The sequence below is a fragment of the Streptomyces sp. NPDC111656 genome, from assembly GCF_055656965.1.
Genome location: NZ_JBVKCA010000001.1, coordinates 1 through 191,812, shown reverse-complemented (window position 1 = coordinate 191,812; position 191,812 = coordinate 1). Strand labels below are relative to the sequence as shown.

Genomic DNA, 191,812 nt, shown 5'->3' with positions numbered 1-191,812 from the left:
GTTGTGGGGGTGGGGTGGTGGTGTGGGTTTGTTTGGGGGGGGCGGGGGGTTTCCCTCCGCTTTGGTTGGGGGGGGCGGGGGGAACAAAACGCTCAGCCACGAACGGCCCGCAGCCGCCCGACAGAGCTCAGCGCCCCCAAGACGCCCGCGCGGCCTGCCTCATCACCCGGCGCCGGCGCCACCCACTCAACCGGTCCACGTACAGACCACCCTCAAGGTGGTCGTACTCGTGCTGGAGGCACCGGGCGAACCAACCGGTGCCATGCACCGACATCGGCTCCCCGTCCACGGTGAAACCCTCGACCACGGCGTGGTCGTACCGCTCCGTCCCCGCTTCCAGCCCGGGCAGGGAGAGACAGCCCTCCGGCCCGCGCAGGACCACTCCGTCCGCCTCGACGAGGCGGGGGTTCACCACGTGTCCCAGATGGCGGACGTCCTCGTCGTCCGGGCAGTCGTACACGAAGACCCGTGACGCGACGCCGACCTGGTTCGCGGCGAGGCCGACGCCCTGGGCGGCGTACATCGTCGCGAACATGTCCTCGACGAGTCGGGCGAGTTCGGGACCGAAGTCCGTGACGTCTTCACACGGTGTGTGCAGAACGGGGTCGCCGAGCAGAGTCACCGGCCGGACGCGCCCTCGGGTGCCGCGGATGGAGCCGTGTCGCATGGCGGCAAGGGTACGGTCCTCATGGGCGCGCGAATGTCGCGCGGGCACCGTGGAGGTGCCGCGATTCGGGCACGTGAGTGGATCTCGATAGGCTGAGGCCCACACGGTGCCGGGGGCAGAGGCGCGGCGCGTACGCAAGGAGGATCGAGAAACGATGTCAGGCAACTCGGACCCGCTGACGCCGCGGGCCAAGCTGGCCGTGACGGCGGGCAAGGCGGCGGCGGCCGTCTCGCGGGCCGCCGGACGCGGCAGCGGATCGGTGATCGGCGGCCGGGTGGCACTCAAGCTCGACCCCGATCTGCTGGCCAGGCTCGCCACCCACCTGGACGTGATCCTGGTGTCGGCGACCAACGGCAAGACCACGACCACCCGGCTGATCGCGGAGGCGCTGCGCGCCGCGGGCCCGGTCGTGTCCAACGCGCTGGGCGCCAACATGCCGGCCGGTATCACCTCGGCTCTCGCCGGGGGTTCGGACGCGAAGTTCGCGGTCATCGAGGTCGACGAGAAGTACCTCGCGGGTGTCGCCCGCGACACCGACCCGAAGTGCATCGCCCTGCTCAACCTCTCCCGCGACCAGCTCGACCGGGCCGCCGAGACGCGGATGATGGCCGAGCACTGGCGTGAGGGCCTGGCCGGTTCCAAGGCCGTCGTGGTCGCCAACGCCGACGACCCGCTCGTCGTGTGGGCCGCTTCCTCCTCGCCGAACGTCATGTGGGTGGCGGCCGGTCAGATGTGGAAGGACGACGCCTGGTCCTGCCCGTCCTGCGGCGGTGTGATGCAGCGCCCCGGCGACGACTGGTTCTGCGGCGACTGCGGCTTCCGCCGTCCGACGCCGACCTGGGCGCTGTCCGGGGACCACGTCCTCGACCCGCACGGCTCCGCGTGGCCGATCCACCTCCAGCTGCCCGGCCGGGCCAACAAGGCGAACGCCGCCTCGTCGGCCGCCGTCGCCGCGGTCTTCGGGGTGCCCCCGCAGGTCGCCCTGGAGCGCATGTACCAGGTGCAGGCGGTCGCCGGACGCTACGACGTGGTGCAGTTCATGCAGCGCGACCTGCGTCTGCTGCTCGCCAAGAACCCCGCGGGCTGGCTCGAGACGTTCTCCCTGATCGACCCTCCGCCGACCCCGGTCATCCTGTCCGTGAACGCGCGGGGCGCCGACGGTACCGACACCTCCTGGCTGTGGGACGTCGACTACACCCGTCTGACCGGGCACCCCATCTTCGTGCTCGGCGACCGCAAGCTCGACCTCGCCGTGCGTCTCGAGGTCGCCAACCAGTCCTTCCAGGTCTGCGAGAACCTCGACCAGGCGGTGCAGCTCGCCCCGCCCGGTCGCATCGAGGTCATCGCGAACTACACCGCATTCCAGGATTTGAGGCGTCGTGTCGGCAACTGAGCAGCCACGGAGGACCAAGAGAATGAGTGACAACAGCCTGCGCCTGGTGTGGATCTACCCGGACCTGCTGAGCACCTACGGCGACCAGGGCAACGCCCTCGTCGTGGAGCGCCGGGCCCGCCAGCGCGGTCTCGACGTCGCCCGTCTCGACGTACGCAGCGACCAGCCGATCCCGACCTCCGGCGACATCTATCTGATCGGCGGCGGCGAGGACCGGCCGCAGCGGCTCGCCGCGGAGCGTCTGCGCCGCGACGGCGGTCTGCACCGCGCGGTGGGCAACGGCGCGATCGTCTTCTCGGTCTGCGCCGGCTACCAGATCCTCGGCCACGAGTTCATCAACGACCTCGGGCAGCGCGAGCCCGGCCTCGGCCTGCTCGACGTGGTCTCGGTACGCGGCGAGGGCGAGCGGTGCGTCGGCGACGTACTCGGCGACATCGACCCGCGGCTGGGCCTGCCGCAGCTGACCGGCTTCGAGAACCACCAGGGCGTCACCCACCTCGGCCCCACCGCGCGTCCGTTCGCGCAGGTGCGGCTCGGCAAGGGCAACGGCACCGGCGACGGCACCGAGGGCGCGTACAACGACACGGTCTTCGGCACGTACATGCACGGGCCCGTGCTCGCCCGCAACCCGCAGATCGCGGACCTGCTGCTGAAGCTGGCGCTCGACGTGAACGCGCTGCCGCCGATCGACGACCGCTGGTACGAGGCGCTCCGGGGCGAGCGCATCTCCGCGGCGCAGCAGCCCGCCTGAACGGTCGGCCAACAACGGACAAACGGTACGGGATGTCCACAGGGCGCGCTCGAGGGATACCTCAAGCGCGCCCTAGGCGTATCCGGCACGGTGTACCCAGGTCGGGCCCGCCTGACCACGTGTCCGCTCACTTGTGCGGCCGCGTCCACCAGGCGGACGCCCGCTACGGCACCACCCCGTCCCGCCGGTAGGGTGACCGGGATTCCAGCCGGACAGCGTGGTCCGGTACCCGGCCCACGTTGAGAAGGTATTTCGGGCTATGCGCATTGGTGTCCTCACGTCCGGCGGCGACTGCCCCGGCCTGAACGCCGTCATCCGGTCCGTCGTGCACCGCGCCGTCGTCGACCACGGCGACGAGGTCATCGGCTTCCGGGACGGCTGGAAGGGGCTTTTGGAGTGCGACTACCTGAAGCTCGACCTCGACGCGGTGAGCGGCATCCTGGCTCGCGGCGGCACGATCCTCGGCTCCTCCCGGGTCCAGCCCGCGCAGCTGCGTGACGGCGTGGAGCGGGCCAAGGGCCATGTCGAGGAGCTCGGCCTCGACGCGATCATCCCGATCGGCGGCGAGGGCACGCTGAAGGCGGCCCGGCTGCTCTCGGACAACGGCCTGCCGATCGTCGGCGTGCCGAAGACCATCGACAACGACATCGCCGTCACGGACGTGACCTTCGGCTTCGACACGGCCGTCGGCGTCGCGACCGAGGCCCTGGACCGGCTGAAGACCACCGCCGAGTCCCACCAGCGGGTGCTGATCGTGGAGGTCATGGGCCGCCACACCGGCTGGATCGCCCTGCACTCCGGCATGGCGGCGGGCGCGCACGCCATCGTCGTCCCCGAACGCCCCTTCGACATCGAGGAGTTGGCCGCGCGGGTCGGCGAGCGCTTCGAGGCGGGCAAGCGGTTCGCGATCGTCGTCGCCGCGGAGGGGGCGAAGCCTCGCCCGGGCACCATGGAGTTCGACGAGGGCGGCAAGGACGTCTACGGGCACGAGCGCTTCGCCGGCATCGCCCGGCAGCTCTCCCTGGAGCTGGAGGAGCGCCTCGGCAAGGAGGCCCGGCCGGTGATCCTCGGGCACGTCCAGCGCGGTGGGACGCCGACGGCGTACGACCGCGTGCTCGCCACGCGGTTCGGCTGGCACGCGGTGGAGGCGGCGCATCGCGGCGACTTCGGGAAGATGACCGCGCTGCGGGGGACCGACATCGTCATGGTGTCGCTCGCGGAGGCGGTGGAGAGCCTGAAGACGGTTCCTGAGGAGCGGTACGCGGAAGCGGAGTGCGTGCTCTGAGGGTTCGTTCGCGCTGCACTGACCCCGGTCATAGTGGTGACCGGGGTCAGTTCTACTCTGGTTCGGACAGACAGCGCACAACGTACGAATCAGGAGCCGGCGGATGGATCACAGCGGGCACGGCATGACCATGGATCTGCCGCCGTTCACGCTGGGGCGGGGGCTCGAGTGGTCCGCGGACCCGTTCTTCCTCATCGCCTGTCTGACGGGACTCGGCCTGTACGGCTGGGGGGTCGTGCGGCTCGCACGGCGCGGTGACAAGTGGTCGGTCGGGCGGACCATCGCCTTCGTGCTCGGCGTGCTGACCGTGATGCTCGTGATGTGCACCAAGCTGAACGATTACGGCATGGTCATGTTCAGCGTGCACATGGTGCAGCACATGGTGATCAGCATGCTCTCGCCGATCCTGATCCTGCTCGGAGCGCCGATCACCCTGGCGCTGCGCGCACTGCCGGTGGCCGCCACGCGAGGCAACAAGGGTCCGCGTGAACTGCTGCTGATGTTCCTGCACAGCCGCTACATGCGGATCATCACGCATCCGGCGTTCACGATCCCGCTGTTCATCGCGAGCCTGTACGCGCTGTACTTCTCCCCCATCTTCGACTTCCTGATGGGCTCCAGGACCGGGCACATCGCGATGATGTGCCACTTCCTCGCCGTCGGCCTGGTCTTCTTCTGGCCGATCATGGGCGTCGACCCCGGACCGCACCGGCCGGGCTATCTGATGCGGATGCTGGAGCTGTTCGCGGGCATGCCGTTCCACGCGTTCTTCGGTATCGCGCTGATGATGGCGTCCGCGCCGATGGTGGAGACGTACAAGAACCCGCCCGCCTCGCTCGGCATCGACGCGCTCTCCGACCAGAGCGCCGCGGGCGGCATCGCCTGGGCGTTCAGCGAGATCCCCTCCGTCCTCGTGCTGATCGCGCTGCTCTTCCAGTGGTACGCCTCCGAGAAGCGGCAGGCCCGCCGCACCGACCGGGCCGCCGACCGCGACGGCGACAAGGAACTCGAGGCGTACAACGCCTATCTGGCCTCACTCAACGCACGCGGCCGCTGAATTAACTTTGCAATTCACCTTGCGTGAAGGGCTTTTCGGTTCAGTAGCATGGGGGGACAACGGGGGAAACCGCAGGGGGAGCGGTCATGTCAATTCGTGCGTCCATGCAAAGGGCGGGGATTTCCGCCGCCCGAAGGCTCGCTCTACTGCTGGTTTCGGTACTGATAGTCAGCGGGTGCAGCAAATCCGATCAGTTGTTCGTGGTGCGGGCCGTGGCGGCGGGGGTTTCCTCGGTCTCCCCCTTCTTCAAGGAGGACCGACAGCTCGGCACGGACATCCACGTGCCCGAGGCCAGGCCCAGCGGTGGTGTGCAGGCCAGTAACAGCCCCGGGCTGTACGGCGGGGCCCCTGACGGCAGGGGCGGAAGCGGCTCACCGGCACCGGCGCCCGACCCCAGTGCCGCACCCGGCACAGGCACCGGCGTGTGGGGCGGCACCACGCAACCCGGCACCTGCGCCGTCGCGAAGTTGAAGAAATTCCTCACCGACCCCAAGAACTCGACCAAGGCCCAGGAATGGGCGCGGGTCCTGCATATAAGCACCGATCAGATCCCGAGTTATATCGATCAACTCACACCCGTCGTACTGCGTCACGACACTCTCGTGACGAATCACGACTACAAGAACGGCAAGGCGGTTTCGTACGCCGCGCTGCTGCAGGCCGGAATCGCCATTCTGGTCGACCGACAGGGACTGCCCGCGGTGAAGTGCTCCTGCGGCAATCCGCTGCTCCCCTTCGAGGGAAAGGCCTCGAAGACCGACGTGCGGTTCAACCACGGCAACAAGAAGTGGGCCGACTACCGGCAGGACCGCGTCGTGGTGGTCCAGCCGCCGCCCGGGGCGCAGGAGATCCACAAGCTCCAGCTCGTCGACGTGCACCACCCCGACCGGGGGATCGCCCGCCCGGTGGGCAGCGACGGCAGCCAGGACAAGTCCTTCGACACCCAGGAGAAGCACGCCGTGCCACCGGTCACCGGCATGACCTTCGCGGAGGCGACCCGGCGGCTGACCGACGCGGGGCTGGGCATGTCGTACGCCGGTGACACCCTGCCGGCCGACGACGCCCAGGTGACGGCGTCCCGGCCGACCGAGGGCAGCCAGGTCGCCTGGGGCACGTCGGTCGTCCTGTCGGCGCGGTCCGACAGCCCGACCGAGAGCGGCGGTGGTCCGACCACGCCGTCGGATTCCGGCACGAGCACGGGCGGCGCGAGCGGAGCGGGCGGCACGAGCGGAGCGGGCTCGGATCCTGGGACGACCCCGCCGACCTCGTCCGGGGGATCGTCCGGCTCCTCGTCCGACCCCTCGTCCGGCCCCTCGTCCGGCGGCGCGTCGTCGGGCAGCGCCTCGCCGTCCGACAGCGGCACCGGGTCGGGTGTCCCTACGGACACGAGCGGCGGCACGGGCGGCGGAACGACGTCGGCCCCGCCGCACACCCCTCCTACCGGCTCACCCGCGAGCAGCGCCCCGAACACCCCCTCGGCCACTGCCCCGACCGTGCCGACGACCGAACCGACCTCGCACGAACCGACCTCGACCAGGCCCACCGTCAGCAGCGCGCCGCCGCCGAGTGAGCCCGTGTCGAGCACACCGCCCGCCCCGGTCGACCCGGGTACGAGCGACTCCGCGCCCGGTGGGCCCACCCAGAGCGCGGCCTGACCCGCGTACGACGACGCAGAACCCGGGGGCAACCGGATGACAGCAGGATCAGCGCAGTCGGGAGTGGGCCGGATCATCGACGGCCGGTATGTGCTTCTGAAGCAGGTCGGCTCCGGCGGGATGGGCCACGTCTGGCTCGCCCACGACCAGCGGCTCGACTGCGACGTGGCGCTCAAGGAGATCAGGTTCCGCGATGTCCGGGAAGGGAGTGAGGAGCACGAGTCACGGATCGCGCGCGCCCGCGCCGAGGCCCGGCACGCGGCGGTGCTGCGCGGCCACCCGCACGTGGTGACGGTCCACGACGTCCTGGAGCACGACGGCCTGCCATGGATCGTGATGGAGTACGTGGCGGACGCCGAGGATCTGCGGGCCTGGCTCGCCCGGCGCGGCCCGCTGGCCCCCGACGAGTGCGCCCGCGTCGGCCTCGCGGTGCTGGACGCGCTGACCGCCGGGCACGAGCGCGGCATCATGCACCGGGACGTCAAACCGGCCAACATCCTGCTCGCCCCGGACCGCGCGGGCACGCCCGGCGCGCGCATCCTCCTCACCGACTACGGCATCTCGGTCCAGCCGGACTCCCCCGAGACCCGCTGGACCCGTACCTCCGTCCTGGTCGGCACGGCCGGCTATCTGGCACCGGAGCGGGCGCAGGGCGGGCAGCCGACCGCGGCGTCCGACCTGTTCTCGCTGGGCTGCACCCTGTACTTCGGTGTGGAGGGCCACGGTCCCTTCGACCGCGACAGCCACCTCGGGGCGCTCGCCGCGGTGGTCTCGGAGGAGGCGCCGCCGTCCCGGCGGGCCGGTGCGCTGGGGCCGATCATCGACGCGCTGCTGGTCAAGGACCCCGGCCTGCGGATCTCCGCGGAACGGACGGCGGCGGCATTGGCCCGGATCATCCTGCCCGAGCCCCATCCGCCGACCCAGGTCGACGCCGGCTCGCAGCCCGCGTGGGCGGGGCTCGTCACCTCCGACGGGCCCGGTGGTCCGGCGCCACCGGGCCGGCCCCCGGGCGGTCCGTCCAGGGACCACGACTACGCGCCGCCCGCACACGACCAGAGCCCGTCCCCCGCCCGGGACCAGGGACCGGGCCGGAACCAGGGGCCGGCCCAGGACCAGGGTTTCGCGGCGCCGGGTTCGTACGTCCCCACGGCCCAGGCCTCCCCCGCGCCGGCGCACCACGCGGCGTACACACCCATGGCGCAGGCAGCCGGCACCCGTGCCGGTGCCCCGGCCGCGTACGCGCCTCGCCCGGGCCAGGGCTTCGGTCCGCCGACCCCGCACCCCCCGCAGCCCGGTGGCGGTTTCGGTCCGCCCAGTTACCTGGGCCCCGCCGCACCCGCCCCGGGTCCCGACGGGGGGCGCCGCAAGCGGACGCTGCTCCTGCAGGTGAGCGCGGCACTGCTCCTCGCGCTGTCGCTGACGGCGGGAGTGATCTGGGGTCTGGCCCGGTACGGCAGGACGCAGACGCCCGCAGCCCCGTACGGCGCGCAGGTCGGGCTCTCCGCACCGCTCAAGAAGGGCGACTGCGTACTGAGCGACCCGTCCCCCGCACCGTCCTCGGGTACCCCGCGTCTACAACTGGATCCGAGCTGCGGTGCGCTGCGCCCCGACGGGCAGGTGATGGAGCTGTACAAGGCCCGCTCCTTCGAGGAGGCCGGCAGCGTCGGACCGGACCAGTGCGCGGAGCGGACGAAGGCGATCGCCGACAAACTCGCCTGGCACGTCCAGAGCCTGGCCGTGGTGCCCACCCGCGAGGGCTTCGACACCACCGGCGGGAACGTCGCATGCCTGCTGGTCGGGAAGCACGGTCCGGTGTACGGCAGGCTCGGCGGCCTCCGCCCGTACGGGATGGTGTTCCAGGACGCGACCCAGATGCAGCAGGACGACTGCCTCGGCCATGCCCGCGGGGACGCGAGCGAATACACCCACTACGAGCTCGTGTCCTGCGACAAGGACCATGTGGGCAAGGTGTTCCGGATCACGCACCTCACCAGCCTCACGCCCGGCAAGAAGCCCGATGCCGAGGCTGACGCACAATGCGCGGCCGACGCCCCGCCGCAGCAACTCCACTATCCCGCCGACACCTATGTGAGTCATGGCCTGCGCAGCACAGGACTGTGGAGGAAGGGGTACTACCTGGTGGTCTGCACCATCGAGCGGCTGGACAAGGCCCTCATGCACGGAGGCGAGTAGCACACCCGGCCCTGGCGAACCGCGTCCCTTCGGGTGAAGATGGGCGCAGGCCACGGCCCGCGTCGCGGACCCCGCCGGGAGAAGGGTGACTGCGATGCCCGGTTCGACGAAGGCGATGGGGGTGCTCACCGTCGGCGGCCTCGTCATGGTGACGGCCTATACGGTGGCGCTCGGCAGCAACGGCTGGCTGTGGTTCGGTTGGGTGGTGCTCGGTCTGCTCACGATCGCCATGGTGGCCTCGCGCAACGCCTGACTGCGCGCGCGGGTCACTGTCACTCCCTGGGCAGCGGTCCCGCCGAGTGCACCCCCGGCTGGTACTTCGGCAGCCGGGCGGTGATCTTCATGCCCGCTCCCACCGCGGTCTCGATGACGAGGCCGTACCGGTCCCCGTACACCTGGCGGAGCCGGTCGTCGACGTTGGACAGTCCGATGCCGCCGGAGGGGCTCACCTCCCCGGCGAGGATGCGACGCAGCCGGTCGGGGTCCATTCCGGTGCCGTTGTCCTCGATCACGACCAGCGCCTCGGCGCCCGCGTCCTGGGCGGTGATGCTGATGTGGCTCTTGTTCAACTTGTCCGCCTTGCCCTCCAGTCCGTGTTTGACGGCGTTCTCCACGAGGGGCTGGAGGCAGAGGAAGGGCAGCGCGACCGGCAGCACCTCGGGGGCGATCTGCAGGGTGACCGAGAGGCGGTCGCCGAAGCGGGCTCTGACCAGCGCCAAGTAGTGGTCGATGGCGTGCAGTTCGTCGGCGAGGGTGGTGAAGTCGCCGTGCCTGCGGAACGAGTAGCGCGTGAAGTCGGCGAATTCCAGGAGCAGTTCGCGGGCGCGCTCGGGGTCGGTGCGGACGAACGAGGCGATCACCGCCAGCGAGTTGAAGATGAAGTGCGGGGAGATCTGGGCGCGCAGGGCCTTGATCTCGGCCTCGATCAGACGGGTCCGGGACTGGTCGAGGTCGGCGAGTTCCAGTTGCACGGAGACCCAGCGGGCGACCTCACCCGCGGCCCGGACGAGGACGGCGGACTCGCGGGGCGCGCAGGCGACGAGCGCTCCGTGGACGCGGTCGTCGACGGTGAGCGGTGCGACGACGGCCCAGCGCAGGGAGCAGTCGGGCTCGTCGCACTTCAGCCGGAAGGCTTCGCCGCGGCCGGTCTCCAGGGGGCTGCCGAGCCGTTCCATGATCTCGGTGCGGTGGTGCTCCCCCAGGCCGTCCCAGGCGAGGACGGTGTCCTGGTCGGTGAGGCACAGGGCGTCCGTGCCGAGCAGGGTGCGCAGTCGGCGGGCGGATTTGCGGGCGGTCTCCCCGGTGAGGCCCGCGCGCAGTGGGGGCGCGGCCAGCGAGGCGGTGTGCAGGGTCTCGAAGGTGGCGTGTTCGACGGGGGTGCCGAGGCCGCCGAGACTCTCGGGCCGCGCGGTACGCCTGCCTAGCCAGAACCCGGCGGCGAGCAGCGGGAGCACGGCGACGCAGAGGCCCGCCAGGAATCCGCTCATGCCGTCACCGCCCCGCTCGACGATCCGCTCACGTCTTGGCCTCCCCGCGTGCCTCGACGTCCGCGCGCCTGTCTCCTCCGGCCAGTTCTTCCGGCAGGTGGAACCGGGCCAGGATCGCCGCCGTCCCGGCCGGCACCCGTCCGGCCGTGGCCAGCGACACCAGGATCATGGTGAGGAATCCGAGCGGCACCGACCAGAGCGCGGGCCAGGCGAGCAGTGCGTGCAGCGCGCCCGAGCCCGGGTAGCCCGCCATGGTCGCGGCGACGGCCACGAAGGCCGCGCCGCCGCCGACGAGCATTCCGGCGGCCGCGCCCGGCGGGGTCAGCCGCCGCCACCAGATGCCGAGGACGAGCAGCGGGCAGAAGGAGGAGGCGGACACGGCGAAGGCGAGTCCGACGGCGTCGGCGACGGGCAGTCCGCCGACGATCACGCTCGCCGCGAGGGGTACCACCATGGCGAGTACGGTGCCCAGCCGGAAGTGGCGTACGCCGCGCGAGGGCAGCACGTCCTGGGTGAGCACCCCGGCCACCGCCATGGTCAGTCCGGACGCGGTCGACAGGAACGCCGCGAAGGCCCCGCCCGCCACCAGCGCGCCCAGCAGATCCGCGCCGAGCCCGCCGATCACGCGGTCGGGAAGCAGCAGGACGGCGGCGTCGGCGTTCCCGGTGAGGCTCAGTTCGGGGGCGTACAGGCGGCCGAGCGCCCCGTAGACGGGCGGCAGCAGGTAGAACGCGCCGATGAGGCCGAGGACGGCGACCGTGGTGCGGCGGGCCGCGACGCCGTGCGGGCTGGTGTAGAAGCGGACGACGACGTGCGGCAGGCCCATCGTGCCGAGGAAGGTCGCGAGGATCAGTCCGTACGTGGCGTACAGCGGGCGTTCCTCGCGGCTCGCCGCGAGCGAGGTCGACATGCCGCCGTTGGTGCCCCGGTCGGCGGCCGGGACGGGGTCGCCCTTGGCGAAGGTCAGCCGGGTGCCGCGCGCGATGTGGTGGACGCCCGCGGGGAGTCGCAGCCGCTCGCCGTCGTAGCGGTGGCCGTCGACCGTGCCGGTGGCCGTGACGCCCAGCGGGGCCGAGAGCCTCAGGTCGAGGCTGTCGTCGATGCGGACGACGCGCTGCGCGCGGAAGGTCGCGGGTTCGGCGAAGGCCTGACGCGGGGCGCCGTCGGCCTGCCACGCGAGGACCAGGAAGAGTGCGGGGACCAGCAGGGCGGTGAGCTTGAGCCAGTACTGGAAGGCCTGTACGAAGGTGATGCTGCGCATGCCTCCGGCGGCGACGGTGGCGACCACGACGACCGCGACGAGCACCCCGCCGAACCAGTCGGGCGCGTCGGTCAGGACGGCCAACGTCAGCCCGGCGCCCTGTAGTTGGGGCAGCAGATACAGCCAGCCGACGCCGACCACGAAGGCACCGGCGAGACGTCGCACGGCCGGTGAGCCGAGGCGTGCCTCCGCGAAGTCGGGCAGGGTGTACGCGCCGGAGCGGCGCAGCGGGGCCGCGACGAACAGGAGCAGCACGAGATAGCCGGCCGTGTAGCCGACGGGGTACCAGAGCATGTCGGGGCCCTGGACGAGGACGAGGCCCGCGATGCCGAGGAAGGAGGCGGCGGAGAGGTACTCGCCGCTGATCGCGGCCGCGTTGAGCCGGGGGCCCACGGTGCGTGAGGCGACGTAGAAGTCGGAGGTGGTCCGGGAGATGCGCAGGCCGAACGCGCCGACCAGGACGGTCGCCACGACGACGAGGGCGACGGCGGGGACGGCGTAGTTCTGGTTCACGGCTCAGCGGTCCTCGACCAGGCGCACGAAGTCCTTCTCGTTGCGCTCCGCGCGCCGCACGTACCAGCGGGCGAGCAGGACCAGGGGCGGGTAGACGCAGAAGCCGAGCACGGCCCACTCCAGACTCGCGCCGTCCGGCATCGCGGCGAAGACCAGGGGCAGCGGCCCGACCAGCAGGACCAGTACGGCCAACACCACCAGTGCGGCGCGAAGTTGACTGCGCATCAAGGAACGGACGTAGGTGTGGCCGAGCGTGGTCTGTTCGTCGATCTCGGTCCTGGGCCGGTAGTAGCCGGAGGTGCGGCGGGTGCGCCGGGGCACCCCCGTGACGACCACCCGGCGTTCGGTCGGGTCCTGCGGCACGCCGCTTCCCCCTCTCAGCTCGTGGTCCGGCGCATCAGCAGATCGCGCAGTTCGCGGGCGTGCCGGCGGCTGACCTGGAGTTCGACGGAGTCGACGAGGACGCTCACGGTGCCCGCGTCCAGGCGGAGTTCGCCGATGTGGCGCAGGGCGACGAGATGGCGCCGGTGGATGCGGACGAAGCCGCGTGAGCGCCAGCGTTCCTCCAGGGTGGAGAGCGGGATGCGGACGAGATGGCTGCCCTGGGCGGTGTGCAGACGTGCGTAGTCGCCGTGTGCTTCGACGTGGGTGATGTCCTCGACGGCCACGAAGCGGGTGACGCCGCCGAGTTCGACGGATATGTGGTCCGGGTCGGGCTCGTGGACGGGTATCCGCGGTGCGGTGTCCTGGAGTTGGGCGGCCCGGCGGACGGCTTCGGCCAGCCGCTCCCGCCGTACCGGCTTGAGGACGTAGTCGACGGCCTTGAGGTCGAAGGCCTGGACGGCGAAGCCCTCGTGGGCGGTGACGAACACGACGAGCGGCGGTGCGGCGAAGCCGGTGAGCAGCCGGGCGAGGTCCAGTCCGTCGAGTCCGGGCATGTGGATGTCGAGGAAGACGACGTCGATGGCTTCGGGCCCGCCGGGTCCGGATTCCAGGGCCCGGTTGATCCGGCGCAGCGCCTCGGTCGCGTCGCTCGCGCCCTCGGCGCTGGAGATCCGGGGATCGGCGTTCAGGAGGTAGAGGAGTTCCTCGAGGGACGGTTGTTCGTCGTCGACGGCGAGCGCGCGCAGCATGACAGTGGAGTGTAGGAGCGATCGGCATGCCTGGACATGTGCGGGACGTGGACGTCGTCGCCGGACATGCGGACGTTGTCGCTGGTTGCGTGGACGTTGTCGCTGGATACAGTGCCGCCATGAACAGCAAGCCCGCGATGTTCGACGAACTCGACCGCAAGATCATCACGGCCCTGATGGCCAACGCCCGGACGAGTTTCGCCGAGATCGGCACGGCGATCGGACTGTCGGCCACCGCGGTCAAGCGCCGTGTCGACCGGCTCCGCGAGACCGGTGTGATCACCGGGTTCACGGCCACGGTGAAGCCGACGGCGCTCGGCTGGCGCACGGAGGCGTACGTCGAGGTGTACTGCGAGGGCGCGGCGCCGCCCCGGCGGCTCGCGGAGGTGGTCCGCAACCATCCGGAGATCACCGCGGCCATGACGGTGACGGGCGGCGCGGACGCACTGCTCCATGTGCGGGCGACGGACGTGGACCACTTCGAGGAGGTGCTGGAGCGGATCCGCACCGAGCCGTTCATCCGGAAGACGATCAGCTACATGGTGCTGTCGCATCTGCTGCCGGAGGCCCCGGAGGCGGGCGCCACCCACGCGGCCCCACAGGATGCCCTGGACGCATCAAACCTGCGTTGACCTGAGTGATTGCGCAGCGATGCTGCGCACACACGCAGCTCTCGTCTCTTGTCGCCCGTATCCCCCGTTTCCTACCTTGGAGGCACCCCCGGTCGACACCGCAGGAAGCGGAGGTACCTCTCTGTGCCCGACAGCCGTGTGCCGCGCCCTCGGCGCTTTCTCGTCTGTGAACCCAGACATTTCGCCGTGCAGTACGCGATCAATCCCTGGATGCATCCCGACGTCCACGTGGACGTCGATCTGGCCCGTGACCAGTGGGCGGCGCTGATCGGCGCCTACCGGGCCCACGGACACACCGTGGACACCGTGGAGCCCGTGGCGGATCTCCCGGACATGGTGTTCGCGGCGAACTCCGCGCTCGTCCTGGCGGGCCGGGTCTTCGGCTCGTACTTCCACGCGCCCGAGCGCCGCCCCGAGTCCACCGCGTACGAGACCTGGTTCAAGGCGGCCGGTTTCGACGTCTACCGTCCCGAATCCGTCTGCGAGGGCGAGGGCGACCTCGTTCCGGTGGGCCGGTACGTGCTGGCCGGCACCGGATTCCGTACCACCCCCGAGGCGCATCGCGAGGTGCAGGAGTTCTTCGGCGTCCCGGTGGTCAGCCTCCAGCTGGTGGACCCGCGCTTCTACCATCTGGACACGGCACTCTTCGTCCTGGACGACGGGCCCGAGGCGAACATCGCGTACTACCCGGAGGCGTTCTCGCCCGGCAGCCGCGAGGTCCTGGCCCGGCTCTTCCCGGACGCGGTGCTCGCGACCCGTGAGGACGCGTTCACCTTCGGCCTGAACTCCGTCTCCGACGGCCGCCACGTGTTCATCGCGCCGCGCGCCGAGGCCCTCGCCGACCGGCTCGCCCGCCACGGCTACGTCCCCGTCCCCGTCGACCTCTCCGAGTTCCACAAGGCCGGCGGTGGCATCAAGTGCTGCACCCAGGAGATCCGCTCATGACCGCTCCCGCCCGTACGCTCGCGTCCTCCGCCACCGCCGGTCCGCGCTCCTCCGCCGACCTGATCCGCGCCGAGGAGCCCGTCCTCGCGCACAACTACCACCCGCTTCCCGTGGTCGTCGCCCACGCCGAGGGCACCTGGGTCGAGGACGTCGAGGGCCGCCGCTACCTCGACATGCTGGCGGGCTACTCGGCCCTCAACTTCGGCCACCGCAACCCGGTGCTGATCGACGCGGCCCACCGTCAGCTGGACCGGCTGACGCTCACCTCGCGCGCCTTCCACAACGACCGGCTGGCCCAGTTCGCCGAGTCGCTGGCCGAGTTGACCGGCCTGGACATGGTCCTGCCGATGAACACGGGCGCGGAGGCGGTGGAGAGCGCCATCAAGGTGGCCCGCAAGTGGGCGTACGAGGTGAAGGGTGTGGCACCGGACCGGGCGACGATCGTGGTGGCCGCGGACAACTTCCACGGCCGTACGACGACGATCGTGAGCTTCTCGACGGACGAGACGGCCCGCGCCGGCTTCGGCCCCTTCACCCCGGGCTTCCGCGTCGTCCCGTACAACGATCTCGCCGCACTGGAAGCCGCCGTCGACGAGACCACCGCGGCCGTGCTGATCGAGCCCATCCAGGGCGAGGCGGGCGTCGTCATCCCGGACGACGGCTACCTGACCGGTGTCCGGGAGCTGACCCGGCGCGCCGGGTGTCTGTTCATCGCGGACGAGATCCAGTCCGGCCTGGGCCGCACCGGCACCACGCTCGCCGTGGAACACGAGGAGGTCGTCCCCGACCTGCTCCTCCTGGGCAAGGCACTCGGCGGCGGCATCGTGCCGGTGTCGGCGGTGGTCGGCCGCCGGGACGTGCTCGGGGTGCTGCGGCCCGGTGAGCACGGCTCGACCTTCGGCGGCAATCCGCTGGCCGCGGCGGTCGGCTCCGCGGTCGTCGGGCTCCTGGAGACCGGTGAATACCAGAGCAGGGCGGCCGAGTTGGGCGTGGTCCTGCGCAGTGGCCTGACGGCGCTCGTGGGCCGGGGCGTGGAGGGCTTCCGCTCTCGCGGGCTGTGGGCGGGCGTCGACATCGACCCGGCCATCGGCACCGGGCGCGAGATCAGCGAGGGCCTGATGCGCGAGGGAGTTCTGGTCAAGGACACCCATGGATCCACGATCCGACTGGCCCCGCCGTTGACCATCACCGGTGAGGAACTCCATTCCGCCCTGGGCGCCTTGGAGAAGGTGCTGTCGCAGGGGGTCTGACACCGGCACCGGACGTCGACGGCGGCAGCCGACGCGGTGGGCACGCCGTGCCCCCGCCGAGCTGCCGCCTCGACGGGCGGAGCGGCCGTCCCTTGAGGAAACCCCTCACTCGGCGGTGAGCTCCGCGAGTTGCTCGGCCGCTGTCGTGTTGCCCTGGTCGGCGAGGCGTCGCAGCTCGTCCATGTTGTCCAGTTCGGTGGCGAGTTCGATCAGCTGGTCGGTGGCCGTGGCGTTGCCGCGGTCCGAAAGGCGGCGCAGTTCTTGGAGGTCGCCTTGCTCTGCGGCGAGTTGGATGAGCTCGTCGGTCGCGGTGGAACTGCCCGCGTCCGCGAGGCGGCGCAGTTCGTTCAGGTCGCCGAGTTCGGTGGCGAGTTCGATCAGCTCGTCGGTCGCGGAGGCGTCGCCGCGCTCGGCGCGTTCCCGCAAGGCAGACAGGTCGGGCTCGGTCATGACGGGCAACCTCTCCGTGGTTTCGTTCCGGGACCGGCCGGCCCTGGGCCTTGTGCGGCTATGCGCCGGGGCTGGGCAGCTTTCCCGAGGCGCGCAGCGTGTCGCGGTGTGCGTGCCACTCGTCCACCAGCTTGGGCAGGCGGTCGGCCAGGAACTCGGCCAGTGCGGCCATCTCTTCGAGTGGCGCACGCCGCTCCGGTGGAGCGCCGTCGAGCAGTGCCAGCCCCTCCCTGAACAGCGCCGCATGCTCCGTGTGGATGGCGGAGTCGAAGTTCTGCGGCTGCCGGCCGGCCGGATCCAGGCTCACCCGGTCCATGCGCTCGCCGGCGGCACGCGTGCGCCGCGCCGTCCCGTAGCTCTCGAGCAGCTTCACCGCACCGGTGACGGCACTCCGGCTCGCCAGCAGCGCCCGGCTCAGCTCGTCGATCGTCTGATGAGGCGGGTCACAGACGAGCAGGTACCCCAACAGGCGCCCGGCCATCGGCGGAAACCCGTACTGGCGGGCATAGAACCGCCCGACATGGTCGGCGAAGATCAGCTGGCTGTCACTCGGCACATCGCCAAACCTAGCACTCTTCACTGAGATGACACATATTTGTGTCATCTCAGTGCCGGGCGACGGCGCAGAGCGGATTCTCAGTCGATGATCGCGGTGGCTTCGATCTCCACCAGATGGTCGGGGACGTCCAGTGCCGCCACGCCGATCAGCGTGCCTGGCGCCATCGGGGTGATCCCCAGCTTCGCGGAGGCCCGCGCGACTCCCTCCAGGAACAGGGGCATCTTGTCGGGAGTCCAGTCGACGACGTAGACGGTCAGCTTCGCCACGTCGCCGAAGGAGGCGCCGACCTCGGCCAGTGCGGTGCCGACGTTGAGGTAGCTCCGCTCGACCTGAGCGGCGAGGTCGCCTTCGCCGACCGTGACCCCCTCGGCGTCCCAGGCGACCTGCCCGGCGATGAAGACCAGCTTCGACCCGGTCGCGATCGACACCTGCCGGTACACCGGGATCTTCGGCAATCCACTGGGGTTCACCAGGGTGATGGCCATGCTGCCTGCCTCCTTGTCATGAGCCCTTGGGCTCGCGTCCACCGAGCCCAAGAGGCCCGCTCTCTTGTGGTTACTCGGGAACTGTAGGAGAGTGGCCGCTGACCTGGAAGAACGCACTTTTCAGTGACTGGGGAACCTGATGGTGACCAAGCAGTTCAAGGGCTCGCCCGAGGATGCGGACCTGAGGCGCGCGGACTCTTTGGCGCGGGAGATCTTCTCCGACGTCGCCAACAAGTGGGCGTTCCTGATCATCGAGGCTCTCGGTGAACGCACCCTGCGCTTCACCGAGCTGCGGGGTGAGGTCGAGGGCATCAGCCACAAGATGCTCACCCAGAACCTGCGCATGCTGGAGCGCAACGGCCTGGTCGAGCGCCGCGTGCACCCCACCGTGCCGCCGCGGGTCGAATACACCCTCACCGAATCGGGCCAGGGCCTTCGCGCCACGGTCGATGCCATGTGCGGCTGGACCCACCAGTACCTCAGCCACATCGAGGCCGCCCGCCGCCGCTTCGACGCCTGACGGCTGGAGCACTCACCCGCGCGACCGTCGCGTCCGACGGACGCTCGCGTCCCCGCCAGGCGCCTTCTCGGTGCCCTCAAGGCGCCTGGTCGACCACCGGGTACGGGACGAACGTGCTGTCGTTCTCGTCGATTCTCAGTCGCCGGCCGAGCGGGGGTGCGGCACGCTGAGGACAGTCGGTGCGTTCGCAGCTGCGGCAGCCCATGCCGATGGGGGTGGCGGCGGCGGCATTGCCGAGGTCGAGTCCGTCGGCGTAGACGAGGCGTGCGGCGTGGCGGATCTCGCAGCCCAGGCCGATGGCGTAGGTCTTGCCGGGTTCGCCCCAGCCTCCGCGGTGGCGGGTCAGCGCACGTGCCGTCCACAAGTAGCGCTGACCGTCGGGCATTTCGGCGATCTGGACGTGGATGCGGCCGGGGGCCGCGAACGCCTCGTAGACGTTCCACAGGGGGCAGGTGCCACCGGTCCGGGAGAAGTGGAAGTCGGTCGCGGACTGCCGTTTGGACAGGTTGCCGGCCCGGTCGACCCGGACGAAGGAGAAGGGAACTCCGCGCAGCCGCGGGCGTTGGAGGGTGCTCAGACGGTGGCAGACGGTCTCGTAGCCGAGGCCGTACCGGTCGGTGAGGCGTTCGATGTCGTACCGCACCTCCTCCGCCGCCGCGTGGAAGGTGCGGTAGGGCAGGATCAGCGCGGCGGCGAAGTAGTTGGCGATGCCGATCCGGGCCAGCGCGTGCGACGGTGAACCGGCGGGAAAGTCGGCGGCGGCCTGACGGTCGAGTTCGTCGCCGTACTCGAGCAGAGCGAGCTGGGTCGCCAGACGGAACGCCCGCTGTCCGGGTCGCAGGCGGCCCGACAGATGGAGAGTGCGCGACGCCTCGTCGTAGTGATGGAGGCGATCGCCGGATTCGGCGGCCGACCGCACGCCGTGCCCGTCGGCGAGCCGCTCGGTGAGAGCCCGCACGACCTCGCCGGGCCGGATGCCGATGTCCTCCGCCAGTCGCTCGGCCGCGAGGTCGGTGTCGTGAAGGTAGTTCTGGCGACGGTAGAAGAAGTCCCGGATCTCCTCGTGGGGCGAGCGGGGCGCCTCCCGCGAACTGTCCCGGCCGTCCGCGGCTCCGGCGAGCCGCTCGGTGAGCGCCTGGTTGCGACGCCCCAGGTCGAGCAGGAACGTGGCGACAGCGGGCATGCGCGAGGCGAGGTCCGAGAGGTCGGACGCGGACACCCGCTCTTCGGTGATCTCTCCCGCCAGTGCCTCCCGCAGGTCCGCGACCAGCCGGGTCGTGTCGCGCTCCGAGAAGAAGCCGGGGTCGACGCCGAAGGCTTCGGTCAGCTTCAGCAGGACCGGCACGGTGAGCGGCCGGGAGTCGTGTTCCATCTGGTTCAGATAGCTGGGCGAGATGCCGAGGACCCGGGCCAGCTCGGCCTGGCTCATCCGGCGCTCCTCACGCAGCCGCCTCAGCCTCGCCCCCGCGTAGGTCTTGCCCACCGTGTTCCTCCGTTGCTCCGGACGGCCGTCAGCGTACGCGAAATCGGCTCATCGCACCCTTGGCAAACTTGGCAAAAGTGCGCTCGAAGATTCACAGAACTTGGCATACGTCCACGGTTGATGGCACTCAGTGCCAGTGCCAGAGTTCTAGTGCGGCCCGCTGGACCTTCGGTGGTCGGCACCCGGAACCGGGCACGATTCACGCCCTGACGTCGGAGATCCCGGCATCGGTACCCGTCCGCACGGCAGCATTGCTCGGCTCCGCTCAGCGACGGGCGGCGGGCCGCACCCATGAAGTAGACACGTAGTGCCACTCCCCCACTCAGTGAAGTCGGGGATTGGCAGACCGGACGATCGAGGGAGACGGTGAAGGCCATGACAGAGCCGAAGACGACTACGGCCGAGGAGCTCACACGGCGCTGGGCCACCGATTCCCGCTGGCAGGGCATCGCGCGCACCTACAGCGCGGAGGACGTCGTACGACTGTCCGGCAGCGTCCGTGAGGAGCACACTCTGGCCCGGCGCGGCGCGGAGCGTCTGTGGCGGCAGCTGCACGAGCGGGACTACGTCCACGCGCTCGGCGCCCTGACCGGCGGTCAGGCCGTGCAGCAGGTCAGGGCCGGGCTCCAGGCCATCTATCTGTCCGGCTGGCAGGTCGCCGCCGACGCCAACCAGGCCGGGCACACCTACCCCGACCAGAGTCTCTATCCCGTCAACTCCGTTCCGCAGGTCGTCCGGCGCATCAACAACGCACTGCTGCGCGCCGACCAGATCGCCACCGCCGAGGGCGGCGCGGACACCACCGACTGGCTGGCCCCGATCGTCGCCGACGCGGAGGCCGGATTCGGCGGCCCGCTCAACGCGTTCGAGCTGACCAAGGCGATGATCGCGGCCGGCGCCGCGGGCATCCACTACGAGGACCAACTGGCCTCGGAGAAGAAGTGCGGCCACCTCGGCGGCAAGGTCCTCGTGCCCACCTCCCAGCACATCCGCACCCTCAACGCGGCTCGGCTCGCGGCGGACATCGCCGACGTGCCGACGCTCGTCATCGCGCGTACCGACGCGCTGGCCGCCACGCTGCTCACGAGCGATGTGGATGAGCGCGACGCCGAGTTCGTCACCGGCGAGCGCACGGCGGAAGGCTTCTACCGCGTGCGGGGCGGGATGGCGCCGGTCATCGCCCGCGGTCTCGCCTACGCCCCGTACGCCGACCTGATCTGGGTCGAGACCGGCACCCCCGACCTGGCCCAGGCCCGCGAGTTCGCCGAGGCCGTCCACGCCCGGTATCCGGACCAGATGCTCGCCTACAACTGCTCGCCGTCCTTCAACTGGAAGGCCGCCCTGGACGACGACCGGATCGCCAAGTTCCAGCGGGAGTTGGGTGCGATGGGATACCGCTTCCAGTTCATCACGCTGGCCGGGTTCCACTCCCTCAACCACGGCATGTTCGACCTGGCCCGTGGCTACGCCGAGCACGGCATGACCGCCTATGTCGACCTCCAGGAGCGGGAGTTCGCCGCACAGAAGCACGGCTTCACCGCCGTCAGGCACCAACGCGAGGTCGGCACCGGCTACTTCGACCTGGTCTCCACGGCCGTCAACCCGGCCTCCTCCACGACCGCCCTGGCCGGCTCCACCGAGGAGGAGCAGTTCCACTAGGCCCTGTCGTCAAATTCCCGTCTGCCCCGCGACGCCATGCACGCGCCCCCAAGTTCTCGGCTTCGCTCGAACAGGGAGGGACCCCCTTCGCCGCACCGGGCACAGACCCAAGTACATCCAGTACGAGGGCCTGCGCCCGGCACGCCGAGAGCACGCACCTGACGCCGCAGGGCCCGCCCTCCGGGCGGACGACGGGAATGTGACGACAGGACCTAGACCCCGCAAGGTCGCCCGCGCGCGCCCTCCCCTGACCGGGCGGGAGCCGGGCGACCGTTCCGTCCGGCTCCCGCTCCGCTCTCCCTCCCCCCGATCAGGAGATCCTGATGTCCACCAGCGCACCGACCCGCCACGTCCGCGTCCTCGCGGCACCGGGCGACCGGCACGACGAAATCCTCACCCCCGCCGCCCTGGACTTCGTCGGCCGCCTCGCCGACGCCCTCGTCGGACGTCGCCAGGAACTCCTGAAGGAGCGCCGGCGGCAGGCCATACGGCTCGCGGCCGGAGCCCCGCTCGACTTCCCCCTCGCCACCGCCGCCGTCCGTGCCGACCTCTCCTGGCGGGTGGCTGCGCCGGCTCCCGGGCTGACCGACCGCCGTGTGGAGATCACCGGGCCGCCCGACCGCCGTATGACCGTCAACGCGCTCAACTCCGGTGCCCAGGTGTGGATGGCGGACTTCGAGGACGCCACCTCACCCACCTGGGACAACGTCATCGGCGGTCAGCTCAACCTGCTCGATGCCATCGAGCGCCGGATCGACTTCACCACCGAGGCGGGCAAGGAGTACCGGCTGGGCGAACGGGTCGCCACCATCATGGTGCGGCCGCGCGGCTGGCACCTGATCGAGGAGCACCTGGAGTTCGACGGCCGGCCCGTGCCCGCCTCCCTCGTCGACTTCGGCCTGTACTTCTTCCACTGCGCGCGGCGTCAGATCGACGCCGGGTACGGGCCGTACTTCTATCTGCCGAAGCTGGAGAACCGTTACGAGGCCCGGCTGTGGAACGACGTCTTCGTCCTCGCCCAGGAACTGCTGGGCATCCCCCGCGGCACCGTCCGCGCCACCGTCCTCATCGAGACGATCACCGCGGCCTTCGAGATGGAGGAGATCCTCTACGAGCTGCGCGAGCACAGCGCCGGCCTCAACGCGGGCCGGTGGGACTACCTGTTCAGCCTGATCAAGACCTTCGGCCACCGCACGGACTTCCTGCTGCCGGACCGGGCGAGGGTGACGATGACCGCGCCGTTCCTGCGCGCGTACACGGAACTGCTGGTGCGCACCTGCCACCGGCGCGGCGCCCACGCCATCGGCGGCATGGCCGCCCACGTGCCCGGCAGGGACCGGGCCGCCCACGAGGCGGCCCTGGCCAAGGTCCGGCTCGACAAGGAGCGCGAGGCGGAGGACGGCTTCGACGGCTCCTGGGTCGCCCACCCCGGGCTCGTGCCAGTGTGCCGCGAGGTCTTCGACGGCGTCCTCGGCGACCGGCCCCACCAGATCGAGCGCACCCGCGACGACGCCGAGGTGACCGCCGCGGACCTGCTGTCGGTGCGCCGCGTCAGCGGGCCGCCCACACCGGAGGGGCTGCGTACCAACATCGCGGTCGCGCTGCGCTACTTCGACGCCTGGCTGCGTGGGCAGGGGGCTGTGGCCCTGTACGGCCTGATGGAGGACGCGGCGACCGCCGAGATCGCCCGGGTGCAGATCTGGCAGTGGCTGCGGCACCGGGTCGTCGACCAGGAGACGGTACTGCGGCTGCTCGACGACGAACTCGCCGCGCTGGGTGCCGAGCACCCCTGGGCGGCCCTCGACGAGGTGCGAGCCCTCTTCGAACGAACCGCCCTGGCACCGGAGTTGCCACTGTTCTTCACCCCGGACGCCTACACCCGTCACCTCGTCCGGCACGCCGAGGCCGCGTCATGAGCCGGGACATCCGCCGGGTGGGCGTGGTCGGCGGCGGACAGATGGGCGCCGGGATCGCCGAAGTGTGCGCGCGGGCCGGACTGGACACCGTCGTGTGCGAGGTGGACGCGGTCGCCGCCCGCGCCGCACGCGACCGGGTGGCGGCCTCGTTGGACCGCGCGGTGGAGCGCGGCAAGCTGACGCGAGCCGCGGCACGGGACGCCCTCGACCGGACGGTCTTCTCCGGCAACCTCGAAGACCTGGCCGACCGGCAGCTCGTCGTCGAGGCCGTCGTGGAGAACGCCGACGCCAAGACGGAGATCTTCACCGCACTGGACAAGATCGTCGAGGCGCCGGACGCGGTCCTGGCGAGCAACACCTCCTCCCTGCCCGTCATGCGTCTGGGCAGGGCGACCCACCGCGCCGACCGCGTCCTCGGCCTGCACTTCTTCAACCCCGTGCCCGTGCTGCCGCTGGTGGAGGTCGTGACCTCCCTCCACACGGCCCCCGAAACGGTCGGCGCCGTCGAGGACTTCGTCACCCGGACCCTGGGCAAGACCGTCATCCGCTCCCAGGACCGCGCCGGCTTCGTCGTCAACGCCCTGCTCATCCCCTACCTGCTGTCGGCCGTCCGCATGACGGAGTCCGGCTTCGCCTCCGCCGCCGACGTCGACACGGGTATGGAACTGGGCTGCGCCCACCCCATGGGCCCGCTGAGACTGGCCGACCTGATCGGCCTCGACACCGTGGCCTCGATCGCGGAGTCCCTGTACGAGGAGTTCAAGGAACCCCTCTACGCGCCGCCCCCGCTGCTCCAGCGGATGGTGGAGGCAGGGCTGCTGGGCCGCAAGACCGGCCGCGGGTTCCACGTGTACGGCCAGGAGTGAGCATCCCGGCGCGAACGGCCCGAGGGGCTCGGACGGCGTGTCCCAGCTCACCGTCCGAATGTCGGACGTGGTCCGCCGCGCCGGGTGAGCGCCCCCTAGGCTGGCCGGTGCAACTGGTTCGCCCCGTCCGCCAGGCGGGATGCGTCGCAAGAGGGAACCCGGTGGGAATCCGGGACTGCCCCGCAGCGGTGAGTGGGAACGACCGCCGTCATACGCACTGGGTCCGGTGAACAGGACCTGGGAAGCGACGGCCACTAGGTGTCCTCCGTCCGGAGGACGTGCCCGCGAGTCCGAAGACCTGCCCGTTGCCCGCGCGCGACCCCTCGTGCGCGGACATCCCGGTGACCTCGTGGGCGGGTCGGCGTACATATCGGGCGGACGACCGCGCTGTGCTGCGCGGGGCTTGTTTCCGTCCGGTTCGTCAGCCCTTCGCGCCCTCGTCCCGTCCCGGGATCCCAGGGAGATATCTCGCGAAGGAGATTTCCGTGACAGCGAAGTCCGCAGCCGCGGCGGCACGGGCCACCGTGTACGGCTACCCCCGCCAGGGACAGAGCCGGGAGCTGAAGAAGGCGATCGAGGGCTACTGGAAGGGCCGCGTCGACGCCGACGCCCTCCGGGCCACCGCCACCGAACTGCGCGCCGCCAACTGGCGGCAGCTGGCCGAGGCCGGCATCCACGAGGTACCCACCGGGGACTTCTCGTACTACGACCACGTCCTGGACACCAGCGTCATGGTCGGCGCGATCCCCGAACGCCACCGCGCCGCCGTCGAGGCCGACGCGCTGGACGGCTACTTCGCGATGGCGCGCGGCACCCAGGACGCGGCGCCGCTGGAGATGACGAAGTGGTTCGACACCAACTACCACTACCTGGTGCCCGAGTTGGGCCCCGACACCGTCTTCACGGCCGACTCGACCAAGCAGGTCACCGAGCTCAAGGAGGCCCTCGCCCTCGGGCTGAGCGCCCGCCCGGTGCTGGTCGGACCGGTCACCTACCTGCTGCTCGCCAAGCCCGCGCCGGGCGTCGCCGCGGACTTCGACCCGCTGACGCTCCTCGACCGGCTGCTGCCCGTGTACGCCCAGGTCCTCGCCGACCTCCGCACGGCCGGCGCCGAGTGGGTGCAGCTCGACGAGCCGGCCCTGGTCCAGGACCGTACGCCCGCCGAGCTGAACGCCGCCGCGCGCGCCTACCGCGACCTGGGAGGGCTCACCGAGCGGCCGAAGCTGTTGGTCGCCTCGTACTTCGACCGGCTCGGTGACGCGCTGCCCGTGCTCGCCAAGGCTCCGGTGGAGGGCCTGGCGCTCGACTTCACCGAGGCTGCCGCCGCCAACCTGGACGCGCTCGCCGCCGTGGGCGGACTGCCCGGCAGGCGTCTGGTCGCCGGGGTCGTCAACGGGCGCAACATCTGGGTCAACGACCTGGAGAAGTCCCTCGCCACCCTCGGCACCTTGCTCGGACTGGCCGACCGGGTCGACGTGGCCGCCTCCTGCTCGCTGCTGCACGTCCCGCTCGACACCACCGCCGAACGCGACATCGAGCCGCAGATCCTGCGCTGGCTCGCCTTCGCCCGCCAGAAGACCGCCGAGATCGTCACCCTCGCCAAGGGCCTCGGGGGCGGCACCGACACCATCGCGGCCGAACTCGCCGCCAACCGGGCCGACCTGGCCTCCCGCGCCGGCTCGGCGCTCACCCACGACCCCGCGGTACGCGCCCGCACCGCCGCCGTCACGGCCACCGACGCCCGCCGCTCCCAGCCCTACCCCGAACGGGCCGCCGCCCAGCGCGCCCACCTGCGGCTGCCCCTGCTGCCGACCACCACCATCGGCTCCTTCCCGCAGACCACCGAACTGCGCACCGCGCGGGCGGACCTGCGCGCGGGACGGATCGACAGCGCCGGGTACGAGGAACGCATCAGGGCCGAGATCGGCGAGGTGATCTCCTTCCAGGAGAAGACCGGCCTCGACGTCCTCGTGCACGGCGAGGCCGAACGCAACGACATGGTCCAGTACTTCGCCGAACAGCTCACCGGCTACCTCGCCACACAGCACGGCTGGGTCCAGTCCTACGGCACCCGCTACGTACGCCCGCCGATCCTGGCCGGCGACATCTCCCGCCCGGAAGCGATGACGGTGCGCTGGACGACGTACGCCCAGTCCCTCACCACCAAGCCCGTCAAGGGCATGCTCACCGGCCCCGTCACCATGCTCGCCTGGTCCTTCGTCCGCGACGACCAGCCCCTCGCCGACACCGCCCGACAGGTCGCCCTCGCCCTGCGCGACGAGGTGAACGACCTCGAGACGGCCGGGACTTCGGTCATCCAGGTGGACGAACCCGCGCTGCGCGAGACCCTGCCGCTGCGCGCCTGCGACCATCCGGAGTATCTGGCGTGGGCCACCGAGGCGTTCCGCCTCACCACGGCGGGCGTACGCCCGGACACCCAGATCCACACCCACATGTGCTACGCCGAGTTCGGCGACATCGTCCAGGCCATCGACGACCTCGACGCCGACGTCATCAGCCTCGAGGCCGCCCGCTCCCACATGCAGGTCGCCCGCGAACTCGCCGGACACGGCTATCCGCGCGAGGCCGGACCCGGCGTGTACGACATCCACTCCCCACGCGTACCGAGCACCGAGGAGGCCGCCGAACTGCTCCGCACCGGCCTCAAGGCCATTCCCGCCGAGCGACTGTGGGTCAACCCCGACTGCGGCCTGAAGACCCGCGCCTGGCCCGAGACCCGCGCCTCGCTGGAGAACCTGGTCACCGCGGCGCGGACGGTCCGCACGGAGCTTTCCGCGTCCTGAGCCCGTTCGACGGGCCGGGAGAGCACGCCCACCGCTTTCCCGGCCCACCGGCGACCCACCACACCACAAGCCCCGCGACCCGATGGAGGCCGGTGGCTCACGGGCGCCAGTACAGCGCAGGGTCGGGGTGGTGGGTGAAGCCGAGTTCGCGGTACAGCGGTTCGCCCTCGGTGGAGGCGTACAGGTCCACTCGGGCGACCTCACGTTCCGCGAACCAGTCGAGCAGGCCCCGGATGATCGAGCGGCTGTGACCGCGGCGCCGGTACGACGGGTCGGTGACCACGCCGATCACGTGCCCGATCCGGCCGTTGCGCAGATGCGGGCCGGGCAATCGCTGCTCGATGGTGGCGATCCCACAGGCGGCCAGGCCACGGTCGCCGTCGCTGTCACTGTCGCCGTCGCCGTCGCCGTCGCCGTCCACCACGAGGATGCGCACGGCATCCGAGGTCAGCTGTTCCTTCAGCACCACGGCCAGGGCGTCCAGCCAGTCGTCGTCCGCCGACGCGGGGCTGAAGAAGTCACCGCCGAGGTCCTCGAACAGCAGGGCCCGCAGACGTACGAGCTCCACCAGGTCGTACTCCACCGCCTGCCGCACGGCCGGCCCGTTCCTTTGCGTTGTCCCATGCCGACCAGACTGATGTAATGGTCTTATGCACCTCAACCCTTACGGCGAGGATGCCGTGAACCTGGCCGCCGATCTGGCCAACCGGCGCCCGACCGGCGCCGAGGAGCTCGCGGAGCGCTGCCGCGCCGCCGGGCTGGTGCTGGAGACCCCGGCCACCCCTCAGGACCTCGACCGCACCCAGGACGCACTGGAGGCGTGGGAGGAGGTCGTCGATGCCACCGACGAACACGAACGCGCCGAGCTGCTCAACCGGATGCTGGCGGCGGCCGCCGCCCACCCGCGGATGACCAACCACGCCGGCAGCGGCTGGCACCTGCACTTCCGCGACGACCGGCAGACACTCGGCTCCGTACTGTTCTCACTCATCGCCGTGGGTACCGCACTGCACCTGACCGGACGGGGCATGCACCGCCTCAGACGCTGCGCCGTGAGCGAGTGCACCACGATCTTCGCCGACACCTCCCGCACCGGACGGCAGCGGTACTGCTCCCCACGCTGCGCCAACCGCGACGCGGTACGCCGCCACCGGGCACGCAGCGTTTGACGAGCGTCACGAGCTGCCCCTATCCCCCACGTGGCCAGTAGAGCATCCTCAGGGATGAAGTCCGGAAGAACGCGGCCCCAGAGCCGATTCGGTAGAGTTGGAGAGACACCGTGTTTTACTACGTGCTCAAATACGTGCTTCTGGGTCCACTGTTGAGGCTGGTGTTCCGGCCTCGGATCGAGGGCCTTGAGTACATACCGGCGTCGGGTCCCGCCATCGTGGCCGGCAATCATCTCTCGTTCTCGGACCACTTCCTGATGCCCGCGATCCTGAAGCGTCGCATCACCTTCCTGGCAAAGGCCGAGTACTTCACGGGGCCCGGTATCAAGGGACGGCTGACAGCCGCCTTCTTCCGCAGCGCCGGGCAGATCCCGGTGGACCGCTCCGGCAAGGACGCGGGCCAGGCCGCGATCCGCGAGGGACTGGGCGTGCTGCGCAAGGACGAACTGCTCGGCATCTACCCGGAGGGGACGCGTTCGCACGACGGGCGCCTCTACAAGGGCAAGGTCGGCGTCGCGGTCATGGCGCTGAAGGCCGGGGTTCCGGTCATCCCCTGCGCCATGATCGGCACCTTCGAGGCACAGCCGCCGGGTCAGAAGATCCCGAGCCTTCACCCCGTGGTGATCCGCTTCGGGAAGCCCCTCGACTTCTCCCGCTACGCCGGGATGGAGAACGAGAAGGCCATCCTGCGCGCCGTCACCGACGAGATCATGTACGCCATCCTCACCCTCTCCGAGCAGGAGTACGTCGACCGGTACGCGGCCGTCGTCAAGGCGGAGGAGGCGGCCGAGGTCGCGGCCCAGGCCCGCAAATTCCGGCGGATGCCGTTGAGTTGAGGGACGCACGGCAGGCAGAAGGGGCGGCCGGGGATCCGGCCACCCCTCTGTGCGTGGGGTGTTACACGGTCGGCGTGGCGTGCGGGGTGCACGTCACATCGGCCGCGTCCGTCTTGCCCGTGAGCAAGTAGGAGTCCACCCGGGTGTTGATGCACGGGTTGACCAGGCCGGTCACACCGTGCGAGCCCGCACCGTTCTCGGTGATCAGGCGGGAGCCCTTGAAGCGCTTGTGCAGTTCGACGGCGCCGGGGTACGGCGTGGCGGCGTCACGCGTGGACTGCACGATCAGGACGGCGGGCAGGCCCTTGCCGGTCTTGACGTTCACCGGGGTCTGCTGCTTGACCGGCCAGGTCGCGCAGGGCAGGTTCATCCACGCGTTGGCCCACGTCATGAACGGGTAGCTCTTGTGGAGCTTCGTGTTGTCCTTGTCCCACTTCGACCAGCTGGTGGGCCACTTGGCGTCCGCGCACTCGACGGCCGTGTAGACCGCGTTGCCGTTCTCCGAGGCGATGTTGCCCGCGGTGTCGGACAGGTCGGGGGCGGCGGCGTCGACGAGCGCCTGGGTGTCACCGGCGACGTACTTGCTGAACGCCGTCGCGACCGGCACCCACGACGAGTCGTAGTACGGGGCGCTCTGGAAGAAGGAGATCAGTTCGGCGGGGCCGACGACGCCACCGAGCGGGCTCTTCTTCGCGGTGGCCCGCAGCTTCAGCCACTGGTCCTGGACCTTGGCGCGGGTGTCGCCGAGGTGGAAGGCGGCGTCGTTCTTGGCGACCCAGTCCTCCCAGTCCTTCCAGCGGCCCTCGAAGGCGATGTCCTGCTCCAGGTTGGCCTGGTACCAGATGTTCTCCTTCGCCGGGTTGACGACACTGTCGACGACCATGCGGCGGACGTGGCCCGGGAACAGGGTGCCGTAGACGGCGCCGAGGTAGGTGCCGTAGGAGACGCCCAGGTAGTTGAGCTTCTTCTCACCGAGTCCGGCCCTGATGACATCCAGGTCGCGGGCGGTGTTGGGCGTGGTCATCTGCGCCAGCATCGCCTTGCCGCTGCGCTTGGCACAGCCGTCCGCGTACGCGGCGGCGAGCCCCCGCTGGGTGCGCTTGTCGGCCTCGGAGTCCGGGACCGGGTCGGCCTTGGGCGCCTTCACGAACTCCTGCGGGTCAATGCAGGAGATCGGGGCGGAGTGCCCGACACCGCGCGGGTCGAAGCCCACGAAGTCGTACGCCTTCGAGGTGTTGACCCACAGGGGGGCCTTGGTGGTGACGCGGCGCGGGAAGCGCATGCCCGAACCGCCGGGGCCACCCGGGTTGTAGACGAGCGCGCCCTGGCGCTCCGCCTTGGTCCCGGTGTTCCCGATACGGTCGACGGCGAGCTTGATCTGCTTGCCGTAGGGGTGGGCGTAGTCGAGCGGGACGGAGACCCAGCCGCACTGGATCGGCTTCTCGAAGCCCCAGTCCGCAGGGCAGTCCTGCCAGTTGATCCCGGCCTTCGCGGCTCGGGCTGCGGCGATCGCCGCACCGCGGGCCTCGCGGTCCTGACCGTGACGCGAGTCGGCGGTGGCCGACGGCGCCGCGACGGCTCCGGCTATCAGGGTCGCCGTGACGAGTGCTCCGGCCGAAGCGAACGCGGTCAGGCGTCTCGTCGGTCTCTTAGCCCTCAAGTGGGACCTCCCCGTACATCGTTGCGATTGGTACGGGGATCCTTTCTGCTGTGAGGTCTCTGAGAACAGGGGTGACCGGCCTTCTTTACCATTCCGATAACCGGAGTTCCAAGTCCCGTTGAGCGGAGAGTACTTGTCGACTTATCGGTCGAGTGTGCGCAAAGCCTCGTCCAGCACGCGCCGCAGTCGCAGCGCGTCCGGCGCCAGGGCGCTCACCAGGGCCGCGGGCCCGGCGAGCGGCATGAGGGCCGCGTACTCCCCGAGCAGCCGCGCCTGCGGCGGCTCACTCTCGAACTCCGGCCGTACGACGACGAGCTGACCCAGTGCCCGATGCCCCCCGAGCCCCGCGGGACCGTCCCAGCCGCCGGGTGCGCCGGGACCGCACGACAGCTCCTGGTCCAGCAGCGGCCGTCCGTCGAGCCGTACGGTAAGACGACTGGTGAGCCGTCCGGGTTGCTCGCCGACGCGCCCGAGCACCTGCTCCTCCCGGAAGACGAGCCGAGCGCCCGAGCGGAGCTCGACGTGCGAGGACACGTACAGGTCACTCCCCTGGGCGGAGATCAACTGCTCGGGCAGCCAGCGCAGTTCACCCCCGCCGGACACGTCGAGCCGCACGTCGTAGCGGGCCTCGCCCTTGGCCTGTCCCGGCAGGGCGATGGTCGCGGCGGCCGATCCGACGTGCAGCCGGGCCCCCTTCCCCACCTCCGCCTCCACGGCGAAGCGGTCACCGCCGAGCGGCCCGCTCATCGCCCCGACGAGCATGACGCGTGCCTCGTCCCCGCTCGCCCGGGTGCGCCGCAGGGCGAGCGGCCCCTCTCCCTCCAGTACGGGCAGCGCGGTACCGCCGCGCCCGTCGGCCCGTGCCCCGATCCGTGCGGTGGCCCGCACTCCCGCTGTGGTCATGCCGTCCACGCGGCCAGCCGTTCCCGCACCCACTCGGCGACGGCCGTCACCCCGGCCTCGGTCCGCAGCGACTGGAAGACGACGGGCAGCTCGGCCCGCTGTGCCTTGGCGTCGGCGGCCATCCGTCCCAGGTCGGACCCCACGTACGGCGCGAGGTCGGTCTTGTTGACGACGAGCAGGTCGGCGGTGGTGACACCGGGCCCGCCCTTGCGCGGAATGTCGTCCCCGCCCGCCACGTCGATGACGAAGACCTGCGCGTCCACCAGTCCCTTGGAGAACGTCGCGGTGAGGTTGTCACCCCCGGACTCGACGAGGATGAGGTGCAAGGGCCCCACCTCGTCCTCCAGGTCCTCCACCGCTTCGAGGTTCGCGGAGATGTCGTCCCGGATCGCGGTGTGCGGGCACGCCCCCGTCTCCACGGCGGTGATCCGCTCCGGCGGGAGCACGGCCTCCCGCAGCAGGAACTCGGCGTCCTCCCGCGTGTAGATGTCGTTCGTGACGACCGCGAGCGACAGCTCGTCCCGCAGCGCCCGGCAGAGCGCGGCGACGGTCGCCGTCTTCCCGGACCCGACGGGCCCACCGAGCCCGATGCGCAGAGCGCGCCGCGAGCCGTCGGGCCGCCGAGCGTCGGCACTGACGGCCAAGGCCCCGTCGTGGGAGTGATCGTGGTCGAGATGCATGAGGGCGACTCCAAACTATTCTTCGGCCCGGGCCGGCACCATCCAGCCCGTCCGGCGTTTGAGGACGAGGCCGTTCAGGCCGATACGGGGGTATGGGGGGCGGAGCCCCCAGGGGACGGGACGGGGCGATCCACCTACGACGCGAAGAGCCGTACAGCCCAAGCGGCATGCGCCTGCGCACTGATCTCCAGCAACGGCGCCGACGCCGACGGCAACGCGTCGACCCCACCGTCGACCACGTGCCGCGCCGCGTCGGCCGCCGCACGCGCCACGACGTCCAGCTCCGGCGCGAGCCGGGCCAGCACCCCCGTGGCGTCGAACGGATCGAGGCTCAGCAACCGCACGGTCGCGGTCGCCGGACCGCTGACGCTCTCGTACGCGCAGCAGTACGCGGCGTCCTCGGGCCCGAGCCCGGCGGCCCGCGCCGCCAGCCCCAGAACGACCGGCTGGTGCGCTCCCTTGGGAAAGGCCCGCGCCAGCGCGTCGAGTTCCGCGGACGGCCAGGTCGCCCGGGCCGCCCGCATCAGCTGCCGCCCGAGCCGCCGCGCGGTGACCCGCAGAGCCGGCGACGGCGTGCGGGCGTCCGCGGCCGAGTCCAGCAGCGCCGGATCGACCCCGAGCGCGGCCGCCGCGGCCAGGGCGGCGGACACCAGCCCCGCCGTGTTGAGGCGCCCCCGGCAGAAGTCCTCCAGGCTCGCCGCCCCGCTGATCCGCCCGGCCTTGACCGCCGCCTCGGCCCCGCCGGAGTGGGCGTGCCCTCCGGCGGGGAAGCGGCCGTCGGCCAGGACGAGTAGTGCCGCGCGGGACATCAGAAGAGGAAGTAACGCTGGGCCATGGGCAGTTCGGAGGCCGGGGTGGCCTCCACCAGCTCCCCGTCGATGTGCACGGCGAAGCTGTCGGGATCGACCCGTACCCGCGGCCGGGCGTCGTTCTCCCGCATGTCGGCCTTGGTCACCCCGCGCGTCGAATCGATCGCCACGAACCGCTTCCCCAGCGAGAGCCGCTCCGGCAGTCCGTCCTCGATGGCGAGCGGCGCCACGAAGTTGAACGAGTTCGAGGCGGGTGCCCGTCCGATCGCCCCGAACATGGGCCGGGGCAGGATCGGCTGCGGTGTCGGGATGGACGCGTTGGCGTCGCCCATCTGCGCGTACGCGATCTGCCCGCCCTTGATGACGAGTTGCGGCTTGACCCCGAAGAACGCGGGCTCCCACAGCACGAGGTCGGCCAGCTTGCCGGTCTCGACGGAGCCGATCTCGCGGGCCAGGCCCTGCGCGAGCGCCGGGTTGATCGTGTACTTGGCGACATAGCGACGTACGCGGTGGTTGTCCGCTCGCCCGTCACCGGGGAGGGCGCCGCGCCGCCGCTTCATCACGTGGGCCGTCTGCCAGGTCCGCATGATGACCTCGCCGACCCGGCCCATCGCCTGTGCGTCGGACGAGATGATCGAGATGGCGCCCAGGTCGTGCAGGATGTCCTCGGCCCCGATGGTGGAGGGCCGGATGCGGGACTCGGCGAAGGCCAGGTCCTCCGGGACGGCCGCGTTGAGGTGGTGGCAGACCATCAGCATGTCGAGGTGTTCCTCGGCGGTGTTGACGGTGTAGGGCCGGGTCGGGTTGGTGGAGCTGGGCAGTATGTGCGGCTCGGAGACCACGGTCATGATGTCCGGCGCGTGCCCGCCGCCCGCACCCTCGGTGTGGTAGGCGTGGATGCCGCGGCCGGCGATCGCGGCGAGCGTGTCGCCGACGAACCCGGCCTCGTTCAGGGTGTCCGTGTGGATGGCGACCTGGATGCCGGTGCGGTCGGCGACGGTCAGCGCGGCGTCGATGACGGCGGGCGTGGAGCCCCAGTCCTCGTGCAGCTTGAGACCGAGCGCCCCGCCCCGGATCTGCGACAGCATCGCGTCGCGCGAGACGGTGTTGCCCTTGCCGAGCAGACCGAAGTTGAGCGGGTACTGCTCCATCGCCTCCAGCATCCGGGCGAGGTGCCAGGGTCCGGGAGTGACCGTCGTCGCCTTCGAGCCCTCGGCGGGACCGGTGCCGCCGCCGACCAGCGTCGTGATGCCGGAGGCGAGCGCCTCGTCGGCGATCTGCGGACAGATCAGGTGGACGTGCGCGTCGATGGCACCCGCGGTGACGATCCGTCCGTTGCCCGCGATGATCTCGGTCTCGGGGCCGATGACGAGGTCGGGGTGGACCCCGTCCATGGTGTCCGGGTTGCCGGCCTTGCCGATGCCGGTGATCCGGCCGTCGCGGATGCCGACGTCGGCCTTGACGATCCCCCAGTGGTCGACGATCACGACACCCGTGATGACCGTGTCCGGAGTGCCTTCTGCACGCGTGGCGCGCGCTTGGCCCATGGATTCACGGATGACCTTGCCACCGCCGAAGACGGCCTCGTCACCGGCGAGCCCGGGGCCGCCGGAACGGTCCTCCTCGATCTCGATCAGCAGGTCGGTGTCGGCGAGCCGGATGCGGTCGCCGGTGGTGGGGCCGAACAGATCGGCGTATGCGGCGCGCGAGAGCTCAGGCATCGAGGGCACCTCCGGTCTCCCCGCGCAGGCCGGGCACGACACGGGCGCCGGTGAGCGGAACGAGTTCGACGTCGACGGGGATCCCGGGTTCGAAGCGCACGGCCGTGCCGGCGGCGACGTTGAGCCGTCTGCCGCGCGCGGCGGCGCGGTCGAAGTCCAGACCGGGGTTGGCCTCGGCGAAGTGATAGTGGGAGCCGACCTGGACGGGCCGGTCGGCGGCGTTGAGGACGGTCAGCCGGGTGACCTCGCGGCCCTCGTTGAAGGCGACGGGTCCGTCGGCGAACAGGATCTCTCCGGGAATCATGGCTCTCGCTCCCCCGTCAGACGATCGGGTCGTGGACGGTGACGAGCTTGGTGCCGTCCGGGAAGGTCGCCTCGACCTGGACGTCGTGGATCATCTCGGGGATGCCCTCCATGACGTCGTCCCGGGTGAGGATCTTGCGTCCGGAGGACATCAGCTCGGCGACCGTACGGCCGTCGCGCGCGCCTTCGAGGATGTGCGACGTGATGAGGGCGACCGCCTCGGGGTGGTTCAGTTTGAGCCCGCGGGCCCGTCGCTTCTCGGCCACGTCGGCGGCCACATGAATCAGCAGCCTCTCTTGCTCGTGCGGGGTCAGTTGCACGGCGTCCCACCTCACAGTCCTCGCTCCGGACCGTGCGGGGTCCGGTGGCCGCAGCCACCAAAACCCCTGGTGGCGTGGATGGGCACGCTAGTTGGCCGTCGTTTCGAGGACGTTAACCCGGCTGTGGTCCACGCATGACCGACGTGGACGCTCCCGGGCCGTCGTCGGGACCGCCGCCCGGGACGAGGCCATGGGTCGGACCGTATACGGCGCGATGGCCGCCCGCCTTCGACGCGGCCGTCACCCTCACCGTCACCACCCAAGGGACCTTATGAGGCGCCGTGACCCCGGTGCTCCGCCGCGATGCCGAAGCGCTGGCGCTCACGCGGGGCGGACGCGACCTCGCGGACGCTGGAGAGGGAGCTGACCACCTGTTCGTCGGCGGACTCCGGGAGTTCCTCGAGCCGCTCCAGGTCGGCGGCGGAGACCAGGGCGACGAGGGGCTTGCCGTGCCGTGTCACCACGACGCGCTCGCCCCCGTACACCACCCGGTTGATCAGATCGGCGAGCTCAGCCCTGGCTTGCGTCACCGGAATCTCGTAGGCCATGCCCACCAGCTTAGACCGGGCCCCCGGCACCCCCACAGAGCGGACGATCTCGTTCAGCTCCACCGAAAACGATCCATGCGCACGATCGGGCGACCCTCTTCACCGACGGCGCACGGGGATTTCGCTGTCAGCCGAGCACCCTTCCCCGCTCTGTACGTCCTGTACATTTTTTACAGAACCCTTCACAGGAGGCGCGTGCCATGAACGAACCGTCCGCCCGTCATGTCCTGCCCGAGTTCACCGAGCGGACGAGCATGGTGCACCGGACCCTGGATCCGTACTCGAAGCTGCTCGACGAGCGGATCGTGTTCCTCGGAACGCCGATCGACGACACCTCGGCGAACGACGTGATGGCGCAGTTCATGCACCTCGAATACCTGGCGCCCGACCAGGACATCGCGCTGTACATCAACTCCCCCGGCGGCTCGTTCAGCGCGATGACGGCGATCTACGACACGATGCAGTTCGTCAGTTGCGACGTGGAGACCACCTGCCTGGGGCAGGCCGCGTCGGCCGCCGCCGTACTGCTGGCCGGCGGCGCGCCGGGCAAGCGGTTCGCGCTGCCGGGGGCCCGGGTGCTGATCCACCAGCCGTCACTTCCCGAGCCGCTGCAGGGACAGGCGAGCGATCTGGCCCTCCAGGCAGAGGAGTTGATGCGCACTCGAAGGCTGCTGGAGGACATGCTCGTACGGCACACGGGGCAGAGTCCTGAACAGGTCGCCGCCGACATCGAGCGCGACAAGATCCTGGACGCTCAGGCCGCGTTGGCGTACGGACTGGTGGACGGGATCATCCCCAGCCGCAAGACCTCGCGCACCGCGCCCGGTGCGAGGAACGCCACACCCGACGCGAGGTGATCCGCCGATGGTGCCCGAACTGCCCCCGCTGCCCGCGCTGACACGAGCCGAGGCCGAGCTGATCGACCGTTACCTCGACGTGGTCGACCTGCTCGGCCGTATCAACCCGGCCCGGCCCGGAGACACCTACCGCGGGCTGCGTGCCGCCCAGGCGCTGGTCGCCAAGGCCACCGAGCTGCGGGACGCCCTCGCGCTGATGCACCAGCGCGGCGAGAGCGAGGTGCACGCGCCGACGCTGGCGCAGGCTCTGCGCGTCCTCGACGGTGAGCGGCGGGCGGCCCGCGTCACGCTGCCGCCCGACGCCGACAATTGACACGTCCGCACCCGGGTCGCCGTGCGCGCCGAGTCGGCGAGGCGTCCGGCCCGGGGTTCAAACGGACCAGATGGCGTACCCCCTGATGGAGTAATCACACACCCCTTCGGGGAACCGAAAAAGTTGCACAACGCGCGTAGCCCGGAGGCGGAATGAGATGCTCCGGTGCTGGTGGGCGCGTCGTCGGTGTCCCCAACATCGCCCGAACAGGGGGTCGTCCACCCGAACGGGTGAGTGGTGAGTAACCCCACAAATCGCCGGTTCCACTCGGATTTTGTGACTGCTATGCGTGAAGATCCCTTCCGACGACAAGCCCCCGCCACAGCGGCGGGGCGGTCCGGGCGGACGCCGAGTCCTGCCGCTGCCCGGATGACCGGTCGACAGAAGTGCATCGGCAGGAGTGGAGGACCCAGCAAGACGGGTCGCCGGAGAAATCCGGGCGGTCCTTGGGGTGAAGCCGCGCAAGCGGCCGGGCTACTTCGCCAGCCCGAATCCGACAGGTCATCCTTCACAGGCGGCTGACGAAGGGTTGCGCATGACTGCGCTCAATCGTGTCCCGTCGCTGTGGACCCGGGCCGGTACGGCCTCGGCGCTCACCATCGCCGCCGTGGGCGGCAGCCTCGTGGTTCCTGGCGTCGCATCCGACGCCGAAGCGGCCACGTTGGCGACGAAGGCACTTCAGGTCGCCGCTTCCAAGAAGGGCTCCCCGTACCAGTACGGTGCCGCCGGGCCACGCCGATTCGACTGCTCCGGGCTCACGCTCTACTCGTACAAGAAGGCGGGCAAGACGCTGCCTCGTACGGCCGCGGCGCAGTACAACAAGACGCACCACATCTCCGCGTCCCACCGCAAGGCCGGAGACCTGGTGTTCTTCCACTCGGGCCGGAACGTGTACCACGTCGGCATCTACGCCGGAAAGGGAAAGATCTGGCACTCCCCGAAGACAGGGGAGGTCGTGAAGCTGCAGAAGATCTGGACGAAGAGCGTCTGGTACGGCCGGGTCAGCTGACCTGCCCGAGGGGGTGCCGCCGGCCGGCACCCCCTCGGGGTTCCCTCCGGGCGTGAAATGCGGACGAACCGGTTACTCGTTCAGCATGGCTGAGCGACCTTCCCCCGAAGAACGGAACGAGACGCCCCTCGAGCGCGCCGATCGCAACTTCGGCGAACTGCTCCAGGAGCTGCGCGTCACGCAGACCGGTGTGCAGATCCTCTTCGCGTTCCTGCTGACGCTGGCGTTCACCCCGCGCTTCCCGTCCCTCGACACGGTGCAGCGCGCCACGTACGTCACCACCCTCCTGCTGGCCGTGGCCGCCGCCGCGCTCTTCACGGCGCCGGCCGCGCTGCACAGGTCGCTGTTCCGGCAGGGCGCGAAGCCGACCGTCGTGCGGGTCTCCTCCGTCCTGGCCACGGTCGGGATGGGCGTGCTCATGCTGGCGCTGACGGGATCGGTGCTGCTCGTCGTGGACGTCGCGCTGGGACGCGCCGCGGGGATCGCCTCGGGCGCGGGCACGCTGCTCGTCTGTGTGGCGCTGTGGGGCCTCCTGCCCGGCCTGGTGCACCGTGCCGTCGTCAGCGCAGCGACGGCTCCGAAAGAAGCACCCGACCGAGAACCGTGAGCGCGCTCATCGCCCGGCTGCCGCCGGCCGAACCGGCCGGACAGCGCGGTCGCACCGGAGAGATGGCCAGGACGGCTGCGGCTCCGGTGGGGCCGCGGTTGCGGGGACCGGGAGATCCGCACCGTACGATCTCCGTCGTCCACCGGACCGGGGACCGCTCGGCACCGGCGGCCGAGGCCTTCCGGGCCCCGCCGCGAGGCGCCTCGCAGCGCAGACACGACAACTGGGCCGCTCCTCAGGGCTCTTGTGGGCCGCCGGCCGTCACCGGCTGGGCCGGCACCGTCCAGGGCAGCTCGATGGCGACCGTCTTGCCGCCCTCACGGGTGGGCCGGACGACGAGTCTGCCGCCGCATTCGGCGGTCAGCCAGCGGATGATCACCATGCCGCGTCCATTGTCCTGCTGGACGGCGGCAGGCAGACGTTTGGGAAAGCGCGGATGGCTGTCGGTGACGCCGATCCTGAGGTGTTCGTCTCGGTCGAGCCGGACGTCCACCGTGAAGGTGGGCGACTGCCCGAAAGTATGTTGGACGGCGTTGGTGGCTAGTTCTGACACGATCAGGCGTACGGTGTCCGCGACTTCGGCGTCGCACGGCAGGCCCCATTCGGCCAGCACATCGGCGACGAAATTCCGGGCCGCGGAGACCGAGGCGGGATCGCTCGGCAGAGTGACGGATGCTTCCTGGTGATCTGCCATGGCGACGTCGTCCCTTTCCCACGGGACCGGAGTCCGACACGGAGCGGATGGTTCGAGTACGGTCCCGGACTGGTGCTTCGCGCCAGACTGCCATCACTGGGCCGGTCACGGGTGCGATCCACCGAGATATGCATATATCTGTCGCTCGATGCGGTGAACTCCACGACGACGGAGCGTATTTGGGCGGCTCGGAAGGAGTAAGGAGTACGGCCATGCAGCACGGTCCCGCGGTGCGCCGCCGCAAGCTCGGTGCCGAACTGCGCGCGCTGCGCGCCGTTGCGGGTCTCACCAGTGGTGAGGCGGCCCGTCTCGTCGGCTGGCACCAGTCGAAGGTGAGCCGGATCGAGACCGGTATCAGTGGGGTGAAACCGGCCGACGTGGAGCGCCTGTTGGACGCCTACGCCGTCACGGACCCCGAGTTACGGGAGCTCCTGGTCGGCCTCGCGGGCTCCGAGGGCAACGGTCGCCATCACTGGTGGCACGCCTACCGCGGGGTCCTGCCGCCCACGTACCGCGACTTCATCAGTCTGGAGTCCCAGGCCAGCGGCATGCGCACGCTGGAGACCACGGTGGTGCCCGGACTGCTCCAGACGCCCGAGTACGCGCGGGAGGTGACCCGGGTCGCCGTCGGCGGCCTGGAGGACGGCAAGCTCGACGCGCTCGTCGAGGTGCGCCTCGCCCGGCAGGACGTCCTGCGTTCGAATCCGCCGCTGGAACTGACCGCCGTCCTCGACGAGGCCGTGTTAAGACGTGAGGTCGGCGGACCGAAGGTGATGGCTCGGCAACTGGAGCGTCTGCGGGAGGCCGCCACCCTGCCTCAAGTGCGCCTTCAGGTCCTGCCGTTCGCCGCGGGAGCCCATATCGGCGTCACCGGGCCTTTCGTTATCTTCTCATTTCCGAACACAACTGATCTGGATGTGGTTGTTCTCGACCACTTGACGAGTAGCCTCTATCTCGAACGGAAAGAAGACCTTCAGGCCTACACCGAGGCCTTCAACGCCCTTCAGTTCCACGCCCTTTCGCCCGAGGACTCGTTGGACTACATCGCCGGGATAGGTGACGGCGCGTAAGGAGGCACCCCCATGACTGCACTGCCTCGGTACGTACGTTCAAGTACTTCACTCCGCGACGTGCCATGGCTGCGCAGCAGCCGCAGTACGGGAATGAACAACTGCGTCGAGACGGCCCGACCCGGCCCAGGACCCTGGGCCGGACTGGTCGCTGTGCGCGATTCCAAGAACAAGGCGGGCCCCGCCCTGCTCTTCACTCCCGCCAGTTGGGAGGGCTTTGTCGCCGGGCTGAACTGATCACGCCGACGGCGTGCTCGATCTGCGCGTCGGTGAGGTCCGCGCGGGCGGTCAGCCGCAGCCGTGAGATGCCGTCCGGCACGGACGGGGGGCGGAAGCAGCCGACGGCGAGTCCCGCTTCCCGGCAGTCGGCGGCCCACCGCACGGCCTGTTCGGGGGACGGCGCGCGCACGGAGACCACGGCGGCGTCCGGTCGTACGGCTTCCAGTCCCTCGGCGGTCAGCCGGGTGTGCAGCGCCGTCGCCACCTCACGGGCCCTGGCGGCGCGCTCCGGCTCACGGCGCAGCAGCCTGAGCGCCGCGAGGGCCGCGCCCGCCGCCGCGGGCGCGAGACCGGTGTCGAAGATGAAGGTGCGCGCCGCGTTGACCAGGTGGTCGATGACCGGGGCGGGGCCGAGGACGGCTCCGCCCTGGCTGCCGAACGACTTGGAGAGGGTGGCGGTCACGACCACGTCCGGGGCGCCCGCGAGCCCCGCGGCCTGCGGGGCGCCCCGACCACCGTCGCCCAGGACGCCCAGCCCGTGCGCGTCGTCGACGAGCAGCGCCGCGCCGTGCTCACGGCAGGCGGTGGCGAGTTCGGCCAGCGGGGCCGCGTCGCCGTCCACCGAGAAGACCGTGTCGGACACGGCGACGGCGGGACCCTCGTGCGTGCCCAGCGCCTTGCGCACGGCGTCGGGGTCGGCGTGCGCCACGACCTGGGTCGCGCCCCGGGCAAGCCGGCAGCCGTCGATGAGGGAGGCGTGGTTGCCCGCGTCCGAGACGACCAGCGAGCCGTGCGGCGCGAGCGTGGTCACGGCGGCGAGATTGGCCGCGTAGCCGGAGGAGAAGACGAGCGCGGACTCGAAGCCGCAGAAGTCCGCGAGCTCGCGTTCGAGTTCGCCATGAAGTTCGGTCGTGCCGGAGACGAGCCGCGAGCCGGTCGCACCGGCGCCCCAGCGGCGCGCGGCCTGGGCGGCGGCCGCCGTGATCTCGGGGTGGTGGGCCAGCCCGAGGTAGTCGTTGCTCGCCAGATCGAGAAGGGGTGAGTCGGCGGCGCGGGGGCGCAGGGTGCGGACGAGTCCGGCCTGTCGGCGCTGGTGCGCCTGCTCGTCGATCCACGCGAACGGCGATCCGGCCATGCTGGTGCCTCCGGGCCCTGGGAGTGGTCGTGAGGGGGGTTATGAAGGTGGTCGTTTTGTAGGCAGTGCACAGACCCTAGCGGGGCGGCGCGGCGCCCATGATGTGGCAATACCCACACGTCGAAGCGTCTCTGTTGTGCAAACTCTCCTTGGCCTCAGCGGCTCGCATACGTCAGGATCGGATCTCATGGACCTGCTGAACACGCTGGTGGACAAGGGGCTTCGGCGCGAGCTGCCGACCCGTGACGAGGCGCTGGCCGTGCTGGCCACGTCCGACGACGACGTGCTCGACGTGGTGGCCGCGGCCGGAAAAGTCCGCCGGCACTGGTTCGGCCGTCGAGTGAAACTCAACTATCTGGTCAATCTGAAGTCCGGTCTGTGCCCGGAGGACTGCTCGTACTGCTCGCAGCGCCTCGGCTCCAAGGCCGACATCCTCAAATACACCTGGCTCAAGCCGGACCAGGCCTCGCAGGCCGCGGCTGCCGGGCTCGCCGGGGGCGCCAAGCGGGTCTGCCTGGTGGCCAGCGGCCGCGGTCCGACGGACCGTGACGTGGACCGGGTCTCCGACACCATCAAGGCGATCAAGGACCGACACGAGAACGTCGAGGTGTGCGCCTGCCTGGGCCTGCTCTCCGACGGCCAGGCCGAGCGGTTGCGCGAGGCGGGAGCGGACGCCTACAACCACAACCTGAACACCTCCGAGGGGACGTACGGGGACATCACGACCACGCACACGTACGCCGACCGGGTGGACACGGTCCAGAAGGCGCACGCGGCCGGTCTGTCCGCCTGCTCGGGTCTGATCGCGGGCATGGGCGAGTCGGACGAGGACCTCGTCGACGTCGTCTACTCGCTGCGCGAGCTCGACCCGGACTCCGTTCCGGTGAACTTCCTGATCCCCTTCGAGGGCACCCCGCTCGCCAAGGAGTGGAACCTCACCCCGCAGCGGTGCCTGCGCATCCTGGCCATGGTCCGTTTCGTCTGCCCGGACGTGGAGGTCCGCATCGCGGGCGGCCGCGAGGTCCACCTCCGCAGCATGCAGCCGCTCGCCCTGAACCTGGCCAACTCGATCTTCCTCGGCGACTACCTCACCAGCGAGGGCCAGGCGGGCAAGGCCGACCTGGACATGATCGCGGACGCCGGGTTCGAGGTGGAGGGCGCGGGCGAGGTGACCCTGCCGGAGCACCGCGTGACGGCGGGCGCCGGCTGCGGTGCGCACGCCGAGGCCGGATGCGGCTCGCACGCGGACGCCGGGTGCGGCTCGCACGAAGGCGGCGGCGTCTGCGGTTCCGTGAAGGTGCAGGCCGAGCAGGAGCAGCCCGCCGAAGCGCGTACGGATCTCGTCGCCGTACGCCGCCGGGGTGCCGGAACGGACCTCGCCCCCAATGCCTGACCGGTCCGAGCCGTCCACGCTGCCCGTGCGGGAACTGCTGGAGTTGGACCGGCGGCACGTCTGGCACCCGTACGGCCCCATGCCCGGCCGCCAGGAACCGCTCGTCGTGGAATCGGCGAGCGGGGTACGCCTGCGGCTGGCGGACGGCTCGGGCGAGCTGGTCGACGGCATGTCGTCCTGGTGGTCGGCCATCCACGGCTACAACCACCCGGTCCTCAACGACGCGGCGCGCGACCAGCTGGAGCGCATGAGCCATGTCATGTTCGGCGGGCTCACGCACGAGCCCGCCGTACGGCTGGCGAAGCGACTTGTCGACATCACGCCCGAGGGCCTGGAACACGTCTTCCTCGCCGACTCCGGATCGGTGTCGGTCGAGGTCGCCGTCAAGATGTGCCTCCAGCACTGGCGCTCGCTCGGCCGCCCGGGCAAGCAGCGGCTGCTGACCTGGCGCGGCGGGTATCACGGGGACACCTGGCAGCCGATGTCGGTGTGCGACCCCGAGGGCGGGATGCACGAGCTGTGGCAGGGCGTGCTCCAGCGCCAGGTGTTCGCCGACGCCCCGCCGGTCGCGTACGAGGAGTCGTACGCCGAGCAGCTGCGGGAGCTGATCGGGCGGCACGCCGACGAGCTCGCCGCGGTGATCGTGGAACCGGTGGTACAGGGCGCGGGCGGGATGCGGTTCCACTCCCCCGCGTATCTGCGGGTGCTGCGGGAGGCGTGCGACGCGCACGACGTGCTTCTCGTCCTCGACGAGATCGCGACCGGCTTCGGTCGAACGGGCGCTCTGTTCGCGGCGGAGCACGCCGGTATCACACCGGACGTGATGTGCGTCGGCAAGGCGCTGACCGGCGGCTACATGACGATGGCGGCGACGCTCTGCACGGCACGGGTGGCCGAGGGCATCTCACGCGGTGAGGTCCCGGTGCTGGCTCACGGCCCGACCTTCATGGGCAATCCGCTGGCCGCCGCGGTGGCCTGCGCCTCGATCGACCTGCTGCTCGGACAGGACTGGCAGACCGAGGTCAAGCGGATCGAGGCGGGTCTGCGGGACGGCCTTGCGGAGGCGTCCTCGTTGCCGGGTGTCCGGGACGTACGGGTCCTGGGCGCGATCGGCGTCGTCCAGCTCGACCACGAGGTCGACATGAAGGCGGCTACGGCGGCGGCCGTGCGCGAGGGCGTGTGGCTGCGCCCGTTCCGCGACCTCGTCTACACGATGCCGCCGTACGTCACGGGTGACGCGGACGTGGCACGGATCGCGCGCGCGGTGTGCGCGGCGGCACGGGAGGGATGACATGGCGGTTCTGGTGATCACGGGGACGGGCACGGAGGTCGGCAAGACGGTCACGACGGCCGCCGTCGCCGCCACGGCCCTCGCGGCCGGACGCTCCGTGGCCGTACTCAAGCCGGCGCAGACGGGCGTACGCCCGGACGAGCGCGGGGACGCCGACGAGGTGGCCCGGCTCGCGGGCGCCGTGACCACGCTCGAACTCGCCCGCTATCCGGAGCCGTTGGCTCCCGCGACGGCCGCGCGGCGGGCCTCCCTGCCGCCGGTGCGCCCGGTCGCGGTGGCGAAGGCGGCGGCCGAACTGGCCACCGAGCACGACCTCGTGCTGGTCGAGGGAGCAGGCGGTCTCCTCGTCCGCTTCGACGACGAGGGCGGCACGCTGGCGGACGCGGCGAGCCTGCTGGACGCGCCGGTGCTGGTGGTGGCATCAGCGGGCCTCGGCACCCTGAACACCACCGAGCTGACGGCTCGTGAACTGCGGCGCCGTGGGCTGGACCTGGCGGGAGTCGTCATCGGCAGCTGGCCCGAATCCCCGGACCTGGCGTCGCGCTGCAACCTCGCGGATCTGCCGGTCGTGGCCGAGGCTCCGCTACTGGGAGCGGTGCCCGCGGGGGCGGGGGCTTACCCGGTCGCCGACTTCTGTGCGGAGGCGCCTGGGTGGCTGGCCTCTCGGCTGGGCGGCACCTGGGACGGAAACGCCTTCATTTCGGCGCAGGGGGTCTGAACGCCCCGTCAGGGGCGCGGGGAACCGCGCGCTCAACCCCCACCCGCCCGCAGCCGCAAGACAGCCCCCTCACCCCTCCCCCAACAACCGCACCAACTCGATCCGCGACCGAATCCCCAACCGCGCGAACACCCCCCGCAGATGATGATCAATGGTCCGCGGGCTGAGCAACAACCGCGACGCGATCTCCCGGTTGGTCGCCCCGTCGGCCGCCATGCGCGCGACCATCAACTGCTGCGCGGTGAGACGGGCGACGAGATCGTCGGCGCCCCGCACCGGGGAGACGGGCTCCCCCAGGACACGGAGTTCGGTCCGCGCTGCCGCCGCGCACTGCGGCGAACCGAAGTGCTCGAACGCCTCGAGGGCGCTGTGCAGTCGGTCACGGGCCTCCGTCCGGTGCCGCAGTCGCCGTAGCGCACCGCCGAACAGCAGCTCCGTACGGGCGCGTTCGAAGTCACGGGTGCCCGAGGCGTGCAGGTCGAGGGCGGTGCGGTAGTGCTCGACGGCCTCCGCGCCGGAGGCGAGCAGGGCCCGGCAGCGGGCGCTGAGCGCCAGGTCGTCGGGGCTGCGCACGGTACGCGCCCAGTGGTCGTAGTCGGCATGGGCGGCCCGGGCGACGCGTGTGTCGCCGGTGCGGACGGCGGCCTCGACGTAGTGCGGTGTGGCGATGTGACGGATGGCGCGATGCCCGTGCCCGGGGCCGAATCCGGCGAGGGCGCGCAGCCGGGCCGCCGAGGCGGCGAAGCGGCCGGTGCTCAGGTCGAGGAAGGCGAGCGCGAACAGGGCCAGCGCGGCGGGCAGGCCGAGCCCGCGGGCGAGGGCGTAGGCGCGGGCGGCCTCGGCGCGCTCCCGGCAGACGTCCTCGTCGCCGGTGACCGCGGCGAACATCGCGAGGGCCGCCTGCAGATGGCAGGCCCCGTTGTCCTGGCCGGTGGTGTACGCCTGGCGGAGGGCCTCCAGGGTGGCGGCCTCGGCGGCCCTTGGTCGACCGGTCCAGAAGTCGGCGTACGCCCGGAACTCCATGGCCTGGGGAACGGTGACCCCGTCTCCCCCGGCCCGGGCGGAGGCGGCGGCCCGGACGGTGGCGGTGGTGGCCGCGGTGTGGTCGCCGAGCAGGAGCGCGGCGATCCCGGAGTGGATCAGCAGGGTGGGATCGCCCCCGGGACCGCAGCGCCCGGCCGCCGCCTTCAGCAGGTCCCGCGCGTCGTCGTACCGGCCCTCGAACGCCGCGGCCAGCCCGCCCAGCGTGCCGGGCGGCACGATCCCGAGCCGGTCGGCGACGGCCGCCGCCTCCCGGCACCGGCGCAGGTCGCCGGTGTAGATCGCGGCTTCGGTGGCGCGGGCGAGGAGGTGGACGGCGGCGTGCTGGGGGTGGTCCGTGCGGGCCGGCCCCGGGCCATCCTGGGCGTAGCGCACCGCGGCCGTCAGCAGCGCGTCGAACGCGTCCGTCGCGTTGCCCGCGCGCAGCGCGAGCAGACCGCCCAGGGCGTCGTCGTCGGTGGCGGCGACGAGCCGGCGGGCACGGTCGGCGTCGCCGGACCGCCAGGCGTCGGCGGCGGCGCGGGCGATCAGCCAGGCCCGCTCGCTCGGCTCGGGGGACAGCGCGGCGGCGCGTTCGACGAGGGCGCAGGCCAGGGCGTGGTCGCCCGCGGTGCGCGCGGTGTGGGCCGCCGCCCGGAGTTCGGCGGCGAGGCGTCGGCTGGGACCGAGCGCGGCGGCGCCCCGGTGCCAGGACCGCCGGGGTGACTCGCCCTCGCCGCGCAGGACCCGGGCGAGCAGGAGGTGGACGGCGCGCCGGTCCGTCACGGAGGCGGTCTCGTAGGCGGCTATCCGGGTCCACGGGTCGCGGAAGACGATCCCGCCCGCCGTGGCGTGGGCGATTCCGGCCACCTCGGCGGTGACGAGGGGCCGGGTGTCGAGCCGGGCCGCGGTGACGGCCCGCAGGAAGGCGTGGGTGTCGACCGGGTACTGGTCGGCCGCCGCGAGGAGCAGGAGGCGCCGGGTGGTGTCGGGCAGGGCGCGGACCTCCTGACGGTACGCGCGCAGGAGTACGGGAGGCTGTGCCGGCAGCGGGTCGAGGCCGGTCAGTTGACGCTCGGTCAGTGCGGAGGCGAGTTCCGCGGCGGCGCGGCGGTCGCCGTGCGCGGTGCGCAGGATCCGTACCCGTACGCCTTCGGGAAGCGAGGGGCCGAGCTCGGGTTGTGCGGGGCCGCGTACGGGGTTCGCCGAAGTCACCACCCGAATGACGTTACTGGTGAGTTAACTGGCAAGTAAAGACCGGCGATTTCACCGATGCGGCGCGCGTAGACCCCGGCTGACACTCCAGGCACCCCACCCTTGTCTGGAGGCACCATGCAACGCCGCTCGCGTCGCATCGCCACGTTCTTCTCCGCCATGGTCGCGGCGCTCCTCGTGTCGCTCTCCCTGTCCGCCGTGCCCGCCCGGGCCGCGACCCACAACCCCGTCATCTTCGTGCACGGCCTCAGCAGTTCGGCGAGCAGTTGGGACGACTGGATCGCCGACTTCAAGGCCGACGGCTACAGCGGCTCCGAGCTGTTCGCGTGGTCGTACGACTGGGGCCAGTCGAACGTGACCACGGCCCAGCAGCTCTCCACCGAAGTCAAGAACGTCCTCGCGCAGACCGGCGCGTCGAAGGTGGACCTGGTCGTCCACTCCATGGGCGCGCTGAGTGCCCGCTACTACCTCAAGAACCTCGGCGGGACCTCGTACGTCGACGACTTCGTCTCCACCGCCGGGGTGAACCACGGAACCACGGTCGCGAGCTGGTGCACGTGGCTCTACACCTCGTGCACCGAGATGTACACCGGCAGTTCGTTCCTGACCTCGCTGAACTCCGGTGACGAGACGCCGGGCAGTGTCTCGTACGCCGGCTACTGGTCGAACTGCGACGAGCTGATCAACCCGGACACCAGCGCGATCCTGAGCGGCGCCACCAATGTGGAGGTCGGCTGCATCTCGCACACCGACATGAACAACGACTACGGCGTCTACAAGCAGGTGCGCGACTTCGTCGCCTGACACGTGGGCCGACCCGCGTATGACGTAGGCCGAGCGTCGTAGAGCGTGTGGTCGAGCGTCGTAGAGCGTGTGGCGGACGTCCTGGGGGGACAATCCCGGTAAGACCCCGTCCTCCCGGGAGGTCCGTCATGCCCTTCAGGTCAGCCGGCTCGGCCAAACTGTCGCACGACGCCGTGCACCATCCGCTGTTCGCCCGCTACTACGCCCGTATCAGCGTGGCGGCCGACACCAGGATGGGCATCGGCGCGGTACGCGACCGGCTGCTCACCGGTCTTTCGGGGCGGGTCATCGAGATCGGCGCGGGCAACGGGCTGAACTTCGCGCACTACCCGAGCGCCGTCTCCGAGGTGGTCGCGATCGAACCCGAGCGGCTGCTGCGGCAGTTGGCCGTGGAGGCCGCGCTGCGCTCCGAGGTGCCCGTGGACGTGGTGCCGGGCGCGGCGGAGGCCCTGCCGGTCAAGAGCGAGGCGTTCGACGGGGCGGTGCTCTCGCTGGTGCTGTGCAGCGTGCGCGATGTGCCGCGGGCCCTCGGTGAGGTGCGGCGCGTGCTGCGGCCCGGTGGCACGGTGTGGTTCTTCGAGCACGGCCAGGGCGGCGGACCTGTGATGACGTCCGTCCAGCGCGGACTGGACCGGACGGTGTGGCCGCGGCTGAACGGCGGTTGCCATCTGGCCCGCGACCCGATCGCCGCGCTGCGCGAGGCCGGGTTCGAACTGGGTCCCTACCGACGGCTGTTCATTCCCGAGAAGGGGCCGCGGCTGCCCACGTCGTACTGCGTGCTGGGCAGCGCGAGGCGCCCGCCGATCAGGGAGTAGTCACAGACTCCACTGCCGCAGCTCCTGTGCGATCTCGTGCACGGTCGCGTCGCCGCCCTTCACCAGGCGGGCCAGTTCGCGCACCTGCTCGGGCGAGGTGACGACCTTGAGGCCGCTGGCGACGAGATAGGCGTACGCGACGGCCGAGGCGAACATCGCGTTGGACCGTTCGAGCGCCGGGACGTGCAGCAGCAGCTGGAGCAGCGCGGCGGCGCGGGCGTGCGGGCTGTCGTAGACGGGAATGCCGAATATCTCCGCCTCGTGCCGGCTGACGGCGGCGACGAGGGCTCCCCAGTCGGTGACCTGGGGATCTCCGGGCGTCTTCTGTTCGGCGATCATGAGGAGCCAGGCGAGGTCGACTCTGAGACTGCTCAAGGGATCAACGACGACCTTCGCGTGAGCCGTCCCGGAACGTGTCCCGTGCGCCTTCCCGGTCCGCGCCGAACTCCTCGGCGAAGACGTTCGCGTACTGCTTCATGAAGTCGGAGGCCGCGTCGACGAAGGTGTGACCGACCTCCCCGGTGTCCTGTCTGACCAACTCTTCGATGTAGCGGTTCACGCTCATGCCGCGCTCCAGGGCCCGCTCCCGGGCCGCCCGGGCCGTGCCCTCGTCCACCCGCACGTTCAGCTGAGTCTTCGCCATAGCTCGAAGCTAGCGCCGAAGTGCTAGCACCCGCAAGGGGGCGACTCGCCGGAGCCGGTACCTCGGGGGGATACCGGCTGTGGGCGGGGTCACACTACGCTCGGCCGGGACCGGGAGTCAGGACGTCCATCACGGAGGAGGCGGCCTTGTCCACACCTGCTGCGGAGCACACCGTCGGACGACGGGACGCCGACGGGGTCGCCGCCCGCGCCCGCGGCCTGACGAAGGCGTACGGATCCGGCGAGACCACCGTCCTCGCCCTCGACTCGGTCGACGTGGACATCGCACGCGGCCGCTTCACCGCGGTCATGGGCCCCTCGGGTTCCGGGAAGTCGACGCTGATGCACTGCCTCGCGGGACTCGACACCGTCTCGGCCGGACAGGTGTGGCTCGGCGACACCGAGATCACGGGGCTCAAGGACCGTGAGCTGACCCGGCTGCGCCGGGACCGGATCGGGTTCATGTTCCAGTCCTTCAATCTGATCCCCACGCTGAACGCGGCCGAGAACATCACGCTGCCGATGGACATCGCGGGCCAGAAACCCGACCAGAAGTGGCTGGACCAGGTCATCGACACACTCGGGCTGCGGGACCGGCTGAAGCACCGGCCCGCACAGCTCTCCGGCGGACAGCAGCAGCGCGTCGCCTGTGCGCGGGCGCTCGCCTCCCGCCCCGAGCTGATCTTCGCGGACGAGCCGACCGGCAACCTCGACTCCCGAGCGGGGCTCGAGGTCCTCGGCTTCCTGCGCGAGGCGGTCGACGACCTGGGCCAGAGCGTCGTCATGGTCACGCACGATCCGGGCGCGGCGGCCCACTCCGATGTGGTGCTGTTCCTCGGGGACGGGCGGATCGTGGACGAGATGGAGCGGCCGACGGCGGAGGCGGTGCTGGAGCGCATGCGGCACTTCTCCGGAGGCCGCCCGGCCGCCGGGGGCGCCTCCGACGACGCGGCCGTGGACGTGGTCCTGGCCGCCGACTCGGACGACGTATCTCTCGACGCATCTCTAGACACTCTCGACACCTTCGACAAGGACTGAGGCGGCGGCCGTGCTCAAGGCGACTCTGCGAAGCTTCCTCGCCCACAAGGGACGACTGCTGCTCTCGGCGCTGGCCGTCGTGCTGTCCGTGGCCTTCGTGGCGGGCAGCCTGATCTTCTCGGACACGGTCACCCGTACGTTCGACCGGCTCTTCGCCTCCACCGCGGCCGATGTGACCGTGTCGCCGAAGAACGACCTCAAGTCGCGGGTGGCGACCGGCGCCACGCCGACGCTGCCCGCCTCGCTCGCGGACCGGCTCGCGAAGGTCGACGGCGTGGCGGCCACCCATGTGGACGTGAGCGTCGAGAACCTCACCATCGTCGACCGCGACAACAAGTCGATCGGACCCACCTCGGGCGCGCCGACCATCGCCACCAACTGGCAGGTCACCAAGCGCAGCCCGGTGAAGCTGACCTCCGGCCACGCCCCGCGCGGCGGCGACGAGGCACTGCTCGACGCGGACACCGCCCAGCGCAAGCACGTGGGGATCGGCGACACCCTGACGGTGCAGGCGGAGCGCACCTTCCCGGTGAGGATCGTCGGCATCGCCACGTTCACCACCACCAACCCCGGTGCCGCGCTGCTGTTCCTCGACACCCCCACCGCGCAGACGAACCTGCTCGGCAGCCCGGACGCCGCCACGAGCATCGCGGTGGACGCGGCGCCCGGGGTGGCCGACGCTCCGCTCAAGCAGCGGATCGCGGCGCAGGTGGGCACCGGGACCTACGAGGTGAAGACCGCCGACGAGCAGGCCAAGGACGCCGCCGCGCAGCTCGGCGGATTCCTGGACGTCATCAAGTACGTGATGCTCGGCTTCGCCGGCATCGCCGTACTGGTCGGCGTCTTCCTGATCGTCAACACCTTCTCGATGCTCATCGCCCAACGCACCCGTGAGCTGGGCCTGTTGCGCGCGCTCGGCGCGGACCGGCGGCAGGTGCGGCGGTCCGTGCTCACCGAGGCGCTGCTGCTCGGTCTGGTCGGCTCGACGCTCGGACTCGCCGCGGGGATCGGTCTCGCCCTCGGGCTGATCCGGCTCATGAGCGCGTTCGGGATGAACCTCAAGTCCACCGAGATGGTGATCGGTTGGCCGACCCCCGTCACGTCGTACGTCGTCGGGGTCGGCGTCACGTTCGTGGCGGCGTATCTCCCCGCCCGGCGCGCGGCCGGTGTCTCCCCGATGGCGGCCCTCTCGGACGCCGAGGTCGCCGGGGTGGGAAGGCCGCTGCGGACGCGCGCCCTGGTGGGCTCGGTCGTGGGCGTGGCCGGAGCCGCCGCGCTGGCCGGCTGCGCCACGGCGTCGAAGACCGCGACGTCCGCCTCCCTGCTGGGCCTCGGCGTCGTGCTCACCCTCATCGCGACGGTGATCGCGGGCCCGCTCCTTGTGCGGCCGGTGATCCGGGTCCTGGGCGGTGCCTTCCCCGCCCTGTTCGGCCCGGTCGGCCGGATGAGCCAGCGCAACGCGCTGCGCAATCCGCGGCGCACCGGCGCCACGGCGGCCGCGCTGATGGTGGGCCTCGCGCTGGTCGGCGGGATGTCCGTGGCGAGCGCGTCCATGAGCAAGTCCTTCGACCACCAGATCGACAAGACACTGGGCTCCGACTTCGTGATCCAGAACAGCAACTTCGTGCCGTTCACCAGGGAGATCACGGACAAGGTGCGCGCCACCCAGGGTGCCGGGCTCGTCGTCCGCCAGCGGTTCACGCCGGTCGCGGTGCGGCTGCCGGACGGCAAGCGGGTCGAGACGACCGCGGCGGGCTACGATCCGCGGCTCGACGACGTCGCCCACGTCACGTACACCCAGGGCGACACGGCGGCGGCGCTCGGTGCCGGGCACCTGTCGATGGACGCGAAGTTCGCGCGGGAGCACGACGTGCGCGTCGGCAGTGTGATCCCCGTCGAGTTCCCCGCCGAGCGGAAGACCGAGCTGACGGTGGGGGCGCTCACCGACCAGGAAGGCTCCGGGGGCTTCGGGATGCAGGGCGGGCTGGTCTTCGGCTTCGGCACGGTCGAGAAGTACGTGCCCGGCGGACAGGACTCGGCCCTGTACGTGAACGCGGCCCCCGGCACGAGCCCCGACCGGCTGCGCGCGCAACTGGAGCGGACGCTCAAGCCGTATCCACAGGTGCAGGTCCGTGACCAGGCCGACTACAAGAAACTCGTGCACGACCAGATCGCCGTGCTGCTCTACCTCGTGTACGCGCTGCTCGGACTGGCGATCGTGATCGCGGTGCTCGGTGTGGTCAATACCCTCGCCCTGTCGGTGGTCGAACGCACCCGTGAGATCGGGCTGCTGCGCGCGATCGGGCTCGCCCGGCGCCAACTGCGCCGGATGATCAGGCTGGAGTCGGTGGTGATCGCCGTGTTCGGCGCCGTCCTCGGCCTCGCGCTCGGGCTGGTCTGGGGCGTCTGTGTGCAGCGGGTCCTCGCGCTCCAGGGCATGAAGTCGCTCGCCGTCCCCTGGACCACCATCGTCGCCGTGGTCGTGGGTTCGGCGGTCGTGGGCATAGTGGCGGCGCTGCTGCCGGCGCTGCGTGCCTCGCGCATGAACGTCCTGGCGGCCATCGCGCACGAATGATGTACGCGTCCTGTTGATGTACGCGTCCTGTCCACCGATGTACTCGCGTCCGGCCCGCTCCGTTCGCCCCTTGCGCACAAGTGGCTTGTGAATGAGGAGAGTTCATGTCGCAGTCCTTGGGCTCCTCGCGCCCGTTCCGGTTCGGCGTCAATCTGCTCGCCCCCGCGCCCCTCGACGAGTGGCGCGCCAAGTGCCGACGCGCCGAGGAACTCGGTTACGACGTGATCCTGGTCCCCGACCACCTGGGCATGCCCGCACCCTTCCCCTCGCTGGTGGCCGCGGCGGAGGTCACCGAGCGACCCCGCCTCGGCACCTTCGTGCTCAACGCGGGCTTCTGGAATCCCACGCTGCTGGCCCGCGAGGTCGCCACCACGGACACGCTGACGGGCGGTCGTCTCGAACTCGGGCTCGGCACCGGCTACATCCGGGCGGAGCACGACACGGCGGGCCTCCCCTGGGGCTCGCCGCGCGAGCGGGTCGACCATCTCCAGCGCACCGTCGAGGAGTTGGAGCGCCTCCTCGGTTCGGACGAGCACCAGCCCGGAGCGGTGCAGCGACCCCGCGTGCCGCTGCTGATCGGCGCCAACGGCGACCGGATGCTGCGGCTCACCGCCGAGCACGCGGACATCGCGGCGTTCACCGGGGCACGCACCAGCCCGGGCGGCACGCTGGAGCCGATCACGGCGGCCGCAATGGACGAACGCGTCGCCCTGTACCGGGAGGCTGCGGAGGGGCGCAAGGAGCCCGCCGAGCTCAATCTGCTGATCCAGGTCCTCGCCGTCGCCGAGGACCGCGGCACCGCGATCCGGCCCTGGCTGCCCCGTATCCCGAGCCTGACCGAGGACGAGGTCCTGGAGCTGCCGATCGTGCTGGTGGGAACACTGGAGCAGATCGTGGCGCAGGTGCGGGCGCAGCGGGAGCGGTACGGGTTCTCGTATCTGACGGTCCTGGAGCCGAGCATGGAGGCGTTCGCCCCCGTCGTCGAGGCGCTGCGGGGCGAGTGACCGTCCGGATCGTGGAATTCGGTGCCGGCCCGCGGAACGCGTGATGGGATCGGCGCCATGACCGACTTGCGGATACGGGCCGCGACGCCCGAGGACCTCAACGCCGTGCTGGCCTTCTGGAAGGTGGCGGCCGAGGGCACGAGTATCACTGACGACCTGGACGGCGTGGAGCGACTGGTCGCCCACGATCCTGAGGCGCTGATCCTGGCCGAGGACGACGGCGAGCTGGTGGGCACGGTGATCGCGGGCTTCGACGGCTGGCGCTGCCATCTGTACCGGCTCGCGGTGCATCCCGGGCGGCGCCGCCGCGGGATCGGCTCCGCGCTGCTCGCCGCCGCCGAGGAGCGGTTCGTACGGCTCGGGGGGCGGCGCTCGGACGCGATGGTGCTGCGGCGGAACGAGACCGGGCAGCATGCGTGGCGGGCCGCCGGGTACGCGCTCCAGGAGCAGTGGCGCCGCTGGGCGAAGCCGCTCACCGACTAGCCTCCAGCACCCAAGAGGGTACTTTGCCGATCCTTTACCATGGGAGGATCACCCGGTCCTCCCAATGAAAGGTGTGAGCGTCCGCCGATGGGCGACCCTCCCCGTACCCGACATCGCGCGATCCCCCCGCCCCTGGCCGATCATGGGACGGAGGTGACCCGATGACCGAAGTGCTCCTCCTCCTGGTGGCGGTGCTGCTCTCGCTGGCCTGTGGCGCCTTCGTCGCGGCGGAGTTCTCACTGACCACGGTCGAGCGCAGCGAGCTGGAGCGGGCCGTCGAGCGCGGCGAGCGCGGCGCGTCGGGCGCCCTCAAGGCCGCACGGAATCTGACGTTCCAGCTGTCCGGCGCCCAGCTCGGCATCACCGTCACCAACCTGGTCGTCGGCATGCTCTCCGAGTCGTCGATCGCCAAGCTGATCGCGGGTCCGCTGGAGTCGCTCGGCGTCTCGTCCTCCGCGTCCCGTTCGGTGGCGCTGGTCATCGGTACGGCCCTGTCGACGGTCTTCCTGATGGTCGTCGGCGAGCTGGTCCCCAAGAACTGGGCGATCTCCTCGCCGCTCGCCGTGGCCAAGCGGGTGGCGACGCCGCAGCGCTGGTTCAGCGGCGCGTTCCGCCCGTTCATCACGCATCTCAACAACACGGCCAACCGTGTCGTACGGGTCTTCGGCCTCGAACCGGCCGAGGAGCTGGCCTCCGCGCGCGGCCCCCAGGAACTGGTCGCCCTGGCCCGGCACTCCGCCAAGCAGGGCGCTCTGGAGGCGGACACCGCCGAGCTGTTCGTGCGCACCCTGAACCTCGCCGACCTGACCGCGGAGAACGTGATGACCCCGCGCGTCCAGGTCATCGCGCTGGACGTCCAGGCGACCTGCGAGGACGTGGCGAACGCGACCCGGGCGACGGGTCTGTCCCGCTTCCCCGTCTACCACGGCAACCTCGACTCGGTCGTGGGCGTGGCACACATCAAGGACGTGGTGGCGATACCCGCCGAGTCGCGGCCCCGCACCCCCGTCTCCCAGATCATGCGCGAACCCCTGTTCGTACCGGAGTCACTCACCGTCGACCGGCTGCTCGACCGGCTGTCCGGCGGACGCACCATGGCCGCCGTCATCGACGAGTACGGCGGCACGGCGGGCGTCGCCACCCTGGAGGACATCGTCGAGGAGGTCGTCGGCGAGGTCCGCGACGAGCACGACCCGCACGAGACACCCGACCTGGCCCCGGCCGGCACGGACGAGGAGGGCCGAGCGCTGTACTCGGCCGACGGGTCCGCCCGCACCGACCAGCTGGCCCGCGTCGGGCTGCGGGTGCCCGAGGGGCCCTACGAGACCCTGGCCGGTTTCCTCGCGACCGGGCTCGGCCGCATCCCCGCCGTCGGAGACGCCGTCGAGGTCGCCGGGTGGCGGCTCGACGTGGTGGACGCCTCCGGGCGGCGGGCCGCGCGGGTGCTGCTGCACGCGCCGCGCGACGGGGAGCGGCACGACGACGAGGAGAGGGGGCCGCGATGACCGTCGTACAACTACTGATCGGGCTGGCGACGCTGGTCGTGAACGCCTTCTTCGTGGGCAGCGAGTTCGCGCTGATCTCGGTGCGCCGCAGCCAGATCGAGCCGCATGCCGAAGAGGGCGATCGGCGGGCACGCAGCGTTCTGTGGGGTCTGGAGCACGTGTCCGCGCTGCTGGCGGCCGCGCAGCTGGGCATCACCCTGTGCACGCTGGTCCTCGGCATCGTGGCCGAGCCCGCGATCGCGCACCTGCTGGAACCGGCGTTCCACGCGATGGGCGTCTCGCAGAGCGCGGGCCACGCGATCTCGTTCGTGATCGCGCTCGCCCTGGCGACCTATCTGCACATGCTGCTCGGCGAAATGGTGCCGAAGAACATCGCGCTCGCGGAACCGGTGCGCACCGCGCTGCTGCTCGGACCGCCGCTGGTGGCGCTCTCCCGGGCGCTGCGTCCGGTGATCTTCACGGTCAACGCCTTCGCGAACGGCCTGCTGAAGCTGTTGCGGGTCGAGACGAAGGACGAGGTCGTCGCCACCTTCTCCGACGACGAGCTGGCCAGGCTGGTCAAGGACTCCGGCGCGGCGGGGCTCATCGACGACCGCGCTCTGGAGCGGTTGCACGACGCGCTGGAGCTCGGCCGCCGGCCCGTACGGGACGTCGTGCTGCCACTGGAACGTGTCGTCTACGCGCGCGTGGGCGTCACCCCGGAGGAGCTGGAGCGGCTCTCCGCCGAGTCCGGCTTCTCGCGCTTCCCGGTCGTGGACGAGGGGCGCCGCATCGTGGGCTATCTGCACGTCAAGGACGCGCTGGACGCGATGCCGCGCGAGCTGCCGTTCCGGGTCGAGGACATGCGGCCCATCGCGCGGGTGCGGGAGAGCACCCCGCTGGACGACGTGCTCACGGCGATGCGCCGCAGTCGTACGCATCTCGCGGCCGTCATGGGCAGCGACGGACGGATGACGGGGCTGGTGACGATGGAGGACGTGCTGAGGGAGCTGTTCGGACAGACGGTGTGAGCGCGGCCGGTCCTGGCCCGGAGGAGGCCCGACCGACCGACGAGTATGCGCGCGGGTTAGCATCTTGTCCGCCATGCAGACGAATGCCACCTACACCAGTCTTGTCGCGGTCGGCGACTCCTTCACCGAGGGCATGTCGGACCGGCTGCCCGACGGCTCCTACCGCGGCTGGGCCGACCTCCTCGCCGGCCGGATGGCCACGCGGACGCCCGGCTTCCGGTACGCCAACCTCGCGGTGCGCGGCAAGCTGATCGGACAGATCGTCGAGGAACAGGTGGACGTGGCGGTCGCGATGCGGCCCGACGTGATCACCCTCGTCGGCGGACTCAACGACACCCTGCGCCCCAAGGTCGACATGGGACGCGTCCGCGCTCTCCTGGAGGAGGCCGTGGAGCGGCTCGCCCCCGCCTGCGAGCGGCTCGTCCTGATGCGCAGCCCGGGCCGCAACGGTCCGGTGCTCGAACGGTTCCGGCCGCGTATGGAGGAGCTCTTCTCCGTCGTCGACGAGCTCGCGGATCGACACGGCGCGCTGGTGGTCGATCTGTATGGGGCGCCCTCACTCGCCGACCCTCGGATGTGGGACGTGGACCGGCTGCATCTGACGGCCGAGGGGCACCGCCGGGTCGCGGAGGCCGTCTGGCAGACACTCGGGTACGAACCCGAGGACAAGGAGTGGCGTACGGCGATGCCGCCGACGGCGCCGCCCGGCTGGGTCGCCCGTCGCGCCGCCGACGCCAGCTTCGCCAGGCAGCACCTGCTGCCGTGGATAGGACGACGGCTGACGGGACGCTCATCGGGGGACGGCCGGGCAGGCGCCCACTTCAGCGCTGAGCTGGGCAAAGCCTTCTGGGTCACCCCTGCGGATCACGCGAACCCCGGCCCTGTGACGGACTGGGGACGGGTGGGTCCCTGACCCGGAGCGCCGCCCGCCTGCCATGCACCGAATAAACGCGGGGCGCCGCCTCCCTCCCCGCCATCACCCGCTGTTGTTGCGGGACCTTCGGCCTGCGGGGAGGGTCGGAACGGGTTTTGGCGGAGCTCGGTGATCTCGCTACCGGTTCAGTGACTCGGGCTGTTCGGGCTGTTCAGCGGCCCTACGTTCCGGCTCATGCCAGTTGATTTCCTGTCCGATGACCAGGCCGTTTCCCGTTACGGCCGGTTCGCCTCCGAGCCCAGTCCTGGCGAGCTGGAGCAGTTCTTCCGCCTCGACTCACGTGCTCGGGAGCCCGCGTCGGCCAAGCGCCGGGACGCGACGAGGTTGGGCTGAGCGGTGCAGTGGGGGACGGTGCGGATGCTCGGCACGTTCCTGCTGGACGACCCGGCCGCGGTGCCGGCGTCGGTGGTGGCGTTCGTCGCCGAGCAGCTCGGGGTCGCCCCGGAAGCGTTGGCGGAGGACCAGCTCGGCGCGCTCGGCCTGGCGCTGAACGCCGTAGTGCTGTGGAACGACCTCTACCTGGACCGCGCCGCCAAGCAGCTCGCGGCCGACGGCTTCCCCGTGACCGACGACCTGCTCGCACGCCTGAGGCCGCTCCGGTTCGACCACACCATCCTGGCCGCTACGCGTTCTTCCGCCCCCCGCGCAGGCGGGGTACCGCCCGCTGCGCGGGCCGTCGGCGGACGGGAAGGCGTAGCGCCCGCCCGCCGCACGCGCTCACGCCCTGCCATCGGCGCTCGGCGGCAGGGCTGCTCCATCCCAAGCTCAGGCCATCTGGCGCCCTCCCGCGCTCACGGGTATCCGAGCAAGCCCCTCGCACACCCGTCTGTGTGCGTTCCGCTGTCCGACGCCGTCAGGCCTGGAGGATTTCATCGCGGAAAAGGGCCCGCTTGAGCAAACCCTGCAGGGCGTCCTGCTCGTCCTGCGTCAGGCCGGCGAACAGGGGTTCCTCGGTCAGGACCTTCAGCAGCCGTTCCCGCAGCTCGGCGCCCTCCGGGGTCAGGACAAGCTGCTTGGCCCGGCGGTCGGTGGGGTGGGGACGGCGCTCTATCAGCCGCAGGGTCTCCAGCTTGTCGATCACAACGGTGGCATTGGACGGTTCGCAGCTCATCCGCCCGGCAAGCTCGCGCATGGTCATCGGACCGGTCATCTCGCGCAGGGCCGAGGCCTGCGCGACGGTCAGACCGAGCCCGGCCACCCATTCACGCATGCGCGCATTGCTCTGCATGTCCAGGTCGTGCACCAGCTTGCCCAGCTCCCACTGTGCTTCCGCCTGCTCCTCCGTCATCGCCATGGCTCCAGATTAGCAAACTCCTTCAAGCCATGATAGATATGACTTGAAGCATTAAAGTCATATGCATTGGAGGAGCCTCATGAACCTCAACCTCACGGGCAAGACCGCCGTCGTCACCGGCGCCAGCCGGGGCATCGGACTGGCCACCGTCCGGACCCTGATCGGCGAAGGTGTCCAGGTCGTGGGCGCCGCGCGCACCGTCACGCCCGAGCTGAAGGAAACCGGCGCGCACGCGGTCGCGGCGGACCTGAGTACCGCGGAAGGCGTCGCCGCCCTCATCGACGGCGCGCTGGCCGAGCTGAGCGGCATCGACCTGCTGGTGAACAACGTGGGCGGCGGGGACGAGGCTGCCCTCGGCTTCCTCGACGCCGACGACACCCAGTGGACCCGCATGTTCGACATCAACGTCCTGGCCACCGTCCGCGCCACGCGCGCGGCCCTGCCCAGCCTGATCGAGCGCCGCGGAGCGATTGTCAACATCTCCTCCACCGTCGCCCGGACACCTGCGGGTATCCCGGCCACCTACAGCTCGGCCAAGGCGGCGCTCACCACGCTCGGCAAGTCCCTGGCCGAGGAGTTCGGCCCCCGAGGCGTACGTGTGAACACCGTTTCTCCCGGCCTGGTCCGTACCAGCGTCTATGAGGACTCCGACGGCCCGATCGGCCAGATGGCGGCCGCAGCCGGCATCGGCCTTGCCGACTTCGTCGAGCAGATCGCGAAGGGCCAGAACATCACGACCGGCCGCATGAGCGAAGCCGAGGAGGTGGCGGCCCTGGTCGCGTTCCTGCTGTCGGATGTGGCCGCCAACATCACCGGCGCCGACTACGTCATCGACGGCGGCACCATCAAGACGGTCTGAACCAGCCATCAAGCCCGCCGCAGCGGCACGCAGCATCCAGCACTTCAACCCACAAACACGGAGGCCAGACCCATGGCTCACGTCGTCGTCGCGTCCGCCGAGCGCACCATTGACGCTCCCGCGAACGAGGTCTACCGGTACCTGGCAGACATGCAACTTCACTCTCGATTCCTGCCGCCCCCCTTCTACGACTTCCACGTCGAGGAGGGCGGCGTGGGCACGGGCAGCGTCGTCCAGTTCAAGATCGACTTTGCTGGGGGCGTCCGGGACCTCCGGATGCAGGTCACCGAGCCGGAGCCGGGCCGAACCCTGGTCCAGACCGACACCAACGGCTCCGGCCTCGTTACGACGTTCACCGTGACCCCGCAAGGCGAGCAGGCGCTGGTGAACATCACCTCCAGTTTTGATGGCGAGACCGGCGTCGCCGGCTTCGTCGAGCGGATCATCGCGCCGCGCAGGTTGCACCGCGTCTACGTCAAGGAACTCGCCCGCCTCGACGCCTATGCCCGCGAGCAGCGCGTCGGTGAGCAGCGGCACGTCGGCTGAAACGGGGCCCGCGGCGGCACGGCTTGCGGGACGGTCTGCACCAGTTCTCAGTTATCGAGGAACAGGAGTTCAACCATGAAAATGCTTACCTTCAAGGCCACGACCCACAAGGCGCAGCCTGCCCGTATCGGCGCGCCGATCAGCGCGGCGGCCATGGAGTCTGTGATCGACGAGCCAGGGCCGGTCGAGGTCAAGACGATCGACGCGGACTGGGAGGCCCCTATCACGGGACTGCTCAACATCAAGCACCCGAAGGCCGTTGCGGCGGGGATCACCGACCACAAGGAGCCCATCAAGATCTACGCCCACGTCGTGCGGCACCCCACGCAGGGTTTCTTCCTGGTGGACACGGGCGTTTCACGGCGGCTGGTGGAGGACCCCGTCGGCGTGGGGGTCGGAATGATGCTGAGAAAATACGGGGGCATCGAGAAGATGCACCCTCAGCAGAGCACCGCGGAGATCATCGAAACGGAGGGAGTTCCCCTGAACGGGGTCTTCATGACCCATCTCCACCTCGATCACGTCTCCGGACTCCCGGACGTTCCCAAGGACGTCCCCATCTACACGGGCGCCAATGAGGCGGAGGCGTCGCTCTTCCTGAACCTGTTCGCCCAGGGAACGAACAACCACCTCCTGGCCGGACGGCCGCCGCTGGAGGAACTCCAGTTCACCAAGGACCCGGCCGGAAGGCTCGAAGGTGTCAACGACGTGTTCGGCGACGGCTCGTTCTTCGCGATCCTCACCCCGGGGCACACCACCGGACACGTCTCCTACCTCGCCCGCACCGCGGCGGGTCCGGTGCTCATGACCGGAGACGTCAGCCACACGCGCTGGGGCTGGGACAACGGCGTCGAGCCCGGAACCTACATGCAGGAGCGCGAACCCAGCATCAAGAGCCTGCTCGCCCTGAAGGCGCTCAGCGAGCGCCACCCGAACATGATCGTGAGACTGGGTCATCAGGAGTAGGCAGCGCAGCCCAGGCGGCCGACAGCAGCCGAGGCCGAGCCCCCGATGAGCTGATCAGCAGGCCCGCCGCGGCGTCCCGGTCACCGATGTTCGCGGCGGTGACGCAGGCGACGAGGCGCAGACCGAGGATGTCGGTCACGATGTGCGATTGCGGCCCGGCACCTTGGCCAGGTTGTAGTCGTCGATCACCTGCGCGCTGGCCGGGATACCGGAGGACCTTCTACCAGACGACGACGCCCCGCTCCGCTCCGAAGCTCCTTGTCTTCGGAGGCTTCGGCTTGGTCGCGCTGCGGTCGGGGGACGGCCGGACAGGCGCCCAGTTCAGCGCTGAGCTGGGCAAAGCCTTCTGGGTCACCCCTGCGGATCACGCGAACCCCGGCCCTGTGACGGACTGGCGACGGGTGGGGTCCTGACCCGGAGCGCCGCCCGCCCTGCCATGCACCGATTGAAGGCGGGGCCTCACCCGCACGAGGGGTCCAGTACTCGTGAGGTCGCGTATTCAACTGTCGCCAATTCCTCGTAAGTCCAGCCTGCTGGTGACCGAGTGTGGTCGCTCGGCGGCGCGGGCCGCGGGTATGCCGCCAGGTGGTCTCGGCGGCCTGCAGCCAGGCGACCTCCCGGGCGGCGGCTCTCGCCGAGCGCAGGTGGGCGAGTGCGGCCGGGGCGATGCCGGCCGGCAGGCGCCAGGCGGTCGGGGTGGAGGCGACCGGGTCGAAGACCTCCGTCTGGTCCCGCAGGAGGGCCAGGTCCGCTATCGCCTCGCCGCCGTCGGCGAGCATCACTGCCAGATCGACCGCGATCCGGCCGGGATCGTGCCCGGTGCCACGCGGTCGCAGCCTGCGCAGCGCGTCCGTGAACGCGGTGGTCAGGGTGACATCGGCGAGATCGGCCAGCAGGCAGGATCCGGCGTGGCTGACGACCCCTTGGCCGTCGACGGAGACGACGCGCTTGGGACGCGACGGCTGCAGACCGAGCGACTGCGGTCGATTCAACAAGTCAGACACTCCCCATGCCGACGTAGACGACCTCGCCGAGGGTGCCGTCCTGTGCACCAGATCGAGGCGGTCACCGATCTCACCCTGGTTGAGGTGTCCATGCTGGCGCCTTTGGAGTCATCCAATTGACAAAAAAAATTTTCCATTGAAAGGATGGGGGACGTGACCATCACCTACGTCGACTCGCCGGACAGGGTGCGCGTCGCGCTGTCGCCGGTGCGCCGCGACCTGCTCAAGCGCCTGCGCACACCCAGCTCGGCCAGCCAGCTCGCCACCGAGCTGGAGGTGTCCAGACAGCGGCTGAACTACCACTTGAAGGCGTTGGAGAAGGCCGGGCTGGTCGAGCTGGTCGAGGAACGGCCGCGGCGCGGCTTCGTCGAGCGGATCCTGCGCACCCGGCCGGGCGCGCTCGTCGTGGACCCGACCGTGGTGACCGGGGAATTCACCAAGATCCACGATCAGTACGCGGCCGAGCACCTGGTCGGCGTGGCTGCCACCACCGTGCGGGACGTCGCGCGTATGCAGGCCGGGGCCGCGCGGGCGGACAAGCGCCTGCTCACCTTCACGCTGGAGACCGACGTGCGGTTCGCCCAACCAAGCGACGTGCACGCCTTCACCGATGAGCTGGCGGCCGCGGTGCGGCAGGTGGTCGAGCGCTACGACTGCGCCGACGGTCGCCCGTACCGGATGGTCGCCCTCGGACACCCCGCTCCCGCCGCGGCACAAGGAGAATCGGATGAGTGACGACACACGGCCGCGGATCGAGGTCACGATCGCGGCGCCCGTAGACGTGGTGTGGGACGCGTTGCGGGACAAGGACAAGATCCGCCACTGGCTCGGCTGGGACTACGACGGCCTGGACGGCGAGATCGACCTGATCTTCTTCACCGAGACCATGGAGGACGCCTCCACACGCACGTTGAGACTGCACGGCGGTGACGAATTCAGACTCGAACCGCACGGCGAGGGCACCCGGGTCACGCTCACCCGCGCCGCACGCGGTGACGACCCGGACTGGGACGCCTACTACGAGGACGTCACCGAAGGCTGGATCACCTTCATGCACCAGCTGCGATTTGCCGTCGAGCGCCAACCCGGCGCCGTCCGCCGCACACTCAGTTTCGTGGGCGGCAACGACAACGCGGTGCACCTCATCAACGCACTCGATCTCGCACACATCGCCGCGAGCACGCCGTTCCAGATGAATCTGCTCGGCGAGGACGTCAAAGGCGAGATGTGGTACCGCTCCGACCACCAACTCGGCATCACCGTCGACGCCTGGGGCAACGGTCTACTCATCGTGTCCAGCATGGACCCGACACCCAGCAAGCCGAAGAGCGCGGCCACGGCAATCCTGAGCACCTACCACCTCGACGACACCCACTTGGCCGACCTCGGCTCCCGCTGGCGGACCTGGTGGACTGAACGCTTCCCAGGTGGCGAATAACCCCCGTCAGCCCCGCACACACGAAGATCGACAGATCGACCGCTGCCACACCGGCGGCCCGCCGTGGCAGACCACACCGCTCGGCCAGCCGCATCACCGGGACCAGCCCGGCATGCGCGCGTCATCGAACGCAGCGGAGACCGCCGCTGACGTATGGGAGACTCGCATCTCGGAAGTGCCTTGCTGATGGTGCGTGCTGGAAGCCCGAAGAACTCCCGTCATCGCAGGCCACAAGGCACTTCTTCGTTTCCCCGAGCCTGGCCCACAAGGCACCAGTCGGTGGATCGAGGCTTGGTCGCGCTGCGGTCGGGTGACGGACTCCCGGCCAAGCGGCCGGAGCTGCTGCCCTACGAGGGGTCCGTGGGGTAGACACCGGTGGGTAGGCGGACGGCCGAAGGGAATCCCATGCCCACCACCGTGATCAACCTCAAGGGTCATATCCACGAGTTCGGCGCCCGGCTCGAACACGCTCCCGCGGACCTCGTGTACATCGGCCGCCGCTGGACCATGGGCCACTGGGACCTCCCGCAGCACCCGCTCTACAACCCCTTCGCCTACGACACCCCCACCAAGAAGCGCGACGGCACCCGCGCCGAGATCATGGAGAAGTACCGGGCGTATCTCCTCGAACGCCCCGACCTCCTCGATCAGGTGCCCGCCCTGCGTGGCAAGACGCTGGCCTGCTGGTGCGCACCCGAGCTGTGCCACGGCGACATCCTGGCGGAGCTGGCCGACGCCTCGTAGCGCGGCCGCCTCCCGCAACCGGCCTCCGGCTGAGCGGGGCGTCACCCCCACGGGTGTCCCCGGTGGCGTGGGCGCACCGGTGCCTGCTTGCTGGACCGAGAGGGGAACGGGGGCTTCGGGAAGAGAGCGAGCGCCGATGAAGCCGAGGGAACAACGGCTGCGGACGCCGCGCGCGGCCGGGCTGGCGGGGACGGTGTTCGCCCTCCTGATGGCGGCGGCGATCGTGCTGGTGCGGATCGCGATCCCGGCGGGGAACGCCGCCGACGCGACCGTTGCTCCGAACGAACGGTGGGCGGTGCGTACGGCTTTGGAGATCCTCCCGTTCGCGGGGATCTTCTTCCTGTGGTTCATGGGCGCGCTGCGCGCACGGGTCGGCGATGCCGAGGACAGATTCATCGCCACCGTCTTCATGGGCAGCGGACTGGTCTACGTGGCCACCATGTTCGCGGCCGGCGCCGCGGCGGGCAGTGTACTGAGCCAACCCTCCGGCTTCGGCCGCCACTTCTCCTACACGCTGATGACGACGTACGCGCTCCGCATGGCCGCCGTGTTCGTCTTCACGGCCTCGACCATCGGTCACCGTCTCGGCGTCCTCCCCCGTCCGCTCGCCGTCCTCGGCTATCTCGCGGGGCTTGTCCTGCTCGTCGCGGGATCCTCACTGCCCTGGTCGGAGCTGGTCTTCCCGGCCTGGGCACTGGCCGTCAGCCTGCACCTCCTCCGTACCGGCCTGCGCACCCCGGCAGGCGGCTGAGCACCCTCTCGCGCATGCTGTGGAGGAGGGGGACGAGAACGGGCCACGGAAAGGCTGATCCTCGGTGAGGCTTGTCGTCGATCTCAACCGCTGCCAGGGATACGCGCAGTGCGCGTTCCTGGCTCCCGATGTTTTCGCCATGCACGGGGACGAGTCCCTGCTCTACAACCCCGAGGTCGAGGAGGATCGGCGCGAGGACATGGCGCGAGCCGTGGCCGCGTGTCCCGTCCAGGCCATCGTGGTGGACGCGAACTCCCCCGGCGGGAACCCCGGAACCGACCGGGAGGCCGCCCGGTGAGCGCCGACGGATCGCTGGACCGGCTCAAGCGTGCGGGTCGCATCGTCGTCGTCGGCGCCTCGCTTGCGGGACTTCGGGCAGCGGAAACCTTGCGGGAGAAGGGGTTCGCCGGTTCTCTCACGATGATCGGGGACGAGCCCCACGAGCCGTACGACCGACCGCCGTTGTCCAAGCAGGTCCTGCTGGGCAGGGCGACGGCGGACCGCACCGGCCTCCCCCGGCACCGCGCCATCGACGCGCAGTGGCGCCTCGGGGTTCCGGCCACCGGCCTCGACATGGCGGCCCGGCGGGTACGGCTGGCCGACGGCGACGAGGTGGAGTACGACCGGCTGCTCATCGCCACCGGTGTCCGGGCCAGACCCTGGCCCCAGGAGGACGAGGCGGAGCTCGACGGGGTGTTCGTGCTGCGGACCCGCGACGACGCCGAAGCGCTGGAGCGCTCGCTCGCGCAGGGCCCCCGCCGTGTGCTCGTCATCGGCGCCGGGTTCACCGGCTCCGAGATCGCCTCCGCCTGCCGGGAACGCGGGATCGCGGTCACCGTGGCCGAGCGGGCAGGCGCGCCGCTGGTCGGAGCGCTCGGTGGAGTCGTCGGCCAGGTGGCCGCCGAGCTGCACCGCAAACACGGCGTCGACCTGCGCTGTGGCGTCATGGTGACCGGCCTGGAGGGCGACTCCGCGGGACACGTCCGCGCCGCGCATTTCTCCGACGGGAACACCGTCGAGGCCGACGTGGTGGTCGTCTCCCTCGGTGCCCAGCGCAACACCGAGTGGCTCGTCGGGTCCGGACTCGGCGCGGGTCCCCGCGGGATCGCCTGTGACGCCGGGTGCCGGGCCTTCGACATCCGAGGCATCGTCACCGACGACATCTACGTGGCCGGCGATGTCGCACGGTCCCCGCACCCGCTGTTCGGATACCAGTTCCTGTCTCTGGAGCACTGGGGCAACGCCGTCGCCCAGGCCGAGACCGCCGCGCACAACATGCTGAGCGACAGTGCGGACCGCCGCCCCCACATCTGGGTGCCCGCCTTCTGGTCCTCCCAGTTCGGCGTGAACATCAAGTCCGTCGGCGTGCCGTCGATGGGGACGGAGATCCTCATCGCCCACGGCTCCCGCAGCGAGCACCGGTTCACCGGCGTCTACGGGTACCAGGACCGCGTCATCGGCGCCGTCACCTTCGACCAGACGAAGTGGCTGCAGTTCTACCAGCAGCTCATCGAGACCACGGCGCCTTTCCCGCCGACCTCCCCCACCGTGGACCGCCGCCCCGAGGGGCAGCAGCCGATGCCCGCAGACTTCCCCGACCCGTCCGTGCCCACCCACGGCCCGACCGTCACCCTCAGCGGATACGCGCCGGACGACCGGCGGCTGACGTTCGCCCCCGCTCGGCACTGATCCGACGTTCCCTAGGACGCACTCATGACCGAAGCCATCCTGCGGCAGATCATCGACTACGCCCACCGTGCCAATCCGTATCCGCTGTACGAGGAGCTGCGCAAGACGCCGGTGTACCACGACGCGGACGGACCGTTCGTCCTCAGCAGGTACTACGACATCCAGAGCCTGCTCCACGATCCGCGCATCAGCTCCGACGCCCGCAACCTGAAGACGCCGGCGACCGCGAACCCGCTGGCCGCCGAAGCGGACGACGAGACGGCCCTTCCGCCGAGCTTCCTGCGGCTCGACCCGCCGGAGCACGACCGGCTGCGGCGCATGACGAACCGGCCGTTCGGGCCGCCGCACTCCCCGCGGCGTGTCCACGAGATGCACGGCGACCTGAAGGACATCGTCTCCGGGCTCATCGACGGCATCGACAACCCGGACCGGATCGATCTGGTCGACCAGTTCTCCTATCCCTTTCCCGTGACCGTGATCTGCCGGCTGCTGGGGGTGCCGCGCGAGGACGAGACGCGCTTCCACTCCTGGGCGGACACGATCGCCGCCAGCCTGGACCCCGTCCCGGGCGCCGACACGGACGAGCGCGCCAAGGTCTCCCACAACGCCCGCACCGAGCTGGGCATGTATCTGGCCGGTCTCATCGAGGAACGCCGCAAGAAGCCCGGTGACGACATGCTGTCCCAGCTGTCCACGGCGGGAGGGCCGGACGGTGTCATGACGACGATGGAGGTCCTGAGCACCGCGGCGCTCCTGCTGATCGCCGGCCACGAGACGACGGTCAACCTCATCACCAACGGCATGCTGACCCTGCTGCGCAACCCCGACGTGCTCGAGCGGCTGCGCAAGGACCCGAACCTGGCCGTCCCCGTCGTCGAGGAGCTGCTGCGGTTCGAGCCGCCGGTGCAGCTGCTGCCGCAGCGCACCACCCTCACCGACATCGAGGTCCGCGGGGTCACCATCCCCAAGGGCGCGTCGCTGTGGCTGGTGCTGGCGGCGGGGAACCGCGACCCCGACCGCTTCGAGGATCCGGACCGCTTCGACCCGGACCGCGGGGACATCCAGCACCTCGGCTTCGGCAGCGGCATCCACAGCTGCTTCGGCGCCCCGCTCGCCCGCATGGAGGCACAGCTCGCGCTGAGCGAGCTGGCCCGCAGACTGGAGAACCCCCGGCTGCTGGAGGACCCGCCGCCCTACCGGCAGAACGCGGTCCTGCGCGGCCCGCGCCATCTGCCGATCGCCTGCGACGGCATCCGCCCCTAGGCCCTGTCCCCGCCCGGGCAGGGCCACCGCCGCTGACCTGGGCTCCGGAGCGTGCGGACGTTCCGGAGCCCGTCCGGACGGCGGGTAAACTCCGTCCACGTGACTGCCGCGCCTGCAAAGCCCCGTATCCCCAACGTCCTCGCCGGACGCTACGCCTCCGCCGAGCTCGCCACGCTCTGGTCCCCCGAGCAGAAGGTGAAGTTGGAGCGTCAGCTCTGGCTCGCCGTGCTGCGGGCGCAGAAGGACCTTGGGATCACGGTCCCGGACGCCGCGATCACCGACTACGAGCGGGTCCTCGACCAGGTCGACCTGGCCTCCATCGCCGAGCGCGAGAAGGTCACGCGGCACGACGTGAAGGCGCGGATCGAGGAGTTCAACGACCTCGCCGGGCATGAGCACGTACACAAGGGCATGACGTCCCGGGACCTCACCGAGAACGTCGAGCAGTTGCAGATCCGGCTCTCGCTGGAGCTGATGCGCGACCGCACGGTGGCCGTCCTGGCGCGGCTCGGCAAGCTGGCGGGCGAGTACGCCGAACTGGTCATGGCCGGCCGCTCGCACAACGTGGCCGCCCAGGCCACCACCCTCGGCAAGCGCTTCGCGACCGCGGCCGACGAGCTGCTCGTCGCGTACGGCCGCGTCGAGGAGCTGCTCGGCCGCTACCCGCTGCGCGGCATCAAGGGCCCGGTCGGCACCGCGCAGGACATGCTCGACCTGCTGGGCGGGGACGCGGCGAAGCTCGCCGAGCTGGAGCAGCGGATCGCCGGGCACCTCGGCTTCTCGCAGGCCTTCACCTCCGTCGGCCAGGTCTACCCGCGCTCGCTGGACTACGAGGTCGTGACCGCGTTGGTGCAGCTGGCGGCCGCGCCGTCCTCGACGGCCAAGACGATCCGGCTGATGGCCGGGCACGAGCTGGTGACCGAGGGCTTCAAGCCGGGCCAGGTCGGCTCCTCGGCGATGCCGCACAAGATGAACACCCGCTCCTGCGAGCGTGTCAACGGCCTCATGGTCATCCTGCGCGGCTACGCCTCGATGACCGGCGAGCTGGCGGGCGACCAGTGGAACGAGGGCGACGTGTCCTGCTCGGTGGTCCGCCGGGTCGCGCTGCCCGACGCGTTCTTCGCGCTGGACGGTCTGCTGGAGACCTTCCTCACCGTCCTCGACGAGTTCGGCGCCTTCCCCGCCGTCGTCGCGCGCGAGCTGGACCGCTACCTGCCCTTCCTCGCGACGACCAAGGTCCTGATGGGCGCGGTGCGCGCGGGCGTCGGCCGTGAGGTCGCGCACGAGGCGATCAAGGAGAACGCCGTCGCCTCCGCGCTCGCCATGCGCGAACAGGGCGCCGAGCGCAACGAACTCCTCGACAAGCTCGCCGCCGACGAGCGCATTCCGCTGGACCGCGCGCAGCTGGACGAGCTGATGGCCGACAAGCTGTCGTTCACCGGTGCCGCTGCCGACCAGGTCGCCGCCGTCGTCGGCCGCATCGAGGAGATCGTGAAGCAGCACCCGGAGGCCGCGGGCTACACGCCGGGGGCGATCCTCTGACGCGGCTCACTCCCGCGGACCTCGAGGCCGCCCGCGACCGGCTGGTGCCGGATGTCGTCGGGGACGGCCTCAAGGTGCTTTTCTGCGGCATCAATCCGGGATTGACGACCGCCGCCACGGGCCACCACTTCGCCCGTCCCGGCAACCGCTTCTGGCCCGTGCTGCATCTGTCGGGGTTCACGCCCCGGCTGATGAAGCCGTCGGAGCAGGGCGAGTTGCCGTCGTACGGGCTCGGCATCACGAACGTGGTGGCGCGCGCGACCGCCCGGGCCGACGAGCTGTCCGCGCAGGAGTACCGCGAGGGCGGACGGCTGCTGAGCGCGAAGGTGGAGCGACTGCGGCCGGGGTGGCTGGCGGTGGTGGGGGTGACCGCCTACAGGGCGGCCTTCGAAGACCGGAAGGCCGTGATCGGCCCGCAGGAGCGGACGATCGGGGACACCCGGGTCTGGGTGCTGCCCAACCCGAGTGGGCTCAACGCGCACTGGACGGCGACGACGATGGCCGAGGAGTTCGGACGGCTGCGGGTGGCTGCCGCCGAGGGGTAGCGGATCAGATCACGGCGGGTCGATCTCGGTGACCAGGGCGAGCAGGCTGAACTCCTGGTCGACGCCCAGCCGGGAGATGCCGAGGGCGACCCAGCGGCCGTGACCGCGCGCCTGCCAGACGTACACGTTCCGCATGTGCGCACCGAGGGAGGCCCACGGCTCCGGTATGTGCTCGTCGCCCTGCTGAGCGCGCAGGAAGACACCGTCCAGGCTCATGTGCTCCTGTTCCCCCCACCGGTCGCCGAGCCGCTGCGCAAGGCCCTCCCGCCACGCCTCGATCTGCTCCTCCCGCTCCCCGTCGTCGCCCTCCCCGGAGCCGGCGCTCCGCTCTAACTCGACGAGGTGGAAACCGGGTCCCCCGGGAATGCCGAACAACCCGCCATGCTCCACGGGGAAGTCCTGGGAGCACAGCCGGTCGATCGTGGCCAGATGCCGTGCGATGGTCATGAGATCCAGTAAAGCCGCTGCCACTGACAATTGGCGTGCCGTCAGGCGTCCCTGCTCCGTACGCTCCACGCGCCCGCCGCAAGGGCCGCCGCCGTCCAGGCTGCGGTCACCATGAGCCCGGTCCAGGGGCCGAGGGCGCCGTCCCACGTCTCGTGCAGCACCACTTGGCCCGCCCGGTCGGGCAGGAAGTCGGCCACGCCGCCCGACACTCCGCCGATCACGAAGGAGACGATCAGGAGGAACGGCACCAGGATGCCCAACGTGGCGACCGCGCTGCGCAGTACGGCCGTGAGCCCGGCGGCGAACAGGGCCATCAGCGCCAGGTAGAGGCCGCAGCCCACGGCCCCGCGTACCCCTTCGCCCCACGTCAGGCCGCCGGCCCTGGATCCGAGGACCGCCTTGCCCACGAGCAGGCTCACGAGCCCTGTCACCAGGCCGACGGCCAGCGCGGGAACCCCGATCGCCACCGCTTTGGCCGCGAACCACCGTCCCCGCCGGGGCACCGCGGCCAGCGACACCCGCAGCGCGCCGCCCCGGAACTCGGCCGCGACGGCCTGCGCGCCGAACGTGATCGCCGCGATCTGCCCGAAGCTCACGCCGAAGAACACCGAGAACAGCGGGTCGAAGTCCTGGCCCCCGGAGTCGTCGAGACCGGCGAGCGCGGAGAACGCCGCCGTCGCCAGGAGCACCGCGAGCAGTCCCGCGACGAGGGACCGCAGCGTACGGATTTTGATCCACTCCGCGTGGAGTACGGGTGCGAAGGTCATGATCGGGCCTCCTGGGGCCGGGTGGGCGACTGTACGGCGGTGAACTCGGCCTCGGCGGCCGTCAGGTCGAGGTACGCCTGCTCCAACGTGCCCTCCTCCGCCGCGAGTTCGAGGACCGGCAGGCCCGCGCCGGAGGCGAGGAGCCCGATGTCCTCCACACGTGCGTGCGGGACGGTCCACCGTCCGTCGGCATCCTCGACGGCCTCGTGACCGTGGCGTGCGAGCAGCTCGCCGAGGGCGGCGCCGTCCGTGCTGCGCACCCGTACCCGGGGCCGCACGCGCGCGTGGATGAACTCCCGCAGGGATGTGTCGGCGAGGAGCCTGCCCCGGCCGAGGACGACGAGGTGGTCGGCGAAGGACGCGGTCTCGTTCATGAGATGGCTGGAGACGAGCACCGTGCGGCCTTCACGGGCCAGTCGGCGCAGCACCTCGCGGATCCAGATGATCCCTTCGGGGTCGAGCCCGTTCGACGGTTCGTCGAGCAGCACCACGGGCGGGTCACCGAGGAGCGCGGCCGCGATACCCAGGCGCTGTCGCATGCCCAGGGAGTACGTCTTCACCCTGCGTCGCGCCACGGACGCGAGCCCCGACTCCTCCAGCACGGCGTCCACCCGGCGTTCGGAGATGCGGTTGCTCGCGGCGAGCGCGCGCAGATGGTCGCGCGCGGTGCGCGAGCCGTGTGCGGCCCCTGCGTCGAGCAGTGCTCCGACCCGGCGCAGCGGCTCGTCGCACGAGGCGTAGGGCCGGCCGCCGACGGTGGCGGTGCCGCACGTGGGCCGGTCCAGGCCCAGGACGAGCCGCATGGTGGTGGACTTTCCGGCGCCGTTGGGTCCGAGGAAGCCGGTGACGCGGCCGGGAAGCACGCTGAAGGTGAGGTCGTCCACGGCGCGCCGACTGCCGTACTCCTTGGTCAGGTTCTGGACGTCGATGCTGGTCATGGCCCCAGCCTGGCGGCCTTTGTACGGTCGGTACTCCCCCGCCGGTGGAGATCGTCTCCCCCGCTCGGGGGAAGCCGGCCCCCGGGGCCGGCTGGGACGATGGCGCGATGGCCCGCTTTCTGCGCCCGCTGTTCCTGGGGACCACCTACACGCGCCTGCTGCATCTGTGGGTGCCGACGCTGTTCGTCAGCGTGTGGCTGTTCATCGACATGTCGAGACCCTGGGTCCCCGCGGTGCTGTTGATCCCGCTGGGGCTGGTCCCGGCCGTGCGGCGGGGCGAAGGCGTGCAGGCGCGGTACATGCTGGCGCCGGACGAGCCGCGGGAGGGCGACCGGGACGCGGCGATCTCGGTCGCGCCGTCGGCGACCTGGCGGGACCGGCTGCGGACCGTGCTGTGGCTCGAAGTACGGATGGGCCTCGGGGCGGTGACGACGGTGGTCACCGTCTGGATGCCGGTGACCGCCGTCGAACTGGCCGGGGCCGCCTGCGGTCGCCCCGCCGACATCACACTGCTGCCCCTGTCGCCCCCGCCGTGGGCCTGTGCCCTGCTCGTACCCGTGCCGCTGCTCGCGCTGTACGGCGCGGTCGTCGGCCTCGGCGAGCTGGTCACAGTCATCGCCCGCCGGCTGCTGGGCCCCTCACCCGCCGAGCGCCTCGCCGCCCTTGAGGAACGCACCGAACAGCTCCTGGAACGCACGCGCATCGCCCGTGAACTGCACGACTCGATCGGGCACGCGCTGACCGTGGCGGTGGTGCAGGCGGGCGCGGCACGGGCGGCCGGCGACCCCGCGTTCACCGACCGGGCGCTGCTCGCCATCGAGGACACCGGCCGGGCCGCCCTGGAGGACCTGGAGCGCGTGCTCGGTGTGCTGCGCGAGGCGGGGCGCCCCGCGAGCGGCCGACCCACGCTGAGCGACGCCGACCGGCTCCTGGAGTCGGCGCGCGGCTCGGGTGCGAAAGTGGACGCCGAGGTGACGGGTGCGCTCGAGACCGTGCCGGGACCGGTCTCCCGCGAGGGCTATCGCATCCTCCAGGAGTCCCTGACCAACGTGCTGCGGCACGCGGGGAGCGTGCCGGTGCGGGTCCGTATCGCGGTCGACGACGGCATGCTGGGCCTGGAGGTCCGCAATCCGCTGACCGCCGGGATATCGGGGCCGGGCCGCGGCAGTGGCCTGCGGGGCATACGGGAGCGGGCGGCGCTGCTCGGCGGGCGGGCGCGGACCGGGCCGGACGGGGGCGACTGGCAGGTACGGGTCGAGCTGCCGTTGCGCTGATCTACGCTGGCCGCATGCCGGTCACCGTTCTCCTCGTCGACGACGAACCGCTCGTCCGCGCGGGTCTGCGGGCCGTCCTGGAGGCGCAGCCCGACATCGAGGTCGTCGGAGAGGCGGCCGACGGCGCCGCGGTGATCCCGCTCGTGCGGCGGCTGCGGCCGGACGTCGTCGCCATGGACGTCCGCATGCCGCTCATGGACGGCATCGAGGCCACGCGCGCGGTCCTGCGGACCGTGAGCGATCCCCCGAAGATCCTCGTCGTGACCACGTTCGAGAACGACGAGTACGTCTACGAGGCGCTGCGCGCGGGTGCCGACGGATTTCTGCTGAAGCGGGCCAGGCCCGCCGAGATCGTGCACGCCGTGCGGCTCGTCGCGGAGGGCGAGTCGCTGCTGTTCCCGGCGTCCGTACGGCAGTTGGCGGCCGAGTACGGGGACGGCGGCGGGAATCCGGCGGCGCGGTCGGCCATGGAGCGGGCCGCGCTGACCGAGCGGGAGGCGGAGGTGCTGCGGCTGATGGCCCGGGGGCTGTCGAACGCGGAGATCGCCGGGCGGCTGATCGTCGGGACCGAGACGGTCAAGTCGCACGTCAGCGCCGTACTGGCGAAGCTGGGTGCCCGGGACCGTACGCAGGCGGTCATCGCGGCGTACGAGTCGGGGTTCGTGGCCCCTGGCTGAAACGGCGGTCCCCCGGTGGCCGAAGCGACCGGTCGGTAGCAAAGGAGGTCCCCGGCTCTCGCCGGGGCGCGCCGTGCCGAGTACGATCCGGCCAACACGCGCACGAGCTGGGAGGACGGACGTTGGGGCGGTTGACCGGCGGGGACCCCTCTCTGCTGCGAAGGATCAATTCCGCGGTGGTGCTGCACGCGTTGCGTGCCACGGACTGCGCGACGCTGACCGAGATCACCCGGGTGACCGGATTGTCCCGGCCCACGGTCGAAGGTGTCGTGGAAGGGCTGATCGAAGCCGGGCTCGTGGTCGAGAAGGCGGCCGAGGAGGGCGCGGCACGGCGTCAGGGCCGTCCCGCGCGGAGGTTTCGGTTCCGGGCCGAGGCGGGCCATCTGCTGGGCCTGGAGATCGGTCCCCATCGCGTCGCCGGGCTCCTCGCCGATCTGGACGGCCGGGTACTGGGAGCCATGTCCAAGGAGGTGGACGAGACCGCGTCGGCGGACGAGCGGCTGGAGAGGCTGCGCACGGCGGTCGCCGATCTGCTGCGCCGCGCGGGTGTCGCGCGCAACTCCCTGCGTGCGGTCGGCGTGGGCAGCCCGGGGATCGTCGAGGCGGACGGCACCGTACGCCTGGGCACGGCGCTGCCGGAGTGGACGGGGCTACGCCTGGGCGACCGGCTGAACCGTTCCTTCAAATGCCCGGTGCTCGTCGAGAACGACGCCAACGCGGCGGCGGTCGCCGAGCATTGGAAGGGCTCGGCGACGGAGTCGGACGATGTGGTGTTCGTGCTGGCCGGGCTGAGCCCGGGGGCCGGTTCGCTGATCGGCGGGCGGCTGCACCGGGGGTACGGGGGCGCCGCCGGGGAGATCGGGGCACTCCATCTGCTCGGCCGCGGAGCCACTCCCGAGACGCTGCTGTCGACCACGGACGAGCCCCTGCACCCGCTCGACGAGCAGGCCGTCGCCGAGGTGTTCGCGCTGGCCAAGGGCGGTGACCAGCGGGCTCGCGCGGCGGTCGACCGCTTCATCCAGCGCCTCGTGCACGACGTGGCGGCCCTCGTCCTGGCCCTCGACCCGGAACTGGTCGTCGTCGGCGGCTGGGCGGCGGGTCTGGACGGCGTACTGGAACCGCTGCGGCGCGAGCTGGCGCGCTACTGTCTGCGCCCGCCCAAGGTGGCGCTCTCCCTGCTGGGCGAGGCGGCCGTCGCGACGGGCGCCCTGCGGCTGGCCCTCGATCATGTGGAGGAGCAGCTGTTCGCGGTGGAGGGGACCGTGACCGCACGCCGCTGACCGGCGGTCTCACGGACGCGGGAAACCGGCCACCGGCCTCACGGGCACGAAAAAAGCCGTCACACCCCGGAGTGTTCCGGGGCGTGACGGCTCAGACCTGGGGGCCTGTCGTGTGGATCAGGCCTGGGCCGCGGCTCAGGAAGCCCGGCGCTCGGGGTCGTGGTGGATCTCCACGCCGCCGGAGTCGCCGAAGGTCAGTCGGCAGGTGTCGGCGCGGTACGTGGCCACGGAGACCGCGGCGGTGCGCCCCTCGGCGAAGTAACGGGTCGTGACGACGAGGACGGGCGCCCCGGGCAGCCGGTCCAGCTCCTTGGCGTCGTCCGCGCGGGCCGAGCCGAGCTCCACGGCGCGGTCCTGGCCCTCCAGGTCGAGGTGCTGCAGTTCGCGCAGCACGGCACGGGCGAGGGTCGCCCCCGACGGGGCGTCGATCGCGGAGAGGCCGGGCACCGAGGACGCCGGGATGTAGAGCAGCTCGGCGGCGACCGGCTGGCCGTGCGTCACCCGGGAGCGGCGGATCGTGTGCACCTGGTCGTCGGGGGCCGTCTCCAGGACCTCGGCCACCGCGGCGGGCGGGACCGCCACCGCGCAGTCCACGGGCCGCCAGGCGTCGCCGACCGCGCCCGGCCACACATGCTGCTCGGTTCCGACGGCCACGCCCACGCGCGGCGGGGCGACGGTCGTGCCCACCCCGCGACGGCGCTGCAGTCGCCCTTCGAGCTCCAGCTGCTCCAGCGCCTGGCGCAACGTGGCGCGGGCGACGCCGAACCTGGCCGCGAGATCGCGTTCGTTGGGCAGAACCTCGCCCACGGAGAACTCGGAGTCCAATGCCTCGGTGAGCACCGTCTTGAGATGCCAGTACTTCGGCTCCGGCACCGTTTCCAGCTGCGTGGTCCCCACCCTGTCCTCCGCAATCGCCGTGGCCCGGCGGCGTTTTAGCGCCCTTGTTTATTAAAGGTTCTTGCACTATCCCTGCGACCATAGGGCCGCCCCCACCCTTGGTCAAGACCAATCCTCGATCCCTTACGCATTGCGGAGGCGCCTTGCCGCGCAGCGTTCACAGGGCGTTCGCGCGCGGTGATGTTCGTGACACAACGTCGCAAGCCCCCGTCCAGAAGACGGGGGCTTGCGAGGGGCATGAGGGGACCGCAGTGGCTACTGATTGCCCAGGGACACCAGCTTCTCGGGGTTGCGCACGATGTAGACGCACTGGATCCGGCCGTCCACGACATCCAGCTGGACGATGCTGTCGGGCTTGTCGCCGGAGAGGACGAGGAGCGCGGCGCCTCCGTTGAGCTCCAGGAAGCGGTACGACAGGTCGGAAACACCCTGCTGGGCGACGGCGTGGAGGAAACGGCCCACCTTGTCGGCGGTCTCAATGACCCGCAGCGGCGCCTTGGACAGTCCGCCGCTGTCGCCGATCAGGCGGACGTCCGGGGCCAGCAGGGACATGAGCCCCTCCAGGCCCCCTCCGGCCGCCGCCGCGAGGAACCGCTCGGTCAGGTCGCGGCGTTCGGCCGGGTCGACCTCGTAGCGCGGGCGGCGCTCCTCGACGTGCTTGCGCGCCCGTCCGGCGAGTTGGCGCACGGCGGGCTCGCCCCGGTCGAGGACGGCGGCGATGTCCGTGTACGGGTAGCCGAACGCCTCTCTGAGGACGAACACCGCGCGTTCCAGGGGCGACAGGGACTCCAGGACGACGAGGACGGCGAGCGAGACGGAGTCGGCGAGCACGGCCCGCTCGGCGGTGTCGGGGGCGGTGTCCCCGAAGTCGGTGACGTACGGCTCGGGAAGCCACGGTCCCACGTACGCCTCGTTGCGCGACTGCACCTGGCGCAGCCGGTCGACGGCGAGCCGGGTGGCGATGCGCACCAGGTAGGCGCGTGGTTCGCGCACCTCGGTGCGGTCGGCGCCGGACCAGCGCAGCCAGGCTTCCTGGACGATGTCCTCGGCGTCGGCCACCCGTCCCAGCATGCGGTAGGCGACGCCCATCAGTACGGGGCGGTGCTCTTCGAAGACCTCGGTCGCGGTGTCGATGGTCACGGCCCCATCCCATCCCGGCCCATCCCGCCGTGTCCAGGCGGCGCCGGTGAACGCGTCGGTCTCGTGGCGACCGGGGGCTACCCGTCGGTAGCAGTTGCTGACAAGCTGTCTACGAAGACGGTTCGTCAACGTGCCACCAGACGAGGAGCAGCATCATGTCCGCCACGGTCTCCTTCAGCCTTCCCTCCGCGCACGGTCCGCGGACCGTGACCATGTCCTACGCGCGCGTGGGCACCGGAGAACCGCTGCTCCTGCTGCACGGCATCGGCCACCACCGGCAGGCCTGGGACCCGGTCGTGCACATACTGGCCGCCGAACGCGAGGTGATAGCCGTCGACCTGCCCGGGTTCGGCGAGTCCCCGGCGCTGCCCGACGGGCTCACGCACGACCTCGGGACGGTGGTGCCCACCCTCGGCGGGCTGTGCGAGGCGCTGGAGATCGAGCGTCCGCACGTGGCGGGCAACTCCCTGGGCGGCCTGCTGGCCCTGGAGTTGGGCCGCGAGAAGCTCGTACGGTCCGTCACCGCGATCTCGCCCGCCGGGTTCTGGTCGCCGGTCGAGCGGCGTTACGCCTTCGGTGTGCTGCTGGCGATGCGGCAGGGCGCGCGGCGCCTGCCGCTCCCGGTGATCGAGCGGCTCTCCCGCTCGGCGGCCGGACGGGCCGCCCTGACCAGCACCATCTACGCCCGACCCGGCCGCCGTTCACCCGAGGCCGTGGTCGCCGAGACCCTCGCGCTGGCCCATGCCGAGGGCTTCGCCGACACCCTCCGGGCCGGCACCACCGTCCAGTTCACGGACGACATCCCGGGGCTGCCCGTCACCGTGGCCTGGGGCACCCGGGACCGGCTGCTGGTGCGCCGCCAGGGGATCCGGGCCAAGCACATCATTCCCCGGGCCCGGCTGGTGCGGCTGCCGGGCTGCGGTCACGTCCCGATGAACGACGATCCGGCGCTCGTCGCCCGTGTGATCCTCGACGGCAGCCGCTGACCGACGCCGGGTGAGGCGCCACGCGCCGGAGCCCAGGACGACGCCCGCGCCGACCAGGGCGCTGCCCGCGGCCTGCGCGGCGCCGTACGCGCCGGCGCCGACCAGCGGCGCCGTGCAGGCCGCGGCGACGGGGATGAGCCCGGAGAAGAGCGTGGCGCGCTCCGCGCCGATGCGCTGCATGCCCATGTACCAGCACACGAAGCCGACGACCGTGACGACCGCCGCCTGCCACAACAGCGCGGCGGCCTCGGTGGTGTCCGGCGTCCGCAGCCATGCGCCGCCGGTGAGGCGCGCGGTGATGATCCCGGCCACCGCCGACTCGACCGCGGCGATCCCGCAGACGGTGGCCGACAGCAGCCGGGGCCCGAGCGGACGCAGCACCGGTACGGCGAGCACCGCGAAGCCCACCTCGCCCGCGAGCGCGCACACGGAGTACGCGATCCCCGTGCCGTCGGTGCGGCCCCAGCCCTGGACCGTGAAGGCGCCCAGCGCGACGAGCGACGCGCCGTACAGGACCGGACGTCGGGGCCGGCGACCCTCGAGAAGGGGGACGACAACGGCCACGACCACCGGGGCGCAGCCCACGAAAACGCCCGGAACGGCTGGTTCCGCGGTGCGTTCGGCGGCGATCACGGCGAGGTTGAAGCCGACCATGCCGACGGCCGCGAGCAGCGCGAGGCGCCCCCACCGGCGTACCGCGAGCCGCCGCAGCGGTGCCGTGCCACCCCGTCCGACCAGCGGCAGGAGCAGCACGCAGGCGAGACCGTAGCGAAGGAACTGACCGCCCGCGTACGGGTAGTGGCCCAGGACGCTGTTGGCGGTGAAGGAGCCTCCGACGAGGACGCAGGCGAGGGCGGCGAGCAGCGACCCGCGCAGGGTGGTGGTGTTCATGACGGTGACGCTACGAAGGGAGGCGGTCCGGTTTAAGGTCCACTTTCATGACGCCATCGGGGACCACATGACGCCGTCGGGGGCCGCCTGGGAGCTGCTTGTGCCGGCCGCTTCGGCACCGGCACGCGCGCGTGGGCGCGCTTTGCAGGCCGCGCTGCGCGAGGCGGTCCGCACGGGGCGGCTCGCGCCGGGCACCCGGCTGCCGTCCAGCCGCGAGCTCGCCGCCGACCTCGGGGTGTCGCGGGGGCTGGTCACGGAGGCGTACGAGCAGTTGACCGCGGAGGGGTATCTGCGCAGCGACCGGGGCGCGGGGACCTGGGTCGGCGGCGCCGCCCGGGCGGCCCACCCGCGCGCGCGTGACCTCGCACCGCGCCCCGCCGGGGCCCGCGCCGACTTCCTTCCCGGGACACCGGATCTGTCCCTGTTCCCGCGCGCCGCCTGGGCGGCCGCCCAGCGCGGGGTCCTCGCCGAACTGCCCCACCAGGCGCTCGGTTACCCGGATCCGCGCGGTCTGCCCCGGCTGCGCACCGCCCTCGCCGAACTGCTCGCACGGCGCCGCGGCGTGGTCGCGGACCCCGAGCGCGTCATCGTGGTCTCCGGGGTGGCGCAGGCGACGACCCTGCTCGGATTCGTGCTCCACGCGCGTGGGGCGCGCGCGATCGGCGTCGAGGACCCCGGAAGCCCGGAGCACGGCACTCTCTACGCCTCGGCCGGCCTCGACGCCGTACCGCTGCCGTTGGACGACGAAGGGCTGGCCACCGGGCCGCTGAAGGAGTCGGGCGTACGGGCGGTGGTGACCACGCCCGCCCACCAGTTCCCGTCGGGGATCGCCTACTCGGCGCGGCGCCGCACGGAACTCCTCGACTGGGCGCGCTCGGTGGACGGTCTGGTGGTCGAGGACGACTACGACGGGGACTTCCGCTACGACCGTGCTCCCGTGGGGGCACTACAAGGGCTCGATCCCGAGCGCGTCGCCTACACGGGGTCGGTCAGCAAGTCGCTCGCGCCCGGGCTGCGGCTCGGCTGGCTGCTCGTACCGGCGGCGCTCGCCGAGGAGGTGGTCGAGCGCAAGCGCACCATGGATCTGGGGAACCCCGTCGTGGACCAGGCACTCCTGGCCCGCTTCGTGGAACGGGGCGACTACGACCGACAGCTGCGCCGCTGCCAGCGCGCCTACCGGGAACGGCGCGACACCCTCGTATCCGCCCTGGACGAGCACTTTCCCGGTACCGAGGTGTCCGGGATCGCGGCGGGTCTGCATGTCATCGCCGCGCTGCCCGGGCGGTACGGGCCGCCGGAGTACTTCCTGGAGCGCACCGCGGCGGCGGGGGTGGCCGTGCGTCCGCTGACGGACTACGGGCGGGCGGTCGAGCGCGCCGACGTACGGCTGGTGCTCGGTTACGCCCACCAGTCCCCCGCGCGGATCCGCGACGGCGTACGCCTGATGGCACAGGCGCTGCGCGCCTGACCGCTGAGGGGGCGTCCGTCCGAGGGGGAAGCCGGAGCATCCGTGGGACGTGCGCGGTCGGAGGCGTACGTCGGTGCGCTTGCGTGCGGGGCCAGTTGTTCACTTGTGGTTTCCGTGTGCGCTGCGGCGCACCCGTAGTTGTGGCTAGGCACACCGGCCGACTCCGTCGACTCCGTCCCTGGAGGCGCATTCATGTCACACCGCCCGCAAAGCCCTCTCCCCCTCCCCGGTCGCCGCGGCGTCCTGCGCGGATCCCTCGCCGCTTCCGCGGCCCTGGCCCTGCCCACCGCACTCGGCTCGGCCCCGGCGTTCGCGCTGTCCGGGCGGCCCAGGGCGGGGTGGGGCGTCCAAGCCGGAGACGTGAGCGCGCACTCCGGCCTGGTGTGGGTCCGCTCGGACCGCCCCGCCCGGATGATCGTCGAGACGTCCGCGACCGAGTCGTTCCGCAACCCCCGCAGATGGCACGGTCCGCTGCTCGGCGCGGACTCCGACTTCACCGGTACGACACGGCTGCGCGGACTGCCCTCCGGCGAGCAGATCCACTACCGCGTGCTGCTGGCCGACCCCGACGACCCGCGCCGTACGGGCGAGCCGGTGGCCGGCACCTTCCGCACCGCGCCCGCGAAGCGGCGCCACGACGTCCGGTTCGTCTGGTCCGGTGACCTGGCCGGACAGGGCTGGGGCATCAACGAGTCCATCGGCGGTTACCGGATCTTCGACGCCATGGCGAAGGTGGACCCGGACTTCTTCCTGTGCAGCGGCGACAACATCTACGCCGACGGCCCGATCTCCGCCACGGCGGCGCTTCCGGACGGCAGCCTGTACCGGAGCATCACGACCGAGGAGAAGTCGCACGTCGCGGTCACCCTGGCCGACTACCGGGGCAACTTCCGCTACAACCTGCTGGACTCGGCGCTGCGCCGGTTCAACGCGCGGGTTCCGAACATCGTCCAGTGGGACGACCACGAGGTGCGCAACAACTGGTACCCGGGCGAGGTCATCGGGTCCGGCACCCCCTACCCGGCCGGCACGAGACTCGACGACCTGGCCGTCCGTGCCCGGCGGGCGTTCTCGGAGTACTTCCCGATCTCCACCATCAGCGGACGCCCGGACGGACGGATCTACCGGACCGTCCACCACGGCCCCCTCCTGGACGTGTTCGTCCTGGACATGCGGACCTACCGGAACGCCAACTCGCCCGACGACCAGACGACCGACCCGCAGGGCATCCTCGGCCGCGAGCAGCTGGAGTGGCTCAAGCGCGAGCTGGCCGCGTCGCGCGCGGTGTGGAAGGTCATCGCCGCCGACATGCCGCTCGGCCTGGTCGTGCCCGACCCGGTCGAGGGCAAGCCGAACATCGAGGCCGTCGCCCAGGGCGACCCGGGCGCGCCGCTCGGCCGCGAACTGCAGATCGCCGAGCTGCTGCGGTTCATCAAGCACCGGCGGATCACCGGGACCGTATGGCTGACGGCCGACGTCCACCACACCTCGGCGCAGCACTACGACCCCTCGCGGGCCGCTTTCAAGGACTTCGAGCCGTTCTGGGAGTTCGTCTCCGGACCGCTCAACGCGGGCGCCTTCCAGGCGAACGCCCTGGACGGCACGTTCGGCCCCGACCGGGTCTTCGTCAAGGCTCCCGCCACCGCGAATGTCTCGCCGGCGGACGGTTACCAGTTCTTCGGCGAGGTCGACATCGACGGCGACAGCGGGGAGCTGACGGTGCGGCTGCGCGACCTGGACGGCACGGTGCTGTTCACACAGGTGTTGCAGCCGGGGCGTGTGGGTCAGTAACGGCGCCCAACTCCCGTACCCTCAAAGGGTTGGGCCGCGCACCGGAGTCATCCCCCGGTGCGCGGCCGCTCTCGTGACCAGGCACGTAAGCCAGGTGATCCGAGGCAGGCAAAACAAGGGCAAAAAGAACCGCAAAAAGGATAGAACGACACTTTACCGATCAGTCACAGACCGTTCGTGATCACGCAACACCATTCCTTCACAGTGGTTGCATGACTCCAGACATGTCTGATGTGACCCGGGCGAAGCACGGACGCCCCGTCCACCACTGGCGACGCGACGTGGTCGAGCTCGCCGCCCTGTTCACGGCCGTCGCGGTCGCCGACGCCGTCGCCAATCTGATCGGACACGGCCCCGACGGCCCGGCCCTGCTGGTGATCTCGTCCGTGGTCCTGGTGGCCACGGCCGGATTCCACACATGGTGGGCACGCCGCCACGGTCACGCGCCGCCCGCGGGCGATACCGGTGCCCGGACCCTCGCCGTGGGGCGAGAGGCCGGGCAGTCCGACCGGGCCACGGCGGCGCCGGAGGCCGTCACGGGAGAGACCGTCCTGTGGCGGATGCGGACGACGGTGAAGGACGAGCCGGGTTCGCTGGCCGCGCTGTGCATGGCGCTGGCCCACCAGCGGGTCGACATCCTGAGCCTGCAGACGCACCCGCTCGCCGAGGGCACGGTCGACGAGTTCCTGCTGCGCGCGCCCGTCGAGCTGGACGCGTCCGAGATCACCCGCGCCGTCTCGCTGGCCGGCGGCACCGGAACCTGGATCGAACGGGCCGACGCCCACGATCTGGTGGACGCTCCGACACGCGTCCTGGGACTGGCCACGCGCACGGCTTTGGACGCCGCGGAACTTCCGCTCGCCCTCCGGCAGTTGCTCGGTAGGTGCACCATTCGTTCGCTGCCCGCCCGCTCCCCCGGGTCGGGTCGGGCGGAAGAGGGTGCGCCGGTCGAAGGAGTGCTGGAAGACACGGTGATGCGGTTGCGCGCACCGGAGGGTGGGGTGATCACGGTGGAGCGGCCGTATCTGCCGTTCACGCCGACCGAGTTCGCTCGGGCGCGGGCGTTGGTGGAGCTGGACGCGCGGCTGGGTCCACGCATCCCGCTCAACCAGGACATGCTGACACTGCCGGAGGGCCCCGCGATCACCGTGCGTCGCGCCGACGTCTCCGATGTCGCCGCGGCGAAGGCGATGCACGAGCGCTGCTCCCCGCGCACGTTGAGCATGCGCTACCACGGGCCGGTCGGTGACGCGGACCGCTATCTGAACCACCTGCTCAGCCCGCGCTTCGGTCGCACCCTCGCCGTGCAGACGGCGTCGGGACGCGTCGTCGGGCTCGGCCATCTCCTCTGGGACGGCGACGAGACGGAGATCGCGCTGCTCGTCGAGGACGACTGGCAGCGGCGCGGGATCGGCGCCGAACTGCTCGGCCGGCTCGTGACGATGGCCGTCGAGGCGGGCTGCGAGAGCGTGTACGCCGTCACGCAGGCCTCCAACACCGGCATGGTCGCCGCCATGCGCGGCCTGGACCTTCCCCTCGACTACCAGATCGAGGAGGGCACCCTCGTCATCACGGCCCGCCTGAACGCCACACCGGTGGCCTCCCGGCTGCCGTACGACCTGGAGCAGAAGCAGGGGCAGAAGAAGTAGGACGGACACCGGGAGGCCCCGGACACCTCGCCCGGGGCCTCTCCCTGGTCACCGCCCCAACGCACCGTCCAGGTCGGCCCACAGGTCCTCCACGTCCTCCAGCCCCACCGACAGCCGCAGCAAGCGGTCACTGACCCCCGACTCGCGGCGGTCGTCGGCGGCCACGATGCGGTGGCTGATGGACGCCGGATGCTGGATCAGGCTGTCGACACTGCCGAGGCTCACCGCCGGGGTGATCAGGCGGACCCCGGCGATGACCTCGTGCGGGTCGCCGTGGACCTCGAAGGCGATCATGGCACCGCCGATCCGCGGATAGTGAACGCGGTCGACGCGCGGATCGGCCGCGAGCCGGCGGGCGAGTTCGGCGGCGTTGGCGGACGCGGCCCGGACCCGTACGGGCAGGGTCGACAGGCCGCGCAGCAGCAGATATCCGGCCAGCGGATGCAGCACGCCCCCGGTCGCGAACCGCACTTGGCGCAGCCCCCGGGCGAACTCCTCGTCGCAGGCCACCACTCCGGCCATGACGTCCCCGTGTCCGCCCAGGTACTTGGTGGCGCTGTGCAGGACCAGGCGGGCCCCCTGCTCCGCGGGGCGTTGCAGCACGGGTGTGGCGAAGGTGTTGTCGGCGAGCAGCGGAACGGACCCGCAGGCGTGCGCGACGGCGCGCAGGTCGAGTTCGGCGAGCGTCGGATTGGCCGGGGACTCGACCATGACAAGGCCGGTGTCGGGGCGCAGGGCGTCCGCGATGCCCGCCGGATCGACCCAGGTGACCTCGGAGCCCAGCAGCCCGGCGGTGAGCAGGTGGTCGCTGCAGCCGTACAGGGGCCGTACGGCGACGACATGGCGCAGGCCGAGCGCGTTCCGCACGAGCAGTACGGCGCTGAGCGCGGCCATGCCGCTCGCGAAGGCGACCGCGCTCTCGGTTCCTTCGAGGCGGGCGAGGGCGGTCTCGAAACGGGCGACGGTCGGGTTGCCGAGGCGCCCGTAGACGGGCGGGCCCTCCGGCTCGGCGCCGTCGGCCGCGAACGCGTCGATGCGAGCGGCTTCGCCACGGCTGTCGTACGAGGGGTAGGTCGTGGACAGGTCGATCGGCGCGGCGTGCAGTCCCCGCCGGGCGAGGTCCTCCCGCCCGGCGTGCACGGCCTCGGTGGCGAGGGCACGCGGCGCGAGGGCACGGGTGCCCTGAACGTCGTAGAGGTCGCCCCGACCGTCATAGGAGTCGTCCTGAGCTTCGTATGCGTCGTGCACCACGGATTCCATGCACAGCAGACTGAACACCGGCCGGGGTCCCGGACACACACTCCGTGTTACGTTCGGGCCATGGCCGAATCTGTCGTACTCGATCCGGTGGATCTTCATCTGCTGCGGCTGCTCCAGAACGACGCACGGACGACGTACCGCGATCTCGCCGCGCAGATCGGCGTCGCGCCCTCGACCTGCCTGGACCGGGTGACGAGGCTGCGCCGTGCGGGGGTGATTCTCGGCCATCAGCTGCGCCTCGATCCGGCGAAGCTCGGGCGGGGCCTGGAAGCCTTGCTGTCCGTGCAGGTCAGACCGCACAGCCGCGAGTTGGTCGGGCCGTTCGTGGAGCGGATCAGGGCGCTGCCGGAGTCCCGGACCGTCTTCCACCTCACCGGGCCCGACGACTACCTCGTCCTGGTCGCCGTCGCGGACATGGCCGACCTGCAACGACTGGTCCTCGACGAGTTCACGTCCCGGCGCGAGGTGGCCCGGGTGGAGACCCGGTTGATCTTCCAGCAGTGGGACTGCGGCCCCCTGCTCCCGCCCTCCCCGCCGTCGCCCTCGTCCTCGGCCCCGACCTCGGCAAAATCAGGCTGATGCCCGCCCCATGCCCGGTCGACCGGGCTGACGCGGCGCCCGTCCTCGTATGAGGATGTCGGCATGTCAGAGACGAAGAGCCCGCTGCCCCGCGAGGTCGCCGACGCGTACGTCGACGATCTCATCGCCCTCGATCCGGTCCTCGGTACCTACCTCGGTGTGAAGGAGAGCGCCGACAAGCTCCCCGACACCTCGCCCGCGGGGCAGGAGGCCGTCGCGGAGCTGGCGCGGACGACGCTCGCCCGGCTCGACGAGGCGGAGCGGCAGCCGGGGGCGGACAGCGACATCGAGCGCCGCTGCGCCCGGCTGCTGCGCGAGCGGCTCACCGCCGAACTGGCCGTCCACGACGCCGACGAGGGCCTGCGGGCCGTCGGCAACATGCAGACGGCCGCGCACTCCGTGCGCCAGGTGTTCACCATCGCGCCGACCGAGACGGACGAGGACTGGACCGCGATCGCCGAGCGGCTGCGCGCGGTGCCGACCGCCCTCACGGGGTACCGCGAATCCCTCGCCCTCGGCCTGGAGCGCAAGCTGTACGCGGGCCCGCGCCCCACCGCGACCTTCATCGAGCAACTCACCGAGTGGTCGGACCCGGACGGGCAGGGCCGTGGCTGGTTCGAGGACTTCGTGTCCGCGGGGCCCGACGCCCTGCGGGACGAGCTGGACACGGCCGCCCGGACGGCCACGCGGGCCCTGGTGGAACTGCGCGACTGGATGCGCGACGTCTACGCGCCCACGATCGAGGGCGCGCCGAACACGGTGGGCCGCGAGCGGTACGCGCGCTGGGCACGCTACTTCAACGGTACGGATCTCGACCTCGACGAGGCGTACGCGTACGGCTGGTCCGAGTACCACCGGCTCCTCGGGGAGATGAAGTCCGAGGCCGAGAAGATCCTGCCCGGCGCCGAGACCCCCTGGGTGGCGCTCGCGCACCTCGACGAGCACGGCAGGCACATCGAGGGCGTCGACGAGGTCCAGACGTGGCTCCAGGGCGTGATGGACCGGGCGATCGACGCGCTGGACGGCACCCACTTCGAACTCGCCGAGCCGGTGCGGAAGGTGGAGTCGCGCATCGCGCCGCCCGGCGGCGCGGCGGCCCCGTACTACACCGCGCCGTCCGCGGACTTCTCGCGGCCCGGCCGCACCTGGCTGCCCACCATGGGGCAGACCCGCTTTCCCGTGTACGACCTCGTCTCGACCTGGTACCACGAAGGCGTCCCCGGCCATCACCTCCAGCTCGCCCAGTGGGTGTACGTGGTCGACGACCTCTCGCGCTACCAGGCCACCGTCGGTCTCGTCAGCGCCAACGCCGAGGGCTGGGCGCTGTACGCGGAGCGGCTGATGGACGAGCTCGGCTTCCTGGAGGACGCGGAGCAGCGGCTCGGCTACCTGGACGCGCAGATGATGCGCGCGGCCCGGGTCATCGTCGACATCGGCATGCACCTGGAACTGGAGATTCCGGCGGACTCCCCCTTCCACCCGGGCGAGCGCTGGACCCCGGAGCTGGCGCAGGAGTTCTTCGGCGCGCACAGCAGCCGTCCGGCGGACTTCGTGGAGAGCGAGCTCACCCGCTACCTCTCCATCCCGGGTCAGGCCATCGGCTACAAGCTCGGTGAGCGGGCCTGGCTGCTGGGCCGCGAGAACGCTAAGAAGCGGCACGGCGCCGCCTTCGACGCCAAGGCCTGGCACATGGCGGCCCTGTCCCAGGGTTCGCTGGGCCTGGACGATCTGGTGGACGAACTGTCCCGGCTCTGACGGACACCGACGACGGCCGGGCTCACGGCGACGACCGGGCCCGGCCGCCGTGTATCGAGTACGCGGGGTGTCAGGCACACGGGCTATCAAATGCGGGGAGTACCGGAACTACTGGGCGTGCTCGGCGTGCTCGGCATGTTCGGAGCACAGGCAGCCGACGCCCTTCTCGATCCACTCCCGGCCGACCCACTCCGGGTGCCGTTCGATCATCAGCGCCGAGATCTCCTCGACGATCGTCCGCTCGTCCACGGCGGAGTCACGACGGGCCCACGTCTCGTCCCGCAGCAACCGCAGGTAGTCGCGCACGTCGGCCAGCAGCCCCGCACCGCCGACCTCCCCGTGGCCGGGCACCACGATCCGGGGAGCCTGAGCCGCCAGCCTCTCCATCACCGCGATCCAGCGGGTACCGGACACGTCGGTGTCGTACGCCGGGAACCAGGGGAAGATGGCGAACTGCCCGGCTTCCACGAGGTCCCCCGTGAACAGGACGTCCGCGTCCGGCACCCTGACCACCTGGTCGCCCCTGCTGTGGGCGCGGCCGGTGGCCCGCAGTTGCACCACCCGCCCGCCCAGGTCCAGGTCGTACGCCCGGTCGTAGACGACATCGGGCCGTGCCGGCTCGACGCCCTGGAGCCGGCGCTCGACCGGCTTGCCGAGCCCCTTGAACATCTCCAGGTAACCCGGCCCCTTCACCTTCAGGTCCTCGGCCTGGTCCCGGTTGAGCAGAAACGTCGCCTCCCCGGCGAAGACCTGCGCCCCGAAGGCGTGCTCGGGGTGAAAATGCGTCGTCGTCAGATAGATCCGACGTCCCTTGGCGTAGTCGGCCGCGAACTCCAGCACCTTTTCGGCGTTGCCCGGGCCCAAGCCGGTCTCGACGACGAGCACGGCACCGTGACCGCCGATGACGCCGATGTTGGGCACGAGCTGCACCCGCCGGTCGGGGATGACCACCAGGTCACGGGCCAGCTCCTGAACACCCTCGACATGCACGACGGGATCCGTCGTCACCGCTTCCTCAGACACTGCGACTCCTCCGTGTTGCGCTGAGCCACCAGTCCAGCGCGAGATGTCCGGGGGCGTCCAACACCGATCTCGCAGCCCCGATACCGCACGGGTATCGTCGCAGTTGAGGGAGCTCGAAAAAGCGGCTCGGGACGGCGATGGAGCGATGATGGAGCTGCGGACCCTGCGCTACTTCGTGGCGGTCGCCGAAGAACTCCACTTCGGCCGGGCCGCGGCGCGACTGCACATGACCCAGCCCCCGCTGAGCCGGGCCGTCAAACAGCTGGAGACCGACCTCGGCTGCGAACTGCTGCGCCGCTCACCCACGGGCGTCACCCTCACCCCGGCCGGGGCCCTCCTCCACGACGAGGCGTGCATCCTGCTGGCGCGGGCCGACCAGGCCCGGGCCCGGGTGGCCGCCGCGGCCGGCACGGCCACCCTGACCATCGGCACCCTCGCCGACAGCGCCGAGCAGGTCGGCACCCGGCTGGCCGTCGCCTACCGGCGCCAACACCCCGCCGTGCGGATCCGCATCCGTGAGGCCGACCTGACCGACCCGACCATCGGACTGCGCGCCGGCCTCGTCGACGTGGCCCTGACGCGGGCGCCGTTCGACGACACCGGCATCACCACCCGCGTGCTGCGGTCGGACCCGGTCGGTGTGCTCCTGCGCGCCGACGACCCGCTGGCCGACCGCGACCGGCTGCGCCTGGACGAACTCGCCGACCGCCGCTGGTTCCGGTTTCCGGAGGGCACGGACCCGGTGTGGCAGGCCTTCTGGACAGGCCCGCCGGGCGCCGACGGGCGCCGTGACGGTCCCGTCATCCGCACCGCCCACGAGTGCCTCCAGTCGGTCCTGTGGAACGACACCGTCGGGCTGATGCCCCTCGCCCACTCCCAGTCCCTGCCCGAGGGCCTCACGGTCATCCCCTTGGCGGATGCGCCGCCCAGTGACCTGGTCATCGCGTGGAACAGCGCCCACACCACCCCGCTCATCCGCTCGTTCGTAAGCCTCGCGACGGGCCTCACGCGCTCCTAGGAGCGGTCAGCAGCCACAGTCCGCCGCGTCCACCGGAGCCGTCAGCGGGTCCGCCGCGCGCCGCTCGCCCCCTTCCCACGTCTCGTACGCGAAGCCTTCGCGCACCCAGTACTCGAAGCCGCCGAGCATCTCCTTGACCGGGAAGCCGCGTTCGGCGAGAGCGAGTGCGGCACGGGTCGCGCCGTTGCAGCCGGGTCCCCAGCAGTAGGTGACGACGGGCACCGACCTGTCGAGGAGCTGCTCGGCCTGCTCGGGGATGAGCGCCGTGGGCAGGTGGATCGCACCGGGCACGTGCCCCTGGTCCCAGGACGCGGTGGAGCGGGAGTCGAGGACGACGAAACCGGGGTCGCCGCCCGCCGCGAGCGCGGCGGCGACGTCGGAGACATCGGCGTGGAAGGCGAGGCTCGCGCCGAAGTGGGCGACGGCCGCGGCCGGGGACGCCGGGGCGACCCGCAGCACGGGGTTCGCCCTGGTCGCGGCACTGGTCACAGTGGTGACAGTGGTGACAGTGGTCTCGACGGGCACAGTCATGGTCCGGCCTTCCCTCCCTGCCCCGCCGAACCGGCACCTTCGCGGCACCGGCCCCACGGGGACCTCCTGGCCAGAAATCTACGGCCGGTGATCCTCTTCCTGAAGTGGGGATCCACGGCATCGCTCTTGATCGGCCGGGGTTTTCCCTGCTATCCATCGCCCATGACCGCGTATTCCCCGGACGCCACCGACTGGCACATCCTCGACGTCCTCCAGCGCGAGGGCAGGGCCAGTTTCGCGGAGCTCGCCCGTGCCGTCTCGATGTCCGCGAGCGCGGTCACCGAGCGGGTGCGCCGCCTGGAGGAGGCGGGCGTCATCCAGGGGTACGCGGCCGTCGTCGACCCGGAGCGCCTCGGTCTGCCGATCCTGGCCTTCGTCCGGCTGCGCTATCCGAACGGCAACTACAAGCCGTTCCACGGCCTCGTCGAGGCGACGCCCGAGATCCTGGAGGCGCACCACGTCACGGGCGACGACTGCTTCGTCATCAAGGTCGCGGCGCGCTCGATGAGCCACCTGGAGAAGATCTCCGGCCGGATCGGCACCCTGGGCTCGGTGACCACGAGTGTCGTCTACTCCTCACCGCTCCCCCGGCGCCCCCTGGGTCACTGATCCCCCGGCGATCCCTCGGCTCGGTCCTGGACGCCCCGCTGCCGTACGACCGATCCCGTTCTGCCCTTCACGACCTCGAGCTGGGCATGGATGCGCCGCCGCAGGTCGGCGACATGGCTGACGATGCCCACGCTGCGGTCACGCTCCCGCAGCGAGTCGAGCACGTCGAGGACCTCGTCCAGGGTCTGGTCGTCGAGGCTGCCGAAGCCCTCGTCGATGAAGAGCGTGTCCAGCCGCACCCCGCCGGCCTCGTCCGTGACGACGTCCGCGAGGCCGAGGGCCAGCGCGAGCGAGGCGAAGAACGTCTCGCCCCCGGAGAGCGTCGCCGTGTCGCGCTCCCGGCCGGTCCAGGCGTCCACGACATGCAGCCCGAGCCCGCTGCGGCCACGGCCCGCGCGGTCGTCGGAGTGGACGAGGGTGTAGCGCCCGGAGGACATGCGCTGAAGTCGTACGGTCGCGGCGGCGGCCACCTGTTCCAGACGGGCGGCCAGGACGTACGACTCCAGGCGCATCTTGCGTTCGTTCTCCGCCGAGGTGCCCGCGGCCAGCCCGGCCAGGCGTGCCACTCGGTCGAACTCCTCACGCAGCGGCGCGAGCCGGCGTACGGACGTGCTCGCGCGCGTGGACAGCCGGTCCAGTTCCGTGCAGCGTCGGGTGGCCTCGTCCTGGGCGGAGGCGGTCTGCCGCAGCCGTCGGGCGGCGGACTCGGCGTCCCGTTCGGCGGCGGCCAGGTCGGCGGCCGGCCGTTCGGCGGCGGCCGCCGTGTCGGCCTCGGCGAGCACGGCGCGCACCGCGCCGTCCTCCAACTGCCAGGCGTCGAGGCGGCGTTGGAGGTCCCGGTGGGCCGCGTTGTCGAGGAGCGCGGCGGCCGCGGCCTGGGGGGTGTCGAAACCGGCGCGGAAGGCCGCGTCGGACAGGCGCGCGTCGGCGTCCTTGAGACGCTGCGCGGTGTCCTCGGCCACGCGCACGGCCTCCGCGGCCTCCGTGAGCAGGGCGGCCTGCCGCTCCAACTGCGCGGCGCGCACGGCGACACTGTCGGCGGCGCCCCGCGCCTGCGCCAACTCCTCCTCCAGGGAGGCCCTTTCGCGGTCGTTCCGGTCGCGGTGGGAGACCCGGGCGGCAGATCGCAGCGCGACCTCCTGCTGGGCCGCGACCCGCCGCTCGTGCTCGAGTCCCGCCTGCGCGAGCCGCTCCCGCGCGGCGTGCAGCCCGGACCCCGCAGCCCGTGCCTCGGCGTACCGCAGCTCCAATTCCTCGGCCTGCTCGGCGAGTTGCGCGGTCGGCGTGTCGCCCGCCTCGGCGGTCGCGGCCGCCAGCGCCTCGCGTACGACGCCGAGCCTGCGCTCGTCCTCGGTGGCCTGTTCGTCGGCGCGCTGGAACGCGGCGAGGGCCCGCTCCTCGGCCTCCCGGTCGACGTGTCCGGCGTCCTTGCGCGCGGGTGCGGGGTGTGCGGAGCTGCCGCACACGGCGCAGGGCTCGCCGTCGACGAGACCGGCGGCGAGTTCCGCGGCGATGCCCTGAAGACGCTGTTCCTTCAGATCGAGCCAGTGGACCCGGGCGTCCGTGGCGCGTTCACGGGCGGCGAGGACCTGGGCGTGGGCGGCGTCCGTGTCCCGGGCGAACTGGTCGCGCTGCCGGGCCGCCCTGAGCCGCGCCTGGGCGGGATCGCGCCGCTCGGCGAGCTGCTCCGCCCGTGTGGTGGCCTCCTGTGCGGACTCGATGCGGGCCTGGAGCTCCGCGCGGGTTGCCTCCCAGGTGGCGAGCCAGCTCTCGGCGTCCTGGCGGACATCCTCGTCCTCGCGCTCCTGGCGGTCCAGGGAGGCGCGCTCCCGGGTGAGTTCGCCGAGCCGGTGCTCCGCCCTGCGGGCCGACTCCAGTCCGCCGAGCTCCTCGGCCGCCTTGCGCGCCGCTACCGCGAGCCCGGGCGCACCGGCTCCGGCGTAGCTGTCCGGCAGGGCGAGACGCGCGCGTGCCTCGTCCGTGGCCGCGCTGCGGTGCTCGGCCTCGGCGGCGTCGCGCAGGTCGAGCGCGGGGGCGACCGTCTCCGCCTTGCGCGCCCGCTCCATCCGCGCCTGCGCCTCCCGATGGGCGTCGGCACGCTCCTCCAGCCGCGCGGCCCGCTCCCGCGCCTCGGTGAACCTGCGCTGCAGCCGGGCCACCTCGCGTACGTCGTCGAGTACGCGGTCGGTGGCGGCCTGCGCGGACTCGGCCGCCGTACGCGCGGTGCGCGCGAGGGTCAGCCGCTCGCGGGCCGTGCTGCGGGCCACCGCGGCCCAGGTCAGAACGGCGTCGGCGAGGCCGGGCTCACCGGGCGCGAGAGCGGGCGGCGGCACCTCGACGATGTCCCCGGCGGCCTGCTGCATGCGGTGCGCGTCGGCGAGCAACGCGGCGTCACCCTCGCGTACTTCGGCCTCCGTGGCCCGGCGCCGCTCGGCGAGCCGCTTCTCGACCTCGGCGAAGCGGTGGGTGTCGAAGAGCCGGCCGAGCAGCTTGCCGCGGGCCTCGGCGTCGGCCCGCAGGAAGCGGGCGAAGTCGCCCTGGGGCAGCAGCACGACCTGGCAGAACTGCTCACGGCTCATGCCGAGCAGTTGGGTGATCTCCTCGCCGATCTCCTGGTGGGAGCGGCTGAGGTCCTTCCAGGTGGCCGCGGACGCCTCGTACTCGCGCAGCCAGCTCTGTGCCTTTTCGGTGGTCGTGCCCGTGCCGCGCTTCTTGGGGCGGGCCCAGGGCGGCTGCCGGGTGACCTCCAACCGGCGCCCCGCGACGGTGAGATCGAGAGTGATCTCGGTGCGCGTCGCGGGTGCCGCGTGGTCGCTGCGCAGGGTCAGGCCCTGGCCGCTCTGGCGGGCGCCCGGGACCGCCCCGTACAGCGCGTAGCAGACGGCGTCGAGGACTGACGTCTTGCCCGCGCCCGTCGGGCCGTGCAGCAGGAAGAGCCCGGCGGTCGACAGCTCGTCGAAATCGACGCTCTGGGTGCCGCCGAACGGCCCGAAGGCCGTGATGTCCAGGCGGTGCAGCCTCATCGGGCCTCCTTCGGGTCCAGCGGGTCCTGCGAGCCCTGCGGGTCCTGCGCGTCTCGCGGCGCGTCTCGTGTGTCGTGCGGACGTGGGGTCACCGGGCGACCTCCCGCGCGGACTCGTCGGCGCGGACGTCGTCGAACGCGTCCCTCAGTACGGCCTGTTCGTCGGCGTCGGGGCCCGCGCCGCGCACATGGGCCACGAAGTCCTCCGCGATCTCCTGCTCGCTGCGGCCCGCGAGCCGCCGGGCGTAGGAGACGTCCGGGTCCTCGGGGGCCCGCTCCGGTTCGAAGACGAGGCTGAGCGTGTGCGGGAAGCGCTCGGTCAGCCGGGCCATGGGTTCCGTGGGGCGGACCGGGTCGGTCAGGGTCGCCTCGACCCACGCCTCCTCGTGGCGCGCCAGCCGCGGATCGGCGAGCAGGTCTTCCAGGTGCCCCCGGACCCGGGCGAGCTTCCGGGGAACGGGACAGTCGACCCGCTCCGCGCCCACGAATCCCTCCGGCCCCAGGTCCACCAGCCACATGCTCTTGCGGTGGTCGACCTCCGAGAAGGAGTACGGCAGCGGGGAGCCGGAGTAGCGCACGCGCTCGGTGATGGTCTGGCTGCCGTGCAGATGGCCCAGTGCGGTGTAGTCGACGCCGTCGAAGACCCCGGCGGGTACGGCGGCCACCCCGCCCACGGTGATGTCCCGCTCGCTGTCGCTGGCCGCCCCGCCGGTGACGAAGGCGTGGGCGAGGACCACGGAGCGGGTGCCCGGCGCGCGCGTGGTGAGGTCGGCGCGGACCCGGTCCATGGCGGCGGCGAGGACGGCCTCGTGCCCCGCCTTCTCGACACCGAACTCGGTCTTGACCAGGGCCGGTTCGAGATAGGGCAGTCCGTAGAAGGCCACGTCGCCGTGGTCGTCGGCGAGCAGCACCGGCGTGCCGCACGCGGAGGGCTCGGTCCGCAGATGGATGCCCGCGCGGCCGATGAGCCCGGCGCCGACGCCGAGCCGGCGCGCCGAGTCGTGGTTCCCGGAGATCATGACCGTGGGCACTCCGAGGTCGGCGAGCCGGTGCAGCGCGTCGTCGAAGAGCTCGACGGCGGCCAGCGGCGGCACCGCCCGGTCGTACACGTCCCCGGACACGACCACCGCGTCGACGTCGTACTCACGCACGGTCGCGACGAGGTGACCGATGAACCCGGCCTGGGCATCGAGCATGTTCACCCGGTGGAAGGCCCGGCCGAGATGCCAGTCGGACGTGTGCAGAATCCTCATGATCCCCGAGACTAACGGGCGGGTCGGACATCACGGGCGGCTACTCCCGTATCGGTCCGCGCCGCCCGCCTATGCGTCCCCGTACGCCTCTCCACCCAGTTCGAACCCGGCCGTCCCGGCCGTCGCGTCGGCGAGCCACGCCCGGAAGGGCTCGACGTCGGTGTCCGGCAGCCCGATCTCGATCGTGACGGCCTCGCCGTACCGGACGTCACGGACCTCGCGCCCGGTGGACCGCAGGTCGTTCTGTATCTTGCCGGCGCGCTGGTGGTCGACCGTGACCGTGGCCAGCCGGAAGCGTTTGCGCGTGAGTGTGCCGAGGGCGTCCAGTGCCTCGCCGACCGAGCCTCCGTACGCCCTGATCAGTCCGCCCGCGCCGAGCTTGACCCCGCCGTAGTAGCGGGTGACGACGGCGACGACGTACCGCATGTCGCGGCGCAGCAGCATCTGGAGCATGGGCACGCCCGCGGTGCCGCCGGGTTCGCCGTCGTCGCTCGCCTTCTGGACGGCGGCGTCGGCTCCGATGACGTACGCGTAGCAGTTGTGCGTGGCGTCGGCGTGCTCCTTGCGGACGCCCGCGATGAACTCCTGGGCCTCCTGCTCGGTGGCCGCCGGGGCGAGAGCGCACAGGAAGCGGGAGCGGTTGACCTCGGTCTCGTGCACGCCCGCGTGGGCCACTGTGCGGTACTCGTCCTGCATCACGCCAGCGTATGCGCTCCCCGCGCGGGTCCGGCACGGCGGACCCGGCGCGTGCCGCCCGCGCGCGCGACGCGCTCCGCGGATCTCGGCGGCGCGGCGAGAGCGACGCGGATCGTCCGCGCGGCGGTCGCGACACGTTCGACCGCACGGCACGTCCCGGCACAGGCGGCCTCGGCGTGGCCAGCCCCGGCCCGGCACGGCGCGACGCGGGCGGCCTCGACATGGCCCGTCCCGGCGCAGCACGGCGCGGCGCAGCACGGCACGGCACGGCGCGGGCGGTCTCGGCATGGCCCGTCCTGGCGCGGCCCGGCACGGCGTAGCCCGTCCCGGGCCGCGCCAGGACGGGCCGGCGCGGCCTCGGTGGCCGCGCGTCCGGCGGACCCGGGATCGTCCGATGGGTGCCCCCGGCAGCGACGGGCCGACCTCACGGCCACCGGATCCGCCGCCCACCGAGCCCGACCGCGGCGGCGGGTCCGCCGATGATCGCCTCCGGCGGGGGGCACCACGTCCCGGGCGGTCAAGGACCCCCGTGGAGGTGACCCCGAGCCCCGCGCCATCGCCCCCGGCGACAGCACGACGGCCCCGGCCGCCTCGCGGCCAACCCGCGTCGCCCCGCGGCCAACCCGTATCCCCCCGCGGCCGACCCCTGTCGCCGCCCCGGTCTCGGCGGGGCCCCTCCGGGCGTTCGGACCCGGCTCAGGTGCGTGGGGCGAGGTGGTGGATACTCGCTCCTCGTTGCCCGAAGCCGGATCGCCGGCCCGACCGATCGCAGGGAGATCGCAGCATGACCGGCACCCAGGTGGACAGTTCGGAGTCCGCCGAGCCCCTCGAACGGGAGCCCTCCACAGCCGTGCCGCGCTGGCGGGCGTGGCTTCTGGAGGGACTCAGCGAGCAGTCGGCCAAGCACCCCGGCCCGCACGCCACCCCGGACGCCGAGCACCAGGGCCACAAATGGTGGCGGGTGATGTGCCTCACCGGCGTCGACTACTTCTCCACGCTGGGCTACCAGCCGGGTATCGCGGCCCTCGCCGCCGGACTGCTCTCCCCGCTCGCGACCCTCGTCCTGATCGCGCTCACCCTGCTCGGCGCACTGCCGGTCTACCGTCGCGTCGCCAAGGAGAGCCCGCACGGCGAGGGTTCGATCGCGATGCTGGAGCGGCTGCTGCCCTGGTGGGCCGGGAAGATCTTCGTCCTGGTGCTGCTCGGCTTCGCGGCCACCGACTTCCTGATCACGATCACCCTGTCCGGAGCGGACGCCTCCGCGCACGTCGTGGAGAATCCCTTCGCTCCGCACTGGATGCACGGCGGGAACACCTGGATCACCCTCCTTCTCATAGCCGCGCTGGGCGCGGTCTTCCTGAAGGGCTTCAAGGAGGCCATAGGGATCGCGGTGGCGCTCGTGGCCACCTATCTCACCCTCAATGTCGTCGTGCTGGCCGTCTCCGCCTGGCAGGTGCTCAGCCACCCGGTCAAGGTCGGCGACTGGACCGACGCGATGACGGCCGAACACTCCTCGCCGCTCGCCATGGTCGGCGTGGCGCTCCTCGTCTTCCCGAAGCTGGCGCTCGGCATGTCCGGCTTCGAGACGGGCGTGGCGGTGATGCCGCAGGTCGAGGGCGACCCGACGGACACGTACGAGAAGCCGACGGGCCGGATCCGCGAGACCCGCAGGCTGCTCACCACGGCCGCCGTGATCATGAGCGGCTTTCTGCTGCTGTCCAGCCTGGCGACGACGATCCTGATCCCGCAGGACGAGTTCAAGAGCGGCGGCTCGGCGAACGGCCGTGCCCTCGCCTACCTGGCCCACCAGCACCTCGGCGAGGCGTTCGGCACGGTCTACGACCTCTCGACCATCGCGATCCTCTGGTTCGCGGGTGCCTCCGCGCTCGCCGGTCTCCTCAACCTCGTCCCGCGCTATCTGCCGCGCTACGGCATGGCCCCCGAGTGGACGCGCGCCGTCCGCCCCCTCGTGCTCGTCTTCATGGCGGCCGCGGTCCTCATCACGCTGTGGTTCAACGCGAACGTCGACGACCAGAGCGGCGCGTACGCGACCGGTGTGCTGGTCCTGATGCTCTCCGCGTCCTTCGCCTCCGCGGTCGCCGTGCACCAGCGGGGCCACCGCGCCGCCGCGATCGGCTTCGGGGCGATCACCGCGGTCTTCGGCTACACCCTGGTCACCAACGTCATCGAACGCCCCGACGGCATCAAGATCGCGCTGATCTTCATCCTGGCGATCCTGATCACCTCGTTCGCCTCCCGGGTCCGCCGCGCCTTCGAACTGCGCGCCGCCGAGGTCACGTTCGACGAGGCCGCGGCCCGTTTCGTCGACGAGGCCGCGGCGAGCGGACCGCTGCGGCTGATCGCGAACGAGCCGCACGAGCACAGCACCCGGGAGTACCGCGCCAAGGAGTACAGCCAGCGCGAGCAGACGCACATCCCGGACGGCCGTCCCGTGCTGTTCCTGGAGGTGTTCGTCACCGACTCCTCGGACTTCACCGCCGACCTGACCGTGCACGGCGACGAGAAGCACGGGGTGCGCAGGCTGCGCGTCGAGGGCGCGACCGTGCCCAACACCATCGCGGCCGTCATGATGCGGCTGCGCGACCGCACCGGCCAGGTCCCGCACGCCTACTTCAACTGGACCGAGGGCAACCCCTTCAGCCACCTGGTCCGCTTCCTCGTCTTCGGCGACGGCGAGGTCGCCCCGGTCACCCGCGAAGTGCTCCGGCGCGCCGAGCCGGACCCCGAGCGCAGGCCCCGGATCCACGTGGGCTAGCCCTTCCTCCTCAGTCCTTCTTCTTGCCCCGCGGCACGGTCATGCCCGTCAGCAGCGCCGTGCCCGGGGCGAGCGCGTCCCAGGAGTCCCCGTGCCAGGCGAGGACCGCCGTCGCCGAGGTCGGGAACTTCGTCCGTACGTCGTCCAGCGCGTCGTCGAGGCTGTCCCCGGCCAGTTCGAGTACGAGTTCCTCCACCCCGGGGTTGTGCCCGATCAGCAGCAACGTCCTGATCTGGTCGGGGACTTCGTGCAGGGCCGCCAGCAACTCCGGTACCTCGGCGCCGTACAGTCGCCGGTCGAACCGTACGGGCGGCGGGGTGCCCCACTGCCGCGCCGCCAACTCCCAGGTCTGGCGGGCGCGTACGGCGGTGGAGCACAGGGCGAGGTCCGGCAGACAGTCCGACTCGGCGAGGGCGCGTCCGGCGGCCGGGGCGTCACGGCGGCCGCGCGGGGCGAGGGGCCGCTCGTGGTCGGCGACTCCCGCGGGCCACGCCGACTTGGCGTGCCGCAGGACGACGAGTCTGCGCAGCGGGCCCGCTCCGGCGCGCGCGATCACCGCTGCGCCCCGATGTCACGGGTGAGTTCGAGCCCGAGGAGACGGTCGGCGTAGGCGTACGTCTCGAAGCGGGCGCCCTCCGGCACGTCGTCCGCGTGCTCGACGCGACTCAGCACCTCGAGTACCGCGGGTACGTCGAGGTCGTCCTCCCACGCGGCGCGCAGTTCCTGGCGTACGCGCTCGGGGACGGGCTTGGACGGCCGGGTGGCCCAGCTGGCGACGGACTTGCGCCAGCGCGCGAGCGTCTCGCGGGCGCCGTCGAGGTCGGCGGTGGCGAGGTCGACGGGCTGTCGGCGCGGGGCCGCGAGCAGGACCATCCTGAGCAGCGCCGGGTCGGCCGTGCCGTGCACCGGGGATACCTCGATGCGGATGCCCTCCACGGTGGTGGCGTCGGGCGCGAGCACATGCAGGGCCGGGCCCGCACCGCTCCGGTCGCCCTCGGCCCGGCGGATGCCGAGCGCGTCGGCGCGCGCCCGGAGCTCCGGGGGCGGGTCGGCCACCGTGACGACGGGGGTCCCACCGAGTTCCAGGGTCCTGGCGAGCACGTCGGCGACCAGGAGCACCCGTAGTGCGGACAGATCGTCCCGCTCCACGTGCGCCTCGACGCGGGTCAGGCTCCGGCGGGCAGGGACGGCATCGATGGGCTCGCCCGTTCGGGCGTCGGTGATACGCAGCACGGAGCGAGCGTAGGCGGGCGGGAGCCCGGGCGCAGGGAGGTCGGACCCATTCCGGACACGCGGGCTCCCCGGCCGTCCCGCGTACGAGAGGTGGGTGGTTCCACCCCGGGGGTGTAGCCCACTGCACCAGGGGTTCGGGAGATCGCTCTCTCGTGGGCGCGACCGGGGGACGGGAGGGTTGATCCCGACGGACAACAGCCCGTCGACCTCGTAGATCCCCCTCCTCACCTCCTCACCCTTCTTCGGCCCGGAAGAGGACCTTCGCCCCCATGACCATCCGTGTCCTGCTCGCCGACGACCAAGCCCTGCTGCGGGCGACGTTCCGCATCCTGATCGACTCCTGCTCCGACATGGAAGTGGTCGACGAGGCCGCCGACGGCCGGGCAGCGGTCTCACTCGCGCGTACCCACCGCCCCGACGTCGTCCTCATGGACATCCGTATGCCGGGGGCCGACGGGCTCGCCGCCACCGCCACCATCTGCGCCGACCCCGACCTGTCCACCACCCGCGTCCTCATCCTCACGACGTTCGAGACCGACGAGGACGTGGCCCGGTCCCTGCGCGCCGGAGCCAGCGGCTTCCTCGGCAAGGACGTCACCGCGGACGAACTCCTGAACGGCATCCGCACCGTGGCAGCGGGCGACGCGCTCCTCTCCCCCCGGGCCACGCACACCCTGGTCACCCGCTTCCTCGCCTCCCCCGCGCCCAGCGCCCAGCCGGCGTTTCCCGGACAGCTGGCGGCTCTCACCGCCCGCGAGCGAGAGGTGACCGCGCTGGCGGCCGAGGGAAAGTCCAACGCCGACATCGCCGAGGAACTCGTCGTCAGCCCGCTGACCGTCCGCACCCACGTGCACCGCGCCATGACCAAACTCCACGCCCGCGACCGGGCCCAACTGGTCGTCATCGCCTACCGGTGCGGACTCGTACAGGTCTCACGGCCCCCGGAGTGAGCGAGCCCGGCCCGCGCGTCGACCCCCTGGCCACAGCGCCCCACCGTGAGCGAGAATGCCGTATGCCAGAATTGGAGAATGTGACTTATGTCACTCACTAGGGGGCGCGACTCGTGGACCTGGACTTCACGGACGACCAGAGTGCGCTTCGCGACACGTTGCGCACGTTCTTCGAGAAGGAGTCGTCCACCGCGGCCGTACGGGCGGCGGAGCCACTCGGGTTCGACGCGGCGCTGTGGCGGAAGGTCGTCGACCTGGGGCTCGCCGCGATCGCCGTACCCGAACACCTCGGCGGCGGCGGTGCCGGTTTCGTGGAACTGGCCATCGCGGCGGAGTGCCTCGGGCAGTCCCTGGCTCCGGTGCCCCTGATAGAGGCGGCGGTGGCGAACGACCTCATCGCGTCGCTGTCCGACGCAGGTTCGTCGTCCTCCGGCGAACGCGATGCCCGCCTGGAGTCCCTCACCGCTCGCGCCGTCGCGGGCGAGCTCCTGGCGACCCTGGCCCTGCGCCCGGCGACGGGCGACCTCGCCCGGCTGGTGCCGGCGGGCGCGGTGGCCGATCTCGTGGCCGTCCTGCGGGGTGACGAGCTCCTCCTGCTCCGGCAGCCGGACCGCGGCCCCGCCGCGCCGGGCGGGGCCGTCCACAACCTCGGGGCACTTCCGCTCGCCGACTGCCCCATCGACACGGAACACGCCCTGGTGCTGGCGCGCGGACCGGCCGCCGTCCGCGCCCATCGCCGCGCCCTGAGCCGGTGGGAACTGCTGACCGGCGCGGCGCTCTTCGGCCTCGGCTCGAAGGCCCTCGACATCGGCGTCGACTACGTGATGCAACGCAAGGCGTTCGGCGTGCTCATCGGCACGTTCCAGACCATCCAGCACCGCCTGGCCGACAACGCGATCGCCCTCGACGGCGCCCGCCTGCTGTCCTACGAGGCGGCCTGGGCCCAGGACGAGAACGTGCCCACGGCCGACACCTCGGCGACCATGGCCTTCCTGTTCGCCGCGGAGACGGCCTACAAGACGGCGTCGGAGGTCCTGCACTTCCACGGCGGATACGGCTACACGCTGGAGTACGACATCCAGCTCTACTTCCGGCGGGCGAAGGCCTGGTCACTCGTCGCGGGCGACTCCCGCGCGGCGTACGCGCAGCTCGCGCACCGCGTCTTCGGCGCGCCACCGGCACCGGCACCGGCACCGGCTGAGAAGGCGGGCTGACGATGGACTTCCGCGAATTCGACGAACTGGCCTCGCACCGCGAGGCTGCCTGCGCCTGGGTCGAGACCCATGTGCGACCGGAGTGGGTGGAGGAACAGCGCCGCTCCGGCACGCATCAGACAGCCGAGCTGCATACCCTGCTCGCGCGCGACGGGATCCTCGCGGCCGACTGGCCGCCCGCATACGGCGGGAGCGAGGTCGATCCCGGCTTCGCCCGGGCCGTGTTCGACGAACTCGGCCGCAGGGGACTCGCCTCCGACGGCTGGTCCACGACCTCCATGGTGCTGCGCACCATCGAGCACGTGGGAACCGAAGAGCAGAAGCGCGAGTACATCCCGGCCGCCCTCCGCGGCGACACGCTGATCGCCCTGGGGTACAGCGAGCCGGACTCCGGCTCGGACGTCGCCGCGGCGAAGACCACCGCGGTCCGGGACGGCGACGAGTGGGTCATCAACGGCCAGAAGATGTTCACCAGCACCGCCCAGCTGTGCAGCCATGTCTTCGTGCTGGCCCGCACCAGTCCGGACGTGCCCAAGCACAAGGGGCTGTCGATGTTCCTCGTGCCGACCGACAGTGCCGGGTACGACATCCAGCCGATCCACACGCTCGGCGGGCAGCGCACCAACGCCACGTTCTACGCCGACGTGCGGGTCCCGGATTCCGCGCGCCTCGGCGGGGTCGACGGCGGGTGGGGCGTCATGCACGTGGCGCTGGTCCACGAACGCTCCGCGTCCAGCCCCGGCTCGGACGGTGGTTCCCTGGTCGGGGATCTGGCCGCCTGGGCACGCACCGCGGCACGCCCCGACGGGACGACGGTCCTCGACGACCCGCTGGCCGCCGAGCGGATCGGCAGGATGGCGGTCGACGAGGAGGTCACCCGCCTGCTCGCCCTGCGCAACCGGTGGCGCGCCCAGAAGGGCGACCTCCCCGGTGTCGAGGGGTCGATGTGGAAGCTGTTCGCCACGGAGGCCGCGCAGCGCCACTCCACCGACATCCTCGACATCCTGGGCCCCGAGGGCGTACTGGCCCCGGACGCGGCCGGCGCCCCCGCGGGCGGCAGGTTCGAGGAGGGCTTCCGGGCGGCGGTGGTCGGCACCATCTACGGCGGGACCAGCGAGATCCTCCGGGAGATCATCGCGGAGCGCCACCTCAGGTTGCCCAGGAACCGCTGACGGTACGGGGCCCTGCGGGGCGGCGGAAATCGACGTACGGCAGGCACCCCCGACCGGCGGCGCCGAGGCTCGACCGGGCCTCGGCGCCGACAAGTCGGACCCAGGCGCGCCCGCAACGAGACCGGTCCCGGTGTCAGGCCTCGCCAGGAACCTCGGGCAGCAGGTCGATCTCGTCCTCCGCGTGAGTGAAGAAGTCGTCGGCCAGTCGATGGCACAGCGTGGCGAGCTGCTCCAGGTCTCCCGGTGACCAGTCCGCCAACGCGACCGACATGCCTCGGCAGCTCGCCTTCCGCACACGGTCGACCGCGTCCCGGCCGGCCGGCGTGAGTTCGATGAGCTGGGCCCGGCGGTCGTTCGGGTCCGGGACGCGCGTCAGACAGCCGGCCTTCTCCAGCTGCTGCACCTGCCGGGTCACATGGGACGCCTCGACGGACAGCAGGTTCGCCAGCTCACTGGGCCGCAGCGAGCCGGAGTCGGCGACCTGTCGCAGCAGCGCCACGGCGGCCCGGTCCAGCGCCAGCCCGGCCAGCGCCATGAGGCGCTCATGCTGACGAACCCTGCTGGTCAGATACGAGATACGGGTGAGCGCACGCTCGATCTCGGCCACGTCCGTCAACGCGGGATCGGCTGGTGTGGGCGGTGGTGTCGGCATAGGACGACTCTAACGTCTACTTGCATAAGTCAAGCAATATCGAGTGGGGGCGAAAGGTCGTGAGGGCCGCTCGGACCCCGCCCCTCAGGAGTCGAGGTCGTCGGCGAAGTGCCGGTAGCCGTGTCGGTCCTGATGGATGTTCCAGATGGCCTCCGCGAGCGCGGCGGGGTCCTTCCTGGGGTGTCCGGGGCTGATCGCGCCGGGGATGACGAGTTGCGCGACGTGGATGCCCTCGTCGGCGAGCGCGCCGTGCAACAGGTGGCCGTAGGCGCTCTCGGCGGCGAAGGCGAGGGAGGTGCCGGCCCGGTCGGGGTGGGGTACCGCGGCGGTGCCGCCGTTGACGAAGAGGATGGTGCCGCGGCCGAGGGCGCGCATGCCGGGCAGCACCTGGTGCACGGCGGCGACGGGGCCGTACACCGAGAACTCGATCGGTCCCACGAGGTCGGCGGGGGTGGTTTCCAGGACCGGCCGCATGAACTCCCGTTGCGGAACCGGGCTGTACTGCATGACCTCGATGGGTCCCAGGGTCGCGGTCGCCGCGTCCAGCGCCGCCTCGAGGGCCTTCGGGTCGCGTACGTCGGCCGCGAAACCGCGCGCCGTCAGGCCCTCGCCCACCAACTCGGCGGAGAGGGTCTGCGCCCGGTCCGTGGTGCGGGTGATGAGGGCGACGTCGAACCCCTCGCGGCCGAACCGCCGCGCGACGGCGACTCCGAGGCCGGGTCCGGCTCCGATGATGGCGATGGTGGTCATGGTCTTCCTTGGGGCCTCGGTGGTGGGGCAGCCTACGAGGGGCAGCATGCCCCCGGACGGCCCGCGCCGCTCGCCGCCCACGGCGGCACCCCGTCAGTGGCGGCCGCCTTCCGGTGCGGGAAGGGCGTGCCACCTGCGTACGGGAAGGTCATGCCCCTGCACCCCAGGCCGATCACACCGACCTCGGGTCCTCCGGGGTGTGGCAGGGTCCCACGCCCAGGGGAATCACCGTGTGCCTCATGCTGTTCTCCGGCTGAGCGCGCATGCCACGCCACGCGGGCCCATCATCGTCCTTGACACCAGACCCAGGAGGCCGACCGTGTACGGCGACCCGGCAACGATCCGCAAGATCCTCACCGAACTCGGCGACACCTGGGCCATCGTGGGCCTCTCGTCCAACGAGCGGCGTGCGGCGTACGGAGTCGCCGACGTTCTCCAGCGTTACGGCAAGCGGATCGTCCCCGTGCACCCGAAGGCGGAGACCGTTCACGGCGAGAAGGGCTACCCGTCGCTGGACGCGATCCCGTTCGACGTCGATGTCGTCGACGTCTTCGTCAACAGCGACCTCGCGGGGCCCGTGGCCGACGAAGCCGCCGCCGCCGGTGCCAAGGCCGTCTGGTTCCAGCTCGGAGTCATCGACGAGGGCGCGTACGGCCGTACCCGCGCCGCCGGACTCGACATGGTCATGGACCGCTGCCCCGCCATCGAGATCCCGCGCCTCGGCTGAGCGGCGTCCGCACGGCAAGCCTGTTCGGGGCAAACCCGGTTGACGGCCGGTGGTGGGGATCGGTTTGCTGCTCCGGTGTCCACACTCACCTTTCAGCAGTCGGACGACGAGGCCGGTCTCAAGGACTGGCAGCACGTCCACAATGTCATCGTGCCGCCCGCCGCCATGTCGCTCGACGAGGTCCGTGAGCGGGCCGGGCGCAACCACCTGGAGGTCGCGTACCTCGGCGACGTCCTGGTGGGCTGCTCGACCGTGCGTCCGCCCAAGGACGGCGGCTCGACGGCCACGGTGATCGCCCGCGTCCTGCCCGGACACCGTCGGCAGGGGTTCGGTGAGGAGCTCTACGAGCGCGGGCTGGAGCAGGCGCGGGCGCTGGGCGCGGACGTGATCGAGACGGTCGTACTGGCGTCCAATGAGGACGGGCTGCGGTTCGCCGTGCAGCGCGGGTTCGTCGAGATCGAGCGGTACGTGCTGCCGGGCGAAACGGCCGAGTGGGTCGACCTGCGGCTGGCCTGAGCCCGGCCGACCCCGGTCACCGCGCCCGGTCGAGGAACGCCGTCACCGTTTCGGTGAAGCGCCGGGGGTCGTCGAGCCACGGGTGGTGGCTGGCACCCGGCTGGACGATCAGCTCCCCCTCGGGGAACAGCTCCGCCACGGTGGCGGCCACGCGCGGCAGTGGGCCACTGTCGAGTTCGCCCGCGAGCAGCAGGACCCGGACGTGCAGCGCGGCGACGGCGGCGCGGGCCACGGCAGGTTCGAAGGCACCGGCGGACGCGTACAGGTCCGCGGCCTCTTCGTTGGTCTGTTCGACCTCGGTCGCGGCGTGCGCCTGCGCGGTCGCGTCCCAGCGGCCGTAGAAGAACGGGGCGACGGCGTCCCAGTCGGCATCGGCCGTCGAGCCCGCCCAGATCCGTTCGTAGGCGTCGTACGCGGTCACGAACCACGGTTCGGCCCTGCGCCGCGCGGCCGCCTCCCTGCGGTGCTCCTCGGTGAAGTCGACACCGAGGGCCCGGGCGCGCCCGGTGACCGAGGTGAGGGTGCGGATGCGGTCCGGATACCGGGCCGCGTAGAGGAGCGCGAGGTCACCGGCCGCCGAGTGGGCGAGGAGATCCACCCGCTCCAACCCGAGGTGCGCCCGGAAGGCCTCGACGTCGTCCACCTGCCGGTCGCAGCGATACGTCGCCGGGTCGGCCGGGACGGCGGAGTCACCGGTCCCCCGCAGATCCAGCAGGAACAGCCGACGGTGCCGCGACAGCCCGCCGAGATCACCGAGATAGGCGGAGGCACGCATGGGCCCACCGGGCAGACACAGCAGCGGCTCTCCCTGGCCCGTGACGTGGTAGGCCAGTTCGGTCCCGTCGGGGGCGGAGAAGATCGGCATTCCGACATCCTCATGACGACGCGACGCCCGGGGCAAGCGCTTTTACGCGGTGCCGGGGGAGGTCACCGGACCAAAAAAAGACGTCCAGGCCGGCCGCTACGGGCCGGCCTGGACGTCCTGACCTGGATGATCAAACGAGGATCAGACGAGGTCGAACCGGTCGAGGTTCATGACCTTGTCCCACGCCGCGACGAAGTCCTTCACGAACTTCGCCTTGGCGTCGTCGCCCGCGTAGACCTCGGCGAGCGCGCGCAGCTCGGAGTTCGAGCCGAAGACGAGGTCGGCACGGGTGCCGGTCCACTTGACCTCGCCGGTGGCGTCGTCGCGGGCCTCGAAGGTGGTCGCGTCCTCGGAGGTCGGCGTCCACGTCGTGCCCAGGTCGAGCAGGTTGACGAAGAAGTCGTTGGTGAGCGTTCCGGGGGTCGCGGTGAGGACACCGTGCGCCGACTGCTGGTGGTTGGCGCCCAGGACGCGCAGGCCACCGACGAGGACCGTCAGCTCGGGAGCGCTGAGGGTCAGCAGGTTCGCGCGGTCCAGCAGCAGGTACTCGGCCGGGAGGCGGTTGCCCTTGCCGAGGTAGTTGCGGAACCCGTCGGCGGCCGGCTCCAGCGCGGCGAAGGACTCCGCGTCGGTGTGCTCGTCCGTCGCGTCGACGCGGCCCGGGGTGAAGGACACCTCGACGTCGTGACCGGCGTCCTTGGCGGCCTTCTCGACGGCGGCGCTGCCGCCGAGCACGATCAGGTCGGCCAGGGAGACCTTCTTGGCGCCGGTGTTGAACTCCCGCTGGATGCCCTCCAGCGTGCGCAGCACCGCCGCGAGCTGGTCGGGGTCGTTGGCCTGCCAGCCGCGCTGCGGCTCCAGGCGGATGCGCGCGCCGTTGGCGCCGCCGCGCTTGTCGCTGCCGCGGAACGTCGAGGCCGACGCCCAGGCGGTGGAGACCAGCTGCGGGACGGTCAGGCCCGAGTCGAGGATCTTCGCCTTGAGGGCGGTGACGTCGTCGGCGCCGATGGCCTCGCCCTCCGCCTCCGGCAGCGGGTCCTGCCACAGCAGGGTCTCCGCCGGGACCTCCGAGCCGAGGTAGAGCGACTTCGGGCCCATGTCACGGTGGGTCAGCTTGTACCAGGCACGGGCGAAGGCGTCCGCGAACTCCGCGGGGTTCTCGTGGAAGCGGCGGGAGATCGGCTCGTAGATCGGGTCGACGCGCAGCGAGAGGTCGGTGGTGAGCATCGTGGGCAGACGCTTCTTCGACGGGTCGTGCGCGTCGGGGACGGTCGCCTCGGCGTCCTTCGCCACCCACTGGTTGGCGCCGGCGGGGCTCTGGGTCAGCTCCCACTCGTAGCCGAAGAGGTTGTCGAAGAAGCCGTTGCTCCACTGGGTGGGCGTGGTGGTCCAGGTGACCTCCAGGCCGGAGGTGATGGCGTCCGCGCCCTTGCCGGTGCCGTACGTGCTCTTCCAGCCCAGGCCCTGTGCCTCGATCGGGGCGGCCTCGGGGTCGGCGCCGACGCTCTCCGCCGGGCCCGCGCCGTGGGTCTTGCCGAAGGTGTGACCGCCCGCGATCAGGGCGACCGTCTCCTCGTCGTTCATCGCCATGCGGCGGAACGTCTCACGAATGTCGCGGGCCGCGGCGATCGGGTCCGGGTTGCCGTTGGGGCCCTCGGGGTTGACGTAGATGAGGCCCATCTGGACGGCGCCGAGCGGGCTCTCCAGCTCGCGGTCGCCGGTGTAGCGCTGGTCGTCGAGCCAGGTGGTCTCGGGGCCCCAGTACACGTCCTCCTCGGACTCCCAGACGTCCGCGCGGCCGCCGGCGAAGCCGAAGGTCTCGAAGCCCATCTGCTCCAGGGCGACGTTGCCGGTGAGGATCATGAGGTCGGCCCAGGAGAGGCTCTGGCCGTACTTCTTCTTCACCGGCCACAGCAGGCGGCGGGCCTTGTCGAGGTTGCCGTTGTCCGGCCAGCTGTTGAGGGGCGCGAAGCGCTGCTGGCCGGCGCCGGCGCCGCCGCGGCCGTCGCTGATGCGGTAGGTGCCCGCGCTGTGCCAGGCCATCCGGATCATGAACGGGCCGTAGTTGCCGAAGTCGGCCGGCCACCAGTCCTGCGAGGTGGTCAGCACCTCGGCGATGTCCTGCTTCACGGCAGCGAGGTCGAGGGTCTTGAACGCCTCGGCGTAGTCGAACTCCTCACCGAGGGGGTTCGCCACGGCGGGGTTCTTGGCCAGGATCTTCAGGTTGAGCCGCTCCGGCCACCACTGGCGGTTTCCGCCGCCCTGGGTCGGATGCGCGGCGCGCCCGTGCGCGACGGGGCAGCCACCTGCGCCCTCCGACTTCGCATCGGTGACGATTGCATCATGGTTCTCGGACATGGGAATCCTTCCGGACGGGGCGGATCACTGTGCTCAGGAACTGCGGGCGGTGGAACAGTCGGTCGAAACAGTCGAAACAGCCGGGGCGCTGCCCCCAGGGGACGTCGTCGACGACACCGTACGACCGGCGCATGACGTAGTGGTGGCAGTCGCCGACGCGTCGCTCGAACCGGGTCGGGCTGCCGGGCTCCGGGGTGCGCTCGCGACCGAAGTGGGCGAGCTCCACCCGTCTTCTGAACGTCACGTGCCTTTCCCTGCTGTTGTCCGGTCCCTTGGCTGTCGCCAGAACCGATCCTACGATGGACTCAGTCCAAGTCAATACGAGAACCAGACCCGTACGGATTCATTCGTCGGACGATGCATGATGAGGCTGGTGAGCATGAGTGACCTGCTCGAACGACTTCGCGGACGCGGCTGGCGGATGACCGCCCAGCGCCGGGTGGTCGCCGAGGTACTCGACGGCGAGCACGTGCACCTCACCGCGGACGAGGTGCTCGCACGCGCCACCGCCCGGTTGCCGGAGATCTCCCGCGCGACCGTCTACAACACCCTCGGCGAGCTCGTTTCGCTCGGCGAGGTGATCGAGGTGGCCACCGACGGCCGCGCCAAGCGCTACGACCCGAACGCCCACCACCCCCACCAGCACCTGGTGTGCTCGGGCTGCGGCGCCGTCCGGGACGTCCATCCCCACGGCGACCCCCTGTCCGATCTGCCCGCCTCCGAGCGGTTCGGCTTCACCGTCTCCGATGTCGAGGTGACCTACCGGGGCCTGTGCCCCGACTGCGGCCGCGCTTAGGACGGGTATCGCGCAAACGACGAGTTTCAGCCACCGCACACCGACCGGCCCCTGAGCCGACCGCGTCCAGGCCCGATCCCCCGTACCGTCACCTTCACTCCGGCTCACACCGCCTTCGCCTCCGGTTCGCCCGGCGTACGCCTGCGCTCGCTTCCATGAGGGGATGGACCACATCACGTTCCTCGTGGCGGTCGTCATCGTCACGGCGTTGGCCTTCGATTTCACCAACGGATTCCACGACACGGCGAACGCGATGGCCACGTCCATCGCCACCGGGGCACTCAAGCCGAGAACAGCGGTCCTCATCAGCGGCGTCCTGAACGTCGGCGGAGCATTCCTGTCCACCGAGGTCGCGAAGACCATCTCGGGCGGCATCGTGGACGACACCCTGGTCACCCCAGGGATGATCTTCGCGGGCCTGGTCGGGGCGATTCTCTGGAATCTGCTGACCTGGCTGCTCGGGCTGCCCTCCAGTTCCTCGCACGCCCTGTTCGGCGGACTGATCGGGGCGGTGTGGGTCGGCGCGGGCGAGCACGGCGTGCACTTCGACAAGGTGGTCGAGAAGGTGCTGATCCCGGCCGTGGCCTCGCCGATCGTGGCGGGCGTGGCCGCGCTGCTGGCCACCTACCTCGCGTACAAGATCACCGCACGGGCTCGCCAGGACTCGGTGACCAAGGGCTTCCGGCTCGGCCAGATCGCCTCGGCCTCGCTCGTCTCCCTGGCGCACGGCACGAACGACGCCCAGAAGACGATGGGCGTCATCACGCTGACGCTCATCTCGGCGGGGGCGCTGGGGCACGACGCCGGTCCCCCGGTGTGGGTGATCGCGTCCGCCGGTCTCGCCATCGGACTGGGCACCTACCTCGGCGGCTGGCGGATCATCCGCACGATGGGCAAGGGGCTCACCGACATCCAGTCGCCCCAGGGCTTCGCGGCCGAGGCCGCCGCCACCACCGTGATCCTCACCTCCGCCCACCTGGGGTTCGCGCTCTCCACCACGCAGGTCTGCTCCGGCGGCATCCTCGGTGCCGGCCTGGGCAGGCGACTGGCCGAGGTCCGCTGGGGCACGGCGGGCCGCATGGTGATCGCCTGGCTGGTCACGCTGCCCGCCGCCGCGCTGGTCGGCGGGGTCTCGGCGAGCGTGGTGAAGCACGGCGGCACCTTCGGCACTGTGGTGATCGCCCTGTGCGCCGCCGCGGTCGCCGCGTTCATCGTGCTCGCCTCGCGCCGCAACCCGGTGCGTGCGGACAATGTGAACGACGCCCACGAGGTCACCGTCCGTGCCGCTGTGCCGACGACCGTCGGCACCGTCGCCTGAGCCAAGGGGAAGTCGTAGGATGCATGTGGACTGGACCGCACTCGGCGAGGTCACTGCGGTGAGCATCGCCGTCACTGTCGGAGTGGTGGTCGTCTTCGCGCTCGGCGTGCTGGGCGTCTCCCAGGTCGAGGCGGCACGCGAGAAGGACGCCGGCGGCACCCACGCCCTCGGCTTCGCACAGGCCGGACTGTGTTTCCTGGCCTGCGCGGCGGTCGTCGCGTACGGAATTTACCTGATCGTGCCGCAGTTCCACTGAAATGAAGCCGGGGAGGCCGCGATGACGCCATTGCTGACGGGTTTGACCGTCGATTACAGCGACCACGACGACCCGGTACTGATCCGGTCGGACGGCAGTCCGGTGGAGACCTGGCGTGAGAACTACCCGTACCACGAGCGCATGGAGCGCAAGGAGTACGAGTGGCACAAACGCCTCCAGCAGATAGAACTGCTGAAGCTGCAGAGTTGGATCAAGGCGACCGGCCGCCGCCTGGTCATCGCCTTCGAGGGGCGTGACGCGGCCGGCAAGGGCGGCACGATCAAGCGGTTCACCGAGCATCTCAATCCGCGCGGTGCCCGGGTGGTGGCGCTAGAGAAGCCGACCGAGCGCGAGCGCGGCCAGTGGTACTTCCAGCGGTACGCGGAGCATCTGCCGACCGCGGGCGAGATCGTGATGTTCGACCGGTCCTGGTACAACCGGGCCGGTGTCGAGCGGGTGATGGGCTTCTGCACGGACGACGAGTACCGCCGCTTCATGCGGCAGGCGCCCGCCTTCGAACGGATGCTCGTCGACGACGGGGTGGACCTGATCAAGTTCTGGTTCTCCGTGTCGCAGGGCGAGCAGCGCACGCGTTTCACGATCCGCCAGGTCGATCCCGTACGACAGTGGAAGCTCAGCCCCATGGACCTGGCCTCCTTGGACCGCTGGGACGACTACACCGCCGCCAAGGTCGCCATGTTCCGCGATACGGACACCGAACAGGCTCCCTGGACCGTGGTGAAGAGCAACGACAAGAAGCGGGCGCGTGTCGAGGCGATGCGCAGCGTCCTGGCCCGCTTCTCCTACACGGACAAGGACGAGGAGGTCGTCGGCAGCCCGGACCCGAGCATCGTGGGCGCGGCGGCGAACCTGCTGGAGGCGGGCGAGGACGACACCGGCCACTGAGCGCGGCGGGGGTTCCCTCAGTCGTGCGGCGGGCGGTCGGTGAGGCGGTGGTCGGCGAGGTTCAGCGCCTCGTCGACCACGCGGCGCAGATGGCCGTCGCCGAGTGAGTAGATGACCCGGCGGCCTTCCTTCCGGGTGTTCACGAGACCGGCGAGACGCAGCCGGGCCAGATGCTGGCTGACGGCCGGGCGCGCGGCCCCGCACGCCTCGGTGAGCGTCGTGACATCGGCCTCTTGGCCGGTCAGCGCGTGCAGGAGGGCGAGCCGGGTGCGGTCGCCCAGGAGGGCGAGGAGTTCGGCGGCGAGCGCGAACTGTTCCTCGCCGGGGGTTCGCGGATGCGCATCATGCGCAGGTGATAGGTGCATGCGTGCGCTCATACGCACATAATGGTCCCATGGGCGCCGACACGTCCACTCCCGCGCACCGGAAGGGGACCCCCGTGAGCGACCGGCACCACGAGCACGGCCACGGCCACGACGACAGCGGCGGTCACGGCCACTCCCACGATCACGGCACGCCCCACGGCCATGACCACGGTCACGGCCACAGCCACGGCCGCTCGGGGCACGACCACCCGCAGCCCCCTCCCCATCCGCATCCCCACACACACCCCCACAGCACCTCGTCCGGGCCCCTCTCCCGTCTCCGTCACCTCCTCACTCCCCACTCCCACGAGACCGGCGACAAGCTCGACTCCGCGCTGGAGTCCTCGGCGCGCGGTATGCGAGCCCTGTGGGTGTCCCTCGTCGTCCTCGGTACCACCGCCGTGGCGCAGGCGGTCGTGGTCGTGGTCTCCGGATCGGTCGCGCTGCTCGGCGACACGGTGCACAACGCCGCCGACGCGCTCACGGCCGTCCCCCTCGGCATCGCGTTCGTGCTGGGCCGGCGCGCGGCGACGCGTCGCTTCACCTACGGCTACGGCCGGGCGGAGGATCTCGCGGGCATCGTGATCGTGCTGACGATCGCCGCGTCCGGTGCCTTCGCGGCCTGGACCGCGGTCGAGCGGCTGGTCGACCCGCGCCCCCTGCACCACATCCCGGTCGTCGCGGCGGCCGCGCTGATCGGCTTCCTCGGCAACGAGTGGGTCGCCCGGCACCGCATCCGGGTCGGGCGTGAGATCGGCTCGGCCGCCCTCGTCGCGGACGGCCTCCATGCCCGTACGGACGGATTCACGTCACTGGCGGTGCTGGTGGGGGCGGGCGGCGCGGCACTGGGGTGGCAACTCGCCGACCCGCTGGTGGGCCTGGCGATCACGGCCGGGATCCTGCTGGTGCTGCGCGACGCCGCCCGCGAGGTCTTCCGGCGTGTGATGGACGCCGTGGACCCGGAGTTGGTCGACTCGGCCGAACGGGCCCTGCGGGAGGTCCCCGGCGTGCACGGGGTGGGTGAGCTGCGGCTGCGCTGGATCGGACACCGGCTGCGCGCCGAGGTGGCGGTCGTGGTGGACGGCGAGGCGAGTGTGCGACAGGCGCACCGGATCGCCGTCGAGGCCGAACACGCCCTGCTGCACGCCGTACCGAAGCTCACCGCGGCCCTCGTACACGCCGATCCGGCCCCCGCGCCGGGCGAGACGGACCCGCACCTGGCGCTGGCGCATCACATGGTCGCCTGACCGGTCAGGCGATGCCCAGCCCCTCCAGCACCACCGCGTTCGGCAGTTCGGCGAACGCCTTGCCCGGTACCAGCAGCTTGCCGCGCCGCCGGCCACTGCCCACCAGGACGTACGGCAGCTCGACGACCGCCGAGTCCACCAGCACCGGCCAGTCGCCCGGCAGCCCGATCGGGGTGATACCGCCGTACTCCATGCCGCTCTCGCCGGTGGCGGTGTCCATCGGGGCGAACGAGGCCTTGCGGGCGCCGAGTTGGCGGCGGACGACGCCGTTGACGTCGACGCGGGTGGCGGAGAGGACCACGCAGGCGGCGAGTGTGGTCTCGCCGCCGCGCTTGCCCGCGACGACCACGCAGTTGGCGGACTGGTCCAGCAGCTCCTTGCCGTAGTGCTCGACGAAGGTCGCGGTGTCGGCCCACTCGGGGTCCGTGTCGACGTACACGATCTGGTCGGCGGGGACGGTGCCGCGCCAGTGGCGTACACCGTCCGCGACCGGGCGGGTGAGCTCGTCGAGGCAGTCGGGGGCGGCCGTGGCGTGGTCGAAGTGTCCGATGGGAGCGCGCATGACGGCACGCTAACAGCCGCTCCGGTCCGCCCGGTGGGGTGTCTCAGTGCACGAGCGGGACCGACACCGCCATGACCATCTCCACCGGCACGTCGCCCTTGTTGGCGTACGTATGGGGGGTGTTGGCCTCGAAGGACACGCTCGCGCCCTCGGGGACGCGGTAGTCGGTCCCGTCGACGACGAGAGTGAGGTCGCCCGCCATGACATGGACGAGTTCGACCGTCCCTGTGGGGTGCGGGTCGGAGGGGCTGCCGTCGCCCGGCATGAGCCGCCAGTCCCACATCTCCAGCGGTCCGGGCGCCTCGGTACCGGCGAGGAGGCGGTTGTAACTGCCCGCGTCCGTGTGCCACAGCCGTACGGCCTGCTCGGCCGGGACGATCCTGACCTTGGGGCCCTGCTCGTAGTCGAGGAGGGTCGTGATGCTGACGCCGAGCGCGTCACCGATCTTCACGACGGTACCGATGCTGGGGTTGGTCCTGGCCTGCTCGATCTGGATGAGCATGCCGCGGCTGACTCCGGCGCGTCCGGCCAGCACGTCCAGGGTGAAACCTCGCTCGGTACGCCAGCGCTTGACGTTGCGCGCCAGCGACTGGGTCAGCAGGTCGAGATCCGACACATTCCGTCCATGAGTATGCGTCCAATATTTTAGATTACAGAGTTCAATAGAATGAACTATGCTGTGGTGCACCTGATCGTTCACTGAACTGTACTGCGAGGGGCCCGATGACTGCACCGACAGCGCTCTTCGCCCTGGCCACCAGCCTCCTGTGGGGCCTGGCCGACTTCGGCGGAGGGCTGCTGACCCGGCGTACGCCCGCGCTCACCGTGGTCGTCGTCTCGCAGTCGATCGCGGCGGCGGTACTGGGCGCCATCGTGCTCGCGACCGGCGGCTGGAGCGCGGCAGGACCGCAACTGTGGTTCGCGTTCGCCGCGGGGCTCGTGGGACCGGTCGCGCTGCTCTCCTTCTACAAGGCACTCGCTCTGGGCCCGATGGGCGTCGTCTCCCCACTCGGCTCCCTGGCCGTGGCCGTCCCCATCACCGTGGGACTCTTCCTCGGCGAACGCCCCGGGCTGACGCAGGTGGCGGGCATCGCGGTCGCCGTCGTGGGCGTCGTACTCGCCGGCGGGCCCCAGTGGAGAGGCGCCCCCGTGCAGCGGCAGGCGGTTCTTCTCACACTGATCGCCGCGCTCGGCTTCGGCACGGTGTTCGTACTGATCGCGGAGGCGTCCTCGTCGGTGACCGGGCTGTTCCTCGCGCTGTTCGTGCAGCGCCTGACCAACGTCGCCACCGGTGGCGCGGCACTCCTCGTCTCCGTGCGGCGCGGCGGCGCCGCCCTTCCCGAGGGTGGCTTCCCCTGGCCCTCCCTGCCCGCGCTCGCCTTCGTCGGCCTCGCGGACGTCGCGGCGAACGGCACCTACTCCGTCGCCGCCCAGCACGGCCCGGTCACGGTGGCCGCCGTCCTCGCCTCGCTCTATCCGGTGGTCACGGCCCTCGCCGCACGGGGCTTCCTCAGCGAACGGCTGCGCGGAATCCAGGCGGCGGGCGCGGGCCTGGCACTGGTCGGCACGATCCTGCTGGCCACCGGCTGATCAGTACCGATCGGCTTCAGGACGACTCGGCGTCCAGCTCCGCCAGCCGCCCCACGGCCTCCTCGTCCAGCTCCGACAGCGCGAGCAGTTGCTCCGGGGTCACCCCGTCGGGAATCGGGACCGGCGCGGGCGTCCGCAGCGGCGGCTGCCAGCCGTCGACCGCGTCCCAGCGTCGTACGACCCGGGCGGGAGCCCCCGCCACGACCGCGTGGTCCGGCACCGCGCCGCGCACCACCGCGCCGGCCGCCACCACGACGTTCCGCCCGATCCGCGCCCCCGGCAGGATCACCGCCCCGGTGCCGATCCAGCAGCCGGATCCGATCTCCACCGGCTCCATCCGGGGCCACTGCTTGCCGATGGGCACGTGCGGATCGTCGTACGAGTGGTTCGTGGACGTCACATACACATACGGGCCGAAGTAGCAGTCGCTGCCGATCGTGACCGTCGTGTCGGCGATGACGTGGCTGCCGCGGCCGAGCACGACACCGTCGCCGACACGCAGGATCGGGTCGGCGCCGAGGTCGAGGTCGGGCATCAGGCCGGCGGTGAGGGTGACCTGTTCACCGACGATGCAGTGGGCGCCGAGGTGGATCCAGGGTTCGCCGAAGACGGTGCCGAGCGGGAAGGCGAGTCTCGTACCCGTTCCCATCGCGCCGAAGCGCAGCCGCCCCGGGTGCTCGGCCGTCACCGAACCCGTGCGCTGCACCCAGGCCCAGCACGCGTGGACGGCGCGCTGCGCGAGGCGGCGCCGCCATGATGAGAACACGTTCCTGTTGCTGGGCACCCGCTCACCGTACTCAGGGCGGCCTGGGCCCAGCAGGGATCACCGCTGTGATCTTCGCCCCACCGGGGCCGGGCGCGATGGCATACGGTGCCGCTGTATCGCCGCCGACGACAACGAGGAGACGCTGATGACGCAGCAGGCGCTGATCATGGGGATCGGCGGCAAGGACCCGCAGGTGGACCCGGAGGCTTTCACGGCACCGACGTCCGTGGTGATCGGGGACGTCACCCTGCACGCGGGCGCGAGCGTCTGGTACGGCGCGGTACTGCGCGCCGACTTCGGTCCGATCGTCATCGGCGCCGACAGCAACGTCCAGGACAACTGCACCCTTCACGTCGACCCCGGCTTCCCGATCACGGTCGGCGAGCGCGTCTCGGTCGGCCACAACGCCGTGCTGCACGGCGCGACGGTCGAGGACGACTGCCTGATAGGCATGGGCGCCACAGTCCTCAACGGCGCGGTGATCGGCGCCGGTTCCCTGGTGGCGGCCCAGGCCCTGGTCCCCCAGGGGATGCAGGTCCCGCCGGGCTCCCTGGTGGCCGGAGTTCCCGCCAAGGTCAAGCGCCCGCTGACGGAGGAGGAACGCCAGGGCCTCACCCTGAACGGCACCTTCTACGTGGACCTGGCAAAGACGCACAAGGAAGCACACGGGAGCTGAAGCGCCCCTTCAGGGGCGCGCGGCTGTGTTCACCATGCGGCGGCTCGGCCGCATGGGCGCGCCCAGCCACGTACAGCCTGCAGACACACGCCGACGGGAACCTACTCGGCAGCCGCCACCGGCTCCCGCTCCCCCGTCTCGATCTCCGCCGCCGCCTTCTTCGCCTTGCGCTTCACGATCAGCATCGAGGCGAGCCCGATGAGCACGGCCACCACGAGCCCGACCCACGAGAACCGCTTCAGCCAGGACTCGGCGACGACACCCACGTAGTAGATGACCGCGGTGGTGCCCCCGGCCCAGATGATCCCGCCCAGCACATTGGCGATCAGGAACTTCCAGTACGGCATCTTCAGCACACCCGCGAGCGGCCCGGCGAAGATCCGCAGCAGTGCGATGAACCGGCCGAAGAAGACGGCCCACATGCCCCACTTCTGGAAGGACCGCTCGGCGGTCGCGACGTGCCCCTCGCTGAAGTGCCTGGGGAACTTCGCTCCCAGCCAGGCCAGCAGGGGGCGCCCGCCCTTGCGGCCGATGGCGTAGCCGATGGAGTCGCCGACGATCGCGCCGATGCTGGCGCACGCCCCGAGGATGACGGGGTTGATGCCCGAGTGCTGCGAGGACAGCAGCGCCGCCGAGACCAGGATGATCTCACCGGGCAACGGGATGCCCAGGCTCTCCAGGCCGATGACCAGGGCCACCAGCGCATAGATGCTGACCGCGGGCACCGTCTCGAGCCAATGCTGGACGTCCAACGCCGGTTCCTCCCGAATCGCACACTTCCCGGCGTGCGCCCGCGACGACGAGCACACGCCGGGAAGCCTACCGCTCAGCCTCGCGCGGCGGCGTCCCACAGGTCGCACCGATGCTCTCGGTGGACGGTCGTGCTCACGATGTTCCCGCCTCGGGAGGCGGTCCGCAGCGAGATCACAGGACCGGCTCCGCCGGGCATCGGGGGCTGCCCGTCGGCACGCGGTACCCCCTCCCTGACGAAGGACCCCCAGTACTGGACCATCTGCCGCGACAGCACCCGGTGCTCCGCGTTCAGCGGGGTGATGAGCCCGAAGTGCTTGAAGAGGTACTGCACCTCGTTCACATGCGTCGCCCCGAAGTCGAAGCCCGTACGGAGATCGCGCAGCGAGGCGAACGGCGGCGAGGTGCGGTCGGCGAACTCGTACGCGTACACGGGCCCGCGCCCGGCGAGCACCCCGTCGAGCCGCAGCGCCGGACACGCCATGAGGTAGTCACCGAAGGCGGTGGCGTAGGCGAGGGTCGGCGACCCGTAGCCGTCGAGCGGATAGCGCTCGAGCACCCGTTCGCCCAGATCGGCGCCCCAGGCGTCCTTCACGACCGCCGGGTACCGCTCGGCGGTGAGCGGGGTGCCGGCATGGTCGAACCGGGCGAACGCGAACAGCCGCCCCTCGTCCTCGTTCGCCCCGTTCAGCACGGGGACCCGGGCCGCGGCCCCTTTCGCGTACGCCTCGAAGGGCTGTACCGGCAGGAAGGCGCCGCCCACGACGGGCCCCCAGTCGAATCCGCCCTGCGCGGCGAGGATCTCCGCGGACGACTTGCCGCGCAGACACGCCGCCGACAGATCGGCGCAGCCCACCTTCCGCGCGAAGGCCGCGCCGGCGGCCACGGCCGCCTCGTGGGTGCGCGCCGCGCAGTTCCCGTACGCGCCGCTCTCGACGATCCCCGCCCGGTACAGGCCCTTCGAGGTCGGCGAGGCCAGCTGGGTGCAGACCGAGCGGCCGCCCGCCGACTCGCCCGCGACGGTGACGCGGCGGGGATCACCGCCGAAGCGGCCGATGTCGGCGCGCACCCAGCGCAGTGCCGCCTGTTGGTCGAGCATGCCGAAGTTGCCCGAGACCCCGTCGCGTGCCTCGCCGTCGAGTCCGGCCGTGGCGAGGAATCCCATGGCGCCGAGGCGGTAGTTGACGGTCACGACGACCGTGCCGGTCTGCCGGGCGAAGGTGTCGGGCACGATGTCCTCGCCCGCGCCCGCGGTGAGCCCGCCGCCGTGCAGCCAGACCATCACCGGCCGGTTTCCGGCGCCTTCGGGGACGTACACGTTGAGGTCGAGGCAGTCCTCGGTGTGGCTGGGCCGCTCGTAGCCGGGGTCCCAACTGGCCGTCTGCACGCACCGGTTGCCGAAGTCCCGCGCGGTGCGCACACCGCGCCAGGGTGCGACCGGCTCCGGGTCCTTCCAGCGGAGAGCGCCGACGGGCGGCTGTGCGTACGGGATGCCGAGGAACTGGCGTCCCTCGGCGGTGACTTCGCCCCGGACCAGCCCGGCGGCGGTGCGCACGACGGTCGGGTCCTGCACGGCGTGCGCCGGTGCCGGGGCGACGTCGGCCGGAGCCGGAGTCGGGGCGGCGAGCACGGCGGCGAGGAGCGCCGCCCCCACCAGCAGCGTGCGCATACGGCCGGATCGGACAGTCTGCCCTCTGGTCACGCGCCCACCTCCACGCTTCCCCGCAGCCGCAGGTCCCGCGACGACGACCCCACCCACACCGCGCGCCGCCCGGTGCCGAGGACCCAGTCGTGCCGCCCCGCGTCCCAGGACGACAGTGTGCGCGGGTCGAGGCGCACCGTCACCCGTCGCCGCTCCCCCGCCCGCAGCGTCAGCCGCCGGTACCCGGCCAGCACCCGTACGGCCTGGTCGAGCCGGAGATCGGGGGACGGCCCCAGGTAGACCTGCGCCACCTCGACACCGTCGCGCCGCCCGGTGTTGCGCACGGTGAAGCCGACCTCTCTCCCCCGGACCCGCAGATCCTCGTACGCGAACGAGGTGTACGAGAGTCCGTGCCCGAAGGGGAACAGCGGGCGCACGCCCTGCGCGTCGTACCAGCGGTAGCCGACGTGGATCCCCTCCGAGTACTCCTCGGTGCCGTTCACGCCGGGATAGCGGCGCGGGTCGCCGGCGACCGGGTGGTGCGCGTCGTCGACCGCGAAGGACTGAGTGAGCCGGCCGCCGGGATCGCAGTCGCCGAACAGGACGGCGGCGGTGGCGGCCGCGCCCTCCTGGCCCGGGTAGTACATCTGGAGCACGGCGGCCGTGCCGTCCAGCCAGGGCATCGAGGTCGAGCAAGAGGTGTTGAGGACGACGGCCGTCCTGGGGTTGGCCGCGGCGACGGCCTTGATCAGCCGCTCCTGGTTGCCGGGCAGCGCGAGGGTGCCACGGTCCAGACCCTCGGTGGCGTCCTCGTAGGCGAACAGGACGACGCTGTGGGCGGCGCGCGCGGCGTCGACCGCCTCGGCGACGTCCTGCGCGCGGGTCGCGCCGGTGATGCGCCGCAGCCGGAACAGCTGTCCCGTGTCGGCGCCCTGGGCGGTGATGGAGACCTGGTGCGCGCCCCGGGAGAGGTTCAGGGCCTTGCGGCGTACGGCGAGTCCGTCGGGCGCCGCGGAGACCAGACCGCCGCTGAAGTACTCGCCGTAGCCGGGCAGCGGCGGGAACAGCTCGACCCCGTCGACGAGCACCGTGGGCCGAATGCCGGAGTAGTGGATGACGAAGGTCCACTCGTCGGCGTCCGCGACGGTGAGCGTCCCCGTGTACGTCCAGGCCCCTCCGGCGGCGACACTCTGGCCCTCGGTGTCGATGCCGGCGGTCAGCGCCCCGTCGGGGATCGCCTTGCCGAAGAGGTCCTCACCGAGCGCGTACGACACCCGGGCGCCGCCTCCCGCGCGGGAGCGGATGGCGTCGAGCGGACTGTCGGCGTGATCCGGGACGACGTGCGCGCTGCCGCCGCCGCTGATGAACGGCAGGGAGCCGGTGGGGCCGATGACGGCGATGCTGCGGGCGGCGGCGCCGGTCAGGGGCAGTGCGTGTCGCTTGTTGCGCAGGAGCGTCGCGCCCGCCTTGGCGACCTCCAGGGCGACGGCCGCGCCCGCCTTCGGGTCGCGGGCGGGACGGGGCGGGACGCTGCCGTCGAGCAGCCCGAAGCGGTCCATCACCGCGAGGACGCGGCGTACGGCCCGGTCGACGTAGGACTCGGCCACGGCTCCGCTCTGCACGGCCGTCTTCAGGGCGGCCCCGAAGTACGTCCCGTCCGGCATCTCCATGTCGAGGCCCGCGGTGAGGGCGGTGACGGTGCTGTGGGCCGCGAACCAGTCGGTCATCACCCAGCCGCCGAAGCCCCACCGCTCGCGCAGGATGTCGGTGAGGAGCGTCTTGTTCTCGCAGGCGAAGGTGCCGTTGACCTTGTTGTACGCGCCCATGACCGCGCCGGTGCGGGCGGCGACGGCCGCCTCGAAGCCGCGCAGTTCGACCTCGTGCATGGTCTGCTCGTCGACCCGCACGTCGATGGACATGCGGTCCTGCTCCTGGTTGTTCAGCGCGAAGTGCTTGACGGTCGCGATGAGGCCCTCGCCCTGGATGCCGCGGATCTCGGCCGCGACCAGGTCACCGGCGAGCAGCGGGTCCTCGCTGAAGGTCTCGAAGTTGCGGCCCGCGTACGGGGTGCGGATGAGGTTGACCATCGGGGAGAGCAGCACGTCCTGGCCCAGGGCACGGCCCTCGCGCCCGATGACCTGCCCGTAGCGGCGGGCCAGGCCGGGGTCGAAGGCGGAGGCGAGGAGCACCGGGGCGGGCAGGGCGGTGGCGTGCCGGGTGACACGGACTCCGGCGGGGCCGTCGGCGAGGCGGAGCGGAGGGATGCCGAGGCGGGGTACTCCGGGTATGTACCCGGCCTGGCCGAGCGAGGCGGGGTCGGTGGCGCCGTGCAGCAGGGAGATCTTCTCGTCAAGAGTGAGTTTGACCATCAGACCCTCTACGCGAGGGCCGGCGCCGGATCTGGACTCCGCCCGGGCGAGCGGAACGGGGCCGGTGGCGGTGGTGGCCGCCGCGGCGACCGCGATGGCGCCGCCCAGCAGACGCAGGGTCGAACGCCGGGAAAACCCTTGGGAAGCAGCGTGGGACATGAGCCGTCACTCCTTCGGTGCGCGGGCACGTCGTCGTGAACCGCGGGTACGCGCGCCGACGACAACGGCCGCGTTCGGCCCTTGAACACACCAGGCATCAGGCCGGACGTGACACGCCGTCACACAGCACGGGTACGGCGCGAAAACTATGACTGCCGGTGACTCGTGTCAATGAAATGAACAAGAACCGCCGACACCCCGACAACAACCGAAGAAACCACAGCAGGGACCGCAGCAGAGACCGCAGTACGGACCGCAGTAGGGACCGCGGCGAGGGTGGGTTATGCCGACGCCGGGCCTCCCCTCACCACCAGTTCCGCGTTGCGGTCCCCGGCACCGCCCGCCCAGCCCTCCTGGACGCCGCCCTTCATGCTCTCGGCGAGGCCGGGAGCGTTGTAGGCCACTTCCCGGTACAGGGAGGCGAGTCCCACGGCCGACAGGTCGTCGAAGTCCCGGGCGGTGCGGTGCGGCGCGGCGGACTCGACGAGAGTGGTGAACAGGGACACCGTGCCGTCCCCGTTGTCGGTCAGCTCGATCAGCCGGGCGTGGTGCGGATAGTCCACGTGGGAGGCGGTGTTGACCTCCCAGAAGGAGCGGGCGGGCGTCGCGTGCGCGTGCGGCGTGATCCGGTTGACGTGACTGTGCCCGTTGATCCAGGCCACCACGTTCGGGAACCGGCTGAGCAGGGCGATGACCTCCGCTCCGTCGTGGCGCGGCTCGTCCGTGCGGGCGGCGTCGGGACGGCGGGTCATGCTGGGGCTGTGGTGGTGGCTGAAGACCAGGATGTGGGCGTCGTCGGCCCCGGTGTTGCGGACGAGCCGGCCGTCCGCGTCGTAGGACCGGGAGCTGTGCGCGGCCAGGGTCCTTTCCAGCCAGCGGAGTTGGTCGCTGCCGAGTGAACCCTCGTAGTGGCCGCTGCGGTACGTCGTGTCGATGCTGATGCCGAGGACGTTCTCGGCCACCTTGAAGGAGTAGTACATCCGCTCGCCGTCCAGGTTGTCCTGGGTGTAGCCGTGGCCGACCGGACCGGCACCGGCGTGGGCGGGGTCGAGATGCGCGGCCAGATAATCGTGCGGGGTGCACAGCCGACGCCGCTCGTCGGCGGTCACGGTCCGCGCCGAGGCCGCGTTCCTGGTCAGGATCGCCTTGAGCACCTTGCTCTTCGGATCGTCGCCCGACCCGAGCGCCTTGGCGTAGGCGGCCGCGTCCGCGGCGGACACCGACAGCAGTTTGCGGGACCCGACGGCGAAGTCGTTCAACGCGGGCGACAGACAACCGCCGGGCAGATCGTCGTGGTTGCCGACCGTGGAGTACCAGGGGATGCGCAACCCCGGGCTGGTGATCGGGCGGGTGGCCGCGGCGAGGAAGCCGGGGATCAGGGGCAGTCCGCGCCGCTTGTCGAGGTCGCGCAGGTGGGGGTCCCCGGGGTGCCAGTACAGGGGGAGACCGGAGTTCTGGGCGCCTTCGTACACCCGCGGGTCACCGGTGTTCGGCGTGATCCGGCCACCGCTCATCACGGTCAGGAACCACTCCAGCTCGATCGCGGAGTTGTTGTCGACGTTGTCGCCCGTGGTCATCACGAAGGCGGGGCGCAGCCTGGTGTTCGGTCCTCCGCCGAGCGCGTTCACCTGCTCGACGAGCGCGACCGCCCCTGCCACCGTCAGCGCCTCCTGCGCCCGCCACGACGAGGCCCCGCGCGAGCGCAGGAACTCGGTGCGCAGCGGGTTCTGCACGTCGGCGAGATGGAGGTCGGTGAACTGTACGAAGCACGCGAGCGGGGTACGTCGGCCCTGGCGCCCGGCACCAGGCGTGGCGAGCTCCTTGCGGACGACCAGGGGCCAGCCGGGGCCCGAGACCATCCGTCGGTAGGTGCCGGCGTGGGCGCTGCCGCCGAGGCGGGCCGTCGTCTCCAGGGTGGTCAGGGCGTACGGCGCCGCCCGCGGGGCGCTGCGGGGCGACGGCTGGGCGACGGTCCGTGCGGCGGGCTCGACCGCGGGGTATTCGCGCTGGCGCGGCAGGAGCGCCCCCGCACTGGTTCCGGCGACGCCGGCCGCTGCTGTGGCGCCCGAGACGAGCAGAAATCGACGACGGTTGACGGCGGCGGATACAGGTTCGGTTCCGGCCATGGGGTGACCCTCCGGTGCCTCCGAGCGATTTACTTGCTGGAACCACTCAGCCAGGCCGCGGGGACACGGGCGTGGCGTCGCCGTGAACGCCTCCGGAACAGGCGGAACGCCACTTGGCCCCGGTGTTTCCGAGGGCGTCGCCCGGCCCGGTTGAGGTCCGACGCGACGCGGACCAGGGCCTTCCGGGGCCGTTCCGCCATCGGCCCCAAAGTCCCTTGACGCACGTGATGTTACCGATAACATCACTGAGTCTGGGAACGCTCCCAGCCCGAAGCCCAGGCTCGAGAACGAGAACGAGAACGAGAACGAGAACGAGAACGGGGCCGGGGCCGGGAGACGAGTGACCGCACCCCACCGCGCCCGCACTGCACTCGCACCGCGCCACGGCACTCGCACTCGCACTCGCACCCACTCCCACACCCCGCCGAAACCGACGCCCGCCCCCAACCCGGACCGGAGAAGTCCCGATGCCGCATCTCCTGCGCGTCCCCGCGCCCCCCGCACCGCCCCTGACCGGCCATCTCCCCTTCACCGACGCCCCGGGGGCGCCCGACCCCATCGAGGTGACCAGCCGCTACCTCACGCGCGGCGGCCGCCCCTGGTTCCCGGTCTCCGGCGAGTTCCACTACGCGCGCTACCCGGCCCGGGACTGGGAGGAGGAGCTGCTGAAGATGAAGGCGGGCGGGGTCACCGTCGTCGCCAGTTACGTCATCTGGATCCACCACGAGGAGATCGAGGGCCGCGTCCGCTTCGACGGCGACCGCGATCTGCGGCGCTTCGCCGAGTTGTGCGCCCGGCACGGCCTGGACTTCATCCCGCGCATCGGCCCCTGGTGCCACGCGGAGGTCCGCAACGGCGGCTTCCCGGACTGGCTGCTCGCCCGCACCCGCGCGCCCCGCACCGACGACCCCGCCTATCTGGAGCCCGTACGCGGCTGGTTCACGGCGATCGCGCACCAGCTGCGCGGGCTGGACCGGGCGCACGGCGGTCCGATCGTCGCGATCCAGATCGAGAACGAGCTCTACGACCAGCCCGGCCACCTCCTCACTCTGAAGCGGATGGCCCAGGAGGCGGGCCTGAGTGCGCCGCTGTGGACGTCCACGGCGTGGGGCGGGGTCCGACTGCCGTCCGACGAACTGCTCCCGCTGTATGGCGGCTACACCGAGACGTTCTGGACGGAGGCGGACGGCGGCTGGCCGGACACCTGCCGCAAGCACTTCTTCTTCACCCATCAGCGGGACGACGAGGGCATCGGCGCCGACCTGCGCCCGACGACCGTACGCGGCGGCGACCCCACGCCCACGGACCGCTTCCCCTGGGCCACCTGCGAGCTCGGCGGCGGCATGGCCGTCGCCTACCACCGCAGGCCGCGCGTCGAGCCCGACGACATCGGCGCGCTCGGCCTCACCAAGATCGGCTGCGGTTCGGTCTGGCAGGGCTACTACATGTTCCACGGCGGCACGAACCCGGCGGGTGAACTCACCACGCTCCAGGAGTCCCACGCCACCGGCTACCCCAACGACCTGCCCGTGCTCACCTACGACTTCCAGGCGCCGCTGGGCGAGTACGGTCAGGTCCGGCCCTCGTACCACGCGCTGCGTCTCCAGCACCTGCTGCTGGCCGACTTCGGCGACCTGATCGCCCCCATGGAGTCCGTCCTGCCCGAGCGGCAGCCCGCCTCCCAGTCCGACCGGGACACCCTGCGCTGGGCCGTGCGCGGCGACGGCGCCTCCGGCTTCCTGTTCGTCAACAACCACCAGCCGCACGAACCGCTGCCGGCCCACCCGGGCACCACCTTCACGGTCGACTTCCCCGACGCTCCCGCCCTGACGTTGCCCAGCGCCCCGGTCACCGTCCCGACCGGCGCGTACTTCTGCTGGCCGCTGCGTCTGAACGTCGCCGGTCTACGGCTCGACTGGGCCACCGCCCAGCCCGTGTGCCGGGTCCAGGACGACGGGCGTACGGTCCTGGTGCTGGCCGCCACCGACGGCATTCCGGTCGAACTCGCCCTGGACGCGGGCACGGTCGCGTCCGTCGACACGCCCTCCGGCGAGGTCACCGAGGCCGACGACCGGTTCCTGATCACCGGTCTGCGCCCGGGCACCGACGCCTTGGTCCAGGTGAAGACCGCGGACGGCGACGACATCGGCCTGCTCGTCCTCGACGCCGACAGCGCGCGCACCGCCTACCGGGGCACGGCCTGGGGCGCCGAGCGGCTGGTGCTCTGCCCGGACGGGGTCGTCTTCGACCAGGACGCACTTCGCGTGCACAGCTCGGCTACACGGCCCTCCTTCGCCGTACTCCCCGCGCCGGCAAGGGTGTTGACGGTGGCCGGCACTCCGCTGTCGACGACGGCCGACGGCCCGTTCACCCGTTGCACGATCGCCGAAGGGGTCGACGCCGAGGACACCGCGCTCGCCGCCACCCTGGTGCGCCCCGCGGGACCGCCGCCCGCGCTCACGACGGGCCCGTTGGGGCGGGCCAGCGCCCCGACGGACGAGCACTTCACGACCTCCGCGGCCGAGTACCGCGTGGAGGTCCCGGACGAGCTGCTGCGTGAACCGTCCGGCACGCTCCTGCGCTTTCACTGGACGGGCGACGTGGGGCGCGCGTACGTCGGGGACACCCTCGTCGCCGATCAGTTCTTCTCCGGCCGCCTCTGGGACCTCGGTCTCGACCGGCTCCCCTCCGAAGCCCTGCGCGCCCATGGCCTGACGCTGCGGCTGCTGCCCCGGGCCGCCGGCGCTCCGGTGTACGTGCCCGAGCAGGCGGGCGACGTCACGGGACGGGCGGCCGTGTGGCGCGTCGAGTGGGTGACCACCCGCGCCTGGGAGATCACGGCGGACAGGGCGTAGGTCCTGTCGTCACATTCCCGTCGTCCGCCCGGAGGGCGGGCCTCGCGGCGTCATGGGGGTCCCCCCTGCTCGAGCGGAGTCGAGAGCTTGGGGGAGCGTGCTCTCGGCGTGCCGGGCACAGGCCCTCGTACTGGATGTACTTGGGTCTGTGCCCGGTGCGGCGAAGGGGGTCCCTCCCTGTTCGAGCGAAGCCGAGAACTTGGGGGCGCGTGCATGGCGTCGCGAGGCAGACGGGAATGTGACGACAGGGCCTGGAGGCGGCCGACGCGGCAGGCGGGCCTATCCTGTGGGCCTGCCGGGCGGATCGGGACAGACCGCCGCCGAGACGTCGGAGGATGCGCCCCCATGACCCGAGGTGCCACGGACGGCGCCGTCCCCCACGGAACCGAGGGGCCCAAGGGACGCAGCCGGCGCAGCTTCGCGGGGGCGCGCCCGGTGATGGACGACGTGGCCCGTCTGGCCGGTGTCTCGAAACAGACGGTCTCCCGGGTGCTCAACGACAGTCCCGCGGTGCGGCCCGAGACCCGGGAGGCGGTCGTGGCTGCCATGCGCGCACTCGGCTACCGGCCGAGCCGCAGCGCGCGTTCCCTGGCCAGTGGCAGGACGCGGATGCTCGGGGTGATCTCGTTCGACGCGGCGCGCTACGGGCCCGCCTCCATCCTGACCGCGATCAACTCGGCCGCCCAGGAAGCCGGTTACCTGGTCAGTTCCATCGCGCTCGACACGGCCGACCGGGACACCCTGGTGCGCGCCGTGCACACGCTGTCGGCCGAGGGGGCGGACGGCCTGCTCGCCATCGCACCGCAGCGCTGGGTGGGCAGGGCCCTGGCGGAGGCGGCGCTCGACGTCCCCCTGATGGTCCTGGAGAACGACCTCGGGGACGACGCCTCCTACGTCACCGCGGACTCCCGCGACGGGGCGCGGCAGGCCACCGAGCACCTGCTGAAGCTCGGCCACGGCACGGTTCACCACATCGCGGGCCCCACGGGCTGGCTGTCCGCCGAGCGCCGCCTGGAAGCGTGGCGGGACACCCTTCGGGCGGCGGGGGCCGAGGTCCCCGAGCCGCTCATCGGCGACTGGAGCGCGGACTCCGGGTACGCGCTGGGCCGCCGGCTGGCCGCGCGCGCCGAGGTCACGGCGGTGTTCGCCTCCAACGACCAGATGGCGCTCGGCGTGCTGCGCGCCCTGCACGAGGCCGGGCGGCACGTTCCGGACGACGTCAGCGTCGTCGGCTACGACGACATCCCCGAGGCCGCCCACATGCTGCCCCCGCTGACGACCGTGCGTACCGACTTCGCCGCGACGGGCCGACGTTCGCTTCAGCTGCTGCTGGCGCGCATCGACGGTTCGACGAAGCCCCGGATCGATCACATCGAGCCGGTCCGGCTCGTCGTACGCCGCAGCACGGGCCCCGCGCGGCGGGGGTGATGACTCGCGGGCGGTGACGCGCCGGGAAACGCCGGGCGGGCCCGCCCGGCGCCAGGGGGTGGCGTTCGGATCACCCCGGGTCCGCGGCGATCCGAACGACGTCTCCCGGACCGAGCGGACCCGCCGCCGTTCCGTTCGCTCGGCTCAGCCGTTCGGCCGCAGGGTCCAGACGACCGTCATCTCGCCCGTGACGGCGCCGTCCGCGCGCTGGATGGCGATGTCCACGGGGAACTCGGGGCGCTGACCCGCGTCGAGCTCGGCGACGACCTCCGCGGCCGGGCGGCCGAGGGTCGCGGTGGCCGTCACGGGGCCCATCGCGAGCTTCTTGTACGCGATCTCGGCGCTGACCGCGAGCGGCACGGCGCGCGACAGCTGCTCCCCGAACGCGGCGAGGACGATCGCCCCGCTCGCCGACTCGCCGAGGGTGAACATCGCTCCGGCGTGCGGCCCGCCGACGTGGTTGTGGTAGTCACTCTGGTCCGGCAGGGCCACCACGGCCTTGTCCGGCGTGGTCTCCACGAACTCGAGGTTCAGTGTCCGGGCCATCGGCACCGTGGCGGCGAGCATCTCGCCGATCGTCATCTGGTCTGCGCTCATGCCCGCATGTTACCCACGAGTAGATAATCTTGACAGGCCCCCCACCGGTCGATCTCCGTCGCCGCGTGTGAAGAAATCGAAAAAGTGCGCCCCCGATTCCTGACCGGTACATGGCTGACGAGCTCCGGTGACCGAAACGTGTCACAGGCGCCACTAGGGTTGTGGCCCATGTGGCCAGGACAGCAGCCGCCCGGGGGCGAGCAGAACCCGCAGGACCAGAACCCGTACCAGCAGCCGGGTTACCAGCAGCCGAATCCGTATCAGCAGCCCGGATACCAGCAGACGGGGTACCCGCAGCAGGGGCAGCAGCCGGCCCCCTACGGACCCCAGCCGGGGCAGCCCCAGTGGGGAACGCCGGCCCCCGGGGGCGCGCCCCAGCCGCCGGGCGGTGGCGGAAACAGGACCAAGGTCATCGCCATCACGGCGGCCACCGCCGTGGTCGTGACCGCCGGTGTGACGGGCTTCCTCGTCCTGGGCGGCGGCAAGAAGGACGACAACGCGGGCAAGGACGCCTCCACATCGCCCAGCGCGTCCGCCACCACGTCCCCCAGCGCGAGCGGAAGCGGTGACAACCCGCGCGGCACCGACGAGGAGAAGCCGACGATCGCGGGCTGGAAGGTCGTCATCAACCCCAAATGGGGCACCGCCTTCGACGTCCCCCCGGACTGGAACGTCCGTACGCCCGGCACGTTCATCGGCTTCGACGACGAGCAGAAGGGTGACGGCTCCGCATACATCGGCATGTCCGCGCCCGCTTTCCTCAAGGAGAAGTGGTGCACGTCCGACGACGACAAGGACGGCCGCACGGACGACACGGCGCTGGCCGCGGCCGGCACCAAGGGGGAGAGCGGCGCCAAGAACACCGACATCATCGCCCGCGGCGACTCGGCCGCCTGGGCCTTCGGCGGCTACACGGACCAGGCGAAGGCCTCGGAGAAGCTGCTGAAGATCGGCAAGCCCCAGCCGTACACGACGGCTTCGGGCATCAAGGGCAGCGTCGCGACGTCGTACACGGTCGGTGTCCCCAAGAAGGGCAAGTGCGACTCCGACGGCACGGCGACCTCGTTCGGCTTCAAGAACTCGGCGGGCGACTTCGTTTCCTGGTCGTTCTACGGCGCGAAGGGTGTCAGTGACGAGGTCCCGGACGCGACCGTGCGGAAGATCCTCAGCACCGTACGGCTGCACGGTACCCCGACGCATTCCTGAGCCCACGCCGTACGGGGGCGGGCTGCCGGACGGTGCCCGGTCCTCGCGTCGACGGTTTGGCAAGCGGGGACCGCGGCAGCGATAGTCGGCCGGTGATCTCCACCGCCGACGCCTCCCACCGCTCCCGCCGCCCCTCCTGGGCGGGCCGCAACTACACCCTGCTCACCGCCGCCGCGGTCGTCACCAACCTGGGCAGCCAGGGCGCACTGATCGCCTCGGCGTTCGCGGTGCTGGAGGCGGGCGGCGACGGGGGTGACGTGGGGCTGGTGGCGGCGGCTCGGACGCTGCCCCTGGTGCTCTTCCTGCTGATCGGCGGAGCGGTCGCGGACCGGCTGCCTCGCCATCGGGTGATGGTCGCGGCCAACGCCCTGAACTGCGTCTCACAGGCGGTGTTCGCGCTCCTCGTCCTCGCCGGTGACGCGCGGCTGTGGCAGATGATGCTGCTGTCCGCGCTCGGCGGCACCGGGCAGGCGTTCTTCAGCCCGGCGGCCGAGGGCATGCTGATGTCCTCGGTGAGCGGGGAGCAGGCGAGCCGCGCCTTCGCCATGTTCCGGATGGCGATGCAGGGCGCCGGCCTGGGCGGCGCGGCCCTGGGCGGGGCGATGGTGGCCGTGGTCGGGCCCGGCTGGGTGCTCGCCGTGGACGCGGTGGCGTTCGCGGTCGCCGGGGCACTGCGGTCGTTCCTCGACGTGAGTCACATACCGCCGCGCGAGCCCGGCGGCGGGCTGCTGTCCGATCTGCGCGAGGGCTGGCGGGAGTTCGTCGGACGGCCGTGGCTGTGGACGATCGTCGCCCAGTTCTCCGTGGTGGTCGCGGTCGTCGGCGCCGCCGACGCGGTCTACGGTCCGCTGGTCGCCCGGGACAGCCTCGGCGGGCCGGGGCCATGGGGGCTCGCGCTCGGCGCGTTCGGTGCCGGAACCGTCGGCGGCGCACTGCTGATGACCCGCTGGAAGCCGCGCCGCCTGCTGCTCGCGGGCACCCTCTGCGTCTTCCCGCTCGCCGCCCCGGCCGCAGCGCTCGCCGTGCCGGTCCCGGTGGGTCCGCTGTGTGCCGTGATGTTCGTCAGCGGTGCGGCGATCGAGGTCTTCGGGGTGTCGTGGATGACCGCGCTGCACCAGGAGATCCCCGAGGACAAGCTCTCCCGCGTCTCGGCGTACGACTGGTTCGGCTCGATCGCGATGGTCCCGCTGGCCACCGCCCTGGCGGGCCCGGCGGAACAGGCCCTCGGGCGTACGGCCGCCCTGTGGGGCTGTTCGGCGCTGGTCGTCGTGGTCACGGCAGCGGTGCTGTGCGTGCCGGACGTGCGGAATCTGACCCGGCGGACCAAGGCGGTGGCCCACGGGTCAGCGGTGGCGGAGTTCGAGCTCCGGTCAGCCGATGCTGAAGGCACCGCCGGGCGGCTCGGGTGAGGGAACCGCGTCCTCGTCACGCACGGGTGCGGCGAAGCCGATGAACTCCCGCAGCGCCGCGCCGCTTTCGACGCGCGCCGGAAAGGCGTCGGCGGCCGTGCGGCGGGCGAGGACGGCCGTGTCGAGCGGGCGGTGGGAGGCCACGAGCACCGCGTTGCCGAAGCGCCGGCCACGCAGCACACCGGGTTCGGCGATCAGGGACAGCTCCTCGAACACGGTCGCGAACGTGGCGAGTTGAGAGCGCAGGAAGGCGAAGGGCGCGGCGTCGGCGAGGTTGGCCAGATAGACGCCGTCCTCGCGCAGCACGCGCGCGGCGGCGCGCGCGTACGCCGTGGACGTCAGGTGCGCCGGGACGCGCGCGCCGCCGAAGACGTCCGCGATCACGATGTCGGCGGAGGCGGGCTCGGCGGATTCGAGCCAGCCCCGCGCGTCCGCGCCGTGCAGCGTGATGCCCGCGTCCTCGGGCACGGGCAGGTACTCGCGGACCAGGTCCAGCAGACCCAGATCGGCCTCCACCACGTCCTGCCGTGAGCCGGGGCGGGTCGCGGCCACATAGCGGGGCAGCGTCAGGGCTCCGCCGCCGAGGTGGAGCACGTCCAGGGGCCGGCCCGGCGCCACGACCGTGTCCAGGACGTGCCCGAGCCGTCGGGCGTACTCGAACTCCAGATGGGTCGGCTCGTCCAGATCGACGTACGACTGCGGTGCGGCGTCGACCGTGAGCAGCCAGGCCCGCTTCCGGTCCACGTCCGGCATCAGCTTGGCGGTTCCGTGGTCCACGGTGCGTGTCACGGGTATCGGCTCGTCCACAGGTCCATTGTGCCGCCCCTTCAGGAGCGTGGTCGTCGCTGCCGGACCGCGCGGCCGCGGCCTCTCCGATGGGGATCGATACGAGCCGATGCCCGCTCCCGCCGTAGCGGGAGCGGGCACCCTCGTCCTGCCCTCGGCCGTCAGCCCACCGAGGTCACCGTCCCCGCGCCGACCGTCCGGCCGCCCTCGCGGATCGCGAAGCCGAGCCCCGGCTCCAGCGGCGTCTCGCGCCCGAGCTCGACCGTCATCGTGACGGTTTCACCGGGCCGGGCGACCGCGCGTTCACCGAGGTCGACGTCGCCTACCACGTCCGCGGTGCGGATGTAGAACTGCGGCCGGTACCCGGTGGAGACCGCTGTCGTACGGCCGCCCTCGCGCGTCGACAGGACGTACACCTGCGCCGTGAAACGACTACTGGGGACGACGCTGCCGGGCGCGGCGACGATGTGCCCGCGGCGTACGGCGTCGCGGGGCACCCCGCGCAGCAGCAGCGCCACGTTGTCCCCTGCCTGCGCCTCGTCCATGGGCTTGCCGAAGGTCTCCAGGCCGGTCACCACCGTGTCGACGGCCGCGCCGAGCACTTCGACGCGGTCGCCGACCCGGATCGTGCCGCGCTCGACCGCGCCGGTGACGACCGTCCCGCGCCCGGTGATCGTGAGCACGTTCTCGACCGGCAACAGGAACGGCGCGTCGAGGTACCGCTCGGGCATGGGCACATAGGTGTCCACCGCGTCGAGCAGCGCGTCGATCGCCGCCGTCCAACGGGGGTCCCCCTCAAGAGCCTTGAGGCCGGACACCCGTACGACGGGTACGGACTCTCCCCCGTAGCCGTGCGCGGAGAGCAGCTCGCGGACCTCCAGCTCCACGAGGTCGGTGAGCTCCTCGTCGCCCGCGTCGGCCTTGTTCAGGGCGACGACGATGTGGTCGACGCCCACCTGCCGGGCGAGCAGCACGTGCTCGGCGGTCTGCGGCATGATCCCGTCGAGCGCGGAGACGACGAGAATCGCCCCGTCGAGCTGCGCGGCGCCGGTGACCATGTTCTTGACGTAGTCGGCGTGACCCGGCATGTCCACGTGCGCGTAGTGGCGGGTGTCGGTCTCGTACTCGACGTGCGCGATGTTGATGGTGATGCCGCGCGCGGCCTCCTCCGGCGCCCGGTCGATCCGGTCGAACGGTACGTATCGGGTACTGCTGCCGGAGCCGCGCTCGGCGAGGACCTTGGTGATGGCGGCGGTCAGGGTGGTCTTGCCGTGGTCGACATGACCCATCGTGCCGATGTTCAGGTGCGGTTTGGTGCGGACGTATGCCGTCTTGGACATGGCGGTACCTCGAAGCCTCTTGAGTGTCAGCGGAGCTGAGTGATGGCCCCGGCGCTCAGCGGCCGGGACGGGGACCCCAAGGACTTGCCGACCCTCCCCCTGCGGGGTCCGCCGGACGATCCGGGAAGGGTCAGCTTCGGGCGCCGTCGACGGCGGCCACGATGATCGGGACGGCAGCCTTCGGCGCATCCGCGACTGCGGATGCTGCGAAGAGGAAGGCGTGCCGGAACATGAGGCGATCATCGCCGACGTATCCGGCCACGTCGAATGGTTTTTCTCGCCACGGAGGCGGTTGTTGCGGGTGTTTCTTTCGGTGTGTCGGGGGTCGAAGTGTCTGGTCTGCGGTTGATGCGTCAGGAGCCGATGTTCTTGAGTGCCTCACGTACGGAGAGGGGAGCGAGCCGCCCCCGTTCCCGGGCGACGAAGGCCCGTACCGCCTCCGGATCCGTCTTCGCGTACTCGCGCAGACACCAGCCGATCGCCTTGCGGACGAAGAAGTCGGGATGCCCCGACTGCCGTACGCAGTAGGCGAAGAGCCGCTCGGTGTCGGTCGTCTCCTTGTAACGGAGCTGGTGGAGCAGGGCCGTACGGGCGACCCACAGGTCGTCGTCCTCGATCCACGCGTCCATGTCGCTCCTCAGCTTCGGATCGGCGGCCACGAGGCCTCCCACCACGTGGGAGGCGAGTGCGTCGACGGTGTCCCACCAGGAGACCGTGCCGATGAGATGGCGCGTCACCGGGAGGAAAGCGGAAGAGAGTTGCCTCACATGACGGCGCAGGTAGTCGACGGCGAAATAGTGGTACTCGCGCTCCGGCAACGCCCAGCAGCGCAGGGCCACGGCGGTGCAATCGGCCTCTACAGGGGCCGCTGTTGCGAGGAGGACCGTGCGGGACAGCGCGCGGCGATCGGGCGTGGTCAGACCGAGGAAGGGGGCGACGTCCTTCATGTACGCGCCCATGGACACGGCCCGTTCCGGATCGGCCGCCGCGCCGTAGGTGGCGGTGAGCCGTTCCAGCACGGTGTCCGCGAGGGAACTGTTCGGCACCTCGAACCGCGCACCCGACGTTCCGGAAGCTGTGACGCCCATGAGACGAACCATACGGCGATCACACACACGGGTCGGTTAGTGTCGCCGAATGCTCGATGCCACCACCCGCTCTGGGGGCACCGCCACAGCCGTTCCCCCGGCTCCCGTCGCTGAGCTCTCCCTCGCCGCGGAGTTCGCCGTCTCCACGCCCACGGGCCTCGCCGCCCGTTGCACGAGAGTCCTGCTCTCGCCCTGGTCGCGGCTCTCCCTGCTGCTGGTGCTGCTCGCGGCGGCCGCGTCGAGCGTGCTGCTCTTCGAACCGCAGCGGCTGCTGTCCGACGGCTGGCCGCCACAGCTCAGCGGCGCCGCGGCGGCCGTGGTGTTCTCGGTGGCGTACGGGCTGTGCACGGTGGCGTTCGTGCCCCGGCCGCTGCTCAACCTCGCGGCGGGCGCGCTCTTCGGCTCGCAACTGGGCCTCGGCACCGCGCTCGCGGGCACGGTGCTCGGCGCCGGCGTGGCGTTCGGGCTCGGCCGGATCCTCGGGCAGGACGCGCTGCGCCCGCTGTTGCGCGCCCGCTGGCTGAAGGCGGCCGACGGACAGCTCAGCCGGCACGGCTTCCGCACGATGATGATGGCCCGGCTCTTCCCCGGCGTGCCCTTCTGGGCGGCGAACTACTGCGCGGCCGTCTCCCGCATGGGCTGGCTGCCGTTCCTCCTCGCCACCGCCCTGGGATCGATCCCGAACACCGCCGCGTACGCCGTCGCGGGCGCCCGGGCCTCGGCGCCGACCTCTCCCGCCTTCCTGATCGCCATGGGCTTCATCGCGCTGCCGGCCCTGGTCGGCGCGGTGGTGGCCTGGCGCAAGCGCCACCACCTGTGCGGGGACTGATCAGTGCCGGGGACTGATCGACCTCCGGCACTGATCAGTCCCCGGCACGGCGGCTCTCGGCACGGCGGCTCTCGGGGAGGCGGCTCCGGGCGGCGGACGACCCGGGCCGTCCGGGGTTACACGGCCTCGATGACCATCGCGTTGGCGAGTCCGCCCGCCTCGCACATCGTCTGCAGGCCGTAGCGGGCCCCGCGCTCGCGCATCGCGTGCACGAGGGTGGTCGTCAGCCGGGTACCGCTCGCACCGAGCGGGTGGCCGAGCGCGATCGCCCCGCCGTGCACGTTGACCCGGGACAGATCCGCGCCCGTCTCCTGCTGCCAGGTCAGGACGACGCTCGCGAAGGCCTCGTTCACCTCGAAGAGGTCGATGTCGCCGAGGGCGAGCCCCGCCTTGCGGAGCACCTTCTCGGTGGCCGGGATGACGCCCGTGAGCATCAGCAGCGGGTCGGAGCCGGTGACGGCGAAGCTGTGCAGGCGGGCGAGCGGGCGCAGGCCGAGCCTGGCCGCGGTCTCGCTCGACGTGATCAGCACGGCCGACGCGCCGTCGTTGATCGGGCTCGCGTTACCCGCGGTGACGGACCAGTCGATCTGCGGGAAGCGCTCGGCGTAGGCCGGGTCGTAGTAGGCGGGCCTGAGCCCCGCGAGTACCTCCGTGGTGGTGGCGGGCCGGACACTCTCGTCGCGCGTCACGCCCTCCAGGGGCGCGACCTCGGCGTCGAAGCGGCCGTCGGCCCAGGCCGTGGCCGCCTTCTGGTGCGAGCCCGCCGCGAAGGCGTCCATCTGCGCGCGCGACAGGCCCCACTTGGCGGCGATGAGCTCGGCGCTGATGCCCTGCGGCACCAGGCCCTCGGGGAAGCGCGCCGCGATCCCGGGTCCGAAGGGATCCTCGGTGCCTCGGACGTTCGAGCCCATCGGCACACGGCTCATCGACTCCACACCGCAGGCGACGACCATGTCGTACGCCCCCGACAGGACGCCCTGGGCCGCGAAGTGCACGGCCTGCTGGGACGAGCCGCACTGGCGGTCCACGGTGGTCGCGGGCACCGTCTCGGGGAAGCCCGCCGAGAGCGCCGCGTACCGGGTGATGTTCGCGGCCTGCTCGCCCACCTGGCTGACGGTGCCGCCGATGACGTCGTCGATCAGCGCCGGATCGACTCCGGAGCGCTCGACGAGCGTGCGCAGTGTGTGGGCGAGGAGCTCCACGGGGTGGACGTGGGCGAGGGAGCCGTTCGGCTTGCCCTTGCCGATGGGGGTGCGTACGGCTTCGACGATGACGGCGTCACGCATGGTTGATCTCCAAACTCACCGAGTTTGTTTTCCAAACCCACTAGGTGACTCGAGAGTAACTCAGTGGGTTGGACAAGCCAACCCACCCCCTAGACTCGTGGCATGAAGCACGCCCGCCCCTGTTCGATCGCCGACACGCTCGCTCTCGTCGGCGAGAAGTACTCACTGTTGGTACTGCGCGAGGTGTCGCTCGGCGCCACCCGCTTCGACCAGCTCGTCCGCAACATCGGCGCACCGCGCGATGTGCTCACCGCCCGCCTGAAACGGCTCGTCGACGCGGGCGTACTGGAGAAGGTCGAGTACAGCGACCGACCGAAGCGCTACGAGTACCGGCCCACCCAGGCCGGTCTGGAACTGGAGCCGGTGCTGCACACGCTGATGGCGTGGGGCGACCGTCACCTCCAGGAGGGCGGTTTCCGTCCCATGGTGCTGGAGCACACCTGCGGCCATGAGCTGGTCCCGCAGGTCGTGTGCCGGGAGTGCGGCGAGGTGGTCGAGCACGGCCACCTGACGGCCCACCCGCAGACCCCGGGCTGGACGGCGACGGGGCCGGCGGTGGCGTAGGGACGAGCCTGCACCGGCTCAGGGACGGACCCGCGGTGGCGCGGGCCCGGAAGAACCCCTTAGGGGCTAATCGGTCCCCTTGTAGACGTCGAGCCGTCCGCACATCCCGAACTTGCCGTGCGCGGACGGCTGTTCGGCCCGTACGAGGGCGTCGGCGAGGTGGGAGACATCGCCCCGCTCCAGCCGGTCGAGCTGCTCTCCCGTGGCCGCGGCGGCGGCCTCGGCGCCGCGCCGCCACCGCTCGCGCCACTCGGCGAGCCGGGGCCGCACCAGCGCGGCGGCGGCCCGGTGGAACGCGGCGAGCGGCTCGGGGCCGTCCGCCGCGCGCAGCGCCCGGTAGCCCTCCAGGGCGAGGTCCCGCCGGGCGCGAGCGACCCGCTCCCGCTCCGCCTCGGGCTCGTCGGCCGGGATCACCGTCGCGGCCGCGTACGTCTCGGGGTCGGTCAGGTACTCCGGGGGCAGGGTGAGCACGGCGTCACCCGCTTCGGGGAGGCCGTTGTTCTGCATGAGGACGGTGATGCGCAGGTCGTCCTCGTTGACCAGGCGATGGATGGTGCCGGGCGTGAACCACGCGACGGTGCCGGCTTCGAGCGGTGTGACCTCGTACCCGGACGTCGTCAGCGTCTGCACCGCTCCGCGCCCGCCGGTGACGACGTACGCCTCCGAGCAGGTCAGGTGCAGATGGGGGGTGCCGCCGGAGACTCCGTCGGGGGCGGGCCAGTCGTACACGCAGAGGTGCGAGACCGCGACGGCGCCCGGCAGCCCGGTGAACACCGGGGTCTCGTGCGCGCCGCTCACCACGGGTGCTCCTCCAGGTACTTGGCGACCTCCTCGCGCTCCCAGGCCCCGTCGGCCACGACGACGCGATAGCGGCGGGTGAGGGTGGCGCCGGAGGCGAGTTCGAGCTCTTCGAAGAAGGCGAACGAGGGGGCGACGGCGGCGAACGGATCGTTGCGCACGAACCAATGGGCCGGGTGGGCGCCGCCCTCCCCGGTGTGGTCGTTCTCGGGACCGTGCGCGAAGACCAGCGTCGCGTGGCCGTCGGCGCCGTCGTGCTCACCGGAGTACGCGAGCCAGGGCGCCTGCTGCCCCATCAGGCCGGGCCCTTCGGAGTCCGGCCCGATGATCCGGCCGTCCCGGAAGGCACGCGGTCCGCGCCAGAACAGGCCCGTGTAGCCGGCCATCTCCCGCCCCGCGGTGGTCGGGCTGCCGAAGCGCAGCGCCTCGTCCCGCCGGTTGGTGACCGCGGTCGTCCAGGTCAGCGCCCAGGAACCCGACGCGGGATCGACGTCGTGCACCTCGACGCGGCGCTCCTCCTCGGCCCACAGCTCACCGTCGTACGGATGCCAGGTGAGGCGCTCGGCGATGACCGCGCGGCTCCCGTCCGAGACCGCCTCGTCGAAGCCGACGTGGGCCATCGACCCGACGCGCTCCGGGAGTTCGAGGTATCCCTCCCCGTGGACGTAGGTGTTGCCGCCCCACAGGTTGGTGCCCGACAGGTGGGAGGCCGTCATCTGCAGGCCCTTGTGCCAGCGGTGGTCGTTGGGCCGGTAGTCCGTGACGATGTCACCGGCCAGCGTCCTGAGGGGGTGCAGATACGGCTTGGGGGCCTCCCAGGCCGCCTCGGGCCGGTAGACGTAGCTCAACAGTTCCACGCCGGTGGTCGTGTCGCTGATCGTGATGCGATCACCATGGGCGTGGACGATACGCAGCGCACCCTGCGCGGACTCGGTCATGCCGACGCCTCCTGGCTCACGGTGGACGCGGACTCGCCAGCGGACACGGCGGGCGGCGCCCAGCCCGGCGCGCCCCCGTGCAGGGCCGTGTAGAACGGGTCCCCGGGCCCGACCTCCCCCGCGCGGACGGTCGTGTCCGTGAACGCCGACTTGTAGAGCGCGGTGATCAGTTCCAGACTGGTGCGCCCGTCGACGCCGCTGCTGCGCGGCCGCTCACCCGCGCGCATGCTCGCGACCAGCTCCCGCAGCTGCTCCAGATGCGAGCTGGGCACGTCCGTACCGAAGTCACGCCAGGCCGCCACGTCCTCGTCGGACACGTCGGGGGCCGGGGTGATCCGCCAGTTGTCGTTGCTGTGGCCGTAGAGGTGCGTGAGCTCGACGGTGGCGCGTTCGCAGTCGATACGGATGCGGCTCACCTCGTCCGGGCTCAGGACACTGTTGACGATCGTGGCCAGCGCGCCGCTCTCGAAGCGGACGAGGGCGGTCGAGACGTCCTCCGTCTCCACGTCGTGCACCAGGCGCCCGGCCATCGCCCGCACCTCGCTCCACGGCCCCATCAGGTCCAGGAGCAGGTCCATCTGGTGGATGCCGTGCCCCATCGCTGGCCCGCCGCCCTCGGTCTCCCAGCGCCCGCGCCAGGGCACGGCGTAGTACTCGGCGTTGCGGTACCAGGTGGTCTGGCAGTGCGCGACGAGCGGGCGGCCCATGGTCCGCTCGGCGATGAGGCGCCGCACGTGCCGGGACCCCGAGCCGAACCGGTGCTGGAAGACGATGGCGGCGTACGGGCCCCCGTCCTTCCCCTCCTGCGCCTCGACGGCGTCGAAGTCGGCGAGCGTCAGGACCGGCGGCTTCTCGCACCAGACCCAGGCTCCGGCGCGCAGCGCGGCGACGGTCTGGTCGCGGTGCAGGGTCGGCGGGGTGCAGATCGCGACCAGGTCCGGCCGCTGCTCCTCCAGCATGCGGTCCAGATCGGTGTACGCGTGCGGGATGCCCGCCTCGGCGCAGAACTTCTGGACGGCGTCCTCCGCGATGTCGACCGCGGCGACGATCTCCGTCTCGCCGTCCTCGGCGAGCCTGGCGAGCGCGGGAACATGGCTCCCGCGCGCGATGGCGCCCGTACCGATGACGGCGGCCCGGATACGGCGGCCCTCGAACGGGGTCGCGGGACGGTTGGGGGCGGACTCGGTGCTCTTACTCATGTACGTGATCAGCGCTCCATCGGACGTGACGTCAGACGTTGGCCAACGCATGGTGTCACCGAGACGGAACCGGTGACAGCAAGCGCTTTCTCTTCTGTTGCAACGTATGTGCCGGTCCAGCGGCAGGTCAACACCCCGGTCGCCCCGTGGACAACGTTGCCCACCGGCTCGGCACAGGACCGTCACGGCCCCGCCCACCGTCCGCCGACTGCTCCACCGCTGTCTGCGCACGAAACCCCTGTGGCCGAGCTGTCCTTGGGGGACGCTACGCTGCCACCAACACCCGTGATCACCGCGCACAGCGGCTCGGCGTGCCCGTCGCCCCTTTCCGATCAGCGCTTGGACCACCTCACTTCATGTCTTGGTTTGAATCCCTCATCCTCGGACTCGTCCAGGGGCTGACCGAATTCCTTCCCGTCTCCTCCAGCGCGCATCTGCGCCTGACGGCGGCGTTCTCCGGCTGGGAGGACCCCGGAGCGGCCTTCACCGCGATCACCCAGCTCGGCACGGAGGCGGCGGTACTGATCTACTTCCGCAAGGATGTCGGCAGGATCCTCGCGGCGTGGTTCCGCTCGCTCACGAACAAGGAGATGCGCCGGAACCACGACGCCCAGATGGGCTGGCTGGTCATCGTCGGCTCCATACCCATCGGCGTGCTCGGCCTGACACTCAAGGACCAGATCGAGGGCCCGTTCCGTGATCTGCGGATCACCGCGACGATGCTCATCGTCATGGGCGTGGTCATCGGCATCGCCGACCGTCTCGCGGCGCGTGACGAGACCGGCGGGAAGCACCGGGCGCCCAAGCAGCGCAAGGCCCTGGAGGACCTGAACGTCAAGGACGGCCTGCTGTACGGCCTCTGCCAGGCGATGGCCCTGATCCCCGGCGTCTCCCGGTCAGGCGCGACCATCAGCGGCGGCCTCTTCATGGGCTACACCCGCGCCGCGGCGGCCCGCTACTCCTTCCTCCTCGCCATGCCGGCCGTGCTCGCTTCGGGCGCCTTCGAGGTCAAGGACGCCACCGCGAACGGCCATGTGTCGTGGGGGCCGACCATCTTCGCGACGGTGATCGCGTTCGCGGTCGGTTACGCCGTCATCGCGTGGTTCATGAAGTTCATCTCACACAAGAGCTTCATGCCGTTCGTCTGGTACCGGATCGCGCTCGGCATCGTCATCATCGCGCTGGTCTCGACCGGCGGCCTGAGCCCGCACGCGGCCGAGTCCGCGGGCTGACGCTCACCGAAGGCACCCCCTCAGCCGCCCGGGCGGTCCGTCCCTGGCAGGGCGAGCGCCCAGGGTTCCGGTTCGATCCGCGCGCCGTTGGCGACGTACGCGATCGTGCGGTACCAGCCCGCGAGGACCAGCAGTTCGAGGACTTCGGGCTCGTCGAGGTGTTCCCGCAGTCCGCTCCAGGCCGCGTCGCCCACCCGGGCCGTGTCGTGCAGCTCGTCGACGGCACGGAGCAGCGCCGCCTGCCGGCCGGACCAGGCCGGATGGTCGGGTCCGCCGGTCGCCGTGAGCGTCACCTGCCGCGCGGTGAGTCGGCCGTCTCCGCGTACGTCGCCATGTGGACGCCCCACTCGTACGCGCATCCGGAGCGGGCGGCGACGCGGGCGATGACGAGTTCTCGGTCGGCGTCGCTCAGCCGGCCGTGGACGAGGAGGCCCGCGCCCAGCGCCCGCATGCGTGAGGCGAGTTCCGGGTGGCGCTCCAGCACCTTGAACAGCATCAGGGGCTCACGGGCGACACCGGGCGGCATCCACCGGTGCAACGCGCGGTCGGTCCCGGGCTCGTAGGGCGGCATGACGCCGTCGATGCGCTGCTTCATGACGCGCAGCCTTGCGCTTCTGAAATCGAAGCGCACGGGTAGGGGGTGAGCGACTCCCAGCGAGAGGTACTCACTTGGGCACGACACCCGCGCCGAACCATTCGACTGCCGGCATTGCGCGGCGGGGCGGTCCGGGCCCCGTCAGCCCCGCATCGAGCGTTCCCGTCCCCGGCCGCCCCGTGCGCGGCTCGGCCGGCGGTCGTCCCGTCATGGCGGCACTGAATCTGCTCGGCCGGCGCTGGACGCTGCGGGTCATCTGGGAACTGCACCGCAACGGCGCCCCGATCGGCTTCCGGGACCTCCAACGCCGTTGCGACGACATGTCGTCCAGCGTCCTGTCCACGCGCCTCACGGAATTCCGCGAGGCAGGCATCGCCGCGTCGACATCGACGGCGGCGCAGCCGGCGTGGCATCTCACCGCGCTCGGAGACGACCTGGTCACGGCGATGGGGACCGCTGCTGGACTGGTCCCGTGCCTGGGCCGAACGGCCGTGATCGACGAGGCCTTCCAGGGCGCTCAACTCCGGGGCCGGTGTGTCGTCGTACGGATCGGCTGAGCCCGTTCGCGTCACTCCGCGTCGGCCGTGACGAACCGCATAGGGGATGAGTAGCCGTCCGGTAGCGCAGTGTCAGTCTTTGCCCCTAGGCTGGTGCGCATGTCCCCCGATTTAATGTCCTCTGGTTCCGTGCGGTCCGCTGCAGCGCTGAACGAGCAGATCCGCGCCTTGTGGATGCGCGCGGGCGGCTCCCTCTCCGCCCAGGAGCGCGCGGAGTACGAGCTGCTGGTCGTGAAGTGGGCGGAAGCGATACGCGGAGAGGTCGTCGAGGCCGCGTGAGATCGGGCATGGGAACCGGCACGAAGTCCAAGGGCCGGTGACCGGCACCCCTGTCGGGGCTCACCGTCCCCCGGACACCCGCAACACCGCCCCCGTCGTGTACGACGCGTCGGGCGACATCAACCACGCGATGGCCGCGGCGACTTCCTCGGCCTGACCGACGCGGCGCAGCGGAATCGACGAGGCGGCGCGCTCGGCGCGGCCCGGATCTCCGCTGGTGGCGTGCATCTCCGTGGCGATCATGCCGGGTGCGACCGCGTTGACGCGGATGCCGTCCGGGCCGAGTTCCTTGGCGAGGCCCACCGTCAGGGCGTCGACGGCGGCCTTCGTGGCCGCGTAGTGGACGAAGTCACCGGGGCTGCCGAGTGTGGCCGCCGCCGAGGACACATTGACGATGACGCCACTCCCCCAGGCCGCCATGGACCGGGCGGCCCGCCGCGAACACAGCAGCGTGCCCAGCAGGTTGACGTCGACCACTCGCCGTAGATCGGCGGGGTCGGTGTCCGCGAGCCTGCCGAGCGGACCGGTCACACCGGCGTTGTTCACCAGTCCCGTCACCGGCCCGAGCCGGTCCGCGGCAATGTCGAAGAGCCGGTCGACGTCGTCCTCGTCGGAGGTGTCCACGCGTACCGTGACGCAGCGGGCCCCCGCCGCGCGGACGGCGCTCGCGGTCCGCTCCGCAGCGGCGCCGTCGCGCACGTACCCCACCGCCACATCGTGTCCGTCCGCCGCGAGACGCGCGCACGTCGCGGCACCGATCCCCCGGCTGCCGCCCGTGACGACGGTGACATGGCGTGTCATACGTGCCTCCTGGTGGCGAACGGGCAACCCGGGTCCGTATCGAGCCCGTGCTCGTCGTCGATCACTCTACGATCGAGGACGCACCGTCGGGCAAGGGGTGAGGGTGCGCCAACACGCCCCATGGATACGTCCTAGGCGACGGTGTCCGTAGCGACGTACGGCACGCGGAACACACGGCCTCGGGGCCCCAGCAGCCCGGGGACGCCCCGCCACAGCACGGCCCCGTTCTCGCGCTCCCAGCCCGCGGTCGCCCGAGACCGCGCCCACTGGGTCAGGGCAAGCGTGACCAGCATGACCGGCGGCATCACTTGATGGGACGCCAGGCCGATGAACAGCAACCAGCAGGCCATGACACCCACGAATCCCGCCGTGCGCCGCAGCGACAACCGCCGTACCGCGTCCTGCCCGTCGCGCGGTGCGGCGACGCTCTCGATCAGCGCGGCATCGTCGTAGGTGCGGCGCAGGCGGGCGGGGAGACGAAGACCCAACGGCAGCAGCAGCACGGACACGAAAACGAGCGCTGTCGCTCCCACCATCAGCGTCTCGCGGTCGTGATCCGTGCCGACCAGGGCAAGCAGCACCGCTTCGGAAAGCACCGCGCCCGCGGCCATCATCAGCGCGGAGATCCGCTCCAGATACACCACGCGTATCAGCCCGTCGCGCGCGTCACCAGCCACCGTCGTACCCCTCTCACCACCCGGACGCCCCCACGGGCAGGCAAGATCCAACTCCGGGCGGAACACGAGGTCAATACGCGAGAGTTCGAGAATGCGCGGTCTTGACCACCTCTTGGCCGATGCGCGGTCTTGACCGATGCGCGGTCTTGACCACCACGTCGCCGATGCGCGGCCGAGTTGGCGAGCATCGCGCCCGACCGACCGCTCCGGCTCGGCTGTCGACGCCGCTCAGCCGCCCGTTCCCCATCACGACAGGCCGGTCAACGCGCCGTGTCTCGCAGGACGGCAAACAGCCCGCGGCTCTCGTCGTCGTTCTTCGCACGCCAGTCGGCGACGAGATGTCCTCGGGCCGCCCTGGCCGCAGGGGAATGGGCAGCCTGTGTGTCAGACCGGAGGACACGCGTCACGTCGATGGTCACGGCGCCCGCCGGCTGACCGTGCGGCCCGGCTTCTTCCTTGGTTTCCACCACGATGGCGGTGCCGTGCTGCCGGTCGTCGACGACTGCCGACGCGATCACGGTGGAGAAGCCGACTCCGGTGAAGTGGCTCGTGACGGAGGGGGCGGGGGTGTCGGTCTCGCTCTGCGCCTGCGGCTCGGCGCGGCCCTGGAGGAGATCGAGCAGTTGAGCGACGAGGACCGGGTCATGGGTCCCGTCGTACACCCACCGCCGTCCCAACACCCCATGTTCGGACGTGCCGATGAGCGCCCGATCGGCTCCGTCGAGCGGCGCCCCACGGTAACTGAGCGGCACGTGGTACGAGCGCGGTCGCTCGCCGGAGTTGTCCGTGACCACCATGAACTCGATTCCCACCTCCCCTTGGGGATCATCGAGCCGGAAACCACCGGCCTTGGTCAGGTGCGGCTCACTCGCCGTGCCGATGTACCACGGCTGCCTGGGAAGCCAGGCGGCGAGGAGCTCCAGCTTGCTGGGCGTCATCGTGGTCTTGTAGATCACAGCCATGCTTCATGAACGTCGTCCGGCCGCACGAGGTTCCTCCATGACGTGCTGCCTGACGAGTTCGTACGACCTCAGTCGGTCGGCCAACGCGTAGACGGGCGTCACCAGCATGAGTTCGTCCGCACCCGTCAGATCCACCAGGTCCGTCAGGTGCTTCGCGACGGTCTCGGGTGAGCCGTGTGCCTGATGGGCACGGAAGCTCGTCAGCACCCGCGCTTCTTCCGCGGTGAACGAGTGGGCCGCTGCCTCTTCGGGCGTGGGGAAGGGACTGTCGCCTCGCCCCTTGAGGAGTCCGGCCTTGACGACATCCATCGGGCCGGCCAGCCGGGCCGCCTCCTCATCGGTCTCGGCGCATACCGTTTCCACGCAGATCAGCACGCGCGGCCGCGCGCACCAGCGGGAGGGGGAGAAACGCTCGCGGTAGTGGCCGAGCGCGGCCAGGGTGTTGTCGGGACGAATGTGATGGGCGAAGGCGATCGGCAGCCCGAGTTCCGCGGCGAGCGCAGCGCCGGCCGTGCTCGAGGACAGCAGCCACGGCTCCGGGAGCGGGCTGAGCGCGACTTCGTCCACCAGGAAACGCAGAGTCGACGACACGTCGTCGCGGTACTCGTCGTCCGTTGTCGGACCGGCCCCGCGGCGCAGGGCCCGCGCCGTGGAATCGTCGAAGGTACCCGGACCGCGGCCGATACCCAGGTCGATCCGGCCCGCGTGCAGTGCGGACAGCGTGCCGAATTGCTCCGCCAGCATGATCGGGGCGTGGTTCGGAGCGAGAACGCCCCCGGAGCCGAGACGGATGGACGACGTCAACGCGGCCGCGTGGGCGGTCAGGACGACGGGCGGGAACGCTCCGATGGCCGGCGAATGGTGATGCTCGGCGTACCAGAGTCGCAGGTAACCGAGATCTTCGAGACGCCGGGCGAACTCGGTGCTGTCTCGTAACGTGTCTGCGGCTCGGGCGCCCGTTTGGACCATGGCCACTTCGAGCGCGCTGAGCGGTACGGTGATCATCCGATCAGTATAGAAATAGCCCATCCGTGCCAACTCCCTTTGCTTGCGAGGCGGAGTTATGCACCTGTTGGCGCACGCCCCTTGGCTGCGCACCTCCCGTGGCCAACACTGAGCCGATGACGCAGCGTGTGGAGCTCGCGACCGTGATGGACCGATTCGCCGTGGACGGACTCGTCACCGAGTACGCGGTGGCCGTCGACGACGGCGACTGGGAGGCGTACCGGAGGCTGTTCGCACCGGACGGACGCGCCGACTACCGCTCGGCCGGCGGTATCGAGGGCGGCGCCGACGAGGTCGCGGGATGGCTCGCGCAGAGCATGGAGCTCTTCCCCATGCGCCAGCATCTGATCGTGAACCGGCGACTGCGGTTCGGGTCGCTGGACCAGGAAACGGGCGACACGGCCCGGGTCCAGGCGGACTACATCAATCCGATGCGGTTCGCGGGCCACGACGGTGGGTCCACCGCGCCCGACTTCGTGTGCGGCGGCCGGTACGCCTTCGGACTGGTCCGTACGGACCTGGGCTGGCGCCTGCGCGAGGTCGTCGTCCAGGAGAAGTGGCGGCGCGCGCCGCAGCCGGGCCGGGAACCCGTCACCACCTGACCGGACGCGCCGACCGCAGGCCGCCCGAGTAGCTCCCCCTGACCGGAAAGCCCTGACGGGATGCCCTCTGTCGGAGATCGTCGCCGACGCGCACACTGGAGGCATCCCCCGGGGAGGGAGGCCCTGTATGAAGAGGCCCGAGCGTTGGCCCGAGCGTTGGCTGGGCAGTGGGCCCGATCTTTGGTTCGCCTCCCCGTGGCGGCGCGCGATCGTCGCCGTGCTGGCCGGCGCACTGCCGATGCTCGCCTTCCCCGCCCCTTCGTGGTGGTGGTTCGCGTACGTCGCCCTGGTGCCCTGGATCCTGCTGGCCCGCTCGGCCCCGACGGGCAGGCGGGCCGCCTACGACGGCTGGTTGGGCGGGCTGGGTTTCATGCTGGCCGTGCACCACTGGCTGCTGCCGAGCCTGAATGTCTTCACGGTCGTCATAGCGGCACTGCTCGGCGCGCTGTGGGCGCCCTGGGGCTGGCTCGTCCGGCGGTTCCTCGGCGGGGTGCCCTCGGCGGGGCGGGTCGGAGCCGCGCTCCTCGTCCTGCCGTCGGGGTGGCTGATGGTCGAACTCGTCCGGTCCTGGCAGGGCCTCGGCGGGCCCTGGGGACTGCTCGGGTCGAGCCAGTGGCAGGTCGGTCCCGCGCTGCGGCTCGCGTCGGTAGGCGGGGTGTGGCTGCTCAGCTTCCTGGTGGTCGCCGTCAATGTGGCGGTCGCCGTACTGGCCGCGGTGCGTGAGTCCCGTGTGCCCGCCGTCGCCGGACTGGTCGCGACGGCCGCCGTGACCTCGGCGACCTGGGTGTGGTCGCCGCGCCCGGACGTGACGGGCCAGGTCCGGATCGCCGTCGTACAGCCCGGGGTGATCGGCGGCGCGGACAGTGCCGAGGCGCGTTTCTCGCGCGAGGAGGCCCTCACCCGCACCCTCGCCGGACAGGACCCCGACCTCGTCGTCTGGGGTGAGAGCAGCGTCGGCTTCGACCTCGCGGACCGCCCCGACCTGGCGAACCGGCTCGCCGCGCTGTCCCGGCTGACCGGCGCCGACATCATGGTGAACGTCGACGCGCACCGCTCCGACCGGCCCGGGATCTACAAGAGTTCGGTCCTGGTGGGACCGCATGGCCCGACCGGCGACCGCTACGACAAGATGCGGCTCGTCCCCTTCGGCGAGTACATACCCGCGCGTTCCCTCCTCGGCTGGGCGACCTCGGTCGGGAAGGCGGCGGGTGAGGACCGCAGGAAGGGCACCGAGCAGGTCGTGATGAACGTCGGGCACGGACTGCGCGTCGGCCCGCTGGTCTGCTTCGAGACCGCCTTCCCCGACATGAGCCGCCATCTCGCCCAGGACGGGGCCGGGGTGCTCCTCGCACAGTCCTCGACCTCGACCTTCCAGCACAGCTGGGCCCCCGAGCAGCACGCCTCGCTCGCCGCGCTGAGGGCCGCCGAGACCGGCCGCCCGATGGTGCACGCGACGCTGACCGGCGTCTCCGCCGTCTACGGCCCGAGCGGCGAGCGGATCGGCTCCTGGCTCGGCACGGACGCGAGCGCGGCGGTGGTGTACGACGTACCGCTCGCGCGCGGTGTCACCCCGTACGTCCGGTTCGGCGACTGGCCGGTGCACGCGGCGCTGCTGATCCTGGCGGGACTGTGCGCGACGGAGGGCTTCCGGGCGTTCAGGCCCCGGCGGACCGCTCCTGAACCGCTCGTACCACCCGCTCGCACAGTTCATGAGTCGCCAGCGCGTCACGGGCGCTGAGTACCTTGCCCGCGCGCACCACGTCGAGGAAGGCGAGCACGCCCTGCTCGATGCCGCGCTGCCGGGCCACCGGCACCCAGTCCCCGCGCCGCCGCACCGAGGGCTGCCCCTTGTGGTCGATCACCTCCGCGAGGTTGACCACCTGACGCTTGCTGTCCTGCCCCGAGACCTCGAGGATCTCCTCCGCCGAGCCGCTCAGCCGGTTCATCACGCCGAGCGCCGTGAAGCCGTCCCCGGCGAGTTGCAGCACGACATGGTGCACCAGGCCGCCCTCGACTCTGGCCCGCACGGTCACGTCGTCGATCGGCCCCGGCGCCAGGAACCGCAGCGTGTCCACGACGTGGATGAAGTCGTCGAGGACCATCGTGCGCACGTCCTCGGGCAGCCCAATGCGGTTCTTCTGCATCAGGATCAGGTCGCGGGGGTGATCGGCGCACTGCGTGTACCCGGGCGCGTGACGCCGGTTGAAGCCGACGGCGAGGCTGACGTTCCGCTCCTCCGCGAGCCGCACCAGACGCTCGGATTCGGCGAGTTCGTACGCGAGCGGCTTGTCGACGAAGGTCGGCACGCCCGCCTCCAGCAGCCGCGTCACGATCTCGGGGTGCGCCACGGTGGCCGCGTGCACGAAAGCCGCGTCGAGGTTCTGCGCCAGCAGATCCGACAGGTCGGTGTGCCGCTGCTCCGGCGGCAGGTGGAGGCTGTCGCCGACCCGGGCCAGGGTCGCGGGCGTCCGCGTCTGCAGATGCAGCTCGACCCCCGGCTGGACACCGAGCACGGGCAGGTACGCCTTCTGCGCGATGTCGCCGAGTCCGATGCAGCCGACCTTCACCAGGGTCTCCTTCAGTTACGACGCGGTCTTCGCCGGAAGCATACGGCCGCCGTGGAAGGCGGGCAGGGGCTCGGCGACCGTCGGGGGGTAGGAAAATCCCTGGTGAACGGCCGTGCGCCGGACGAAAATACGGGCATGACGAAGCAGCGCACCGAACCCGCCACCAACGCCGACGAACGGTCCATGCTGGAGGGCTGGCTCGACTACCACCGCGAGACCCTGGAGATGAAGTGCGCGGGTCTCGACGACGCCCAGCTCAAGACCGCCTCGGTCGAGCCCTCCGAGTTGTCCCTGCTCGGTCTGGTGCGGCACATGGCGGAGGTGGAGCGTGGCTGGTTCCGCAAGGTTCTGGTGGGCGACGACCCGGGGCCGATCTACTACAGCGAGGAGGACCGGGACGGAGAGTTCCATCTCACCGACGCGGACACCTGGGACGAGGCGTACACCACCTGGCAGGCCGAGATCGGGATCGCCCGGCGCAACGCGGCTCGTTTCACGCTGGACGACGCATGCGAGGGCAGGAGCAAGTTCACCGAGGACCCCATCAACCTGCGGTGGATCTACACCCACATGATCGAGGAGTACGCGCGTCACAACGGTCACGCGGATCTGATCCGGGAGCGGATCGACGGCGCCACGGGTGAGTGAGGCAGGGTGATGCGGCGTCGGGTCACCCTGCGGACACCGGCGCCCTCCGCAGGAGCGCAAAGGTCACCCGTGTGGGGCAACCTCCGCTCGTCCGCTCCCCAAAGCGGGCCGGACGCAGCAGAGTTGAGCGGGTGCATCGAACCACGACCGCCGCAACGCTCCTGGTCACCGTGGCCACCGCCGCGCTCTCCGGCTGTGTGACCGTCCAGCGACCGCCCGCTCCCACCCCGCCGACCGCGCCGTCCCGGCCGTCGCCGCCGCGTCCCGACGGCAAGGCCGGGCCGCAGGTCGTGCAGGCTCCGGCGCGCGAGGCGCTGGAACTCATCGGGCCGTCCCGGAAGCCGTCACCGAGCGCTCCGGCGCCGCACCGTACGCCCGTCCCGGCGCCCGCCGCCCCGCAGTCCCCCGCGCGCCATCCGGGCGCCGCCCATCGCCCACCCCCGCAGCCTCACCCCCGCCCACAGCCCCATCGGCCCGCACCCCGCACCGATGTCCCGCCCGTCGCCCCCGGGCAGCCGAACAACACGGACGTGTGTGCCCTCGGCCGGAAGTACGGAGGCTGGAAGGCGGACAGTCCGGAGGCGGTCATCTGCAAGGGGTCGTACGGGCATTGACCACGGCCGGTGTCCGCAGGCTCTAGGGGCGCTGTCTCGGCGGCCCCAGGGTCTCCCCTCCGGACCCGCCGAAGGGACCGGGCCGCTCGACGGTGCGGGGCCCCTCGACGGCGCCGGGGTCCTCCCCCGGCCCTCCGTGCGACGGGCCCGCCCCGTCGAGTCTGAGCTCCAGACGGCCGATCGCCGCGCGTACGCCGTCTCCGTAACGGTCGTTCCCGAGGGCTCCGGCCGCGCCTCGGGCGCGGCGCAGATGGCTGCGGGCTGCTTCGGAGCGGCCGAGTTTCACATAGTCGGCCGCCAGGTTCAGATGCAGCGACGGGTAGAACGCGCGCGCCGCGAGCGACCGGTGGCGCTCGGCGACGTCGCCGTCGGTGAGTTCCTCGGCCGCCGACAACGCCCGCAGGTCCCAGGCCAGTTCGTCCGCGGGGTCGTCCTGCGTGTCCGCCAGGTAGTGCGCCAGGGTGCAGCGGTGCAGGGGGTCGCCGCCCTCGCCGATCTCCCCCCACAGGTCCAGGAAACGCCCCCGAGCCTCCTCACGGTCGCCACCGTGGTGCAGCATGACGACCTGGCCGATCCGGGTCATCATGGCGTCCGGCGCCGCCTGCTCCTGTTGCTCCGCCACCGCGTCCTCCAGGCTCGTCGCTGTCCTCTCCGACGCTAACCGGACACACTGACAATGCCGCTCAGGCGCCCCCGGACACCACTGAGCCGCCCCGGTGACGGCCGGACCGGACGCCCCCCGGCCCGGGCCGCTTCCAGTCCCGGTCCCGGATCAGCCGAGATTCGGAATCCGCCAGTCGATCGGCTCGTGGCCCTGCCCGGCGACCGCCTCGTTGATCTGCGTGAAGGGGCGGGAGCCGAAGAACTTCTTCGCGGAGAGCGGCGACGGGTGCGCGCCCTTCACCACGATGTGCCGCTTCTCGTCGATGAGCGGGAGCTTCTTCTGCGCGTAGTTCCCCCACAGGACGAAGACCGCCGGGTCGGGCCGGTCGGCCACGGCACGGATCACCGCGTCCGTGAACTTCTCCCAGCCCTTGCCCTTGTGCGAGTTGGCCTCACCGGAGCGCACGGTCAGCACCGCGTTCAGCAGCAGGACGCCCTGCTCGGCCCACGGCATCAGATAGCCGTTGTCCGGGATCGGGGTGCCCAGCTCCTCCTTCATCTCCTTGTAGATGTTGCGCAGCGAGGGCGGGGTCTTCACCCCCGGGCGGACCGAGAAGCACAGGCCGTGGCCCTGGCCCTCGCCGTGGTACGGGTCCTGGCCGAGGATCAGTACCTTCACCCGCTCGTACGGAGTCGCCTCCAGCGCCGCGAAGACCTCCTCGCGCGGAGGGTAGACGGGACCGCCCGCACGCTCCTCCTCGACGAACTCGGTGAGTTCCTTGAAGTAGGGCTGCTGCAGTTCGTCACCCAGGACGCCGCGCCAGGACTCGGGCAGCATGGCGGTGTCGGTCACGTCAAGTTCCTCCGATGTGCGGTCACTTCCAGGTCTCAGAACCTACAGGCGACCACTGACAATCGGCTCCGCACCCCGTAGGACCACGCCACCCGCCGGGGTGCTGCCCGTGACCTACCAGCTGGTCTTGCGGTGCAGCTCCCACATCATCATGATCGTCGAGGGGTCCAGGGCCTGCTCCCCGCCCGAGATCTCCTCGCTCGCCGCCACGAACTGCTTGCCCTGCCACAGCGGCAGCAGCCGTGCGTCGTCGACGAGGATCTGCTGGGCCGCCTCGAACTCCTTGACCACCGCTCCACGGTCGCTCTCGCGGCGCGAGGCGGGCAGCAGAGTGTCGGTGATCCGGGGCGCCGGATAGGGCGTGCCGAGCGCGTTCTGCCGGCCCACGAAGGGCGCGATGAAGTTGTCGGCGTCCGGGAAGTCCGGGAACCAGCCGCGTCCGAACACCGGGTACTCGCCCTTGCGGTAGCCCTCCTCGTACGTCTTCCAGGGGCGCCCGTTGAGCGACACGCGGAACAGACCGGATTCCTCGAGCTGCCTCTTGATCTCCTGGAACTCCGGGGCGGTCTCGGAGCCGTAGCGGTCCGTGGTGTACCAGAGGGTGAGGGGGACGCGCTGGGTGATGCCCGCCTCCGTGAGGATCTGCCGGGCCTTCGACGAACTGGGGTCCCCGTAGTCGTCGAAAAAGCCCGTGGTGTGACCGGTCAGGCCCGCGGGGACCATGGAGTACAGCGGGTCGACCGTGTCCTTGTAGACCTTGTGCGCGATCGCCGCACGGTCGATGACCTGGGCGACCGCCTTGCGCACCGCGAGCTTCTTGGCCCACGGATCCTTCGGGTTGAACACCAGGTAGCTGATCTCCATGCCCGCGCCCTCGACGAGCTGGAGGCCGTTGTCCGCTCCCTTGGTCCGGAGCGAGACGACGTCCTTGGAGGCCAGGCCGCGGAACGTGACGTCGATCTTCTTGTCCTTGAGGGCGTCGACCATCTGCCCCGAGTCCTGGAAGTAGCGGATCGTGACCGCGTCGTTCTTGAGCTCGGCGAAGCCCTTGTAGTGCTCGTTCCTGACGAGTTCGGCCTGCTTGCCGTCCTCGTAGGAGCGCAGGCTGTACGGCCCGGACCCGAAGACCTTGCCGTCCTTGCGCAGCGAGTGCGCGGAGTAGTCGTCGGGGTCGACGATCGACATGGCCGGGGTGGCGAGAACGAACGGGAAAGTCGCGTCCGATTTGTTCAGGTGGAAGACGAGTTCACGCGCGTTCAGTACCTGGATCCGGTCGAGGCTGCCGAGGAGGCCGGCGGGACCGCCGGGCAGGTTGATCTTCTTGATCCGGTCGATCGAGTACTTGACGGCCCGGGCGTCCAAGGTGTCGCCGTCGGAGAACTTCATGTCGGCGCGCAGCTTGCAGCGGTACACGAGGTTCGAGGTGTCCGCGAACCCACAGCTCTGGGCGGCGTCGGGCTGGGGCGTGGTGGCCCCGGAGGGGTAGCTCAGCAGCGTCTGGTAGATGTTGCGGAACAGTTCCCAGGAGCCGTCCCAGGAAGCGGCTGGATCCAGCGTGCTCGGGGCACTGGTGGTGCCCACGACGATCGGTCCCTTGTCGTCGGACGACGCCGAGGACAGGACGCCGCACCCGGCCACCAGGGTGATGGACGTGACCGCCGCCAGATGCCGCAGACATGGGTTCCGGTTGAACACTCGCACGCTCCTCGATCTGCCGTACCAAGGGTCGGCAGACCATACCGCAGCGCCACACCGGTGGATCCGTGTTCTCGGCAGGGCACTTGATCAGCGCGTTTGTGACTACGTTGTCATTTGGCTGTACGTCTTCATACGTCGACGCGAGCGCCGATTTCGTCCATCAGCGCCCGCGTCGATGCTCCGTTCGTCCCGTCTAGGGACTCCGGTCAGCCCACTCCTGCGTTCAGGAAGATGCCGCCGTCGACGACGAGCGTCTGACCGGTGATCCAGTCCGACTGCGACGAGGTGAGGAAGGCGGCGGCGCCTCCGATGTCGGAGGGCACACCGAGCCGGCCGAGCGGGTAGGACGCGGCCGCCTCCGCCTCCCGGCCTTCGTACAGGGCCTGCGCGAACTTGGTCTTGACGACGGCGGGCGCGATCGCGTTGACCCGCACCTTGGGCGCGAACTCGTGCGCCAGCTGCACGGTCAGGTTGATCATGGCGGCCTTGCTCATGCCGTACGCGCCGATGAAGGGCGAGGGGGCGAGGCCGGCGACGGACGCGATGTTGACGATCGCACCGCCGTTCTCGCTCTGCCAGGCCTTCCAGGTCAGCTGGGCGAAGCCGAGCGCCGAGACGACGTTGGTCTCGAAGACCTTGCGTGCCACGTCCAGGTCCAGGTCGGCCATCGGGCCGAACACGGGGTTCGTACCGGCGTTGTTGACCAGGTAGTCGACGCGGCCGAAGGCCTCCATGGTGCGCTCGACGACCGTGGCCTGGTGGGCCAGGTCGTGCGCCTTGCCGGGGACGCCGATGACGCGGTCGGCACCGAGTGCCTCGACGGCCTCCTTCAGGGCGTCCTCGTTGCGGCCCGTGATGCACACGCGGTCACCGCGCGCGACGAGGGCCTCCGCGACGCCGTAGCCGATGCCGCGGCTCGCGCCCGTGATGAGCGCGACCTTGCCGGAGAGTTCGGGGAGTGTGGTCATGTCGTGCCCTCCGGCGTCAGTTGAGCGGTCCGCCGGCCACGTACAGGACCTGGCCGGAGACGAATCCGGCGGCCTCGCCGGTGAAGAAGGCGATCGCGTTGGCGATGTCGTCGGGGTTGCCGACGCGCTGCACGGGGATCTGGGTGGCGGCCGCGGCCTGGAAGTCCTCGAAGCCCATGCCGACGCGCTCGGCGGTGGCCGCCGTCATGTCGGTGGCGATGAAGCCGGGCGCGACGGCGTTGGCGGTGACGCCGAACTTGCCGAGCTCGATGGCGAGCGTCTTGGTGAGGCCCTGGAGACCGGCCTTGGCGGCGGAGTAGTTGGCCTGGCCGCGGTTGCCGAGCGCCGAGGACGACGACAGGTTGACGATCCGGCCGAACTTGGCGTCCACCATGTACTTCTGGCAGGCCTTGGCCATCAGGAAGGCGCCGCGAAGGTGCACGTTCATGACCGTGTCCCAGTCGGACGCGGCCATCTTGAACAGCAGGTTGTCGCGGAGCACGCCCGCGTTGTTCACCAGGATGGTCGGCGCACCGAGCTCCTCGGCGATCCGCGCGATCGCGGCCTCGACCTGGGCCTCGTCGGAGACGTCGCAGCCGACCGCGAGGGCCTTGCCACCGGCGGCGGTGATCTTCTCGACGGTGTCCTTGCACGCGGCCTCGTCGAGGTCGATCACCGCGACGGCGCGGCCCTCGGCGGCCAGTCGGACGGCGGTCGCGGCGCCGATGCCGCGCGCGGCACCGGTGACTACGGCGACGCGCTGCTCAGTGGTGGACATTGCTGGTTCTCCTCGCCCTTGAAAAGCCCTGCGGCTTGAAATGTCGTGCGGCGGAATGTCGTGCGGCTCACACGGTACGCCCATCCGGTGAGCGACCGCTTAGTACCTTCGGTAGACGTGACGCTAGAAGCCCTGGCACCCGGTGTCAACGGCACACCACGCGGGTGTGATCCATTACCTGACCAGCAACTGGAGCAACCGCTCCGTCTCCGCCTCCGGTTCGGCGGTGAGTCCGGTGTGCACGGGCCCCGGCTGCACGACCGTCGAACGGGGGGCGATCAGCCAGCGAAAACGCCGCCCGGCATCGTCACCAGCAGCCTGACCTGCCGCTTTGCCACCCGCACAGACTCCCTCGACCGCCCGCAGCGCGGCCCGTACGCCGGCCACGTCGGCCTCCGGGTCCAGGGCCAGCAGCTTGGTCTCGTCCAGATGGGTGCGCACCCCGACGAAGGACTTGGCGCGGCAGTACACCAGTACGCCCGCGTTGAAGCACTCACCGCGCTCGACCCGCGGCACCACGCGCAGCAGCGCGTACTCGAAGACGTCCCGCTCGCTCACTTGTCCCCCTCGAAGCCCTTGATGCGCCCGTCGATCACGCCGGCCCGCGCCAGCAGCGGCTGCGCGTAGGCACGCCGCAGGGCGTCCGGCGAGTCGAAGCCGGGTTCGTCGGCCAGCCACGCGTCGGGGATCTCCGCGGTCACCTCGGCCAGCAGGTCCTCGGTCACCAGCGGCGCCAGTTCGGCCGCGGCGGAGGCGATGTCCGGGCCGAAGGGCGCGAGCGCGTGGTCGGAGGCGTCGTAGGGCTTGGCCGCGGAGGTCGCCGCGCCCGGCCAGTGGTGGTGCCAGATCATGGTGGCGCCGTGGTCGATGAGCCACAGGTCGCCGTGCCACATCAGCAGATTGGGGTTGCGCCAGGAACGGTCGACGTTGTTGACCAGCGCGTCGAACCAGACGATCCGTCCGGCCTCCTCGGGGCTCACCTCGAAGGCGAGGGAGTCGAAGCCGATCGCGCCGGGGAGGAAGTCCATCCCTAGGTTCGGTCCGCCGCTCGACTTGAGCAGCTCCTGCACTTCCTGGTCCGGCTCCCCGAGCCCCAGGACCGGGTCGAGGCCGAGGGTCACCAGGCCGGGCACGCGCAGGCCGAGCCGGCGGGCGAGTTCACCGCAGACGACCTCCGCGACGAGCGTCTTGCGGCCCTGCCCCGCGCCGGTGAACTTCATGACGTACGTCCCGAGATCGTCGGCCTCGACGAGCCCCGGCAGCGAGCCGCCCTCACGCAGCGGCGTGATGTAGCGGGTCACGATGACTTCCTTGAGCATCGCCCCAGGCTACTGGGGTGGTCACGGCCGCCGGACGTGACCCGTGGGCGCCCGCGGGGGCGGTGTCCCGAGCAGACCGGCGCGGCTGTCGAACCGCTGTCGATTCGGTCAAGAAGTCCTCAGCTCCTGAACAGCGCAGACGGGCGGACCGTACCTCTGTACGGATCACCATCACGTCCGTTGAAGGGAATGTCAGCATGACCAGCGAATCGCTTCACCCCGTTCCGACCCCGGCCCGCCGCACCGTCGTGGCGGCGGTCGGCACGGCGGGACTCGCCGTCGCGCTGACCGCGTGCGGATCGGACAACAAGTCCTCCGACTCCACCAGTTCCAACTCCGGCTCCGGCGCGAGCGCGAGCAGCGGGGGTACGGGCGGGGGCGACAACGCCGCGGCGGGCAACGCGGGCGGCACGGTCCTCGCGAAAACCACCGACATCCCGGAGGGCGGCGGCAAGGTCTTCGAGTCCCAGGGCGTCGTCGTCACCCAGCCGACCGCGGGCACCTACAAGGCCTTCTCCTCCAAGTGCACCCACCAGGGCTGTGCGGTGAAGGGCATCGCCGACAACGTGATCACCTGCCCGTGCCACAACAGCCAGTTCTCCGCGACCGACGGCAGTGTGAAGAAGGGGCCCGCGACGCAGCCGCTGGCCGCCGCCAGCATCACCGTGGACGGGGACTCGATCAAGCTCGCGTGACGCGACCGGGGCCGCGCCTCAGCGGCGCGGCCTCTCGAAGCAGGCCAGCACGTCGTCGGTCGCCGTGATCGTGGCGACCAGGGCGAGCGTGTTGCGGATCATCGCGGGGGTGTAGTCGGAGGGCACCCCCGCGATCGCGTCCGCGGGCACCACGGCGTCGTAGCCGCGGTTCACGGCGTCGAACACGGTGTTGGGGACGGCCACGTTGGCGGAGACTCCGGTCACGACGAGGGTGCGACAGCCCAGGTTGCGCAGCAGCGCGTCGACATCGGTGCCCGCGAGCGGGGACAGGCCGTGCAGGCGACGTACGACGAAGTCCTCCTCGGTGACCTCGATCGGGGGCGCGACGCGGACCGCGACGGTGCCCGACAGCTGTTGCACGGGCAGCCGTTCGGCCGCGCGGAACAGGCGGGCGTTGCGGCTGGCGCCCCGCCCGTCGGGCCGTCGCTCGGCGATCGCGTGGATCACCTGGACGCCGCCGCGGTGGGCTCCGGCCACCAGCCGGGCGATGTTCGCGAGCGCCCCCGACGACCGGGCCTCCTTGGCGAGTTCGGGCAGTGCGCTGTCCGGCCCGACGACACCCTGCTGGCATTCCACGGTGAGCAGAACGGTCCCGTCCGGGTCGAGGAGTGTGCTGAGCTGTTCACGCGGCGGCATGACTCCCCTTGGCGTCGAGGGTCGGGCGGGCGAGCGTAACGAGCATTGCGCAAGGACGGAAGACGGCTCATGCTTTTCTGACGAACTGTCAGAGGATCTCTGTCGACGTAGAAGATCGACGCACCAGGTCGACATGAAAGAAGAGGTGACCGCATGACCGTCACTCAACGCAGGGGTCGGAAGATCATGATGACCCCCGGCGAGCTGGACGAGTTCCTCACCACCCAGCGCACCTGCCGCGTCGCCACGGTGTCGAAGGACGGCGCACCGCACGTGAGCGCGCTCTGGTTCGTCTGGGACGGCACCTCGTTGTGGCTGTACTCCGTGGTACGCAGCAAGCGCTGGACGGAGCTGAGCCGCGACCCACGGGTCGCGGTGGTCATCGACACCGGTGAGGAGTACGGGGAGCTGCGCGGCGTCGAGCTGTCCGGCGCGGTGGAGTTCGTGGGCGAGGTCCCCCGCACCGGGGAGCTGTGCGCCGAACTCGACGTCCCCGAGACCTTGTTCGCCCGCAAGAACTTCGGCCTGGAGGAAATGCCGCACGACGGCCGCCACGCATGGGCCCGGCTGACGCCGACAGCCATAGCCTCCTGGGACTTCCGCAAGCTGCCGCCGCTCTAGCGCCTGTCCGGCGGATCATGCCGCAGACGCGGGGCTTGGCACGCCCATCTGCGGCGATGAGGAACCGCCCGTTTCCTGTGACTTGATCCGCCGGACAGGACCGAGAACATGGGCGAGCGCGCCACGCCCGCGGGTTCGACGAGCCGGACGCACCGTCGAACCCTCGAATCCGCCGCCGTTGCCTCACACCAGCCGCCGCGGGGCTCTCGCAAGGGTGCGCCGCTGCAGGGTTTCCGCAGACCCCGGTCACCATAGGGCTTCGGCAAGCTGACGGAACGACGGGGGCTCGCGAGGCGGCGGCGTCGCGAGGCTTCCGTGCGGCGGCGTCGTGGGGCCACCGCAAGCCCCGGTCACCGCAGGACACCCGCTTCTCTGGGGGACTTCCGCAAGCTCTCCCCACCGCGAGACGTCCGCGAGCCACCACGGCGACCGGTCGCGCGGTCCGCGGGCCGCCGCAGCCCAGGTCACCGCTCAGGTCACCGTCCAGGTCACCGCTCAGCCGACGCTCTCTCCCGCCGCCCGCAGCGCCGCGACCGCCGCTCTGATCGACGGGCGGCGGTCGGCGTCCGCGCGCCAGATCACGTAGACATGCCGCCGGACGGCCTGCCGCAGCGGCACCGTGACGACTCCGTCCGGCATCGGCCGGCGCCCGAGCAGCGGCGCGATGCAGACACCGAGCCCCGCGGCGACCAGGCTGAGCTGGGTGTGCGTTTCGGCGGCGCGATGGCCGATGTGCGGCTCGACGCCCCGGGAGCGCAACGTGAACATCAGCCACTCGTGACAGAACTCGCCCTCGCCCCAGGTGATCCACTCGTCGTCGGCGAAGTCGCCGAGGTCGACCTCCGCGCGGTCCGCGAGCCGGTGGCCGACCGGCATCGCCACGTCGGCCGGGTCGTCGAGGATCGGAGCCTTGACCAGGCCGTCGGGCAGCGGCATCGGCTTGTTGTACCAGTCGAGCACCACCGCCAGATCGAGGTCGCCCCGGATCACGCCGGCGACCCCGGCCTCGGGCTCCAGCTCGCTGGAGCGCACCCGCAGCCCGGGGTGGTCGGCGCGCAGCGCGGCGAGCGCGGTGGGGAACAGCCCGCGCGCGGCGGTCGGAAAGGCGGAGAGCCGCAGCTCACCGACGACCTGACCGCGCTGGGCCTCCAGGTCGGACTGGGCGAGCTCGACCTGCGACAGGATGCGCGCGGCATGCTCGGCGAGCAGCCGCCCGGCATCGGTGAGACGCACCCCTCGCCCGTTCTTGGCGAGCAGCTGCTGCCCCACCTCGCGCTCCAGCTTGGACATCTGCTGGGAGACGGCCGACGTCGTGACGTGCAGCCCTTCGGCCGCGCCGCTCACCGAGCCGTGCCGGGCGAGGGCGTCGAGGGTGCGCAGACGCTCCAGATTCAACATGTAAGCAATGCTACGAGGTACCACTCGAAAAATCTCGCTTGTGCTACGAGATCGTCTGCCTCATCGTTACGACCATGAGCGCCGTGACCACTCCCCGAACCGACACCCCCACCGCCACGACCCCCCGCCGTCGCACCGCCCTCGACTGGCGGATCCGCTTCGGCGCCCTCTCGCTGATCTGGGGTTTCAGCTTCCTGCTCATCAAGGTCGGCACGGAGGGCTACGCACCGTTCCAAGTCACCTTCGGACGGCTGCTGTTCGGGACGGCGGTGCTCGCGGCGGCAATGGCGGTGAAGCGGGAGCGGCTGCCGCGCGGGGCCCGCACCTGGGGTCATCTCACGGTCGCGGCCTTCCTGCTCAACGCACTGCCGTTCTCGCTCTTCGCCTACTCCGAGCTGACGATCCCGTCCACGCTCGCGGGCATCTGCAACGCGACCTCACCCCTGTGGGGCATGGCCCTGTCCCTGGTCGCCCTCTCCGAGGACCGCCCGACCCGGCGCAGGGTCGCCGGTCTCGGCATCGGCTTTCTCGGCGTCCTGACGGTCCTCGGCGTCTGGCAGGGCTTCCACGGCCTGGACGCCACGGGCACGCTGATGGCCCTGCTGGCCTCGCTGAGCTACCCGATCGGCTGGATCTACGTCCGCCGTACCCTGGCCGGCACCGGCCACTCGCATCTGTCGATGACCGGCGCCCAACTCCTGCTCGCCACTGCTCAACTGGCCCTCGTCACCCCGCTGTTCACCGCGCTGCCGAGCCACTTCCCGGTCGTCCCGCTGCTCGCGATCGCCGCCCTGGGGGCCCTCGGCACGGGCCTGGCCATGCTCGTCCAGTACGGCATCGTCGCCGAGGTCGGCCCGACGACGGCCCAGATGGTCACGTACTTCATCCCGGTGATCGCCACCGCCGCGGGCGTCGCGATCCTCGGCGAGTCGCTGAGCTGGTCCACGCCGGTCGGCGCGGTGATCGTCCTCGCCGGCGCCGCGCTCACCCAGGCCGGACCGCGCCACTGACGGCGCCCTCAGGGCGTACGGACCGATTCACACGCAACCGCGCACGGACCGACTCACACATAGCCGCGCACGGACCGACTCACACGTAACCCCGCACGGGCGCCGGTCCGACGGCGGAGGCGACGGCGTCCGCCAGCGGCTCGATGTCGTCCGGCGTCAGAGGCGAGACGGTGATCCGTATCCCGGGCGGCGCGCTCATCCGGAAGCGCGCCCCGGGCGCGACCGCCCAGCCGGCGTGCAGCAACCGCGCGACCGCTCCCGTCTCGTCCGGGACGGGGATCCACACGTTCATCCCGCTGCGCCCGTACGCCTCGATGCCACGCCGCTTCAGGGCGTCGATCAGCGCGTCCCGGCGCCGCCCGTACGCCGCCGCCACGGCCGTGACGTCCACCGCGCCCTTCGCCCACAGGTGGACGACCGCCCGTTGCAGCAGATGGCTCACCCAGCCGGGCCCCAGCCGCTGCCGCCCGTGCACCCGGTCCATGGTGACGGGGTCCCCGGTGAGGACGGCGAGCCTCAGGTCGGGGCCGTAGGCCTTGGCGACGGAGCGTACGAAGGCCCAGTCGCGGGTCACCCCGGCCAGGGGGTGCAGCGGCAGGTCGACGATCCGATGCCCGTGGTCGTCCTCTACGAGCAGGACGTCCGGGTGCTCCTTCAGCACGGAACGCAGGGCACGCGCGCGTGCGGCGCCCACCGCGGCGCCGGTCGGGTTCTGCGCCCGGTCCGTGACGATCAGCGCGCGGGCACCGGCCTCCAGGGCATGGCGTACGTCGTCGGGGACCGGGCCCTCGTCGTCGACGCGCACCGGGACCGTGCGCAGCCCTAGCGCCGGGGCGAGGTCGAACACGCTGCCCCAGCCGGGATCCTCGACGGCGACGGCGTCCCCGGGCTTGAGATGGGCCGCCAGCACGCGCTCGATGGCGTCGAGAGATCCGGAGGTGACGACGACGGGCCCGTCGGGCACGCCGTCCGCGTCGAGGTCGGCGCGCGCGAGCCGCTCCAGCTCCGCCTCGACGGCGGCCTCCCCGTACATCACGGGATCCCGGTCCGACCGTCCAGCCGCCGCCGCGAACGCCTCGGCGAGGGCGGGCAGCAGGGCCGGGTCGGGGTTGCCGTCGGCCACGTTCCGCACGCCCTCCGGCACCTCGACCCGGATGTAGTCGCGTCCCGTCGTGACGGGCTTCGCGCGGATCCGGCTGCCTCGCCGCCCCGCGGTCTCGATCACCCCGCGTTCGCGCAGAGTGCGATAGGCGGCGGCGACGGTGTTGGGATTCACCCCGAGCCGCTCCGCCAACTCCCGCATCGGCGGCAGCAGTTGCCCCGGTTCGAGGTCCCCGCTGCCCACCGCACGCTCGACGCTCGCGGAAATGTCCGCTGCGCGACGCCCTTCGATCCGATACTCTTCTAGCACAAAGAAGATTATGCACTAGTGCAATGGAGAGCGCAATGTCGGAGACGAGCACTCAGCCCGGGACGACGCGGCCCGCCGCCTACACCCCGACCGATCGCACCGTCCCCACCCGTTCCAAGGAGCGCGCCGCGTACGACCACGAGCTGGTCCACGCGATACTCGACGAGGGGTACGTCTGCCACCTCGGCTTCGTCCGGGACGGAACCCCGGTCGTCCTCCCCACCCTCTACGGACGGGTCGGCGAGCGCCTCTACGTACACGGCTCGACGGGTTCGCGCCCGCTGCGGATGACCGGTCAGGCCGACCCCGGGCTGCCCGTCTGCCTGACCGTGACCCACGTCGACGGTCTGGTCCTGGCCCGCTCCGCCTTCCACCACTCGATGAACTACCGCTCCGTGGTGGTGCACGGCATCGCCCACCAGGTGACGGACCCGGACGAGAAGCGGGCGGCCCTGGACGCGCTGGTCGACCAGGTCGTCCCGGGCCGTTCGTACGACTCGCGCCCCGCCAACGCCAAGGAGCTCGCCGCCACCGCCGTGATCCGCCTCGACCTGAACGAGGTCTCCGCGAAGCTGCGCACCGGCGGCCCGAACGACGACGCGGAGGACCTCGCCCTCCCCCACTGGACCGGGGTCGTCCCCCTCACCAAGGGACACGGCACCCCGATCCCCGCCGACGACCTGGCCCCCGGCATCGAGCTGCCCGATTACCTCACGACCCTGTGACGCCGAGGCGGCCGAGGCACCGGGAGGGGTCGCCCCCCGGCGCCTCGGCCTCGTGCCTCAATCCCGCCGCATCCCTCGGACGAGCGCCCGTTCCTCCTCGGGCACCCTCCGGGTGTCGCCCCGGATGCTCCGCGCCTCGGCCACCGCGAGCCCCGCGACCGAACCCAGCATCAACAGGGTGCCCGCGAGCGTCGTCACGGTCAGTCGTTCGCCGAGCAGACCGACGGCCAGCACGGCCGCACTCACCGGCTCCAGGAGCATGATCACGGAGACGGTCGCGGACCGGACCACGGCGGCGCCCGCGAAGAACAGCGCGTAGGCCAGCGCGGTGGGGACGGCGGCGATGTAGATCACCAGGACCAGCACGTGAGCCGGTCGGGCGGTGTGCGGGACCAGTCCCTCGGCCAGGCCGAGCGGCAGCAGGCAGACGGTGGTGACGGCGAACGTCCACACCGTCGTACCCGAGCCGTCGACGCGGCCGTCTCGTCCCCACCACCGGGTGAGCAGCGTCATCGCGGAGTATCCGGCCGCGGACACGACCGCGAGCACGACGCCCCAGGGCCGCACCGTGGCAGCCCCGCCGCCCAGCGCCAGCACCCCGAGCCCGCCGAGCGCCCCGGTGACGGCGACGCTCCCGCCGCGCCCGAGCCGCTCCCCCAGGGTCAGCCGCGCGCCCAGGGCGATGAGCACGGGTCCGGCGCCGAGGGTGACGACGGTCGCCACCGCGAGTCCGGTGGCCTCGACCGCGGCGAAGTAGGCGGTCTGGAAGACGGCGAGCCCAAGGCCCGTGACCCCGATCCGCAGGGCCTTGCGGCCGAGCGGCTCCCGGACGGCCTGCACGACCTGTCGGCGCCAGCGCCGATGCCGCGGCAGGCGCACGGCGAGCAGCAGCACGAGTCCGCCCGCGCAGCGCCAGAAGGAGAGGGCGATCGGCCCCATGTCACTGGCCCGGTAGACCAGTGACGCGGCCGCGCCCGCGGTGCCCCAGGCGGCACCGGCGACGATCAGATAGAGGAGGCCTCGCCCGAGGGGCAGGCCGGAAGCAGCTTGCGACACGTGTTTCTCTCCGCGGATACGCGCGGCCGCGCATCAGGCAGCCGCGCAGAAGCTCGGGAAGGACCACGTCGCAGCCCGTGCCGAGCGGGCAGGGGCGTACGGGAAGGTCCTCGGACTTCTTCTGCGGGCAGCGCCGTGCCACCCGGCACCGCGCCGGGTGGGAACTCCGGAGGGCCCGCCTCAGGCGGCCGGAGGCGGCAGAACGAGCGTAGAAGGCATGATCAGCACCTTAGACGGCGGTCCCGTGGGCCGACAACTCCCTTTCGGCGCCGCTCCCGCCGCTCGCGACCGGCCCGTCCGAGGGCTTCGCGGGCGCCGACGACTGTGCGATGAACGCGCCGACCAGCACCACCGCACCGCCGACGATCTGCGGCGCCGAGAGATGTTCGCCGAGCAGGACCCAGGCGAGCACGGTCGCGATGACCGCCTCCAGGCAGGCCACGACGCCCGCGACCTGCGGGGAGAGCCTGCGCACGGAGAGCACTCCGGTGACGTAGGCGACGACGGTCGCGATCAGCACGATCCAGCCGAGCAGCAGGGATGCGGCCACGGAGGTGCCGTTCATGTCCGCGCTGCCCCCGAGCAGCGACCAGTCCATGGTCCAGGGACGTGCGACGACCGTCAGCACGAGGGTGCCGACGAGCAGGCCGTACGCGATGACGCCGAGGGGGTCCGGTGCCTCCTCGCCCGCGTCGCTGCCCTGGTCGGACAGGACGAAGTAGCCGACCTGGCAGCAGGCGGCGCCCAGCGCGAGCAGCAGCCCGACGACGTCGAAGCTCAGCCCGGACCACACCTGGACGACACAGGCGAGCCCGCCGACCGCGAGGACGACCCCGAGCGCCGCGGCGCGGGTCACGGGCCGACGCTGCACGAACCGCACCCAGCCGAGCACGAGCGCCGGCGCCAGGTACTCGACGAGCAGGGCGACACCGACGGGGATACGCGATATCGCGGCGAAGTAGCAGGCCTGGACGCCCGCCACGGCGAGCAGTCCGAACCCGACGAGCAGGGCGGGGCGCCGCCGTACGAGAGCGCGATGGCGCACGGCCAGCGGCAGCATCACCAGGGCGGCGCCCGCGACCCGCAGCCACACCACGTGGAGCGGGTCGAGCCCCGCCTCGATCAGCGGCTTCGCCGCGACACCCGATCCGCCGAACGCGACCGCCGACGCGAGCGCGAGGCCCAGCCCGACGCCCTTCCCACGGTTGTCCTGACTGCCCTGAGAGGTATGCACCGGCACATGATGACAGGCGACGACATGAGCGTCACCCCCGATGACACCTGTCTCAACGATTGGACTGGCAGCCCGGGTCGCCACCGCCGGCGTACGTCTCGAAGTCGAGGCGGAACTCGCACGCGAACTCGTCCTCGGCGTCGAAGGCGTTCTCGATGCGCAGAAGCAGCGTCCGGGCGTCCACGCCGGCCCGCCGCAGGACCTCGACGGCCCGCGCCTGCGGATCGGTGACGATCGAGGCGAGCAGATCGAGACAGCGGGCCCGTTCGTCACCCCGCCGTTCGGCACGCTCGCACGCGCTCTCCATGGCTCCGGCCGCCACCGGCGACCAGCCCGCCTCGGCCACGACCCGCGACCAGCCCGCCTCGGCGACGACCGGAACCGCGCCCGAGTCCTCGACGCCGCTCTGCCAGCGCAGTCCGTAGCCGATGCTGCGCTGCACGAGATAGCCGAGCAGCCGGGCGACCTGCGGGGCGCCGTCGAAGACGGCGCGCACCTGGGGGTCGGCCTCCAGCAGTGAGTGCAGCAGATGGGCGGTGTCGATCTGCCGGTCGCCGTCCCGCAGCGCCCGCCTGCGTGCGCCGGAGACCACCGACGCCAGCTCGGCACCGAGCCTGGCATCGAGTTCCGTGCGGTGGGAGCCGCTCTCGGCGGCGGGCTGCTGGGGGATACGCGGTGGCACAACCCCTACCCCATCAGTCCCGGCGACTCGGGTCATCCTCGGTGGGCAGCATCTTCACGTCCCACACAGGGTGGGCTTCCGCGAGCGCGTTCTCCTCCTTACGGATGACTTCGCACCGTTTCTCCCCCAGGTTCTCCCTCGCGGCGCGCGCCGCCTTGCATCGCGTGTACCCCCCGAGGATGCGCCGCGCGCGTGGGACCTGTTCGACGCGGCGGCGATACGGCAGGTGGGCCGAGTTCACAATTCCTGACGGTTCATCAGTATTGAATGTTCCGAGGGCTGCGGCTACGTTCCGCGACACCGTAGCTGCGCCGGGCGCAGCGCCTGACACGAAGGGGTGGTCGCATGGCCGAAGTCAGCGCGGAGGCACGCATCGAGGCGCCTGCCGAGAAGGTCTGGGCGCAGCTCACGGACTTCTCCTCGTACGGCGAGTGGAACTCGACCCACACCAACTTCCCCAAGGGTGGCCCCGCCTCACTCGAGGTCGGCGGCACCTTCCAGGAGAACATGAAGCTCATGGGGTTCCCGGCCGAGGTCGAGTGGACCGTCGAGGAACTGGAGCCCGCCCGCACGCTGGCCATCCGCGGCAAGGGCCCCATGGCGGTGACCGTCGCCACCCGCTACACCCTGACCCCCGACGGCGACGCCACCTCGGTGCGGATCGAAGGGGAGTTCACCGGCGCGGCCGTCTCGCTGATGGCGGGCAAGCTCAAGGACTCGGCGACGGCCGCCCTCAACGAATCGCTGCGCAAGCTGGCCGGACTGGTGACCTGAGTCCCACACCTGCCCCGAGACCCGCGCCCAGCCCCCGTACATGGACAGGCGCCCCGCGGAAACACTTCCACGGGGCGCCGTCAGATACCACAGCATGCCCGTCAGTCCTCGTCGGCGAGGATCAGGTACAGCTTCTTGCGGGCTTCGTTGATGACCGCCAGCGCCTTGTCGCGCTGGTCCTTGCTGCCGGTCTTCCAGACCTGCCCGAAGGCCTCCATGAGACCGAAGCCGGCCTGCCGGATCTCGTGCAGCGTCTCCCAGTCGACCCCGCGCCCGGCCTCTTCCCACGGCGCCTCGGGGCCCGCCTCGGCCGCTTCGCGGCCTTCGTCTGTGAGCGAGAAGAGCTTCTTGCCGCCCTCTGCCGCACTGGTGATGAGACCCTCGTCCTCCAGCAGCTGGAGGGTCGGGTAGACCGAACCCGGGCTGGGCTTCCACGCCCCGCCGCTGCGCTCGGCGATCTCCTGGATCATCTCGTAGCCGTGCATGGGCCGGTCCTTGAGAAGGGCCAGGATCGACGCGCGTACGTCACCGCGCCGCGCCCTGCCACCCGGACCGCCCCGGCCGCCGCGCCGGCCACCCCAGGGGCCCGGCCCGAAGCCGAACCCCGGGCCGCCGGGGCCACCGCCCGGACCACCCGGACCGAAGGGCCCGAAAGCCCCGCGCCGCCCTTCGAAGCGGCCCCGGTCACGCGGACCGGGCCCACCGTGTCGGCCATGTCCACGTTCGAATCCAAATTCCTGTCCTTGGGGACGCATCGCCATCACTCCATTCGTTCGTTGATCGGTCGCGATGCGTCAACGATATATCGGAATAGCTCGCCTGACAACCCTCGGAAGTCCGGGCAGGTCAGGGGGCCGGACGGCCGCAACCGGTCCAGCTCCACGGAATTGGCCTTGTCCCGCGGCCCACGCGGGCCACTAGGGTCTGTCCGGCCGATCAAGTCGCAGGAGAGTGGCGGGTCTTATGCAATGCCGGTGAGCGGGGTCTGGTGCGTGCATCTGCAAGGCGGAGGAGGGAGGCGACGCGGAGCGTCGTTGACCGACGACAACGCCGCAGATGTGCGTGCCAGACCCCGCGTCTGCGGCACGATCGGCCGGACAGACCCTAGCGTCGGGGCATGCGGATTCGAATCGTCGACGCCTTCACCGACCGTCCCTTCACGGGCAACCCGGCCGGGGTCCTTCTTCTCGACCACGACACCTTCCCCGAGGACAGCCGGCTCCAGAGCGTCGCCCTGGAGGTCAACCACGCGGAGACGGCCTTCGCGCACCGCCTCCCCGAGGGCGGCGACGCCGACTGGGCGCTGCGCTGGTTCACCCCCGTCGCCGAGGTCGCGATGTGCGGGCACGCGACCCTCGCCACCGCACACGTCCTGCGCACCACGGGCGCCCACCCGGGACCGGTGCGGTTCGCCACGCTCAGCGGCGTACTCGTCGCCACGCCCCACGAGGATGGTTCCCTGACGCTGGACTTCCCCACCGCTCCGCTCACCCCCATCGAGGTCCCGGACGGCGTCGCCGAGGCCCTGGGCGCCGAGCCGCTCACGACCTTCGACACCGGCCCGAACACCGGCGACCTGCTGATCGAGGTCGCCGACGAGAAGACGGTCAGGGGACTCGCCCCCGATCACAGGGCCCTCGCCCGGTACTCCGAGCGCGGCATCATCACGACCGCCCGCGCCGAAGACCCCTCCCAGGGCTACGACTTCGTCTCGCGCTGCTTCTTCCCGAACCTCGGCATCGACGAGGACCCGGTCACCGGCAGCGCCCACACCGCCCTCGCGCCCTACTGGTCCGAGCGCCTCGGCCGCCCCGGCCTCACCGGCCTGCAGGCCTCCCCGCGCTCCGGCCTGGTCCGCACCGAGCTGCGCGGCGACCGCACGCTGCTCACCGGCCACGCGGTCACGGTCATCGAGGGCGAACTCCTCGCGTAGCGACACACGAAAGAACCGTACGAAAAAGGGGCGTACGAGAGTGTCGTACGCCCCTTTCGGCCCCGCTCACACCGCTGCTCAGGCGGTCGGCAGCCAGCCCACCTTCCCCGCCAGCAGCGCGTATCCCACGAACGCCCCGATGTCGAGCAGGGAGTGCGCCACCACGAGCGGTCCGACCCGGCCCCACCGCCGGTACAGGTAGACGAAGACCACGCCCATCACCATGTTCCCGATGAAGCCGCCGATGCCCTGATAGAGGTGGTACGAGCCGCGCAGCACCGCGCTCGCCACCAGCGCGGTCCCCGGCGTCCAGCCCAGCTGCCCGAGCCTGCGCAGCAGGTACCCGACGACGACGACCTCCTCCAGTACGGCGTTCTGCACGGCCGACAGGATCAGGACCGGGTACTTCCACCACACGTCGGGCAGCGCTTCCGGCACCACGGTCAGGTTCGCGCCGAACCCCCGGGCCGCCAGGTAGAAGGCGATGCCCGTGCTACCGATCACCGCCGCGATCGCGGCCCCCCGCCCGAGGTCGGGCCAGGGCCGCGTACGGTCGAACCCGATCACACGCAGTCCCTTGCCCTCCCTCATCAGGAAGTGCGCGACCAGGGCGACCGGGACCAGGGCCGACGCGATGCCGAACAACTGCCAGGCCAGATCAAGCCAGGGGCGACCCGGCGCGGCTGAGGCGTTGAGGGTGGCCGCCTGGTCCTTGAGACCCCCCGGTTTGGTGACCGACCCGACAAAGCTGATCAGCGCGGACACTCCGCTCGCCCCGAGCGACAGGCCCAGGACGAGTAGTGTTTCGTCCCGGAAAATCCGTCGCGTCAGCCGCTCCCCGGGATGAGAATCGGCCACCGACCCCGCCTCCACCTGCACTCCCGCCTCCAGTTGAGTAATCCCGCCGCATCCTCATCTTCGCCCCGCTAGGGTCTCGAAAGAAGTTGCGAAGATCGTGTGCGACAGGCCGTCGGGTGGACGGACGCCGTACGGGCGTACCTCCCCGTCGCCTTCTGCCTCATGGCCGTATCTACGGCTTTCTCGCGACTCCGGCTCATCCAGGGAGGGCACCACCGTCATGGGACGTCACAGCTTGCCCGATGCGTACGGGGCGGGCGCGGCCGACCCCCGTCCACGCGCACGCCGCCGTACGGTGGCCATCGCGACGGTGTTGGTGCTCACGGTCGCCGCGGGCACGGCGGTCGCGGTCCGCGGTGGTCTGCTCTCCTTCGGCTCGTCCTGCCGGGACAACGCCGTGCCCCTCAAGATCGCCGCGTCCCCGGACATGGCGCCCGCCCTCAGGGCCGTCGCCGAACACGCCCGCGACCACAACATCACCTCCGACGGCCACTGCATCGCCGTGACCGTGACGGCCCGCGAGTCGTACAAGGTCGCCGACGCACTGAGGTCGGGCAACAAGTCCGACGTCCAGGCGTGGGTGCCGGACTCCGCCCTGTGGGTGGACCGGGTCAGTGGTGAGAGCAACGCGACCCGGGTGACCGCGGCGGGCACTGTCGCCTCCTCACCGGTCGGCGTCGCGATGGTCCCGTCGGCCGCGAAGTCGCTGGGGTGGCCCGAGAAGACGTACACCTGGACCGAATTGGCGGGCGCCGCGCTGCGGGACGACCGGCTGAGGCTCGGTGCGGCCGACCCCGTGCGCAGCGCGGCCGGCCTGCTCGCGCTGACTCGGCTCAATACCGCCGCGGCCACCGTCAAGGGAGGTGACACCCAAGTGGCGGCCATGGCGAAGACGCTCTCCCAGCGCACGTCCGACAGCGACAGTCAGGTCCTGGACACCCTCCCGCGCGACTCCTCCGGCACCGAGCAGGACAGTCCGCAACGCAACCAGGCGCTGATCCTCTCCGAGCAGTCGGCGTTCGCGTACAACTCCTCGGCCGGCGGCGGCGCCGGACTCGACCTCTTCTATCCCAAAGACGGGTCACCGCGGCTCGACTACCCGTTCACCCTGGTCGACGAGTCACGGCTGAACACCGACACGAGCCGTGCCGCCCTTCGGTTCATGACGCTGCTCGGCGAGTCGGACGGGCAGCGGATCCTGGAGCGATACGGGTTCCGCACGGACGACGAGAAGGTCTCGCCCGCGCTGATCACCAAGGCCGGGGGGCGAGCCCCGCAGCCGTTCGCGCGCGCCGCGCTCGAACCCACCCCGGCGAAGGCGGTCGACGAGGCACTCGGCACATGGACGATCACGGTGCAGAGCGCCCGGATCACCACGGTCGTCGACGCCTCCGCGTCCATGGCGCAGCCGGTGCCGGGCACCAATCAGTCCCGTATGGACGTCACCAGGGCGTCCCTGCTGCAGGCCCTCGCGACCTTCACCTCGGAGGACGAGATCGGGCTGTGGAAGTTCTCCACCCGCCTGGACGGCGACCGCGACTACCGGGTGCTCGTGCCCACGGAACGCCTGGGCGACCGCAAGGGCAACGGCACCCAGCGGGACAGGCTGTCGGCGGCGTTCAGCTCCCTGTCTCCCGTCCCGAACGGCGCGACGGGCCTGTACGACACCACGCTCGCCGCGTACAAGGCGGCCACCTCCTCCTATGTCAAGGGGAAGTTCAACGCGCTGGTGCTGCTGACCGACGGCGTCAATCAGGACCCGGGGAGCATCTCGCGCTCCGCCCTCGTCACCCAACTGCGGAAGCTCACCGACCCACAGCGCCCGGTGCCGCTCATCGCCATAGCCGTGGGCCCGGACGCCGACAAGGCGGAGGTCCAGGAGATCGCCAAGGCGACCGGCGGCTCCGGCCAGCAGGTCAACGACCCCACGCAGATCCACTCGGTGATCCTCAGGGCGATCGTGGCAGCGGGCAACCAGAGCCAAGGCTGACACCAGACCCCAAAACGACCACCACAGCCCGCCCCGGGTCAGCGACGCAGGCCACCCGGCCCGGGGCGCAGCGCCACCCCCCGCCGGACCCGGCGCACCGGCGCAGGCGGCCCCACCCGGACCACCACCACAGCCCACCCGGCCAGGGACACTCCCGCGGGCCAACCCGGTCCAGGAACCCCCGCGCACGTCATCCGCCCCCACCACACCCACGCAGGCCACCCTGCCCGGCGACCATGTCAGCACGGGCCTGGCCAGGGACACCGCTCGGGGCACACTCCGCCCCCTGAACACCCACCACGAGCAGCCCACCCCGGAGACACCGCCGCAGGCAGACCGCCCCGATCAGCCCAGCGGTACCGGCTCCGGCAGTCCCACCGGCCAGGTGTGCACGGGCTCACCGAGGTGCATCAGCTCGCCGTAGCGCCGGGTGGTCGCGGCCAGCGCGGCATCCCTCGCGAGGCCCTTCTCCAGCGCCTGGTGGAAGGTGGCCGCCTGCCAGGTCGCCCCGTTGGCACGCAGCCGGCAGCGGTCCTCGATCACCCCCAGGTAGTAGTCCCGGTCGGCCGGCTCGACGCCCCACGCGTCCAGCCCCGCCGCGGCGAGCGGCAGCAGTTCGTCACGGACCAGGTGCACGGCCTCGACCTGCGCGGTGGTGCCCCCGTACCGTCCCCGCCGCGGCCACTCCAGACGCGCGTCGATGCCATGGCGGCAGGCCGCGTCGAAGTTGGCCGCCGCGGACTCGAACGACAGCCGTGTCCACACGGGCCGCGCCTCCTCGGCGAGCGCACGCACGACCCCGTAGTAGAACGCCGCGTTGGCGACGACATCGGTGACGGTGGGACCGGCGGGCAGCACCCGGTTCTCCACGCGCAGGTGCGGGACTCCGTCGGCGACGTCGTACACGGGCCGGTTCCAGCGGTAGACCGTGCCGTTGTGCAGCACGAGTTCGGCGAGCCTGGGAATGCCTCCGGCGTCGAGGACCGCGAGCGGGTCCTCCTCGTCGCTGATGGGCAGCAGAGGCGGGAAGAAGCGCAGGTTCTCCTCGAAGAGGTCGTACGCCGAGGAGATCCACCGCTCACCGAACCAGGTGCGCGGACGCACCCCCTGCGCCTGGAGCTCGGGCGGCCGGGTGTCGGTGGACTGCTGGAACAGCGGCGGCCGCGACTCGCGCCACAGCTCACGGCCGAACAGGAAGGGCGAGTTGGCACCGATCGCGACCTGCACGGCGGCAACGGCCTGAGCCGCGTTCCACACGTCCGCGAAGCGCGCCGGGGTGACCTGGAGGTGCAACTGCACGGAGGTGCAGGCGGCCTCGGGCGCGATGGACTTCGACGTACAGACGAGGCGCTCCACTCCGTCGATGTCGAGCACGAAGTCCTCGCCACGAGCGGCCACGATCTGATCGTTGAGCAGGGTGTAGCGATCGACGTCCGACAGGTTCGAGGAGACCAGGTGGTCACGGTCGAGCGTCGGCAGAATCCCGATCATCATGATTCCCGCGTCGAGTTCGCCTGCCTTTCGATGGGCATATGCGAGTGAGGTGTGCAGCTCCTCGGCGAGCCGGTCGAATACCCGTCCGTCCAATCGATGTGGGGCTATGTTGACTTCCAGGTTGAACATGGCAAGTTCTGTTTGAAAGTCTCGGCTCGCAATCCTTTCGAGTACTTGCGCATTCATCATCCTGGGCATGCCGTCGGGTCCGGCGAGATTCAGTTCGATCTCCAGGCCCATGAGATTCTTCGGGCGATCGAACCGCTTCTCCTCCAGCAGCCTCCCCAGCCCCGTCAGACACTGCCGGAGCTTGCCTCGGTAGTGCTGGCGATCGGACAGGTCGTACGACCCTGCCACGACCTTCTCTCCCATCGAAGCGTCCCTCCTCGAATGGGCAGGCCGATCCTCCGGCCCCTGCCGTCCCGGAGGATGATGCCCAGGCAACACGATCGATAACGCCCTGTACAGCCTCGTCGACCGCTACCCTGGTACCCGTTGTCCGGAGGCACATTCACGGGGCATGAACCAGAGCACAGTTTCAGCCTGACACGATCTCGTGAAAAACGCCGACGAGAATCGGCCGACCGCTCCGACAAAGCAATCCGAGGTCATCGACGGGCCCCGACACAGAATCGGGATGAACCTCTCGTTTCATCGACCGAATATCGCCTTGCTCTTCATATTCAGGACGGCTAGACGAAACACCATCTGAACACGTGTCGTATAAACTCCGCAAACGAGGCGGAGAGTTGGCGCTCGCGGTCCCAGGTCCTGTCGTCGAAGTGACATGCGGCAGGCGACATCCTGTCGGCAGATCCAGACCCCTCGCTCCTCCGACCCCGAGAGCTGACAGCGCCGTCCGCCCCCGCCCTCGCGCCACTGTGCCTGTCGAATGAGAGGCGACCCACCATGCCGCTGCATGTCCCCCCGGCTCCCTCGCCCGCCCTGCGCACCGTCCTCACGGCACTCGGTTCCCCCACCGCAGTCCGCGAGGCCCGCACACCGTCCCTACGCATGACCCAGGGACCCGTCACCCCCGAACTCCCGTTGCCCGTACACGTTCTGGACCGCATCACGCCGGCCGGCGCCTCCACCACCCGGCTCGCCGGATGGCGCTTCCTGATCCGCTGCGGCGAGCGGTCGGTGGCCGCGGCCGACACCATGCTCACTCCCGACGGCTGGGCCTTCTCACACTTCTTCGAAGGCCCCTACATCGCCTCCACCGAGCGCGCCCTGCGTCACGCCGAGAACATGGGCCAGCCGTACCAGCCACGGCTGTTGTCCGTTCCCGAGCTCTACATGCTCACCCTCTGGCTGCACGGCGACTGCGCCGCGGACGGCGCCACCGGGCACCCGGCCGCCACCGATCTCCTGGTGCCGCTGGCGCCCGCGCCGCCCGGTATCGCCGCGCATCGCCCGCACCGCGTCGCCGAACTCCTCCCGGTCCTCACGCACCGGCTCACTCCCGCCCCACTGCTCAGCTCGCCCGCGTAATCACTCACCCGGAGAAGCACACCAAACGCATCGCCCCGTGCCCCGCTACCGTTGTCCCGGTCGCGGGGCACGTTGCCGCCCGAACCCGTCCGCTCGTTCGGGCCCCACAGCGCTCGTACGAGGGAGAACGCCCCCTCCGCCCCGACCGGACTAGCCCCATCCGGCCACCGCGAACCCCCCGAAGGGACCGTGCAGTTGGACTGAACCGTCCGCACGGGTGACGCGTCTCCAACCTGTGAGGAGCGCTGCTGCGAAATCCCTGCGGATCGACGCCCGTAGGGCAACACTGGGTTCCAAACACACGCCACCGGGGGGCGGCCATGAGCACTTCAAGCCGCGGGAAAGACACCACAGCCACCACTCATCTCTCATCCCAGCGAAAGATCCCATCCATGTGCCAGCACCAGCCGCCGTGTCCGACAGCCGAATCAGCCGACCGGGAGTCCGCCCGCCTCGTGGCGCACCACCCGGAGCAGGGATGGAGCCTGCTGTGCAACGGCGTTCTGCTCTTCGAGGACACCGGTGAGCTCCTGCCCGACGGCCAGATCATCGCCCCGCACCGCCCCCAGGGCAGCGAGCACGTGATGACGGCCGCCTGAGCCGCACAACCGGGTGGCGGTGACCGCCGCCCAGACATGGAGAGGGGCCGGCCCGGAGACGTGATCTCCGAACCGGCCCCGACGCGTATCCGAGGGTGACTACTCTTCGTAAGCGTCCAGCGGCGGGCAGGAACAGACCAGGTTCCGGTCGCCGTACGCCTGGTCGATGCGGCGCACCGGCGGCCAGTACTTGTCCGCGGCCGAGACACCGGCCGGGAAGACGGCCTCCTCGCGGGTGTACGCGTGCTCCCACTCGCCGCCGAGCGCGGCGGCGGTGTGCGGCGCGTTCCGCAGCGGGTTGTCCTCGGCCGCCCAGACGCCCGAGCCGACCTTGTCGATCTCCGCACGAATGGCGATCATCGCGTCGCAGAACCGGTCGAGCTCGATCAGGTCCTCGGACTCGGTGGGCTCGATCATCAGCGTGCCGGCCACCGGGAAGGACATCGTCGGCGCGTGGAAGCCGTAGTCGATGAGCCGCTTGGCGATGTCGTCGACGCTGACGCCGGTCGCCTTGGTCAGCGGACGCAGATCGATGATGCACTCGTGCGCGACGAGCCCGCCCGGACCGGTGTAGAGCACCGGGAAGTGCGGCTCCAGGCGCTTGGCGATGTAGTTCGCCGACAGCACCGCCACCTGCGTGGCCCGCTTGAGGCCCTCACCGCCCATGAGACGGACGTACGCCCAGGAGATGGGCAGAATGCCCGCCGAGCCCCAGGGAGCGGCGGAGATCGGTCCCACGCCCGTCTCGGGGCCTGCCGCGGGCTGCAGCGGGTGGTTCGGCAGGTACGGCGCCAGGTGCGCGCGTACGCCGACCGGGCCCACGCCCGGACCGCCGCCGCCGTGCGGGATGCAGAACGTCTTGTGCAGGTTCAGGTGGGAGACGTCACCGCCGAAGTGGCCCGGCTTGGCGAGGCCCACCAGAGCGTTGAGGTTGGCGCCGTCGACGTACACCTGGCCGCCCGCCTCGTGCACCTGCGCGCAGATGTCGGCGACGTGCTCCTCGAACACACCGTGCGTCGAGGGGTACGTGATCATCAGCACCGCGAGCTCGTCGCGGTGCTGCTCGATCTTCGCGCGCAGGTCCTCGACGTCGATCTCGCCGTCCTCGGCGGTCTTCACGACGACGACCTTCATGCCGGCCATCACGGCACTCGCGGCGTTCGTGCCGTGCGCGGAGGACGGGATCAGGCAGACCGTGCGCTGGTCGTCGCCGTTGGCCCGGTGGTAGCCGCGTACGGCCAGCAGCCCGGCCAGCTCGCCCTGGGAGCCCGCGTTCGGCTGGAGCGACACCTTGTCGTACCCGGTGACCTCGGCGAGCCGATCCTCCAGCTCCTGGATGAGGGTGAGATAGCCCTGCGCCTGCTCGGCGGGCACGAAGGGGTGCAGCTGGCCGAACTCGGGCCAGGTGACAGGTTCCATCTCGGTGGTCGCGTTGAGCTTCATGGTGCAGGAGCCCAGCGGGATCATGCCGCGGTCGAGCGCGTAGTCACGGTCGGACAGCTTGCGCAGGTAGCGCAGCATCGCGGTCTCGGAGCGGTACTGGTGGAAGACCGGGTGCGTGAGGTAGTCGTCGGTGCGCAGCAGCGCCGCGGGCAGCGTCTCCTCGGCGACGGCGTCCAGGGCCTCGATGTCGCCGTCGACGCCGAACGCGGTCCAGACGGCGCCCACCTGCTTGCGGGCGGTGGTCTCGTCGCAGGCGATCGACACGTGGTCGGCGTCGACGAGGTGGAGGTTGACGCCCCCGTTGCGCGCGCCCGCCACGACCTCGGCGGCCCGGCCCGGCACCCGCACGGTCAGCGTGTCGAAGTAGGAACCGTGCACGACCTCGACCCCGCCGGCCGTCAGGCCCGCGGCAAGGATCGTGGCGTACCGGTGCGTACGCCGCGCGATGGTCCGCAGGCCCTCGGGACCGTGGTAGACGGCGTACATGCCGGCCATCACCGCGAGCAGCACCTGCGCCGTGCAGATGTTGCTGGTCGCCTTCTCACGGCGGATGTGCTGCTCCCGCGTCTGCAGGGCGAGCCGGTACGCCTTGTGTCCGTCGGCGTCCACGGAGACTCCCACCAGCCGGCCGGGCAGGCTGCGCGCGAACTTCTCACGCACCGCCATGTATCCGGCGTGCGGACCGCCGAAGCCCATCGGCACGCCGAAGCGCTGGGTCGTACCGATCGCGATGTCGGCGCCGAGCTCACCGGGCGAGGCGAGCAGCGTGAGGGCGAGCAGGTCGGCGGCGACCGTGACGACCGCGCCGAGCTCGTGCGCCTGCTCGATGACGGGCTTCAGATCGCGTACGACACCGGAGGCACCCGGGTACTGGATCAGCACACCGTTGATCTCCCGCCCGGCGATCTCCGCCGGGATGCCCTCGCCCAGGTCGGCGACGACGATCTCGACGCCGGTCGGCTCCGCGCGGGTCTCGATGACGGCGACGGTCTGCGGCAGGGTGTCCGCGTCGATCAGGAAGAGGCCCTTCTTGTTCTTTCCCATGCGCCGCGACAGCGCCATCGCCTCGGCGGCGGCGGTGCCCTCGTCGAGCAGCGAGGCGCCGGAGGTGGGCAGCCCGGTCAGCTCGGCGACGACAGTCTGGAAGTTCAGCAGCGCTTCGAGCCGCCCCTGGGAGATCTCCGGCTGGTAAGGCGTGTACGCGGTGTACCAGGCCGGGTTCTCCATGACGTTGCGCAGGATCACCGGCGGCGTGAACGTGCCGTAGTAGCCGAGGCCGATCATCGAGTCGAGCACCTGGTTGCGGTCCGCGAGGGAGCGCAGCTCGGCCAGTACCTCGGCCTCGGTGCGCGCGCCCGGCAGCTCCAGCGCCTCGGCGTTCTTGATGACGTCCGGCACCGCGGCGGCCGTCAGCTCGTCGAGCGAGCCGTACCCGACCTGCGCGAGCATCTTGGCCCGCGCCTCGGAGTCGGGCCCGATGTGGCGCTGCTCGAAGGGGATTCCCTGTTCGAGCTCGGAGAGCGGAATGCGATGGGCGGTCATTGCGGAGGCCTCCTGGTCTGACACGACCTTCGAGGGGCACCACGGCGTGGGTACCCCGACGGCCTCCCCCTCTGTCATCTCAACCTGAGAGCTTCACCGGCCCGCCCGCTCGCTGCGACCCGGCTTTCACCGTCGGTGAGGGCGGAGGCCTTCGACACCCGCCCTGCTTTCCAGAGTGACCTCGTCCGTGCGGTACGTGTGCCTGAGAGATTCCGGGGAGGATTTGCTCCTTCGGCGCCTCCGATGTTGTCTGGAGGACTCTCCCGCACGGGGTCAGCAGCCGCTTGCCAGCCTACCAGCGAGGACAACGCACGAGCTTTCGAGTGGCCACCTTCCCGAATGTGCTCTTTTGTAGTGCTTACGGATGAGTTGCTAGCGAGTGGAGGGACCGTGCAGACCGACATCGATCCGCGCAACCTGATCGGCCGCAAGGCGCTCGACCGCAACGGCGCCAAGATCGGCACGGTCGACGAGGTCTATCTCGACGACGCGACCGGCGTCCCGGAGTGGGCCGCCATACGGACAGGCCTGTTCAGCAGGGACGCCTTCGTCCCCCTGGAGCCCAGCGAAGTCGTCGAGGGCACGCTGCGTGTCCCCTTCGACCGCGCCCTGATCAAGGACGCCCCCGACTTCGGCGTGGGCCGCCACCTCTCCCCCGAACAGGAACTCCAGCTCTACCACCACTACGGCCTGGACGTGACACCCCCGCCCCCACCGCCGGACCGCGACTTCGGCCGCCTGGCAGGCACGGACGAGGGTTGACTTCTCTGATGGGGCCCACCTGACGGGCCCCGAAAGGGGCGCGGGGCTCTGACATCATGCGGCTCCGCCGCGTGGGCGCGACCAGCCACATTCCGACCGCGGCGCTGATCCGACTTCACCCCCCACGGCGTTCGCAAACAGTCCCCCGCACCAACGGCAACGGCTCCGCCAACTCCAACGCAACATCATCCGTACGAAACGTCCGCACACGCCCCGGCTCGGAGTAGGGCGTCTCGAACCGCACGGTCACCCTCCCGAGCCCACTCCCCTGCACCCATCCGTGCCCGTACTCCGCATGCCGCACGTCATGCCCCGCAGGCCACCGCCGCTCGGCAGGCGGCGCCTGCTCGGCAGCCACTTCCTCCGCCCCCTCCTCGTCCGGATGCTCCAGCACCGCCGACTCCCCCGCGGCGGCCTCCGCCTCCGCTTGCGCCTGCGCCTGGGCCTGGGCGAACAGGTCTTCCTGCGTGTAGTCGGCGAGCCCCGAGACGCCGACTCCCAGCAGCCGCACGCCCCCGGTCGTGTCCACCGCCTCCAGAAGCCGCGCGGCAGCCTCCCGTACGACGCCGGGGTCGTCCGTCGGTCCCCGCAGCGTCTCGGACCGGGTCAGCGTCGAGAAGTCGTACCTCCGCACCTTCAGCACGATGGTCCGCCCGGACAGCCCCGCATCCCGCAACCGCCGCACACACCGGTCGGCGAGCCGCTGCACCTCCAGGCCGACCCGCATCCGGTCGTGGATGTCCACGTCGTACGTGTCCTCCACCGACACGGACTTCGTCTCCCGCTCGGCCACCACGGGCCGCTCGTCGTGCGCCAGCGCCATCGCGTACAGCGCGTGCCCGTGCGCCTTCCCCACCAGCCGCACGAGTTCGTCCTCCCCCGCCTCGGCGATCTCGTCGACCGTGGTGATCCCGGCCCGGCGCAGATGGTCCCCGGTCGCGGGCCCGACACCCGGCAGCGTCCGCACCGACATCGGCCCCAGCAGCGCGCGCTCCGTCCCAGGTTCTATGACCACGAGACCGTCGGGCTTCGCCTGCTCCGAAGCGATCTTGGCGAGCATCTTGGACGCGGCGAGCCCCACCGAACCCGTCAGCCCCGTGACGGCGCGGATGTCCGCGCGCAGCTTCGCCCCGGCCAGCCGCGCGGAAGCCTCGTCCCAGGCCGCGTCCCCCGCCTCCAGATCGACGAACGCCTCGTCCAGGCTCAGCGGCTCCACCAGCGGCGACAACGCCCCCAGCAGCCCCATCACCTGCTCGCTGACCTCCCGGTAGAGCGTGAAGCGGGGCACGAGATACGCGGCGTTCGGCGCCAGCCGCCGTGCCTGGGCCATGGGCATCGCCGAGTGCACCCCGAAGACCCGTGCCTCGTACGAGGCGGTCGCGACGACTCCGCGGGGTCCGAGCCCGCCCACGACGACGGCCTTCCCGCGCAGGCTCGGCTTGGCTGCCTGCTCCGCCGAGGCGAAGAAGGCATCCATGTCGAGATGCAGGATCGTAGGCGCGGTTCTCACATGTCCGATGCTGCCCTACGCCACTGACAATGCCTCTGCGGACCTCAGACGGCCCGATTGCGCCGGCGCGCCAGCTCGTCCGTCGGGTTGTGCCCGACGAGCGTCTCACCCGTGTCCACGCGCTCCCCGTGCAACTGCGAGAGCGCGCTCTCGACGTCCCGCCACACCACGCCCACGGCGATCCCGAAGACGCCCTGACCGCCCTGCAACAGGGCGTGGACCTCGTCGGGCGAGGAGCATTCGTAGACGGTCGCGCCGTCGCTCATCAGCGTCATCCGCTCCAGGTCCCGGAAGCCGCGTTCCCTGAGGTGCTGGACCGTGGTGCGGATGTTCTGCAACGACACTCCCGTGTCGAGGAACCGCTTCACGATCTTCAGGACGACGACATCCCGGAAGCTGTAGAGCCGCTGGGTCCCCGACCCGTAGGCGGGCCGCACGCTCGGTTCGACCAGGCCTGTCCTGGCCCAGTAGTCCAGCTGCCGGTAGGTGATGCCCGCGGCGGCACACGCCGTGGGACCGCGGTAGCCGATCTCCTCGGCAGCCGCCCCACCCTCACCGGACTCACCGGACACCGCTGTCGGCCGCTGCGGAACGTGATCGGCCGCGCTGCCGTGAAGCGGGTACGGGCCGCTCTCCCCCAGACTTCGTCCGGGGGCACCCCCAGCCGTACCGTCGCCGCTGCTTCTCACGCCGACCTCCGTCCTTGACCTGCCCTCTCGACGGTAGGCAGTCACCGGGGGTGCGTCAACGATCGCCACACTCGGCACGCCGAGTGATAATCACCCTAGGAGTGGTTTCCCGTGTCCCACCGCGGGGAAAGGCTAGCCGAATGCTCTTGGAGCGGGCCGCAGCGCGCCACACGGGCCACGGGCAATTGCCGCCCCGGAGGCCTACGATCCAGTGGCTTGGCCGATCCATCGGCTTGCCAGGGGGTGGACGCCACGCCCGCTCCTCGAGCCCGGGCGCCGACCGCCCACCCGCGGGCGATCGGTCCCCTCACTGACTGTTGGTCCCGAAGTCCTCGGGCGAGATCTGGTCGAGGAACTCGCGGAACTTCTCCACCTCGTCCTCCTGCTCGTCCGGGATCGCGATGCCGGCATCGTCCAGCACACCGTCGCTGCCGTAGATCGGCGTTCCGGTGCGCAGCGCCAGCGCTATGGCGTCGGACGGGCGGGCGCTGACCTCGACCCCGCTGGCGAACACCAGCTCCGCGTAGAAGACCCCCTCGCGCAGATCAGTGATGCGCACCTCGGTGAGCTCCTGGCCGACGGCTTCCAGCACGTCCTTGAACAGGTCGTGGGTCAGCGGTCGCGCGGGGGCCATGCCCTGCTGGGCGAAGGCGATCGCCGTCGCCTCCCCCGGTCCGATCCAGATGGGGAGGTAACGGTCGCCTCCCACTTCACGCAGGAGCACGATCGGTTGGTTGGAGGGCATTTCGACCCGGACACCTACGACATCGAGCTCGTTCACACAGCAACCCTAGGCCGTGCCCGGGATGTTTGGGTAGTCGGGCACAGAACGGGGGGCCGATCCGGACGCCCACCGGGCACTTCGGGTCAGGGCAGCCGGACGCCCAGCGCGGTCTGCACCAGCGCCGCGTGCAGCTTCACCGTGAGTCCCGCCAGCTCCTTCGTACGGGCCTCGGCGTGCGCCCTGGTCTGCGGATTGCGATGGCGCCGCAATGGGGCCACCACCTGGTCCACGAGCCCCGCGTCTCGTTCGGCCGCGGCCTTCATCGCGCGCAAATGGCGCGGCTCGATCCCGAACCGCCCGAGCTCGACGACGAGCGCGGCGACCGTCACCGCCTCGGCGTCATATACCCCGTCCGCAAGCGGGGCGAGGAGTCCGTACGACTCCCACTCCTGAAGCTCCTGCTCACCGATCTCGGCGGCGGCCAGCAGCTCCGCACGGCCCACCCGGGCCGCTGGGGGTGCCTCGGACTCCCCGAAGAGGTCACCGAGCCCACCGAACGGCTCCCCGTCGTCGGAGTCGCGCTGCCGCCCCACGGACGGCAGCCGCACCGGCTCCCCACGCTCCAGAGCGTCCAGATGCTCGCGGATCACCTTCAACGGCAGATAGTGGTCCCGCTGCATCCGCAGTACGTGCCCGAGGCGCTCGACGTCGGCCTGGCTGAACTTGCGATACCCCGAGGGGGTCCGCTGCGGCTCGATGAGCCCCTCCGACTCCAGGAACCGGATCTTGGAGATCGTGACTTCGGGGAACTCGTCGCGCAGCGTGTTCAGCACCGAGCCGATGCTCATCAGCCCACTGTCCGCTGCGGCGGTACCGCTCCCGGCACCGCCGCTCGGTGATCGAAGCATGGACCTTCCTGAGGGTCCCCCCGGACGGAGTCCGGGGGAGGGTCAGATGCCTCGCTGGCTCGCGTAGAAGACCAGCCGGTACTTGCCGATCTGCACCTCGTCACCGTTCGACAGCGGGACCGAGTCGATTCGCTCCCTGTTGACGTACGTACCGTTCAGGCTGCCCACGTCGGCGACCGTGAACGAGCCGTCCGCGGCGCGACGAAACTCCACATGACGACGTGACACGGTCACGTCGTCCAGGAAGATGTCGCTCTGCGGATGACGACCGGCCGTGGTCAGGTCGCTGTCCAGCAGGAAGCGGCTGCCCGAATTGGGACCGCGGCGTACCACCAGGAGCGCCGAGCCGAGCGGCAGCGCGTCGACGGCCGCCTGCGCCTCCGGAGAGAGCGTCGGCATCTGCGTCTGGCCGGTGACCTCGGCATCGTAGGCCTCGATGCCCGAGATGGAGATCGTGGACGTGGTCTCGGACGGACGCTCCGGGACCGCACCGGGTCGCAGCGGCGCACCGCAGTTGGAGCAGAAGCGGCTGTTCTCCGCGTTGCGGTTACCGCACCTCGTACACACCAGGGCCGACATGGACGGATCCTCCTGCCGCGGCTGCCCCCCAGGGGCATGGGACGCGTACGGGTCGGAGGCGAACCCTCCACCCGCACTTGAGGCTGACGGTTCCCCGAAACCTATGCGTCCGGACTGGGCAGGGTCAACAGACGGCGCGCCCTGACCACCGGGAATGTCACCGACCTGGTCCCGGAACAACGGGCGGTCGCCGCTCTGGCCCTCCGCGTCTCCATGGCGTGGTGCACGGTGTCGGGCAGTCGCGTTGTCGCTGCCCTCTCCTCGTGCGCTCTTGCCGAACAACTTCGCAAACAACTTCACGGGCGATTCCCCTTGACCGAAACAGACCCGCCCGTGGGGCAGGACGAACACTGATTGAACACACCGGTCGACCCGGACATCCTCACAACGTCCGTATCCACCAGACAGTTTCCACCACGCACCACCCAATCGGTGCGCCGACCCCCCGCAACCTCATGCCCTCGCCGGACGACGCCCATGCACCCCCGGTTCACTGGGAGGACGACCGAGCGTAGTCAGGCTGCTTCGCAGCCCGCAAGGCGTCCACAATGATCTTCGTCGCACGCTCCACCGTGACGGTGGCCTGCTCCTTCTCGAGAGTCTGCACCACACCTCCGGGGATGTTGAGCGCCGGCTCAAGGTCCTGCGGCTTACCGATGACCTTGAAACGATAGGGCTGGGTGATCTTGTTCCCGTCGACGCTCACGCCCTTGCCGGAGTCGGCCAGATAGGTGCTGGCGACGACCCGTACACCGTTCACCTGGATCGCCTCCGCGCCGGCGGCGCGCAGTTCCTGGATCGCGTCAAGCAGCATGTCGGCCTTGACCGTCCCCTTCGTGTCGTTGATCGTCAGCGTGATGCCGGGTCCCTGCGCCGCCACCGTGCCCGCCAGAATGCCGAGTTGCTTCTCCTTCTCGGCGGTCTGCTTGCGGGCCTCCGCGGCCTGGTTCGAGCTGTTCTCCAGCTCGGTGCGCTGATCTTCGAGACCCTGCTTCTCGTCTTCTAGACGCTGCGTACGGTTGTCGAGTTCATCGAGGATGCGTACGAGATCTTCTTGGCGCGCGCCGCGCAGGGCGCTGCCGCTGTCGCTGTTGGAGGCCACCTGGACGGCCAGACCGAAGCCGAGGCCGAACAGAAGCAGGGCGACGATGAGTTGCGCGCGGGTGACCCGCGGCGGCCACACCCCCTTCAGCAGCCGCTGCCGGCCGGTCAGCGACGGCTCGTCCTTCTCGTCACGCTGCTCGGACTCCGAACTCTCGGGAGCCGCGGCCGGGACCTCTTCGGGAAGCTCCCTGCGCAGCCGGTTCTCGGGTGTCTCGCCTTCGTTGCTCATCGGCCTCACGCCCGGAAGACGTGCCGACGGATCGCCGCGGCGTTGGAGAAGATGCGGATGCCGAGGACGACCACGACGCCGGTGGAGAGTTGGGCGCCCACGCCCAACTTGTCGCCCAGGAAGACGATCAGTGCGGCCACGACCACGTTCGACAGGAAGGAGACCACGAAGACCTTGTCGTCGAAGATGCCGTCGAGCATCGCCCGCAGCCCTCCGAAGACGGCGTCCAGCGCCGCCACGACGGCGATCGGAAGGTAAGGCTCGACGACCGCCGGAACCTCGGGCCGGACCAACAATCCAGCCACGACTCCCACGACGAGGCCCAGTACGGCGATCACGATGTGCCCTTCTCTGTGCTCGGCTGCGCTGTACGTACGATCACACTCGGTGCGGCGGACAACTGGACGTCCTTTTCGACGGAAATGGCGGTCCGGATGCCGTAGTTCTCCTGCAGGGCGTGCAGATACAGGCCGTCGGCACTGTTCTGGAACCTGGTGCTGAGCCGCTCGCCGTCCCCCACCGCCAGCACCGTGTAGGGCGGCACCAGCGGCTTGTTGTCGACCAGTATCGCGTCACCCGCTGCCCTGATCGCCGACAGTGCCGTCAGCCGTTGCCCGTTGATCGAGACGGCCTCCGCGCCGGACTCCCAGAACCCGTTGACGACCCGCTGCATGTCACGGTCGCGGACGCGCCCGGTGTCGGAGAACCCACTGGTCTCACGAGGATTGCCGTCGCCGCCCTCGGTGGCTTCCTTGGCGTCGTCCACGACGAGCTTCACACCGGGGCCGTGGACGGCGACGGCACCCGACAGGACGCCCACCAGATCGGCCTGGCCGCTGCCCCCCTGCTTCTTCAGCGCCTCGTTCTGCCGGGCGCTCACATCGTCGCGCAGGGTGTCGACGCCGCTCTCAAGCTTGTCCGCGGCCGCGGTCTCTCGCTCGACGCGGTCGATGAGTTCCTGGCGCTCCTTGGCGACGACCGGTGCCGCGATCCGCGCGTTCGCCGCGCCCACGGTCACCACCAGGGCCGCGAGGACGAGACCGGCCGCGAGGCCCAGCTTCGCCCGCACCGTCTTCGGCATACCGCCGGCGCCCTCGGTCTGCCTACGGGCGGCGGCCTCGGCGTATCCGTCGTCGAGGCTGTGATCCATGACGTTGGTGAGCAGCGACATGGAGGCGTCCGGGCGCGGGGGGCGCGGAGGTGTGCTCCGAATGGGGGGCTGCTGCGGCATGCCGCACATCGTCGCACGTCGCGGGCGCTACCTCCGAATGGCCCCACCGGCGTGCCGGACAGGCCCCTTTGGGGGCACTTGTCCGGCACGCGTGTGTGCTGTCCGTTTCAGCGACCTGCGCTGTCCACGACTGCAGCCCACTCGTCGAGCAGGGCCTCCGCGGACGCGTCGTCCGGCCCCTCCGCCCACAGATGCGTCACCGCCTCGGCGGGGTCGGGAAGCACCATCACCCAGCGCCCGTCCGTCTCCACGACCCGTACTCCGTCGGTCGTGTCCACGAACCGGTCCCCGGCCGCCTCCACGACCCGGCGCATCACCAGGCCTTTGACGGCCCAAGGAGTGGCCAGGTCGCGCTTGAGGACATGCGCCCGCGGAATCCGCGCGTCGATCTGGCTGAGCGTGAGCTGCGTCCGCGCCACCAGCCCGATCAGTCGTACGAAAGCCGCCGCGCCGTCGAAGACGCTGCTGAACTCCGGAATGATGAATCCGCCGCGCCCGTCACCGCCGAAGATCGTCGACTCCTCGCGTCCGACCCTCGTCAGATCGTCCGGAGACGTCGTCGTCCACTCGACCTGCGTCCCGTGGTACGCCGCCACCTGCTCGGCGATCCGCGTGGTGGTCACCGGCAGCGCCACCCGCCCACTGCGCCGCTCCGCGGCCACCAGGTCGAGCAGCACGAGCAGGGCCCGGTCGTCCTCGACGATCCGTCCCTTCTCGTCGACGAGCGAGAGCCGCTCGCCCACCGGGTCGAAACGCACCCCGAACGCGGCCCGCGCGGACGCGACGATCTCGCCCAGCCGCACCAGACCGGCCCGCCGCGTGTCCGACGTCTCCGTGGGCCTGGATTCGTCGAGACCGGGATTGATGGTCAGGGAGTCCACGCCGAGCTTGCCCAACAGACTGGGCAACACCAGCCCCGCACTGCCGTTCGAGGCGTCCACGACCACCTTCAGACCGGATTCGGTGATACCGGTGGTGTCGACATTCCTGAGCAGTGATCCGGTGTACGAGTCGAAGACGCTGGCGGGGAAGTGCAGATCCCCGATCTCCCCCGGGAACGCACGCCGGTACTCCTGCCGCGCGAACACCCGGTCCAGCTTGCGCTGCCCCCCTTGTGACAGGTCGGCACCCTGTCCGTCGAAGAACATGATGTCGACGGAATCCGGTACCCCGGGGGTCGTACGGATCATGATCCCGCCCGCGCTGCCCCTGGCGGTCTGCTGACGAGCCACTGGCAGCGGTACGTTCTCCAGGTCGCGTACGTCGATGGCACTGGCCTGCAGCGCCGAGATGACCGCCCGCTTCAGCGCGCGGGCGCCTCGGGAGTGGTCGCGGGCCGTGGTGACGGTGGAGCCCTTCTTGAGCGTCGTCGCGTACGCCCCCGCCAGGCGCACGGCGAGCTCCGGAGTGATCTCCACGTTCAGGATTCCGGTGACACCGCGGGCGCCGAAAAGATGTGCCTGCCCGCGCGACTCCCAGATCACCGAGGTGTTGACGAAGGCGCCGGCCTCGATGGTCTTGAACGGATAGACGCGTACGTTCCCCTGGATGATCGATTCTTCACCGACGAGGCATTCGTCGCCGATGACAGCGCCGTCCTCGATCCTCGCGGCCCGCATGATGTCGGTGTTCTTCCCGATCACGCAGCCCCGCAAATTGCTGTGCTGGCCGATGTACACGTTGTCGTGGACCACGGCCCTGTGCAGAAAGGCCCCGCTCTTGACGACGACGTTGGAGCCGACGACGGTGTGCTCACGAATTTCGGCATCCGCTTCGACCTTGGCGTAGTCGCCGATGTAGAGCGGGCCGCGCAGTACGGCGTCGGGGTGCACTTCGGCACCTTCGGCGACCCATACGCCCGGGGAGATCTCGAAACCGTCGATCTCGACGTCGACCTTGCCCTCGAGGACGTCGGCCTGCGCTTTCACATAGCTCTCGTGGGTGCCGACGTCCTCCCAGTAGCCCTCGGCGATATAGCCGAAGACCGGCTTGCCCTCCTTCATCAGCTGAGGGAAGACATCGCCGGACCAGTCGACCGAGACATCGGCCTCGACGTAGTCGAAGACTTCGGGCTCCATCACGTAGATACCCGTGTTGACGGTGTCGGAGAAAACCTGGCCCCAGGTGGGTTTCTCCAGGAAGCGCTCGACCTTGCCCTCTTCGTCCACGATGGTGATGCCGAATTCAAGGGGGTTCGGCACACGCGTCAGACAGACGGTGACCATCGCACCCTTTTCCTTGTGGAAATTGATGAGGTCGGTGAGATCGAAGTCGGTCAGGGCGTCACCGGAGATCACCAGGAAAGTGTCGTCCTTCAACGCCTCCTCGGCGTTCTTGACACTCCCGGCGGTACCGAGTGGCTTCTCCTCATTGGCATAGGTGAGCTCCATACCGAGCTCCTCGCCGTCACCGAAGTAGTTCTTGACCAATGAGGCCAAGAACTGGACAGTAACGACGGTCTCGTTGAGCCCATGCCTTTTGAGCAGCCGCAGCACGTGCTCCATGATCGGGCGGTTCACCACCGGCAGGAGCGGCTTGGGCATGCTTGAGGTCATGGGACGAAGGCGTGTGCCTTCGCCTCCGGCCATCACGACGGCCTTCATGTCGGAAGCGTCCTCCTTGAAGAGACGACGGTCTAGCCGACTTCACCCGTCCTGATTGTCCCGCAGTTCTCGAGTGCGGGCCATCCGGGCACTTCAGCTGCCCCAACGGGCCGAGCTCAATCGGCCATGGCGTCCGCCCTGAGAAGCCGGCGGACCTGGACCACGTAGAGGACTCCTGCCCACCAATAGAGGGTTGTACCCCACCCGGCGAACGCCCATCCGAAAATCGCGGCGAGTGACGCGAGCCATCCGCTTCCGTCGCTGAGCAGCAACAGAGGGAAGGCGTACATCAGGTTGAAGGTGGCCGCCTTCCCGAGGAAGTTCACCTGCAACGGCGGATAGCCGTGACGCCGGAGGACTGCCACGACCACCAGCAGAACCAGCTCACGCGCCAGAAGCACAGCCGTCAACCACAGCGGCAGAATCTCGCGCCAGGTGAGCCCCACAAGAGTGGACAGAATGTAGAGCCGGTCCGCCGCGGGATCAAGCAGCCGGCCGAGGCTGCTGATTTGATTCCAGCGCCGCGCGAGCTTCCCGTCGAGATAGTCACTGACGCCGCTCAGCATGAGCACGAGCAGCGCCCAGCCATCACTCTTGGGACCGCCGAACTCGGGCCGGAGGATCAGCCACAGGAAGACGGGTACGCCGACGAGGCGCGCCATGCTGAGGATGTTCGGGATGGTGAGGACCCGGTCCGTCTGGACGCGGGTCTCCTGGACCTCCACCCGGGGGCCTCCTGTGGGAAACGAGCCAACGATGCCCCCTGACCTTACCCGCAGCGCTCGCGTCGAGGTGCGGAGGGGTGGCGGAGCCACCGCGAAAACAGAACTGACCCTGAACGCAGAAAACCCCCGTACCGATTTCCCGGTACGGGGGTTCTCCCTACAATGAGTTCGGCGGCGTCCTACTCTCCCACAGGGTCCCCCCTGCAGTACCATCGGCGCTGTGAGGCTTAGCTTCCGGGTTCGGAATGTAACCGGGCGTTTCCCTCACGCTATGACCACCGAAACACTATGAAACTTGTCAAACTACCGCACCACACCCAGTGGCCCTGGGAATGGGGTTGTTCGTGGTTTCAGAACCAACACAGTGGACGCGAGCAACTGAGGACAAGCCCTCGGCCTATTAGTACCGGTCACCTCCAGCGGTTACCCGCCTTCCAGATCCGGCCTATCAACC

189 protein-coding genes, 1 rRNA gene, 3 pseudogenes and 3 riboswitches are annotated in these 191,812 nt (G+C 71.1%); of the genes and pseudogenes, 98 read left to right on the top strand and 95 right to left on the bottom strand.

Features of this window, described 5'->3' with window-relative positions; genetic code table 11:
• Nucleotides 1–127: 127 nt before the first annotated feature.
• Nucleotides 128–667 carry a peptide deformylase gene (gene def, locus ACZ7M3_RS00965; RefSeq protein ID WP_472059849.1) on the bottom strand — a complete coding sequence of 180 codons (540 nt, stop codon included), beginning with the start codon at nucleotides 665–667 and terminating at the stop codon, nucleotides 128–130.
• A 154-nt stretch (nucleotides 668–821) separates the two neighbouring features.
• On the opposite strand from def, the gene ACZ7M3_RS00960 reads away from it, so the two are divergent.
• The 7 genes from ACZ7M3_RS00960 to ACZ7M3_RS00930 all read left to right on the top strand — a co-directional run bounded on the left by ACZ7M3_RS00960 (nucleotide 822) and on the right by ACZ7M3_RS00930 (nucleotide 9,254).
• Nucleotides 822–2,060: a MurT ligase domain-containing protein gene (locus tag ACZ7M3_RS00960; protein WP_054228954.1), complete on the top strand. Its 1,239-nt coding sequence runs from the start codon at nucleotides 822–824 to the stop codon at nucleotides 2,058–2,060.
• A gap of 22 nt (nucleotides 2,061–2,082) precedes the next feature.
• On the top strand, nucleotides 2,083–2,811 hold the full coding sequence (locus ACZ7M3_RS00955; protein ID WP_054228955.1) for a type 1 glutamine amidotransferase: 729 nt from the start codon (nucleotides 2,083–2,085) through the stop codon (nucleotides 2,809–2,811).
• Nucleotides 2,812–3,070: 259 nt separating this feature from the next.
• Entirely contained in the window at nucleotides 3,071–4,096 is a 1,026-nt protein-coding gene (locus tag ACZ7M3_RS00950) for a 6-phosphofructokinase (RefSeq protein ID WP_054228956.1), read from the top strand.
• A gap of 103 nt (nucleotides 4,097–4,199) precedes the next feature.
• Nucleotides 4,200–5,153, top strand: a complete 954-nt coding sequence (locus tag ACZ7M3_RS00945; RefSeq protein ID WP_472059848.1) for a cytochrome c oxidase assembly protein — start codon at nucleotides 4,200–4,202, stop codon at nucleotides 5,151–5,153.
• 212 nt (nucleotides 5,154–5,365) lie between these two features.
• Complete coding sequence (locus ACZ7M3_RS00940; protein ID WP_472059847.1) at nucleotides 5,366–6,808, top strand: DUF6777 domain-containing protein; 1,443 nt, start codon at nucleotides 5,366–5,368, stop codon at nucleotides 6,806–6,808.
• A 36-nt stretch (nucleotides 6,809–6,844) separates the two neighbouring features.
• On the top strand, nucleotides 6,845–9,001 hold the full coding sequence (locus tag ACZ7M3_RS00935) for a serine/threonine-protein kinase (protein ID WP_472059846.1): 2,157 nt from the start codon (nucleotides 6,845–6,847) through the stop codon (nucleotides 8,999–9,001).
• Nucleotides 9,002–9,095: 94 nt separating this feature from the next.
• Complete coding sequence (locus ACZ7M3_RS00930; protein WP_101896770.1) at nucleotides 9,096–9,254, top strand: hypothetical protein; 159 nt, start codon at nucleotides 9,096–9,098, stop codon at nucleotides 9,252–9,254.
• 19 nt (nucleotides 9,255–9,273) lie between these two features.
• Here ACZ7M3_RS00930 and ACZ7M3_RS00925 read toward each other — a convergent pair whose 3' ends face one another.
• From ACZ7M3_RS00925 to ACZ7M3_RS00910, 4 genes are read right to left on the bottom strand one after another with little or no spacing between them, the layout of a single operon-like run.
• A complete protein-coding gene (locus ACZ7M3_RS00925; protein ID WP_472059845.1) occupies nucleotides 9,274–10,488 on the bottom strand; it encodes a sensor histidine kinase in 1,215 nt (404 codons plus the stop codon).
• A gap of 28 nt (nucleotides 10,489–10,516) precedes the next feature.
• Entirely contained in the window at nucleotides 10,517–12,262 is a 1,746-nt protein-coding gene (locus ACZ7M3_RS00920) for a sodium/solute symporter (RefSeq protein ID WP_472059844.1), read from the bottom strand.
• 3 nt (nucleotides 12,263–12,265) lie between these two features.
• Nucleotides 12,266–12,625: a hypothetical protein gene (locus ACZ7M3_RS00915; RefSeq protein WP_450425981.1), complete on the bottom strand. Its 360-nt coding sequence runs from the start codon at nucleotides 12,623–12,625 to the stop codon at nucleotides 12,266–12,268.
• A gap of 14 nt (nucleotides 12,626–12,639) precedes the next feature.
• Complete coding sequence (locus ACZ7M3_RS00910) at nucleotides 12,640–13,395, bottom strand: LytR/AlgR family response regulator transcription factor (protein WP_261686943.1); 756 nt, start codon at nucleotides 13,393–13,395, stop codon at nucleotides 12,640–12,642.
• A gap of 119 nt (nucleotides 13,396–13,514) precedes the next feature.
• On the opposite strand from ACZ7M3_RS00910, the gene ACZ7M3_RS00905 reads away from it, so the two are divergent.
• From ACZ7M3_RS00905 to rocD, 3 genes are all read left to right on the top strand, one after another.
• Nucleotides 13,515–14,027 (top strand): Lrp/AsnC family transcriptional regulator, encoded by a 513-nt coding sequence (locus ACZ7M3_RS00905; protein ID WP_067378689.1) that lies wholly within the window; start codon nucleotides 13,515–13,517, stop codon nucleotides 14,025–14,027.
• Between the two features lie 123 nt (nucleotides 14,028–14,150).
• Nucleotides 14,151–14,972, top strand: coding sequence for a dimethylargininase (gene ddaH / locus ACZ7M3_RS00900; protein WP_099940096.1), 822 nt, complete (start codon nucleotides 14,151–14,153; stop codon nucleotides 14,970–14,972).
• A complete protein-coding gene (gene rocD / locus ACZ7M3_RS00895; protein WP_472059843.1) occupies nucleotides 14,969–16,222 on the top strand; it encodes an ornithine--oxo-acid transaminase in 1,254 nt (417 codons plus the stop codon). Before ddaH ends, rocD begins: the two co-directional genes overlap by 4 nt.
• 105 nt (nucleotides 16,223–16,327) lie before the next feature.
• Here the strand turns inward: rocD and ACZ7M3_RS00890 are convergent, their stop codons facing one another.
• The 3 genes from ACZ7M3_RS00890 to ACZ7M3_RS00880 form a co-directional block, all read right to left on the bottom strand.
• Nucleotides 16,328–16,672, bottom strand: a complete 345-nt coding sequence (locus ACZ7M3_RS00890; protein WP_355617508.1) for a hypothetical protein — start codon at nucleotides 16,670–16,672, stop codon at nucleotides 16,328–16,330.
• A gap of 58 nt (nucleotides 16,673–16,730) precedes the next feature.
• Nucleotides 16,731–17,228 carry a GbsR/MarR family transcriptional regulator gene (locus ACZ7M3_RS00885; protein WP_351306521.1) on the bottom strand — a complete coding sequence of 166 codons (498 nt, stop codon included), beginning with the start codon at nucleotides 17,226–17,228 and terminating at the stop codon, nucleotides 16,731–16,733.
• Nucleotides 17,229–17,308: 80 nt separating this feature from the next.
• Nucleotides 17,309–17,716 (bottom strand): RidA family protein, encoded by a 408-nt coding sequence (locus ACZ7M3_RS00880; RefSeq protein ID WP_472059842.1) that lies wholly within the window; start codon nucleotides 17,714–17,716, stop codon nucleotides 17,309–17,311.
• 139 nt (nucleotides 17,717–17,855) lie between these two features.
• Here ACZ7M3_RS00880 and ACZ7M3_RS00875 point away from each other — a divergent pair, with 139 nt between their 5' ends.
• Nucleotides 17,856–18,236 (top strand): winged helix-turn-helix transcriptional regulator, encoded by a 381-nt coding sequence (locus ACZ7M3_RS00875; protein ID WP_388519441.1) that lies wholly within the window; start codon nucleotides 17,856–17,858, stop codon nucleotides 18,234–18,236.
• A 76-nt stretch (nucleotides 18,237–18,312) separates the two neighbouring features.
• Here the strand turns inward: ACZ7M3_RS00875 and ACZ7M3_RS00870 are convergent, their stop codons facing one another.
• Nucleotides 18,313–19,719, bottom strand: a complete 1,407-nt coding sequence (locus tag ACZ7M3_RS00870) for a short-chain fatty acyl-CoA regulator family protein (protein WP_472059841.1) — start codon at nucleotides 19,717–19,719, stop codon at nucleotides 18,313–18,315.
• Nucleotides 19,720–20,094: 375 nt separating this feature from the next.
• Here ACZ7M3_RS00870 and aceA point away from each other — a divergent pair, with 375 nt between their 5' ends.
• The 4 genes from aceA to metE all read left to right on the top strand — a co-directional run bounded on the left by aceA (nucleotide 20,095) and on the right by metE (nucleotide 26,964).
• Entirely contained in the window at nucleotides 20,095–21,378 is a 1,284-nt protein-coding gene (gene aceA, locus ACZ7M3_RS00865) for an isocitrate lyase (protein ID WP_472059840.1), read from the top strand.
• A gap of 323 nt (nucleotides 21,379–21,701) precedes the next feature.
• On the top strand, nucleotides 21,702–23,294 hold the full coding sequence (gene aceB, locus ACZ7M3_RS00860) for a malate synthase A (protein ID WP_472059839.1): 1,593 nt from the start codon (nucleotides 21,702–21,704) through the stop codon (nucleotides 23,292–23,294).
• Nucleotides 23,291–24,160, top strand: a complete 870-nt coding sequence (locus ACZ7M3_RS00855) for a 3-hydroxybutyryl-CoA dehydrogenase (RefSeq protein ID WP_452968176.1) — start codon at nucleotides 23,291–23,293, stop codon at nucleotides 24,158–24,160. The genes aceB and ACZ7M3_RS00855 overlap by 4 nt, the downstream gene beginning before the upstream one ends.
• A 110-nt stretch (nucleotides 24,161–24,270) precedes the next feature.
• Nucleotides 24,271–24,468: riboswitch (cobalamin riboswitch) on the top strand.
• Between the two features lie 177 nt (nucleotides 24,469–24,645).
• Nucleotides 24,646–26,964: a 5-methyltetrahydropteroyltriglutamate--homocysteine S-methyltransferase gene (gene metE / locus ACZ7M3_RS00850; RefSeq protein WP_472059838.1), complete on the top strand. Its 2,319-nt coding sequence runs from the start codon at nucleotides 24,646–24,648 to the stop codon at nucleotides 26,962–26,964.
• Between the two features lie 97 nt (nucleotides 26,965–27,061).
• On the opposite strand, the gene ACZ7M3_RS00845 is transcribed toward metE, so the two are convergent.
• Entirely contained in the window at nucleotides 27,062–27,559 is a 498-nt protein-coding gene (locus ACZ7M3_RS00845) for a GNAT family N-acetyltransferase (RefSeq protein ID WP_472059837.1), read from the bottom strand.
• 55 nt (nucleotides 27,560–27,614) lie between these two features.
• Here ACZ7M3_RS00845 and ACZ7M3_RS00840 point away from each other — a divergent pair, with 55 nt between their 5' ends.
• On the top strand, nucleotides 27,615–28,133 hold the full coding sequence (locus tag ACZ7M3_RS00840; RefSeq protein ID WP_472059836.1) for a CGNR zinc finger domain-containing protein: 519 nt from the start codon (nucleotides 27,615–27,617) through the stop codon (nucleotides 28,131–28,133).
• A gap of 110 nt (nucleotides 28,134–28,243) precedes the next feature.
• Nucleotides 28,244–28,969 carry a lysophospholipid acyltransferase family protein gene (locus ACZ7M3_RS00835; RefSeq protein WP_355306177.1) on the top strand — a complete coding sequence of 242 codons (726 nt, stop codon included), beginning with the start codon at nucleotides 28,244–28,246 and terminating at the stop codon, nucleotides 28,967–28,969.
• 61 nt (nucleotides 28,970–29,030) lie between these two features.
• Here the strand turns inward: ACZ7M3_RS00835 and ACZ7M3_RS00830 are convergent, their stop codons facing one another.
• From ACZ7M3_RS00830 to ACZ7M3_RS00795, 8 genes are all read right to left on the bottom strand, one after another.
• Nucleotides 29,031–30,629: an alpha/beta hydrolase gene (locus tag ACZ7M3_RS00830; protein ID WP_472059835.1), complete on the bottom strand. Its 1,599-nt coding sequence runs from the start codon at nucleotides 30,627–30,629 to the stop codon at nucleotides 29,031–29,033.
• 141 nt (nucleotides 30,630–30,770) lie between these two features.
• A complete protein-coding gene (locus ACZ7M3_RS00825) occupies nucleotides 30,771–31,532 on the bottom strand; it encodes an urease accessory protein UreD (protein WP_472059834.1) in 762 nt (253 codons plus the stop codon).
• Nucleotides 31,529–32,212 (bottom strand): urease accessory protein UreG, encoded by a 684-nt coding sequence (gene ureG, locus ACZ7M3_RS00820; protein ID WP_472059833.1) that lies wholly within the window; start codon nucleotides 32,210–32,212, stop codon nucleotides 31,529–31,531. Before ureG ends, ACZ7M3_RS00825 begins: the two co-directional genes overlap by 4 nt.
• 134 nt (nucleotides 32,213–32,346) lie before the next feature.
• Nucleotides 32,347–33,021: an urease accessory protein UreF gene (locus ACZ7M3_RS00815; protein ID WP_472059832.1), complete on the bottom strand. Its 675-nt coding sequence runs from the start codon at nucleotides 33,019–33,021 to the stop codon at nucleotides 32,347–32,349.
• Nucleotides 33,021–34,742, bottom strand: coding sequence for an urease subunit alpha (locus ACZ7M3_RS00810; RefSeq protein ID WP_388143019.1), 1,722 nt, complete (start codon nucleotides 34,740–34,742; stop codon nucleotides 33,021–33,023). Before ACZ7M3_RS00810 ends, ACZ7M3_RS00815 begins: the two co-directional genes overlap by 1 nt.
• Nucleotides 34,735–35,046, bottom strand: coding sequence for an urease subunit beta (locus ACZ7M3_RS00805; protein WP_472059831.1), 312 nt, complete (start codon nucleotides 35,044–35,046; stop codon nucleotides 34,735–34,737). Before ACZ7M3_RS00805 ends, ACZ7M3_RS00810 begins: the two co-directional genes overlap by 8 nt.
• Before the next feature lie 16 nt (nucleotides 35,047–35,062).
• Entirely contained in the window at nucleotides 35,063–35,365 is a 303-nt protein-coding gene (locus ACZ7M3_RS00800) for an urease subunit gamma (RefSeq protein WP_054229180.1), read from the bottom strand.
• Nucleotides 35,366–35,634: 269 nt separating this feature from the next.
• Entirely contained in the window at nucleotides 35,635–35,913 is a 279-nt protein-coding gene (locus ACZ7M3_RS00795; protein WP_060902456.1) for a type II toxin-antitoxin system Phd/YefM family antitoxin, read from the bottom strand.
• 200 nt (nucleotides 35,914–36,113) lie between these two features.
• Between ACZ7M3_RS00795 and ACZ7M3_RS00790 the strand changes: the two genes are divergently transcribed.
• The 4 genes from ACZ7M3_RS00790 (at nucleotide 36,114) to ACZ7M3_RS00775 (ending at nucleotide 38,699) form a co-directional block, all read left to right on the top strand.
• Nucleotides 36,114–36,770, top strand: coding sequence for an ATP-dependent Clp protease proteolytic subunit (locus ACZ7M3_RS00790; RefSeq protein ID WP_472059830.1), 657 nt, complete (start codon nucleotides 36,114–36,116; stop codon nucleotides 36,768–36,770).
• A gap of 7 nt (nucleotides 36,771–36,777) precedes the next feature.
• The gene (locus ACZ7M3_RS00785; RefSeq protein ID WP_054228981.1) at nucleotides 36,778–37,083 is read left to right on the top strand and encodes a hypothetical protein; all 306 of its coding nucleotides are present in this window, start codon (nucleotides 36,778–36,780) and stop codon (nucleotides 37,081–37,083) included.
• Nucleotides 37,084–37,460: 377 nt separating this feature from the next.
• Nucleotides 37,461–37,615, top strand: a riboswitch (cyclic di-AMP (ydaO/yuaA leader).
• 3 nt (nucleotides 37,616–37,618) lie between these two features.
• On the top strand, nucleotides 37,619–38,092 hold the full coding sequence (locus tag ACZ7M3_RS00780) for a C40 family peptidase (RefSeq protein ID WP_067378747.1): 474 nt from the start codon (nucleotides 37,619–37,621) through the stop codon (nucleotides 38,090–38,092).
• An 85-nt stretch (nucleotides 38,093–38,177) separates the two neighbouring features.
• Nucleotides 38,178–38,699: a DUF6328 family protein gene (locus tag ACZ7M3_RS00775; protein WP_472059829.1), complete on the top strand. Its 522-nt coding sequence runs from the start codon at nucleotides 38,178–38,180 to the stop codon at nucleotides 38,697–38,699.
• A gap of 235 nt (nucleotides 38,700–38,934) precedes the next feature.
• On the opposite strand, the gene ACZ7M3_RS00770 is transcribed toward ACZ7M3_RS00775, so the two are convergent.
• Nucleotides 38,935–39,393: an ATP-binding protein gene (locus ACZ7M3_RS00770; RefSeq protein ID WP_054228985.1), complete on the bottom strand. Its 459-nt coding sequence runs from the start codon at nucleotides 39,391–39,393 to the stop codon at nucleotides 38,935–38,937.
• A 212-nt stretch (nucleotides 39,394–39,605) separates the two neighbouring features.
• On the opposite strand from ACZ7M3_RS00770, the gene ACZ7M3_RS00765 reads away from it, so the two are divergent.
• Together ACZ7M3_RS00765 and ACZ7M3_RS00760 are read left to right on the top strand one after the other, a co-directional pair.
• Nucleotides 39,606–40,463: a helix-turn-helix domain-containing protein gene (locus ACZ7M3_RS00765; protein WP_351306561.1), complete on the top strand. Its 858-nt coding sequence runs from the start codon at nucleotides 39,606–39,608 to the stop codon at nucleotides 40,461–40,463.
• 12 nt (nucleotides 40,464–40,475) lie between these two features.
• Entirely contained in the window at nucleotides 40,476–40,700 is a 225-nt protein-coding gene (locus tag ACZ7M3_RS00760) for a DUF397 domain-containing protein (protein WP_452973445.1), read from the top strand.
• Here ACZ7M3_RS00760 and ACZ7M3_RS00755 read toward each other — a convergent pair.
• The gene (locus ACZ7M3_RS00755) at nucleotides 40,657–41,817 is read right to left on the bottom strand and encodes an 8-amino-7-oxononanoate synthase (RefSeq protein WP_351306564.1); all 1,161 of its coding nucleotides are present in this window, start codon (nucleotides 41,815–41,817) and stop codon (nucleotides 40,657–40,659) included. The two genes, ACZ7M3_RS00760 and ACZ7M3_RS00755, sit on opposite strands and share 44 nt — an antisense overlap.
• 187 nt (nucleotides 41,818–42,004) lie before the next feature.
• Between ACZ7M3_RS00755 and bioB the strand changes: the two genes are divergently transcribed.
• Genes bioB through bioD form a run of 3 tightly spaced genes read left to right on the top strand, consistent with a single transcriptional unit; the run spans nucleotide 42,005 to nucleotide 45,219 of the window.
• Complete coding sequence (gene bioB, locus ACZ7M3_RS00750; protein WP_472059828.1) at nucleotides 42,005–43,210, top strand: biotin synthase BioB; 1,206 nt, start codon at nucleotides 42,005–42,007, stop codon at nucleotides 43,208–43,210.
• Nucleotides 43,203–44,501 carry an adenosylmethionine--8-amino-7-oxononanoate transaminase gene (locus tag ACZ7M3_RS00745; protein ID WP_472059827.1) on the top strand — a complete coding sequence of 433 codons (1,299 nt, stop codon included), beginning with the start codon at nucleotides 43,203–43,205 and terminating at the stop codon, nucleotides 44,499–44,501. The genes bioB and ACZ7M3_RS00745 overlap by 8 nt, the downstream gene beginning before the upstream one ends.
• A gap of 1 nt (nucleotide 44,502) precedes the next feature.
• Nucleotides 44,503–45,219 (top strand): dethiobiotin synthase, encoded by a 717-nt coding sequence (gene bioD / locus ACZ7M3_RS00740; RefSeq protein WP_472059826.1) that lies wholly within the window; start codon nucleotides 44,503–44,505, stop codon nucleotides 45,217–45,219.
• 69 nt (nucleotides 45,220–45,288) lie between these two features.
• Here the strand turns inward: bioD and ACZ7M3_RS00735 are convergent, their stop codons facing one another.
• A complete protein-coding gene (locus ACZ7M3_RS00735) occupies nucleotides 45,289–47,457 on the bottom strand; it encodes a helix-turn-helix transcriptional regulator (protein WP_472059825.1) in 2,169 nt (722 codons plus the stop codon).
• Between the two features lie 114 nt (nucleotides 47,458–47,571).
• Between ACZ7M3_RS00735 and ACZ7M3_RS00730 the strand changes: the two genes are divergently transcribed.
• Together ACZ7M3_RS00730 and ACZ7M3_RS00725 are read left to right on the top strand one after the other, a co-directional pair.
• Nucleotides 47,572–48,258: an esterase/lipase family protein gene (locus ACZ7M3_RS00730; RefSeq protein ID WP_450426021.1), complete on the top strand. Its 687-nt coding sequence runs from the start codon at nucleotides 47,572–47,574 to the stop codon at nucleotides 48,256–48,258.
• Nucleotides 48,259–48,386: 128 nt separating this feature from the next.
• The gene (locus tag ACZ7M3_RS00725; protein WP_351306574.1) at nucleotides 48,387–49,073 is read left to right on the top strand and encodes a class I SAM-dependent methyltransferase; all 687 of its coding nucleotides are present in this window, start codon (nucleotides 48,387–48,389) and stop codon (nucleotides 49,071–49,073) included.
• On the opposite strand, the gene ACZ7M3_RS00720 is transcribed toward ACZ7M3_RS00725, so the two are convergent.
• Entirely contained in the window at nucleotides 49,074–49,448 is a 375-nt protein-coding gene (locus ACZ7M3_RS00720) for a hypothetical protein (RefSeq protein WP_054228993.1), read from the bottom strand.
• A gap of 4 nt (nucleotides 49,449–49,452) precedes the next feature.
• On the bottom strand, nucleotides 49,453–49,716 hold the full coding sequence (locus tag ACZ7M3_RS00715; protein WP_067378812.1) for a toxin-antitoxin system, antitoxin component: 264 nt from the start codon (nucleotides 49,714–49,716) through the stop codon (nucleotides 49,453–49,455).
• Between the two features lie 146 nt (nucleotides 49,717–49,862).
• Between ACZ7M3_RS00715 and ACZ7M3_RS00710 the strand changes: the two genes are divergently transcribed.
• From ACZ7M3_RS00710 to ACZ7M3_RS00670, 9 genes are all read left to right on the top strand, one after another.
• Nucleotides 49,863–50,753, top strand: coding sequence for an ABC transporter ATP-binding protein (locus tag ACZ7M3_RS00710; RefSeq protein ID WP_472059824.1), 891 nt, complete (start codon nucleotides 49,863–49,865; stop codon nucleotides 50,751–50,753).
• Nucleotides 50,754–50,763: 10 nt separating this feature from the next.
• The gene (locus ACZ7M3_RS00705) at nucleotides 50,764–53,328 is read left to right on the top strand and encodes an FtsX-like permease family protein (protein ID WP_472059823.1); all 2,565 of its coding nucleotides are present in this window, start codon (nucleotides 50,764–50,766) and stop codon (nucleotides 53,326–53,328) included.
• 104 nt (nucleotides 53,329–53,432) lie between these two features.
• Complete coding sequence (locus ACZ7M3_RS00700; RefSeq protein WP_472059822.1) at nucleotides 53,433–54,332, top strand: LLM class F420-dependent oxidoreductase; 900 nt, start codon at nucleotides 53,433–53,435, stop codon at nucleotides 54,330–54,332.
• A 57-nt stretch (nucleotides 54,333–54,389) separates the two neighbouring features.
• Nucleotides 54,390–54,815, top strand: coding sequence for a GNAT family N-acetyltransferase (locus ACZ7M3_RS00695; RefSeq protein WP_472059821.1), 426 nt, complete (start codon nucleotides 54,390–54,392; stop codon nucleotides 54,813–54,815).
• Nucleotides 54,816–54,976: 161 nt separating this feature from the next.
• Nucleotides 54,977–56,320 (top strand): hemolysin family protein, encoded by a 1,344-nt coding sequence (locus ACZ7M3_RS00690; protein ID WP_388519517.1) that lies wholly within the window; start codon nucleotides 54,977–54,979, stop codon nucleotides 56,318–56,320.
• Entirely contained in the window at nucleotides 56,317–57,330 is a 1,014-nt protein-coding gene (locus tag ACZ7M3_RS00685; RefSeq protein ID WP_351306585.1) for a hemolysin family protein, read from the top strand. Before ACZ7M3_RS00690 ends, ACZ7M3_RS00685 begins: the two co-directional genes overlap by 4 nt.
• Nucleotides 57,331–57,403: 73 nt before the next feature.
• Nucleotides 57,404–58,243, top strand: a complete 840-nt coding sequence (locus ACZ7M3_RS00680) for an SGNH/GDSL hydrolase family protein (protein ID WP_472059820.1) — start codon at nucleotides 57,404–57,406, stop codon at nucleotides 58,241–58,243.
• 195 nt (nucleotides 58,244–58,438) lie between these two features.
• Nucleotides 58,439–58,597, top strand: coding sequence for a hypothetical protein (locus ACZ7M3_RS00675; RefSeq protein WP_472059819.1), 159 nt, complete (start codon nucleotides 58,439–58,441; stop codon nucleotides 58,595–58,597).
• Nucleotides 58,598–58,600: 3 nt separating this feature from the next.
• Entirely contained in the window at nucleotides 58,601–59,158 is a 558-nt protein-coding gene (locus tag ACZ7M3_RS00670; RefSeq protein ID WP_472059818.1) for a Tn3 family transposase, read from the top strand.
• On the opposite strand, the gene ACZ7M3_RS00665 is transcribed toward ACZ7M3_RS00670, so the two are convergent.
• The gene (locus ACZ7M3_RS00665; RefSeq protein WP_472059817.1) at nucleotides 59,118–59,558 is read right to left on the bottom strand and encodes a MarR family winged helix-turn-helix transcriptional regulator; all 441 of its coding nucleotides are present in this window, start codon (nucleotides 59,556–59,558) and stop codon (nucleotides 59,118–59,120) included. The two genes, ACZ7M3_RS00670 and ACZ7M3_RS00665, sit on opposite strands and share 41 nt — an antisense overlap.
• A gap of 79 nt (nucleotides 59,559–59,637) precedes the next feature.
• Here ACZ7M3_RS00665 and ACZ7M3_RS00660 point away from each other — a divergent pair, with 79 nt between their 5' ends.
• The 4 genes and pseudogenes from ACZ7M3_RS00660 to ACZ7M3_RS00645 all read left to right on the top strand — a co-directional run.
• Nucleotides 59,638–60,417 (top strand): oxidoreductase, encoded by a 780-nt coding sequence (locus ACZ7M3_RS00660; protein ID WP_472059816.1) that lies wholly within the window; start codon nucleotides 59,638–59,640, stop codon nucleotides 60,415–60,417.
• Between the two features lie 72 nt (nucleotides 60,418–60,489).
• The gene (locus ACZ7M3_RS00655; RefSeq protein ID WP_472059815.1) at nucleotides 60,490–60,963 is read left to right on the top strand and encodes an SRPBCC family protein; all 474 of its coding nucleotides are present in this window, start codon (nucleotides 60,490–60,492) and stop codon (nucleotides 60,961–60,963) included.
• Nucleotides 60,964–61,038: 75 nt separating this feature from the next.
• Nucleotides 61,039–61,929, top strand: a complete 891-nt coding sequence (locus ACZ7M3_RS00650; RefSeq protein ID WP_472059814.1) for an MBL fold metallo-hydrolase — start codon at nucleotides 61,039–61,041, stop codon at nucleotides 61,927–61,929.
• A gap of 287 nt (nucleotides 61,930–62,216) precedes the next feature.
• Nucleotides 62,217–62,342: pseudogene (locus ACZ7M3_RS00645) on the top strand (SGNH/GDSL hydrolase family protein); the annotation flags it as partial.
• Between the two features lie 108 nt (nucleotides 62,343–62,450).
• Here ACZ7M3_RS00645 and ACZ7M3_RS00640 read toward each other — a convergent pair.
• Nucleotides 62,451–62,924, bottom strand: a pseudogene (locus ACZ7M3_RS00640) (hypothetical protein); the annotation flags it as partial.
• Between the two features lie 162 nt (nucleotides 62,925–63,086).
• Between ACZ7M3_RS00640 and ACZ7M3_RS00635 the strand changes: the two are divergent.
• The 9 genes from ACZ7M3_RS00635 (at nucleotide 63,087) to mug (ending at nucleotide 70,905) form a co-directional block, all read left to right on the top strand.
• Nucleotides 63,087–63,668, top strand: a complete 582-nt coding sequence (locus ACZ7M3_RS00635; RefSeq protein ID WP_472059813.1) for an ArsR/SmtB family transcription factor — start codon at nucleotides 63,087–63,089, stop codon at nucleotides 63,666–63,668.
• Nucleotides 63,661–64,371 (top strand): SRPBCC family protein, encoded by a 711-nt coding sequence (locus ACZ7M3_RS00630; protein ID WP_472059812.1) that lies wholly within the window; start codon nucleotides 63,661–63,663, stop codon nucleotides 64,369–64,371. Before ACZ7M3_RS00635 ends, ACZ7M3_RS00630 begins: the two co-directional genes overlap by 8 nt.
• 405 nt (nucleotides 64,372–64,776) lie before the next feature.
• Nucleotides 64,777–65,115: a DUF4326 domain-containing protein gene (locus tag ACZ7M3_RS00625; RefSeq protein WP_095855978.1), complete on the top strand. Its 339-nt coding sequence runs from the start codon at nucleotides 64,777–64,779 to the stop codon at nucleotides 65,113–65,115.
• Nucleotides 65,116–65,251: 136 nt separating this feature from the next.
• Nucleotides 65,252–65,866, top strand: a complete 615-nt coding sequence (locus ACZ7M3_RS00620; protein WP_472059811.1) for a hypothetical protein — start codon at nucleotides 65,252–65,254, stop codon at nucleotides 65,864–65,866.
• Between the two features lie 64 nt (nucleotides 65,867–65,930).
• Complete coding sequence (locus tag ACZ7M3_RS00615; RefSeq protein WP_351306592.1) at nucleotides 65,931–66,164, top strand: ferredoxin; 234 nt, start codon at nucleotides 65,931–65,933, stop codon at nucleotides 66,162–66,164.
• Entirely contained in the window at nucleotides 66,161–67,555 is a 1,395-nt protein-coding gene (locus tag ACZ7M3_RS00610) for an NAD(P)/FAD-dependent oxidoreductase (RefSeq protein ID WP_472059810.1), read from the top strand. Before ACZ7M3_RS00615 ends, ACZ7M3_RS00610 begins: the two co-directional genes overlap by 4 nt.
• 24 nt (nucleotides 67,556–67,579) lie before the next feature.
• Nucleotides 67,580–68,818, top strand: a complete 1,239-nt coding sequence (locus ACZ7M3_RS00605) for a cytochrome P450 (RefSeq protein WP_472059809.1) — start codon at nucleotides 67,580–67,582, stop codon at nucleotides 68,816–68,818.
• Nucleotides 68,819–68,917: 99 nt separating this feature from the next.
• Entirely contained in the window at nucleotides 68,918–70,360 is a 1,443-nt protein-coding gene (gene purB / locus ACZ7M3_RS00600; protein ID WP_472059808.1) for an adenylosuccinate lyase, read from the top strand.
• The gene (gene mug / locus ACZ7M3_RS00595; protein WP_472060972.1) at nucleotides 70,357–70,905 is read left to right on the top strand and encodes a G/U mismatch-specific DNA glycosylase; all 549 of its coding nucleotides are present in this window, start codon (nucleotides 70,357–70,359) and stop codon (nucleotides 70,903–70,905) included. The genes purB and mug overlap by 4 nt, the downstream gene beginning before the upstream one ends.
• 9 nt (nucleotides 70,906–70,914) lie before the next feature.
• Here mug and ACZ7M3_RS00590 read toward each other — a convergent pair whose 3' ends face one another.
• The 3 genes from ACZ7M3_RS00590 to ACZ7M3_RS00580 are packed head-to-tail and all read right to left on the bottom strand — an operon-like array spanning nucleotide 70,915 to nucleotide 73,057.
• Nucleotides 70,915–71,352 (bottom strand): hypothetical protein, encoded by a 438-nt coding sequence (locus ACZ7M3_RS00590; protein WP_472059807.1) that lies wholly within the window; start codon nucleotides 71,350–71,352, stop codon nucleotides 70,915–70,917.
• A 41-nt stretch (nucleotides 71,353–71,393) separates the two neighbouring features.
• Entirely contained in the window at nucleotides 71,394–72,119 is a 726-nt protein-coding gene (locus ACZ7M3_RS00585; RefSeq protein WP_472059806.1) for an ABC-2 transporter permease, read from the bottom strand.
• On the bottom strand, nucleotides 72,116–73,057 hold the full coding sequence (locus ACZ7M3_RS00580; protein ID WP_472059805.1) for an ABC transporter ATP-binding protein: 942 nt from the start codon (nucleotides 73,055–73,057) through the stop codon (nucleotides 72,116–72,118). The genes ACZ7M3_RS00585 and ACZ7M3_RS00580 overlap by 4 nt, the downstream gene beginning before the upstream one ends.
• Before the next feature lie 107 nt (nucleotides 73,058–73,164).
• On the opposite strand from ACZ7M3_RS00580, the gene ACZ7M3_RS00575 reads away from it, so the two are divergent.
• From ACZ7M3_RS00575 to ACZ7M3_RS00565, 3 genes are all read left to right on the top strand, one after another.
• Complete coding sequence (locus ACZ7M3_RS00575; protein WP_472059804.1) at nucleotides 73,165–74,331, top strand: sensor histidine kinase; 1,167 nt, start codon at nucleotides 73,165–73,167, stop codon at nucleotides 74,329–74,331.
• Between the two features lie 14 nt (nucleotides 74,332–74,345).
• Nucleotides 74,346–75,008 (top strand): response regulator transcription factor, encoded by a 663-nt coding sequence (locus tag ACZ7M3_RS00570; protein WP_351306610.1) that lies wholly within the window; start codon nucleotides 74,346–74,348, stop codon nucleotides 75,006–75,008.
• A 122-nt stretch (nucleotides 75,009–75,130) separates the two neighbouring features.
• Nucleotides 75,131–76,288: an ROK family transcriptional regulator gene (locus tag ACZ7M3_RS00565; RefSeq protein WP_095855967.1), complete on the top strand. Its 1,158-nt coding sequence runs from the start codon at nucleotides 75,131–75,133 to the stop codon at nucleotides 76,286–76,288.
• Nucleotides 76,289–76,423: 135 nt separating this feature from the next.
• On the opposite strand, the gene ACZ7M3_RS00560 is transcribed toward ACZ7M3_RS00565, so the two are convergent.
• Both ACZ7M3_RS00560 and ACZ7M3_RS00555 read right to left on the bottom strand, forming a co-directional pair.
• Nucleotides 76,424–77,185: a GntR family transcriptional regulator gene (locus ACZ7M3_RS00560; protein ID WP_095855966.1), complete on the bottom strand. Its 762-nt coding sequence runs from the start codon at nucleotides 77,183–77,185 to the stop codon at nucleotides 76,424–76,426.
• A 255-nt stretch (nucleotides 77,186–77,440) separates the two neighbouring features.
• On the bottom strand, nucleotides 77,441–78,325 hold the full coding sequence (locus ACZ7M3_RS00555) for an RNA polymerase sigma-70 factor (RefSeq protein ID WP_472059803.1): 885 nt from the start codon (nucleotides 78,323–78,325) through the stop codon (nucleotides 77,441–77,443).
• 155 nt (nucleotides 78,326–78,480) lie between these two features.
• Between ACZ7M3_RS00555 and ACZ7M3_RS00550 the strand changes: the two genes are divergently transcribed.
• Nucleotides 78,481–79,311 (top strand): alpha/beta fold hydrolase, encoded by an 831-nt coding sequence (locus ACZ7M3_RS00550; RefSeq protein WP_211118661.1) that lies wholly within the window; start codon nucleotides 78,481–78,483, stop codon nucleotides 79,309–79,311.
• Nucleotides 79,312–79,845: 534 nt separating this feature from the next.
• On the opposite strand, the pseudogene ACZ7M3_RS00545 reads toward ACZ7M3_RS00550, so the two are convergent.
• Nucleotides 79,846–80,202 (bottom strand): annotated as a pseudogene (locus ACZ7M3_RS00545) (EamA family transporter); the annotation flags it as partial.
• Nucleotides 80,203–80,269: 67 nt separating this feature from the next.
• On the opposite strand from ACZ7M3_RS00545, the gene pdxR reads away from it, so the two are divergent.
• The 3 genes from pdxR (at nucleotide 80,270) to ACZ7M3_RS00530 (ending at nucleotide 85,110) form a co-directional block, all read left to right on the top strand.
• Nucleotides 80,270–81,670, top strand: coding sequence for a MocR-like pyridoxine biosynthesis transcription factor PdxR (gene pdxR, locus ACZ7M3_RS00540; RefSeq protein ID WP_472059802.1), 1,401 nt, complete (start codon nucleotides 80,270–80,272; stop codon nucleotides 81,668–81,670).
• A gap of 192 nt (nucleotides 81,671–81,862) precedes the next feature.
• Nucleotides 81,863–83,461 (top strand): alkaline phosphatase D family protein, encoded by a 1,599-nt coding sequence (locus ACZ7M3_RS00535; protein WP_472059801.1) that lies wholly within the window; start codon nucleotides 81,863–81,865, stop codon nucleotides 83,459–83,461.
• 224 nt (nucleotides 83,462–83,685) lie between these two features.
• Nucleotides 83,686–85,110 carry a GNAT family N-acetyltransferase gene (locus ACZ7M3_RS00530; protein WP_472059800.1) on the top strand — a complete coding sequence of 475 codons (1,425 nt, stop codon included), beginning with the start codon at nucleotides 83,686–83,688 and terminating at the stop codon, nucleotides 85,108–85,110.
• A gap of 48 nt (nucleotides 85,111–85,158) precedes the next feature.
• Here the strand turns inward: ACZ7M3_RS00530 and ACZ7M3_RS00525 are convergent, their stop codons facing one another.
• Nucleotides 85,159–86,370 (bottom strand): trans-sulfuration enzyme family protein, encoded by a 1,212-nt coding sequence (locus tag ACZ7M3_RS00525; protein ID WP_472059799.1) that lies wholly within the window; start codon nucleotides 86,368–86,370, stop codon nucleotides 85,159–85,161.
• Between the two features lie 60 nt (nucleotides 86,371–86,430).
• On the opposite strand from ACZ7M3_RS00525, the gene ACZ7M3_RS00520 reads away from it, so the two are divergent.
• Nucleotides 86,431–86,949: an Lrp/AsnC family transcriptional regulator gene (locus ACZ7M3_RS00520; protein ID WP_351306628.1), complete on the top strand. Its 519-nt coding sequence runs from the start codon at nucleotides 86,431–86,433 to the stop codon at nucleotides 86,947–86,949.
• Between the two features lie 63 nt (nucleotides 86,950–87,012).
• On the top strand, nucleotides 87,013–88,704 hold the full coding sequence (locus tag ACZ7M3_RS00515) for a DUF885 domain-containing protein (protein ID WP_472059798.1): 1,692 nt from the start codon (nucleotides 87,013–87,015) through the stop codon (nucleotides 88,702–88,704).
• Between the two features lie 108 nt (nucleotides 88,705–88,812).
• On the opposite strand, the gene ACZ7M3_RS00510 is transcribed toward ACZ7M3_RS00515, so the two are convergent.
• Complete coding sequence (locus tag ACZ7M3_RS00510) at nucleotides 88,813–89,727, bottom strand: MBL fold metallo-hydrolase (protein ID WP_472059797.1); 915 nt, start codon at nucleotides 89,725–89,727, stop codon at nucleotides 88,813–88,815.
• A gap of 148 nt (nucleotides 89,728–89,875) precedes the next feature.
• Between ACZ7M3_RS00510 and ACZ7M3_RS00505 the strand changes: the two genes are divergently transcribed.
• Complete coding sequence (locus tag ACZ7M3_RS00505; protein ID WP_472060971.1) at nucleotides 89,876–90,745, top strand: LysR family transcriptional regulator; 870 nt, start codon at nucleotides 89,876–89,878, stop codon at nucleotides 90,743–90,745.
• Nucleotides 90,746–90,751: 6 nt separating this feature from the next.
• Here ACZ7M3_RS00505 and ACZ7M3_RS00500 read toward each other — a convergent pair whose 3' ends face one another.
• Entirely contained in the window at nucleotides 90,752–91,276 is a 525-nt protein-coding gene (locus ACZ7M3_RS00500) for a rhodanese-like domain-containing protein (RefSeq protein ID WP_472059796.1), read from the bottom strand.
• A gap of 162 nt (nucleotides 91,277–91,438) precedes the next feature.
• On the opposite strand from ACZ7M3_RS00500, the gene ACZ7M3_RS00495 reads away from it, so the two are divergent.
• Nucleotides 91,439–91,885 carry an Lrp/AsnC family transcriptional regulator gene (locus ACZ7M3_RS00495; protein ID WP_472059795.1) on the top strand — a complete coding sequence of 149 codons (447 nt, stop codon included), beginning with the start codon at nucleotides 91,439–91,441 and terminating at the stop codon, nucleotides 91,883–91,885.
• Here the strand turns inward: ACZ7M3_RS00495 and ACZ7M3_RS00490 are convergent.
• The 3 genes from ACZ7M3_RS00490 to ACZ7M3_RS00480 form a co-directional block, all read right to left on the bottom strand.
• Nucleotides 91,879–94,908, bottom strand: a complete 3,030-nt coding sequence (locus ACZ7M3_RS00490) for an AAA family ATPase (protein WP_472059794.1) — start codon at nucleotides 94,906–94,908, stop codon at nucleotides 91,879–91,881. The two genes, ACZ7M3_RS00495 and ACZ7M3_RS00490, sit on opposite strands and share 7 nt — an antisense overlap.
• 88 nt (nucleotides 94,909–94,996) lie before the next feature.
• Nucleotides 94,997–96,160 carry an exonuclease SbcCD subunit D gene (locus ACZ7M3_RS00485; protein ID WP_472059793.1) on the bottom strand — a complete coding sequence of 388 codons (1,164 nt, stop codon included), beginning with the start codon at nucleotides 96,158–96,160 and terminating at the stop codon, nucleotides 94,997–94,999.
• A 69-nt stretch (nucleotides 96,161–96,229) separates the two neighbouring features.
• Entirely contained in the window at nucleotides 96,230–96,856 is a 627-nt protein-coding gene (locus tag ACZ7M3_RS00480; protein WP_190169121.1) for a YigZ family protein, read from the bottom strand.
• Between the two features lie 11 nt (nucleotides 96,857–96,867).
• On the opposite strand from ACZ7M3_RS00480, the gene ACZ7M3_RS00475 reads away from it, so the two are divergent.
• Together ACZ7M3_RS00475 and ACZ7M3_RS00470 are read left to right on the top strand one after the other, a co-directional pair.
• Complete coding sequence (locus ACZ7M3_RS00475; RefSeq protein WP_472059792.1) at nucleotides 96,868–97,176, top strand: hypothetical protein; 309 nt, start codon at nucleotides 96,868–96,870, stop codon at nucleotides 97,174–97,176.
• A 464-nt stretch (nucleotides 97,177–97,640) separates the two neighbouring features.
• Nucleotides 97,641–99,632: an APC family permease gene (locus tag ACZ7M3_RS00470; RefSeq protein WP_472059791.1), complete on the top strand. Its 1,992-nt coding sequence runs from the start codon at nucleotides 97,641–97,643 to the stop codon at nucleotides 99,630–99,632.
• 10 nt (nucleotides 99,633–99,642) lie between these two features.
• On the opposite strand, the gene ACZ7M3_RS00465 is transcribed toward ACZ7M3_RS00470, so the two are convergent.
• Together ACZ7M3_RS00465 and ACZ7M3_RS00460 are read right to left on the bottom strand one after the other, a co-directional pair.
• Nucleotides 99,643–100,188, bottom strand: coding sequence for a SixA phosphatase family protein (locus ACZ7M3_RS00465; RefSeq protein WP_472059790.1), 546 nt, complete (start codon nucleotides 100,186–100,188; stop codon nucleotides 99,643–99,645).
• Nucleotides 100,185–100,865 (bottom strand): hypothetical protein, encoded by a 681-nt coding sequence (locus tag ACZ7M3_RS00460; protein ID WP_472059789.1) that lies wholly within the window; start codon nucleotides 100,863–100,865, stop codon nucleotides 100,185–100,187. Before ACZ7M3_RS00460 ends, ACZ7M3_RS00465 begins: the two co-directional genes overlap by 4 nt.
• Nucleotides 100,866–101,134: 269 nt before the next feature.
• Between ACZ7M3_RS00460 and ACZ7M3_RS00455 the strand changes: the two genes are divergently transcribed.
• From ACZ7M3_RS00455 to ACZ7M3_RS00445, 3 genes are all read left to right on the top strand, one after another.
• Entirely contained in the window at nucleotides 101,135–101,815 is a 681-nt protein-coding gene (locus ACZ7M3_RS00455; protein ID WP_472059788.1) for a response regulator transcription factor, read from the top strand.
• A gap of 113 nt (nucleotides 101,816–101,928) precedes the next feature.
• The gene (locus ACZ7M3_RS00450) at nucleotides 101,929–103,029 is read left to right on the top strand and encodes an acyl-CoA dehydrogenase family protein (RefSeq protein ID WP_472059787.1); all 1,101 of its coding nucleotides are present in this window, start codon (nucleotides 101,929–101,931) and stop codon (nucleotides 103,027–103,029) included.
• A 2-nt stretch (nucleotides 103,030–103,031) separates the two neighbouring features.
• Nucleotides 103,032–104,201, top strand: coding sequence for an acyl-CoA dehydrogenase family protein (locus tag ACZ7M3_RS00445; protein WP_472059786.1), 1,170 nt, complete (start codon nucleotides 103,032–103,034; stop codon nucleotides 104,199–104,201).
• 133 nt (nucleotides 104,202–104,334) lie between these two features.
• Here ACZ7M3_RS00445 and ACZ7M3_RS00440 read toward each other — a convergent pair whose 3' ends face one another.
• Both ACZ7M3_RS00440 and ACZ7M3_RS00435 read right to left on the bottom strand, forming a co-directional pair.
• Nucleotides 104,335–104,853, bottom strand: a complete 519-nt coding sequence (locus ACZ7M3_RS00440; RefSeq protein ID WP_472059785.1) for a MarR family winged helix-turn-helix transcriptional regulator — start codon at nucleotides 104,851–104,853, stop codon at nucleotides 104,335–104,337.
• An 84-nt stretch (nucleotides 104,854–104,937) separates the two neighbouring features.
• Nucleotides 104,938–105,603 (bottom strand): SDR family NAD(P)-dependent oxidoreductase, encoded by a 666-nt coding sequence (locus tag ACZ7M3_RS00435; protein ID WP_450426094.1) that lies wholly within the window; start codon nucleotides 105,601–105,603, stop codon nucleotides 104,938–104,940.
• Between the two features lie 319 nt (nucleotides 105,604–105,922).
• Between ACZ7M3_RS00435 and ACZ7M3_RS00430 the strand changes: the two genes are divergently transcribed.
• Nucleotides 105,923–106,330 (top strand): CoA-binding protein, encoded by a 408-nt coding sequence (locus ACZ7M3_RS00430; protein WP_450426098.1) that lies wholly within the window; start codon nucleotides 105,923–105,925, stop codon nucleotides 106,328–106,330.
• Nucleotides 106,331–106,405: 75 nt separating this feature from the next.
• The gene (locus ACZ7M3_RS00425; RefSeq protein WP_472059784.1) at nucleotides 106,406–106,846 is read left to right on the top strand and encodes a GNAT family N-acetyltransferase; all 441 of its coding nucleotides are present in this window, start codon (nucleotides 106,406–106,408) and stop codon (nucleotides 106,844–106,846) included.
• 16 nt (nucleotides 106,847–106,862) lie between these two features.
• Here ACZ7M3_RS00425 and ACZ7M3_RS00420 read toward each other — a convergent pair whose 3' ends face one another.
• From ACZ7M3_RS00420 to ACZ7M3_RS00410, 3 genes are all read right to left on the bottom strand, one after another.
• Complete coding sequence (locus ACZ7M3_RS00420; RefSeq protein WP_472059783.1) at nucleotides 106,863–107,711, bottom strand: alpha/beta fold hydrolase; 849 nt, start codon at nucleotides 107,709–107,711, stop codon at nucleotides 106,863–106,865.
• Between the two features lie 141 nt (nucleotides 107,712–107,852).
• A complete protein-coding gene (gene katG / locus ACZ7M3_RS00415) occupies nucleotides 107,853–110,069 on the bottom strand; it encodes a catalase/peroxidase HPI (protein WP_472059782.1) in 2,217 nt (738 codons plus the stop codon).
• Nucleotides 110,053–110,313 (bottom strand): hypothetical protein, encoded by a 261-nt coding sequence (locus tag ACZ7M3_RS00410; protein WP_472059781.1) that lies wholly within the window; start codon nucleotides 110,311–110,313, stop codon nucleotides 110,053–110,055. The genes katG and ACZ7M3_RS00410 overlap by 17 nt, the downstream gene beginning before the upstream one ends.
• A gap of 135 nt (nucleotides 110,314–110,448) precedes the next feature.
• On the opposite strand from ACZ7M3_RS00410, the gene ACZ7M3_RS00405 reads away from it, so the two are divergent.
• The 4 genes from ACZ7M3_RS00405 (at nucleotide 110,449) to ppk2 (ending at nucleotide 113,345) form a co-directional block, all read left to right on the top strand.
• Nucleotides 110,449–110,865, top strand: coding sequence for a Fur family transcriptional regulator (locus ACZ7M3_RS00405; RefSeq protein WP_351695584.1), 417 nt, complete (start codon nucleotides 110,449–110,451; stop codon nucleotides 110,863–110,865).
• A 163-nt stretch (nucleotides 110,866–111,028) separates the two neighbouring features.
• Nucleotides 111,029–112,183 (top strand): inorganic phosphate transporter, encoded by a 1,155-nt coding sequence (locus ACZ7M3_RS00400; protein WP_472059780.1) that lies wholly within the window; start codon nucleotides 111,029–111,031, stop codon nucleotides 112,181–112,183.
• A gap of 19 nt (nucleotides 112,184–112,202) precedes the next feature.
• On the top strand, nucleotides 112,203–112,439 hold the full coding sequence (locus tag ACZ7M3_RS00395; RefSeq protein ID WP_099924002.1) for a hypothetical protein: 237 nt from the start codon (nucleotides 112,203–112,205) through the stop codon (nucleotides 112,437–112,439).
• Between the two features lie 21 nt (nucleotides 112,440–112,460).
• Complete coding sequence (gene ppk2 / locus ACZ7M3_RS00390) at nucleotides 112,461–113,345, top strand: polyphosphate kinase 2 (protein WP_472059779.1); 885 nt, start codon at nucleotides 112,461–112,463, stop codon at nucleotides 113,343–113,345.
• A gap of 17 nt (nucleotides 113,346–113,362) precedes the next feature.
• On the opposite strand, the gene ACZ7M3_RS00385 is transcribed toward ppk2, so the two are convergent.
• Nucleotides 113,363–113,722 carry an ArsR/SmtB family transcription factor gene (locus ACZ7M3_RS00385; protein ID WP_351311892.1) on the bottom strand — a complete coding sequence of 120 codons (360 nt, stop codon included), beginning with the start codon at nucleotides 113,720–113,722 and terminating at the stop codon, nucleotides 113,363–113,365.
• A gap of 62 nt (nucleotides 113,723–113,784) precedes the next feature.
• Between ACZ7M3_RS00385 and ACZ7M3_RS00380 the strand changes: the two genes are divergently transcribed.
• Entirely contained in the window at nucleotides 113,785–114,957 is a 1,173-nt protein-coding gene (locus tag ACZ7M3_RS00380; RefSeq protein ID WP_472060969.1) for a cation diffusion facilitator family transporter, read from the top strand.
• A 4-nt stretch (nucleotides 114,958–114,961) separates the two neighbouring features.
• Here ACZ7M3_RS00380 and ACZ7M3_RS00375 read toward each other — a convergent pair whose 3' ends face one another.
• The gene (locus ACZ7M3_RS00375; protein WP_054229044.1) at nucleotides 114,962–115,519 is read right to left on the bottom strand and encodes a YbaK/EbsC family protein; all 558 of its coding nucleotides are present in this window, start codon (nucleotides 115,517–115,519) and stop codon (nucleotides 114,962–114,964) included.
• A 43-nt stretch (nucleotides 115,520–115,562) separates the two neighbouring features.
• Nucleotides 115,563–116,135 carry a helix-turn-helix domain-containing protein gene (locus tag ACZ7M3_RS00370; protein ID WP_054229045.1) on the bottom strand — a complete coding sequence of 191 codons (573 nt, stop codon included), beginning with the start codon at nucleotides 116,133–116,135 and terminating at the stop codon, nucleotides 115,563–115,565.
• A gap of 107 nt (nucleotides 116,136–116,242) precedes the next feature.
• Between ACZ7M3_RS00370 and ACZ7M3_RS00365 the strand changes: the two genes are divergently transcribed.
• A complete protein-coding gene (locus ACZ7M3_RS00365; protein WP_472059778.1) occupies nucleotides 116,243–117,109 on the top strand; it encodes a DMT family transporter in 867 nt (288 codons plus the stop codon).
• Between the two features lie 16 nt (nucleotides 117,110–117,125).
• Here ACZ7M3_RS00365 and ACZ7M3_RS00360 read toward each other — a convergent pair whose 3' ends face one another.
• Nucleotides 117,126–117,893: an acyltransferase gene (locus tag ACZ7M3_RS00360; protein WP_472059777.1), complete on the bottom strand. Its 768-nt coding sequence runs from the start codon at nucleotides 117,891–117,893 to the stop codon at nucleotides 117,126–117,128.
• Between the two features lie 127 nt (nucleotides 117,894–118,020).
• Here ACZ7M3_RS00360 and ACZ7M3_RS00355 point away from each other — a divergent pair, with 127 nt between their 5' ends.
• Entirely contained in the window at nucleotides 118,021–118,551 is a 531-nt protein-coding gene (locus tag ACZ7M3_RS00355) for a gamma carbonic anhydrase family protein (protein WP_355306322.1), read from the top strand.
• Between the two features lie 101 nt (nucleotides 118,552–118,652).
• On the opposite strand, the gene ACZ7M3_RS00350 is transcribed toward ACZ7M3_RS00355, so the two are convergent.
• The 4 genes from ACZ7M3_RS00350 to ACZ7M3_RS00335 form a co-directional block, all read right to left on the bottom strand.
• Nucleotides 118,653–119,303, bottom strand: coding sequence for a DedA family protein (locus ACZ7M3_RS00350; RefSeq protein WP_095855938.1), 651 nt, complete (start codon nucleotides 119,301–119,303; stop codon nucleotides 118,653–118,655).
• Between the two features lie 74 nt (nucleotides 119,304–119,377).
• Nucleotides 119,378–120,970: a carboxylesterase/lipase family protein gene (locus tag ACZ7M3_RS00345; RefSeq protein ID WP_472059776.1), complete on the bottom strand. Its 1,593-nt coding sequence runs from the start codon at nucleotides 120,968–120,970 to the stop codon at nucleotides 119,378–119,380.
• Between the two features lie 29 nt (nucleotides 120,971–120,999).
• A complete protein-coding gene (locus ACZ7M3_RS00340) occupies nucleotides 121,000–123,471 on the bottom strand; it encodes a beta-glucosidase (RefSeq protein ID WP_472059775.1) in 2,472 nt (823 codons plus the stop codon).
• Between the two features lie 281 nt (nucleotides 123,472–123,752).
• Nucleotides 123,753–125,597, bottom strand: coding sequence for a TIGR03767 family metallophosphoesterase (locus tag ACZ7M3_RS00335; RefSeq protein WP_472059774.1), 1,845 nt, complete (start codon nucleotides 125,595–125,597; stop codon nucleotides 123,753–123,755).
• Between the two features lie 467 nt (nucleotides 125,598–126,064).
• Here ACZ7M3_RS00335 and ACZ7M3_RS00330 point away from each other — a divergent pair, with 467 nt between their 5' ends.
• Both ACZ7M3_RS00330 and ACZ7M3_RS00325 read left to right on the top strand, forming a co-directional pair.
• The gene (locus ACZ7M3_RS00330; protein WP_472059773.1) at nucleotides 126,065–128,452 is read left to right on the top strand and encodes a beta-galactosidase; all 2,388 of its coding nucleotides are present in this window, start codon (nucleotides 126,065–126,067) and stop codon (nucleotides 128,450–128,452) included.
• A gap of 345 nt (nucleotides 128,453–128,797) precedes the next feature.
• Nucleotides 128,798–129,880, top strand: a complete 1,083-nt coding sequence (locus ACZ7M3_RS00325; protein ID WP_450426134.1) for a LacI family DNA-binding transcriptional regulator — start codon at nucleotides 128,798–128,800, stop codon at nucleotides 129,878–129,880.
• A gap of 144 nt (nucleotides 129,881–130,024) precedes the next feature.
• Here ACZ7M3_RS00325 and ACZ7M3_RS00320 read toward each other — a convergent pair whose 3' ends face one another.
• On the bottom strand, nucleotides 130,025–130,477 hold the full coding sequence (locus ACZ7M3_RS00320; protein ID WP_351311911.1) for a DUF4442 domain-containing protein: 453 nt from the start codon (nucleotides 130,475–130,477) through the stop codon (nucleotides 130,025–130,027).
• 168 nt (nucleotides 130,478–130,645) lie between these two features.
• On the opposite strand from ACZ7M3_RS00320, the gene ACZ7M3_RS00315 reads away from it, so the two are divergent.
• Complete coding sequence (locus ACZ7M3_RS00315) at nucleotides 130,646–131,683, top strand: DUF8017 domain-containing protein (protein ID WP_472059772.1); 1,038 nt, start codon at nucleotides 130,646–130,648, stop codon at nucleotides 131,681–131,683.
• 95 nt (nucleotides 131,684–131,778) lie between these two features.
• Nucleotides 131,779–133,092, top strand: a complete 1,314-nt coding sequence (locus ACZ7M3_RS00310) for an MFS transporter (RefSeq protein ID WP_472060967.1) — start codon at nucleotides 131,779–131,781, stop codon at nucleotides 133,090–133,092.
• Here ACZ7M3_RS00310 and ACZ7M3_RS00305 read toward each other — a convergent pair.
• The 3 genes from ACZ7M3_RS00305 to ACZ7M3_RS00295 form a co-directional block, all read right to left on the bottom strand.
• On the bottom strand, nucleotides 133,054–133,899 hold the full coding sequence (locus tag ACZ7M3_RS00305) for a spermidine synthase (protein WP_472059771.1): 846 nt from the start codon (nucleotides 133,897–133,899) through the stop codon (nucleotides 133,054–133,056). The two genes, ACZ7M3_RS00310 and ACZ7M3_RS00305, sit on opposite strands and share 39 nt — an antisense overlap.
• 140 nt (nucleotides 133,900–134,039) lie before the next feature.
• Complete coding sequence (gene tuf, locus ACZ7M3_RS00300) at nucleotides 134,040–135,218, bottom strand: elongation factor Tu (RefSeq protein ID WP_472059770.1); 1,179 nt, start codon at nucleotides 135,216–135,218, stop codon at nucleotides 134,040–134,042.
• Between the two features lie 353 nt (nucleotides 135,219–135,571).
• Entirely contained in the window at nucleotides 135,572–136,306 is a 735-nt protein-coding gene (locus ACZ7M3_RS00295) for a DNA alkylation repair protein (RefSeq protein WP_472059769.1), read from the bottom strand.
• Between the two features lie 49 nt (nucleotides 136,307–136,355).
• On the opposite strand from ACZ7M3_RS00295, the gene ACZ7M3_RS00290 reads away from it, so the two are divergent.
• Entirely contained in the window at nucleotides 136,356–137,135 is a 780-nt protein-coding gene (locus tag ACZ7M3_RS00290) for a TVP38/TMEM64 family protein (protein WP_472059768.1), read from the top strand.
• Nucleotides 137,136–137,251: 116 nt separating this feature from the next.
• On the opposite strand, the gene ACZ7M3_RS00285 is transcribed toward ACZ7M3_RS00290, so the two are convergent.
• Nucleotides 137,252–138,421: a thiolase family protein gene (locus tag ACZ7M3_RS00285; protein WP_472059767.1), complete on the bottom strand. Its 1,170-nt coding sequence runs from the start codon at nucleotides 138,419–138,421 to the stop codon at nucleotides 137,252–137,254.
• A gap of 102 nt (nucleotides 138,422–138,523) precedes the next feature.
• Here ACZ7M3_RS00285 and ACZ7M3_RS00280 point away from each other — a divergent pair, with 102 nt between their 5' ends.
• Entirely contained in the window at nucleotides 138,524–138,985 is a 462-nt protein-coding gene (locus tag ACZ7M3_RS00280; RefSeq protein WP_472059766.1) for a winged helix-turn-helix transcriptional regulator, read from the top strand.
• A gap of 66 nt (nucleotides 138,986–139,051) precedes the next feature.
• Here the strand turns inward: ACZ7M3_RS00280 and ACZ7M3_RS00275 are convergent, their stop codons facing one another.
• Genes ACZ7M3_RS00275 through ACZ7M3_RS00265 form a run of 3 tightly spaced genes read right to left on the bottom strand, consistent with a single transcriptional unit; the run spans nucleotide 139,052 to nucleotide 141,920 of the window.
• Nucleotides 139,052–139,783, bottom strand: coding sequence for a cupin domain-containing protein (locus ACZ7M3_RS00275; RefSeq protein ID WP_472059765.1), 732 nt, complete (start codon nucleotides 139,781–139,783; stop codon nucleotides 139,052–139,054).
• Nucleotides 139,780–140,721, bottom strand: coding sequence for a DUF6807 domain-containing protein (locus ACZ7M3_RS00270; RefSeq protein ID WP_472059764.1), 942 nt, complete (start codon nucleotides 140,719–140,721; stop codon nucleotides 139,780–139,782). Before ACZ7M3_RS00270 ends, ACZ7M3_RS00275 begins: the two co-directional genes overlap by 4 nt.
• Nucleotides 140,718–141,920, bottom strand: a complete 1,203-nt coding sequence (locus ACZ7M3_RS00265) for a Gfo/Idh/MocA family protein (RefSeq protein ID WP_472059763.1) — start codon at nucleotides 141,918–141,920, stop codon at nucleotides 140,718–140,720. Before ACZ7M3_RS00265 ends, ACZ7M3_RS00270 begins: the two co-directional genes overlap by 4 nt.
• Nucleotides 141,921–142,276: 356 nt before the next feature.
• On the opposite strand from ACZ7M3_RS00265, the gene ACZ7M3_RS00260 reads away from it, so the two are divergent.
• On the top strand, nucleotides 142,277–143,152 hold the full coding sequence (locus tag ACZ7M3_RS00260) for an undecaprenyl-diphosphate phosphatase (RefSeq protein WP_095855925.1): 876 nt from the start codon (nucleotides 142,277–142,279) through the stop codon (nucleotides 143,150–143,152).
• 20 nt (nucleotides 143,153–143,172) lie between these two features.
• Here ACZ7M3_RS00260 and ACZ7M3_RS00255 read toward each other — a convergent pair whose 3' ends face one another.
• Both ACZ7M3_RS00255 and ACZ7M3_RS00250 read right to left on the bottom strand, forming a co-directional pair.
• Entirely contained in the window at nucleotides 143,173–143,445 is a 273-nt protein-coding gene (locus ACZ7M3_RS00255; protein WP_472059762.1) for a carboxymuconolactone decarboxylase family protein, read from the bottom strand.
• A complete protein-coding gene (locus tag ACZ7M3_RS00250) occupies nucleotides 143,442–143,747 on the bottom strand; it encodes a carboxymuconolactone decarboxylase family protein (RefSeq protein WP_472059761.1) in 306 nt (101 codons plus the stop codon). Before ACZ7M3_RS00250 ends, ACZ7M3_RS00255 begins: the two co-directional genes overlap by 4 nt.
• Nucleotides 143,748–143,956: 209 nt before the next feature.
• On the opposite strand from ACZ7M3_RS00250, the gene ACZ7M3_RS00245 reads away from it, so the two are divergent.
• On the top strand, nucleotides 143,957–144,304 hold the full coding sequence (locus ACZ7M3_RS00245; RefSeq protein WP_472059760.1) for a winged helix-turn-helix transcriptional regulator: 348 nt from the start codon (nucleotides 143,957–143,959) through the stop codon (nucleotides 144,302–144,304).
• A gap of 99 nt (nucleotides 144,305–144,403) precedes the next feature.
• Nucleotides 144,404–144,583 carry a hypothetical protein gene (locus ACZ7M3_RS00240; RefSeq protein WP_075032584.1) on the top strand — a complete coding sequence of 60 codons (180 nt, stop codon included), beginning with the start codon at nucleotides 144,404–144,406 and terminating at the stop codon, nucleotides 144,581–144,583.
• Nucleotides 144,584–144,643: 60 nt separating this feature from the next.
• On the opposite strand, the gene ACZ7M3_RS00235 is transcribed toward ACZ7M3_RS00240, so the two are convergent.
• The 4 genes from ACZ7M3_RS00235 to ACZ7M3_RS00220 all read right to left on the bottom strand — a co-directional run bounded on the left by ACZ7M3_RS00235 (nucleotide 144,644) and on the right by ACZ7M3_RS00220 (nucleotide 148,028).
• Nucleotides 144,644–145,384: an SDR family NAD(P)-dependent oxidoreductase gene (locus tag ACZ7M3_RS00235; protein WP_472059759.1), complete on the bottom strand. Its 741-nt coding sequence runs from the start codon at nucleotides 145,382–145,384 to the stop codon at nucleotides 144,644–144,646.
• Between the two features lie 131 nt (nucleotides 145,385–145,515).
• Entirely contained in the window at nucleotides 145,516–146,061 is a 546-nt protein-coding gene (locus ACZ7M3_RS00230) for a hypothetical protein (protein ID WP_472059758.1), read from the bottom strand.
• A gap of 260 nt (nucleotides 146,062–146,321) precedes the next feature.
• On the bottom strand, nucleotides 146,322–147,023 hold the full coding sequence (locus ACZ7M3_RS00225) for a maltokinase N-terminal cap-like domain-containing protein (protein WP_472059757.1): 702 nt from the start codon (nucleotides 147,021–147,023) through the stop codon (nucleotides 146,322–146,324).
• A gap of 3 nt (nucleotides 147,024–147,026) precedes the next feature.
• On the bottom strand, nucleotides 147,027–148,028 hold the full coding sequence (locus ACZ7M3_RS00220) for an LLM class flavin-dependent oxidoreductase (RefSeq protein WP_472059756.1): 1,002 nt from the start codon (nucleotides 148,026–148,028) through the stop codon (nucleotides 147,027–147,029).
• Between the two features lie 116 nt (nucleotides 148,029–148,144).
• Between ACZ7M3_RS00220 and ACZ7M3_RS00215 the strand changes: the two genes are divergently transcribed.
• Nucleotides 148,145–148,630 carry a nuclear transport factor 2 family protein gene (locus ACZ7M3_RS00215; RefSeq protein ID WP_472059755.1) on the top strand — a complete coding sequence of 162 codons (486 nt, stop codon included), beginning with the start codon at nucleotides 148,145–148,147 and terminating at the stop codon, nucleotides 148,628–148,630.
• A gap of 127 nt (nucleotides 148,631–148,757) precedes the next feature.
• Nucleotides 148,758–150,368, top strand: coding sequence for an apolipoprotein N-acyltransferase (gene lnt / locus ACZ7M3_RS00210; RefSeq protein ID WP_472059754.1), 1,611 nt, complete (start codon nucleotides 148,758–148,760; stop codon nucleotides 150,366–150,368).
• Here the strand turns inward: lnt and ACZ7M3_RS00205 are convergent.
• Complete coding sequence (locus ACZ7M3_RS00205) at nucleotides 150,286–151,197, bottom strand: Gfo/Idh/MocA family protein (RefSeq protein WP_472059753.1); 912 nt, start codon at nucleotides 151,195–151,197, stop codon at nucleotides 150,286–150,288. The two genes, lnt and ACZ7M3_RS00205, sit on opposite strands and share 83 nt — an antisense overlap.
• 135 nt (nucleotides 151,198–151,332) lie before the next feature.
• On the opposite strand from ACZ7M3_RS00205, the gene ACZ7M3_RS00200 reads away from it, so the two are divergent.
• Both ACZ7M3_RS00200 and ACZ7M3_RS00195 read left to right on the top strand, forming a co-directional pair.
• Entirely contained in the window at nucleotides 151,333–151,845 is a 513-nt protein-coding gene (locus ACZ7M3_RS00200) for a DinB family protein (RefSeq protein WP_472059752.1), read from the top strand.
• Nucleotides 151,846–151,976: 131 nt separating this feature from the next.
• Nucleotides 151,977–152,459: a hypothetical protein gene (locus tag ACZ7M3_RS00195; protein WP_472059751.1), complete on the top strand. Its 483-nt coding sequence runs from the start codon at nucleotides 151,977–151,979 to the stop codon at nucleotides 152,457–152,459.
• 22 nt (nucleotides 152,460–152,481) lie between these two features.
• On the opposite strand, the gene ACZ7M3_RS00190 is transcribed toward ACZ7M3_RS00195, so the two are convergent.
• From ACZ7M3_RS00190 to ACZ7M3_RS00160, 7 genes are all read right to left on the bottom strand, one after another.
• Nucleotides 152,482–153,081: a tetratricopeptide repeat protein gene (locus ACZ7M3_RS00190; protein ID WP_472059750.1), complete on the bottom strand. Its 600-nt coding sequence runs from the start codon at nucleotides 153,079–153,081 to the stop codon at nucleotides 152,482–152,484.
• A 150-nt stretch (nucleotides 153,082–153,231) separates the two neighbouring features.
• Complete coding sequence (locus tag ACZ7M3_RS00185; RefSeq protein WP_351311953.1) at nucleotides 153,232–153,915, bottom strand: uracil-DNA glycosylase; 684 nt, start codon at nucleotides 153,913–153,915, stop codon at nucleotides 153,232–153,234.
• A gap of 114 nt (nucleotides 153,916–154,029) precedes the next feature.
• Nucleotides 154,030–155,610 carry an ABC transporter substrate-binding protein gene (locus ACZ7M3_RS00180; RefSeq protein ID WP_472059749.1) on the bottom strand — a complete coding sequence of 527 codons (1,581 nt, stop codon included), beginning with the start codon at nucleotides 155,608–155,610 and terminating at the stop codon, nucleotides 154,030–154,032.
• Nucleotides 155,611–155,819: 209 nt separating this feature from the next.
• A complete protein-coding gene (locus tag ACZ7M3_RS00175; protein WP_472059748.1) occupies nucleotides 155,820–156,581 on the bottom strand; it encodes an SDR family oxidoreductase in 762 nt (253 codons plus the stop codon).
• A gap of 16 nt (nucleotides 156,582–156,597) precedes the next feature.
• Nucleotides 156,598–157,359, bottom strand: a complete 762-nt coding sequence (gene fabG / locus ACZ7M3_RS00170; RefSeq protein WP_351311958.1) for a 3-oxoacyl-ACP reductase FabG — start codon at nucleotides 157,357–157,359, stop codon at nucleotides 156,598–156,600.
• 174 nt (nucleotides 157,360–157,533) lie between these two features.
• Entirely contained in the window at nucleotides 157,534–157,917 is a 384-nt protein-coding gene (locus ACZ7M3_RS00165; protein WP_472059747.1) for a DUF3037 domain-containing protein, read from the bottom strand.
• Entirely contained in the window at nucleotides 157,914–158,678 is a 765-nt protein-coding gene (locus ACZ7M3_RS00160) for a HipA family kinase (protein WP_450426174.1), read from the bottom strand. The genes ACZ7M3_RS00165 and ACZ7M3_RS00160 overlap by 4 nt, the downstream gene beginning before the upstream one ends.
• A 197-nt stretch (nucleotides 158,679–158,875) precedes the next feature.
• Here ACZ7M3_RS00160 and ACZ7M3_RS00155 point away from each other — a divergent pair, with 197 nt between their 5' ends.
• Entirely contained in the window at nucleotides 158,876–159,373 is a 498-nt protein-coding gene (locus ACZ7M3_RS00155; protein ID WP_472059746.1) for a Rieske (2Fe-2S) protein, read from the top strand.
• A gap of 18 nt (nucleotides 159,374–159,391) precedes the next feature.
• Here ACZ7M3_RS00155 and ACZ7M3_RS00150 read toward each other — a convergent pair whose 3' ends face one another.
• On the bottom strand, nucleotides 159,392–160,030 hold the full coding sequence (locus ACZ7M3_RS00150; RefSeq protein ID WP_472059745.1) for a cysteine hydrolase family protein: 639 nt from the start codon (nucleotides 160,028–160,030) through the stop codon (nucleotides 159,392–159,394).
• A 153-nt stretch (nucleotides 160,031–160,183) separates the two neighbouring features.
• Here ACZ7M3_RS00150 and ACZ7M3_RS00145 point away from each other — a divergent pair, with 153 nt between their 5' ends.
• Nucleotides 160,184–160,651 (top strand): pyridoxamine 5'-phosphate oxidase family protein, encoded by a 468-nt coding sequence (locus tag ACZ7M3_RS00145; RefSeq protein ID WP_060902436.1) that lies wholly within the window; start codon nucleotides 160,184–160,186, stop codon nucleotides 160,649–160,651.
• Nucleotides 160,652–161,146: 495 nt separating this feature from the next.
• Here ACZ7M3_RS00145 and ACZ7M3_RS00140 read toward each other — a convergent pair whose 3' ends face one another.
• Nucleotides 161,147–162,049 (bottom strand): LysR family transcriptional regulator, encoded by a 903-nt coding sequence (locus ACZ7M3_RS00140; protein WP_472059744.1) that lies wholly within the window; start codon nucleotides 162,047–162,049, stop codon nucleotides 161,147–161,149.
• A gap of 74 nt (nucleotides 162,050–162,123) precedes the next feature.
• On the opposite strand from ACZ7M3_RS00140, the gene ACZ7M3_RS00135 reads away from it, so the two are divergent.
• Complete coding sequence (locus ACZ7M3_RS00135; RefSeq protein WP_351525770.1) at nucleotides 162,124–163,059, top strand: DMT family transporter; 936 nt, start codon at nucleotides 162,124–162,126, stop codon at nucleotides 163,057–163,059.
• A gap of 79 nt (nucleotides 163,060–163,138) precedes the next feature.
• Here ACZ7M3_RS00135 and ACZ7M3_RS00130 read toward each other — a convergent pair whose 3' ends face one another.
• On the bottom strand, nucleotides 163,139–164,470 hold the full coding sequence (locus ACZ7M3_RS00130; RefSeq protein WP_472059743.1) for an aminotransferase class I/II-fold pyridoxal phosphate-dependent enzyme: 1,332 nt from the start codon (nucleotides 164,468–164,470) through the stop codon (nucleotides 163,139–163,141).
• Between the two features lie 35 nt (nucleotides 164,471–164,505).
• Between ACZ7M3_RS00130 and ACZ7M3_RS00125 the strand changes: the two genes are divergently transcribed.
• Nucleotides 164,506–165,195 (top strand): pyridoxamine 5'-phosphate oxidase family protein, encoded by a 690-nt coding sequence (locus ACZ7M3_RS00125; RefSeq protein ID WP_472059742.1) that lies wholly within the window; start codon nucleotides 164,506–164,508, stop codon nucleotides 165,193–165,195.
• Between the two features lie 57 nt (nucleotides 165,196–165,252).
• Here the strand turns inward: ACZ7M3_RS00125 and ACZ7M3_RS00120 are convergent, their stop codons facing one another.
• From ACZ7M3_RS00120 to ACZ7M3_RS00110, 3 genes are all read right to left on the bottom strand, one after another.
• Nucleotides 165,253–166,251 (bottom strand): DMT family transporter, encoded by a 999-nt coding sequence (locus ACZ7M3_RS00120; RefSeq protein ID WP_472059741.1) that lies wholly within the window; start codon nucleotides 166,249–166,251, stop codon nucleotides 165,253–165,255.
• A 229-nt stretch (nucleotides 166,252–166,480) separates the two neighbouring features.
• Complete coding sequence (locus tag ACZ7M3_RS00115) at nucleotides 166,481–167,491, bottom strand: EamA family transporter (protein ID WP_472059740.1); 1,011 nt, start codon at nucleotides 167,489–167,491, stop codon at nucleotides 166,481–166,483.
• A gap of 46 nt (nucleotides 167,492–167,537) precedes the next feature.
• On the bottom strand, nucleotides 167,538–168,167 hold the full coding sequence (locus ACZ7M3_RS00110) for a peptidase (protein ID WP_472059739.1): 630 nt from the start codon (nucleotides 168,165–168,167) through the stop codon (nucleotides 167,538–167,540).
• Nucleotides 168,168–168,512: 345 nt separating this feature from the next.
• Here ACZ7M3_RS00110 and ACZ7M3_RS00105 point away from each other — a divergent pair, with 345 nt between their 5' ends.
• Complete coding sequence (locus ACZ7M3_RS00105; protein WP_472059738.1) at nucleotides 168,513–168,941, top strand: type II toxin-antitoxin system Rv0910 family toxin; 429 nt, start codon at nucleotides 168,513–168,515, stop codon at nucleotides 168,939–168,941.
• A 101-nt stretch (nucleotides 168,942–169,042) separates the two neighbouring features.
• On the opposite strand, the gene ACZ7M3_RS00100 is transcribed toward ACZ7M3_RS00105, so the two are convergent.
• Nucleotides 169,043–169,696, bottom strand: coding sequence for a PadR family transcriptional regulator (locus ACZ7M3_RS00100; RefSeq protein WP_075032588.1), 654 nt, complete (start codon nucleotides 169,694–169,696; stop codon nucleotides 169,043–169,045).
• Between the two features lie 362 nt (nucleotides 169,697–170,058).
• Between ACZ7M3_RS00100 and ACZ7M3_RS00095 the strand changes: the two genes are divergently transcribed.
• Nucleotides 170,059–170,874 carry a PhzF family phenazine biosynthesis protein gene (locus ACZ7M3_RS00095; protein ID WP_472059737.1) on the top strand — a complete coding sequence of 272 codons (816 nt, stop codon included), beginning with the start codon at nucleotides 170,059–170,061 and terminating at the stop codon, nucleotides 170,872–170,874.
• Between the two features lie 78 nt (nucleotides 170,875–170,952).
• Here ACZ7M3_RS00095 and ACZ7M3_RS00090 read toward each other — a convergent pair whose 3' ends face one another.
• The gene (locus tag ACZ7M3_RS00090; RefSeq protein WP_472059736.1) at nucleotides 170,953–171,753 is read right to left on the bottom strand and encodes a CPBP family intramembrane glutamic endopeptidase; all 801 of its coding nucleotides are present in this window, start codon (nucleotides 171,751–171,753) and stop codon (nucleotides 170,953–170,955) included.
• A 199-nt stretch (nucleotides 171,754–171,952) separates the two neighbouring features.
• On the opposite strand from ACZ7M3_RS00090, the gene ACZ7M3_RS00085 reads away from it, so the two are divergent.
• Nucleotides 171,953–173,722, top strand: a complete 1,770-nt coding sequence (locus ACZ7M3_RS00085) for a substrate-binding and VWA domain-containing protein (RefSeq protein WP_472059735.1) — start codon at nucleotides 171,953–171,955, stop codon at nucleotides 173,720–173,722.
• 345 nt (nucleotides 173,723–174,067) lie between these two features.
• Here ACZ7M3_RS00085 and ACZ7M3_RS00080 read toward each other — a convergent pair whose 3' ends face one another.
• Nucleotides 174,068–175,588 (bottom strand): glutamate-cysteine ligase family protein, encoded by a 1,521-nt coding sequence (locus tag ACZ7M3_RS00080; protein WP_472059734.1) that lies wholly within the window; start codon nucleotides 175,586–175,588, stop codon nucleotides 174,068–174,070.
• Between the two features lie 537 nt (nucleotides 175,589–176,125).
• Between ACZ7M3_RS00080 and ACZ7M3_RS00075 the strand changes: the two genes are divergently transcribed.
• Both ACZ7M3_RS00075 and ACZ7M3_RS00070 read left to right on the top strand, forming a co-directional pair.
• The gene (locus ACZ7M3_RS00075) at nucleotides 176,126–176,710 is read left to right on the top strand and encodes a hypothetical protein (RefSeq protein ID WP_472059733.1); all 585 of its coding nucleotides are present in this window, start codon (nucleotides 176,126–176,128) and stop codon (nucleotides 176,708–176,710) included.
• Nucleotides 176,711–177,102: 392 nt separating this feature from the next.
• Nucleotides 177,103–177,309, top strand: coding sequence for a DUF5999 family protein (locus ACZ7M3_RS00070; protein WP_054229126.1), 207 nt, complete (start codon nucleotides 177,103–177,105; stop codon nucleotides 177,307–177,309).
• Nucleotides 177,310–177,408: 99 nt separating this feature from the next.
• Here ACZ7M3_RS00070 and gcvP read toward each other — a convergent pair whose 3' ends face one another.
• Complete coding sequence (gene gcvP / locus ACZ7M3_RS00065) at nucleotides 177,409–180,294, bottom strand: aminomethyl-transferring glycine dehydrogenase (RefSeq protein WP_472059732.1); 2,886 nt, start codon at nucleotides 180,292–180,294, stop codon at nucleotides 177,409–177,411.
• 180 nt (nucleotides 180,295–180,474) lie between these two features.
• A riboswitch (glycine riboswitch) is annotated at nucleotides 180,475–180,570 on the bottom strand.
• A gap of 114 nt (nucleotides 180,571–180,684) precedes the next feature.
• Here gcvP and ACZ7M3_RS00060 point away from each other — a divergent pair.
• On the top strand, nucleotides 180,685–181,056 hold the full coding sequence (locus ACZ7M3_RS00060) for a PRC-barrel domain-containing protein (RefSeq protein ID WP_054229128.1): 372 nt from the start codon (nucleotides 180,685–180,687) through the stop codon (nucleotides 181,054–181,056).
• 115 nt (nucleotides 181,057–181,171) lie between these two features.
• Here the strand turns inward: ACZ7M3_RS00060 and ACZ7M3_RS00055 are convergent, their stop codons facing one another.
• From ACZ7M3_RS00055 to rrf, 11 genes are all read right to left on the bottom strand, one after another.
• Nucleotides 181,172–182,566 (bottom strand): DNA polymerase IV, encoded by a 1,395-nt coding sequence (locus ACZ7M3_RS00055; RefSeq protein WP_472059731.1) that lies wholly within the window; start codon nucleotides 182,564–182,566, stop codon nucleotides 181,172–181,174.
• A gap of 44 nt (nucleotides 182,567–182,610) precedes the next feature.
• The gene (locus tag ACZ7M3_RS00050) at nucleotides 182,611–183,255 is read right to left on the bottom strand and encodes a MerR family transcriptional regulator (RefSeq protein WP_079090415.1); all 645 of its coding nucleotides are present in this window, start codon (nucleotides 183,253–183,255) and stop codon (nucleotides 182,611–182,613) included.
• A gap of 307 nt (nucleotides 183,256–183,562) precedes the next feature.
• Nucleotides 183,563–184,036 carry a bifunctional nuclease family protein gene (locus ACZ7M3_RS00045; protein WP_006123076.1) on the bottom strand — a complete coding sequence of 158 codons (474 nt, stop codon included), beginning with the start codon at nucleotides 184,034–184,036 and terminating at the stop codon, nucleotides 183,563–183,565.
• A gap of 86 nt (nucleotides 184,037–184,122) precedes the next feature.
• Nucleotides 184,123–184,887 carry a transcriptional regulator FtsR gene (ftsR, locus tag ACZ7M3_RS00040; RefSeq protein ID WP_388402175.1) on the bottom strand — a complete coding sequence of 255 codons (765 nt, stop codon included), beginning with the start codon at nucleotides 184,885–184,887 and terminating at the stop codon, nucleotides 184,123–184,125.
• Nucleotides 184,888–184,929: 42 nt separating this feature from the next.
• Nucleotides 184,930–185,895, bottom strand: a complete 966-nt coding sequence (locus tag ACZ7M3_RS00035; RefSeq protein ID WP_382246080.1) for an FHA domain-containing protein — start codon at nucleotides 185,893–185,895, stop codon at nucleotides 184,930–184,932.
• Nucleotides 185,896–185,956: 61 nt separating this feature from the next.
• Nucleotides 185,957–186,799: a DUF881 domain-containing protein gene (locus ACZ7M3_RS00030; RefSeq protein WP_351311998.1), complete on the bottom strand. Its 843-nt coding sequence runs from the start codon at nucleotides 186,797–186,799 to the stop codon at nucleotides 185,957–185,959.
• A gap of 5 nt (nucleotides 186,800–186,804) precedes the next feature.
• Nucleotides 186,805–187,137, bottom strand: a complete 333-nt coding sequence (locus tag ACZ7M3_RS00025; RefSeq protein ID WP_003988855.1) for a small basic family protein — start codon at nucleotides 187,135–187,137, stop codon at nucleotides 186,805–186,807.
• A complete protein-coding gene (locus tag ACZ7M3_RS00020) occupies nucleotides 187,134–188,030 on the bottom strand; it encodes a DUF881 domain-containing protein (protein WP_472059730.1) in 897 nt (298 codons plus the stop codon). Before ACZ7M3_RS00020 ends, ACZ7M3_RS00025 begins: the two co-directional genes overlap by 4 nt.
• A 107-nt stretch (nucleotides 188,031–188,137) precedes the next feature.
• Complete coding sequence (locus ACZ7M3_RS00015; RefSeq protein ID WP_095855889.1) at nucleotides 188,138–190,633, bottom strand: mannose-1-phosphate guanyltransferase; 2,496 nt, start codon at nucleotides 190,631–190,633, stop codon at nucleotides 188,138–188,140.
• A gap of 116 nt (nucleotides 190,634–190,749) precedes the next feature.
• On the bottom strand, nucleotides 190,750–191,358 hold the full coding sequence (locus ACZ7M3_RS00010) for a CDP-alcohol phosphatidyltransferase family protein (RefSeq protein ID WP_054229135.1): 609 nt from the start codon (nucleotides 191,356–191,358) through the stop codon (nucleotides 190,750–190,752).
• 166 nt (nucleotides 191,359–191,524) lie between these two features.
• Nucleotides 191,525–191,641 (bottom strand): 5S ribosomal RNA (gene rrf, locus ACZ7M3_RS00005).
• Nucleotides 191,642–191,812: the final 171 nt, after the last annotated feature.

Excerpts from the sequence above, each read along its gene's own strand:
- def (WP_472059849.1), bottom strand. The coding sequence starts at position 667 with ATGCGACACGGCTCCATCCGCGGCACCCGAGGGCGCGTCCGGCCGGTG.
- ACZ7M3_RS00960 (WP_054228954.1), top strand. The coding sequence starts at position 822 with ATGTCAGGCAACTCGGACCCGCTGACGCCGCGGGCCAAGCTGGCCGTG.
- ACZ7M3_RS00955 (WP_054228955.1), top strand. The coding sequence starts at position 2,083 with ATGAGTGACAACAGCCTGCGCCTGGTGTGGATCTACCCGGACCTGCTG.
- ACZ7M3_RS00950 (WP_054228956.1), top strand. The coding sequence starts at position 3,071 with ATGCGCATTGGTGTCCTCACGTCCGGCGGCGACTGCCCCGGCCTGAAC.
- ACZ7M3_RS00945 (WP_472059848.1), top strand. The coding sequence starts at position 4,200 with ATGGATCACAGCGGGCACGGCATGACCATGGATCTGCCGCCGTTCACG.
- ACZ7M3_RS00935 (WP_472059846.1), top strand. The coding sequence starts at position 6,845 with ATGACAGCAGGATCAGCGCAGTCGGGAGTGGGCCGGATCATCGACGGC.
- ACZ7M3_RS00930 (WP_101896770.1), top strand. The coding sequence starts at position 9,096 with ATGCCCGGTTCGACGAAGGCGATGGGGGTGCTCACCGTCGGCGGCCTC.
- ACZ7M3_RS00925 (WP_472059845.1), bottom strand. The coding sequence starts at position 10,488 with ATGAGCGGATTCCTGGCGGGCCTCTGCGTCGCCGTGCTCCCGCTGCTC.
- ACZ7M3_RS00910 (WP_261686943.1), bottom strand. The coding sequence starts at position 13,395 with ATGCTGCGCGCGCTCGCCGTCGACGACGAACAACCGTCCCTCGAGGAA.
- ACZ7M3_RS00905 (WP_067378689.1), top strand. The coding sequence starts at position 13,515 with ATGAACAGCAAGCCCGCGATGTTCGACGAACTCGACCGCAAGATCATC.
- rocD (WP_472059843.1), top strand. The coding sequence starts at position 14,969 with ATGACCGCTCCCGCCCGTACGCTCGCGTCCTCCGCCACCGCCGGTCCG.
- ACZ7M3_RS00890 (WP_355617508.1), bottom strand. The coding sequence starts at position 16,672 with ATGACCGAGCCCGACCTGTCTGCCTTGCGGGAACGCGCCGAGCGCGGC.
- ACZ7M3_RS00880 (WP_472059842.1), bottom strand. The coding sequence starts at position 17,716 with ATGGCCATCACCCTGGTGAACCCCAGTGGATTGCCGAAGATCCCGGTG.
- ACZ7M3_RS00875 (WP_388519441.1), top strand. The coding sequence starts at position 17,856 with ATGGTGACCAAGCAGTTCAAGGGCTCGCCCGAGGATGCGGACCTGAGG.
- aceA (WP_472059840.1), top strand. The coding sequence starts at position 20,095 with ATGACAGAGCCGAAGACGACTACGGCCGAGGAGCTCACACGGCGCTGG.
- aceB (WP_472059839.1), top strand. The coding sequence starts at position 21,702 with ATGTCCACCAGCGCACCGACCCGCCACGTCCGCGTCCTCGCGGCACCG.
- ACZ7M3_RS00855 (WP_452968176.1), top strand. The coding sequence starts at position 23,291 with ATGAGCCGGGACATCCGCCGGGTGGGCGTGGTCGGCGGCGGACAGATG.
- ACZ7M3_RS00840 (WP_472059836.1), top strand. The coding sequence starts at position 27,615 with ATGCACCTCAACCCTTACGGCGAGGATGCCGTGAACCTGGCCGCCGAT.
- ACZ7M3_RS00825 (WP_472059834.1), bottom strand. The coding sequence starts at position 31,532 with ATGACCACAGCGGGAGTGCGGGCCACCGCACGGATCGGGGCACGGGCC.
- ureG (WP_472059833.1), bottom strand. The coding sequence starts at position 32,212 with ATGCATCTCGACCACGATCACTCCCACGACGGGGCCTTGGCCGTCAGT.
- ACZ7M3_RS00815 (WP_472059832.1), bottom strand. The coding sequence starts at position 33,021 with ATGTCCCGCGCGGCACTACTCGTCCTGGCCGACGGCCGCTTCCCCGCC.
- ACZ7M3_RS00810 (WP_388143019.1), bottom strand. The coding sequence starts at position 34,742 with ATGCCTGAGCTCTCGCGCGCCGCATACGCCGATCTGTTCGGCCCCACC.
- ACZ7M3_RS00805 (WP_472059831.1), bottom strand. The coding sequence starts at position 35,046 with ATGATTCCCGGAGAGATCCTGTTCGCCGACGGACCCGTCGCCTTCAAC.
- ACZ7M3_RS00795 (WP_060902456.1), bottom strand. The coding sequence starts at position 35,913 with ATGGCCTACGAGATTCCGGTGACGCAAGCCAGGGCTGAGCTCGCCGAT.
- ACZ7M3_RS00790 (WP_472059830.1), top strand. The coding sequence starts at position 36,114 with ATGAACGAACCGTCCGCCCGTCATGTCCTGCCCGAGTTCACCGAGCGG.
- ACZ7M3_RS00785 (WP_054228981.1), top strand. The coding sequence starts at position 36,778 with ATGGTGCCCGAACTGCCCCCGCTGCCCGCGCTGACACGAGCCGAGGCC.
- ACZ7M3_RS00780 (WP_067378747.1), top strand. The coding sequence starts at position 37,619 with ATGACTGCGCTCAATCGTGTCCCGTCGCTGTGGACCCGGGCCGGTACG.
- ACZ7M3_RS00775 (WP_472059829.1), top strand. The coding sequence starts at position 38,178 with ATGGCTGAGCGACCTTCCCCCGAAGAACGGAACGAGACGCCCCTCGAG.
- ACZ7M3_RS00770 (WP_054228985.1), bottom strand. The coding sequence starts at position 39,393 with ATGGCAGATCACCAGGAAGCATCCGTCACTCTGCCGAGCGATCCCGCC.
- ACZ7M3_RS00765 (WP_351306561.1), top strand. The coding sequence starts at position 39,606 with ATGCAGCACGGTCCCGCGGTGCGCCGCCGCAAGCTCGGTGCCGAACTG.
- ACZ7M3_RS00760 (WP_452973445.1), top strand. The coding sequence starts at position 40,476 with ATGACTGCACTGCCTCGGTACGTACGTTCAAGTACTTCACTCCGCGAC.
- ACZ7M3_RS00755 (WP_351306564.1), bottom strand. The coding sequence starts at position 41,817 with ATGGCCGGATCGCCGTTCGCGTGGATCGACGAGCAGGCGCACCAGCGC.
- bioB (WP_472059828.1), top strand. The coding sequence starts at position 42,005 with ATGGACCTGCTGAACACGCTGGTGGACAAGGGGCTTCGGCGCGAGCTG.
- ACZ7M3_RS00745 (WP_472059827.1), top strand. The coding sequence starts at position 43,203 with ATGCCTGACCGGTCCGAGCCGTCCACGCTGCCCGTGCGGGAACTGCTG.
- bioD (WP_472059826.1), top strand. The coding sequence starts at position 44,503 with ATGGCGGTTCTGGTGATCACGGGGACGGGCACGGAGGTCGGCAAGACG.
- ACZ7M3_RS00730 (WP_450426021.1), top strand. The coding sequence starts at position 47,572 with ATGCAACGCCGCTCGCGTCGCATCGCCACGTTCTTCTCCGCCATGGTC.
- ACZ7M3_RS00725 (WP_351306574.1), top strand. The coding sequence starts at position 48,387 with ATGCCCTTCAGGTCAGCCGGCTCGGCCAAACTGTCGCACGACGCCGTG.
- ACZ7M3_RS00715 (WP_067378812.1), bottom strand. The coding sequence starts at position 49,716 with ATGGCGAAGACTCAGCTGAACGTGCGGGTGGACGAGGGCACGGCCCGG.
- ACZ7M3_RS00700 (WP_472059822.1), top strand. The coding sequence starts at position 53,433 with ATGTCGCAGTCCTTGGGCTCCTCGCGCCCGTTCCGGTTCGGCGTCAAT.
- ACZ7M3_RS00695 (WP_472059821.1), top strand. The coding sequence starts at position 54,390 with ATGACCGACTTGCGGATACGGGCCGCGACGCCCGAGGACCTCAACGCC.
- ACZ7M3_RS00690 (WP_388519517.1), top strand. The coding sequence starts at position 54,977 with ATGACCGAAGTGCTCCTCCTCCTGGTGGCGGTGCTGCTCTCGCTGGCC.
- ACZ7M3_RS00685 (WP_351306585.1), top strand. The coding sequence starts at position 56,317 with ATGACCGTCGTACAACTACTGATCGGGCTGGCGACGCTGGTCGTGAAC.
- ACZ7M3_RS00680 (WP_472059820.1), top strand. The coding sequence starts at position 57,404 with ATGCAGACGAATGCCACCTACACCAGTCTTGTCGCGGTCGGCGACTCC.
- ACZ7M3_RS00675 (WP_472059819.1), top strand. The coding sequence starts at position 58,439 with ATGCCAGTTGATTTCCTGTCCGATGACCAGGCCGTTTCCCGTTACGGC.
- ACZ7M3_RS00665 (WP_472059817.1), bottom strand. The coding sequence starts at position 59,558 with ATGGCGATGACGGAGGAGCAGGCGGAAGCACAGTGGGAGCTGGGCAAG.
- ACZ7M3_RS00660 (WP_472059816.1), top strand. The coding sequence starts at position 59,638 with ATGAACCTCAACCTCACGGGCAAGACCGCCGTCGTCACCGGCGCCAGC.
- ACZ7M3_RS00655 (WP_472059815.1), top strand. The coding sequence starts at position 60,490 with ATGGCTCACGTCGTCGTCGCGTCCGCCGAGCGCACCATTGACGCTCCC.
- ACZ7M3_RS00650 (WP_472059814.1), top strand. The coding sequence starts at position 61,039 with ATGAAAATGCTTACCTTCAAGGCCACGACCCACAAGGCGCAGCCTGCC.
- ACZ7M3_RS00630 (WP_472059812.1), top strand. The coding sequence starts at position 63,661 with ATGAGTGACGACACACGGCCGCGGATCGAGGTCACGATCGCGGCGCCC.
- ACZ7M3_RS00625 (WP_095855978.1), top strand. The coding sequence starts at position 64,777 with ATGCCCACCACCGTGATCAACCTCAAGGGTCATATCCACGAGTTCGGC.
- ACZ7M3_RS00620 (WP_472059811.1), top strand. The coding sequence starts at position 65,252 with ATGAAGCCGAGGGAACAACGGCTGCGGACGCCGCGCGCGGCCGGGCTG.
- ACZ7M3_RS00605 (WP_472059809.1), top strand. The coding sequence starts at position 67,580 with ATGACCGAAGCCATCCTGCGGCAGATCATCGACTACGCCCACCGTGCC.
- ACZ7M3_RS00590 (WP_472059807.1), bottom strand. The coding sequence starts at position 71,352 with ATGACCATCGCACGGCATCTGGCCACGATCGACCGGCTGTGCTCCCAG.
- ACZ7M3_RS00585 (WP_472059806.1), bottom strand. The coding sequence starts at position 72,119 with ATGACCTTCGCACCCGTACTCCACGCGGAGTGGATCAAAATCCGTACG.
- ACZ7M3_RS00580 (WP_472059805.1), bottom strand. The coding sequence starts at position 73,057 with ATGACCAGCATCGACGTCCAGAACCTGACCAAGGAGTACGGCAGTCGG.
- ACZ7M3_RS00575 (WP_472059804.1), top strand. The coding sequence starts at position 73,165 with ATGGCCCGCTTTCTGCGCCCGCTGTTCCTGGGGACCACCTACACGCGC.
- ACZ7M3_RS00570 (WP_351306610.1), top strand. The coding sequence starts at position 74,346 with ATGCCGGTCACCGTTCTCCTCGTCGACGACGAACCGCTCGTCCGCGCG.
- ACZ7M3_RS00550 (WP_211118661.1), top strand. The coding sequence starts at position 78,481 with ATGTCCGCCACGGTCTCCTTCAGCCTTCCCTCCGCGCACGGTCCGCGG.
- pdxR (WP_472059802.1), top strand. The coding sequence starts at position 80,270 with ATGACGCCGTCGGGGGCCGCCTGGGAGCTGCTTGTGCCGGCCGCTTCG.
- ACZ7M3_RS00535 (WP_472059801.1), top strand. The coding sequence starts at position 81,863 with ATGTCACACCGCCCGCAAAGCCCTCTCCCCCTCCCCGGTCGCCGCGGC.
- ACZ7M3_RS00530 (WP_472059800.1), top strand. The coding sequence starts at position 83,686 with ATGTCTGATGTGACCCGGGCGAAGCACGGACGCCCCGTCCACCACTGG.
- ACZ7M3_RS00525 (WP_472059799.1), bottom strand. The coding sequence starts at position 86,370 with ATGGAATCCGTGGTGCACGACGCATACGAAGCTCAGGACGACTCCTAT.
- ACZ7M3_RS00520 (WP_351306628.1), top strand. The coding sequence starts at position 86,431 with ATGGCCGAATCTGTCGTACTCGATCCGGTGGATCTTCATCTGCTGCGG.
- ACZ7M3_RS00515 (WP_472059798.1), top strand. The coding sequence starts at position 87,013 with ATGTCAGAGACGAAGAGCCCGCTGCCCCGCGAGGTCGCCGACGCGTAC.
- ACZ7M3_RS00505 (WP_472060971.1), top strand. The coding sequence starts at position 89,876 with ATGGAGCTGCGGACCCTGCGCTACTTCGTGGCGGTCGCCGAAGAACTC.
- ACZ7M3_RS00500 (WP_472059796.1), bottom strand. The coding sequence starts at position 91,276 with ATGACTGTGCCCGTCGAGACCACTGTCACCACTGTCACCACTGTGACC.
- ACZ7M3_RS00495 (WP_472059795.1), top strand. The coding sequence starts at position 91,439 with ATGACCGCGTATTCCCCGGACGCCACCGACTGGCACATCCTCGACGTC.
- ACZ7M3_RS00490 (WP_472059794.1), bottom strand. The coding sequence starts at position 94,908 with ATGAGGCTGCACCGCCTGGACATCACGGCCTTCGGGCCGTTCGGCGGC.
- ACZ7M3_RS00485 (WP_472059793.1), bottom strand. The coding sequence starts at position 96,160 with ATGAGGATTCTGCACACGTCCGACTGGCATCTCGGCCGGGCCTTCCAC.
- ACZ7M3_RS00480 (WP_190169121.1), bottom strand. The coding sequence starts at position 96,856 with ATGCAGGACGAGTACCGCACAGTGGCCCACGCGGGCGTGCACGAGACC.
- ACZ7M3_RS00475 (WP_472059792.1), top strand. The coding sequence starts at position 96,868 with ATGCGCTCCCCGCGCGGGTCCGGCACGGCGGACCCGGCGCGTGCCGCC.
- ACZ7M3_RS00470 (WP_472059791.1), top strand. The coding sequence starts at position 97,641 with ATGACCGGCACCCAGGTGGACAGTTCGGAGTCCGCCGAGCCCCTCGAA.
- ACZ7M3_RS00455 (WP_472059788.1), top strand. The coding sequence starts at position 101,135 with ATGACCATCCGTGTCCTGCTCGCCGACGACCAAGCCCTGCTGCGGGCG.
- ACZ7M3_RS00445 (WP_472059786.1), top strand. The coding sequence starts at position 103,032 with ATGGACTTCCGCGAATTCGACGAACTGGCCTCGCACCGCGAGGCTGCC.
- ACZ7M3_RS00440 (WP_472059785.1), bottom strand. The coding sequence starts at position 104,853 with ATGCCGACACCACCGCCCACACCAGCCGATCCCGCGTTGACGGACGTG.
- ACZ7M3_RS00435 (WP_450426094.1), bottom strand. The coding sequence starts at position 105,603 with ATGACCACCATCGCCATCATCGGAGCCGGACCCGGCCTCGGAGTCGCC.
- ACZ7M3_RS00420 (WP_472059783.1), bottom strand. The coding sequence starts at position 107,711 with ATGCCGATCTTCTCCGCCCCCGACGGGACCGAACTGGCCTACCACGTC.
- katG (WP_472059782.1), bottom strand. The coding sequence starts at position 110,069 with ATGTCCGAGAACCATGATGCAATCGTCACCGATGCGAAGTCGGAGGGC.
- ACZ7M3_RS00405 (WP_351695584.1), top strand. The coding sequence starts at position 110,449 with ATGAGTGACCTGCTCGAACGACTTCGCGGACGCGGCTGGCGGATGACC.
- ACZ7M3_RS00400 (WP_472059780.1), top strand. The coding sequence starts at position 111,029 with ATGGACCACATCACGTTCCTCGTGGCGGTCGTCATCGTCACGGCGTTG.
- ACZ7M3_RS00395 (WP_099924002.1), top strand. The coding sequence starts at position 112,203 with ATGCATGTGGACTGGACCGCACTCGGCGAGGTCACTGCGGTGAGCATC.
- ppk2 (WP_472059779.1), top strand. The coding sequence starts at position 112,461 with ATGACGCCATTGCTGACGGGTTTGACCGTCGATTACAGCGACCACGAC.
- ACZ7M3_RS00385 (WP_351311892.1), bottom strand. The coding sequence starts at position 113,722 with ATGAGCGCACGCATGCACCTATCACCTGCGCATGATGCGCATCCGCGA.
- ACZ7M3_RS00375 (WP_054229044.1), bottom strand. The coding sequence starts at position 115,519 with ATGCGCGCTCCCATCGGACACTTCGACCACGCCACGGCCGCCCCCGAC.
- ACZ7M3_RS00365 (WP_472059778.1), top strand. The coding sequence starts at position 116,243 with ATGACTGCACCGACAGCGCTCTTCGCCCTGGCCACCAGCCTCCTGTGG.
- ACZ7M3_RS00355 (WP_355306322.1), top strand. The coding sequence starts at position 118,021 with ATGACGCAGCAGGCGCTGATCATGGGGATCGGCGGCAAGGACCCGCAG.
- ACZ7M3_RS00345 (WP_472059776.1), bottom strand. The coding sequence starts at position 120,970 with ATGCGCACGCTGCTGGTGGGGGCGGCGCTCCTCGCCGCCGTGCTCGCC.
- ACZ7M3_RS00340 (WP_472059775.1), bottom strand. The coding sequence starts at position 123,471 with ATGTCCCACGCTGCTTCCCAAGGGTTTTCCCGGCGTTCGACCCTGCGT.
- ACZ7M3_RS00335 (WP_472059774.1), bottom strand. The coding sequence starts at position 125,597 with ATGGCCGGAACCGAACCTGTATCCGCCGCCGTCAACCGTCGTCGATTT.
- ACZ7M3_RS00330 (WP_472059773.1), top strand. The coding sequence starts at position 126,065 with ATGCCGCATCTCCTGCGCGTCCCCGCGCCCCCCGCACCGCCCCTGACC.
- ACZ7M3_RS00325 (WP_450426134.1), top strand. The coding sequence starts at position 128,798 with ATGACCCGAGGTGCCACGGACGGCGCCGTCCCCCACGGAACCGAGGGG.
- ACZ7M3_RS00320 (WP_351311911.1), bottom strand. The coding sequence starts at position 130,477 with ATGAGCGCAGACCAGATGACGATCGGCGAGATGCTCGCCGCCACGGTG.
- ACZ7M3_RS00315 (WP_472059772.1), top strand. The coding sequence starts at position 130,646 with ATGTGGCCAGGACAGCAGCCGCCCGGGGGCGAGCAGAACCCGCAGGAC.
- tuf (WP_472059770.1), bottom strand. The coding sequence starts at position 135,218 with ATGTCCAAGACGGCATACGTCCGCACCAAACCGCACCTGAACATCGGC.
- ACZ7M3_RS00295 (WP_472059769.1), bottom strand. The coding sequence starts at position 136,306 with ATGGGCGTCACAGCTTCCGGAACGTCGGGTGCGCGGTTCGAGGTGCCG.
- ACZ7M3_RS00290 (WP_472059768.1), top strand. The coding sequence starts at position 136,356 with ATGCTCGATGCCACCACCCGCTCTGGGGGCACCGCCACAGCCGTTCCC.
- ACZ7M3_RS00285 (WP_472059767.1), bottom strand. The coding sequence starts at position 138,421 with ATGCGTGACGCCGTCATCGTCGAAGCCGTACGCACCCCCATCGGCAAG.
- ACZ7M3_RS00280 (WP_472059766.1), top strand. The coding sequence starts at position 138,524 with ATGAAGCACGCCCGCCCCTGTTCGATCGCCGACACGCTCGCTCTCGTC.
- ACZ7M3_RS00270 (WP_472059764.1), bottom strand. The coding sequence starts at position 140,721 with ATGACCGAGTCCGCGCAGGGTGCGCTGCGTATCGTCCACGCCCATGGT.
- ACZ7M3_RS00265 (WP_472059763.1), bottom strand. The coding sequence starts at position 141,920 with ATGAGTAAGAGCACCGAGTCCGCCCCCAACCGTCCCGCGACCCCGTTC.
- ACZ7M3_RS00260 (WP_095855925.1), top strand. The coding sequence starts at position 142,277 with ATGTCTTGGTTTGAATCCCTCATCCTCGGACTCGTCCAGGGGCTGACC.
- ACZ7M3_RS00250 (WP_472059761.1), bottom strand. The coding sequence starts at position 143,747 with ATGAAGCAGCGCATCGACGGCGTCATGCCGCCCTACGAGCCCGGGACC.
- ACZ7M3_RS00245 (WP_472059760.1), top strand. The coding sequence starts at position 143,957 with ATGGCGGCACTGAATCTGCTCGGCCGGCGCTGGACGCTGCGGGTCATC.
- ACZ7M3_RS00240 (WP_075032584.1), top strand. The coding sequence starts at position 144,404 with ATGTCCCCCGATTTAATGTCCTCTGGTTCCGTGCGGTCCGCTGCAGCG.
- ACZ7M3_RS00235 (WP_472059759.1), bottom strand. The coding sequence starts at position 145,384 with ATGACACGCCATGTCACCGTCGTCACGGGCGGCAGCCGGGGGATCGGT.
- ACZ7M3_RS00225 (WP_472059757.1), bottom strand. The coding sequence starts at position 147,023 with ATGGCTGTGATCTACAAGACCACGATGACGCCCAGCAAGCTGGAGCTC.
- ACZ7M3_RS00220 (WP_472059756.1), bottom strand. The coding sequence starts at position 148,028 with ATGATCACCGTACCGCTCAGCGCGCTCGAAGTGGCCATGGTCCAAACG.
- ACZ7M3_RS00215 (WP_472059755.1), top strand. The coding sequence starts at position 148,145 with ATGACGCAGCGTGTGGAGCTCGCGACCGTGATGGACCGATTCGCCGTG.
- lnt (WP_472059754.1), top strand. The coding sequence starts at position 148,758 with ATGAAGAGGCCCGAGCGTTGGCCCGAGCGTTGGCTGGGCAGTGGGCCC.
- ACZ7M3_RS00200 (WP_472059752.1), top strand. The coding sequence starts at position 151,333 with ATGACGAAGCAGCGCACCGAACCCGCCACCAACGCCGACGAACGGTCC.
- ACZ7M3_RS00175 (WP_472059748.1), bottom strand. The coding sequence starts at position 156,581 with ATGACCACACTCCCCGAACTCTCCGGCAAGGTCGCGCTCATCACGGGC.
- fabG (WP_351311958.1), bottom strand. The coding sequence starts at position 157,359 with ATGTCCACCACTGAGCAGCGCGTCGCCGTAGTCACCGGTGCCGCGCGC.
- ACZ7M3_RS00160 (WP_450426174.1), bottom strand. The coding sequence starts at position 158,678 with ATGCTCAAGGAAGTCATCGTGACCCGCTACATCACGCCGCTGCGTGAG.
- ACZ7M3_RS00155 (WP_472059746.1), top strand. The coding sequence starts at position 158,876 with ATGACCAGCGAATCGCTTCACCCCGTTCCGACCCCGGCCCGCCGCACC.
- ACZ7M3_RS00150 (WP_472059745.1), bottom strand. The coding sequence starts at position 160,030 with ATGCCGCCGCGTGAACAGCTCAGCACACTCCTCGACCCGGACGGGACC.
- ACZ7M3_RS00145 (WP_060902436.1), top strand. The coding sequence starts at position 160,184 with ATGACCGTCACTCAACGCAGGGGTCGGAAGATCATGATGACCCCCGGC.
- ACZ7M3_RS00140 (WP_472059744.1), bottom strand. The coding sequence starts at position 162,049 with ATGTTGAATCTGGAGCGTCTGCGCACCCTCGACGCCCTCGCCCGGCAC.
- ACZ7M3_RS00135 (WP_351525770.1), top strand. The coding sequence starts at position 162,124 with ATGAGCGCCGTGACCACTCCCCGAACCGACACCCCCACCGCCACGACC.
- ACZ7M3_RS00125 (WP_472059742.1), top strand. The coding sequence starts at position 164,506 with ATGTCGGAGACGAGCACTCAGCCCGGGACGACGCGGCCCGCCGCCTAC.
- ACZ7M3_RS00105 (WP_472059738.1), top strand. The coding sequence starts at position 168,513 with ATGGCCGAAGTCAGCGCGGAGGCACGCATCGAGGCGCCTGCCGAGAAG.
- ACZ7M3_RS00100 (WP_075032588.1), bottom strand. The coding sequence starts at position 169,696 with ATGCGTCCCCAAGGACAGGAATTTGGATTCGAACGTGGACATGGCCGA.
- ACZ7M3_RS00095 (WP_472059737.1), top strand. The coding sequence starts at position 170,059 with ATGCGGATTCGAATCGTCGACGCCTTCACCGACCGTCCCTTCACGGGC.
- ACZ7M3_RS00085 (WP_472059735.1), top strand. The coding sequence starts at position 171,953 with ATGGGACGTCACAGCTTGCCCGATGCGTACGGGGCGGGCGCGGCCGAC.
- ACZ7M3_RS00080 (WP_472059734.1), bottom strand. The coding sequence starts at position 175,588 with ATGGGAGAGAAGGTCGTGGCAGGGTCGTACGACCTGTCCGATCGCCAG.
- ACZ7M3_RS00075 (WP_472059733.1), top strand. The coding sequence starts at position 176,126 with ATGCCGCTGCATGTCCCCCCGGCTCCCTCGCCCGCCCTGCGCACCGTC.
- ACZ7M3_RS00070 (WP_054229126.1), top strand. The coding sequence starts at position 177,103 with ATGTGCCAGCACCAGCCGCCGTGTCCGACAGCCGAATCAGCCGACCGG.
- gcvP (WP_472059732.1), bottom strand. The coding sequence starts at position 180,294 with ATGACCGCCCATCGCATTCCGCTCTCCGAGCTCGAACAGGGAATCCCC.
- ftsR (WP_388402175.1), bottom strand. The coding sequence starts at position 184,887 with ATGCTTCGATCACCGAGCGGCGGTGCCGGGAGCGGTACCGCCGCAGCG.
- ACZ7M3_RS00030 (WP_351311998.1), bottom strand. The coding sequence starts at position 186,799 with ATGAGCAACGAAGGCGAGACACCCGAGAACCGGCTGCGCAGGGAGCTT.
- ACZ7M3_RS00020 (WP_472059730.1), bottom strand. The coding sequence starts at position 188,030 with ATGCCGCAGCAGCCCCCCATTCGGAGCACACCTCCGCGCCCCCCGCGC.
- ACZ7M3_RS00015 (WP_095855889.1), bottom strand. The coding sequence starts at position 190,633 with ATGAAGGCCGTCGTGATGGCCGGAGGCGAAGGCACACGCCTTCGTCCC.